Origin of the sequence: Haloarcula sp. DT43 (assembly GCF_037078405.1) — an archaeon.
GTDB lineage: Archaea > Halobacteriota > Halobacteria > Halobacteriales > Haloarculaceae > Haloarcula > Haloarcula brevis.
In genome coordinates, this window is the sequence record NZ_JAYMGZ010000003.1 from 461,374 (window position 1) to 623,652 (window position 162,279).

137 protein-coding genes and 9 pseudogenes (1 of these 146 only partly in view) are annotated in these 162,279 nt (G+C 60.7%); 71 read left to right on the plus strand and 75 right to left on the minus strand.

The features are described from left to right. The 5 genes in view from VI123_RS13970 to VI123_RS13990 are tightly spaced (each overlapping or abutting the next) and all read right to left on the minus strand, a layout consistent with a single transcriptional unit that may run on beyond the window. A protein-coding gene (locus VI123_RS13970) for an urease accessory protein UreD (protein WP_336338676.1) crosses the window boundary here: on the minus strand, positions 1 to 808 show its 5' portion. Its footprint begins 92 nt before the window's first position; 808 of the gene's 900 nt are visible here — the first part of the coding sequence; the start codon lies at positions 806 to 808; its stop codon lies off the left edge, out of view. Continuing rightward, the gene (ureG, locus tag VI123_RS13975; protein ID WP_336338677.1) at positions 808 to 1,431 is read right to left on the minus strand and encodes an urease accessory protein UreG; all 624 of its coding nucleotides are present in this window, start codon (positions 1,429 to 1,431) and stop codon (positions 808 to 810) included. The genes VI123_RS13970 and ureG overlap by 1 nt, the downstream gene beginning before the upstream one ends. Continuing rightward, positions 1,428 to 1,805, minus strand: coding sequence for an urease subunit gamma (locus tag VI123_RS13980; protein ID WP_336338678.1), 378 nt, complete (start codon positions 1,803 to 1,805; stop codon positions 1,428 to 1,430). Before VI123_RS13980 ends, ureG begins: the two co-directional genes overlap by 4 nt. Further along, positions 1,802 to 3,508, minus strand: coding sequence for an urease subunit alpha (gene ureC / locus VI123_RS13985; RefSeq protein WP_336338679.1), 1,707 nt, complete (start codon positions 3,506 to 3,508; stop codon positions 1,802 to 1,804). Before ureC ends, VI123_RS13980 begins: the two co-directional genes overlap by 4 nt. Then, positions 3,505 to 3,909 (minus strand): urease subunit beta, encoded by a 405-nt coding sequence (locus tag VI123_RS13990; protein WP_336338680.1) that lies wholly within the window; start codon positions 3,907 to 3,909, stop codon positions 3,505 to 3,507. Before VI123_RS13990 ends, ureC begins: the two co-directional genes overlap by 4 nt. A gap of 478 nt (positions 3,910 to 4,387) precedes the next feature. Here VI123_RS13990 and VI123_RS13995 point away from each other — a divergent pair, with 478 nt between their 5' ends. From VI123_RS13995 to VI123_RS14025, 7 genes are all read left to right on the plus strand, one after another. Beyond that, positions 4,388 to 4,546 carry a hypothetical protein gene (locus tag VI123_RS13995; protein WP_336338681.1) on the plus strand — a complete coding sequence of 53 codons (159 nt, stop codon included), beginning with the start codon at positions 4,388 to 4,390 and terminating at the stop codon, positions 4,544 to 4,546. Beyond that, positions 4,543 to 5,850, plus strand: coding sequence for an urea ABC transporter substrate-binding protein (locus VI123_RS14000; protein ID WP_336338682.1), 1,308 nt, complete (start codon positions 4,543 to 4,545; stop codon positions 5,848 to 5,850). Before VI123_RS13995 ends, VI123_RS14000 begins: the two co-directional genes overlap by 4 nt. Positions 5,851 to 5,852: 2 nt before the next feature. Further along, on the plus strand, positions 5,853 to 6,791 hold the full coding sequence (gene urtB, locus VI123_RS14005) for an urea ABC transporter, permease protein UrtB (protein WP_336338683.1): 939 nt from the start codon (positions 5,853 to 5,855) through the stop codon (positions 6,789 to 6,791). Further along, positions 6,792 to 7,943 (plus strand): urea ABC transporter, permease protein UrtC, encoded by a 1,152-nt coding sequence (gene urtC / locus VI123_RS14010; protein WP_336338684.1) that lies wholly within the window; start codon positions 6,792 to 6,794, stop codon positions 7,941 to 7,943. Continuing rightward, the gene (locus VI123_RS14015; RefSeq protein WP_336338685.1) at positions 7,943 to 8,749 is read left to right on the plus strand and encodes an ABC transporter ATP-binding protein; all 807 of its coding nucleotides are present in this window, start codon (positions 7,943 to 7,945) and stop codon (positions 8,747 to 8,749) included. The genes urtC and VI123_RS14015 overlap by 1 nt, the downstream gene beginning before the upstream one ends. Beyond that, positions 8,749 to 9,447 (plus strand): ABC transporter ATP-binding protein, encoded by a 699-nt coding sequence (locus VI123_RS14020; protein ID WP_336338686.1) that lies wholly within the window; start codon positions 8,749 to 8,751, stop codon positions 9,445 to 9,447. Before VI123_RS14015 ends, VI123_RS14020 begins: the two co-directional genes overlap by 1 nt. Positions 9,448 to 9,531: 84 nt before the next feature. Then, positions 9,532 to 10,947, plus strand: coding sequence for a sodium-dependent transporter (locus VI123_RS14025; protein WP_336338687.1), 1,416 nt, complete (start codon positions 9,532 to 9,534; stop codon positions 10,945 to 10,947). 278 nt (positions 10,948 to 11,225) lie between these two features. Here VI123_RS14025 and VI123_RS14030 read toward each other — a convergent pair whose 3' ends face one another. The 3 genes from VI123_RS14030 to VI123_RS14040 form a co-directional block, all read right to left on the minus strand. Next, the gene (locus VI123_RS14030; RefSeq protein WP_336338688.1) at positions 11,226 to 12,461 is read right to left on the minus strand and encodes an FAD-dependent monooxygenase; all 1,236 of its coding nucleotides are present in this window, start codon (positions 12,459 to 12,461) and stop codon (positions 11,226 to 11,228) included. A 132-nt stretch (positions 12,462 to 12,593) separates the two neighbouring features. After that, positions 12,594 to 12,914 carry a hypothetical protein gene (locus VI123_RS14035; protein ID WP_336338689.1) on the minus strand — a complete coding sequence of 107 codons (321 nt, stop codon included), beginning with the start codon at positions 12,912 to 12,914 and terminating at the stop codon, positions 12,594 to 12,596. Between the two features lie 111 nt (positions 12,915 to 13,025). After that, complete coding sequence (locus VI123_RS14040) at positions 13,026 to 14,351, minus strand: CoA-binding protein (protein WP_336338690.1); 1,326 nt, start codon at positions 14,349 to 14,351, stop codon at positions 13,026 to 13,028. 114 nt (positions 14,352 to 14,465) lie between these two features. Between VI123_RS14040 and VI123_RS14045 the strand changes: the two genes are divergently transcribed. Next, positions 14,466 to 14,909 carry a MaoC family dehydratase gene (locus tag VI123_RS14045; RefSeq protein ID WP_336338691.1) on the plus strand — a complete coding sequence of 148 codons (444 nt, stop codon included), beginning with the start codon at positions 14,466 to 14,468 and terminating at the stop codon, positions 14,907 to 14,909. Positions 14,910 to 14,973: 64 nt separating this feature from the next. Further along, the gene (locus tag VI123_RS14050) at positions 14,974 to 16,326 is read left to right on the plus strand and encodes a methyl-accepting chemotaxis protein (protein ID WP_336338692.1); all 1,353 of its coding nucleotides are present in this window, start codon (positions 14,974 to 14,976) and stop codon (positions 16,324 to 16,326) included. A 3-nt stretch (positions 16,327 to 16,329) separates the two neighbouring features. On the opposite strand, the gene VI123_RS14055 is transcribed toward VI123_RS14050, so the two are convergent. Further along, positions 16,330 to 16,728 (minus strand): universal stress protein, encoded by a 399-nt coding sequence (locus tag VI123_RS14055; RefSeq protein WP_336338693.1) that lies wholly within the window; start codon positions 16,726 to 16,728, stop codon positions 16,330 to 16,332. Between the two features lie 99 nt (positions 16,729 to 16,827). On the opposite strand from VI123_RS14055, the gene VI123_RS14060 reads away from it, so the two are divergent. The 3 genes from VI123_RS14060 (at position 16,828) to VI123_RS14070 (ending at position 18,970) form a co-directional block, all read left to right on the plus strand. After that, positions 16,828 to 17,427: a GNAT family N-acetyltransferase gene (locus VI123_RS14060; RefSeq protein ID WP_336338694.1), complete on the plus strand. Its 600-nt coding sequence runs from the start codon at positions 16,828 to 16,830 to the stop codon at positions 17,425 to 17,427. 112 nt (positions 17,428 to 17,539) lie between these two features. Further along, entirely contained in the window at positions 17,540 to 18,052 is a 513-nt protein-coding gene (locus tag VI123_RS14065; protein WP_336338695.1) for a gamma carbonic anhydrase family protein, read from the plus strand. A gap of 150 nt (positions 18,053 to 18,202) precedes the next feature. Then, a complete protein-coding gene (locus tag VI123_RS14070; RefSeq protein ID WP_336338696.1) occupies positions 18,203 to 18,970 on the plus strand; it encodes an IclR family transcriptional regulator in 768 nt (255 codons plus the stop codon). Here VI123_RS14070 and VI123_RS14075 read toward each other — a convergent pair. Next, positions 18,887 to 19,816 (minus strand): UbiA prenyltransferase family protein, encoded by a 930-nt coding sequence (locus VI123_RS14075; protein ID WP_336338697.1) that lies wholly within the window; start codon positions 19,814 to 19,816, stop codon positions 18,887 to 18,889. The two genes, VI123_RS14070 and VI123_RS14075, sit on opposite strands and share 84 nt — an antisense overlap. A 107-nt stretch (positions 19,817 to 19,923) precedes the next feature. On the opposite strand from VI123_RS14075, the gene VI123_RS14080 reads away from it, so the two are divergent. Continuing rightward, the gene (locus VI123_RS14080; protein WP_336338698.1) at positions 19,924 to 21,471 is read left to right on the plus strand and encodes a class I adenylate-forming enzyme family protein; all 1,548 of its coding nucleotides are present in this window, start codon (positions 19,924 to 19,926) and stop codon (positions 21,469 to 21,471) included. A 7-nt stretch (positions 21,472 to 21,478) separates the two neighbouring features. Here VI123_RS14080 and VI123_RS14085 read toward each other — a convergent pair whose 3' ends face one another. After that, complete coding sequence (locus tag VI123_RS14085) at positions 21,479 to 22,888, minus strand: SLC13 family permease (protein WP_336338699.1); 1,410 nt, start codon at positions 22,886 to 22,888, stop codon at positions 21,479 to 21,481. A gap of 88 nt (positions 22,889 to 22,976) precedes the next feature. On the opposite strand from VI123_RS14085, the gene VI123_RS14090 reads away from it, so the two are divergent. Beyond that, the gene (locus VI123_RS14090; RefSeq protein ID WP_336338700.1) at positions 22,977 to 23,600 is read left to right on the plus strand and encodes an MBL fold metallo-hydrolase; all 624 of its coding nucleotides are present in this window, start codon (positions 22,977 to 22,979) and stop codon (positions 23,598 to 23,600) included. Here VI123_RS14090 and VI123_RS14095 read toward each other — a convergent pair. Continuing rightward, positions 23,597 to 24,346, minus strand: coding sequence for an ABC transporter ATP-binding protein (locus VI123_RS14095; protein WP_336338701.1), 750 nt, complete (start codon positions 24,344 to 24,346; stop codon positions 23,597 to 23,599). The two genes, VI123_RS14090 and VI123_RS14095, sit on opposite strands and share 4 nt — an antisense overlap. 93 nt (positions 24,347 to 24,439) lie before the next feature. On the opposite strand from VI123_RS14095, the gene VI123_RS14100 reads away from it, so the two are divergent. The 8 genes from VI123_RS14100 to VI123_RS14135 all read left to right on the plus strand — a co-directional run bounded on the left by VI123_RS14100 (position 24,440) and on the right by VI123_RS14135 (position 31,741). Next, the gene (locus VI123_RS14100) at positions 24,440 to 25,816 is read left to right on the plus strand and encodes a CoA-binding protein (RefSeq protein WP_336338702.1); all 1,377 of its coding nucleotides are present in this window, start codon (positions 24,440 to 24,442) and stop codon (positions 25,814 to 25,816) included. Further along, positions 25,809 to 26,546 carry an acetate--CoA ligase family protein gene (locus tag VI123_RS14105; RefSeq protein ID WP_336338703.1) on the plus strand — a complete coding sequence of 246 codons (738 nt, stop codon included), beginning with the start codon at positions 25,809 to 25,811 and terminating at the stop codon, positions 26,544 to 26,546. Before VI123_RS14100 ends, VI123_RS14105 begins: the two co-directional genes overlap by 8 nt. Further along, positions 26,543 to 26,947 carry an acyl-CoA thioesterase gene (locus tag VI123_RS14110; RefSeq protein WP_336338704.1) on the plus strand — a complete coding sequence of 135 codons (405 nt, stop codon included), beginning with the start codon at positions 26,543 to 26,545 and terminating at the stop codon, positions 26,945 to 26,947. The genes VI123_RS14105 and VI123_RS14110 overlap by 4 nt, the downstream gene beginning before the upstream one ends. A 70-nt stretch (positions 26,948 to 27,017) precedes the next feature. Next, positions 27,018 to 27,188 carry a hypothetical protein gene (locus tag VI123_RS14115; protein WP_336338705.1) on the plus strand — a complete coding sequence of 57 codons (171 nt, stop codon included), beginning with the start codon at positions 27,018 to 27,020 and terminating at the stop codon, positions 27,186 to 27,188. Between the two features lie 143 nt (positions 27,189 to 27,331). Next, positions 27,332 to 28,438 (plus strand): cupin domain-containing protein, encoded by a 1,107-nt coding sequence (locus VI123_RS14120; RefSeq protein ID WP_336338706.1) that lies wholly within the window; start codon positions 27,332 to 27,334, stop codon positions 28,436 to 28,438. Positions 28,439 to 28,530: 92 nt separating this feature from the next. Next, positions 28,531 to 29,772 (plus strand): ABC transporter substrate-binding protein, encoded by a 1,242-nt coding sequence (locus VI123_RS14125; RefSeq protein ID WP_336338707.1) that lies wholly within the window; start codon positions 28,531 to 28,533, stop codon positions 29,770 to 29,772. Between the two features lie 8 nt (positions 29,773 to 29,780). Next, on the plus strand, positions 29,781 to 30,662 hold the full coding sequence (locus VI123_RS14130; RefSeq protein WP_336338708.1) for a branched-chain amino acid ABC transporter permease: 882 nt from the start codon (positions 29,781 to 29,783) through the stop codon (positions 30,660 to 30,662). Then, entirely contained in the window at positions 30,659 to 31,741 is a 1,083-nt protein-coding gene (locus tag VI123_RS14135; RefSeq protein ID WP_336338709.1) for a branched-chain amino acid ABC transporter permease, read from the plus strand. Before VI123_RS14130 ends, VI123_RS14135 begins: the two co-directional genes overlap by 4 nt. 42 nt (positions 31,742 to 31,783) lie before the next feature. Here VI123_RS14135 and VI123_RS14140 read toward each other — a convergent pair whose 3' ends face one another. The 5 genes from VI123_RS14140 to VI123_RS14160 all read right to left on the minus strand — a co-directional run bounded on the left by VI123_RS14140 (position 31,784) and on the right by VI123_RS14160 (position 39,034). Beyond that, positions 31,784 to 32,488 carry an ABC transporter ATP-binding protein gene (locus tag VI123_RS14140; RefSeq protein WP_336338710.1) on the minus strand — a complete coding sequence of 235 codons (705 nt, stop codon included), beginning with the start codon at positions 32,486 to 32,488 and terminating at the stop codon, positions 31,784 to 31,786. A gap of 89 nt (positions 32,489 to 32,577) precedes the next feature. Then, on the minus strand, positions 32,578 to 33,456 hold the full coding sequence (locus VI123_RS14145; RefSeq protein WP_336338711.1) for a fumarylacetoacetate hydrolase family protein: 879 nt from the start codon (positions 33,454 to 33,456) through the stop codon (positions 32,578 to 32,580). Between the two features lie 63 nt (positions 33,457 to 33,519). Continuing rightward, on the minus strand, positions 33,520 to 34,425 hold the full coding sequence (locus VI123_RS14150; protein ID WP_336338712.1) for an SDR family oxidoreductase: 906 nt from the start codon (positions 34,423 to 34,425) through the stop codon (positions 33,520 to 33,522). Next, positions 34,409 to 35,908 carry an aldehyde dehydrogenase family protein gene (locus VI123_RS14155; protein WP_336338713.1) on the minus strand — a complete coding sequence of 500 codons (1,500 nt, stop codon included), beginning with the start codon at positions 35,906 to 35,908 and terminating at the stop codon, positions 34,409 to 34,411. The genes VI123_RS14150 and VI123_RS14155 overlap by 17 nt, the downstream gene beginning before the upstream one ends. A gap of 66 nt (positions 35,909 to 35,974) precedes the next feature. Continuing rightward, complete coding sequence (locus tag VI123_RS14160; RefSeq protein WP_336338714.1) at positions 35,975 to 39,034, minus strand: FAD-binding and (Fe-S)-binding domain-containing protein; 3,060 nt, start codon at positions 39,032 to 39,034, stop codon at positions 35,975 to 35,977. A 472-nt stretch (positions 39,035 to 39,506) separates the two neighbouring features. Between VI123_RS14160 and VI123_RS14165 the strand changes: the two genes are divergently transcribed. Next, positions 39,507 to 40,277: a helix-turn-helix domain-containing protein gene (locus VI123_RS14165; RefSeq protein WP_336338715.1), complete on the plus strand. Its 771-nt coding sequence runs from the start codon at positions 39,507 to 39,509 to the stop codon at positions 40,275 to 40,277. A 74-nt stretch (positions 40,278 to 40,351) separates the two neighbouring features. Next, on the plus strand, positions 40,352 to 41,818 hold the full coding sequence (locus tag VI123_RS14170; RefSeq protein ID WP_336338716.1) for an amidohydrolase family protein: 1,467 nt from the start codon (positions 40,352 to 40,354) through the stop codon (positions 41,816 to 41,818). A 491-nt stretch (positions 41,819 to 42,309) separates the two neighbouring features. Here the strand turns inward: VI123_RS14170 and VI123_RS14175 are convergent, their stop codons facing one another. The 4 genes from VI123_RS14175 to VI123_RS14190 form a co-directional block, all read right to left on the minus strand. Continuing rightward, entirely contained in the window at positions 42,310 to 42,462 is a 153-nt protein-coding gene (locus VI123_RS14175; protein WP_336338717.1) for a hypothetical protein, read from the minus strand. 143 nt (positions 42,463 to 42,605) lie between these two features. Beyond that, positions 42,606 to 43,058 (minus strand): pyridoxamine 5'-phosphate oxidase family protein, encoded by a 453-nt coding sequence (locus VI123_RS14180; RefSeq protein WP_336338718.1) that lies wholly within the window; start codon positions 43,056 to 43,058, stop codon positions 42,606 to 42,608. A 131-nt stretch (positions 43,059 to 43,189) separates the two neighbouring features. Beyond that, entirely contained in the window at positions 43,190 to 43,621 is a 432-nt protein-coding gene (locus VI123_RS14185) for a DCC1-like thiol-disulfide oxidoreductase family protein (protein ID WP_336338719.1), read from the minus strand. Between the two features lie 403 nt (positions 43,622 to 44,024). Next, positions 44,025 to 46,727 carry a cation-translocating P-type ATPase gene (locus VI123_RS14190; protein WP_336338720.1) on the minus strand — a complete coding sequence of 901 codons (2,703 nt, stop codon included), beginning with the start codon at positions 46,725 to 46,727 and terminating at the stop codon, positions 44,025 to 44,027. A gap of 300 nt (positions 46,728 to 47,027) precedes the next feature. On the opposite strand from VI123_RS14190, the gene VI123_RS14195 reads away from it, so the two are divergent. Genes VI123_RS14195 through VI123_RS14205 form a run of 3 tightly spaced genes read left to right on the plus strand, consistent with a single transcriptional unit; the run spans position 47,028 to position 48,813 of the window. Continuing rightward, on the plus strand, positions 47,028 to 47,540 hold the full coding sequence (locus tag VI123_RS14195; protein WP_336338721.1) for a winged helix-turn-helix domain-containing protein: 513 nt from the start codon (positions 47,028 to 47,030) through the stop codon (positions 47,538 to 47,540). Continuing rightward, positions 47,537 to 47,989 carry a hypothetical protein gene (locus VI123_RS14200; protein WP_336338722.1) on the plus strand — a complete coding sequence of 151 codons (453 nt, stop codon included), beginning with the start codon at positions 47,537 to 47,539 and terminating at the stop codon, positions 47,987 to 47,989. Before VI123_RS14195 ends, VI123_RS14200 begins: the two co-directional genes overlap by 4 nt. A 2-nt stretch (positions 47,990 to 47,991) precedes the next feature. Beyond that, positions 47,992 to 48,813, plus strand: a complete 822-nt coding sequence (locus VI123_RS14205) for an SWIM zinc finger family protein (protein WP_336338723.1) — start codon at positions 47,992 to 47,994, stop codon at positions 48,811 to 48,813. Between the two features lie 45 nt (positions 48,814 to 48,858). Here the strand turns inward: VI123_RS14205 and VI123_RS14210 are convergent, their stop codons facing one another. Next, positions 48,859 to 49,317: a DUF7342 family protein gene (locus VI123_RS14210; RefSeq protein WP_336338724.1), complete on the minus strand. Its 459-nt coding sequence runs from the start codon at positions 49,315 to 49,317 to the stop codon at positions 48,859 to 48,861. A 228-nt stretch (positions 49,318 to 49,545) separates the two neighbouring features. Between VI123_RS14210 and VI123_RS14215 the strand changes: the two genes are divergently transcribed. Continuing rightward, complete coding sequence (locus VI123_RS14215; RefSeq protein WP_336338725.1) at positions 49,546 to 50,469, plus strand: helix-turn-helix domain-containing protein; 924 nt, start codon at positions 49,546 to 49,548, stop codon at positions 50,467 to 50,469. Positions 50,470 to 50,669: 200 nt separating this feature from the next. Continuing rightward, positions 50,670 to 51,371, plus strand: a complete 702-nt coding sequence (locus tag VI123_RS14220; protein WP_336338726.1) for a class I SAM-dependent methyltransferase — start codon at positions 50,670 to 50,672, stop codon at positions 51,369 to 51,371. Between the two features lie 263 nt (positions 51,372 to 51,634). On the opposite strand, the gene VI123_RS14225 is transcribed toward VI123_RS14220, so the two are convergent. Beyond that, on the minus strand, positions 51,635 to 52,711 hold the full coding sequence (locus VI123_RS14225) for a glycosyltransferase (RefSeq protein ID WP_407067007.1): 1,077 nt from the start codon (positions 52,709 to 52,711) through the stop codon (positions 51,635 to 51,637). Positions 52,712 to 53,025: 314 nt separating this feature from the next. Between VI123_RS14225 and VI123_RS14230 the strand changes: the two genes are divergently transcribed. Further along, on the plus strand, positions 53,026 to 54,291 hold the full coding sequence (locus VI123_RS14230) for a glycosyltransferase family 4 protein (protein WP_336338728.1): 1,266 nt from the start codon (positions 53,026 to 53,028) through the stop codon (positions 54,289 to 54,291). Positions 54,292 to 54,344: 53 nt separating this feature from the next. Here the strand turns inward: VI123_RS14230 and VI123_RS14235 are convergent, their stop codons facing one another. Further along, complete coding sequence (locus VI123_RS14235; RefSeq protein WP_336338729.1) at positions 54,345 to 55,286, minus strand: glycosyltransferase family 2 protein; 942 nt, start codon at positions 55,284 to 55,286, stop codon at positions 54,345 to 54,347. A 105-nt stretch (positions 55,287 to 55,391) separates the two neighbouring features. Here VI123_RS14235 and VI123_RS14240 point away from each other — a divergent pair, with 105 nt between their 5' ends. After that, positions 55,392 to 56,504: a DegT/DnrJ/EryC1/StrS family aminotransferase gene (locus VI123_RS14240; protein ID WP_336338730.1), complete on the plus strand. Its 1,113-nt coding sequence runs from the start codon at positions 55,392 to 55,394 to the stop codon at positions 56,502 to 56,504. After that, complete coding sequence (locus VI123_RS14245) at positions 56,501 to 57,502, plus strand: Gfo/Idh/MocA family protein (protein ID WP_336338731.1); 1,002 nt, start codon at positions 56,501 to 56,503, stop codon at positions 57,500 to 57,502. Before VI123_RS14240 ends, VI123_RS14245 begins: the two co-directional genes overlap by 4 nt. 1 nt (position 57,503) lies before the next feature. Here the strand turns inward: VI123_RS14245 and VI123_RS14250 are convergent, their stop codons facing one another. The 5 genes from VI123_RS14250 to VI123_RS14270 form a co-directional block, all read right to left on the minus strand. Continuing rightward, positions 57,504 to 58,205 carry a methionyl-tRNA formyltransferase gene (locus VI123_RS14250; RefSeq protein ID WP_336338732.1) on the minus strand — a complete coding sequence of 234 codons (702 nt, stop codon included), beginning with the start codon at positions 58,203 to 58,205 and terminating at the stop codon, positions 57,504 to 57,506. Between the two features lie 73 nt (positions 58,206 to 58,278). After that, positions 58,279 to 60,132, minus strand: coding sequence for a class I SAM-dependent methyltransferase (locus VI123_RS14255; protein WP_336338733.1), 1,854 nt, complete (start codon positions 60,130 to 60,132; stop codon positions 58,279 to 58,281). A 96-nt stretch (positions 60,133 to 60,228) separates the two neighbouring features. Then, entirely contained in the window at positions 60,229 to 61,656 is a 1,428-nt protein-coding gene (locus tag VI123_RS14260) for a flippase (RefSeq protein ID WP_336338734.1), read from the minus strand. A gap of 3 nt (positions 61,657 to 61,659) precedes the next feature. Beyond that, the gene (locus VI123_RS14265) at positions 61,660 to 63,093 is read right to left on the minus strand and encodes a sulfatase-like hydrolase/transferase (RefSeq protein ID WP_336338735.1); all 1,434 of its coding nucleotides are present in this window, start codon (positions 63,091 to 63,093) and stop codon (positions 61,660 to 61,662) included. After that, positions 63,078 to 64,667 carry a glycosyltransferase family 39 protein gene (locus tag VI123_RS14270; protein ID WP_336338736.1) on the minus strand — a complete coding sequence of 530 codons (1,590 nt, stop codon included), beginning with the start codon at positions 64,665 to 64,667 and terminating at the stop codon, positions 63,078 to 63,080. Before VI123_RS14270 ends, VI123_RS14265 begins: the two co-directional genes overlap by 16 nt. Before the next feature lie 163 nt (positions 64,668 to 64,830). On the opposite strand from VI123_RS14270, the gene VI123_RS14275 reads away from it, so the two are divergent. After that, positions 64,831 to 65,787 (plus strand): glycosyltransferase family 4 protein, encoded by a 957-nt coding sequence (locus VI123_RS14275; protein WP_336338737.1) that lies wholly within the window; start codon positions 64,831 to 64,833, stop codon positions 65,785 to 65,787. Here the strand turns inward: VI123_RS14275 and VI123_RS14280 are convergent. The 3 genes and pseudogenes from VI123_RS14280 to VI123_RS14285 form a co-directional block, all read right to left on the minus strand. Then, positions 65,763 to 66,827 carry a glycosyltransferase family 4 protein gene (locus VI123_RS14280; RefSeq protein ID WP_336338738.1) on the minus strand — a complete coding sequence of 355 codons (1,065 nt, stop codon included), beginning with the start codon at positions 66,825 to 66,827 and terminating at the stop codon, positions 65,763 to 65,765. The genes VI123_RS14275 and VI123_RS14280 overlap by 25 nt on opposite strands. A gap of 386 nt (positions 66,828 to 67,213) precedes the next feature. Beyond that, positions 67,214 to 67,508, minus strand: a pseudogene (locus tag VI123_RS19300) (RNA-guided endonuclease TnpB family protein); the annotation flags it as partial. Between the two features lie 131 nt (positions 67,509 to 67,639). After that, complete coding sequence (locus VI123_RS14285; protein WP_336338739.1) at positions 67,640 to 69,034, minus strand: sodium-dependent transporter; 1,395 nt, start codon at positions 69,032 to 69,034, stop codon at positions 67,640 to 67,642. Between the two features lie 75 nt (positions 69,035 to 69,109). On the opposite strand from VI123_RS14285, the gene VI123_RS14290 reads away from it, so the two are divergent. Beyond that, a complete protein-coding gene (locus VI123_RS14290) occupies positions 69,110 to 69,853 on the plus strand; it encodes a proteasome assembly chaperone family protein (protein ID WP_336338740.1) in 744 nt (247 codons plus the stop codon). Positions 69,854 to 69,905: 52 nt separating this feature from the next. Then, positions 69,906 to 70,044 (plus strand): annotated as a pseudogene (locus VI123_RS19305) (IS5/IS1182 family transposase); the annotation flags it as partial. A gap of 24 nt (positions 70,045 to 70,068) precedes the next feature. Here the strand turns inward: VI123_RS19305 and VI123_RS14295 are convergent. The 7 genes and pseudogenes from VI123_RS14295 to VI123_RS14335 all read right to left on the minus strand — a co-directional run bounded on the left by VI123_RS14295 (position 70,069) and on the right by VI123_RS14335 (position 75,686). Beyond that, entirely contained in the window at positions 70,069 to 70,242 is a 174-nt protein-coding gene (locus VI123_RS14295; RefSeq protein ID WP_336338741.1) for a hypothetical protein, read from the minus strand. A gap of 449 nt (positions 70,243 to 70,691) precedes the next feature. Beyond that, positions 70,692 to 71,081, minus strand: a complete 390-nt coding sequence (locus tag VI123_RS14300; RefSeq protein WP_336338742.1) for a PH domain-containing protein — start codon at positions 71,079 to 71,081, stop codon at positions 70,692 to 70,694. A gap of 113 nt (positions 71,082 to 71,194) precedes the next feature. After that, complete coding sequence (locus VI123_RS14305; RefSeq protein ID WP_336338743.1) at positions 71,195 to 71,602, minus strand: PIN domain-containing protein; 408 nt, start codon at positions 71,600 to 71,602, stop codon at positions 71,195 to 71,197. Next, the gene (locus VI123_RS14310; protein ID WP_004966319.1) at positions 71,599 to 71,829 is read right to left on the minus strand and encodes an antitoxin VapB family protein; all 231 of its coding nucleotides are present in this window, start codon (positions 71,827 to 71,829) and stop codon (positions 71,599 to 71,601) included. Before VI123_RS14310 ends, VI123_RS14305 begins: the two co-directional genes overlap by 4 nt. A 356-nt stretch (positions 71,830 to 72,185) precedes the next feature. Beyond that, positions 72,186 to 73,414, minus strand: a pseudogene (locus tag VI123_RS19310) (HAD-IC family P-type ATPase); the annotation flags it as partial. A 260-nt stretch (positions 73,415 to 73,674) separates the two neighbouring features. Further along, positions 73,675 to 74,559, minus strand: a complete 885-nt coding sequence (locus VI123_RS14330; protein WP_336338747.1) for a CPBP family intramembrane glutamic endopeptidase — start codon at positions 74,557 to 74,559, stop codon at positions 73,675 to 73,677. A 278-nt stretch (positions 74,560 to 74,837) separates the two neighbouring features. Beyond that, a complete protein-coding gene (locus VI123_RS14335) occupies positions 74,838 to 75,686 on the minus strand; it encodes a CPBP family intramembrane glutamic endopeptidase (protein WP_336338748.1) in 849 nt (282 codons plus the stop codon). A 357-nt stretch (positions 75,687 to 76,043) separates the two neighbouring features. On the opposite strand from VI123_RS14335, the gene VI123_RS14340 reads away from it, so the two are divergent. The 3 genes and pseudogenes from VI123_RS14340 to VI123_RS14350 all read left to right on the plus strand — a co-directional run. Next, positions 76,044 to 76,853 (plus strand): CPBP family intramembrane glutamic endopeptidase, encoded by an 810-nt coding sequence (locus tag VI123_RS14340; RefSeq protein WP_336338749.1) that lies wholly within the window; start codon positions 76,044 to 76,046, stop codon positions 76,851 to 76,853. Between the two features lie 190 nt (positions 76,854 to 77,043). Next, positions 77,044 to 77,841, plus strand: a complete 798-nt coding sequence (locus tag VI123_RS14345) for a CPBP family intramembrane glutamic endopeptidase (RefSeq protein ID WP_336338750.1) — start codon at positions 77,044 to 77,046, stop codon at positions 77,839 to 77,841. Between the two features lie 528 nt (positions 77,842 to 78,369). Beyond that, positions 78,370 to 79,443, plus strand: a pseudogene (locus VI123_RS14350) (RNA-guided endonuclease InsQ/TnpB family protein); the annotation flags it as partial. Between the two features lie 357 nt (positions 79,444 to 79,800). Here the strand turns inward: VI123_RS14350 and VI123_RS14355 are convergent. Genes VI123_RS14355 through VI123_RS14370 form a run of 4 tightly spaced genes read right to left on the minus strand, consistent with a single transcriptional unit; the run spans position 79,801 to position 83,145 of the window. Then, entirely contained in the window at positions 79,801 to 80,475 is a 675-nt protein-coding gene (locus VI123_RS14355) for an ABC transporter permease (RefSeq protein WP_336338751.1), read from the minus strand. Beyond that, a complete protein-coding gene (locus tag VI123_RS14360) occupies positions 80,476 to 81,480 on the minus strand; it encodes an ABC transporter ATP-binding protein (protein ID WP_336338752.1) in 1,005 nt (334 codons plus the stop codon). It lies immediately after the preceding gene. Continuing rightward, the gene (locus VI123_RS14365; protein WP_336338753.1) at positions 81,477 to 82,193 is read right to left on the minus strand and encodes an ABC transporter permease; all 717 of its coding nucleotides are present in this window, start codon (positions 82,191 to 82,193) and stop codon (positions 81,477 to 81,479) included. The genes VI123_RS14360 and VI123_RS14365 overlap by 4 nt, the downstream gene beginning before the upstream one ends. A gap of 4 nt (positions 82,194 to 82,197) precedes the next feature. Continuing rightward, complete coding sequence (locus VI123_RS14370) at positions 82,198 to 83,145, minus strand: glycine betaine ABC transporter substrate-binding protein (RefSeq protein ID WP_336338754.1); 948 nt, start codon at positions 83,143 to 83,145, stop codon at positions 82,198 to 82,200. A gap of 166 nt (positions 83,146 to 83,311) precedes the next feature. Between VI123_RS14370 and VI123_RS14375 the strand changes: the two genes are divergently transcribed. Then, entirely contained in the window at positions 83,312 to 84,085 is a 774-nt protein-coding gene (locus tag VI123_RS14375; protein WP_336338755.1) for an IclR family transcriptional regulator, read from the plus strand. Between the two features lie 37 nt (positions 84,086 to 84,122). On the opposite strand, the gene VI123_RS14380 is transcribed toward VI123_RS14375, so the two are convergent. Then, the gene (locus tag VI123_RS14380) at positions 84,123 to 84,488 is read right to left on the minus strand and encodes a Rieske (2Fe-2S) protein (RefSeq protein WP_336338756.1); all 366 of its coding nucleotides are present in this window, start codon (positions 84,486 to 84,488) and stop codon (positions 84,123 to 84,125) included. A gap of 2 nt (positions 84,489 to 84,490) precedes the next feature. After that, positions 84,491 to 85,564 (minus strand): amidohydrolase family protein, encoded by a 1,074-nt coding sequence (locus VI123_RS14385; RefSeq protein WP_336338757.1) that lies wholly within the window; start codon positions 85,562 to 85,564, stop codon positions 84,491 to 84,493. A 325-nt stretch (positions 85,565 to 85,889) separates the two neighbouring features. Between VI123_RS14385 and VI123_RS14390 the strand changes: the two genes are divergently transcribed. Continuing rightward, positions 85,890 to 86,150, plus strand: a complete 261-nt coding sequence (locus tag VI123_RS14390; RefSeq protein WP_336338758.1) for a hypothetical protein — start codon at positions 85,890 to 85,892, stop codon at positions 86,148 to 86,150. Between the two features lie 43 nt (positions 86,151 to 86,193). On the opposite strand, the gene VI123_RS14395 is transcribed toward VI123_RS14390, so the two are convergent. After that, on the minus strand, positions 86,194 to 87,714 hold the full coding sequence (locus VI123_RS14395; RefSeq protein WP_336338759.1) for an aldehyde dehydrogenase family protein: 1,521 nt from the start codon (positions 87,712 to 87,714) through the stop codon (positions 86,194 to 86,196). An 884-nt stretch (positions 87,715 to 88,598) separates the two neighbouring features. On the opposite strand from VI123_RS14395, the gene VI123_RS14400 reads away from it, so the two are divergent. The 3 genes from VI123_RS14400 to VI123_RS14405 all read left to right on the plus strand — a co-directional run bounded on the left by VI123_RS14400 (position 88,599) and on the right by VI123_RS14405 (position 90,318). Continuing rightward, positions 88,599 to 89,426, plus strand: a complete 828-nt coding sequence (locus VI123_RS14400; protein ID WP_336338760.1) for an IS5 family transposase — start codon at positions 88,599 to 88,601, stop codon at positions 89,424 to 89,426. 477 nt (positions 89,427 to 89,903) lie between these two features. Next, a complete protein-coding gene (locus VI123_RS19315; protein WP_407067002.1) occupies positions 89,904 to 90,074 on the plus strand; it encodes a helix-turn-helix domain-containing protein in 171 nt (56 codons plus the stop codon). A gap of 4 nt (positions 90,075 to 90,078) precedes the next feature. Continuing rightward, complete coding sequence (locus VI123_RS14405; RefSeq protein ID WP_336338761.1) at positions 90,079 to 90,318, plus strand: IclR family transcriptional regulator domain-containing protein; 240 nt, start codon at positions 90,079 to 90,081, stop codon at positions 90,316 to 90,318. Between the two features lie 165 nt (positions 90,319 to 90,483). On the opposite strand, the gene VI123_RS14410 is transcribed toward VI123_RS14405, so the two are convergent. After that, on the minus strand, positions 90,484 to 90,930 hold the full coding sequence (locus VI123_RS14410; RefSeq protein ID WP_336338762.1) for a universal stress protein: 447 nt from the start codon (positions 90,928 to 90,930) through the stop codon (positions 90,484 to 90,486). A gap of 1,224 nt (positions 90,931 to 92,154) precedes the next feature. Here VI123_RS14410 and VI123_RS14415 point away from each other — a divergent pair. Further along, positions 92,155 to 92,693: pseudogene (locus VI123_RS14415) on the plus strand (IS5 family transposase); the annotation flags it as partial. A gap of 399 nt (positions 92,694 to 93,092) precedes the next feature. Here the strand turns inward: VI123_RS14415 and VI123_RS14420 are convergent. The 4 genes and pseudogenes from VI123_RS14420 to VI123_RS14435 form a co-directional block, all read right to left on the minus strand. After that, a complete protein-coding gene (locus VI123_RS14420; RefSeq protein WP_336338763.1) occupies positions 93,093 to 93,377 on the minus strand; it encodes a hypothetical protein in 285 nt (94 codons plus the stop codon). Positions 93,378 to 94,096: 719 nt separating this feature from the next. Continuing rightward, positions 94,097 to 94,543, minus strand: coding sequence for an SRPBCC family protein (locus VI123_RS14425; protein ID WP_336338764.1), 447 nt, complete (start codon positions 94,541 to 94,543; stop codon positions 94,097 to 94,099). A gap of 337 nt (positions 94,544 to 94,880) precedes the next feature. After that, positions 94,881 to 95,561, minus strand: a complete 681-nt coding sequence (locus tag VI123_RS14430) for a hypothetical protein (protein ID WP_336338765.1) — start codon at positions 95,559 to 95,561, stop codon at positions 94,881 to 94,883. Between the two features lie 144 nt (positions 95,562 to 95,705). Then, positions 95,706 to 96,670: pseudogene (locus tag VI123_RS14435) on the minus strand (IS1595 family transposase). A gap of 952 nt (positions 96,671 to 97,622) precedes the next feature. Between VI123_RS14435 and VI123_RS19385 the strand changes: the two are divergent. The 5 genes from VI123_RS19385 (at position 97,623) to VI123_RS14455 (ending at position 105,339) form a co-directional block, all read left to right on the plus strand. Continuing rightward, positions 97,623 to 97,775, plus strand: coding sequence for a DUF7837 family putative zinc-binding protein (locus VI123_RS19385; RefSeq protein ID WP_455429072.1), 153 nt, complete (start codon positions 97,623 to 97,625; stop codon positions 97,773 to 97,775). Positions 97,776 to 98,051: 276 nt separating this feature from the next. Further along, positions 98,052 to 98,318, plus strand: coding sequence for a hypothetical protein (locus tag VI123_RS14440; RefSeq protein ID WP_336338766.1), 267 nt, complete (start codon positions 98,052 to 98,054; stop codon positions 98,316 to 98,318). A 486-nt stretch (positions 98,319 to 98,804) separates the two neighbouring features. Then, a complete protein-coding gene (locus tag VI123_RS14445; protein WP_336338767.1) occupies positions 98,805 to 100,913 on the plus strand; it encodes a PD-(D/E)XK nuclease family protein in 2,109 nt (702 codons plus the stop codon). Continuing rightward, positions 100,906 to 104,367, plus strand: a complete 3,462-nt coding sequence (locus VI123_RS14450) for a UvrD-helicase domain-containing protein (protein ID WP_336338768.1) — start codon at positions 100,906 to 100,908, stop codon at positions 104,365 to 104,367. Before VI123_RS14445 ends, VI123_RS14450 begins: the two co-directional genes overlap by 8 nt. Before the next feature lie 288 nt (positions 104,368 to 104,655). Continuing rightward, the gene (locus tag VI123_RS14455; protein WP_336338769.1) at positions 104,656 to 105,339 is read left to right on the plus strand and encodes a primase-associated protein; all 684 of its coding nucleotides are present in this window, start codon (positions 104,656 to 104,658) and stop codon (positions 105,337 to 105,339) included. Positions 105,340 to 107,178: 1,839 nt separating this feature from the next. Here the strand turns inward: VI123_RS14455 and mmsA are convergent. Beyond that, a complete protein-coding gene (gene mmsA, locus VI123_RS14460; RefSeq protein WP_336338770.1) occupies positions 107,179 to 108,633 on the minus strand; it encodes a CoA-acylating methylmalonate-semialdehyde dehydrogenase in 1,455 nt (484 codons plus the stop codon). A gap of 438 nt (positions 108,634 to 109,071) precedes the next feature. On the opposite strand from mmsA, the gene VI123_RS14465 reads away from it, so the two are divergent. After that, positions 109,072 to 110,385, plus strand: coding sequence for a nickel pincer cofactor-dependent isomerase, group 22 (locus tag VI123_RS14465; RefSeq protein WP_407067008.1), 1,314 nt, complete (start codon positions 109,072 to 109,074; stop codon positions 110,383 to 110,385). 33 nt (positions 110,386 to 110,418) lie between these two features. Here the strand turns inward: VI123_RS14465 and VI123_RS14470 are convergent, their stop codons facing one another. Next, positions 110,419 to 111,171, minus strand: coding sequence for an SDR family oxidoreductase (locus VI123_RS14470; RefSeq protein ID WP_336338772.1), 753 nt, complete (start codon positions 111,169 to 111,171; stop codon positions 110,419 to 110,421). Positions 111,172 to 111,319: 148 nt separating this feature from the next. Between VI123_RS14470 and VI123_RS14475 the strand changes: the two genes are divergently transcribed. Then, positions 111,320 to 111,601 (plus strand): hypothetical protein, encoded by a 282-nt coding sequence (locus VI123_RS14475; RefSeq protein WP_336338773.1) that lies wholly within the window; start codon positions 111,320 to 111,322, stop codon positions 111,599 to 111,601. A gap of 1 nt (position 111,602) precedes the next feature. Beyond that, positions 111,603 to 112,673 carry a hypothetical protein gene (locus tag VI123_RS14480; protein WP_336338774.1) on the plus strand — a complete coding sequence of 357 codons (1,071 nt, stop codon included), beginning with the start codon at positions 111,603 to 111,605 and terminating at the stop codon, positions 112,671 to 112,673. Positions 112,674 to 112,709: 36 nt separating this feature from the next. Here the strand turns inward: VI123_RS14480 and VI123_RS14485 are convergent, their stop codons facing one another. The 6 genes from VI123_RS14485 to VI123_RS14510 form a co-directional block, all read right to left on the minus strand. After that, positions 112,710 to 113,798, minus strand: a complete 1,089-nt coding sequence (locus tag VI123_RS14485) for a hypothetical protein (protein WP_336338775.1) — start codon at positions 113,796 to 113,798, stop codon at positions 112,710 to 112,712. Positions 113,799 to 113,801: 3 nt separating this feature from the next. Then, the gene (locus VI123_RS14490; protein ID WP_336338776.1) at positions 113,802 to 114,857 is read right to left on the minus strand and encodes an isocitrate/isopropylmalate dehydrogenase family protein; all 1,056 of its coding nucleotides are present in this window, start codon (positions 114,855 to 114,857) and stop codon (positions 113,802 to 113,804) included. 50 nt (positions 114,858 to 114,907) lie between these two features. Beyond that, positions 114,908 to 116,074, minus strand: coding sequence for an ABC transporter ATP-binding protein (locus tag VI123_RS14495; RefSeq protein ID WP_336338777.1), 1,167 nt, complete (start codon positions 116,072 to 116,074; stop codon positions 114,908 to 114,910). A gap of 88 nt (positions 116,075 to 116,162) precedes the next feature. Then, positions 116,163 to 117,005: a carbohydrate ABC transporter permease gene (locus VI123_RS14500; protein ID WP_336338778.1), complete on the minus strand. Its 843-nt coding sequence runs from the start codon at positions 117,003 to 117,005 to the stop codon at positions 116,163 to 116,165. Positions 117,006 to 117,014: 9 nt separating this feature from the next. Further along, positions 117,015 to 117,962, minus strand: a complete 948-nt coding sequence (locus tag VI123_RS14505) for a carbohydrate ABC transporter permease (RefSeq protein WP_336338779.1) — start codon at positions 117,960 to 117,962, stop codon at positions 117,015 to 117,017. A 180-nt stretch (positions 117,963 to 118,142) separates the two neighbouring features. Next, complete coding sequence (locus tag VI123_RS14510) at positions 118,143 to 119,417, minus strand: ABC transporter substrate-binding protein (protein ID WP_336338780.1); 1,275 nt, start codon at positions 119,415 to 119,417, stop codon at positions 118,143 to 118,145. Positions 119,418 to 119,429: 12 nt separating this feature from the next. Here VI123_RS14510 and VI123_RS14515 point away from each other — a divergent pair, with 12 nt between their 5' ends. Further along, positions 119,430 to 119,651, plus strand: coding sequence for a hypothetical protein (locus tag VI123_RS14515; RefSeq protein WP_336338781.1), 222 nt, complete (start codon positions 119,430 to 119,432; stop codon positions 119,649 to 119,651). Positions 119,652 to 119,839: 188 nt separating this feature from the next. Next, the gene (locus VI123_RS14520) at positions 119,840 to 121,426 is read left to right on the plus strand and encodes a TCP-1/cpn60 chaperonin family protein (protein ID WP_336338782.1); all 1,587 of its coding nucleotides are present in this window, start codon (positions 119,840 to 119,842) and stop codon (positions 121,424 to 121,426) included. A gap of 100 nt (positions 121,427 to 121,526) precedes the next feature. Here VI123_RS14520 and VI123_RS14525 read toward each other — a convergent pair whose 3' ends face one another. After that, on the minus strand, positions 121,527 to 123,191 hold the full coding sequence (locus VI123_RS14525; RefSeq protein WP_336338783.1) for a TCP-1/cpn60 chaperonin family protein: 1,665 nt from the start codon (positions 123,189 to 123,191) through the stop codon (positions 121,527 to 121,529). A gap of 112 nt (positions 123,192 to 123,303) precedes the next feature. Here VI123_RS14525 and fba point away from each other — a divergent pair, with 112 nt between their 5' ends. From fba to VI123_RS14540, 3 genes are read left to right on the plus strand one after another with little or no spacing between them, the layout of a single operon-like run. Beyond that, a complete protein-coding gene (gene fba, locus VI123_RS14530) occupies positions 123,304 to 124,317 on the plus strand; it encodes a class II fructose-bisphosphate aldolase (protein ID WP_336338784.1) in 1,014 nt (337 codons plus the stop codon). Continuing rightward, a complete protein-coding gene (locus tag VI123_RS14535; RefSeq protein WP_336338785.1) occupies positions 124,314 to 125,861 on the plus strand; it encodes an FGGY-family carbohydrate kinase in 1,548 nt (515 codons plus the stop codon). The genes fba and VI123_RS14535 overlap by 4 nt, the downstream gene beginning before the upstream one ends. Further along, a complete protein-coding gene (locus VI123_RS14540; protein ID WP_336338786.1) occupies positions 125,854 to 126,900 on the plus strand; it encodes an NAD(P)-dependent oxidoreductase in 1,047 nt (348 codons plus the stop codon). Before VI123_RS14535 ends, VI123_RS14540 begins: the two co-directional genes overlap by 8 nt. A gap of 137 nt (positions 126,901 to 127,037) precedes the next feature. On the opposite strand, the gene VI123_RS14545 is transcribed toward VI123_RS14540, so the two are convergent. The 5 genes from VI123_RS14545 to VI123_RS14565 form a co-directional block, all read right to left on the minus strand. Then, the gene (locus VI123_RS14545) at positions 127,038 to 127,778 is read right to left on the minus strand and encodes an HpcH/HpaI aldolase family protein (RefSeq protein WP_336338787.1); all 741 of its coding nucleotides are present in this window, start codon (positions 127,776 to 127,778) and stop codon (positions 127,038 to 127,040) included. 69 nt (positions 127,779 to 127,847) lie between these two features. Beyond that, positions 127,848 to 128,852 carry a 4-hydroxythreonine-4-phosphate dehydrogenase PdxA gene (gene pdxA, locus VI123_RS14550; protein WP_336338788.1) on the minus strand — a complete coding sequence of 335 codons (1,005 nt, stop codon included), beginning with the start codon at positions 128,850 to 128,852 and terminating at the stop codon, positions 127,848 to 127,850. Then, on the minus strand, positions 128,845 to 130,131 hold the full coding sequence (locus VI123_RS14555) for a four-carbon acid sugar kinase family protein (RefSeq protein ID WP_336338789.1): 1,287 nt from the start codon (positions 130,129 to 130,131) through the stop codon (positions 128,845 to 128,847). Before VI123_RS14555 ends, pdxA begins: the two co-directional genes overlap by 8 nt. Before the next feature lie 56 nt (positions 130,132 to 130,187). Further along, a complete protein-coding gene (locus tag VI123_RS14560; RefSeq protein WP_336338790.1) occupies positions 130,188 to 131,276 on the minus strand; it encodes a zinc-binding dehydrogenase in 1,089 nt (362 codons plus the stop codon). 161 nt (positions 131,277 to 131,437) lie between these two features. Then, positions 131,438 to 132,307, minus strand: a complete 870-nt coding sequence (locus VI123_RS14565; protein ID WP_336338819.1) for a fumarylacetoacetate hydrolase family protein — start codon at positions 132,305 to 132,307, stop codon at positions 131,438 to 131,440. 1,386 nt (positions 132,308 to 133,693) lie between these two features. Here VI123_RS14565 and VI123_RS14570 point away from each other — a divergent pair. The 5 genes and pseudogenes from VI123_RS14570 to VI123_RS14590 all read left to right on the plus strand — a co-directional run bounded on the left by VI123_RS14570 (position 133,694) and on the right by VI123_RS14590 (position 138,662). Continuing rightward, positions 133,694 to 134,983, plus strand: coding sequence for an amidase (locus VI123_RS14570; protein WP_336338791.1), 1,290 nt, complete (start codon positions 133,694 to 133,696; stop codon positions 134,981 to 134,983). Between the two features lie 903 nt (positions 134,984 to 135,886). Continuing rightward, positions 135,887 to 136,711: pseudogene (locus VI123_RS14575) on the plus strand (IS5 family transposase). 66 nt (positions 136,712 to 136,777) lie between these two features. Continuing rightward, positions 136,778 to 136,942 carry a hypothetical protein gene (locus tag VI123_RS14580; RefSeq protein ID WP_276236294.1) on the plus strand — a complete coding sequence of 55 codons (165 nt, stop codon included), beginning with the start codon at positions 136,778 to 136,780 and terminating at the stop codon, positions 136,940 to 136,942. A 278-nt stretch (positions 136,943 to 137,220) separates the two neighbouring features. Beyond that, positions 137,221 to 138,144: a hypothetical protein gene (locus tag VI123_RS14585; RefSeq protein WP_336338792.1), complete on the plus strand. Its 924-nt coding sequence runs from the start codon at positions 137,221 to 137,223 to the stop codon at positions 138,142 to 138,144. Between the two features lie 17 nt (positions 138,145 to 138,161). Further along, positions 138,162 to 138,662: a hypothetical protein gene (locus tag VI123_RS14590; protein WP_336338793.1), complete on the plus strand. Its 501-nt coding sequence runs from the start codon at positions 138,162 to 138,164 to the stop codon at positions 138,660 to 138,662. A gap of 585 nt (positions 138,663 to 139,247) precedes the next feature. Here the strand turns inward: VI123_RS14590 and VI123_RS14595 are convergent. Then, the gene (locus VI123_RS14595) at positions 139,248 to 139,736 is read right to left on the minus strand and encodes a hypothetical protein (protein ID WP_407067003.1); all 489 of its coding nucleotides are present in this window, start codon (positions 139,734 to 139,736) and stop codon (positions 139,248 to 139,250) included. A 16-nt stretch (positions 139,737 to 139,752) separates the two neighbouring features. Then, complete coding sequence (locus VI123_RS14600; RefSeq protein WP_336338795.1) at positions 139,753 to 140,304, minus strand: DUF7342 family protein; 552 nt, start codon at positions 140,302 to 140,304, stop codon at positions 139,753 to 139,755. Positions 140,305 to 140,440: 136 nt separating this feature from the next. Between VI123_RS14600 and VI123_RS14605 the strand changes: the two genes are divergently transcribed. From VI123_RS14605 to VI123_RS14620, 4 genes and pseudogenes are all read left to right on the plus strand, one after another. Next, positions 140,441 to 141,337, plus strand: a complete 897-nt coding sequence (locus VI123_RS14605) for a biosurfactant protein 1 (protein ID WP_407067004.1) — start codon at positions 140,441 to 140,443, stop codon at positions 141,335 to 141,337. A 112-nt stretch (positions 141,338 to 141,449) separates the two neighbouring features. Next, complete coding sequence (locus VI123_RS14610) at positions 141,450 to 141,638, plus strand: hypothetical protein (RefSeq protein ID WP_336338797.1); 189 nt, start codon at positions 141,450 to 141,452, stop codon at positions 141,636 to 141,638. A 178-nt stretch (positions 141,639 to 141,816) separates the two neighbouring features. Beyond that, the gene (locus VI123_RS14615) at positions 141,817 to 143,055 is read left to right on the plus strand and encodes an RNA-guided endonuclease InsQ/TnpB family protein (protein ID WP_336338798.1); all 1,239 of its coding nucleotides are present in this window, start codon (positions 141,817 to 141,819) and stop codon (positions 143,053 to 143,055) included. A 150-nt stretch (positions 143,056 to 143,205) separates the two neighbouring features. Next, positions 143,206 to 143,730, plus strand: a pseudogene (locus tag VI123_RS14620) (DUF6735 family protein); the annotation flags it as partial. A gap of 127 nt (positions 143,731 to 143,857) precedes the next feature. Here VI123_RS14620 and VI123_RS14625 read toward each other — a convergent pair. The 3 genes from VI123_RS14625 to VI123_RS14635 all read right to left on the minus strand — a co-directional run bounded on the left by VI123_RS14625 (position 143,858) and on the right by VI123_RS14635 (position 148,347). Further along, entirely contained in the window at positions 143,858 to 144,094 is a 237-nt protein-coding gene (locus tag VI123_RS14625) for a hypothetical protein (RefSeq protein WP_336338799.1), read from the minus strand. A gap of 87 nt (positions 144,095 to 144,181) precedes the next feature. Then, on the minus strand, positions 144,182 to 146,356 hold the full coding sequence (locus VI123_RS14630) for a CDC48 family AAA ATPase (protein WP_336338800.1): 2,175 nt from the start codon (positions 146,354 to 146,356) through the stop codon (positions 144,182 to 144,184). A 593-nt stretch (positions 146,357 to 146,949) separates the two neighbouring features. Continuing rightward, positions 146,950 to 148,347, minus strand: coding sequence for a TIGR00366 family protein (locus VI123_RS14635; protein WP_336338801.1), 1,398 nt, complete (start codon positions 148,345 to 148,347; stop codon positions 146,950 to 146,952). A gap of 80 nt (positions 148,348 to 148,427) precedes the next feature. On the opposite strand from VI123_RS14635, the gene VI123_RS14640 reads away from it, so the two are divergent. Continuing rightward, positions 148,428 to 149,423: a patatin-like phospholipase family protein gene (locus tag VI123_RS14640; protein WP_336338802.1), complete on the plus strand. Its 996-nt coding sequence runs from the start codon at positions 148,428 to 148,430 to the stop codon at positions 149,421 to 149,423. Positions 149,424 to 149,820: 397 nt separating this feature from the next. Here VI123_RS14640 and VI123_RS14645 read toward each other — a convergent pair whose 3' ends face one another. From VI123_RS14645 to VI123_RS14660, 4 genes are all read right to left on the minus strand, one after another. Further along, entirely contained in the window at positions 149,821 to 150,687 is an 867-nt protein-coding gene (locus VI123_RS14645) for an SDR family NAD(P)-dependent oxidoreductase (RefSeq protein WP_336338820.1), read from the minus strand. 622 nt (positions 150,688 to 151,309) lie between these two features. Continuing rightward, on the minus strand, positions 151,310 to 153,373 hold the full coding sequence (locus tag VI123_RS14650; protein ID WP_336338803.1) for a cation:proton antiporter: 2,064 nt from the start codon (positions 153,371 to 153,373) through the stop codon (positions 151,310 to 151,312). Positions 153,374 to 153,674: 301 nt separating this feature from the next. Next, a complete protein-coding gene (locus tag VI123_RS14655; RefSeq protein ID WP_336338804.1) occupies positions 153,675 to 154,979 on the minus strand; it encodes a hemolysin family protein in 1,305 nt (434 codons plus the stop codon). Positions 154,980 to 155,294: 315 nt separating this feature from the next. Further along, positions 155,295 to 155,531 (minus strand): hypothetical protein, encoded by a 237-nt coding sequence (locus VI123_RS14660; RefSeq protein WP_312620297.1) that lies wholly within the window; start codon positions 155,529 to 155,531, stop codon positions 155,295 to 155,297. 458 nt (positions 155,532 to 155,989) lie between these two features. Here VI123_RS14660 and VI123_RS14665 point away from each other — a divergent pair, with 458 nt between their 5' ends. The 4 genes and pseudogenes from VI123_RS14665 to VI123_RS19325 all read left to right on the plus strand — a co-directional run bounded on the left by VI123_RS14665 (position 155,990) and on the right by VI123_RS19325 (position 161,282). Further along, complete coding sequence (locus VI123_RS14665; RefSeq protein ID WP_336338805.1) at positions 155,990 to 156,328, plus strand: chemotaxis protein CheW; 339 nt, start codon at positions 155,990 to 155,992, stop codon at positions 156,326 to 156,328. Positions 156,329 to 156,444: 116 nt separating this feature from the next. Beyond that, a complete protein-coding gene (locus VI123_RS14670; protein WP_336338806.1) occupies positions 156,445 to 157,929 on the plus strand; it encodes an ATPase domain-containing protein in 1,485 nt (494 codons plus the stop codon). 410 nt (positions 157,930 to 158,339) lie between these two features. Beyond that, positions 158,340 to 159,389: pseudogene (locus VI123_RS19320) on the plus strand (PAS domain S-box protein); the annotation flags it as partial. A gap of 54 nt (positions 159,390 to 159,443) precedes the next feature. Beyond that, a complete protein-coding gene (locus VI123_RS19325) occupies positions 159,444 to 161,282 on the plus strand; it encodes a PAS domain-containing protein (protein WP_407067009.1) in 1,839 nt (612 codons plus the stop codon). A gap of 406 nt (positions 161,283 to 161,688) precedes the next feature. On the opposite strand, the gene VI123_RS19390 is transcribed toward VI123_RS19325, so the two are convergent. Then, positions 161,689 to 162,030, minus strand: a complete 342-nt coding sequence (locus VI123_RS19390) for a DUF7344 domain-containing protein (protein ID WP_455429073.1) — start codon at positions 162,028 to 162,030, stop codon at positions 161,689 to 161,691. Between the last annotated feature and the right edge of the window lie 249 nt (positions 162,031 to 162,279).

Below are 162,279 nucleotides of genomic sequence, written 5' to 3' on the forward strand. Positions count from 1 at the left end.
CCCGGTCGCCGAGGGCGCGGACCGCGACGCCGGCACCGTTCGGGAGCGCCGTCGCACCGGTCCGGGCCTCGCCGTCGGCGACGACGGCGTGCAAGGCGTCGCTCAGTTCGTCCTCGTCGCGGTCGGGTGCGAGGACGAACGCCGTCCCGTAGACGGTGAACTCGCCGAGGACGCCGGGTGCCGTGGGGTCGCCGTCGGCCGGCGTCAGGTGCGTCGCGTCCTCGAACAGGAGGCCGTCCGGCCCGGTCGCCCGCACGCGGGAGAGGTACCGCTCGAACTCGAAGCGCTCGCCGCGGGCGAGACGGCCCGGCACGACCACGTCGGCGACCACGGCGGTCGCGCCGGGGGCCAACTCGACCGACAGTTCCTGCAGGTACCGCGAGTCGGCGTGGAGTATCGTCGGCTCGGGCACGTAGTCCAGGTGGGCGTCGGCACCGACGCTGAGAGTCGTCTCGGCGGCTGCGTAGTTACACGTCATCGTCTGGACCTTCGTCGAACTCTGAGTCGAGACGTGGGCGACGGCGTCCGCACCGACCTCGATGGTCACGTCGTGGCGGTCGCCCTGTGCGACGCCGCCGGTCGGCGACTGGACGAAGACGGTGTCGGCCTCGGGCAGCGGGTCGTGGCCCAGCGTCCCCGAGATGTGGAACGGGACCGTCGCGTAGTCGTGGACCAGGGTCGTCCCGTTGGCTGTCCGCTCGAAAGTCAGTTCGAGGACGCCGTCTTTCCCCGGCGACCCCACGGCGGCCTGCGGGACGGCCTCGGTCGCGTACCCCTCGAACGCCGGATGGGGCGCGTCGGCGGCCATCAGGCGAACAGCACCCCCTCTCGGACGTGTGTCAGCACCTCGTCGACGCCCGTCTCGTCCTTGCAGTTGGTGAAGACGACGGGGCCGTCCCGGACCTCGTCGGCGTCCCGCTCCATCACGTCGAGGTCGACGCCGACGTGGGGCGCGAGGTCGGTCTTGTTGACGACGAGCAGGTCACAGTCGACGACGCCCGGCCCGCGCTTGCGCGGGATGTCCTCGCCCTCGGCGACGGAGATGACGTACAGTGAGTAGTCGGCGAGTTCGGGGTTGAACGTCGCCGCGAGGTTGTCGCCGCCGCTCTCGACCAGCACGAGGTCCAGCTCCGGGTGCTCGGCGAGGAACGCGTCTATCTGCTGGAGGTTCATCGACGGGTCCTCGCGGATGCCCGTGTGCGGGCACGCGCCGGTCTCGACGCCGGCGACGAGGTCCTCGGGGACGACCCCGGCGAACCGTTCGCGGAGCACGTCGGCGTCCTCCTGAGTCAGAATGTCGTTGGCGATGACGCCCACGTCCAGGCCCTGCTCGCGCAGTTTCGGGACGAGCGCGGTCAGCAGCGAGGTCTTCCCGGAGCCGACCGGGCCGCCGATGCCGACGGTCGCCACGTCGCGGTGCGTGAGGCTCACTCGTCCGCCTCCGCCCCTCCACCGTCGGCCGCTGCATCCTCGCTCTCGCTGTCGGCGGTCCCGACGCTGTCGGACCGAATCGGGTCGTGGACCGTCACGAGCTTCGTCCCGTCGGGAAAGACCGGCTCGACCTGAATCATGTCTATCATCTCGGGGACGCCGTCCATCACGTCCTCGCGGCCGAGCAGTTTCGACGCGCCCGAACGGATTTCGGCCACCGACTGGCCGTCCCGGCCCCGTTCGATACACCAGTCGCTGATGTAGGCGACGGCTTCGGGGTGGTTCAGCGGGACGCCGCGCTCCTTGCGGCGTCGCGCGACCTCTGCTGCGGTGAAGACCGTGAGTCGCTCCTGTTCTTTGGCTGTGAGTTTCATAGCAGGTACCGCTGTGCGAGTGGCAGTTCGGAGGACGGTTCGCAGGTGACGTGTTCGCCGTCGACCCGGACCTCGAAGGTCTCCGGGTCGACCTCGATGTCGTCGGGGCAGTAGTCGTTGTACACCATGTCGTCCTTGCCGGGCGTGCGAGCGCCCTCTATCGGGACGACGCGGGAGTCGAGCCCGTACTCCTCGCCGACGCCGGCCTCGGCGGCCGCCGGGGAGACGAACGACAGCGAGAGGGCGTGCTTGGCCTTGCCGACCGCGCCGGCCCGTTCGCGCTGGATGATGGGCTCGCAGGTCATCAGCGAGCCGTTTGCCTCGCCCATCTCGGAGTGGACCGGGAAGCCGCCCTTGAACGTCATCGCCGGCTTGACGCCGAAGAACGCGGGGTCCCAGAGGCAGATGTCGGCCAGTTTCCCGGGTTCGAGCGTCCCGACGTACTCGTCGATGCCCGCGGAGATGGCGGGGTTGATGGTGTACTTCGAGATGTACCGTTTGATGCGGTGGTTGTCCGCGCCGGTCCCCTCGTCCTCCGGGAGCGGGCCGCGCTGGGACTTCATCTTCGAGGCGGTCTGCCACGTCCGCGGGATGACTTCGGCCATCCGCCCCATCGCCTGCGAGTCGGAGGTCATCATCGAGATGGCCCCCATGTCGTGGAGCACGTCCTCGGCGGCGATGGTCTCCGCGCGGACGCGGGATTCGGCGAAGGCCACGTCCTCGGGCACGTCGGGGTTGAGGTGGTGACACACCATCACCATGTCCAGGTGCTCGTCGAACGTGTTGTCGGTGTAGGGCATCGAGGGGTTCGTCGACGACGGGAGCATGTTCGGCTCGCCGACCATCTCCATGATGTCCGGGGCGTGGCCGCCGCCCGCGCCCTCGATGTGGAACAGGTGCATGGTCCGGCCGTCGACGGCACCGAAGGTGTTCTCCAGGAACCCCGCCTCGTTCAGCGTGTCCGTGTGCATGCAGACCTGCACGTCCTCGTCCTCGGCGACCTCCAGGCAGGTATCGATGGTCTCGGGCGTCGACCCCCAGTCCTCGTGGAGTTTCAGCCCGCAGGCCCCGGCCGCGACCTGCTCGCGGAGCGGGCCCGGCTCCGAGGCGTTCCCCTTCCCGTAGAAACCGACGTTGACCGGCCAGGCCTCGGCGGCCTGCAGGAAGCGCTTGATGTTCTCCGGGCCGGTCGTGGTCGTCGTCGCGCCGCCCCCGTACCCGCCGCCGAGCATCGTCGTGATACCGCCCGACAGCGCGTGTTCGTGGAGCTGTGCGGAGTTGAAGTGGATGTGGATGTCCAGGCCCCCGGCGGTCGCAATTTTCCCCTCGGCCGGGTACACGTCCGTCGACGGGCCGACGACCATGTCGACGCCGTCCATCGTGTCGGGGTTGCCGGCCTTCCCGATGCCGGCGATTTCGCCGTTGCGAATGCCGATGTCGGCGGCGACGATGCCCAGCACGGGGTCGATAACCGTCGCGTTCGTCAGCACCCAGTCGAGCGCGCCCTCCGCCTGCGTGACGCCGGGTGCCATGCCCAGTCCGTCACGCAGGGTCTTGCCGCCGCCGAACACCGCTTCGTCGCCGTGGGTCCGCAGGTCCTCCTCGACCTCGGCGAACAGTTCCGTGTCGCCCAGTCGGACTTTGTCGCCCGCCGTCGGCCCGTACAGTTCGGCGTAGTTCTCGCGGTCGATGTCGCGTGTCACTCCGCTCCCTCCTCGTCGCCGTCGGCCCCGGTGTCTCGGAAGCCGGCCGACCGCATGCGCTCGACCGCGTCGCTCGTGTCGCCGTCGACGCTCCCGTTCACGAGGCCGTTCATCCCGTGTGCACGGCGCTTCCCGCCGATTTCGACGAGCTCGACGGTCTGCTCGTCACCGGGCTCGAACCGGACGGCCGTCCCGGCGGGGATGTTCAGCCGCATCCCCATGGCCGCCTCGCGGTCGAACTCCAGGGCCGCGTTGGCCTCGAAGAAGTGGAAGTGCGACCCGACCTGCGAGGGTCTGTCGCCGGTGTTCCCGACGGTCACCTCCGTCGTCTCGCGCCCCTCGTTCAGCGTCACGGTCCCCTCGCCCGGGACGACCTCGCCGGGCACGAGTCCGTCGCTCATCGTCCCACCGTCACGAGTATTTCTGACTGTTCGTCTATCATCTGCCCCTCTCTTTGAATACTCATACTAAAATGGTTGCTCTCTGCGCAAGTGACGCCTCTACATCCAGCGACGGATTAAATGCTAAAGTTTCGGAGGTAAATGAAGGGGCCCGGCTGCGGGATTGTCTGCCTTCGCGGGGGAAACGCGACCTACGTCCAGTCCGCCGTCGGTCACGGCGACTGACGGTGCTTCCGGCGCGGGCGAGCATATAGCGGGCGATTCGCGGGCTCAGTGACCGGTTTCCTCTGACAGTTTTCGGACACGTCAAAGTATCTGAAAGACGCCGTCCGTTTCGCCGTTTTGTCCCATTGACCGCCGGCACCGCGAAATTGCTGAAAAGTTCAAATTCCGGCGGAAATCCTAGTGGTTTCGATGCCTATTCGTCATATCCTTTGATGACCTTATACTCTCCAGACTGTATGGAGGACAATATAAGATGAGAGTGGTAAACCTTATTTACTACCTCCCGGACGGCAACACTGTGAGCGAAATCATGGACGAACGTTCGGATATCATGAGTAAAGAACGAGAGATGGCCAACGATGCTGGCGAAAACGGTGGCAACGCTGAACTAGAGCCGGTGGTGGTAGCATGACCCGGTCCTCCGTCAGCCGCCGACAGTTCCTCGGCGCGAGCGGGGCCGCGCTCGTCGCCGGCCTCGCCGGCTGTTCCGCCGGCGAAGGCGGGACCTCGACCGACACCGCGAGCAGCGCCGACACCCTCAAAATCGGCGTGCTGGAGGACCAGTCCGGCAACTTCGCCCTCGTCGGCGACCCCAAGGCCAAGGCGTCGATGCTCGCTATCGAGGAAATCAACGCCAACGGCGGTATCGACGGGATGCAGATAGAGACGTTCCAGCGCGACCCACAGTCTGACAATCAGCGCTACCAGGAGCTCACCCGGACAGCGATAAACGAGGAGAACGTCGACGCGCTGTGGGCCGGCTACTCCTCGGCGACCCGGGAGGCCATCCGCCCGATTATCGACCGCAACGAACAGCTGTACTTCTACACCACCCAGTACGAGGGCGGCGTCTGCGACGAGTTCACCTTCGCTGTCGGCCCGACCGCCCGCCAGCAACTCGGCATCGTCCTCCCGTACCTGGTCGAGGAGTTCGGCCCGGACATCTACACCATCGCGGCCGACTACAACTTCGGCCAGCTCTCCGCGGACTGGGTGAAGGTGCTGGCGAACGAGAACGACGCGAACGTCCTCGGCGAGGAATTCATCCCGCTGAGCGAGTCCTCCTTCGGGTCGACCATCAACCGGATTCAGGAGCAGGACCCCGACTTCGTCATGTCCATGCTCGTGGGCGCGAACCACACGTCGTTCTACGAGCAGAAGGCCTCGGCCGGCCTCGACGTCCCCATCGGCACCTCGACGGCGATGGCACAGGGGTACGAGCACCGCCGGCTTGACCCACCCGCGATGGCCAACATCTACGCGGGCGTCAACTACATGGAGGAAGTCCCGACCGACAGCAACACCCGCGACGGCGGCTTCGTCGACCGCTACTACGAGATGTACCCGGACGCGCCCTACCTCAACGAGGAGGCCGAGACCAACTACTTCTCGACGTACATGTACAAGCAGGCCGTCGAGCAGGCCGGGACCACCGAACAGCCGGAAGTCATCGACGCCCTAGAGTCGGGCATCGAACTCGGCACCGAGGAGGCACCCGAAGCGCCCGAAGGCGAGACGATACGTCTCGACGGCGCGACCCACCACGTCGACCACCACATGTGGATTATGCGCGCCGACGACGAGCACAACATCGAGGCCGTCGAGAACCGACAGATACCCGAGACGTTCCTCTCGGAGACGGTCGGCTGTAACCTCCCCGAGAACCCGGAGCAGACCCAGTACACCCCGGTCGACTACTACGAGGAGGCCGAGTAGGGATGGTAAACGGCATCAACCTCGCGTTACAGTTCCTCGATAGCTTTGCGTTCATCGTGCTCGCCGCGGCGGGGTTGGCCATCATCTTCGGCATCATGGGCGTCATCAATCTGGCACACGGGGAGTTCATCCTCATCGGGGCCTACACCGCGACGCTTTCGGTGACGCAACTGGGCCTCCCGCTCGTCGTGGCGATGGTCGTCGGCGGCCTGGTCACCGGCCTGTTCGGGATTCTGACCGAGCGGGTCATCATCTCCGGGGCGTGGCCCAACTGGGTCAGCCAGCGGACGCTGGGCCGGGACATCATCGAGCCGCTGTACGACCGGCTGGCCGACTCGATGGTCGCCACGTTCGGGCTCAGCCTGATACTGACCCAGGGCACCCGCATCGCCTACGGCAACTCCATCGACGGGCTCTCGACGCCCTTTGGCCCCATCGAGTACGGCGCGTTCTCGTACTCGACGTACCGAATCGTCCTCGCCGGCGTCAGCATCGGGCTGCTCCTCGCCACCTACTATCTGTTCACCCGGACCGACTTCGGGATGCGCGCCCGGGCGACGATACAGGACAAGGAGACGGCACAGGCGATGGGCGTCAACACCGAACGCATGTACATGCTGACGTTCGGCATCGGATCGGCACTGGCCGGGCTGACGGGCGCGCTGTTCGCGCCGGTCATCACGATGCGGCCGACGCTGGGCGACCAGTTCCTCGTCGAGTCGTTCGTCGCCGTCGTGGTCGGCGGCCCGAGCGTCGTCCTCGGGACTGCACTCTCGGGAGGCGTCCTCGGAGCGATTCTGGCCGTGTTCTCGAACCTCTACGGGACGTTCATCGGCCGCATCGCGCTGCTCGTGGCCGCGCTCGTCGCCCTCCGGTTCCTCCCCGACGGCATCACCGGGTTCATCGAACAGCTACAGAAGCGCAGACAGGAGAGCGAATAAATGTCCACAGATAGTGCAAACGGCGAGGCGAACAGGTCGCTCCCGGGTCGGCTCCGCAGTCGGTTCGAGGGGCCAAACACTATCGGGGAGTCGCGCGGGTTCTGGGTCGGCTTCCTCGTCGCCGTCGCGGCGCTCGCCGTCTACCCGCTGTTCGGCGACGGGTCCCAGCTGTCCCTGTTCATGGTGCTTGCCCTGCTCGGCCTCTCGCTGTCGGTCGTCTGGGGCTACTCGGGCGTGCTGAGCTTCGGCCAGGTCGTCTTCTTCGGCATCGGGGCCTACACCTTCGGGGTCGTCTCCATCAACTTCGCCACCCCGGGCGGCATCACCGGGGCCGTCGTCGCCGGCATCGTCGGCGGCGGCGTCAGCGCGGCGATACTGGGCTACTTCATGTTCTACGGCGGGGTGCGTGACGTCTACGTGACCATCATCACGCTCGTCTCGACCATCGTACTCCACACGTTCATGGCCCAGACCGCCGGCTCCGAGTGGGCCATCGGCGAGGCGGCGCTGGGCGGGTTCAACGGGATGCCGGACATCCCGCTCCTGACCCTCGGCGTCGGCGGCGCGTCCTACCAGTTCATCTACAACCCGTTCCCGATGCGGATAATCGGCATCGGCGCGGTCGAAATCAGCCCGTTCTACTACCTCGTGCTGGTGTTGTTGGTCGGCGCGTACCTCGGGCTGCGCGCCCTGGTCAACTCCGACTACGGCCGCGTGATGGTCGCCGTCCGCGAGGACGAAGACCGCACCGAGATGTTCGGCTACAACGTGACCCGCGTCAAACTCGTCGTGTTCACGCTCGGGGGCGCGCTGGCGGGCCTGTCCGGCGTCCTCTACGCCGCACGGAACGTCTACATCGACCCGACCGTGTTCTCGCTGCTGTTCGCGACGCTGCCGGTCATCTGGGTCAGTATCGGCGGCCGAAAGAGCTTGCTCGGGGCCATCGTCGCCACGCTCGCCGTCGAGTACCTCCGCATCTCGATGGCCGGGGAGCTGGCGCTGGTCCTGCTGGGGGCCCTGCTGCTCGTGACGATTCTGGTGCTCCCGGGCGGGTTCGTCCCGTGGGTCCACCAGCGAATCGTCAAGGCCCGGGTCGGCCCCGGCGACTCCAACGGGCCGGATGTCCCGGACGCACCTGAGGTGAGTGACTAATGAGTGATACCGAAACTGAGGCCGACGTCGAATCGCTCGGACCGAACGTCCGACAGACCGCCGCGGAACTGGCGACGGGTGACAGAACGGAGACGCTGCTACAGACCGACGGCCTCGTCAAGCAGTTCGGCGGGTTCACCGCCACCGACGACGTCGACTTCTCGGTCGCCGAGGGGGAACTGCGCTGTCTCATCGGCCCGAACGGGGCCGGCAAGTCGACGCTGTTGAACCTGATTACGGGGACCTACGACGTGACCGACGGGAGCATCTACTACAACGGCCACGACATCACCGACCTCGAACCACACGAGCGGGTGTCACGCGGCATCAGCATGAAGTTCCAGGTGCCGTCGGTGTACGGCGACCTGAGCGTCAGGGAGAACGTCAGGCTCCCCGTCCAGCAGTTCGCCGACGGGGAGGAGCGGCGGCGACTGGTCGCCAAGGCCATCGAGGACGCGGGCCTCACCGGCTACGAGGATGTCAAGGCCGGCCAGCTCTCGCACGGCCAGCAACAGCAACTCGAAATCGGGATGGCCGCCGCGCTCGAACCCGACCTCCTCCTCCTGGACGAGCCAGTCGCCGGCCTCGACGTGGCCGAACGCGAGGCCATCGCCGAGCGCATCACGCGGCTCAACGAGGAGCAGGGTATCGCCTTCGTCGTCATCGAGCACGACACCGACTTCGTCGCCAGCATCGCCGACGAGGTGACCGTGCTCCACAACGGCGAGGTGTTCCGCGAGGGCCCGATAGAGGACATCGAATCGGACCCCGATGTCAAGCGCATCTACCTGGGGGGTGAGTCGTGATGCTCGCCCTGGACGGTGTCACTGCGGCCTACGACACGACGCCGATACTCAGAGAGGTCGACCTCTCCGTCGAGGAGGGGGAAATCGTCGGCGTGATGGGGAAAAACGGCGTCGGCAAGACGACGCTCCTGAAGACGGTGATGGGGCTGTTAGCGCCCAGCGAGGGCACTATCACCTACGACGGCACCGACGTGACTCACGCGAGCGCCGACGAGCGCGCCCGGGCCGGCATCGGCTACATCCCGCAGGGCCGGGACGTGTTCCCGAAACTGACCGTCGAGCAGAACATCAGGATGGGCGAGACCATCCGGGCCGACAGCGACGAGACGCTGTACGACCAGATATACGACTACTTCCCGGTCCTCCAGGAGCGGGCGAGCCAGGAGGCCGGCACGCTCTCGGGCGGGCAACAGCAGATGCTCGCAATCGGGCGGGCGCTGGTCTCGAACCCCGACCTGCTCCTGCTCGACGAGCCCAGCGAGGGCATCCAGCCCTCCATCGTCGACCAGATAAGCCGGGACATGCAGGCGATAAACGACGACCTCGGGACGACGATTCTGTTCGTCGAGCAGAACCTCGGGGTCATCCGCGAGATGGCCGACCGCTGTTACGCGATGGAGCGTGGCACGGTCGTCGACGAACTCGGGCCGTCGACCATCGCCGACGAGGACGCCATCGCGGAGTACCTCGCGGTCTGACGGACCGCCCGGTTCCTTCATTATCGAGCGCAAGCAATCGAACCAACACAGTCTTGAGTAGCCACTGAACAGACCCGTACACGAATGGCCAACCGTGACACGTGGATATCGAACCTCGGCTTCGTGCTGGCCGCCGTCGGCGGCGCGGCGGGCCTCGGAAACATCTGGCGGTTCCCGTGGCTGACCGCCGGGAACGGCGGGAGCGCGTTTCTCGTCGTCTACCTGCTCGTCGTCGTCGGCATCGGCGTCCCGGGACTGCTCGCCGAGTTCGTCCTCGGACGCTGTGGCCGGCAGACGCCGACCGCGGCGCTTCGCTCGCTCACCGGCTCCCGATGGGGGGGCTGGCTGGGCGCGTTCAACGTCCTCACGACCCTCGTCATCCTCTCGTTTTACTCCGTCGTCGGCGGCTGGATACTCCGGTACACGCTGGTCTCGCCGGTCGGTGTGTACTTCGGCCAGCCACAGCAGTACTTCGGGGCCGTCAGCTTCGGCTTCGGGGCGGTCGCCTTCCACCTGCTGTTTCTCGGCATCGTCGCCGGCATCGTCTTCTTCGGCGTGAGCCGCGGCATCGAACGCGTCTCGAAGGTGATGCTCCCGGGCGTCGTGGTAATTCTGCTCGGACTCGCGGTGTGGACGGCCACCCAGCCGGGGACGGCCGCCGGCTACGCGTTCTACCTCGGGTTCGACGCCGACTACCTCGCCGCCAACTTCCTGCGCGTCATCGGCCCGGCGGCGGGTCAGGCGCTGTTCACGCTCTCGCTCGGCGCTGGGGTGATGCTGACCTACGCCTCCTATCTCGACGACGACGCCTCGCTCCCGCGGGACACACTCGTCATCGCGGTTTCGAACACCGTCATCGGCGTCCTCGCCGGCTTGGTGGTCATCCCGCTGCTGTTCTCGCAGGGCGTCGACCCCGGGCAGGGCGGCCCCGGCGCGCTGTTCGTCGCGCTCGCGACGGCGTTTGCGGCGCTGCCGGGCGGTGAACTCGTCGCCACGGCGTTTTTCCTGACCGTCCTGCTGGCTGCGGTCACCAGCGGCATCAGCCTGCTCGAGACGCCGGTCGCCACCCTCGTGGACAGCTTCGGCGTCCAGCGACGCTGGGCAACGGTGCTGGTCACGGTTCTGCTCGGGGCCACCGGGAGCGGGCTGGCACTCACGAGTTCGGTCTTCCAGTTCGTCTCCGGCACGCTCGCGGACCTCCTGCTGACGGTCGGGCTGTTCGCGTTCACCGTCATCGTGGGCTGGCTGCTTCGCGGGGAGGCGCTCGCCGAGTTCCGCGCTGGAACCGACCGCTTCGAGTGGCTGGCCGAGCCGTGGCTCCTGACGGTCGGCTGGGTGCTGCCCGTCGTCGTCCTCTTCCTGCTGACGAACACGCTCGCGTCGCTCGCCGGGATGTCCCTGGGGCTGGGCGGCCGGGCGCTCATCGCCGTCGTCGGGACCGTCGCCCTGGCTCTCGCGGTCAGGAACGGACGCGTGAGCGAGCGGCTGAGTTCGTATTAGTCCCCCTTGCCGAATCTCAACCCTGGATTTCTCACCCTATATACGTCGATATTGCGGTTCAGTAGCCGTGGGCGGGTGATGAATGGTGAAAATATGTACATTTCGGGCACAGATAGTCCGAGAAGATCCATATATGGTTTAAAAACCAAGAATTTAAAAACATATACCGAGAATTGAATTCAGAACCTAGAGGTACGCCTGTCGATACGCAGCACTGTCGTCTCGGACCGAACTCCGGCAAAACAGCGCGATGGTGATGCCCACGGCAGCGAACGGTCTCAGTAGTTGCCCGTCGTGACGATTGGGGGTGCGTCGTGTGGGCCGTACGGGGCGTCGTCGAGGTACTCCCCCGCCGGTTCGAAGTAGTCCGCGAGCGACGCGGCCGCCTCCTTCCGCAGGACCGTCGCGGGGTTCTCGCCCTGGAGATATTCGAGGGCCGTCCCGGCGGCTTCGAGGTTGTACTCGGCGGCGCGCTCCCGGCGGGCCGCGTAGAGTTCGACTTCGTCGCGCGCGACGGCGTCATGCTGTGCGTGGTACGCCACGGTGATGGCCGACGCCGCCTCGTCGGCGTCGGCGACGCCCGAGTTCATCCCGCGGGCACCGAACGGCGCGAGCAGGTGGGCGGCCTCGCCAGCCAGCAGCACGCGCCGGTGGTCGTCGACGAAGGTGTCGGCCATGACCTGCAGGAACTTGTAGCTGGACACCCAGGAGACGTTGTCGGCGTACTGCTCGCCCATTATCTCCGAGACGAACTCCTGCATCTTCTCGTCGGTAACCAGTTCGTCCGGGTCGTCGTCGTCGATGCACTGGATGTCGAGCCGCCAGCCGCCGGTGAACGGGACCAGCATGACGTTGCGCCCGCCGGCTCGGGGGTCGTCGTAGTGGAACAGCCGTTCGAGGGGCCACTGCTCGTCCTCGTCGTCGATTTCGTCGACGTCGGCGATGATAAAGGAGTTCTCCGACTGGTCGCCCTCGAACTCGGCCCCGATTTCGTCCCGGACCGTCGAGCCGCCGCCGTCTGCTCCGACGAGGTACGGCGTCTCCCACTCGCGGCCGTCCGACGTTTCGACGGTGACGCCGTCGGGACCGGACTCGACTGTCTCCACCGCGCAGTCCCAGTGGATGTCGATGCCGGCCTCGTCGATGGCCTCGTGCATGTACTCCTCCGTCCGGGCCTGCGGGATACTGGTGAAGTGGGGGAACTTCCCGTCGCCGCCGGGGTTGTCGTAGGTCCGGCTGAACACTTCCTTGCCCCGCCAGCAGGTCCGCCGGGTCGGCCAGACCAGGCCGTCCTCCACGAGGTCCTCGCCGAGCCCCGGATGGGCGCGCTCCAGCGTGTGCAGCGTCGAGCCGTGAACGTAAATCGCTCGACTCCCCGACCGGTCGCGGTCCGCCGACTCGGCTTCAAGAATCGTCGCGGGGACGCCCCGTGCGTTCAGCGCGAGCGCAGTCGTCATCCCGACCGGCCCCGCACCCGCAATCAGCACTGGTCGTTCCGCGTCAGTAGTGCTCATGGTGTCTACTCTGTGGTTACGACACGACCATCATAATTATTGTGGTTGTGTCCCGGAAAATCGGCGTCTCGGACCCGCTACGACCGGATATTGATGCAACTACGACCGACCGAGCGCGCTCGCGGATTCGCCTTACAGGCCCAGTTGCGTCTCGACCCAGTGGTCGCGGGCGGCGAACACCATCTCCTCCTCGTCCCCGAACGCCGTCGTCTCGGCGACAAACTCGTCCCACGTCCCGTCGGGCACCAGTTCGAGTTCGGCCGCCGACTCGGCCTCGGACGGGCTGGCCGCGACCATCTCGTCGAAAGACGCGAAGTCGGTGAACTCCCGCATGAACGCCTCGTCGAAGATGTCCGTAATCGGAATCTCCTCGTGCTCGCCGACGATGTCGCGCGGGTGCGGGAGGTCCTCTGCCTCGGCAGCCGCTTCTGCCAGGTCGCTTGTCTGAACCATACAGACAATGATGACTAATACCTTGTAAACGTTTCTGGTAGCCGGCGTAGGGCCGGGTCCTTCGGAACGTCGCTCGGTATCACTCCCGCGCGTGGCCGGGCAGACGGCGTCTCAGCGTGAGGTTTCGGCCAGGACGGACGCGGCGTACGCGCCGCGCTCGGGCGTGTCGAACGTCGCAATCCCGCTGTCCTCCATCCGCTGTCGGTCCTCGGCCAGCGCCTCGCTGGGGCCGGCGACGGTGAACACGACCGGCTTGTCCACCTCGTTCGTGAGCCCTTCGAGTTCCTCGACCGGGTAGCCCAGCGAGTGCTCGAATATCTCGTAGACGAGGACGATGTCGACGTTCTCGTCGCGCCCGACGGCGTCGACGACCTCGCCGAACTCCGGCATCGGACGGCCCGTGTCTATCGGGTTCTGGTCGTACGTGAACCCGAGCAGGAGGTCGTCGAGCCGCTCGCGGGTCTCCGCGCTCAGCTCAGGGAAGTTCACGTTCCGGTCTTTGAGGTAGTCGGCCATCATGATGCCCGGGCCGGCCTGTGCTGTGACGAGCCCGACGTTGGGACCGCTCGCCTCGGGACACGTCGCCAGGGCCCGGCTCGCGTCGAGCAGTTCGGTCAGCGAATCTGCCGTGACGGCCCCCGCGTCGGTAAGCGCCTGTTCGTATCGTTCGCCCGACTGCACCGGCGCGCCGGTGTGTGACTGGACGAACTCCTCGGCCCGGTTCCCGGACTTCAGCGCGACCACGGGAGTGCTCGCCTCGTCGATGGCCTGCACGGCCGCGTCGAACTCCTCGGTGCCCTCGATGTGCAGCGCCATCGCGCCGGTCTCCGGGTCGTCGTCGACGGCCGGGATGACGTCGCCGAAGTCCGTGTTGACGCGGTTCCCGAGCCCGTACATCCCCGCGGTCCCGTACCCTTCCCTGTCCAGCTGGAACGTGGCGGTCACCCCCACGCCACCGCTCTGTGCGACGACCGCCACGTCGCCCGTCTCTATCTCGTCGAACCCCGGCACGAAGGAGCTGAACACGGAGCGGTGCGGGATGATGTGGCCGGCCGTGTTCGGCCCGAGAATGGCGATGTCGTACTCCGCCGCCGTCTCGCGTATCCGCTCCTGGAGCTGTTCGCCCTGTGCCCCGGATTCGGCGAAGCCGCCGGCGAAGACGACGGCACCGCCGACGCCGGCCTCGCCGCAGTCCTCGATGACGTCGGGAGTCGCGGGCGCGGGGACACAGCACAGCGCGAGGTCGGCGTCGGTGGTCGCCACGGAGTCGACGAACTCGTAGCCGTAGACCGACCCCTCCCCCGAGGGGTTGACCGGGTACACCGGCCCGTCGAACTCCTTCGCGTTCGCCATCGCGTCGTTGCCGAGCTTCCCCGGCGTCTTCGAGGCACCGATGACTGCGATACTGTCAGGGTCGAACAGGTCTGTCAGGCTCACGACTGTCCTTCACGTGAGCCCTGAATATAATTTTCGAATATCGGGGTCAGCCGCGGGGCCTCGTGCCGTCCACACCACGTCGGGTTTTTATCTATCCGCCGCTTGCGGTCCTGTATGCGATTCTACGACGATATTTCGGTCGGGGACGTTCGACACTCCGAGGAATACACCGTTTCGAAATCCGAGATTACGACCTTCGGTGAGAAGTACGACCCACAGCCGTTCCACATCGACGAGGACGCCGCCGAGGACTCCGTGTTCGGCGGGCTGGTCGCCTCGGGGTGGCAGACCGCCGCCATCTGCATGCGCCTCCACGTCCAGAGCAGCGAGGACACGGCGGCCCAGGTGGGCGTCGGCGTCGACAACCTCCGGTGGCACCAGCCCCTCCGGCCGGGCGAGACGCTCCGACTGCGCAACGAAGTCATCGACAAGCGCCCCTCCGAGAGCGACCCGGGCCGCGGGTTCGTCACCACCCGCCACGAGGGGCGGAACCAGGACGACGAACTGGTCATCTCCTACGAGGCCACGGCCATGGTCCGGCGCGCTCCAGCGGAGTAACGGCAGTCGTCAGCGTTACCTGTATGCAACGGTTTAAGACGGTTGAATAACCTTCTCTCCAGATATGTCCGGACCCACCTCAGAGACGGCGTCGCTGGCCCCGGAGCCGGGCGAGCCACGCGACGAGACCGAACGACTCCGCGCGGAGCGCGACCACTGGCGGCACCTCTTCGACCAGCTCGTCGCGCTGTTTCCCGAACCTGTCATCGTCGTCGACGACGGCGGTCGCCTGACTCACTGGAACGAGGAGCAGGCGGCGTTCATCGGCGTCGACCCGGAGACGGCGCTCGGCCGGCCGGCCCACGAGGTCGTCGGGACCGAGGCAGTGACGGAGACGCTGGCGGAGGAAGTCGCACGCACGGGCGAGACCGTCAGGGAGGCCGATGTCCGGTCGGGCACGCACGACGACGGGACGGAGTGGCACGTCCGCGCGACCGGGGTCCCGCTCGTCGCGCCGGACGGGGACGTCGTCGGGTCCTTCGAGTACGTCAGCCGCGTCACCGACCTCGTCGAACAGCGCCGGTCGATGGAGCAGGTCCAGCAGAAGGTCAGCGAGGAGATAGAGACCGCCGTCGCGGACCTCGAATCGGCGGCCGAGCAGGTGACCGACAACGCGGAGGAAATCGCCGACATCGCCGAGGCGGAGGCCGGCAACGTCGGCGACGTCGACCAGGAGATACAGACGCTGAGCGCGGCCACCGAGGAGGTCGCATCGAGCGTCGAGACCATCAGCGCCCAGAGCGACGAGACGGAGGCCCTGGCCGAGGAGTCGGAGGGTGCGACTCGCGACCTCCTCGACACCGTCGAGGCCGTCACGGACGCGAGCGAGCGGATGGCCGGCGACGCGACCGAACTGGCCGACCGTATCGAGGAGATAGACGACGTGGTCGCGACAATCGACGACCTGGCCGAGCAGATAAACATGCTGGCGCTCAACGCCTCTATCGAAGCCGCCCGGGCCGGCGAGGCCGGCGAGGGGTTCGCCGTCGTCGCCGAGGAGGTCAAGAACCTTGCCGGCGAGTCCCAGGCGGAGGCCGACCGAATCGAGCGGCTGATAGACTCGGTCTCGGAAATCGCGGCCGAGACCGTCGACAGCGTGGCAGCGACGGCGGAGATGGTCGCGGACATCGAGTCGGAGATTCGGGCGGTAAACGGGAACCAACAGCGCATCCAGGAGTCCATCACCGACATCTCGACCCAGCTGACGCAGATAGCCGACGCGACCGACGACCAGTCGAAAAGCGCCGAGGAGATGGCGGCTCTGCTGGATACGACGGTCGAGGGCGTCGAACGGGTGGCCGACGAGGTGGCCGAACTGGCGGCCGCGAACCAGCGCCAGACGACGCAGCTGGCTCAGATACGGGAGAGCGTCGAATCGCTGGAGCACAACCTGGACGAGGCTATCGACGCCCGCTGAGGCTCACTCGTCTTCGCTCCCACAGACCAGTACCGGGCAGTGGGTCCCGAGAATCACGTCCTGTGTGACGCTGCCGAACAGGGCCTTGCCCGCGGGGGTCCGCTTGCGGCCGCCGACGCATATCTGGTCGACGTCGTACTCCTCCGCGTACCTGAGAATCTCGCCTGCGGGGTCCCCGCTGGATTCGAGGAGTTCGACCGTCACGCCGGCCGCCTCCAGCCGGTCTTTGGTCTCCCTGACCGCTTCGACCTGCTTGACCGACGCGCCTTCGGGGTTGTCGTCGAACACGTGGAGCAGATACGCCTCGGCCCCGTCGGCCGTCTCGACCATGTTTTCGACGGCGGTTATCTGTGCGCGTGCCTGTGCCAGGTCGTCGTCGAGCGCGAGTAGCAACCGTACCATACCCCACCATTCACGGCAGGGCTTGTTATATCCTCTGTGTGTTCTCACCCGGTGACGTTCGCGGTACCTATTAACTGTCTGGGAATACTGTGTGTTCTCATGGACCAGGAACGCGAGTGGGCCTGTCACGGGTGGGACAACAGCGAGTGTGCCGGGACCCCCCTCTGTCCCCCGCGGTGTCCGCGGTTCAGCGACCGCGAGTCCGTCCAGGGCATCGTGCGGCCACACAGCGCCGCCGACACCGAGGCACTCGTCGAGATGTACCTCGCTCTCGACCCGGCGGACAGGACGATGGGGTTGCCACCCACCACCGAGTCCCGGCTCAGGGACTGGCTCGGCCGGTTCATCGACGACGGCTGGAGCCTCGTCGTGGAGCTGGACGCATCAATCGTCGGCCACGCCGGCGTGACGCCTGCGGACGACGCCGAGCCACATCTGGTCGTGTTCGTCGCCGGCGACGCCCGGGGTCGGGGTATCGGGTCGGAACTGCTCCGCCACCTCGTCGCTCACGCGGCCGACAGCGGGCACGACGCGCTCACGCTGACCGTCGCCGCCGACAACGACCCGGCGGTGACGGTGTACGACAACCTCGGGTTCGATGTCGTCGAACAGATGCGGGGCGAACTGGAAATGCGCCTCTCCCTGTCGGACCCAGTGGTGAACCGCGTCCAGCGCCCGCCGGCGGAGCGAGGCGACTGAGCGCGTCCGGTCTGGGAGAGCCGTTTGTAGCGCGGACCTGTTCGATGAGAGCGAACAGCTTCGCGGCGTCCGGCCACCCACGTTTTAGTTCCCGGGCCGCGGTTGCATTCGTATGCAACGGGCAACCCCACACGGAACCCCACAGGTCGCGGAAGAGGCATTCGTCTCGGAGATGGCGTACGTCGTCGGTGACGTCACGGTCGACACGCGGGCGAGCCTCTGGCCGTTCGTCTGTCTGCGGGGCGACCACGGGCCGGTCACCGTCGGCAGCGAGACGAACGTCCAGGAGTTCGCCATGCTCCACGGGGCGACCCTCGGCGACGAGGTGACGGTCGGCCACGGCGCGGTCGTCGATTACGCCGATGTCCACAGCCACTCGCTGGTCGGCATGGGCAGCGCGGTGATGGGCGGTGCGACGGTCGAGTCGAACTGCATCGTGGCGGCCAACGCCGTCGTTCGGCAGGGGCAACGCGTTCCCGAGGGTCACATGGCCTACGGCGTCCCCGCGGAGACGCGGCCGCTCAGCGACGCGCAGGTCGAACAAATCAGCGACACTCACGAGAACTACGTGGAACTCGCGGCCACGTACCGCGACACCCCGGCCGACGCGACCGACGACGACTGAGGCGACTGCCGTGGAATAACAATGGTACATGTGTTACGAAAATCTGTAGTGAACGATTGTGGCCGATTCGATGCTGTCGAACAGTTCGAGTCCCGCCGTGTTGTCACCTCGTCCACAATGCTTAATTATGCAGTATCGCTTGCACAGTGTATGGGCCAGCACTCGAAAAGCGGAAACAGAATCAAATCGGACGAGACGCTGTTCGCCCTCATCGAATGCCTCCGGGAGTCAGACGGTGCCGGCGTGACGGAGCTGGCGGAACGGCTGGACATCGCCAAAAGCACCGTTCACGGCCACCTGACGACGATGCGCGACCACGGCTTCGTCGTCAAGCGCGGGTCGGAGTACCACCTCGGGCTGACGTTTTTCGACTACGGGCAGTACGTCAGGGGGCAACTGGGCATCTTCCGGTCCGGGATGCAGGCCGTCGACGAACTGGAGAAGGCCACCGGCGAGATGGCGTGGCTCATCACCCACGAGAACGGCAAGGCCATGTACGTCTACGGTCGGGGCGGGCAGAACGACATCGACATCAACACCATCCTCGGGACGTGGGCGTACATGCACTGCAACTCCGGCGGGAAGGCAATCCTCGCACATCTGCCCGAGGCGGAGATTCACGCCGTAGTCGACGAGCACGGCCTCCCCGCCCGGACGGAGAACACCATCACCACGCGGGAGGCACTGTTCGAGGAACTCGAACAGATACGCGAGCAGGGCTACGCCCTCAACCGCAGCGAGGACCTCAAGGGCGTCCACGCCATCGGCATCCCGCTGATGTTCGGCGGGGAGATACAGGGCGCGCTGAGTATCGCCGGCCCCGCCCACCGGCTCTCACAGGAGCGCTGTGAGGGGGAAGTGCTCGACCAGCTCCGGGCCGCGACCGACGAGATAGAGCTGAACCTGGCCTACCGTTGAGGCCAGGCGGCCCACCAGCCGCCACCCGCGACAGTCTCCGCCACAGAGCGCGACGAACAGGACGCCGACGAACGCGTAACTGAGCGCCATCTGTACTCTGACGGCCCAGCGCGGGGCCACGGCGGGCGTCACGACGGCACAGCCGGCGACCGGGAGAAGCGCCAGCGCCGCGAGACGGGGGAGGACGCGTCCGGCGATGGCCCCGACGACCACCAGCGCTGCGGCGGCGAAACAGCCGACCGCGACCCACGTGGCTCCGCCTTCACTGGCGACGACGGGGACGGTGCGTTTCCCGACCGACGCGTCGAAGTCGGCGTCGAGGCGGTCGAGGCCGACCTTGATGCCGGACAGCAGTGCCGCGACGCCGGCGGCGACTGCGAGCACGCCCCAGGTCAGCCCGCCGGCCTGCGCGGCGAACCCGCCACACAGCGTGACGGCGATGCCGAGCGCGTAGTCGACGGTGACCGGAACCGGGTGCCTGTCGAGGTACGGCGCGTGCAACAGGGCGAGACACAGCAGGGCCAGGACCGACGCGGCGGCGAGCACCCCGGCGGTAGCCGCCAGCGACGAGGCGAGCGCGAGCGCGACGGCGACGGCGGCGGCCGTCGCCCACCGATAGGCCGGCACCGAGAGCGGCGGCGTCTCCTCCCCGCGGACGTGGCCGTCCACGAACCCGTCGCGCAGGTGGGCGACGAACAGCGCCGTCCCGACGGCCCCCGCGTGCTGTGCCGCGATGCCGGCGCTGACACTCGGTGCGAGGGCCGCCCCGCAGACCGACGTGGCGACGACGGGGAGCATGAACACCGGTCGGACGTGCGCGAGCAGTCCGGCGACGCGTCGTGACATACCCGGGGTTCTCGGCCGACCCGGATAAGCCACACTGTCGCGGTCACACCGGCGTAACCAGAACTATTAATATTGCAGTTCAATTGGTAGACGGTACCGAAGCCACCATGAAACTCAGAGAGGCATTTGCCCGAACTGTCCGATGTTACCCCGACCAGCCGGCCGTCGTCACGGACGACGGGCGGACGGTCTCCTACGAGACACTCGACGAGCGAAGTACACGGCTCGCCAACGCTGTCCAGCGGCGGGTCGGCGACCGGCGGTGTGCCGTCCTCACCCTGAACGGCCTCCCGGCGGTCGAGTCGATGCTCGCCGGCAACAAGCGCGGCGTCGGGACCGTCCAGTTGTCCTACCGGGCGACGGCGGCGGAACTGGAGCGGATGGCGGAGACGGCCTCGGCCCGCGCGCTCGTGTTCGACGACGCCAACGCGGACACGGCGCTGGAGTTGCTCGACAGCGGCGGCTTCGAGGCGGCGATTCACGCCGGCGAGCGGTCGGTCGACCACGAACTCGTCGAGTCCTACGAGGCGGTCCTCGACGACGCCGCTGCGGACCTCGACCCCGCCCTGCCGGTTGGCGACGAGTGTGGCGTCCTCTACACGAGCGGGACGACTGACACGCCGAAGGCCGTCCCCTTCGACCAGGAGCAACTCTGGTACGGGGCCATCCAGGTCATCATGGAGCACGGCATCGACGAGACGGACACCGCGCTGTGTACGACGCCGTGGTACCACATGGTGACGACCGACGCCTGGCTCTATCCCCACTTCGTCGCCGGCGCGACGGTCGTGCTCCACACCACCTTCGACCCCACGGAGGCCCTGGAACTCATCGAGTCCCACGACGTGAGCGGCCTCCTCGCCGTCCCGACCCAGCTCAGAGCCATCAACGGCGTCCAGCAGGAGGCCGACTTCGACGTGGACTCGCTGGGGTACATCAGGACCGGCGGGTCCATCGTCACCGAGGACCTCGTCGCGGCGACCAGCGAGCACCTCACCGACCAGGTGTACAACACCTACGGGATGACCGAGGCCGGCCCCGACCTGACCTTCGCCCACCCGAGCACGCAGGCCGACCACCCCGGCACCATCGGCAAGGAGTCGTTCTCGTGGGAAATCCGCGTCGTCGAGACGGTACCCCTCGACGAGGACCCGGACCCCGAAGCGACCGTCGACGCCGGCGAGCGCGGCGAGATAATCGCCCGCGGTCCCGGGATGTCGACGGGGTACATCGACAACCCCGCGGCCGAGTCGAAGTCGTACTTCGACGGCTGGCTCCGCACCCGCGACGTGGCGACCGTCGACGAGGACGGCTACCTCTACATCGTCGACCGCGTGGACAACATGATAGTCAGCGGCGGCGAGAACGTCTACCCGGCCGAGGTCGAGGAGACGCTGGAGGCCCACCCCGACGTGGATGAGGTCTGTGTCTTCGGCCTCGACGACGACACGTGGGGCCAGGTCGTCACGGCCGTCGTCGTCACCGACGCCGACCTCACGGCCGAGGCCCTCGACACGTACTGCCTCGAAACGGAGGCGCTGGCGGACTTCAAGCGCCCGCGGGAGTACGCCGTCACCGCCGACCCGCTCCCGCGGTCGGACACGGGGACCGTCCTCAGAACGGACCTGGTCGTCGAACACTTCGAGGGCCGGTAGTCGCCGCTCAGAACAGGAGAGTGAAAACCGCAATCTGGACGGGCACGAGCAGGAGCAAGGTGGCGAGCGAGCAGACGCTGGCCATCTTCGTCAGCTCGACCGAGTCGACCACGTCCAGGCCGAGGATGGCGACCAGCACGGCCGACTGGTACGGGAAGAAGTAGGCGTTGAGTGCGACGGCTTCCGTCATCGCTACCGGGACCAGCGGAATCCCCGCGCTCGCGGCAAACGAGACCAGGACCGGCGTGAGGACGGAAGCCACCGCGAGCCCCTCCATCACGAGCGTCAGCGCCAGCGCCGCGACGACGACGACGACGAGCACCAGCGGGAGCGACGGGTCGGCCGGCAGCGTCGAGAGCAGGCGATTCGCCGCGAGGTCGGTGAAGGCCGTCTGCCGGAGGCCCTCGGCGATTGCGAAGATAGCGCCCAGGAAAAACAGGATAGAGAAGTCGGCGTCGCCGACGGCGTCGGGACCGACGACGCCGATTCGCGGGGCAAACGCCAGCAGCGTCACGACGACAGCCCCGAAAAGCGGGTGGAGGCCGTGGACGAAGTCGGTCGCCCAGATGACGACGCCCAGGAGGAGAAAGCCCAGCATCCGGCGCTCGCGGGCCGTCGTCGAGACGCCCCCGGTCCGGTCCGGCGTCGTCACGGCGTCCCGGTCGCGGGGGCGGTACAGCAGGTACGCGACGCAGACGATGAGCGCGACCCGGCCGACGCCCATGACCGGGCCGAGCCACAGCGCCCACTCGGTCCAGGTAATCGCCGGGCCGCCGCTGGACTCGACCAGCCCGGTGACGATGATGTTCGCCAGCGACCCGGTGAGGATGCCCGAGGACCCGTAGAAGGTCGCAAACAGCGGGCCGAGGAAGATGCCGACCGCCGCGCGCCGCTCCTCGAACAGCTCGCCGAGCGACTGCAGAATCGGCGCGAGGATGAGGACCCGTACGAGCGACGACGGGACCAGCACCGCCAGCGCGAGGCTGCCGAACGAGAGGACCACGAGCAGGTACCGGTAGGCCGCGACGGCGTCGGTCCCGACGGCCGCGGGCATCCGGTGGAGCGCCAGCCGTTCGACGAGGTCCGCGAGCCCGCTCTGTCGGGCGGCCTCGCCGATGAGGATGCCAACGACGACGAGCCACGTCGCCGGGGACTGGAACCCGGTCAGCGCGAGGCTGGTCGAGAACGTGACGCCGATGAGGCCCACGCCCAGCAGGGCGGTGAACCACGGCTTGACGGGTGCTCCGACCCAGAGCGCGATACAGAACAACGTGATGGCGAGCATCCGCGCCGCGCCGGTCGCGAGCGGCGCGTACCGGAGGACGGCTCCGGCCGCGAACACACCGACTGGAACCGAGAGCCACGAGGGGTCAATCCCCCGGAGGAGACCCGCCCGAGTCGCAGTTTCGTCCGACATTCTAGTTACCGAACACCATACCACCCATCACTATCAGCGTACCGATGCCGAAAGACGCTTGCCGGAAGCACACGACGCTCTAGACGAGATGCCGACAGAGATTGCTCCGGACGTGTACGACATCACGGTCAAGACGACGCCGGACGCCCGCTACCGGGTCTACCTGTTCGACGGCGAGACGCCGACGCTCGTGGACACTGGGTTCCAGGACACCGTCGATACCATCGCCGACGCGCTGGCGGGCCTCGGCGTCGTCCCCGAGCGCGTAATACTCACCCACGGCGACCCGGACCACATCGGCGGCCTCGACGGCCTCGCCCAGCGGTACGACCTCGACGTCTGGGTGCCCGAGGGGGTCGAGACCGACGCCGCCGTCGACCACCGCTACGGGCACGGCGACAGCGTCGGCCCGTTCCGTGCCGTACACGTCCCCGGCCACACGCCAACCCATCACGCGCTCGTCGACGAGGACCGCAGTGTCGCCGTGCTGGGCGACGCGGTGTTCGGTTCCGACGCGCGCGGGCTCCCAGCGGGCTATTTCGTCCTCCCGACGGCGTTCTTCTCGGCGGACGTGGCCGCCGCCGACGAACACCTCGACCGGCTGCTCGACTACGAGTTCGAAATCGGGCTGGTCTATCACGGCTCGAACGTCACCGAGGGCGCGAGCGAGAAACTGGCTGCGTTCGTCGACTTCGCCGGTAAACCGAGCTAGTCGCCGGTGACCGCGCTCGAGAGGTCCTTGTTGGCGTGCTCGCCGAGGTACGCCTCGATGACCTCGTCGTCGTTCTGAATCTCGGTGGGCGTCCCCTCGGCGATGAGCCGACCGTTGTTCAACACCATGACCCGCTCGCTGACGGTCATCAGCGCCCGCATGACGTGGTCGATGAGGAAGACCGTCTTGCCCTCGTCTTTGATGTCGCCGATGAGGTCGACGATGTCTTCGGTCTCCTCGGGGTCGAGCCCGCCGGCCACCTCGTCGAAGAGGACGAGGTCGGGGTCCGTCGCCAGCACGCGGGCGATTTCGAGGCGTTTGAGCTGGCCGACGCTCAGCTCCCCCGGCTTGTCGTACTGGAACTCCGTGAGGTCGACGAACTCCAGCATCTCGCGGGCACGACCGCGCACGTCGTCGAACTCGCTGCCGCCGAACTCAGCGCCGACGGCGACGTTTTCTAGCAGCGTCATGCTCTCGAACGGCCGGACAATTTGGTGTGTCTTTGCGAGCCCGCGGCGACAGATTTCGTGCGACGGCTTGCCGGTAATCTCCTCGCCGTCGAAAAACACCCGTCCCTCGGTCGGTTCGTGGACGCCGGTGACTGTTCGGAACAGCGTCGATTTGCCGGCCCCGTTCGGGCCGATGAGGCCGATGGCCTCGCCCCGCTCTACGGTGAACGAGACGTCGTCGATTGCGACGACACCGCCGAACTTCTTTGTCAGGTTCTGTCCTTCGAGTAGCGCCATTGCTCAAGCATATCCTATCCACTCTGATAAACCTACCCCTGTCACGTCCTGTCGAGGGAAAACGCTTTGAGCGAGTTCCGACAACTATGGGTCGTGACTCTCAGAGAGATGTTCGACCCGTCGGCCATCGCGGTCGTCGGAGCCTCGGCGACCGACGGCAAAATCGGCTACGAGGCGATGGCGAACGCGACGGCGTTCGACGGGCCGGTGTACCCGGTGAACCCATCCAGCGACGGGCGGCTGTTCGGTGCCCCGTTCGTGGATTCGGTGACAGATATCGACGACGACGTGGACCTCGCGCTGTGCTGTGTCCCCGCACCCGCGACCCCCGGCGTCATCGAAGATTGCGGCGAGGCCGGCGTCGGCGCGGCGGTCATCTACGCCGGCGGCTTCGCCGAGGCCGGCGACGAGGGCGAGCGGTTGCAACGCTCCGTCGTCGAGACGGCCGAGAAGTACGGCATCTCCCTGCTCGGGCCGAACACGAGCGGGTTCGTCGTCCCCGCGACGGACCTGCTGTGTTCCTTCGCCAGCGGCGCGGAGAAGCTCCCGGCCGGAAACACCGCCATCATCGCCCAGAGCGGCGGTATCGCGCACGTCCTCGCGTTCCAGTCCCGCAGACAGGGCCGGGGCGTCTCCGCGATGGTCGGCCTCGGCAACCGCGCCAACGTCGGGTTCACCGAGACCATCGAGTACTTCGACGGCGACGACCGGACCGACGCCATCGTCCTCCACGTCGAGGGCACCGACGACGGCCGCGGCCTGCTGGAGGCCTGCCGCGACAGCGACACGCCCGTGGTCGCGTACAAGGTCGGCCAGTCGGACGTGGGCGAGTTCGCCGAATCGCACACGGGCGCGCTCACCGGGGACCACGAACTGTACACCGCCGGGTTCGCCCAGTACGGCGTGCCGACGGTGACGGCGACCGACGAACTCCTGGACGCCGCCGCGGCGCTCGGGAACTCGCCCGCGCCGGACGGCCCCAACGTCGGCGTCGTCACTGCGCAGGCCGGCCCGGGCATCATCATCACCGACCGCCTCCAGCGCGCCGGTGCGCGCCTCCCGTCGCTGACCGCCGAGACCCGCGAGCGGGTCGACGAGATACTCCCGGGCGTCACCTACACGGGCAACCCGGTCGACACCGGCCGGCCGATGGCGGCGTTCGGCGACGTCGTGACGGCCGTCGCCGAGGACGCCGGCGTCGACGTCGTCCTGGTGTACGAACTGTTCGAACAGTCCGTCGGCTTCCCCGTCGACGCCCTGGACGGCCTCGCCGAGCGCGTCGGGAAGCCGGTCCTGTTCGCCACCGACGGCATCGAGGAGGACATGGCCGACGACGTGGCGGCGCTCGCGGCCGCGGACGTGCCGGTGTTCGACACCCCCGAGCGGGCCGCCGACGCCGCGGCCGTCCTGGCCCGCTACGGCGAGATGCGGGCCGCCGGGACCGACTCGGAGGTGGTTGCCCATGACTAACAGCCCCATCGCGGCCGCCCGCGCGGACGGCCGGCAGCGACTCACCGAGGCGGAGGGCAAGCGCCTGCTCGCGGACGCGGGCATCGAGACGCCGCCGTTCGCGCTCTGTGACACCGCCGAGGCGGCCGTCGAGGCGGCCGACGACATCGGCTATCCGGTCGTCGTGAAGGTGTCCGCGCCGTCGGTCACTCACAAGAGCGAGTGGGCCGACGGCGCGGGCGTGGCCGTCGGACTCGACTCGGCCGCGGCGGTCCGCGAGGCCGCCACCCGTATCTTCGACGCCGCGGCCGACCGGGCCGTGGAGGCCGAGGTACTCGTCGAGGCCGCGATGGACGTCGACGCCGGGACGGAGGTCATCGTCGGCGGGCTCCGGGACCCCTCCTTCGGCCCGGTCGTGCTGACGGGGCTTGGCGGGGTATTCACCGAGGTGTTCGAGGACACCAGCCACCGAATCGCGCCAATCGACGCGGCCGAGGCGCGCGCCGCCATCGAGGACCTGCAGGCCGCGCGCCTGCTGGAGGGGTATCGCGGGAGCGACCCCGCTGACGTGGCCGCGCTCGCAGAGGTGGTCGCCACCGTGGGTGACCTCGTGACCGACCACCCAATCGCCGAACTCGACGTCAACCCCGTTCTGGCGTCCGCCGACGGGGCCGTCGCGCTCGACGCGCTCGTGGTTCTCGACGGCGAGGCTGCCACGCCAGCCGGTGCCGAACCGGAGGGACAGCGATGAGCTACGAACGCGTCTGGACCGTTCGGTTCTCGGACAGCGACCCGTTCGGCATCGCCCACTACCCGCGCATCGTCGACGCGCTCCACGAGACCTCTGACATGTTCATGGAGGAAATCGGCTACCCGTTCTGGACCATCTCCCAGGACCACGGCTTCGGCCTGCCGCTGGTCGAAATCGACTTCGAGTTCGAGTCGCCCGTCGAGGCTGGCGACGAGGTGACCATCGCTCTCACGCCCGACGTCGGGACCCGGAGCGTCCGGTTCGACTACACGGCGACCTGCGACGGGCAGGTCGCGTTCGAGGGGTACGAACAGCGGGTGTGTGCCGAACACGGCGGCGGCGGGGCCATCGAGGTCCCCGAGGGCCTGCGCGACGCCATGGCGGCGTACGCCGACCAGTGAGTGGCCCCGGCGGAAACTATGCTTCGATAGTAACGAAGCGTTTTTACCGATTCCACAACGTCTTATTGGTATGGCGGAATTCGAGAACCCGTACGCCGAGGAAGACCCGTTCGTCGAAGCCCACTTCGACTGCCTGAACTGCGGCGGCAAACTGTGGGAGTACGCCATCCAGGGGTCGATGGTCTGTGAGGACTGTCGGTCGATGTACAAGTCGGCCGAAATATTCGACGCACAGGTCTGACCCGGCCGGCGACGGCGCTCCATCCGAGGTCCACAGCTGTAGCCGTACACCTCGAAAACGCTCGATAGAGCCCCCTCTCCGACTCGATTTCTCCACAAGTCCAATACACTTATGTTGGTGCTGTGGTAACATATTGGTAGACTATGTCCCAGCAAGAGGAGCAGGAGCAGGAGCAGGAGCTCGAGGACCAGCTCGAACTGAGCACAGACACGCGGGAGATTCTGGAGCGGCACAACCTCCGCCCGCTGTGGGAGGTCGAGGACGACTTCGGCAACACCATCGACGACCTCGAAGCCGACATCTGGAAGTGGGAGGACATCCAGGCCGCCATCGACGGCGTCGAGGCCGACGTCCCCATCGCGGACCTCCCGCCGGGCTTCCAGCGGCGGGTCGCCGTCCCCATCAACGCCTCGTTCGGGAACGCCATCTCCAACACCATCTACGTCGGCGTCCAGACCGTCTCGCCCGGTGAGACGGCCCCCTCCCACCGCCACGGCGCGAACGCGCTCCGGTTCACCATCGACGGCAGCGAGGACATGAAGACCGTCGTCGCGGGCGAGGAGTTCCCCATGGAGGACAACGACCTCATCACCACGCCACAGTGGGAGTGGCACGACCACGTCAACGACTCCGACGAGACGGCGGCCTGGCTGGACGTGCTGGACCTGCCGCTGGTGCTGGACTCGCTGAACGCCCGCAACACCTTCGAGAACCACGAACTCGAACGCCAGCCGGTCACGAAGACACAGGGGTACTGGGCCTCCCAGTACGGCCGCGGCCGCCCGAACGACGAGGCCAACGACGGGTCCATCCCGGGCCCGTTCCAGGGCATCCGCGAGGCGACGCCGCCCTACCGATTCAAGTGGTCGGAGATGGTCGAGTCGCTGCACCAGCGCGCCGACAACGACGAGCCGGACCCCTACGACGGCTACAGCCTCTCGTATGTCAACCCCGCCACCGGCTCGCCGCCGCTGTTCCCGACGATGTCGTTCCGCGCCCAGCTTCTGCAGGAGGCGACCGACGCCCACTTCCACAACGCCACGGAGGTGTTCTTCGTCGTCGAGGGCGAGGGCGCGACCCACGTCGACGGCGAGGCGCTCTCCTGGAGCGAGCGGGACATCTTCGTCGTCCCCCCGGACGCGACCCACCACCACGAACTGGACGGCGACGAGGCCATCCTCCTCGGGATGACCGACCGCCCGGTGTTCGAGGCGATGAACTTCTACGCGGAAGCCAGCCCCTCCTCGTAAGCCCGTCCCAGTGGGGCCGGTCCCCGGACCGCCACCGACCCACACAACAACGGGTATCTTTATAATCTATCATCGATATCTGCCTATACGGTATGGTTAACGACGATAGCCCAGTCACACGTCGCTCGTATCTCAAGGGAACCGCCGGTGCCGCTGTGACGGCCAGCCTCGCCGGGTGTGCCTTCGGCGGCGGTGGCGGCAGTGACGATACGCTCACAATCGCCGGGACGGTTCCCGAGACGGGGGCCTTCTCCTCGCTCGGACAGGACCTGCGGCGCGGGTACGAACTCGGACAGGCCCGGATGAACGAGCAACTCGACCGCGACGTCGAGCTTCTCCTCCAGGACGACGAGAGCGACGCCCAGACGCTCCGGCAGAACCTCCAGCAGATGACCAGTAACAACGACGTCAACATGATATGGGGAAGCTTCTCCAGTCTGCTGGTCACCGCCGGGAGCGCCTACGCGGAAAACCAGAACCTCCCGTTCCTGGGCATCGCCTTCGCCTACGAGGAACCTCACCGCAACGACAACTACGAGTGGACGTACGCACCGTTCCCGAAGTCCCGTGACGTCGCCCGCTCGACGCTCGGGACCCTGGAACTCATCCCGGAGAGCGAACGGCCCAGCCGCGTCGGCATCTGGGAGCCAAACTCCGGGTGGGGCAGAGAACAGGCCGAGTACTGGGAGACCCGGCTGGGCGAGGCCGGCTACGACATCGTCCTGCGGGAGACGTTCGAAATCGGCTCGCAGGACTTCTCGACGCTCATCAGCCAGTCCCAGAGCGCCGACGTCGAGGTGCTGCTGTCGAACCCGACGCCGGGCGGCGGCATCACGGCGGTCAACCAGATGCAGTCGAACAACTGGTCGCCGGACATGCTCAAGTTCGTCCGCGGGGCCGACCCGTCCGCGTGGTGGTCGGCCCTCGGCGACGCGGGCGCGTACGCGCTGATGTGTCCGGGCTGGGTCCCGGGCCTGACCGGCAACGGGAACCAGCAGCTCCGGGAGACCTACACGAGCGAGTACGAGACCGAGGGCCAGTACATGCCGGTCAACGTCGGCGGGTCCTACAACCTCACGCAGGTCGCGCTCCAGGCGGTCCAGGCCGCCGGCTCCATCGAGGCCGAGGCCATCCGGGACGCGCTCCGCAGCGAGACGTTCCAGACGGTCATCGGCGAGTTCGGCTTCGAGGACAACGGGCTCCCCGCGGAGGGCGAACTCACGGCCCCGACCGGTCAGTGGTGGGACGGAGCCCAGCGGCTCGCCTACCCGAACACCGGCTCCGAGCGCGCACTGGAATTCAGGTACCCCATCCCGCCGTGGAGTGAGCGGTAACTCCGACCATGGTTACGGGAGAACTCGTCTCACAGTCTATCGTCAACGGCCTGTTGCTGGGCGGTATCTACGCCGTCGCAGCCCTGGGCCTGTCGCTCGTGTTCGGCATTATGGACATCGTGAACCTCGCACACGGCCACATGCTGATGGTCGGCGCGTACGTCGCCATCCTGCTGTTCGCGGCGACCGGCATCACCCCACTTCTGGGCATGTTCCTCGCAATCGGGCTGCTGTTCGCCCTCGGCATCGTCCTGCAGAAGGTGCTGTTGAAACACGTCGTCGGCGAGGGCATCGAACAGCCCATCATCGTCCTGTTCGGCCTGGCGCTGATACTGCAGAACATCGGCCAGCTGGTGCTGGGCGGGGACGCGCGGACCGCCGACCTCGGCATCCCCGGCAGCGGTATCGACCTCGGGTTCGTGTTCCTCTCCCTGCCGCGGACAGTGACGTTCGTCGTCGCGGTGTTGCTCATCGTCAGCACGTGGGCGTTCCTCCAGTACACGCGGACGGGACAGGCCATCCGGGCGACCGCACAGAACCGGACCGCGGCCAAGCACATGGGCATCGACACGGACCGCATCTACGTCATCACGCTGGGCATCGGGACGGCGCTGGCCGGCGCGGCCGGCGCGCTGCTGTCGATGCTGTTCCCGATTGACCCGTACATCGGGTGGTCGTACCTCCTGAAGGCGTTCGCTGTCGTCGTGCTGGGCGGCGTCGGCAGCATCCTCGGGACCCTCGTCGGCGGCGTCGTGCTGGGCGTCTCGGAGAACCTCGGCGCGCTGTACCTCGGCGGCGGCTACCGGAACGTCGTGAGCCTGCTCATCTTCCTCGGAGTGTTGTTGCTCAAGCCCGAGGGGCTGTTCGGGTCGGGAGGTGACGGCGAGTGAGCCTGCTCCAGCGCCACCCCGAGCAGTCGCTGCTCAGGAACCGCCGCCTGCAGGGTATCGTGGCGGCCGCCGTCGTCGTGCTCGCGCTCGTGCCGCTGACGACGACCGACTCGCTGACCGGCCTCATCCTGACCGGGCTGGTGTTCGTGATGCTCGGCGTCTCGTGGAACCTGCTCGCCGGCTACGCCGGCCAGATTTCCCTCGGGCACGCCGCGTTCTTCGGCATGGGCGCGTACGTCGCCGCGTGGCTGACGACCCCCGGCGCGGCGGGCTTCCCGGCCGCCATCCAGCTCCCGATTCTGGTCGCCGTCGTCGTCGGCGGCCTGGCCGCGGCGCTCATCGCGCTCGTCATCGGGCCGGTCATCTTCCGGCTGAGCGGCCACTACTTCGCCATCGGGACGCTCGCGCTGGCGGCGGTCATCGAACTCGTGATGCTCGACCAGCGCTCGCTGACCGGCGGGTCGACGGGGTACTACGTCCAGGGCGACCTCAGCGTCGGCGGCATCCTCTCTCACGGCGACGTGATGTTCTTCCTGACGCTCGTGGCGACGGTGGCCACGATTGCGGTCACGTACCGCATCATCGAGGGGTCCGGCGGCCTCGCCATGCAGGCCATCCACGACGACGAGGCCGCCGCCAGCAGTCTCGGCGTCAATCCACTGAAGTACAAGATGTACGCTTTCGTCGTCTCGTCGTTCTTCGCGGGGGTCGCGGGGGCGCTGTACGGCCACTACACGCTGTACATCAACCCCGCGTCCACGCTGGCGGTGACCTGGACCATCGACGCGCTGGTCGTCGTCATCCTCGGCGGGATGGGCACCTTCGCCGGGCCGGTCCTCGGTGCCGGGCTGTTCCTCCTGCTCGACACCGGCCTGGCGGCTATCGTCGGCAGCGTCGCGACGACTATCGAGGGGACGCTCATCATCCTCTTCATCATCTTCCTGCCACAGGGGCTGTACGGGCTGGCCGAGGACTACCTCATCACGGACGTGGCGGACTCCGAGGACCCACCGTCGGACACCGTCTCCGGCGACGAAGCGGTCGACACGGAGCCGGGCGTGACGCCCGACGAAGAGTAACCGTTCTTTAGCGTTTCTGTGCCCTCTCGAACGGGGGCCGATTCAGGCCCCGAGGTACGACTCCGCGACGCGTTCGTCCTCGGCCAGTTCGGCGGACGTGCCGGACAGGGTCACCTGCCCCGTCTTGATGACGTACCCGCGGTCGGCCACGCGGAGCGCGTTGTAGATGTCCTGCTCGACCAGCAACACCGTCGTTCCGGTCTCGTTGATGCGCTCGATGGCCTCGAACACGTCGTCGACCAGCACCGGCGCGAGGCCCAGACTGGCCTCGTCGAGCAGGAGCAGATCCGGGTCGCTCATCAGGCCGCGGCCGATGGCGAGCATCTGCTGTTCGCCGCCCGAGAGCGTGCCGGCCTCCTGGCCCGCCCGCTCTTCGAGCCGGGGGAATATCTCGTAGACGGTTTCGAGGCGCTCGTCCATCCCGCTGCGGTCGATGTAGGACCCGAGTTCGAGGTTCTCGCGGATGCTGCTCTCGGTGAATATCTCCCGGCCCTCCGGGACGTGGGCGACGCCCATCTCGACGACCTGTTCGTGGGGCATCTCCCCGATGTTCTCCCCCTTGAAGCGCACCTCGCCGGCCGTCGGCCGGAGGTCGCCACAGATTGTCTTGAGGGTGGTCGTCTTGCCGGCACCGTTCGCGCCGAGCAGGGCGACGGTCTCGCCTTTCTCGACGGAGAGGCTGACGTCCCAGAGGACCTGCACGTTCCCGTACGACACGTCTATCGAGTCGACTTCGAGGAGTGCCATCGATTGCCACATGATTTATCGCCGGTTTTCTTAAGCTTACCCCTCTGCAACCGGCCGAAAAAAGTCCCGAGCGAATCCCGCGGCGGTCGCTACTCCTGGCCGCCCTTCTGGACGTCGGCCTCGGCGTAGCTGACGTCCCGTTCGGTGACGTCGACGGTCATCTCGCCGACGGACTCGATTTCGGCGTCGATGGTGTCGCCGTCGGAGAGTTCGCTGACGCCTTCCGGCGTCCCGGTGGTGATGACGTCGCCGGTTTCCAGAGTCGCCCCGAGCGAGGCGTACTGGACGACGTCGGCGCAGGTGTACACCATGTCCCCGGTGTTCTCGTACTGGCGGCGCTCGCCGTTGAGCTGCAGTTCCATCTGGAGGTCCTGGGGGTCGTCGATGTCGTCGGCCGTCGTCACGCACGGGCCGATGACGGTGAACGTGTCGTAGGACTTCCGGTTCGAGCGGTCCTGGTCGCCCCGCAGCGAGATGTCGAGCAGAATCGTGTAGCCGAAGATGTGGTCCCAGGCGTCCTCAGCGGGCACGTCCTTCACGTCGCCCTCCATGACGAACGCGAGCTCGATTTCGTGGTCGGTGCGGCGGTCCGTGAACGGCAGTTCGATGCCGTGGTCCGGGCCGACGACGCTGGAGGGGGCTTTCAGGAAGTAGCCCTTGTCCTTGATGGAGAACCACTCGTCGGTCGTGATGTCGCGGTCCGACAGCGCCTCCTCGATGTGGTTCTCGTAGTTCAGCGGCGCGGCGATGACCTTGCCGGGCCGACCGACGGGCGAGCCGATTTCCACGTCCTCGACCGCGTGGTCAGGCTCGGCGTCGGCGTACTCGCTTGCGTCGTAGTCGCCGTCGATGTACTCGACGAGGGGGTCCTCGGCGTCGATTCCGAGGCGGTCGTTCAGGGCGACGATGCCGTCGCCGTCGTCTGTGAGCAACCCGAGCTGGTCGGCGTCGTAGCGGACGAATCGCATAGCGGTACCATCGTCGGATAGCATGATAAAAGATGCCTTTCTGTGTGGCCCGACGCGGCGGACTCAGAAGTGCGCGTCCGTCCGCGTCAGTTCCGCGTCCGCGGCCACGTCCGCCCGGAAGTGCTCGGCCAGCGAGTCCAGCGTCCAGCCGTCCGGTTCGACGCCGACGGCGTCCATCGCCGGGTCCGAGAGCACGCCCACGCGGTCGCCGCCCGCGTAGAGCGTACAGCCGGTTACGTCCTCGGCCGCCTCGCTGGCGAGATACGCGACCATCGGTGTGACCTTCTCCGGCGGCATCTCCTCGCGCGTGTACGGGCGGTGCTCTTCGGGCACCGTCTCGGTCATCCGGGTGTAGCCGTTCGGGACGAGCGCGTTGACGCGCACGTCCGAGCGGTGCAGTTCCGTCGACACCGAGCGGACCATCCCGAGAACGCCGGCTTTCGCCGCCGCGTAGTTCGCCTGCCCGAGGTTCCCACGGGCCGCCCCGGCGCTGACCGCGAGATAGGAGCGCTGGCGGTCGAAGCCGCCCTCGCCCGCTTCGCGCCAGTGTGCACAGGCCGCACGGAGCGGGGCGAACTGCCCGGTGAGATTGTTCTCGATGACCGCGGTCCAGTCCTCGGGGTCGAGCTTGTGGCTCATCCCGTCCCGGAGGATGCCGGCGAAGTTGGCGACGAAGTCCAGGCGGCCCTGGGCCGCGACGACATCTTCGACGAGCCGCTGTGCGTAGTCGAAGTCGCTCACGTCGCCGTGGTGTGCCGTCGCCGCTCCGCCGGCGTCCCGGATGTCGGCGGCGACCTGCTCGGGGACGGCTGGGTCGCTGCCGTCGCCGGAGACGGACGTGCCCAGGTCGGTCACTACGACGGTCGCGCCGTGGGCCGCGAGTTCGTGGGCCGCCGCTTCGCCGAGGCCGTTGCCGCCGCCCGCGACGAGACAGACGGTTCCCGCCAGTCGCTCAGAACGGGAACTCACGGGCCTCGTGCTGGAGGGATATCCACTTCTTCTCGGTCACCTCGTCGAGGAAGTCGTCGGTGTTGTAGCCGCCGACGCCGGAGGCGGCGGTTCCGCTGAAGGGCACGTGGGCCTCGTCGTTGATGGGCTGGTCGTTGACGTGGACCATCCCGGTCTCCATCCGCTGGGCGATGCGCTTGCCCGCGCCCACGTCACCCGCATGGACGGAGCCCGAGAGGCCGTACTCGGTGTCGTTAGCGAGTTCGACGGCCTCGTCGACGTCCGAGAACGGGATGACCGGCGCGATGGGGCCGAAGTGCTCGTTGCAGGCCGCCGCCATGTCGTTAGTCACGTCCGAGAGGACCGTCGGCTCCACCACGAGCGAGTCCTCGACGCCGTCTAGCTCGACCGTGCCGCCGCCGGTCTCCAGGGTCGCGCCGTCCGCGACGGTCGCCTCGACGTAGTCGAGCATCTCGTCGCGCTGGGTTTCGTCGATGATGGGACCGAGAACGACGTGCTCGTGGGCGCTGCCGGCTGGCAGGTTCCCGGCGCGCTCGGCCAACCGCTCGACGTACTCGTCGTAGACGTCCTCGTGGACGAGGTGGCGGTTGATAGAGATACAGACCTGTCCCTGGTGGGCGAACGAGCCGAAGACGCCGGCGTCGACCGCCTGTTCGAGGTCCGCGTCGGCGGTGACGACGTGGGCGTTGTTCCCGCCGAGTTCCATCGCGGCCTCCGCGAGGTTCTCGCCGGCCGTGGCGGCGACGCGCCGGCCCACGTCGGTCGAGCCGGTGAAGGCGACCACGTCGCTCTCGGGATGGCCGGCGACGCGGTCGCCGATGTCCGAGCCGCGCCCGGTCACGACGTTCAGGACGCCCTCGGGGAACCCGACCTCCTCGAACAGGCGGGCGAACAGGAGCCCGCCCACGATGGGCGTGTTCGTCGCCGGCTTCAGGACGACCGTGTTGCCGGCGGCGACGGCCGGGACGACGGCCCGCGCCGAGAGGTTCAGCGGGAAGTTCCACGGGGAGATGACCGTCACCACACCCTGTGGCTCGCGCTGGACGACGTTCTCCTTGCCGGGGATGTTCGAGGCGGCGTGTTCACCCTTCATCCGCCGGGGGAGCGTCGCCGCCTCCGCTATCTGGTCTTCCGCGAGGTGGACCGACGTCTCCCCTATCCCCGCGGCCTGTCCCGCCTCTGCCGCCAGAAGCTCGACTATCTCCTCACTGTGTTCGTCCACCGTTTGCAGGAGGGTCTGGACGAGTTCCTCGCGCCGGGCGGGCGGGGTCTGTGCCCACGTCTCCTGTGCCTCGGCGGCCGCTTCGTACGCGGCGTCGACGTCCGCCTCGGTGCCTCGTGGCACCTCTGTCACCGTCTCGCGCGTCGAGGGGTCTTCGACGGCGATGGTGTCTCCGCTCGCGCTCTCGGTCCACTCGCCGCCGATGTAGAGCTGGTTCCAGTCGGACTCGATACTGTATCGTGATACGCCTTCCTGTGCCATACCCCTACATATGGCGAAACAATTATGAAGGTTTTGTCACGCGCCGCGGGCCGGTCCCGACGGGCGTCAGCCCGAGTCCGGGAGCGCCGCGTCGAGCGCCTCCACGGGGGTCGGCGGCTCCTCGCTACAGCCCGCGAACGCGCCGTCGACCGCCACGTCGAGGTCGCTCAACTGCGTCCGGCAGGACGCGCCGGGCGCGACGACGCTGTCGGCGTCGCTGCCGGACACCTGTCCCGCGAGTTCGTCGCCGATAGCCATGCTCATCGCGTGGTGTTCGGCCTCGTAGCCGAAGGAGCCGGCCATGCCACAACAGCCCGAGTCGAGTGGGTCGACGTCGTAGCCGGCCCGCCGGAGGACGCCGACGGCGTGGTGGTCCTTCTTCGTCGCCTTCTGGTGGCAGTGGCCGTGGTACGCCAGCGAGCGGTCGGCGCTGTCGAACGCTGCGCCGTCGTCGAGCCGGAAGGTGTCGAGGTACTCACAGACGCCGTAGCTGTTGGCCGCCAGCCGTTCGACTTCCGCTCCGGAGAGCAGGTCCAAGTAGTCCGACTGGAGCATCACCGCGTCGCTGGGCTCGACGACGACCACGTCCCAGCCATCGGCGACGCGGGGCGCGAGCGCGTCGACGTTGGTTCGTGCCGTCTCGCGGGTGGCGTCGACGAACCCCTTCGAGTAGGCCGGGCGGCCGCTGTCTGTCACAGCCGCCACGTCGACGTGGACGCCGGCGGCTTCGAGCACCCGGACCGCCGCCTTCCCCACGTCGGGGTGGCTGTAGTTCGTGTAGGTGTCGGGGAACAGGACCGCTTTGCGCTCGGCCTGTCGCTCGGGGACCTGCGGCCCCCTGGCCTCGAACCAGTCCTGCAGGCTCTCGCGCTCGAAGGTCGGGAGCGAGCGCTCGGAGGCGATACCGACCGTCTTCTCCAGCACCGTCCGCGCGCCGGGGAGCTTCGGCCCCCAGTTCGACAGCGGCGCGAGCGCGCTGCCGACCCGGGCCAGCGTGTCGACGTTTGCGAACACCCGCTCCCGGAGGCTCGCGCCGTGTTCCTCGTGGTGGGCGTGCTCCACTTCGACCTTCAGCTTCGCCATGTCCACTTCGCTCGGGCAGTCGTGGGCACACCCCTTGCAGCCGATACAGAGGTCCATCACCTCGGTGACGAACTCGTCGTCGGTGGGGTCGTCGGGCAGGTCGCCGCTCATCGCCTGCCGGAGCATGTTCGCCCGGCCGCGGGTCGACGTGACCTCCTCGTCGGCCGCCCGGAACGTCGGGCACATCACCCCGCCCTCGGACTGCTGTGTCCGGCAGCCGCCACAGCCGTGACAGAGCTCCACCATCCCCTGCATCCCGTTCTCGTTGTCCCACTCCAGCGCCGAGTCGAAGCCGGCGTCGAACTCGTACTCGGGGGAAAACCGGAGGTGCTCCGTCAGCGAGACGTCGCCACACACCTGTCCGGGGTTGAGCAGCCAGTCGGGGTCGAACGCGGTCTTGAGGTCGCGGAACGCCTCCCAGAGCCGTTCGCCGTACAGTTTGCGGTTCCACTGTGTCCGGGCGCGGCCGTCGCCGTGTTCGCCGGAGACGGACCCGCCGAACTCGACGACGAGGTCGGTCACGGCGTCGCCGATGGCCTCCATGGCGTCGAGGTCGGTCTGTGACTTCGTGTTGACCAGCGGGCGGACGTGGAGGACGCCGGGGCCGGCGTGGGCGTAGAACGACGCGAACGTGTCCTGTTCGGCGAGCACGTCCTGGAACTCGCTGACGAACTCGGGGAGGTGCTCCGGCGGGATGGCGCAGTCTTCGAGGAAACTGATGTGCTTCGCGTCGCTCGTCCGGCCAAGTAGTATCGGCAGGCCGGACTTCCGGAGCTTCCAGAGCTCTTTCCGGTCGGCCGCGTCGTACGCTTCCAAGGCGTCGAACGCGTACCGGTCGCCGACCGGGTCGTCGCCTTCCGGAAGCCGGTCGGCCAGCAGGTCGCCGACCCGCGCTCGCCCGCGGTCCTCGCTGTCGGCGTAGAACTCGACCAGCAGGGCGGCCCGCGTCCCTTCGGGCAGTTTGTCGGCCACCGCGGCGAACTCCGTCGTGTCGGCCGCGAGGTCGATGAGCACGTCGTCGATGAGTTCGACCGCGGCGGGGTCGTGCTGGAGCACGTGCTCCACGTCGCTGACCGCGTCGACCACGCTGTCGTAGGTCAGCAGCGTCACCGCCTTCGTCTCCGGCGTCGTTTCGAGCGCGACCGTCGCCTCGGTGACGACCGCCAGCGTTCCCTCGCTGCCGGCCAACAGGCTGGCGAGGTTGACCACCCCGGCGTCGCCATACTCGCCCCTGTACTCCGCGACGAGGCGGTCCAGGTTGTACCCGGAGACGTTCCGCTTCATCTCGGGGTAACGCTCGTCGATTGCGTCGGCGTGGTCGTCGAGCAACTCGACGACGCCCGCGGCGATACGGGCCTCGATGTCGTCGCTCTCGGGGTCGGCCCGCGACCGGAGGTCCTCCACCGACTCCTCGCCGAACGTGGTGACGGTCCCGTCGGCCAGGACCACCTCGCACGACTCGACGTAGTGGTCCGTCTTCTCGTAGACCAGCGAGTGGGCTCCGGTCGAGTTGTTCCCGATAGCGCCGCCGATGGCGCTCCGGTTCCCGGCGGCCGGGTCGGGGCCGAACGTCAGCCCGAACGCCGCGGCGCGGTCGTTCAGGTCGGCGAGGACGGCCCCCGACTGCACCGTCGCCTCCCTTGCGTCGGGGTCGACCTCGCGGACGGCGTCCATGTGGCGCGTGAAATCGAGCACGACGGCTTCGTTGACGGTCTGCCCGGCGAGGCTCGTCCCGCCGCCCCGCGGCAGCACCGGGATTTTGCGGTCGGCGCAGTAGGAGACGACCGCCGAGACGTCCGCGGTCGACGTGGGAAACACGACGCCGATGGGCGTCACCTCGTAGGCGCTGGCGTCGGTGGCGTACAACTGCCGGGTGTAGGCGTCGAACCGCACCTCGCCGTCGATACGGCTCTCTAGGTCGGAGACCAGTCCAGGGCGTTCGACCTGCCCGCCGACGTAGTCGTAGTCCGCGCGGCCGTCGCTCGCTTCCGGAGCGAGTCGGACACCGCCGTCTGTGGCGGCGTCGCTGTCGTCAGGGTGCATGTGCCACTACCTGTGTGAACCAATAACTTAACGCCGCCGCTATCGGCACAGCGCCGGTGCCGCGTCGCCGGGCGTGTCGGCCGGCCGCTACCGGCACCGGACCGGCTGTCGCTGTCGTATTTTCAGTCCCCGCCAAAACACTTTCTCCCGAATACAGAACACGAAGAGAACAGACAGAAGATAGCGATGGGACAGCAGAAACAAGAATATAGATTTGTATAGCTATATTCAGGAACAAAAATTCGATTATATAGGCTCAAGGTCTAAATATAAAGTTATATTTTGAGAATTTAGAGTCTGTTGGCGCTATCCGTCTACACCACCGTGTTTCAACCGCCAGTGAGTACCGGACCACACTTCTTCGACGTCTCCACGGCAACGCCGGCCTCCCGACGCACGCAGTCGGATACCGAACCGACTTGGTACATACCAACACGCCGTTCATGTGGCCGAGCGGTCTAGTTCGACACCGATGCGAGAATTCGTATTTACTGTGACCTACAAACAGGGGGCCGACGACCTGATGGACGTGTTCATCAGCAATCCGGACCTGTACGCCCGGACGCTGTCGTGTTACGCGACGCCGCGGACGATGTGGCGCGTCGACGAGGTCTCGGGGCCGGAAGCGGCGCTTGCGGAGTACGACACCGCGGTCGCGGGGCTGTCGCGGTGCTCCAACCTCCGCGGGATGGGCGGCTGTGAGATTGACTGGCAACACGAGGTCCTGGAGGAGCGTCCGGGACGACGGGTCATCTACTCGAAGCAGTCGGAGGACGGCGGCTGCCGGTCGATTCCGTACCTCGTCGCGCACTACCTCAGCGACGGCGTGTTGTTCCGGGCCGAACAACAGCGCGACGAGTACGTCTGGCGGATTCTGGCGGCCGACAGCGCGGCGATGAGCGATGTGTACGACGAAATCGACCGGCACCTTCGGGACGGGCTGTCGCTGTCGTTCGACCGGGTCGAGCGCGCGCCGGGCTGGACGGGCCACAGCACGCCCGCGCCGACGGACCTGCCGGCGGAGCAACGCACCGCCCTCCGGCTGGCAGTGGAGTACGGCTACTACGAGCAGCCGCGACAGCATTCGCTGCAGGACATCGCCGAAGCCGAGGGCATCCCGACCTCGACGTTACAGTACCGGCTGAACGCGGCGGAGGGGCGGCTGGCCCGGCGGTTCTTGCAGACTGACCGCGACGGTGACAGGGCCGACCCCGCGCCGCGGATGACCGGGCAGTCGGACTGACCGCCGCGTTCGCCCGCAGTTGGGATATTCCGAACGAACCCCCATCTGCCACCACCGCCTCGTACGACCTGTACATGGCTGACGAGACATCGGACGGTACGGCCGTATCGAGGCGGAACTACCTGAAGGCGGGCGCCGCGACGCTCTCGGGCATCGTGTTCGCGTCCGGGAACGCGGCGGCCGACCAGCACACCGCGGACGGCGGCTCCGGCGAGGACCGCCTGCTGATAACCGACGGGACGGTCGTGACCGTCGACCCGCAACACGGCGTCCTCGACGACGCCGACATCCTGGTCGAAGACGGCGAGATAGCCGCGCTCGGAACGAATCTGGACGCGGGCGGCGCGGACGTCATCGACGCCAGCGGCTCCGTCGTCGTCCCCGGGTTCGTCAACTCCCACCTGCACACCTGGGAGGCGGGCGTCCGCGGCGTCGCGGGCGACTGGTCTTTCTTGGAGTACCTCGAGAAGATGCTCGGGGAGATAAGCGCGAACTACCGCCCGCGCGACGCGTACCTCGGGAACCTCTTCGGGGCAGTCCAGCAGCTCAACGCCGGCACGACGACGGTACTCGACTGGTTCCACATCGCGAACACGCCGGGACACACCGACCGCGCCATCGAGGGGCTGGAGGACGCCGGCATCCGCGCGGTGTTCGCGCACGGCCCGCCCGGCGACGACAGTGCGACGTGGTGGGACAACAGCGACGTGACCCACCCCGACGACATCCAGCGGCTGGCCCGGACCACGTTCCCCTCCGACGACGGCCTCCTGACCCTGGCCATGGGCATCCGCGGCCCCGACTACTCGACCGACGAGGTCGTCGCACAGGACATCGAGACCGCCCGAGAGCTGGGTATCCCCGCGTCGATGCACATCGGCTCGCTCGGTGGCGGCGGCGTCAGGACGCTCGATGAACTAGGCCTACTCGGCGACGACCTGAACTACGTCCACGCGAACCGGCTCTCCGACGCGGAGCACGCCCTCATCGGCGAGTCCGGCGGGTCCGTCTCCACGACGCCGGAGGTCGAACTCCAGATGGGAATGGGTATGCCGGTCTTCGGGAAGGCCATCGACAACGGCGCTGTCCCGACCATCGGCGTGGACGTGGTCTCGAACGTCAGCGACGACATGTTCACGCAAGCGCGGATGGCCCTGCAGGTCCAGCGCGGCCTCGACAACCAGGACACCGTCGAGGCCGGCCAGCAGATTCAGACCGTCTCGCGGCCCGCACGGCGCGTGCTCGAGGCCTCGACCATCGACGGGGCCCGCGCACTCGGCCTCGAAGACCGCATCGGCTCGATTACGCCGGGGAAACGCGCCGACATCACCGTCATCGACGGCGGGGACCTCAACACCGCGCCCGTCCACGACCCCGTCGAGACCGTCGTCTTCCAGTCCGGCATCGAGAACGTCGACACGGTAATCGTCGACGGCGAAATCCGCAAACGTAACGGTCTGGTGTACAACCAGACCGCCCAGGAACACCTCGACCGACTGGTCGCGTCCGGCCGCCGGATGCTGCGCGAGAGCGACATCTGAGCGGCAGTCGATAGGTTCCCTCGCGCTCTGACCCACGACAGAGCACAGGGCCCCTACCAGTCGATGTCTGCGCCCCCTCCAGTATCGACGGTGCCGCCAACGACTGGTGTGACGTAACCGGCACTACTGGGTGCCCGACCGGGGATTAGGCTTCCAGACAGTCGCCGCAGCGGCCAGCGCCGGGCAACGACGGGCCACCACATTCAGTACAGGCATCGAGGCTCGTACCGCTGTCCTTCTGCCGGACGGGGAGCGAGTGCAACGCGTTTCGTAGCCGTTTCTTCATGTGACACAGTATCGCACGCACTGAACTTTAACATTTGGGTAAATGTTAGAGGCGAAGAGCCAATCGCTGTGTTCGAAACGAGATAACTGCTGTACCATGCATACAAGACGGATTCGGTAAACGAATTACCAGTCTTTGGCACACTACACTCGTTCGCACCACGTTCCGGACAGCAGGGCACCCGAACTTGCCGAGCCCGTGGCGACTACGTCTCGTTGTTCTCTTCCAGCGACTCCAGTGTCGACCGGAGCGATTCGAGGGTCTCTTCGAGTTCCCGCACAACCTCGGGGTCCGTGACATCCTGTTTGGCGAGTCGGACTTGCTTGATGGATTCCTCTAGTCTGGTCGTCACGTCCATACCTGAATAATCAACCAGTCACACAAAAATCATGTGGCTCGGCACGGCTCACAAGCGTCCGGACACACGTTGTGGCGACGGTCACGTGGCTCCCGGAGGTGTCGACACCAGCGGGTGTCGTCAGTACCGGCCACTCGCCGCGGTCACTGCTGGCCGACGGCCCGGCCCGACTGCTCCCGTATTTCGAGCGCCCACACGTTGGGGTTTTCCTGCAGTTCGTACTCGGAGAGGAGGTCTGATTCGTAGGCGTTGTCGGCGAGCGCCTCGCGTGCGGCGTCCCACTCGTCTATCTTGATGCGATTGAGCGGTCCGGCGACGATGACGCTCCGCCAGGCTCCGTCCGGCCCGACGTCGAACGTCGTAAAGCTCGCCACGTCGGCCTGTTCCGCGTACGTCTCCTTCCGCAGTTCCGCGGTCGCGCCCAGAAACACGAAGTACAGCGTCCCGTCGCCGTCGTACCCGAACGACAGCGGCACGCCGTAGGGCACTCCGTCGGCAGCCATCGACAGGACACCGATTCCCTGCTCGGTCAACACGGCGTCGATAGCCGAATCGTCCAGTTCTGCGCCCAATAACGGGCTGTAATCCGAACTCATAGGCCGAACATGTGGGCGTGGCTGAATTAAAACCGGGTATCGTTCTCACGAACTCGGAATCGAACGCCCGATTGAGGGGGCCGGCGAACCGGCGCGAGCACCCTGTCCTCGAACACCGTCGGCCGTCGCGGCTACGCGTCGGCGCGAATGTCCCGGTCGACGGCGTCCGCCGCTAGCGCGTCGAACCGGTCCCGCGCGGTGTCGGTCAGCGGGTACCGCTCGTGAACGTCGTCCGGTTCCCTGCCGCGCCCGCTGGCCAAGCCGACGACGCGGGCGATTGTCTCGTAGTTCTCCCTGACCAGCGAGCCGACGAGGTCGGGCAGTCCGGCACGCCCGGCCAGTTCCTCGGCGGCGGCGCGGCCGGCGTACACCCGCCCTTCCGACCGGTCGACGAGGACCATCGCGAACGGGGGCTCGTCGAACTGTGCCGCCAGGAACGACTGGGCCGACTCGTCGTACCACGATATCGCGCCGATGTCGTCGACCCGTTCCAGGGCCTTCGCGGCCACCGAGCAGTACGGACACTCGCCGTCGTAGATGAGAACCGACCCGAATCGTGACATACCCGTCCTACGTGCTCTCGTGCGATCAGGTGTGCATTGATTTTCAATGGCTACTATAGTTGGAATGCCACCTCGGTCGCCTCGTCGGCATGGTCGCTCCCATCGGTCGGGACAAGAATGGTGTTGTATTGTGGTACAGACATGTAATTCGTTACTAATACTCAAATAGATTTCTGCGGCAGAACCACACAGCTACTAGCCACCGATTAGACGGGCTGTAGTACTTCATGCGTGTGAAATCCCACGAGTCAGTGAACCGCCTCGGGGTCAAGCCCCGAGGCACTCGCCTTGTTCATCTGTAGAAACACAGTACCGCCGAGCATGAAGAACCCACCAACCAGGTCCGATATTACCTGTGTTCACCAGAGCTGATTTCACTATGGCCGGGGAGCTGATTTCGGAATCATCCCTCCTCAGACTGCTTCGGATACCGCAGTCGCCAGCTCAGCTTGTGCAGTTCCATCGCCGCTACGAGGATGAGGGCGATACCGGCAAGTGTAACCCACACCCCGAGATCAACCGGGGCCGTCCCGAGTACGAGCTGTGCTGGGGGGAAGTAGAGAGCGCCGAGATGGATAAGGAAGGCCCCCACAGCACCGACAAGGAGAATCGGGCTCTTCCACGGCGGCATCCGGAAAATCGAGCGCGTCTCCGACCGTGTGTTCCCCAAATGGACGTTCTCGAACAGCACCATCAGGAGGAGGAGGGCGTTCCGTGCCGCCGGCTCACCCCACCCAGTGTCGAGCAACCACTGGAAGGTAAGGAGGCCGGTAACCCCCATCACGGTGGCAGCTACGACCGTACGCTCGATCATCAGCTGATTGAAGATGCGTTCGGTCGGGGAGCGCGGGTTCCGTTCTAGGACGTCGTCTTCCTTCGGTTCGAATGCGAGCGCGACGTCCTGAATGCCATTCGTGACGAGGTTCAGCCAGAGCAGCTGGACGGGTAGTAGTGGTAGCGGTAACCCCGCAGCGAGACTCAAAAGCACGAGGACGACCTCCGCGGCACCGGTCGAGATGAGCAGATAAATGACTTTCCGGATGTTGTCGTATGCGACACGGCCCTGTTCGATCCCGGCGACGATTGTCGCGAAGTTATCATCGGAGATGATGAGCTCGGCTGCATCTCGGGCTACGTCGGTTCCCTCCTGCCCCATCGCAATCCCGATGTTGGCTACGCGAAGAGCGGGGGCGTCGTTGACACCGTCGCCCGTGACGGCGACGAAGTGCCCCGCTTGTTGGGCAGCGCTCACGATATCGAGTTTCTGAGCCGGAGAGACACGGGCGAAGACGCGGGTCTGTTCGACCGCAGCAACGAGTTCCGCTGGCGTGAAGTCAGCGAGGTCGGCACCCGTCAGGACTTCCTCACGTCCGGATGCTAACCCGAGTTCCTGAGCGATTGAAAGCGCAGTCTCCGGATGGTCGCCGGTCACCATCGAGACAGCGATTCCCGCCTCCTGTGCCGACGCAATCGCGTCTTTGACACCGGGTCGGAGCGGGTCAACCATCCCTACGAACCCGAGAAACGTCAGCCCTGTTGGGTCGGGTGGCTCCTCCTCGGCGGTAATCTCTGTCTCAAACGTGCTCTCGGCAAGCGCGAGCACGCGGTACCCCTGTTTCGCCATCCCCGTGGCTCTGTTAAGCATCTCTTGGCGAGTTCCATCGTCAGACCACGTACACATCTCTAGAACCCGCTCGGGTGCACCCTTGACGACGACGCGTGTCCCGACGTCGGTTGTATGAAACGTCGCCGCGAACCGGCGTTCGGGTTCGAACGGAATCTGATTGGTCTGCGGGGCGGCAGTGAGTTCGGAGTCGCGATACCGGCCCGCTTTTCGAGCGAACGACAGGAGCGCGACATCGGTCGGATCGCCGCTCCATGTCCATTCCCCGTCACGGCGGTGAATGCTCCCCTCGTTACACAGTGTGGCCGCTCGGGCAAGGCGAGCGAGGTCGTTCGCCACGTCCGCATCGGGCTGGTGCCCGTCCTGCAGGACCGTCCCGTCGGGGGTGTAGCCAGCGCCGGTCACTTCCAGCGTCGTCCCGTCCGGCAGTCTGAGCTGCCGAACGGTCAGTTCGTTCTCGGTCAGCGTGCCCGTCTTGTCCGTCGCAATCATCGTACAACTTCCCAGCCCCTCGACAGCGACGAGCTGCCGAACGATGACGCCGACTCGAACCATCCGACTGGTCGCGACGCCGAGCGCCACCGTCATGGCGACGGGGAGCCCCTCGGGAATCGCAGACACAGCGAGGGCCACAGCGAACAGGAACATCTCGATGGTACCGAAGCCACGGACGAAAATCCCCAGCAGCGCAGCGAGAACCGCCGCGAACAGAACTACGACGGCGACGAGTCGAGTGAATCGTTCCATCCGGACCACCAGCGGTGGATTGCCGCCCTCGACAGCCGACACGTCGCCAGCGAGTCGTCCGATAACCGTTTCGGACCCGGTCTCGACAACGAGACCGCGCCCTCGCCCCCGAGTGACGGTGGTGCCAGCGAAGGCCATGTTCCGGCGATCCCCGAGCGGGGCCGTTTCCTCACCCCGCCAGTCGGGGTCTTTCAGGACCGGCACGGATTCGCCGGTCAACGCCGATTCGTCGACTTCGAGGTTCGTCCCCGCCGTCAATCGGATATCTGCGGGGACTCGGTCGCCCGACTCCAGCAGAACAACATCGCCGGGGACGATATCCTCGCCATCGATGTCGACCGTCTCCCCGTCGCGGATGACTGTCCCCCTGGTTCGAAGCAACTGCTGCAATGCACGACTACTCCGTTCGGCCTGGAACTCCTGTGTGCCCCCGATAATCGCGTTGACGACCAGGACGAGCGCGATGAACCCTGCATCCGTAGTCTCCCCGACAGCGATGGAAATAATTGCCGCCACAGCGAGGATGTAGATGAGCGGGCTCCGAAACTGCCGGAGAAAGATGAGCCACGCTGGGGTGGGCTCCTTCTGTGGGAGCCGATTCGGCCCGTAGTCCGCCCGCCTGGCCGTGGCTTCCTCGGCGGAGAGCCCAGACTCAGCACTCGCCAATCGAGAGTACACCGTCTTCATAGCTACCGTGTGCCATGACGTATCCTCCTCCGGAGCGGCGGCAGTCATATCGAAATTTCTTGCCTTTTGACAACACTGGCCGATAGTATATGTGTTCGCATGCTAGACACTACCGTTACACCGCCCGGCTTCCCTGATAGAACGGGCTTCTACTGCTCCTGTTCTTGCCCAGCTTTGTGGATGACGCAAAGCGACGTCGCGGAGGCAGGGAACGTCACGCCAACGACTGTCCGGACGCACCACGAGACGTTAGCGGAGCAGATAGCCTGACAACGCTGCTGCACAAGCACTGACGGTGTTATAGTTTTCTCAGGAAATTATTTGTTCATAGCGCATATAGCACCCAGTATGACCGAGACGTGGGACGACGTCAACGAGCAGGTCAAAGCAGACTGGAAAGCCGACACCACGCCGTTCGAGCGGGTGTACGAAATCGTCGAACAAACCCACAAGGGACAGTCGGCAGCCGAGATCGCCGACCGCGCCCTCGTGAGCGAGCCGACCGCGCGTCGACACTGCAAGGCGCTCGTGAACACCGGGTTCGCCGAGACGGAGCAAGACGGCCAAACAACGATATACAAGCGAAACAGCGACCGGGTTCTGATGTCCCGGATCCGCGAGCTTCGTGAGGAAGCCAACCGAACGGAGTTGCTCGACGGCATCAAGGACATGAAAGCCGAGATCCGTCGCTACGAGGATCGCTACGATGTGGTGTCACCCGAAGAGCTCAGCCAGCAACTTGATGCCGACGAGACGGATGGCTGGGACGATCTCACTGCGTGGCGAACGACGCGGAAGAATCTCGCCGTCGCGCAAGCCGCACTCGCCTACGACGAGGCCAGTCACCAGCTCGCTGTATGAGCGATAACGATCGAGCCGGTGAATTCGGGCCGATCTATCTCCCGGCGCTCCAGCGGATTCGTGACCTCTGGCTCGAACTCGAGCCGTTAGTCGACGAAACAGCGTACAACGACGTCGTCGCCCCCACGGAACTACAAATCAGTCTCACTGATGGGCTCGGCGACGCCGAGAGCGCCCGGCTCGATATCCAGTGGAGCGAACTGGGGATGTATTCGTTTCACTACGTCGACAGCGACAGCGTCAACTGGCGCTTCGATCGCCACCCGAATACACACTCCCCCGAACTCCATTTCCACCCATTGCCCGAGGCCGCCACGACGGCCGCTGAGCCGTCCTGTATCGATGTGACCGAGGTCTCACTCGTGACTCGTGCAGTCCACGCGATGTGGCGCGCAGCGTACGAGGACGACGACGTTGAGCAGCTGAATAGCGCATCAAATCCACCGTAAGAATGGATGTGACCAAGGCCACAGTTCGGGGTGTCTGCACGGACGCGGTCTTCGAACGTGGCGAGCGATATCTCGCTGACGGTCGTATCCGCGAGATTCACCGTGTCGACACCACCGTAACCGCCGTCGTGAGCGGTAGCCGTCAGTACGATGTCCGTGTCGACTTCGCCGCCGACAGGTTTGCCCCGTGGTGTGACTGCCCGTATGACGGGCCGGGGACGTGCAAGCACGTCGTCGCCGTGTTGCTTCGGTGTGTCAACGACCCTCCTCAAGACGAAAGTAGCCAACTTGATGCTGCACTTGACGGCGCCGACGCCGACGAACTCCGCGCGTTCCTGCGTGACGAACTCCCAAGCGATGGGGATCTCCGTGATCGGTTTCTCGCCCACGTCGGCGAGCCGACGAGACGGTCAGTCGACGAGCTTCGCACCACGATCAACCGGCGGTTCGAGGAGACGAACCCTGAGTACCACGTCGTCTTCGAGCCGATCGACTTCACGCAGTGGTTCGATCTCGCGAACGAGTACCGCGAGCAGGGGAGGTACGCGTCGGCGGCGACCGTCTACCGGGCACTTGTCGAGTCGCTCGACGACAATATGGAGCGCGTCGACGGCGCGTACGATCACTTCTCGAGGGCGTTCAGTCGGGCACTCGACGGGTACGTCGACTGTGTCGCGTTCAGTGGCCGCGACGCTGATGCCGTCACTGACGCCGTCGCCTTCCTCAACGAGCGGTCAATGTCGGGAACGCCGTTCCTCGCGGAACACTTCGAGAAGGCTGTGGTCGAACTCCAGGAAAAGGCGGACGGTCAGTCCTTCGAGTAGCTGTTTCGACCTTGATAGCGCCCCCAAGTTCGAAGATCCCGAGAATTAGTTTCTCACACGGTCAGCCACGTTGATCCGCTGTTCGCGAGCGGCTTCGACATCCGAGTAGAGTGCCAACGCGTGCTTGATGAGGCGGCGATCTCCCAGATTCTCTTCCCAACGCGTAATCACGTCGCGGCGGTCGCGAAGCTCGCCACTTGCGAGAGCCCCTTCAGCAAGCGACTGTTCGAGCGCCTCCCACGTCTCGACGTCGTAGGTTGCCTGCCACTCCTCTATCTCCTCGGTGATCGCGGCCAATTCGTTGCGTAGCTCCTCGCGCGCGTTTTCCTCGATGAGCGTACGGATCTCCTCGAAGAGCAGTCGCGTGTAGTCCGGCTGGTAGCGCGTCGTCTCACCGCCCGGACCGGCGGGTCTTCCAGCGCGCTGATCGCGACCACTACATCGTACTCGGAGATGGAAGCGACGAGTGGCTGGTCGTTCTCTGCAGCCAAGGCGACCGTGCATATCCTGCCCCGCTCGCACAACGGACGGTTCCCGAGGATGGTGACGTAGAACGGGTAATCTGGGAACTCGCCGAAGAGAGCAACGACCTCATCGAGCCCACGGATGGCGACTGATGGAGACGCTTCGACCGGCGCAAGCCACCCACCAGTTCCTCGGACGTTGTGTCGAGGCCCTCGGGAAGAAGATGTTTCTATATCGCCGTTGAACTGGGAGTAGAAAGGAAAGACAATGACGGAAAACCGTTCGGCGACGGGTATTTTTCGCCTTCTTGCTGACGATACACGGATTGCTATTCTCCGTGCTGTTGCTGTTGCGCAGTACGAACTCGAGCAGGTCGGGTCGGGAGCTGCTGAGCTCGCGTTTTCCGAGATCTACGACCACGTCGATGTGGAGAACACGTCGAAGCTGTCGTACCACCTCGGAGAACTCACTGGGACCTATCTGCGGAAAAGCGACGATGGCTACTCGCTGTCACACGCTGGTGAGCGCATCGTTCGATTCATCTTGTCGAGAAATTACGAGCAACCAGAGTCGTTTGGGCCGAAGCCGATCGATGGGGTGTGCGTCTTTTGCGGCGAAGAGGCGCTGGAGGCGAAGCTCTCGCATCAGTTTTTCCGAATCGACTGTACGGCATGTGAACAACAGGTTACGGGACAGCCGGTCACGCCCGCACAGGTCAGGACACGGGACGGCAAGTCGCTCGTCCAGAGTGGCAAGCTACGCAGTGCGGAGGATGCCAGGCAGATCCGGCGGGAGATGTGTCCAGAGTGCGGGGCGCAGCTGTCTGCCGATGTGGTTGCAGTACCCGAAAGTCCGTTACCTGACGCTGATTCGTTCGTGGTGACGAGCGCGTGTGAGGAGTGTCTCCGGGAGTACAACAGCCCGTTGACCTACAGTGTCATCTACCATCCGGCATCGATTGCGTTCCACTGGGATCGTGGCATCGATGTGACGACGCGGGGCCTCTGGGAGTTTCACGAACACGTCTACGAGGGCCGTTGGACGTCCGAACAGACGGCGTCCGATCCCGAGGAGTACGAAGTCGTGTTGCGTCACGGGGACGATGCAGTTCGACTCTACCTTGATTCGACCGCGACAGTGGTGCGGACGGAGCGCGTGCGAGGCGAAAGCGGTGAGTTTCAGCACTCCTGACAGAATTATTACGGTATCATCGTTGAGCAGATGGTGGTGCTGGTCGGAGGGTTCGATGATTATCTGCGTTAAGCGCTTGTTGTTGTGGTTTTCTGCTCAACTCGCGTTTTGAAGTAGATCCGATAAAATCATCAAATATCCAATGATTTTATTGGTGTTGCTGGCCCGGCCCATAATTGCGGTCAACGGAGGCCAACCACGTGCAATCGAACAATCCCCACGACACGGCAGGCCAGCAGCATCGAACACACAACGAGAATACCGACCAACAGCGATCAGCACGAAGGCGCTCGAAATCGGCCGACGAGATTGCCGACGCGTATGCAGATGTCGCTGACAAACTCGCACGGTGGCGACAGCTTGACCGGCTGTTCGCCGGTCGGTATCGTCGCCGCCAGTTCGAGTACGCAAACGGCCGAGTACTCGACGTCGCCTGCGGCACCGGGCGGAACTTCCGCTATCTCCCGCCGTCGAGCGAGGTCGTTGGCATCGACATCAGCGATGAGATGCTCGGCCACGCCCGCAACGAGATCGACAGGCTCGAACTGAGCGGTACTGTCCATCAGATGGACGCTCAGGCACTCGACTTCCCTGATGACAGCTTCGACACCGTCATCTCGTCGTTCTCCACGTGCACATTCCCCGACCCGATTGCCGCGCTCCACGAGATGGAACGAGTCTGCACCCCCGACGGCGAGATCCTGCTGCTCGAACACAGGCACAGCGACGCCGCGCCACTCACCTGGCTCCAAGCCTGGCGCGCCGAATCTCACTACAAGAAGAACGGCTGCCGGTTGAATCACGAACCGCTGGAGACCGTCAAGCAGGCCGGGCTCTCGGTCGAGAACGTATCGACCGCGTTCTTCGGTCTCGTCACCACCATCGACGTCACCCCGAGGTGATCGTCCAATGACCACGCACTCGACCCACCAATCGCTCACACACCGACTCGACACCCATCACCTCACATTCCACGGAACCACCATGTCCGTCCCACACAAGATGCATTACCACCCCGACGCAGACGAGAGGTTGCATCCGAACTCGGCTATCATACCGGAGGTGGCGTATGTCTAGTGTGCGCTCCAGCCTCCGGTCGTTCGTCTGGTCGCAAAGTGTCAGAAATAATCATTTTGATTTTCAAAACGAAACTTTGTCAAAATCCTCAGTCTTCGCCCGTCTGGAAGGTGTTCCGGAGTTCCGTTTGCTGATCCCAAGTTCCGTCGGCGTCCGAGAGTACGAGCGACAGGCCAGCACTGACGAGCGATACCTGTGCGTCGAACAACGCGTACAACGGTTCGAACGGTCCCAACCGGTCTGCCGACCCGAGGAGCACGAAGCCACCGAGCGTGAGCGGAACCGCTATGCCCAGCCATCCGAAATTGGAAATCGCGCCGGCCACGATGGCGATGATACCAGCAGTGACGAGCCAGGGAGAAATGACCATCATTCCCCAATTTAGTGGGAGGACGACGCGGCCGTAAGCGCCGTGCTGTCCGAGCGCGTCAACCTGCCTGAACAGCAACCGGAGTAGCCCCATCCCGCGTCGGTCTTTCTGGGCCCGGCGATCGCGAAACGCGGATTGAGCGGCCTCTTTGTACCGGACAGCAGGGTCGAATACGACGCGCGAACCGTTCCGACGGATCCGCAGGGCGAGTTCGGAGTCGTCCGCCAATGAGTCTTCGTCGATCGGGACGATCAGGTTCCGGCGAAACGCCGAGAACGGTCCATGAAAAATAAGCGTCGAATCGAGATGCGACTCGGCCATCTGAACGAACGCCTGCATGCCCCGATAATTCGACTCGACCTCGCTTCCACCGATAACGTCGGCGTTCCGGCCGGTCACACCCCCGACCGACGGGTCGTCGAAGTTCGCGACCGCTTCCCGGAGTGCGTCGGGGGCGAGTTTCGAATCACAGTCGGTCTTTACAACAATTTCGTTTGAGGCAGCGGCGTAGCCGTCGTTCAACGCCACTGCGAGCCCTCGTCGGGAGTCCTCACGAATCACCGACAGCGTCGGACCGTTTTGGTCGGTGTAGAACGACTCGATAAGTTCACCTGTTCCGTCGTCGCTCGCGTCGACGACGACCAGTTCGAGTTTCTCGGTAGGGTAATCGAGCGACGCGATGTCTTCAAGTTTCGTCTCAACGATATCGGACTCATTGAACGTCGGGAGGACGATACTAACTGAGGGTTCGACCTCTCGTTTATCTACTGGGGATCCGTCGGGCCCGAGTGCCATATGGAGCGCGAAGATTATAAGATACGGGACAGCTGCAACCGCCAACAGCACGAACCCGGCCCAGACCGCAATCACGGGCCTGTCACTCCTGTTCGGCTAGTGGTTCGTGACCGGATGAACCGGGCATGCCTCGACATGTAGGGAGGAAAAGGATTTATGACCGATTGTAAATCAGCTCTTACGGACAATAGAAAGCGTATACGCCCGAAACCAGCTATTCGCTGTGTTCGGTCGATAGGACCGAGACGTGCTCGACTGCTCTCGGTTCTCAGTATACACCGTATACTCAAAACCGGGGCAGTCGAGCGCGAAGTATGAACGGCTCCGATGACCGCCCCCGGGTAGGGATGATCCTTCGCGGATTCTTTCCAAGAGATATACGTGTAGAAAAAGAAGCTCGGTCGCTCGCGGCCGCGGGCTACGACGTTCACCTCCTCTGTCTTGGGCGCCCCAACGAGCGCGAGCAGGAGCTTGTCGGACCTCTGACCGTCCATCGGATCCATCGTGAAGCGCAGTATAACGCGGTCTATCGGACGATCAAGACCGCTCGCTATCTTCTCACACTCCAGGACGTTATTTGGGAACGCGAGATCTCGCGATTCGTCGACGCTGCTGGGGTTGATATACTCCACGTGCACGACCTCCCGCTTGTCCGGACCGCTCAGACGGTCGCGGCCGATCGCCGGCTCCCGGTTGTCGCCGATCTCCACGAGAACTACCCGGAGGCCGCTCGCCAGTGGCGAAAAGGGATGGCGAGTCCTCGACGGATAATTCAAAATACATTTACGCCAATCACCCGGCTAAAACGGCTCGAACAGGAGGCAGTCCGTCATGTCGACCGCGTACTCGCAACCACTCCCGAGGGGCGTCGCCACTACGTCGAAGACTGCGGGGCCGACCCGCTGATAGTCCACATCGTCTCGAACACGGTCGACTTGGAGACGTTCGACGACACGGCGACACCAGTCCCGGGGTTCGAAGAGGAGTTCGTGGTATCGTATGTCGGTAGTTTCGGTCCCCATCGCGGCCTGGAGACGGCCATCGACGCGATGCCCGCCCTCATCGAATCGGTTCCGAACGCGCACCTCCTGCTTGTTGGGTCGGCAGGGGAAGACGCGTACGACCGGGCGTTACGCGACCGCGTCGCCCGCCGTGGCCTCGAAGACCAAGTCACGTTCACCGGCTGGGTCGATTTTGAAGACGTGCCACGATATGTCGCGGCAAGCGACGTCGCGACTGTCCTCCACCGTGACAACCCACACACTGGGACGACCGTCCCACACAAACTGTTCCAGTATATGGCGCTCCGGACACCGGTCGTGGTCTCCGATGTCGACCCGCTCGCGCGCGTCGTCGACCGGGCCGACGCTGGTCGGATCGTCCTTGATGGGGACACGTCGTCGCTGGCGTCCGCACTCGCGTCGCTCGCGACCGATGAAGAGATGCGACACGAACTCGGGGTCAACGGTCGGGCCGCTGTTCGCCGGCGCTATAACTGGCGAAGAGAAGCCGAACGGTTAGTGGCTGCATACCAAGGGCTCACCGACGAACGGTCCAAGTCAGTCGAAGGACGCGTCTGAGCGGACCAGCGAACCGAGAGCAGGACACACCCGCGGCACCACTGCCGACCGTTTCAAGGTTCACCGACGGGAGATCGGGTGAGGACTGCGTCACGCAGTCGGCGGGCCGCACGGAGCCCATCGAGGCCGAGAACCGACGTGAGCGCGAGGCTCGCGTGGCCCCCGGTCGGTTGCAAGCGAAGCGCCGACACGAAGTGGCCAAGCGCTGCCGTGCGGTCGCCCTCGTGGAGTTCATACAGCCCGAGTTCGCGGCGACGGGCCGCCTCGAACGCGCGGGCGCTCTCTGCGTTGACTGCGTCGAGCGCGTCCCGGTGTTTTTCTGCCATGCGACACCGTGCGCGGATATCGTACGCGGGGTCGCCGGTCACGTTATCGCCGTGGTGAATGCGCTCGACCAGCGTCTCTGGGACGTAGGCGAACTTCCAGCGCTTGGCTAGGCGAACAGTCAGGTCCCAGTCACAGGCGACGCTAAACTCGGTGTCGAATCCGCCGATCTCGTGCAGGCAGTCGGCCCGAACGAGCTGGCTGGAATGAGGTAGAATTGACATCCGGACAAGTACGTCGGGATACACGTCACCACTCGCACCCGTCTGCACCTGCTCGACGACCGTGCCGTCGTCGTCAACGATTACGCCTCCCGTGTAGACACCGCAGTACGAACTGTCGCATTCTGCCATTACTGCGATCTGGCGCTCGACTTTCCGGGGCCGCCACCGGTCGTCGTCTCCGAAGACACCGATATACTCCCCTCGAGCAGCCTCAATGCCGCGGTTCATCGTGTAGGGGATACCACGGTTGCGGTCGTTGTGCAGCACCCGAACTCGGTCGTAATCGGCGTATTCGGCGAGCACTTCGGGCGTCGCGTCAGTGGACCCATCGTTGACCACGACGACTTCTACCCGGTCGTACGTCTGGTGGAGGGCGCTCTCAACCGCGCCGCCAACGTATTCAGCACGGTTGTACGTGGGTATGACAGCACTGACAAGCGGCTCCATTACGGGGACGTACGCAGAGCAGGTTATTGTTAGCCGGTTTGTACCAGACACTTGTGCAGGATATACTACATCTAACAAAGCGACACTAACCCGAGGCCTCGGTAAATGCCCGACAGGGTCGATTTTACCGACATCTACGTCGACGACGAGATCGTCGAACGCGTCGCCGAGACACTGCGAAGCACTCGATATGTGAAGGGCGACCGTGTCGAGGCGTTCGAAGACCGGTTCGCATCGAACTGCGGCACGGACCACGCAGTCGCGGTTAACAGCGGTACAGCGGCGATTCTCTTGTCGCTCAGGGCGGCTGGGGTCGGTGAGGGAGACGACGTATTCGTCCCCGGGCACACGTTCTTTGCGACCGTGAGTCCGGTGCTCGAACTCAGGGCGAATCCCGTGTTCGTCGACGTGAATCCCGAGACATACACGATCGACACGGCGGCGCTAGAAGCGGCGGTAGAGCGCTCCGAGTCCCCGACTGCGGTCGTCCCCGTCCACCTCTATGGCCAGCTAGCGGATGTCGTCGAGATCCAGGAACTGGCCGACAAATACGACCTGACGGTCGTCGAAGACGCGTGTCAGGCTCACTTCGCCACTCGCGACGGGATTACCGCCGGGACCGCCGGGACCGCCGGTGCGTTCAGTTTCTACCCCTCAAAGAACATGACTGTCGCCGGCGACGGCGGGATGATCGTAACCGACGACGAAGCGATCGCCGAGCAGGCACGGCGCTATCGGAACCACGGACGCGACGACGCGGGCGTCCACCGCGAACTGGGGCTGAACTATCGACTGAGCGATGTGGCCGCGACGGTCGGAATCGAACAACTCGACCGCGTGACGGCGTGGAACCAACGCCGCGCGGTCGCCGCGAGCCGGTACGACGACCACCTCGGCTCACATCCGTCGGTGACGACGCCGACTGTCGCCGAGGGGGCCAACCACGTCTACCACCTCTACGTGGTACAGGTCCCCGAAGACCACCGTGACGCGCTTCGCGAGTATCTCGACGATAATGGGATCGACACCGGTGTCCACTATCCGACGCCGGCTCATCGACACCCCGCAGTCACGGAACGGGTCGATCCACCGACACTCCCGACGACGGAGGCCCTCTGTGATCGGATCGTCTCGCTACCGATGCATCCCCGGATCGACGACGAGTCGATTGACCGGGTCTGTGAGGCGGTTGAGGCCTACTTCGAGGTGGTCGCGTGAACTACGCCGTCATCGGAACTGGGTACTGGGGGACAAACCACGTCCGCGTGGCCGCAGAGTTGCTCGCAGAGGGGGAAATCGATTCTCTGGTGCTCTGCGACATCGACGAACCACGGGTGGCGGAGATGGCCGACAACTACGGCGTTGAGTATGCGACCGAGTACACGCGGCTCTCCGACCTAGGCGTCGACGCCGCGGTCGTCGCGTCACCCTCTCCGACTCACCGGACCGTTGCGACGGACCTCCTGAGGGCTGGCGTGGACGTACTCGTCGAAAAGCCGCTCGCACTGACCAGCGAAGCAGCCTGGGACATCGTTGAGGCGGCCGACGAGTGCGACCGAACGCTCGGAGTCGGGCACATCTTCCGGTATCACCCGGCACTCCGGGATCTCAAGCGCCGCATCGACCGCGGCGAACTGGGGGAAATAATCTACCTCTCGACTAACCGGTACGCGTTCCGCGCGCCCCGGCCGGAGACAGGTGTGTTGTACTCGCTGGCCGTCCACGACGTGGACATCTACGGGTATCTGCTTGACGACCGACCGACTGACATCCACTGTCAGCTGGATTCGACAGTGCGGGATGGCGTCGCCGAGACGGCGACACTGACGCTCTCGTACGGTGAAACGACAGGCGTTATTAACGAGTCATGGAACGTCCCAGTATTCGGGAAGCGTCGCGACCTTACCGTCGTCGGGAGCGAGCGATCGGCATACGTCGATTATTTGGAAGATACTACCGTGGAACTCTACGACGCCACGATGGTCCACGAAAACGGAGACTTCCGCGCACGGTCAGAGGGCAAGACCGTCCACGAGGCCCCCCAAACTGAACCGCTGCGCGCAGAAGTCGAAGAGTTCGTCGCAGCCTGTCGCGAGAGGCGATGTCCTGAGGCATCGGGCCGCGTTGGTGCCCGAACAGTCGAACTACTGGAAGACGCGGAACGCTCTGCAGAGCGCGGACAGGTCGTCACACCAGATGGGCTGTTGCAAGACTGAATCAACGGTCTTCGTAGCCTGTCTTCGTGAGAAATACCGTCCGTCCCTTGAGAACGGTGTACGCCGGTTTATGAGGCGGAAAATCGAGTGCGCGAATCAGGTCGTACACAGCCGTCGCCGCTTCGGGGTCAGCGAGCCGTTCGGGATCGATCTCTTTGCGACCCTCAAGGCTATCTTTGGTATAAAAATACCGCGGGCCGTCGAACACTGACTGGGGCGTGCGTCGGTCTTGAATCTCGTGTGCCACTAGATCGGGGAGCGTCGCCTCGAACAAATCGATTGAGGCCTCGCGGGTTCGTTCGTACAGCGAGCGCGCTGTGTCGTCCTCTCGGATTTCGACGAACCGACGGTCGATGACATCACCGGCGTCGACCTCCTCTGCCATCACGTGCATGGTCGTCCCGTACTGCCAGTAGTCGTCGTCTCGGGCGTTCAAGATAGCGTGTGTGAACACGTTCGAGCCACGATATCGAGGGAGTTCTGCTTGGTGGAGGTTTATTGCCTCTTGGTCTGGGTGGTCGAGCAGCTCCGCGTCGAGGATGTTCGGGTAGTACACGCTCAGGAGATAGTCGACCTGGTAGTCGAGAATCCGACGCTCTTCAGCGAGGGGATACACCGGATAGCCGTACGTCTCGGCACGTGTACGGACCGACCCGTCCCACCAGCCGTCGTGGCCTTCGGGGTACGTGACGACGAGCGCCACGTCGACTTCCGGGTGGTCGTTGAGTTTGTCGAGACAGGCGACGCCGAGTGGATGGCTCCCGAAGAAGGCGATTTTAGTCATGGGTTGAGGAGTATGCGGGGTTCGTTTCGGTTCGTGCTCGATTCGAGATCGGGTTGCGTCGGGCCGAACAGCGCTCGACAAGGTTCGTCAGCGCCATCACCAGCGAACCGACCTCGTAGGCTCCTTTAAATTGCTGGTCGGGCACATCAAGACGACCGTCAGTCGTCAGGAATCGAACGGGGACGCCGAGCCCGCTCAGCGACCGCAAGTCCTGTTCGCGGTCGTTATCGCCGAACACCCAACGCATGGCGTCTCCGAGGGCACTGGCGTAGTCGCGCTCGCCGCCTGCGGCCTCGTAGTGTGCCACAGCGTTAACAAAGAACGTTTGGTGGCATGGGTAGAGGAACTCCCAGTGGGGCGGTCGACTTTTTCCGCGACCGAGACAGCGGCGGAGTTCCGTTCCTGCGTAGACACGGCGAGATGGGTCCTCCCAGACAAAGGCGCCATCCCGACGCATCCGCTCTTCGATCGTGTAGTCAAGGACTGCTTCGACGTTCTCAAGGTAGCCCTCGCGGTCGGTCACTTCGATGGCACGACAGAGCCCCCAGAGAGTGTACATCTGGTTCTGGTGGCGTCGAGTCGTCGGATTATCGAAATAGAACAGCGTCTTCCAAGCGTTCTGTCGCTCGATGATCTCGTACATGGCACTGTCGATAGCGTCGTGAAGGTCGGTATCTACCCACCGGTCGTAAAGATACGTCCAGCCGTACAGCAGGAGGGCGTCCTCGGCGTGGTCAAACGTGAACCGTTCGTCGGCGTGCTCGAACAGACGTCGCGCGACGGCTAGATAGTCTGGGCTGCTGGGGGTGTCTCCGAACACATCATCAGCTAAGGCGAAGGCCACCGTCAGCGCTCCGACCCCGTAGCTCGGCATCTCTGACAGGGAGTCGTCAACCCGGTCGGTAAAGTAGGAGAGTTGTCCCTCGAGTCTGTCGTCCCAGTCCGCAGTCCCGAGTGGAGACGCCCGCCACTGCATGGCGCCCATCAGTGCGAACGGTGCGTATCGCCACTCGTTGTCGTCGACTGGCGTCCAGTTCTCCGGGCGGCCATCAACAGCGTCGTATGCCAGAGCACGAATCAGTCGCTCGGTGTCGGGGTTCCAGAAGCCGTGCTCGTCAACGGGCCTGAAGAGACAGTCGAGCGCGTCCGTCAGCGCCCCCTCGTAGTCCAGCGGCCGGGCACCCAGTACGAGATAGGAAGCGTCGTCCCAGTCGTCGTCGCCGAGCGCATCGCTCCGGGACTCAGCCCAATCGACGAACGGTCGCTGGACCGCGGGAGGCGCCATCGCCAGTTTCGAGTGGAGCCAGTAAGGATGCTGGTAGACGAGATCACAGTCATCCAGGCCCATTCCCGGGTCGAGCAGGGACAGTGCCTCTTCAGGTTCGTAGTACCTGAGCCGGTACTTTCCGCCAGTTTCGTACGGAGAACGGGGAGTCGGTACGGAGAAGACAAACCGCCCCTCGGGTGCGGTGACGCGCCGTACCTCCGCGGTGAGCGTGTCGATATCGAGAAACCGCCAGTCGTAGGGCCCGATCGAGACTGCGCCGTCGAAGCTATCGGCTTCGAAGGGGAGCAGCGGCTCCTCGGGCGTTGTCTGTTCGTATCGGTCGACTTCGTCGCCTAGCACGTTTCTGGCGTGGTCGATCGCGGCCGCGGAGAAGTCGACGCGGGTCACCGAATCGGCATCGAGACCTGCGGTGACGTTTGCCTCGCTCGCGATGTCGAGTACGTGCTCGCGCGGCCCGAGCACCTCCCACGCCGATTCCTTTTCGGCGTCGCGGAGGTACTGATACACCGGGTCAGCCGACGGCTGGCTCACCCACCGGGTGAGCACTTCGTCACGCATCAGCGTCCACTCCCGAAACTCCGTCGCCCGATCGTCGTTCGTACAGCGCTGTCATTACCGGTTCGTAACCGAGAGACGGTCATTAGAAATGACCGCCTAACCGACCGACGGAACGAGTCCGACCAGCCGTGTCCGGGTGTCCTCGTGGCCGAGCACCGCTCCCCCATAGACGACGACGCCCAGCGCGACGAGGACCAGCAGCCGTGGCGTCGTTGTTGGGGGGATCGCGCGACTCGTTACGTAGACGGCCACACCCATCGCTGCCGCGGCGACAGCCTGCCAGGTAATTGCTCTGACATCGAACCGCACCGCAATAGCGCGGTCAAGTGCGGCGGTCTGGGCAAGGGCTGCGGTGCCGGCGGTACTGGTAGTGGCGACCGCAGCCCCGACGAGCCCGTACCGCGGGACCAGCAGGACGTTCAGCACGATGTTCGCACCGACGGCGACGGTATTCGTCCAGAAGACGAGCCGCTGGCGTTCTGTCCCGAGAAGCGTGCTCTGGACGATGTCCTTGACTGCCTGGAACAGTTTCTCCGCGACGAGGAGCAGCAAGACGAATCCGCCGGTATCGAACCGATAGAGGTTCCGCATGAACGCCCCGCCCAGGATGGCGACACCGACAACGGCGGGAACGACCAGCAAGAGCGCGTACGTTAGGCTCTCCGAGACGGCCGCTTCAATGCGTTCAATCTCACCGTTTGCGTGCCAGTTGCTGACTGAGGGGGCTAACGCGGCCCCAATCGACGAACTCGCCAGCATCACGACGACGCTTACCCGCCAAGCGGCCTCATAAACACCAACAGCCGCCGACGAGACGAACACGGCGAGTGCGAGCGTGTCGAACCAGCTGTACGCGAGGTGTGAGACGTTCATGCCGGCTGTGTACTTCGAAAACGAGACCAGTCGACCGAACGTCTCTCGCGTCGGCCGAAGCAATGGTGTGCGTACCAGACCGGCAGCCGCGACAGCCCGGACGAACTGGCCGACCAAGAGTCCGTACACGAGTGCGACCGCGCCACCGCCCCCGAGCACGAGTGCGACGCTGAGTCCAACCCGCGCGACTTCGCCGCACACTTCCACGCCGGCGCTGGTGGCGATTCGGCGTTCGCCGCGCAGCGCGGATGCGAGTACCCATCCTGCAGACTCGATCCCGATCACGACCACCAACAGCGGGACGAGCCCGACACCGATGCCACTGTTGAACAGTGCGCCAACAGTATCGCGGAAACCGACGAGTCCGAGTGAGACGAGCACGAACGGGAGGACAACCGCCAGTAACGCCGCGGTCAGGAACCGCCCTCGCTCTCGGTCGCTATCTGACTCGCTCATCCGCTTGATGACGGCGTTGTCCGCCCCGAACCGCGCGAACACGCCGAGAACGTTGACAACCGTCTCGAACGTGAAATACAGACCAAGGCCGGCTGCCCCAAGTTCGCGGGCAAAATATACTGTGCTGAGGAAGCCAACCAGGCTGATGCCTACCCGACTGCCGTACAGGACCACACTCGACCGGTCGAGATCCATGGCTCAGCGGTACCCCAATTCGCGGAGCCGATCGGCGACGCCATGGTCAACGGCGTCGTCCGCGTCCGACCCGGACACCGCGGCGTCTGCATCGCGCGCCGCGGTGGCTGCACTGACCGCAAACGGTCCGTCCTCGGCGTTTGGTCGCGCCCAGTCGGGGACTGTCGGGTCGTCAGACCGGTCACGCTGCCAGCACGGGCGGTCGGTGTCGAGTCCGAAGCGTTGAACCGACCCCGACTCGTCCCAGACCCACTTGCTGTTCCCCTCGTAGACGCATCGGCGGAGACGGTCCCATCGTTCGCCAGACAGCGATTCGTTGCTCGGCGTCACGCCCAAGAGTTCAGCTGCGGCCCGCTCGCGCGTCACATCGGGGACCCGTCCATTGGCCAGTCCGCGGATCAGCCGCCGGAGGTCGAGGTGCGAGACGTACCCAGAGACCGTCCCGAGTTCACTGGGCGGATTGATCACGACGAGTGGAACGTGGAGGACGCCCTCCGAGAGACTCCCGACGTGACCGAACAGTCGATCGTCTGCAGGGTAGGCGAGGTTCTCCCCGTGATCTGCAGTGACGACGACGGTTGTTTCCCGGTCGGTCGCTGCCAAAAGATTGTCAACGAACCGCATTGCCCATCGGTCGAGGTAATCGATAGCCGCAGCGTACTGGGTGCGGTAACGACGGAGGTCCGCCGCGTGGTCGTCCGGGCTCTCAATCACGTCGGCGTTCGAGACGTGTTCGGAGTCCCAGCCCGCTGGGACGTTCGTCTTCCGGTAGCCGCGCGCGGTCCGCTGTGGCTCGTGGGCATCCATTGCGTTGACGAACAGAAAGAACGGCTCCGTACCGACGCGCTCGGTCGCCGCGCGCGAACAGACAACCGCACCGTCGTCGAACAGCTCCGCACGCCCCGACAGCGGGCCGTGTCGGACCGCGTCGTTCGCACGGTAGAGCGCGACGTTCGCGAGGCTGGCGAGCGGACGGTCGTCGGTTGCGACGGCGCGGGCGAGCGCAAGGTACTTTTCAGGGCCCGCCTCGGCGTGTTCGCGGACGAACGCAGCCGGGTCGAGCGCGTCGGGAAAGCGCCGGTACCGCGAGACATCGACGAACTCGTCGAACAGACTGTCGAAGCCGTATGTCGATCCAGCGTAGACGTTCGCGCTCACACCGACTGCCCGATGTGTCGAGAGGTCTCCAATAATTGTCTTTTCGCTGTCGAGCGCGTCGAACGAAGGCGCACGGCTGTGGACCCCGTGTTCGTGCGGCAGTTGTCCAGTCAGCATGCTCGCATGGCTGGGGGTGCTCCACCCGCTGGCAGCTCGACACCCTTCGTAGACGATTCCAGCCCGCTCACGCAGGCGTGGTGCGAACAGCCTGAAGAAGTCGGCCCGAACGGTGTCTAAACAGAGGACGACGACGTTGCGAGTCACTATGTCGCCCTCCATGTGGTATCTGCCGGCGAGGCGGCATCGACGTCCATTCGAGTCGTAGTCGTCCGCTCGGAGACGGTTCGAGACGTTCCGTTCTCGCTTCGGACGAACAATAGCAGTCGAACACCTTCGTACGGACGGTCGACCGCGACGGTCATGTTCTGGCCGAGGACGGTTCTGACACGCTCGGACTCGCTCTCGCTAATATGCGAGAGCATGAGCCACACCCGGTCCTCACCGGCAGCCATCTCCGTGATAGTCTCATTGGACGCCGGCGCATACCCGGTCCCCGACTTCGCGGCGACCAGCCCCAGAACACGCACATCAGACCGGTCGACGTAGTGTTCGGCACCATACTGGGAGATCTGGTCTGCGACAATAACGAGGTCACCGGACTCAGCGTTGCGCTCAACGTAAGCACCCGTCGCGTCCCACTCTTCTTTTTGTGTTTCGGTATAATAGACACCGAGTTGCGGGAGCATACTCAGGAGGACTATGCCGGCGAGCACGTAGCGTAATGTCGGTGCCCCGATTCGATCGATACCGAGCGCAACCAGGAGGAACAGCCCGACAGAGGCGGCGATTGTATAGCGGTCCCAAAACACTGGCGTGATAGTGTACGACACAACGAACGGAAGCCCGATCGCGGCGGCGAGGACGAGGGTGAAGAGCACGCGTTCTTCCCCCGGACGCGGAACCCACCCCGACCAGTTGCGCAGTCCGTGATGTCGCGGTCGTCGCGGATCGTTGCCGAGCGCCCCGAATGCTGCCAGCCCGCAGACCACCGCGAGCGGTGCGACGTACAGCGGGAGGGCCGGACCGCCCCTGTACCCCATGTACAGGACGATGACCTCGCCGATGTTCAGCAGTGTCGGAAGCGGAATAAACGAGTAGGAGACGCCGCCGCGAACCCGCAAGAACACGGCCACTGCCATCGGAATCGCGGCGACGGCGACGGGGGCGAACGGTGCGACCCAGCGCTGGGCCGCACTGGCCCGGTCGTCCTTACTGATAACGACAGCCAGAATCCATAGCACTTCGGCGGCGACCACGAAGACGGCGAAGACATGGGTGTACAGTAGCACGACCGTGACGGCACCGTACGCGGCGACTGCACGACGGGTCCGGTCCGCTCGGATCCGGAGCAGTAGGTACAACGAGAGCAGGACCAGCAACACCAGAAGGCTGTACATTCGCACCTCCTGCGAGTACCGGACGTGAAACCGGGAGACTGCGAGTATCACTGACGCTAAAAGTCCGACCCAGTGGTTCGCGGCTTCCCGGCCGACGAGATAGATCACGCCGACCGCAGCGATGCCGAAGACCGCCGATGGAAGCCGGAGCGCGAACTCGGAGGTGCCGACGAAGCGGATCCAGGCGTCAAGGAGCAGGTAGTACACCGGGAGGTGGGGCTGGGCCTGCGGGAGTTGTATCGCGAGTTCGATCCCGTCCCACCGCTGGACGAACATCAGCGTCAGCAGTTCGTCCGTCCAGAGGCTCTCCTCGCCCAGTGCGAACAATCGAAGAGCGGATGCGAGGACGATGACGGCAATAATGTGGCTGTTCTCTGCCGACCGGATCCGAACCATTCGACGGCACGAAAGAGAATAGCGGTAATTGTTATAAGGAGCATACAGCCGCAGTAGGTACCCTGATTCTAAAACGCAGCACTGCCAACAGGTGAATAACGTCATGCGCACGGTCATGATCTGCACGGACCCCCATCCCGCCCACTTTGGTTTCGCTCAGGCGGTGGACGCGGAACTGGTCCAGTTCCGCCGGGACGGCGATACTGGTTCACTCGCGGAGGACCTCCGAAACAGCCTCCGCTACCCCGATGCAGACGTGTACCTCGTCGAGGGGTCCCAACCGCTCTGGGCGTCGCTCCTTGCAAGCGTTCGGACCGGCGCGAGCGTTGTGTACCTCTGTGCCGACCACGGGTTCTACAACCTCGGCCACGGGTCGTTCGAAGGACAGTCTCCACTGAAAACAGTTGTCGGTCGGTTCGGTCGTCCCGTAGTCAAGCGGGTCGGACGGTGGGGGATCGATGGCGTCGTCGCCGTTTCGGAGTTCGCCGCCGAGTTCGTCAGCCCATTCGTATCCGCGTCGACGCCAGTCCGTATCGCACATCCGTACGTCCAGCCGGACCGATACGACTCGCTCCTGACCATAGATCCAGCGTTCGACGAATGCCGGGCGGTGACGATCGGTCGCGGCGCCCGGTACAAGGGGATCGACTTGCTCGTTGAGGCCTGGCCTATGATACGCGAAAGCCATCCCGACGCGAAACTCGACGTGGTCGGCACGGACCACCCAACTGTGTACGGCGAGCAAGCGGGCGTGACCGTCCACGGGTACGTTGACGACGACCATCTCATCTCGCTGTTGGGCCAGGCGTCACTGTTCATCCAGCCGTCCCGGATGGATACATTCCCGGTCGCGACGCTGGAGGCGATGTGCGCTGGCCTCCCACCGCTCGTCACCGACTGCACTGGGACCCGTTCGGAAGCACGGGCGCTTGATGCAGAGTTAGTAGTCAAGCCGACGCCGCGGTCGATCGCAGCGGGCGTTCGTGCGTACTTCGAACGACTTGTGACCGAGCGCGAACGTCTCGGTGCGGCTGCACGCGAACGTGGGCGACAGTTCGACCGGGCGACCCGAACTGCCGCGTTCCGTCGCGCGTTCTACGACGTCGTCGCGCGCTCGTAGACCGCTGCTACTCCCTCAGCGCAGTCATCCCAGCTCTGAATCGGGGCCGAAGGTGCATCAAGTCCGACCGCAGCGTCGACTGCCTCGGCGATGGCGGCCGGTGATGCCGCGGTAGCGATACAGTCTCGACGGTCGGCCCATTCCGAGAGGCCTCCAACTTCGCGGACGACAGACGGTGTCCCAGCGGCGAGTGCTTCACCGACAGTGAGGCCGTAGGCTTCGTGTTCAGAGAGCGCGAGGTGGGCCGCGGCGCCGGCATAGAGTCCGGGCAGGCGTTCGTCGTCGACGTATCCCAGCAGGTCGAGGCGGTCGGCGACTCCTGCGTCCGTTGCCCGAGACACCAGTCGGTCGCGGTCCGGCCCGCGGCCGGCGACGACCAAGTGGTAGCTCGGCAGTTCGGTCAGCGCCGCCACGGCGAGATCAACTCGTTTGTATTGCTCGAGGCGGCCGACCATGAGGAGGTACGGGCCATCACGTCGCTCCGCTGGCGCGCCTGCAAAGCGGTCCACATCGATTCCGTTCCGGACAACTGTCACCCTGTCGACTAGGTCACGGCTGAGTATTTTACGCTCCCACTCACTCACAGCCACGATCGCGTCGGCCCGTTCGAGAGCACGACGACCGAGGGGCCGGTAGAGTCGGAGCAATCGGTCCCGGAACTCCGACGCGCTTTGCCCGTGATAATGGGGCGTGGCGACCAGCGCCGCGTCGCGCGTCGCAAACGCTCCCAGTACGAACGGAAATGCGTGATAGTTGTGGATGTGAATCACATCTGCCGATGCGTCGTGGCGCCGGACCGCTGGGTACACACTAGGAGACAGGTAGAACGCGCCACCGGGAGCGAGCGACCGACAGCGCATGACGGGCACGCTATTGGGACGGTCGCCGTCGGCTTCGTTCGGATCGGCAGTGACGACGCAGACGTCATGGCCCGCCGCTCGTTGTCGGGTCGCGAGCGCTTTGACATGGCGTTCGACGCCGCCGACTCGCGGCGGATACCGGTGTGTCACGTGAAGCACCTGCATCGAGTGTGTAGACATTTCTGACTCCTACCGTCAAATACGTTGATAAAGTCCGCGGGCGATACGTTCGATCAAACGTCTTGACTGTCCTCGTCTAACGTTTCTCTGAGGAGGTTTGCGAGCTTCATGGACAGAACTCACTAAGACCTCCTCGCTTCTCAAACTCGCTCAACTATAGTAGCCATTGAAAATCAATGCACACCTGATCGCACGAGAGCAGTGCGTTCAGTGTGTAAATCGTTTCAATTGTTACTATAGACAGTGCCCCATTGTGACACCTATCAGTGTAGTGCTGTCAAAATGGCTATGTTTTTACGCTGGAGTCCACCGAACGGCAAGAGTGTAGCCATCAACCGACGATGGCGGTGACAGACACATGCGAAATATCAACAAGGGCACTGGTGATGCGCCGTGTCGTCCTTCTGTCGAAGGTCGAACCATGACTGGAAAGCGTCGGAAAGTTCTTCGATGACTTTCTGACTGGTTTGCGCGTTCAAGTCTTTCCAGCACGTTTGGTTCTTCATATACGATTTCAGCACGCCCTCGTCTGGGATTTCGCCGGTTGCGTTCCAGATGCGGTCTGCTGTCCATCGTGCGACGTTCCAAATCTTCGAGGCGGAGTCCCCGAGCGAGACCATCACGTACCTGTTGGTGGTTCTGGATGAAACCAACGTCGGTGCGTGTGACCTCAATCACCATACATACCTCATGTCGGTAAAATTACTAATAGTGTTGATGAGCGTGGAATATCCAACCGCGCTATCGACGGTGGGTTGTGTGGGAAGTGTCGGATTCACTCCCACCGTAAACGGCGGGATTCTCTCCTCGATTTAAGATAGCCTCGCCCTGAGGAGCCAGCCCAACGCGACGAGGAGCGAAAGCATGAAACCTGCGACGACGACACCGAGCACCCCATCGCGTGGCTGGCCGATCAGGATTCGCCACGCCGGCCGCGCCACACCCAGCGCCCTCGCGAGCGTCACGAGCGCGAGGACTGGCGGGATAACGTACTTTACCAGCGGATAGAGCCGTCCAAGTTCCTTGTGGACAACCTCGAAATCGGCCGCCCAGACGAATACCACCGTGATGAGGAATCCAGAGATGGGGAGAGCGTAAGTCCCGACGGATTCGTCGACGATGTCGAGGACCGGTCGTTCGGCGATGAGGAGTCGTACCGAGCTGTAACTCAACGCCGAGGGGATGCCGGCAGCGAAGACACCGGCAGTGAGGAGCGCTGTCGACCGTGTGCGGTCGAACCGTGTCGTGGTCGTGGCGGCGGCGACCCCGACCTCCAACAGCGAGACGGCCGAACTCAGCGCGGCGAAAAAGAGCAGCCCGAAGAACGCCACCGCGACGATCCGACCGACTGCCATCGACGCGAACGCTGTCGGGAGCGTCGTGAAAGCGAGCTCCGTCCCGAGTGTCGGTTCCAGTCCGAAGCTGAACACGATCGGGAAGATGACCAGACCGGCAAATAGTGCTGCCGCAATGTCGGCGACTGTGATCAGAAGCGACGATCGGAAGAGGTCCATCTCTTCGTCGGTGTAACTCCCGTACGTCAGCATGATTCCCTGTCCGACCGACAGTGAAAAGAACACTTGCCCGACTGCTGCACTCCAAACCCCAGGTTCCGTGAGTACGGAGAGGTCGGGGGTGAAAAGGAAGGCGACCGCCTCGCCCCACCCAGAGAAGGTGACGGCGTAGAGGGCGAGGAGGACGAGGAGCGCAAAGACTGTCGGCATCACGACCTTCGACATCCGCTCGATGCCGCCGCGAACACCCAGCGACACGATTCCACCGGTGAGGATGGTGGCGATGACGAAGTATCCGACCGGAAGCCAGCCGCTGGTGAAGGTCGAAAACGGCGTCTGCGAGCCGACGAGCCACGAAACGAGAAAGCCGAGCACCCAGCCGGTGAGAACCAGGTAGTAACTCAAGATGAGCAACACTCCACCGACGACGAGCCAGCCGAATGCAGTATAGGAACGATCGATACTCTGAAAGGCCGAGACGACGTCCGTCCTCAGCGTCCGACCCACAGCGAGTTCAAGGACGAGCAGCGGGACAGCGAGTGTGAAGGCAGCCAGTAGATAGGGCACGAGGTATGCCCCGCCACCGTTCGTACCAAGAACTGACGAGAACCGCCAGAGGTTGCCCAAGCCGACTGCTGCCCCGACCGTCGCCAGAAGGAATCCGACTCCCGACGACCACCGTTCTGTTGTCATAGTCTTCCACACAGAACTCAGTCACTTATCAATGAGGACGTGAAAATATAAATACACATTTGGAGACGTTCTCGTATGGCAGTCGAACAACCGAATCAAGCATCGTTCGAGATCACCCACGAGAAAGCGCCGTCAGAATCAGTCATCGCCGGATTCTCGTCCTTTGGACTCGCCGGACTGACCGCCGTCGATTACCTCACTGACCAGCTCGGACTCTCTCAGACGGGACACATCACCACTCGAAAACTCCCGTCAATCACACCGTTCGAAAACGGAACCCCTCGCCACCACACCCGTCTATTCTCCCGCCCGGAGGGCGACGTGACCGTACTGGTCAACGAACTGTTCGTGCCGGTCTGGGCTGCTGATTCCCTCTCGGAGGCGGTACTCGAATGGGCGGATGCCAGTGGTGTCCAGGAGATCACCATCCTTTCGGGCGTCCCCGTCCCTCATGGTCCAGAACAACACCGGACGTACTACGTGGCGACTGAAGACTATCAAGCGGCACACCTACAAGATACGAATGTAGAACCGATGGGAAGTGGATTTCTGGATGGCGTGAACGCGAGTCTCATTGGTCAGGGAATCGACTCTCCACTCCGTGTCGGCGTCCTCCTGACGCCGGCCCATGCCCAGGTGCCGGACGTCGAAGCTGCACTTCGACTGATAGACACCCTCAAACATGTCTTCGACATCGATATCGACACAAGTGCGCTCGAGGGTTTCGCAGCAGAGATAGAACAATACTACCGCGAGCTTGCAGCGCGCCTTGAGGACGTCGACCGAGATCACGTCGCCGAAGATCGGATGTTCATGTGATTGCGTGACAGCAGACCGAGTCCGCCTGAACCGAGTAGCTGGTGGCATCTGCGGCCAGCCGGGACAATCCGAGACTGTCAACTCAACGCTCAAACGAAACTACGGTGCGTTCGTCCGCTCATGGCACTGATAGAAACAATTCCGTGAACTCATTCGCCTGTCTCATTCATAATGTAGACCGGTCACTCTGAACGGCAATACAGTCGAGAAAGGTATCACTCCAGCGTCTCGGAGAATATTCCTGTTAGCACGACGACGGTACCCGCCAGTCCGAACAGGAAACCCACCAGCGGATACGGATACACTCCTTCGAAGAACACGACGAGCAATAACCCGACGAGCGACATCTGTACACCGAGAATCCCGGATTCTACCGTGTTCACAGCCATATGTCTTCGGAGAGACATCAAAATACTTCGGTCAGTAAGGTGAGAATATCTCTGCAGAATTGGATTTCAACAGAGCCCTTTCTCCTGATTGCCGTTGCCAGTGTTAGGTTTCTCGTTGGGAGAACTGTCGCTCAGTCGGATGGCACCGCCACGGGCGGGCCGATGCTCCAGCACGACGCTCGCGTCACGGTGTACACTCCGACAGCATCTGGCCCGATAGAGGGTGTCAGTCCCTGATAGGTGGTCCACACCGACAGGCCGGCCACCAATATCCGGCTGGTCGTCTCAAACGGGACGGTGGACGCCGGCAGTTGCAAAACCTCTGTCGGTGGTCTCTCTCTGCCGGACCTATGGAGGGTTCATGGTGGGCTCCTCGTCTTGGGACGCCGCAGGGTACCGATGTTGAGTGCCTGGTCGAGAAACCAGTCGGCCGAGGCGTAGCGACGCTATCACTCAATACTCCGGCCCTGTTCGAGCAGTTCGCGTATCCGGCGGAGTTCACCCAGCATCGCGTCGGGGTCGTCGGCTCCGACCTCCTCGGCAGGGACCACGGCGGCGAGTTCCTCCGTCTCGGTCGCCTTCGCGGGTCGCTCCCTGACCCGTTCCAGAATCTGGTCCTGAATGTCCTCGAAGTCGCTGACGCCGCTGATGGTCAGTTCGGCCCCCATCTGGCCACCATACCCCGCGGTGTGGATGCCGACGGCCCCGGTGTCCACCAGCCGCTCAATGGGGCCCTGTGAGATGCCGACGTTCGTGATGCGGTTGTACGGCACCGTGGTCTGCTGCTGGAAGAAGACGCCCCGACGGTTCGACCTCGTCGTCGGTGAACCGATAGCCAACAGTCCGGTAGAACGCCGGTATCCACCACGCGACGTAGGCGAAGCCGACCTTCGCCCCCAGCGAGGACGTCATCGACGAGGCATTCGCAGAACTCGAACTGTGAGACCTGCCGCTACCGATAGCTTTCGTGGGTCACACCCGGAATTGTTCCGAAGTAGCTGTCGCCGGCGAGAACAGGCTCATCACGCTCCAGAGCGGTTGCAGCGATTGCCGCACCCCCTTTGCCAATCCCTGGTCCCTCACCGTCGTCCGCATCGGCCATCCGTTCACCGAGTAGCCGACCAGCGCGGCGGGAGATGCTCGGTGTCATATCGACCAGCGGGTACGAGTCAAGCACAGCTTCTACGGTCTGGCGTTCCTCACGGGTATTCGCAATCTTCCCAACACCAATGTAGAGTTCCAAGACCGTCATTGAAGGAATCACTAATGGAACGTTCGCTGCTTCGAGCTCCCGTTCCTTCTTGAGGGCCGCTTCGACACCGTCGATGATATCCAGAATGAAGCTCGTATCGACAATCATTCGAATCGCTCCGCGACATCCCGGACCTCGTCGCGGTCGTCCTGATCAGCCCGTTCGATGGCGTCCCGCATCTCGTTCACCTGGTCCTCGTCGAACACACCGCGAAGGTCTCTGAGTGATTGCCCACCGATAAGCCGCTCCACGGCATCGCTGAACGACTCGTCGTCACGCTTGTTCGCTTTGATCCGTTCGTATACATCATCCTCAAGACGGACTTGATGTGACATCCTTGTTGACAGCGTTGACACTCTATCGGAATCAACATTTGGGTGCTACAGTAGGACGATAGCGGTGAGACCTCTAATTAGATATTATCTATACATTCCAGAGAAGAACTACAGTAGTTGAAACTGGACGTCTCAATGCATGCGGTCCTCAACTTCTTCGTGTTCGAGCCTAGCGGTAGCAAGTGTATCATCTGCCATCAGTCGGATGGCTGTTCGATCTGTTCTCTCAAGTAATCGTCATCATTCGTCCGCATGACCCCCATCCATGATTTCTGTCCGTCGTGGGCGAGTATCATCGACGGGACCACTCGTCCTCTGTGTCGACTACGGTCCCTCGGCTCCCTGTAACATACTCCCCCACGAAAGCCGAGTAACCGAAGACCGTTCAGAGAGACGATGACCGTCGAACCCTCGTGACCGACCACTGCGAGTGGAAGTGGGATACCGCGGAGAAGGATGGCCCCGACCATGAGCGCAATCGCGCCGAAAGCGATGGCGAGATTGATGGTGAGCGTCCGGCGGGTCCTGCGTCCGAGGCCGAGGACGTAGGGAATCTTGCTGAGGTCGTCGCCCATCAACACAACGTCGGCCGTGTCGAGCGCGACGTCGGTCCCCGCGCCTCCCATCGCGATGCCAAGGGTCGCTGTGGCGAGGGCTGGCGCGTCGTTGACGCCGTCACCGACCATCGCCACGTTCTCGTGTCGGTCGACCAAGTCTTCGATCGTCACCACTTTCTCCTCCAGTAGCAGTTACGCCTGCACTTCGTCGATATCAACCTCGTCAGCGATTCACCGGGCGACGCGCTCGTTGTCGCCTGTCAGCCTGACGATGTGCTCCACGCCGAGTGAGCGAAGGTCGGCGATCATCTCGGCCGCGTCGGGGCGAACGGTGTCGGTGAACGCGAGCCACCCCAACACGTTGACGTCGCCGTGACGCTCTCGGGCGACGAGGACGCTCGTTTTTCCCTCCGCCTCTAAGTCCGGAGACGGTCGAGGCCTGGTTCGAGACCGTCGATAGCCACGTCTCCGAGGACAGTCTCGAAGCAACTCCGATTCCCGATGTGCGTCGTGCTGCCTTCAACGTCTGCATTGACGCCTTTCCCGGCGACTGACTGGAACCGCTCCGCGTCAGGGACCTCGAGAGACCGGGCTTCTGCCGCCCTCACGGTGGCCCGAGCGAGGTGGTGTTCTGAGCGGTCCTGCACTGCGGCCACAATGGAGAGCAGTCCGTCCTCGGTCAGTGTCACGTCTACCGTGCCCTCACGGACGAATACGTCGGTCAGCTGCGTGTCGCCCCGCGTGAGTGTGACAGTTTTGTCAAAGGCGACGGCATCGATACGTTCCGCAGTCTCGACGTGTTCGCCGCGCTTGAACATGGCGCTCTGACGGCCCCCGGAGGCGATTGCCGAGAGCACTGCTGCCGGCGTGGAGCTGATGACTGCACAGGACGAGGCGGCGACCATGAGTGTCATCGCCCGGTAGAACGTGCTAGTGAATTCGCTCCCGAGCACGAGCGGTATAGCGATCGCGGCGATCGTGAGCCCGAACACTCCGAGTACGTACGGTTGTTGGAGACGATCGATGAGCGCGCCCAAAACAGGGTGCCGGATAGTCAGTCCGAACATCTCCAGAGATGGTCCCGCCGCAATCCGACCATTGATCGGGAGGATTCGACCTGTCGTGAAGGCACACGCGACGAGAAGGAGGCTCATCCTGGCGAGTCAGCGGTCGCGCCACTCAAGCACACCGAAGTCGACTGAAAATTCGGTCGGATAAGATGATCATCTCTTTGAGGAGAGTTGTGGAGATGGATCCTAGCAAGAGAGAGTGATACGGCCGGGTGTGGTCAGTCGAGTCCGACGACTTCGGGCCCGGGGATCTCACCGTTTGCAAGCCGGTCGCTCCCGTAAATCACTACGAGAAGAATCGCGAACAGGAGCAAGGGGACGGCACCAGTCACCTCGGCAAGGAGGTTTAACGCCGTGTCCGGGACTCCGCCGGGAGCCAATGCTTCCACGTCGGCGGGGTGGAAGATCCCCATTCCGTTGAGACCAGCGTGAACCACGGCGACAGCCAGGACGCTGCCAGTGCTATTGTACATCCAGGTCCAGATGATCGCGCCGGAGAGGATCGAGACGATCCAGATCAGCTGTTGGGAGAGTGGCCACGCACCGTGGGTCGTGGCCGCGTTGAAGAACAGTGGGAGGTGCCAGGCGGCCCAGGAGACGCCGACGATGAGACTGGACACCAGTGCACTGTACTTGCCCTGGAGGAGTGGGAGCATAAAGCCGCGCCAGCCGAGGTCTTCCTGACCGCCGCCCCAGATGGTACCCCAGACCAGCACGAAGAGATAGATTCCCGGGAACGGGAACGAGTTCAGGTCGATGGGGCCGCCGAGCGCTACGAACAGGACGACCCCCGAGCCAAGCAATACGAAGGGCAGCCCGAGCACGATCACCCACCACTTGGCACCGATACGCCACTTGAAGAACTGCCCGATCCACTTGCGGAGGTCGCCACCGCTGGCCCAAATCACGACGGCGGCTCCGACGGGTGGCCCGAACCCGCCGAATCCGATGAGAATCGACTGGGTCCACGACGCCTCGAGCCCCATCGCCGCTACGATCCCCTGAATCACCCACGTGAACGAGTAGGTGATCAGCAGGAATGCGACGAGTCGGTGGCGATCTATCCAGGACCTGACTCGGGACTGTTGAGCCTCATTAGTCATCTGACTTCACCCGCTCTCTGGAGAATTTGACAATCTGCTTTCTGAATGCCATGCCCGTAGCCGACCTCAAGTGTCCATCGAGAAAAGCATGATTATTATTCCAACACTTTGGGAATTCCGAGACTCAGAGATTATGGAGAATCAACCGGCGTTGTCACCGTTCTGAGTTCGGAGGGTTGAGTGCGCGTGTCTTGCCGACTCGAGGGACCCCTCGAGGAGAGGTTAGAAATTTGTATCTCGGCGGCGCAGAGTTCGAAGCTGGATCGGATGGATCCTTGTTAGTCCCCTACTGGTGACGTTTTGGGTGCTATGGATGCACGAGCCAGTTGGCCGCTGACGACGAGAGCGGCGACAACCAGCACGAGGGCAGGAAGCTGAAACGGGAACATCTCGTCGGCGAGGCCGAGAAACTCGCCGGTGAGGTTCATTAGCGAGTGAATCAGGAGGACAGCGAGAATACTCCGTTCCGTGTTGTTGTAAATCCAGACGAAAATTAGTGTGTGCAGGACGATACTCGGCATCCACCACCACAGCGCCGGGTCGTAGCTGGTGTTCGCGTAATAGCCGGGGAAGAAGACGAAAGCCGCGTGCCAGGCGGCCCAGGTACTCCCGTTGAGTATTCCGGCGACGACTGGACTGAACCGTTCCTGGAGGCGGTCGAGATAGTAGCCTCGAAGACCGATTTCCTCGATTGCAGGAAACAGGAGCCCGAGCGCCAGCATGAACCCGAGCGTCCCAGGATCAGTCAGGATTGCCCAAACGACGCTGATCGGACGATCTGTGACCCCAAGTGTGATTGCAGCCCCTGCGGTGACGAGATTGAAGAGCGGCCAGAACACGAGGATGACGAGCCACCATTTCGCGGAAATTCGTCCAACGTCTACGAGCCGACGACCAAGGTCACCGACGCGCTCTGTCCCGCCCGTGAGCCAGCCCATCGTGAGACCGGCGAGCAACGGGCTCGCGCCACCGACGAGGAAGAGCAGGAGGTTCGTCCCCTCCCAAACGGAAGTTGCCGAGTCGAAAATCGGGAACCAGAACAGGTACGCCCACCCGAGATAGAGGATGGGAAACCCCCACGGAGTGATCGACTGTGCCAGGGTTTCCAATCGGTCGGTGGCCGTCATCGTCGTGATTGCTGTGCTGGATCATCTCCCGGCCCCGATATAAAAACACGGGGGTACCCCATTCGGTCGGACATCAAACAAGCGGAGGCCCAAGCTGTCTATCTCCCCTCAAACAGTTCACTGATCCGACGGAAGTCGTCGAGATCGAGCCGACCGCCGTCCACATCTTGGACCACGACGGTCGCTATCTGTTTTGTTGTCGCCGTGCTGTTCGTGGCAACCTTCGGTCAACTGGGTGTACGAGTCTGAGACAATTGCAGTAACGACACCGACTCTCGTTCACAGTTTGTAGGTCTACCGACGACGGAAGACGACAATTCCACAACTGCTTTCTCGACGTCGAGAGTCGACGAACTCATGACCCCGACTACGAACGTCCCTTCTTTCGGTAAGCGGTTCGGTGTATCCCTGCTGTTGGGTATCCCCGGTATCGTGGCGCTCGTCGGCTACATCTATCTCACGACGCCGCCGAGCGCCGTCCCGTCTGGGCTGTCGCTCCCGCTTCTCGCCGTCCTCTCGAGTGTCAATCCCCTGCTCCTCCTCGGAGTCGCGTGTTTGCTCGGCGCGTACGCAGCGCCGCGGGTAGGGCTCAACTCGTACGCAATCGACCGGATGGGGACTGGCGACGGAATCTGGCAACGTCTCCGAAACGATGTCGGACTGGCCGTCGGAATCGGCATCCTCGGGGGTGTCCTGATCGTCGTCCTCGACGCGGTGCTAATGCCCTTTGTCGCCCAGGACCTGCCGCATTCGGTAATCGGGACGACGAGGCCGACCGTGCTGGATGTCCTCGCGTACGTTCCCGTCCGATTCCTCTACGGAGGAATCACCGAGGAATTGATGCTCCGGTTCGGGCTCATGTCGGTCCTCGCGTTCGTCGGGTGGCGTATCACCGGCCATCGGACGGATGGCCCGGGACCAGTCGTCATGTGGGCCTCGATTGTGGTCTCCGCCGTGCTGTTCGGCGTGGGTCACCTCCCCGCGCTCGCCCAATCGGTCGATCTCACTCCGGCACTGATCGCCCGGACGGTCCTTCTGAACGCAGTCGCGGGGATACTCTTTGGATGGCTCTACTGGCGACGGAGTCTCGAGGTCGCGATGGTTGCTCACGCGTCGTTTCACGTCCCGCTCGTCGTGCTCTCGCTCGTCCGGGTTGCATTGGTCTGAAGAACTGTCCCCGGCTGTAGCTTCGTTCGTTGCTTTGGAAAGCCAGAAATAGTGTTATATCATTCACTCTCGAAACGGTATCTGTGAGTATGATATGGTAACGCCCCGCCTCTGGGTCCGCCAACATCGATTCTCAACGTTTGTCGCTCTCACTTTTGTCTTGACCTGGGTTCCTTGGGGAACCGTCGCCATGGAACTTCAGTCCGGGCGGTCGGCTCTCGTTACACCGCTCATTCTGCTCGGAGGATTCGGCCCCCTATTTTCGGCCAGTATCGTCGCCGCGGCCGGCGGCGACATCCGATCGTGGGTCAGGAACCTCGTCGACGTGAGAGCACCGCTGCACGTCTGGGTCGCCGCGGTTCTGGTCCCTCTCGTCCTCTACGTCGGTGCGATCGTGTTGTTCGTCGGAGTTGGTGGCGGCTTCGACCGCGCCGGCGTCTTGCCGGCCGCAGCAATCCCCTCGGTTGCGTTCGCGACACTCATCAGAGGTGGCTTGGAGGAACCGGGGTGGCGCGGTCTCGCCCTGCCGGTCCTGCAGCGACGGATCGGTGCGTTCAAGGCGAGCCTCGTCATCGGCGCCATCTGGGCAGTCTGGCACGTCCCGCTGTTTCTGCTGCCCGGGAGTTCGCAAGCGGGGACGCCATTCGCGCTGTATGCCGCCGCTGTCCTCGGGATCAGCGTCATCACGACGTGGCTCTATAACGCGGCCGGCGGTCGGACGCTCGTCGCCGTCGTCTTCCACACGCTCTCGAACGCGGTGTCGGTGACGACGGCTGGCGGCGTCATCGGCGACGAGGTGGCATCACAGATCGCGCTGCTCGTTGTTGTCTGGACAGTCGTAGCGCTCATCGTCTGGCGGTACGATACCGAGCGGCTGTCACCGCATCCGCTCCCGGAGGGTGGACTCGACCTCGCAACACCTACTCCCGGACGGGGGCATGCCGGGCATCCGAGTGAAACGCTGTCCCGGCCGGACAGTTCGAGGTGATTCCCATCGATTGCGAGTTGTGACTCGATGGTGCCAGGATTCCGTACCGGAGCAAGAACGTTGTCTGTTCTTCGATAGTCCTGTTTGACGGGAAGTCGTCAGCCTCGATCCGCCAGACCGACCGCGTGAGGGCTGCTTAGGCATGGGAGACGATTGGAGCCAGCGGTCATACTTTGGGATGGTCGGTATCGGACGGGGGCGGCAAATATCGACCGTAGGATTGGCGCTTCAGAGCGCCTCACGAAACGAATCGTCGCCGCCTTCACACAGTGTTGTGACAAACTCACGGACGATGCTAGTGTAGGCCGCTGGTCGTTCGAGATTGACGGTATGGCCGGCATCACGGACGACGACCGGGGTAGCGTTCGACAGTCCTGAGCACCGCTCGATTGCTGCCGGGCGATTGATCAGGTCGTCTTCACCATTGACCAGACAGATCGGCCCATCGAACGCCGAGAGTCGCGACGGGAAATCCTTCCCGACGAGGGCCAGGCCGGACTGTCCCCACGCGTCTAGGGAGAGTCCGGTCTGGAGGAACTCGCTGAAGCCTTCAACTCGTGGTACTCCTCAGACGACGACCGGGACAATCCACCCGGATACCGCAAACGCAATTACTACGACGACCAAGGCTGCCGCGTCCACGAAGAACACCCGCGCAGCACGGTTACGTGGAAGCAGAAGGGCATCCGACACGACCCGAAACACAATCGCGTCCGCCTCAGCAAAAGCGCGAATCACAAAAACCACCCACGGGACCGCGATTACATCCTCGTCGAATACGAGACGCGACCCGGCATCTCGGTCGAGAACCTACAACAGGTTCGTGCCGTCTACGACAACGCGAAGGAACGCTGGGAACTCCACCTCGTCTGCAAAGACGAGATTGAGACGCCAGACGCACCCGGAGAGGAGACCGCTGGCATCGACCTCGGTATCTCGAATTTCGCCGCTGTCGCCTACAGTACGGAAGAGGCCGAACTATACCCGGGTAATCGGTTGAAACAGGACGGCTACTACTTCCCGAAGGAGGTTGCCAAGTGTGACGACAGTGGTGGCGAGAGGGCGACACGGCTGCACCGGAAGTGGTCTGAGCGCCGCCGGCATTTCTTCCACTCCCTCGCCAAGCACATCGTCCAGCGGTGTGTGGAGAAGAGCGTTGGCCGGGTCAACGTCGGAGATTTGAGTAGCGTGCGTCAGGATGAGAACGGTCAGGCGAAGAACTGGGGACAGCACGGCAACCTTGACCTACACGGGTGGGCGTTCGACCGCTTCACCTCGATTCTCGAATATAAGGCGAAGGCCGAGGGGATCGAGGTCGTGGAAGTGGACGAAGGTGACACATCGAAGACGTGTGCTGTGTGCGGGAAAGAAGACGATGGGCAGCGTGTTGAGCGTGGCTTGTACGTTTGTGAGGAGTGTGACGCAGCGTTCAACGCGGACCTAAATGGAGCGGAGAGCATCCGTCTCGACATCAACGACAGCGCAAGTAACTCCGAGTCCACGTCTAGGGATAGGAGTACCGGCTGTGTGGCACAGCCCTCGACACACTTGTTCGACCGCGAGAGCGGGACGTTCAACACGAGAGAGCAAGTCGTGTCGTAGACCGGCAAATATCCCAACTGCGGTACGGGAAGCCCCGCCGTTTGCGGCGGGGAGGATGTCACGCTTACGAGCGAGTCGGGTCGTTCGGTAGATCGCTGATCAGAGAAGTCGCTCGATCTCTCACCTGAGTCAGTAGTCACCTCTGATGACTGCTTGATGTTCTCCAGTGGTCGGAGTTCAGGAACGGAGAGATTCTCGTTGTGCATTTGTTTGACAAGGTGGTGTCTCTTGTCTCCAGATACAGTATCCGACTCTAATCTACGAATGGAGTTTGAGACTACAGTAGATTTGGCGGCGCTGTGATACGGTATTCGACAGATATGTTCAGGGCGAAGACTGCGGACTCAATAGTCTTGGTCAGGCAACCGCACTCGTCCCTTCTGGGCTGGAATCTCCGAGACGCCCTTCGATGCGGCCTAGAATGAAATCAAGAGAGATTGCCAGCAACGCCCCGGGTACTGCTCCAGCGACAACTTGTGGCATATTGAATAGATTGATTCCACTGATGACCCAGACTCCGAGTCCTCCACCGCCAATAAAGAAAGCGAGATACGCGGTTCCGACATTGATGATGGTGCTGGTCCGAATCCCCGCGAAAATGACCGGGAGTGCTAACGGGAGTTCGATCTGTGTCAGACGCTCGTTTCGCGTCATACCCATGCCCCGGGCAGCATCGATAACACCATCTTCGACGCTTTCGATGCCAGCGATTGTGTTCGTCAACACTGGCAACAGGGCATAAATAAAGAGTGCCACCACAGACGGAAGGTAGCCTAATCCGAGGATTGGGAATGCCAATGCGATGATCGCCAGTGGTGGTATTGTCTGGGCGACGTTCCCCAGCGACAGGATTGTTCCCTTCGCACGCTCGTACCGGGTGGCGATAACACCCAGCGGCACGGCAACGGCAATTGCAACCACTTCTGAAATCAATACTAGTAACAGGTGTCGCTGGAGTAGCCCCCGGAAAGTTGAAGCGTTACTGCTCAAGTATTGCATTCCATCGATAAATGTGCTAGCGATACCAGCCATTTAGCTCCCTCCAGTCTTATCTGGGTGGAAGTAGTCCCGAATATGCCGCTCAGAGATGGTTCCAATGACATCGTTGTCGCCGACAACTGGAAGTTCGACAGTATCAGTAGCTAGTAGTCGTGAAAGTGCAGTCTTGAGGGTCGCATCTGCGGCGACGGCAGGTGGTCCGTCACCGCCGTCGGCGGCAACGTGGAGAGATTCGGTATCGGCGACATCACTCTTTCCTGCGTCTACGGGTTCCATCACTTCTGAGACCAGAGTGATATCCAACTGCTTGAATGTCTGATTATCGCCGATAAAGTCCTCAACAAACTCCGTAGCCGGGTTCGCTAGGATGTTCTGTGGCGTGTCGTACTGTACAACCTCCCCGACATTGTAGATCGCAATTTTGTCACCCATTTTGAGCGCTTCGTCGATACTGTGTGTCACGAACAAGATGGTGGTATTGATTCGTGATTGGATGTCGAGGAACTCATTCTGCAGACGCTCTCGAGTGATAGGGTCAAGCGCACCGAAAGGTTCGTCCATCAGTAGGACATCGGGATCGGCCGCGAGCGCCCGAGCAACGCCAATCCGTTGGCGCTGGCCACCCGATAGTTCATCGGGGAAACTCTCGCGATAGTCCTCAGGCGACAGACCCATCAGTTCTAAGAGTTCATCTACACGGTTGTCGATGCGTTCTTGCTCCCAGTCTTCCAGATCGGGTACCGTCGCAACGTTCTCGGCCACCGTCAGATGATCAAATAACCCGATCTCCTGAATAACGTACCCAACGTCCCGACGGAGTTCGATCTTATCCAACTCTTGATTGTTGACGCCGTTGACATACACCGTTCCCTCGGTGGGGTCTTCCAGGCGGTTGACCAGTTTCATCGTCGTGGTCTTCCCACACCCTGACGGACCGACGAGTACAGTTGTGGTCCCCTCCTCAACGCTGAAACTGATATCTTCGATTGCAACTGTGCCGTCGCGATACTGTTTCATGACGTTCTCGAATTCAATCATGGGAGTGCCCTCCTGCATAGTTGGGTGCTGAGCCGTGCGTTGATTTCTTCGCCGTTGCGGAGTCGAAGGAGTTGTTCGATAGTGGCGATTCCATAGTCTGATGCGAGTGCCAGCGCTGAGACGACGATTGTGGCGACGACCGTCATCACCGGGTTCGCCTCGCGGATTCCCTGAAAGATGAGCGCCCCAAGACCACCTGCGCCAACGAATGCACCGACGGCAGCGACGCCCACGACGATAACAACGGCGTTTCTGACCCCGGCAAGGATAATGGGGAGTGCCTTGGGTATCTGAATCCGGAGGAGCCGCTGGCCGCGTGTCATCCCGAGCCCTCTCCCCGCCTGGATGGTTGACTCTTCAATACCGGTAAGACCAACGTATGTGTTCCTGATCACCGGTAACTGTGAGTACAACACCAGAGTGAAGACGACGGGTGGGCTCCCAATACCCAGAAACGGGATTAGGAGACCGAACGCAGCTAAACTTGGAATCGTCATGGCGATGCCAGCTAACCACAAAACAGCAGTCGCTGCGCGCTCGTTATAGGTGATCCCAATCCCCAACGCGACCGCAATCGGCACAGCAATGGCAACTGTTTGTGCGGTTATGAGTACGTGTTCGATGAGAAGCGTCAACAGCTCGCCGAAGTTCTCCTGAATAAACGTGAGGTACGCTCCCACCGAGACCATCGGAACGACGTTACCGGCGGTCATTGTTTCAGATGATCCCCTCAGTCTCGAGAAAGTCTCTGGCCACGGCTTGGACTTCTTCACCGTCGTTGGAGATACGAGCGTTGAGTTCGATGACTTTCGATTCACTGTCAAGTGAGCGCATTGGTTCGTTCAATGCTTCTTCGATCTCTGGCGCTTCCGATAGCGACTCGGAGTTGACCAGTGGCGCAGGATTGTACGGCAAAAAGAAGTTCTCATCGTCTTCGAGTGTGACAAGGTCGTACTGCCGAATCTTTGGGTTCGTGGTGAACACCATCCCTGCCTCGGCCTCCCCTTCGCCGAGAACCTGGTAGGTCAAGTTTGCTCCGATCTTCCTGATATTGACATCAGAGACGGCGTCAGAGAACCCGTACGCGTCCACGAGACCGGGCCATCCATCGGACCGTTCAGCAAATTCGGGACCAAGGACGACCGTGATATCTGTATTCCCGCTGCTGAGATATTCAGCAAAGCCACTAATCGTATCGAGCCCAGTCTCCTCTTGGAACCCGGGCCGCAGGGCGATGGAATAGGTGTTGTTGAACTGTGCCCGTTCGAGATACGAGAGATTATGCTCTTCTGCCAGATCTTGTTTGGCAACTTCATACGCTTCTTGGGGAGACTCCGGTTTTTCGGTGTGTTTTGGTGGAATCGTCGCGTATGCTCCCCCAGTGTAGAGGTGATATAAATCGACCTCTTGGTTCTTGACGGCTTGGAAGCACTGCTGGGAGCCTCCTAAGCCAATCTCGTCTTCGATTGTATAATCGGTGTTTGCCCTCAGCGATTCGTATCCGAGGTATCCCATCAACTTCGCCTCGGTCCACTGCATTGATGCAGCGGTGATGCTGGTCGAGTTGCTGCCACTGAGCGAACTACACCCAGCGATGGACCCGATGATGGCTGACCCACCGGTGACTCCACTCGCTTTAAGCAGGCTTCTGCGTGTGAGTGTCATACTCACCCTAAGATTTAGGGGCTTTTACTTAATGTTTGGTGAATTTACAGTATTTTCGACACAAGCTGCCAGCAGATTGGTGGATAACAGCGAAGGGCATTTTCAGAAGCAGTGTATTCTGTTATCGAGAACAATGTTTTTGTAATATCGATGTCTCCTCACGCGTATGCCTCACGAAGCACACAAACCTGTGAAAGCGGTTCTGACAACGAACAAAATAATAGAAACGCTGGATGAGCTGGAGGGCGCGCGTGTAGTCGAGATTGCAGAGCGGGTAGATCGATCACAGAGCGTTGTTCATAACCACCTAAGCACGCTCAGAGAACTCGAATACGTTGTAAAGTCTGGTAAAGAATATCAGTTGACGCTCCGGTTTCTGGGCCTAGGCGAACGTGTGCGTCATCGTATTCCGTTGTATGAGGCCGCTCATCCAGAGGTACAGAAGCTAGCTCAACAGACTGGAGAGTTGATTACGCTTCTAGTGGAAGAGCACGGTCAGGGGATTTATCTGGATATTGGACAGGGGAGTAAAGATATCCAGTACCCCGCGATTCCGGGAGTTCGAACGCATCTCCACTGTTCTGCCGTCGGCAAGGTGATTCTTGCACACCTCTCCGAGGAGGAGCGCGAAACGATTCTACAAACGCATGGGTTACCGGAACAGACTCCACAGACGATCACGGATCGTGATTCGCTGGATGACGAACTCGAAATAATTCGAGACCAAGACTTAGCGTTTGATAGGGAGGAGTTCCGCACCGGGCTCAAATCTGTTGGTGCACCGATTACGGGTCAAAACGGGGAGGTGCTCGGTGCACTCAGCATTGCTGGTCCCGCTAACAGGATGGCTGTGGATCGGTTGGAAGGCGAGTTGGCTGCGGAATTACGGCAATCGATTAATGTGATTGAATTGAATGTCAACGAACCGAATGTCCGCTGAATCTAAAGCGCCTCTGACCTGTGAGGAGTCGCCATCTTCACAGAGAGACGATTACTTCGCCATCGTTGACTTCTACCGGGTGTGACGGCAGTTTCGTCCCCTCTTTTGAGAGACACTCTCCCGTTGGAATGTCGTATTCCCAGCCATGCCACGGACAATTGAGGACCTCACCCTCTTTGCACCACTGGAGGTCTGTTTGGAGGTCATCTCTATCGAACTCCGCGGTACTGGTACCCGTAACGCTGCCTTCGCAGGCCGGTCCGCCCTGGTGGAGACACCAGTTCGTGTACGCGCGAAATTCACCATCAATCCGGAACAGCGCGACTTCACGTCCTTCAAGTTCGATCAGCTTTCGATCCCCGTCGTCGAGTTCTTCTACCGTGGCTACTGTATGGTCATTCATTGTTACACTGAGAGGCCGAACGCTTCAACTGGCGTCTCGTACAGGATCTTCTGTCGCTCCGCATCGGTGAAGTAGTGCTGTAGGTATTTATCGAGTTCTTCGAGATGATCGAAGTCCCAGTGTGGATAGTCAGTCGCGAACATCAGCATGTCAGCTCCAAGCGTCTCGATCATCCGCTTCATGTCGTCGGATGTATTTGGCTCGCCCAGCGGCTGTGACCCAATATAGAACTGGTCTCGGAGGTACTCTTCTGGTGATTTTTCAAGGAGTGGCACCTCGCTGCGCCGCATTCTATAGATTTTGTTCATCCGGTGCATCATATACGGCACCCACCCGATTCCGGCTTCCAAGAAAACAAAATTGAGATCAGGGAATTTCGCAGGCACACCCTCGCCCAATAAACTCGACATCGTAGCCATCTGTTGCCACGGGTGGCCGAGAGTCTGTACCTCAAAGTAATTATTGAACCCTTTGTTGTGGTGTGGAAAGTCGAACATAAATTCGTCTCCATTGCCGTGGAAGACCACCGGGAGGTCGTTATCCTCGGCGGCTCTGTAGATCGGATCATTTGCGGGATCACCAAGGGGCGGATACTCGCCGCTCGTCCCGATATAGATCCCAACAATCCCGTCCTCGTTACTCAGACGGTCAATCTCAGCCGCGGCCTCCTCTGGTTTTTGCGTTGCGACTGCCGCGAGACCTAAGAAGTCATAGTCATCTAAAAATTGATCCAGTAGTAGATCGTTGTACGCCCGCATCAGGCTCATAGCCAAGTCTGGCTGTGGGAACTTCCCCAGCGGCTCAAACGTATTGATTATCGGGTAGTCGATATCAAAGTCAGACTGGAATTGCTGGACGTCCTCGGGACCGGTGAAGGTGGAGAAGTGGTCGTCAATCTTGCCACCCATTCGTTGATCCCAACTGCTAGAGGGAAACATCGCATGGGGCGAATCAGTGATACTGGAACGATACGGCTCCTCAAGGTATTTTGCGACGGTTTCTTCCTCGACCGTGATATGCACGTCCGTGTCAACGACAGTAGTATCCGCTAACGCGTGGGACTTTGCTTGTGACATCCAGTAGTCATATTCACAGTGGCCATATAATATTTTTTCTCAGTTAGTGATGATTCCATAATAACGATTTCAGACTGGTCTCGTTCTCCGTTCCCAGTGCGGGGTCGTGACAAAGAGATCACAGAGGCGACCCACTGTTCGGAATGGGGTAACTACGACGGGCTCTGTCGGTTCGTGTCTCTCGGTTGAGTCGAACTCACTGTGTTTCGTGATAATCTCGACGAAAGTAGTCGCAAAAACTAACTTACGTGCTATTTGACCCTGTCATGTGATGTCACAGGAGCGACCTCAGTGGTGGCAAAAGAACGCCGCGCTTCGAGAACGTATGGGTCTGCCGGAGTACGAACCGTCACGACTCACCGACGGGACTTACGTTCACGAGATTATCGATAAAATCGAAGCCGAGTACGGTGTCCAGGTCAAACTTATCAGCGAAGATCCAGGCCACCCTAGCGTCTGGGTGTTCCGTCTTGATGGGACGGACTGTGTGGGGGTCGAACGGCATCGGGACGAGAAGGGAAACAACGTCTACCAGATCAGCGCCAGTGAATTACGCGATCAGATCGTCTCGGTGATAGAATCATAATACTGTCCTCACTCGACGAGTCCGCTTACATTGTTGTGGGGTCTTACAGGCTTGGTTCGTCGAGGTTCACATATACGCTCTTTGTCTGCTGATAGTGGTCCAGCGCCTCCTCACCGAGATCCTTTCCGATGCCAGAGTTCTTGAACCCGCCGTATGGCGCATCGGGGAGAATCGGACCGTAGTCGTTTATATAAACAAGGCCGGCATCGATATCAGCCGCTGCATTGTGGGCGAGCGATGTCTTTTCCGTTCCGATCCCTGCGGCCAAGCCGAACTTCGTATCGTTCGCAAGCTTGATCGCCTCTTCGTAGGTTGAGAATGACTGGATCGTCTGTACTGGGCCGAATATCTCTTCTTGTGCGATCCGCATGTCGTTGGTCACGTCGCCGAACACGGTCGGTTCAACGTACCAGCCATCCTGTAGCTCAGGATCTGTCGGTATATCTCCACCGGAGAGCAGTGTTGCACCTTCCTCAATTCCACTCTGTATGTATTCTTGCACGGTCTCCAACTGCGCGGCGGTGGTCAGCGGCCCCATCGTGGTCTCTTCTTCTAGTGGGTCTCCGAGTACGTGGGACTCTGCCTTTTCGACGAACCGGTCGGTGAACTCGTTGATGATGTCTTCATGAACGATTGCGCGGGAAAGCGCGTCACAGATCTCTCCCGTGCTATAAAAGACGCCCTCAGCGACAGCGTCTACCACTTTGTCTATGTCGGCATCGGGAAATACCACGAACGGGGACTTCCCCCCCAGCTCCAAGGTGACGGCAGCGAAGTGGCTGGCCGCTGACTCCATCACTTGCTTTCCAACTGATTCGCTCCCGGTGAATGAGATCTTGTGAACATCGTCGTGTTCAGTAAGATGCCCACCGACACCCGAGCCAGACCCAGTCACTACATTGACAACACCATCGGGGAGGATATCAGCCGTGAGCTGGGCCATTCGGATTGTTGTTAGAGGGGTATTCGCCGACGGTTTCAGTACGGTACAGTTCCCGGCCGCGAGTGCCGGCCCCAGTTTCCATGCAGCGGCCCAGATGGGGAAGTTCCACGGGACGATCTGTCCCACAACCCCATATGGTTCCTGACGAGTGTAGAGGTGGAGATCGTTTTTTGCATCAATCTGCTTTCCTTCGTTGATCCGCGCTGCTGCGGCGTAGTACTCTAGCGTTTCGATTGCGCCCTGTACTTCAGCACGCGCGTGAGCCAGTGGTTTCCCTGTATCAAGACATTCAAGCAGACTCAATTCGTCGGTGTGAGCCTGTAGTTCATCTATCCAGTCGGAGAGCACTCGTGACCGCTCGGCTGGTGTCGTTCCAGACCAGGTCGTGTCGAACGCGTTCCAGGCTACAGACACTGCGGTGTCGACATCGCCGTGTCGAAATGCCGGGACAGCAGTGATTGGCTGATCGGTTACCGGGTCAGTAGTTTCAATCCGTTCGCAGCCCTCTCCGCTGGTTGGTTCGCCACCTACCCAAGCGTCAAATTGTATCGATTCTGTAACCTCTTCTATTGCTGCCCTGTGAGCGGTTGCTGGATCCCCGGCATACTCGTTCGCATTCATCATGCCAACCACTTCCACGAAGATATAAAAAACTACCGTGACATCAGTTGTTACTCTTCATTTGAGAGGGGCTATCTCGATATTCTACATTACAGAATATCTCTGATTATTTAGACGAAAGTGGTGTTAATCGTTTCACAGAATATGCAATATCAGCCATGATGTCCACGGTACTGATTTTTGCCATCTTTAGATGTTATATTAAAGGATATGTTCAAGAACCGAGCCGCTTCCCGAATACTAATTCTGTATTTCAGAATACACTTCTCATTGTGAAGCGGCAGCTAAACCGACCTGTGGCTTAGGCTGCGCTAACGAGTGTCGGTAGCAGTTGAGATCTGCTAAGGAAAACGGACCTGTGCAGTCGGTGACGATCTGTTTCTACACGACTGCGTTGTCATCCACTAATATCCATACGACCAGCTGACGCGGGTGTCAGTTATAGCCTGGAAATAACCGGATGGACGGTACGTAGCCCATCGACCCTTTTGTCCGCCCCAATCTCGCAACAACATCGTACCACGGAGCTGTTTGCGGGGTACAACGACTGAGAATATATCGAGTTAACTGCTAACTGTTCCATACAATAACGCTTGTACAGGTGTTAGGCGAACAATGAGAATCTCGGTTCTGTAGAAATCCTATTACCTCGCTTCCTTTCCGCTGAAACAGCGATTCGGTTGGACTGTGAGTCTAGCACTGTCAGCCGAGTTGTAAGAAGCATCAAGCGATGGAATCTGAAAAACGCGATCAGACCAATGACATCTCGATGTGAAACAGATAATCAGGGGACTTCCGAACTTACTAGCTCTGGTGAATCGCTGGACAGCGTCGGCTTCGACCGTTAGAACTAGGAAGATGAAGCGGGAAATCGCCGATGCTCTATGTCGAAGATCTCCCGCTTCACGAGCAAAGTCGTTCAGTTAGCTAAAAATGCTGTTGGTGAACGAGGCGAAGTCGCCGCCCCCGAAGGGGGTGGCGGCTTCGCCGAGTATGCAGTGGTGTCGCTGCACTGTCTGCGGGTTTACCGGGAAAAATCCTACCGAGAAGCACTTGATTTGCTGAGCGAGATGCCACAAATACTTGGGGAGATCGGCCTCAACGCGTCCGATCTCCCCGATCACTCGACGCTAGTCAAATGGTTTGACAGAATCAAGACAGCGCTCTGGCGAGTGCTGCTGCGCCTCTCGGCGCAGCTGCACGAGCCGAGCGGTCACGCCGCTATCGACGCAACGTTCTTCGACCGAGAAAACGCTAGCAAACACTACTGTCGACGGACGAATTACCGGGTTCAAACGCTCAAAACAACTGCTCTCGTCGATACAGAAAGCCAAGCCATTCTGGATGTTCACTGTACGACCGAGAAGCGCCACGACACGCAGCTCGGCTGGCAGGTCGCCCTCCGCAACGCGGGCGACCTCGCCAGCCTCGCTGCCGACAAAGGCTACGATTGGATGGAATTACGCGAGAAACTCCGCGAAGAAGACGTGAGACCGCTGATCAAACATCGTGAGTACCGGCCCATCGATCACGCGCATAACGCGCGGATCGATGGGCCTCGATACCGCCAACAAGCGATGTGTGAAACCGTCTTCTCGACGATTAAGCGCACGCTCGGCGACGCCGTGCGTGCGCGAACTTGGTACGGTGAATTTCGTGAACTCGTTCTGATGTGTGCCGTTCACAACATCAAGCAATCGATGAAACCGTGAAATCAAGCTACGTCTGACGATTCACCACGGCCAACTTACTGCTATTGGTACCACTCGGACGGTACATTCACATCCGATACGATACAAGAGCGATAGCTCGGGTGTGTAACATACGTGCGTCTGTTATCCGGCGAAAGGTGGGACACGCATTCGCCCGGGCCATTGCTGAATGCCTCAATTACTATCCGCGGTCCATAGATATTGTAGTCCATATCCTGGCCGTATTTGAGAATCAGGATGATCAAACTGGTCCTCTCCAGTCCGTCATCGATACAGTTCTGCACAGGAGATCACCGGGTACTACTTATTGGTCTGTCTTCGGAAACCCTATTCAGATATCGTGTAACCAGTACACTATTATCGTGGCATCCAATCATAGTACCTACCGAAATTCCGGCGTCCTGCCCGATATACGCGCAATCTCTCTGCATTCCAATCATAGTAGAATTTATTTGTGTCGTGGGTATAGATGGTCTTATGAATACCAACAATTCAGATGGCGGGGGAAAGCGAATCAAGGCCGTGCAACGGGCGTTCGAAGTCGTCGCTGTCCTGAGAGAAGAGGGAACGGTACGAATACAAGATGTTGCGGACTCGCTTGATATTCCAACGAGCACTGCACACGTCCATCTAAATTCTTCAGGATGAGGCCGTGGTTAGAAATGAACTGAGAGCGTACCCGACGGCGAAATTAGAAATTCAAAACTTAGCCGAAACCACGGGTGAGGTCGCCAATCTCGGTGCTGAGGAGGACGGACAGCGCGTTATCGTCTATCAATCAGAAGGTAGCGAAGCCGTGTACGACAATGCCCTCATCGGTGAGTTCACCAACATGCACTGGACCGCGCTGGGCAAAGCAATTCTCTATAAATTAATTATTTTATGTGGTTAGATACGATCTGTTGAACATGACTGAAAAAGAGTGGTACTGCAGTGATACATATTCAGCAGGACAGAGGATTCGTTGGAGAACTGTTCTGGAAAACGAGCACACCTCAAGACCATCTAGTGATTGGCTTGCTATTAGCTGAGCGTCACAGTGTGTAAGTAAGCCCTCTTATCCAGCAGGTTGTGTAACAATCGTGACCGGCCCATCGAAATCAAGTACCAGCTTTTGTGCTTGATCACCAAAGAGCATTTTTCCGGTTGGAGACCGTTTCTTGCCAGTAGCAAAGATGTGGTTACTATCCCACTTCTCGGCAATATCTAGAATATCCTCAGGTATCGTGCCAATAACCCCAATTGGTGTGTACTGAACGTCATCACCAAAGTACTCTTTACCGATTACGGCAGCCCCAGCCTCAGCTTTGGACTCTATTTTTTCGATACTTTCACCACGTTTCCTAGCTTCTGCTTTGGTCAGCACCTCATCCTCGTACTGGTCTCGGTCAATTACTCGACACAACAGGACCTCTGTTTCAGTACCTGTAGCATATGTTTTTGCCGCATTGAGTAATTGTTCGTTCGGATTAGCACTGTCTAATACGACGATTATCGTCCCCATACAACGACTTGAACGCCCTCGAAGACATAATTTATGCGATTATGAGGATATCTGATCAATCCAGCGCTGAAGGCGTGACTCCATAGTCGGGACTGGAATCCAACAGATACCAAAGCTGACGTCCTAACTTTGTATGAGTGTGATGTATCTCGGATGCAGTGCTACCTGTAAGTGTATGATTCGCTTGAAGTGTCACAATGAAGATCTCACTACAGGATGCGAATTCTAGCTATGAATTCCTGATATATAGCTAACGTAGTGTTCCAAGAAGCGTAATATGCATCTGTTTCAGGGTCGTCCTTAGTCACGCATCAAAAGCCAGGCGGGAGACCCTCTTGATGCTCTGAGAAGTTGAGACCGGTCATCTAAATGCATACGACTCAAGCTCCTGTCTGCTCAGTACTTCAGAGTTGGTCGAACAACTCTTGGCCCCCCTCTGAAAGGTTACTGTACCTGAGCACCTCGTCATCGGGAGATACATCCGATTCATCCACCTCCGTGACGAGAACTTGGGTTCCCGTATCGGGGGCAACGAAAAGGAGTAGGCCAGATATGACGAGTGCTGCTACTCCAATTATAATGAGAGCCCGGCCACTGAATCGAAATCCTGCTGGTGTACCCATTTTGTAGCCTGTCTGGAATGAATAAAGTGTGTTTTCTAGATTCCTAATACGTCAGCTGAGGTAGCAAGCGCATCTTCCGTGCAAGAACTTATATCCGTTATGGCACCGTTGGCCTCCTGCTCGGGATTACCCGAGCAGTTGTCGCAGGGAGGTGGGTTCCCCGATGCGATAGCGGTTGTATACCAGATTTGTGCTGGTGGTACGTTATTGTATGACGTGGTTTCACCAAGAGAGTGGTCCTTGGAATGATCTTGGGAACAACCGTCTGACGGTGTATCAATACTATCCACTGTGAGCGAGTGGAGGGCATTGTGGATGACAGTGACCTCAAATTTATCATCCCCAAACGGATAGACCGTTTCACCACCAACCCCGGAGTACGCATTGACACCAGCCGCAGCAGCCCTGGAGTCGCAGTCCGAGTATGTTGAGAATAGGTTAGCTGAATCGTCCGATATGTCTTTGATCGGTCCATAGGTCCCCCCTGAACCAATATTTGGTGTGTTCAGAATTCCGACGAGCCATAAATCGATTACTGGGTGAAGTGGCAGAGACTGAGGAATTCTTTCGAGCAGGGATTGTTGCTATCGATATTACTGAAGTGCTGCTGCGCCTATCGGCGCAGCTGCACGACCCAAGCGGCCATGCTGCTATCGACGCGACGTTTTTCGACCGAGAAAACGCTAGCAAGCACTACTGTCGCCGGACGAATTACCGTGTTCAAACGCTCAAAACAACTGCTCTCGTCGACACAGAAAGCCGGGCTATTCTGGATGTTCACTGTACGACCGAGAAACGCCACGACACACAGCTCGGCTGGCAGGTCGCCCGCCGCAACGCGGGCGACCTCGCCAGCCTCGCTGCGGACAAAGGCTACGACGGATGGAATTACGCGAAAAGCTCCGCGAAGAAGGCGTGAGACCGCTAATCAAACATCGTGAGTTCCGGCCCATCGATCACGCGCACAACGCGCGGATCGATGGACCTCGCTACCGCCAACGAGCAATGTGTGAGACCGTCTTCTCGACGAATAAGCGCACGCTCGGCGACGCCGTGCGTGCGCGAACTTGGTACGGTGAATTCCGTGAACTCGTCCTGATGTGTACCGTTCACAACATCAAGCAGGCGGTGAAACAGTGAAATCAAACTCTGTCTGGCGATTCACCACGGCCATGAATATCATATAGTAGACATCGAACGGATTAAAACTCTTAATAATCCGCCAGAAGCTATGGGTGACGAGTTTGCAAATGAAGGAGAAAGAAAGCTAGTGTATCAAATTTCTATCGAAGATAACACAACCAATGTGCTGGGTGGGAAATAGGTGGGAGCCACCTATCTTACTGACGATAGAGTCCTGCTGAATTCACGCTCTCTATGCAGCACGCCGCTTCTTACAGAACCCTGGTAGTTTCTCCCGCTCGTGCTGAATTCACAGCGCGTAGCTCGCACGGAATCATCTTCTCGCTTCAATCGGATTCGGTCGGTCAGTACAGTTGTAATACCTATCAAACCGAGCTGTGTTAGATTCTGGAAAGGCTAGGAAGATTCGATGTCCGTTGAATCTTGTTCTTCTATCTCTTCGATACGTTCTTGTAACTCTTCGATGGCCTGTTCATCGACCGTCCCCCAATAGGCGACGACGATGATAGCGAGGACAAACACAACTCCCCATCCGATAGTCGCGTACTCGTCTGGAACGTATAGGCCGAAAATCCCGTCGATTACGCCTTCCAACGAGAAGACGATAAGAACTGGGCCGACGACATCACGCGGGAGAAAATGGTCGATATACGCTTTCAACACCTGTGGATTAAACTCCATGCCGATACCATATTAGCCGGATAGTTAAGCCCTTCCGACAGATCGTGAAAGTCCTTCAACAATACGCAGGCAGACCTACCGGCTGGCTCATTAGCAAACGCGCGAATCAAACAGACCACGGTGCTGAACTCATCCTCTGTATCGGTCACACCGTTACTGAGAAAAACTGACTTGGTGAGAAAGACTCTGCTGCCTGCTGAGCGCACATTTAGCATGTCCCATCACAATATTGATAATTAAACGAGGCAGAGAGGACCGGCGCTGTCGACGTAGACTCCGGTAGCATCAATGAAACATGTAGTCTCCTTGTCTCTGCATCGCGTAACCGCCTAGTAAATACTCTATAACAAAATGGTATCGGCTCCTGACAGTGGATATGAGTTGCGCTAATTGCGACACCGATACCAAGGCGTACACGCTTCGGGTACACCCTGAGGAGTCCGACTCAGATATCGATATCTCGTTCTGCTCAACCGACTGTCTCGCAACCTGGGTGTGAGCCGCTATCTGTTCCTGAACCCTGTTTGCCCTAGTGGGTGTCAAGATATTCCACTGATAATCTGACCGAGACAGTCTCTATATCGGTCAGACCGTTATTGACGGACTCTGAGAAGGTCGCGAAGGGCTGCTGCATGCACAGCGCTTGTGCAGAATACCAGAGTTCAGAAATATGAGGGGCCTCCCTCCTTCAGCACCTACGATTTCTTTCCCGAGTGGACTCAATCTTCGCTTTCGAGTATGTGTTTCAAATTTTCGCCCTCCTCGCGCATGTGCGTTCGGACGGCATCGAATTCGCTCTTGTTGAGCCGAGCACCGATCGGTCCGGTTCGTACTTTGATTCGCTGGGTGAGTTCGCAACCCTCCGCACGAGCGTCGATCGTGAAGCTGATATGAGGTATGAGCAGCCCGATTAGCAGTGATGTCGGTTTAAATTCCAGATAGTGATCCGGAGTCACCTCGACGAACTTCACCGTCTTTTTTTGCGATTTTCCTGCAATGCGTTCCTCGAAATAGGCCTCGGCGCCTTGTTCTAGGCCACCTCCCTCCGTCCAGCGGAATGTGATGTGATCAGGGTGCCATCGCTCGTAGTTCTCCTCCATCTCCTCGAAAAATTGGTAGACGCTTTCTGATGGCACCGCAATCGATGTGGTCTCTTTCAGTATCATTCTATACTGAAAGGGCGGAATCAGCTAAATAGTTGCATGGAGAAACCCTATAGAAATCCGTGCTTTGGACAATGGGTGTCTCTGAACACGATCCGGTACAGCAAATTACTATGTTTTCGCTCGAGGTCAATCGGCACGTCTCTGCTACAGATACCCTCTGTATCTCGTACGTTACTGACGGACTCTGAGAAGGTCGCGAGGGGCTGCTGCATACAGGGTGCGAGTCTTGTACGACGGGCTAGTTTGATCGAGGTGGTCGAGATCGGTTTATGTAGCTCAGGTATGTAGTAGTCTATCGGCATTCCGGTCGGTGGATGGTGGGTTATCCGACTCTTTGTCATTCGATGCGGTGACGTTGTCCGCGGAGAATCAGTATTGCACCAGTAATTCCCAGCAGCCACTGGAGTACGACGACTGTCTGGCTCCGCTCTATCCCCCGATGTTCCTTAACCACGGTTGGAGAGACGACGTAGTAGCTGTCGTCGGCCTGAACGAGTTCGTGAGCACCTGAAAGTTCGTCGGGTGTTTCGTAGGAGCCTGTTTCGATAGCGGTTCGGACGCCTTTGTTAGTTCTTTCCAGAGGGGTAGCGATATATCTGAGTGCTTCCTCTTGTGAGACGGCCTCAAGTCCATACCAGACAGTCCCATTTGGACGCTCCTCGCTAACGGGCCGGAAGAACCCTTCATCCCAGATATGGACATAACTGTATTCGTTGTTAATGAGATGTTTCGTGGGTCCATCGTACGTGATACCCCCGTTGGTGTGGATAGCTCGCTCTAGAACACAGGATCGACTCGGTTCATCACCAAAACACGCCACATCGGAATCGAGGGGAACGGGATGGGTTGAGAACGTGTAGGTGCCGTTCGCGGCGAACGAGACTTCACTAGCCTCGTATCGATACCTGTCTGGGTCACCGATGTCAAACGCGCCCACGACTAGCGGGTTCAGAAGCAAGATGAAGCCGACGATAATGGCGGCCTCACCGCGGTATCGCATGACAGAGGACCAATCCATAAGAAATCCTGTTGATCACTTAACTGAAAAATCTACGGATGAAGCCGATCTACCCAGTATTCAGAAGAGAGTCGGGTAAGGGATCGCAGAACTAAAATACAACCTGAATTCAGTCATCCGAAACTATAGAGGACATTACATAACTCAGCGAAACACGTTGACGACGAAGCAGTCAAGAAGGCCGTGTAGCGGTGCTCCAGCAAGGTTCAATGTCCGTACGAACCCGTAGGTTCGGACGGACTGCTCCAATCCGGGCTTGGAGAGGCCGCGGAACTTCTGGAGCCACGGGTTCACCAGCGACCAGAGGCATTCGACTTGGTTGATGTAAACGCCGTCACCAGTAACGAATTCTTCGGAGTGAACGACGGTCTGCTCGTTGTCGTAGACGAATGGCGCGTACCCGCGCCATCCGTCGTGCCAAACCTCGTTAAGTTTCCCCGAGGGAATCTCGACTTCGTCGAGTGCTGGCTTGAGTTCCTCCGGTTGAGCACCAGGTTCAGCTCGGAGCACGCGAAGCGTGTCACGACACGCGCCGATGATCGTCATCGTGTCACCGGGTGCTCCTTCCCACCGTGATCGTCCGCCTTCCCCAGAGCCGCCGCGGGAGAGACCGTCCCGCGGCGGCGTCTGTCCCTTGTAACCAGAGCACTTGTGGCCGGTTTCGTCAATCTGGGTTGGGCCGTCGATGGTGTGTTGGATGCGTTTCCAGACGAGATAGAAGCCGCGCTCGAAGGCGGCTTCTACCTCTCGAATCGTGGTGTGGACGGTATCGTAGACGGCATCGAACAGCTGTGTGACTTGGTGGATGCTGAGGAGCGTGTCAGCGTAGAGGACGAACGCAATGACGATCTCGCCGGGAGTGAGCGTGCGGCCTTGGAAGGGAGTGTTGCGCGTGTACGTGAACACGTACCGGCAGTTGGTACACCAGACGCGGGGACTGCCGTCCCCGGTTTGGATGGTGGTTTCGCCATACTCTGGGCAGGGGCCTTTTCCCAGGCCTGCTTACAGCGCCGCTCGATCTCCGCATCGAGCGGCTCTGGGCGCAACACTATTGACGTAAGCTCCACAAGTTCTTGTAGCATCCCGCCGAAGGCTGTATGATTGTGCATAGCAACTAGCGTACGGCGGGATGCTGTAATTCTCGGGGCCTTGTTTCACTCAGTTCGGTAAGAGCCTTCAGAGTTCATTGTTTTCGTAATTGGGAGAGAGTCAGACAACGGTCTCATACCCGGTCTTCGCATCTTCGAGTTGGTCAGTAGAAACGAGCTATCCATTAAAAAGGTTAGACATATATCATGTGAAATTTTAGATGCTGTCAAGTGTTTTGTCACACTGATGAGTTTCGACCAGTACAACTGTCCAAACTGCGGCGCGGGATTGAGCTATCAGACGACGAAGCACAACGGTTGTTCGAACTGCGGTTTCGTTCCTCCACACAGCGCTGAGTGACGAATTTGATCGAGATTGCAGGCGCAATATCCAGACGTCTTGAGCAGATAGTTCTTCCACAAAAGTCCTGAAACAAACTACCCTATGTGTAGTTTCGGCACATAATCAGTCCGTATTCTGCTTCGGTTAGATCAGGTAGATACGTTGCCCGCAGAACCTTGCCACAACCGACTTTGTGTCACTGCTCGCCGGTCGTGGATGATGTCGTCCCCTTCACTGCAACTGTTCGGGGCGTTGGACAGTCACACTCCGTTCTGATGAGTGCTCTATATCCAGGGTCGGTCTGTAGGAGTGCTTCCAAATCATCCGTATATACGCCCCGCTCGGTCTCAACAGTCAACACAACCTGTTCGCCACACCGCCGACATGCCCGTCCGAGAGGGATCGCTTCTCCCATATCGTTTCTTTTGCCGGGTAGAACCTAGAATGTATCGCCACCGGAGTGAAACTGAAACTGACGGACTTTCCCTGGTCACTGACTGGAGTACCGGCAGTCATACTGGCTGATATCGGGTAATCTGGACTTGAGTTTTCGACGACGCAAACGGTTATGTCCAAAGCGGCTTGATGTCTCTTCACACACAGTATCGCTGAGTTCCCTGGTATACAGTTATGCCTGACAACACAGAGACCATTGGTCAGTGCCCGAACTGTGGTGACTCCATCACAGCCGCATGGACGCTGGTCGAATACGAGAAGGGCGACGGGTCAGCAGGCGTCTGGGCGGAGTGTCCAACATGTGCGGATGTCGTCGCCCCGGAGTAGGGGGTCACCACAGTACTGTAGCACTGCCGTTGATGGAAGTCAAACAATTCAAGACCCGGTACGGTGAAAACCATAGGGCAGAGCGGTTGAATCAGAGGACTACAGCTTGGCGATATAGGATGAAGACCAATCTTGACTTCTGAGAGACTCTCCTTCCCGAGTCGCGTGGAATTGTATTTTTGTGTTCCAGGCAGAGTGAGGAGAGTCAGTAGCAGTTGCTCCAGCGTGCATGCTTGATACTGCGCTTGCTGGGATCGGCTCTTCTCGAGGAGAACCATGACACGAGACATCGCATCACCGTTGAGTCGTACCGAGAAGAAATTAGAAACCGTGCTCGCTCTTTCCTTTGAGAGAGATACTGACGACCAGCCACGGCGTGTCCGATACCTTGCCTGTCGTGGCGAGGAAACGATGTGGCGGATCGAAGAGCGTCGCTGCGGTGCTGACTGGCAGACCGTCGACACTGAACGCCTCGAAGGACTCCAATTGAACCTCCCCGATCAGGCCACGAACGCAGAGCGACAGACGAACGTAGGCGTATGACCCAGCCCGCACCGACAGCTGATCTGGACGGCCTCGTCGACACGACTACACAGGTGCGTTCGACTGAGCAACCCTATGGCAACCGTGCCCAGGTCCTGTCACAAGCCGACAGCCAATCCGCGTTGCTGGATGTTCCTGTCGCAATCTGTTGTCCAAATTGTAGTGAGGCAGTCACGCTGTATGAACGAGGCCTCCCAGGTGACGTCCCGTACTTCGATACTGCATGCACACAGTGTGACATCGACTTACGGACGTGGTGCGCTGTTGGCGTTGACGCGGCCTATCTCCAGATTGTAATCGTACCAGCGGCTTTGCGTAGCGAGGTGACTACTGGATGAGTAAGAGTGCGTTCCAAAAGAGATGGCGTGGAGCGCCAGTGTTGTGTGCACACAATAGTAGCCGGCTTGCTGATAAAAAGGTGTGTACTCACACCAGTTTCTATACCATGCACGCTCGTACTGAGTTACGTTCACAAAACTAGAGAGTATGAGTAGCCACCTCCATTCAAAGTCGCCCGTTGACGTAGAAAATATCCATATTTGTGCAGAAGAGGAGTTGATAAACCGCGCTCGCCGTGCTCAGCAGCCGACAGATATTGTTCTTGCCCCTGAACAGTTTCATCGGCGAAACCTGAAACGAGCGATTGCCGATAGAAATCAGCCGCGAAGTTCACTTGCATTGCTCACGCCAGCAGCCGTGGCGACCGAGCTTCTTTCATCACCGGAGGAATCAGATCCAGCGGTTCTTGATCGAATGGATCGCCTCCAGATGCTCAAAGACCTGTTGGAGTCTCCGTCTGGAGATGTGTCTCGATTATCTCGTGTCTTTGGAACGTCGCTTACAACCCAGTTGGATCGGATCGAAGCGGCGCGAGAAGAACTGTCGCTACTCACAGGGCATCATTCAACACGCCGTTCCGCACTTGAGACGGTCTGTGCTGAGCTTGACGGTGTTGCTCGTCTAGATGCACTTGACCTTCTGACGGGCATCAGCAGTCTCGAGGAGCAACTTCGCGACCGCGTCGAGGAATACATCTCCACAGAGGCGGTGTTAGAGGCGGGCACCGAAGTAGTAACAAACACAGGAGGAGATGCTTGGCAGGAAGAGTACGCTGGGATTGAGCGGGTCAACGTCGTCGGAATTAGTACGTTGGGGGCGCCGCTGCTCGCGTTTCTGACAGCGATCGGTCGCGAGACTTCGAGTACCGTTCATCTCTATCTCCGTGCACGCACTGGCCCTCGGATTGCCAGCCGACTTCAGTCGCGACTGGACGATAGTAGTACTCCGAGTCCGTCAGATTCGATTGAGCGCTTGCAGATCGATGAGTTCCGGACTACGCCAGCAACGGAGATCGTGGCCCCAACACGGGCAGAGGAGGCGAGGGCTGCACTCGCGGTTTGTGAGGGGCTTCTCCGAGAGGGCGTCTCCGTGAGTGATATCGCGATCGTTGCTCGTGATATCGACAAGTACGAACGTGACTTGACCCGTGCGTCGAACACATACGGACGTCATCTCTCGTTTTGGACGCAGCTGGAGCTGAAGCGATCGCTCCCGTACCGAGTCGTAGCTGAGACCTGTTCAGTGCTTGCCGCTGCGTCTGCCGGCACTATCGATGCCGAGACCATGTTCCGGCCACTGGAATGTCAGTGGCTCGTCACGGAGGATGACGCGGAAGGAGATGAGAGCGTTATACCGTTTACACCTGCTGAGCTTAGTGAAATCCGGAAGAGCGTCGGCACGGACTATTCCGGAACGCTGGATCAGTGGCGTGATACTGTTGCCATGACGACGTCGGTTAGTCCGAACGTCCAGCGTCGCTTCGAGAGCTATCTTGAGTGGTGCCAGCGCCATCGATCTGCGCCGGAACCAGATGATATTCTTGCTACGCTTGGCCCAGTTCTGGATGGGTTTGAGACTGTTGTTCTTCCGCACATCGAGGAAAACGATACAGTGGCATATACTGAGACATCACGTGCTGCCCGGGCCATACAGCGCGTCGCCGGGGATACTGATTCTGATCACTTGCTACGCGAGGCTCGTGCAAAATACGCCGACTGGCGTGACCGACACCAGATCGAGTCGTCATGGTCGTCAGTTCTTGAGGTGATCGAGACGATCGCAACAGCTCGCCCAGGCCGCCGGGAACACGAGAACGCTGAGCGACTCGATGTACTCGATGCGACTGACACGTGGTTACGGTCGTATCCATTCGTCATCGCACTCGGGTTCGTCGACGGTGAATGGCCGCAGCAACCCCACGGCGAATTCCCGGTGGAAGTCCAGACGGCCGTCACAGACGGCGAGTCACCCGAGGCACGCACCCTTGGTGTCAGAGGTGCGTGGACTGAAGAACGAGAGTACGACCACGCAGTCGACGCGGTTCGGACGGCGGCGAATCACATGATCGTGACTCGGTTTACCGAAGATGTGAAAGGGGTCAGCTATCAGCGGTCACCACTGCTGGAGAACCTCTCGACAACGACACTCAGTGAAGACGCGTATCGCGAGCTGTTGGGAGAAAATGTCATCTTACCTGACCGGATTCGGAAGTCGATTCCAGAGAACGTCAGCACAGACGGGGAAATGAATGAGTAAGACTGTTCCCCCGATGAAGGGGAAACAGGCTGCTGTCCGTGAGGACTACTTTCAGCACGACGCTGGCTTCTTCGCTCTGGATTGCAATCCAGGGTTTGGGAAATCCACGACGCTCAACCAGATTGCCGCAGAGGCCCTTGTTCGGGCCGATGCTGCCGGCGACCGGTGTCCCGAACAACAACTCTGTGTGATCTCGTTTTCACGTGAGGATGCAGCGAGCATCGAACCAGGCATCAGAGACGCGCTTGATGCGTTTGCTGAGGATACGGATGGAGAGTATCCTGTCCAGATATCTCCCGAGACGGCAGACCGGCTCAAACGTCGCCTTCAGATGACAGACCATATCGGGACGATAGACAGCGTACTCCGTGGGATTTTCGAGGATATTGCGTCTGAACTTGGCTTCGATGGCATGCCGAGCGTCGGGAACGCGTCGCAGCTCTCGGTCCTTCGACAGAACTGCATAGCGTCGGTCCGCCAAGATGATGCCTATTCTGACCAGTGTACACGGCTCGATACTGCGTATCCGACTGCTGGCGATTCAGACGACCGCCTTCATACCCTTCTCGAGGATGCGAGAGCGAAAAAGCGCGATCGGCGGCTCTCGATCGACGACTTCGAGGCCCGGCTTCGAGACACCGTCACCGATGTGTATCCAAGTGGGCCACCAGAGACGCTTGCAGACCTCCTTGGAGATATACGTACATTCTACGACGACGACGTCGCCACCGACTTTGCAGCCCAACAACCGCCTGAAACAGATGGGGGAACGAACGAGGCTGTCAAGGACGACCATGAGTGCTATGAAGAGTGGCTCACCTGTATCGAAGAGTTCTGTACTGTTCTCGAAGGGTACGAACGTGTGTACGATGCTGCGTGTCGTGAACAGGGTGTTGTTTCGCACGCTGACATCGCTTACTGGATCGCCGAATACTTCGACAACCCGCTGGAGGACATAGCCGGCGCCGACGAGAGTGCGTCGGAAGAATACCGAGCCCGCGTGAAAGCGCGATATACTGCCAAGTTCCAGTCGCTGCTCATCGACGAAGCACAAGATATCTCGATTGCACAGCACGATGCGCTAGCGCCGTTTGTTACCGACGAGACACGGGTGCTGATGGCTGGCGATGTCGATCAGTGCATCTACGTCTGGCGGAATGCACGGCCAGAGCAGTTTGTGACGGGCTTCAAGCATGGTGAATACTTCGAGACGGAGTGGACAGAGCATCGGTCCTACTCTGGGTCTCGCACCTACCGGATGCGCCCGGACATCGCAGCAGCTGTGGATACGATCTTCGGAGACGTGTTCACAGACCCAGCCCGTGGAGGCGGTGTCGACGCTGTCTCGGCGAACACCGACTATTCCTCGCTCGAGCCGACGCGAAGTGGGACAGCAGACCCTGCAGTCCATATTGCGGGATACACACAGCCAGAAGGGGCGCCTGGTACTCCAGACTGGTTCAAGACAGAAAAGACGCCAGTGGCGAATTATCTCGCTGGCGGACTTACAGATGGTACATTCGGACATGACACCGTGACAGTCCTGTTTGCCACTCGCTCGAATATGGATGAGCTGGCGGAGCAGCTGACAAATCAGGGGTTCTCTGTCGTCAATGCGAGTACTCACCTCTTCGAGAACCCACTGATCAAACTCATCTGTCGAGTCGTCCGGTGGCTGGTTGAGCCATATGACCCCGAACGCACCCGTCGCCTCGTTGAGTCTGAGTGTCTCCCGCTTTCGTCCGAGAGCACTGCGTTATTCGAGGATGCCGGGTATCAGATCGATGCCGTGGCAGAACGTGGTGATTCTGATCGACAAGCAGCCACTGAAGACGGATTCCTGGCCGGGCTCGTGGCTCTTGCGCGGCGGCGTGCTCGGCACACGAGTGATCCCGGGTCGCTCGTTGCCGAAGAGATCATCGAGATGCTTGGCTTGCGTGCAGACCCATTTGGTCAAGTACCAGATCCTGAGCGACGCCTGGCAGCCTGCGATGCACTTCTCTACTCGATCGAAGACTGGGAAGGCGATGAGAGATATTCACTCAGTGAACTCGCTCAGATCCTGAACAGCTATGTTGCGGAGCCAAAAGACGGCCTCGTCCACCCCGTGCCAAATCAAGACGAGTACGACATCGTGTTTCGGACGATCCACAATATGAAAGGCGACGAAGACAGCGTTGTCTGTCTCGCAGATGCGAGCGGCTCCGTGAATTTTCGGGGCCCGCATACTGACACGTTTCTCGCACTCGGCGATACACTGGCGCTTGCGCCGCCAGAGACAGTCTCTCGAACACCTCTCACACAGTCAGATGACCAAGGGCCTGCGACGACGGACTATGGGTCACTTCGGTGGGCGAGTGACTACTGGAGTGACGGTCGCATTGCTGGCCCTCCATCGCTCAGTAGGATCAGTCAGCGATACTGTGCAGAACGGTGGCGAGTCCTGTACGTGGCTCTCACGAGAGCACGCGATCATCTCGTCCTCTCACTACCCTATGAACGCCGAGATAACGGTGTTGAAACGTCGTGGATAGCAACGCTGGCTGACGCACTCTCGTTTGAAGAGAACTCATCAGCAGGTATATACGAGGCACCAGTGTCCAACGCTGAGAAAGAAGAGGCACTCACTGTCGGTGTGAACGACGTCGCGTTGCCAGAGCGCAAATCGAGCGAGGGCCAACACCCAACGCCCCGGAGTGCTCACGTCCCAGCTAAAACCAAGACCGGATGGACAAGTCGATATGTGAATGGAACATCGGTGTACCAACTCACCGCCAATTCGATTGGTTCAAAGGCGCAATATATCCTAGATGAGAGACGAGAGAGCGTCTCTACTCGAAGTGAGTCAATAGACGCAGACCTTCCAGATGGGATCGAGCGAGAACAGCTTGGAGAAATCACGCATCAGGTTCTCACACGTGCTGTCTCGCAGAACGTGTCTACCGCGAGCCTCCGGTCGTTTGATGGACCGCTCCCAGAGATTCTAGCTCAGAGCGTTACGGCCTCGGATTCTCGGATTACACCCGCAATGCGGACTTCGATTCAGACGTATCTCAGTGATCGTATTTGTCCACAGTTTGCCACCAGCGATACGTGGAGGGAGATCCAGCAAGCCCAGACCCAGTACGTCGAGGAACCGATTCATACCGTGCTTGAGATAGATGGCATCGAGATAGAAACCCAAAATCGAGCAGACATGGTCTCTGTTCAGTCCGATGGACAGTGGGTTGTTGACGAGCTAAAACTCACACACAGTTCAATTGAGCAGCAAACTAGGAAACAGCATCGGCTGCAGGTAGCGTTCTATGCGTGGCTGCTTGAGCAGCAACTCCCAGCAGAGAGTTCAGTGACTGCACGACTCACATATCTGGGCGAGTCGGTTGAATCAGCAGTTGTGTCGTCTCCCATTGTCCCAGTTCCTGAGTGGCTTGCAGGTCTCGTCGATTCTGAGTGATTGATATCTGCAGGTTCCGTTACACCTCAGAGTAGAGACAGAAAGCAACAATCCGAAAGCTGTCGCTGCAGACTACGAAAAACTCTCTGATGCACCTGGAGACATGGTCTGGGCACACCCGAGCGAACGGGTTTTCTCAGAAGTGTGGGGCATGATCAACGAACATGCGCTTGATGGCACCCTTCCTAAACGGGCGGCACACAGGACCCACGTACTTGAAAAGCACCTCAATAAAAACGGCGTTTCTGACCTCAGCGCAAAGACATACGGGAGTCTTGAACAAGACGAATGACTTGGAAACAATCCACCACTGACGAAATTGCACAGTACTACCGGAACGAATTTTGCGGATACTTTGACGAGATACCGTCGTTCATCCGAGACTGTCAGCCCAAAGAAATCGGGATTGCATTCCGAGAAGCGTACCCGGTCCAAGGCGACTCTGTGCCACCGAAGCAATTCGTTCGGAGGCAAGCATTCGGTGACGGCAGAAGCGATTTCTCACAGTGGACCGGCAGTGGCAGTATCAAGCAGTTCATCAAAGCCCCGCCAGCCAACGACCCGAGAGACGGTCGGCACACACTCGTCTCACCGGAACTCGTCGACGTGCCCGCCGTCCCAGAAGCCGTCTACTATAACTTCGTTCGGATGGTGTTCTGGCTCGAAGGCTACCACGATCTATCCGAGTCCCAGCGGGAGGACGCGGTGGTTGATGACATCCACGAACTCTTCGAAAGTAAATGGGACTGGTACGACAAGGATACCACCGATTATCAGGCTCGTTATGAATTTCGACACGGCGAAATCAACGGCATTGCACCGCTGCCGATGCACTGTGACAACCACGACATGCAACGTCATTGCATTGGCAAGTCATTCTGTCCGTACGACATCTACCAGAGTCTGCCCCTCCCCGATGCGATGTTCGACCAGCTTGAAGACACTGAAGAGACGAGTCAGTATCAAGCATAACCCCGGTCAGATAGCGCCTGTTTTTCCCTGCCAATCTCCCATGCTCTCACAGTCATTCGTGCATAGAGCAGCACGCTATCTCGGTGAGGTACTGAGCAAGACTTGTTAGACTTTAGAGTATTTTCTACCGTGAAACTAATTCAACAGTCTGAGCGTGAAAACTGGCGAGTGACATCTCTATGCGCGTGGTATCAGTAGATACGCCGGTATTCGGGGGCCGGAATAAGACCGTACTGCCTGAAATCAAGCGAGTGCCACCTTCACGAAGCAATATTTGAGATATGGCCGTATTTCTGCTGACTTGGAGTGGCTAAAGTGCCGAAATCGGACGTGTGCCACCTTCACACGGGTGTTCCACCACGAAACTCACTCATTCAAGACGCTTTACCTGCTAAAGTTCCGAAATCGGGCGTGTGCCACCCTCACGCGGGTGTTCCACCACGAACAGGGGTTGTTCTTGGTGCAGTAGAACCGAATATACGGCGTTATACAGTTGATTCAGACCCCTCAAACGGTATATCTCATTGTTCAGTGAGTGAAAATAATCGTTCCACCATGGATTACAGACTTAGAATTGATTGGAGAGTGTTTAGCCTATTCTGCATCTCCTGCGGTCAATGTTTTTCTGGGGTATTTGTCCAAAGAGAAGGGGGACAATACGACAATACGGAGGTGAAGCCGTAGGCGACCGGAGAGGGGCTTCAGTAGAGCGCCAAGGGGGCGACCCCCAAGAGGGGAGAAGTACCAGAAAGACTAGACAGGAACGAGCGTGAGGACGGGGAGGCTGGCGACACAGCAACAGGCCGCCGGCAGTGGCGAACCAGGTGGGACCACAGACGACATCGACGGTGGGACAGTGGACCAGGTCGAAGCCAGAGTGGACGGGAGATCGCGACGACAAGGTGGGCGGCCACCATGGCGACACTGGGGACAGACTGACTCGAGGAACAGCGTGGGAAGTCATCTTGCACACGGGGTGGTGGGCCCTGAACGCAGAGGGAGCCACAGTGGGCGGGACAGTAGACACTCGATAGGGAGAGACGCAATTCTATCAGGTTCACAATATAGGCATTTTCGCGCGTTATCAGACTTCCACATCGTCGCTTGGACGGCCCACAACAACACTCGAAACGGGGGGTGTCACAGCAGCGGAAACGGTGGGGTGCCACCTCTCGACAAGACCACGCTCACGACGACCGCGACAGCCGTGGCCGAGGTGGTGGTGACCTCGAAAGCCCACGGGTGCTCGACCGACCGTTCCGGGACCGCCGCTGCGCTCCTCGCGAGCTGCGGTGCTTGCGGGGTCCGGGACGGTTCGAGCCCCCGTCCCCTTTCAGTCCTCCCGAGGGGGGTTGCGACGAGGGGAGAAACAGACGGTGAATGGAAACTGGATCCTGTATCAGAAAGTCGAGATATCTACCAGAGGCCTGACCTCCAACCAGACGCCAGCACGGTGGAACCACGACCAGCGACACGAGCCCGAAACCCACCCAACAGCACAGCGTTGTAGTGGAAGCTATAGAAATAAAGATGAAAAGACAAAAAACGTAAAAAGTTTGAGACCACATGAGACATATCCAGTTAAAAATTTATACGTAACCTGATAGGTGAAGGGAAAGAGACGGACCTGGTTCTCCGTCGCGGATTATAGACAGCCCTCACTCAACTGAGGGTTACAGACGATGACCAGAACAGAATCAGCGGGCAGTCGCACTGAAAGAACGAACGGCATGTCGCGATATTCAGCGAGTCGGCTGGAGTGAGAATTGTATGAAATCCAACCTAATCAAATACGCGCTCGTCGGGTGCATCGGCATTATCTGGATGATGTTCGTCGAGTCAGGCAGAGGGCCAGCGCTCGATGTATATCGTCTCGTCAGTGTAGAACCGGATCATATCGTCGGCCTGTGCGTGGAGGTCTCCGAAGAACGACGCCTTCCGCCCCCCGAAGTGGAAAAACGCCATTGGGGCGGCCGTCCCAGCATTCACCGCCAGATTCCCCGCCTCCGTGTTCTGGCGGAAGGTACTGGCTTCCGCGCCGCGTTCGGTGAAGAGACTTGCGGCGTTACCGAACTCGCTACGGTTCAGTCGCGCGATGGCGTTCTCGAAGCTGTCGTATCTGGCGAGTGCAACGACTGGGCCGAACACCTCATCCTGCGAGATATCGAACTCCTCCTCGACATTGCCCAGAACCGTCGGACCGAGGAAATTGCCGTCCGGATACCCATCGACGGATACATCCCGACCATCACGAAGCAGGGTCGCACCGTCTTGTAGCGCGCCGTCGATGTACTCCCGAACACGGGACTCGTGTTCTGGCGTGATGAGCGCACCCATGTCTACGTCGTTGAGGCCGTACCCGACGGTCATCTCGTCGGCCTGTTTGATCAGTTCCTCGGCGAACTCCTCGTAGATTGACTTCTGGACGAGCACGACATCGTTGGCCAGACAGCGCTCACCGGCGCAGGCACATGCCGACGACAGCGTCTTCTCGACCGAGAACTTGATATCGGCGCTGTCGGAGACGATGACGTGATTCTTCGCACCGCCCTGTGCCTGAACGCGCTTGCCGGCTGCGGCAGTCGTTTCGTAGATGTGCTTGGCTACCGGTGTCGAACCAACGAAGGAGACGCCCGCGACGCCCTCATGAGTGATGAGGTCGGTCACCGTGTCGGCGCTGCCGTTGACCAGATTGACGACGCCGTCCGGGAAGCCAGCCTCGTCAAGGAGTTCGAACATCCGCTGGCTGACAAGTGGGTCCCGCTCGGACGGCTTGAGGACAAACGCGTTCCCCGTCGCGACTGCGTACGGGAGAAACCACAGTGGGATCATTCCGGGGAAATTGAACGGTGTGACGGCGACGAATGTCCCCAGCGGCTTTCGAATGGCTGTTTCGTCGATACCAGGAGCAGCGTTCGGTAAGTGGCCTCCCTGCATCATTGAGGGGATGCCACAGGCGACTTCGACGTTCTCGATACCCCGACGGAGTTCGCCCATCGCCTCTTGCTTCGTCTTCCCGTGTTCAGTGACGATAGTTTCCGCAAGCTCCTCCTGGTGCTCTTCCAGTAGTTGTTTAAAACGGAAGAGCGGTTGAATTCGCTCCTCGACCGCTCTGTTCTGCCACGACTCGAACGCCTCGTTGCCGGCGTCGACAGCGCGGTCCACATCAGCACTGCTGCTGTAGGTCAGTTCAGCCAGAGTGTCACTCGTCGCAGGGTTGACGATGGGTTCGCCGTCATCACCGCTGGTGTCGACCCACCCGCCGCCAACGTAATTTCGGACCTGCCGTGTCATACCTCACGTTTCATCACCTGATTACTTCAACACCCCCTCTTATGCCAAATATAAATCCGTCCGGTGACCGCTTGGAAATTGAAAAATCAATTCACCATCTAGTTTGAGGCGGGATACGTTGAGAGCAATAGCCATGGGCGTTCGCAACGCTGTTGTATTGTTCTGTTCGTACGATGACAGACTCCCCCGCCATCTTCGAACTGCGTGATTCGCTGTACTATCTTCCGACGAGTCGGACATCAATTATCTACTGAGTGGCAGCGCATGATTCGACGGTACTCTAGTGAACATCACCGCCGACAGCGAGTTCGCGGGTCGTGTGTTGTGACCAAGGCCCTGTGTGCCCATATTTCACCACCAAACGGACCGCTGCCGGGCGTTCCCAGTCTGACGGACAGGACTTAGTATCTCGTGGGTCTCACTAGAATCATGTCGGAGATCTCTCTCAGTATCCCGGACCCGAAACGACTCGCGGCGGCCAACGATGTCGTCCGGGAGGCTCTGCCTCGGTTCGCTCCTGCGTCAGTCGAGTGGGAGACCGAGAGCATCGCAAACGTACCAGCTGCGGGGCGAGCGGCCATTGATGCCCTCCCAGCACTCGACTCACTCCCGTCCGGTTCGGAAATCGCTGTGACAGCTGGGAGCCGTGGCATCCGGGACTTTCCTCGAATTATCTCCGGCGCTGTCGAAGCGTTACAGGACAGGGGATACAAACCGTTTGTGTTCCCCTCGATGGGGAGCCATGGCGGTGCGACCGCCGACGGGCAACGGGCGGTCCTCGCCGACCTCGGAATGACGCCGGATTCGCTGGGATGTCCGATCCGCTCGTCGATGGAGACTGTGGAGGTCGGTCCGGATGAGGGGCGGACAGTCTACGTTGATGCCAATGCTGCCGACGCCGATGCCATTCTCATCGCCAACCGGGTCAAGCCACATACGGACTTCACCGACACAATCGAGTCCGGCCTCTGCAAAATGGCGGTCATTGGGATGGGCAAACACCGTGGGGCCGAAATGATGCACAATGCGGGCTTGACGGGCGATATGGGTAAGGAGATCCGCGAGCGGGCAGCGATCCTGTTCGACGAACTACCGATCCTCGGCGGTATTGCGCTTGTCGAAAACGCACACGACCGAGCAACACACATAGAGGGGATACCGACAGAGCAGATACTCGAACGGGAATCGGAGCTGCTGGAGCGTGCCTATCGGGAATTGCCGATGCTCCCCGTTGACGACTTGGACCTGCTCATCGTTGACGAGATGGGTAAGGAAGTGAGCGGCACCGGTCTGGATACGAACGTCATCGGGCGGACGTACTTCGAGGGGGAGCCGGAACCTGACCGACCGAACTACACACGCATCTACGTCCGCTCGCTGACGCCGCCGTCACACGGCAACGGACTAGGGATCGGTCTCGCTGATATAGTCCACGAGGACCTCGTACGTGAGCTTAATCTCGGCGACACCTACGTCAACATCGCTACGAGCGGGGAAACGAAGCGGGCGAAGATTCCACTGATTGTCCCGGACGACGAAAGTGCGCTGTTACTCGCACCGTCGATAACAGGAACACCCGACCCGGGGAAATTGCGGATTGTACGGATTCCGAACACGATGGAGCCCGGCCAGTTGTTCGTCTCGGAGCCGGTTGCCAACGACCTTGAAGACAACGAGTCCGTCACCGTTGGTGAACTCCGGGAACTAGAACTAGATGATGGCACGCTAGCTTCCGACCCGTACGGTATCTGAAGCGAACTCGGCTTGCGAATCTCGTCACCGCACTCAGAAGTGACTGAACTTGTCCCGTCGGTAGATGTCGATGCTGTTGATGTGTGTCGGCGGGTCCTGAGCGACGGCGAAGGCGATAGCCTCAGCGACCTCCGACGCCTCGGTTACCTCACCTTGCTCGAACCGTTCGTTCATCGGGTTGTCGTCCTCCGAGCCGAACTCTGTCCGGACCTCGGTGGGATTGATTTGCGTGATACCGATATCGTCCTCGCCGACCGCTCCCTGGAGGCTCAGTGCGAACCCGCGGATCCACCACTTGGTGGCTGCATACACCGGGTTCTTCGGCCGCGGATACTGACCGGAGAAACTCGATACGAACACGAGCGAGCCCTCGCCCTCACGGAGGTGTGGCAAGGCTGCTCGGGCGGTGTAGAAGGCACCGTCGACATTGACATCCATCATCATCCGGTAGGACTCGTCAGATATCTCCTCGACGGGTTCGTCGATACCCAGACCCGCATTGGCGACGACGATGTCTAGTGACCCAAACGTCTCGACAGTCACTTCCACGGCTGCCGCTACTTGATCGGGGTCCGTGACGTCTGTCCGGACGACACGCGTCTCGGCGTCGGTCGCTTCCTCAACGTCCGCGGCGATGGATTCTAGGTCGTCTTCGCTTCGAGCGGCGAGGACGACAGCAGCCCCATCTGCGGCGAGTTGCTTGACTGTCGCAGCACCGATACCCGAACTCGCACCCGTGACCAACGCGGTCTGTCCGGCTAACGGACGCTCGCTATCGCTTGGCATACACATGTCCGCTTGGGCGAACATGAAATATACCTTTTGTCGCTCTCGGTGGTCGTGAACGGAGACGGGGCGTCCCTGTCAGTCCCGCCGAGGACTGGTCCATCTCACCGACGGTATATTTATTGGCGTTAATCGCAACTATCCGAACATGACACATGGGCCAGACGCAGTCCACGAACTCATTACTGAGGCCGGCTGGTCCTATCCAGTGACGTCGCGTCGGCTAGAGGAACGCCGGCCGATGGAGAATATTACTATCGACGAAAACGGAAATTCCATGATGCTCTCCGAGTTGTTGCACGAGGCTGACGTACAGCGATTCGAAAGTCATAGCGACGTGCAGGATAAGCTCGGCCCAATCTGCGAAGCAGAGAGCACAGCGCGGCAGACAGGAATCGTCGGAAAGCTGAAAGCGGCGTTCCTGGGCTGAGATGAACAAGCTACGTACTCTTTCTTGGGGTGGTGGCGGACTGCTCGTCCTTCTTGCAATCTGGGCAGCGATTCATTACAACGGCCCACTGCTTCGCTTCGCTCCTGCGGCCCTCGTTGGCATCGTGGCGGCAGGTCTCCCCTTCGGTCTCGCGTATTCGAAGAGTGCCATCAAATCGCTACGGCTGAGCCTCGCAGACACTGACGAGGGCTTTAGTGCCGAACAGGGGTCGGTGTTCGTCTCCACGTCGGCCATCGACGACTCTATCGACTTTTTGGAGGCGGTGCATTCGGTGCTTCAGTCTGACGAGGAGTACGACTCGGTGGAACGAGACTCGTTCGAAGAGGGGCCGGGATTGACCGTTCTCCACAGCGGCTTCCACAACTCATTTGTCCGCATTACGGCGGCTGGCCGCGTTGTCGTCACCGGAGCGTCCGAGCGTACGAAGCTACTCGCGGATACAGTAAGTGACGCGTACTCGCTGTCCTTCGAGCGGACGCGGAACAACCCCTTCGACGGGATGGAACCCGTTCACGGGGGGCCACGCGTGTTCTTGGGCGCCCTCGTCTTCGCTATGCTCCTCTTTGGGACCCACGCGGTAACCGCGACAGCGTACCCCACCGATACGTACAATCCAGCCGAGCGGGCCGTCATGGTCGGCTTCGACGCCAGCGGGAGCCTCGACCCGCGCGTCTCCGAAACGGATGCAAAGCTATCGAAGGCAGCGTTCCTCGTTAAAGTCGTGAACGAGTCCGCAACTGAGGTTCGGTGGCGCGGCAACGATACCGAACGGATTGCGGAACACGGTGAGAGTGCACTGGAGGCGTCCAATGACGCCCGATCGCTGCTCGCCTCGGCCGAAGACGAGTCCCTCACGCAAGAACAGACCGAGCGGGCCAGTCGTATTCGAGGCCAGCTCGCGGAGGCTGAACGAAACGTGGCAACCGCTCTGACGGACGCAGCCGACAGGGAGGCACTCGAGAACACGGAGCCGCTAACCCGTTTGAGCGGTGAGTTACGGGCCTCCGCGAACCGAACCGATGCTGGTAGTTCACCCGTTTCCACCGGGTAATGGCGAGGTGGTCACTCCAGAACGTACCGAATCGAGCTAGGTCCTCGGTTCGGTGAGGGCGTCGACGCATTCCGAACCCAACTTCCCTCTCTCAGGATGGATGATCTCGGAGAGGAGCGAGTTCGTGTCGACGTCGGCGTTTATCGAATCGCTCGACGACTCAGACGGAGAATCGGGAAAGACGACTGCGAACGTGTACCGCCCCCAGACCAGTGCCGTCCGGTAGTTGTTCGCCAGCGCAGTCCCCGCCTCCGCAGCGGACTGCTGGTCGGACCAGCGGTCAATGACGAGTATTATAGTCGTTCCACGAGGGCTTCGGTAGGTAGATTCGTGTCGAACGTCGGGCGTCCAGGGAATCGTCAGTTCATTCGGTCCCTGGAACGTACTGGCGTTGAGTTGCCGAACGTCTTCCCAGCCCTCGAGTCCCACGCTCAGTGCCGCATCGACAGGAACGGGCCGCAACGACGCCGGGTGGGCGTCGGTCGGGGGCCGTGGACAGGCCGCAGACGACGGTGCCAGGGTACCGTTGCTCGTCTGCCCCTCGAACAGGGACTGACTCACCGATACCGGCGTCACCGCCGGTTCGACATCCTCGTCCGGGGTTTGCGAGCTGTCGAAGTTGGCTGTTGTGGCTACTGCGACGCTGGCAACCATGAGTACGACGACGAGAGCCACCTTGCCAGCTCTGAGAAGTGTCGATGAGAGGGAAGGTATCGCGGCCGTAATGTGGTGGTGAACAGAGGGACTATCGTCGAAAGCGCCGGGTTCGAAGTGGTCGGCCAGAAGTGTCTGTCGGCGGTCGCGGTCGAGAGCGTACAGCGCCATTCCGTGTAGTTCTCGAGCATCGACGACACAGGTGTCGTCCGGCATGCTTTCGACATCCGCCACCGTCCTGACGACGATTCTATCGGCGTGGTCTCGGCTCCACGGCGGTGTCTTCGTGATACGAACATCGAGCGTTTGGCCGGGGATTTCGTGCGGAGCCTGCAACAACAGCCTCCCACACTCGGCTGTCTCGACGGTCCAGCCGCGCGCTTCGTACAGGTCCGCAACAAACCGGGTCAGTTGCTGCTGGTCGAACCGTCTGATTCGCTGAACGAACTCCTCACGAGTCGGGATTTGCACTGGTTATAGGCGGGCGCGAAGGTCTGTGACGACATCGTTAGTACCAGCGTCCCCGCCGAGATCCGGCGTTCGGGGGGCGGAGTCGTCGGCCAACTGCTCGGCGACGACCTCGCGAAGGCAGTCGGCCGCGGCCACCTCACCGAGGTCGTCGAACAGCATAGCTCCGGAGAGTACCGTCGCGAGCGGGTTGGCAATCCCCTGTCCCTGGATGTCCGGAGCGCTGCCGTGAACCGGTTCAAACATCGACGGCGCGTCCCCATCGACACAGAGGTTCGCCGACGGCGCGAGTCCCATGCTGCCCGAAATAATCGCCCCGAGGTCGGTGAGGATGTCGCCAAAGAGGTTCGACGCGACGACCACGTCGAACGCCTCGGGTCGACGCACGAAGTCCATCGCGGCGGCGTCGACGAGCAAGCGCTCGACGGTCACGTCCGGGTACTCCTCGCTTATCTCTTCGACGACGTCATCCCAGAGGACCATCCCGTAGGCCTGGGCGTTGGACTTCGTTACGTTCGTCAGTTTCCCATCCCGCTCGGCGGCCGCCTTGAACGCTTCACGAACGATCGTCTCGGTTCCTTTGCGGGTAAACACCGCGCTCTGGACTGCAACTTCGTGTTCGAACCCGCGGTGTTCGCGTCCACCGACGTCAGCGTACTCGCCCTCGGTGTTCTCCCGGTAGACCACGAAATCGATATCGCCGCCTTCGTATCCCCGAAGCGGACTCTGTACACCCACGCGGAGTTCGGTCGGTCGTTTGCATATCTGCTGGTTGAGCTCCTTACGGATGGGCAACATGAGACCGCGGAGCGTCACGTGGTCGGGGATATCAGGATGACCGACCGCACCCAGCAAGATAGCGTCGTACCTGCGAAGTTGGTCGACGCCGTCGTCTGGCATCATTGCCCCCTCCTGAAGATACCGTTCGCTTCCCCAGTCGAACTCCGTGTAGTCGATATCGAAGCCCTCACGCTCTGCCACGTCATCGAGTATCGGCTTGACCGCCGCCACGACTTCGGTTCCGATTCCGTCGCCCGGTATCAGTGCAACAGTGTATGTCATGAGTCGGATTGTGAGTTATCCGCAACCGTTCAGCTCCGCGTTCGCACTGGTCAGTCCGCCGTTGAATCGGATTGTTCGACTGGTGCGGTCACGCTCGTATCGGAGTACCCGTGGATCAATGCCTCTTCAGTCTGGCTGTCGAAGAGATGGATGTCGTCCTCGTCGAACGTGACGCTGACGACATCGCCCTCTGCCGGTTCCACCTCAGATTCTGTCCGGACGCGGAACTCCTTGCCGGCCAGGTCGAGATAGACGAAGTTGTCCGACCCGACGATTTCGACCACGTCGACCGTGAGTTCGACGGTCTTCTCGGGGGGTGCCTGCGGGTCGATTCGGACGTCCTCGGGACGAATGCCGAATATGAGGTCCGACGTCGAGGATTCGATGGGGTCGAGCAGTCGGCTGCTGACGTCGTAGCTGAAGTCCTCGCTCGTGATAGTGCCGGAGCCGTCGGGGTTCCGTTCCAGTTCGACGTCGAGGAAGTTCATCGACGGGGACCCGATGAAGTCCGCGACGAAGTAGTTAGTCGGCTCGTGGTACACCTCTTTGGGCTCCCCTATCTGTTGGAGCGTCCCGTTGTTGAGGATGACGATGCGGTCGGCCATCGTCATCGCTTCCTCCTGGTCGTGCGTGACATACACTGTCGTAATACCGACTTCGGAGTGAATCCGCGAGATTTCGGTCCGCATATGCTTGCGAAGTTTCGCGTCCAGGTTCGACAGAGGTTCATCGAACAGGAACAGCGAGGGTTCGCGGACGATGGCCCGGCCAGTAGCGACGCGTTGCTGTTGGCCGCCGGACAGCGACGAGGGCTTTTTCTCCAGCAGGTCCTCGATACCCATCATCTCGGCGGCCTCTCGGACGCGTCGGTCGATCTCCTCGTCGTCGAGGTCCGTACTGAGATGGAGGCCGTAGGCCATGTTCTGGTGGACCGTCTTGTGCGGGTACAGCGCGTAGGACTGGAACACCATTGCAATGTCCCGGTCCTTCGGTGATTTCTCGTTGATCCGCTCGCCACCGAGCCGTATCTCACCGTCGGTGACTGTCTCCAGCCCCGCGATCATACGGAGTGTTGTCGATTTTCCGCAGCCCGAGGGGCCGACGACGACAATAAACTCGCCGTCCTCGATGTCGAGATCGAGTTCTTCGACCGCGACAATTGTCTCTGCTTTCGTGTCGAACACTTTCGTTACCTCGTCGAGTTCGAGTCGTGCCATGTGTTATCACCTGATCGAATTTCGTAACCGCGCGTTTTATGTATTCGCTCTCGTTTCAGCCAGTCTCATCCGGAAATATCGGTCTTGACTATCCGCCTGGAGACCCTCCCAGCCCAGCACCGACGTACCGGCGTGAGATCCCATAGAAGACGACGGGCGGTGCGACCAGTAGGACGAGTGACGCCATCAACACGTTCCACTCCCGGAGCACGTCGCTCCCGAGGATGTAGTAGATGGCGACGGTGGCGGTTCTGGTTCCCTCGTCCGTCGTCAGTACGAACACCCAGAGGAAGTTGTTCCAGGCGGTGAGGAAGGCAAACAGTGCCGCCGCCGCGACCGCCGGCAGGCTCAGAGGCAAGACGACCCTGAGGAACGCCGTGAGTTCGTTGTGGCCGTCAATGAGGGCCGCTTCCTCGATGTTCTCGGGTATCCCCTGCCGGAAGAAGCCCTGGAGCAGCCAGATGTTCTGTGGCAGGACGAAGATGGATAGCGCGATGATGATACCCGGGAGCGTGTTGACCAACCTGAGGAAGAAGAACACCTCGTAGACAGGGATGGTCAAGACAATCCACGGGAACATAATCGTGAACACGGCTGTGTAGAACAGGGCCTGTCGTCCCGGGAAATCCAGTCGAGCGAACGCGTAGGCTCCGGGAATCGCGAAGAACAGCGAGATGATAGTGGCGGCAATCGAGACGATGATGCTGTTCCGGAAGTACGTCCCGAACGCGAACCGATTCCATATCTGCGTATACGCGTCGAGTGTGAGTTCGCCCAACGCGGGAATGAACCCGGTATCCTGACTGATAGCTGCCAGATTGGTAAGGATCGATGTCCGAATCACCCAGTAGTACGGGACGATAGCGAACAGTGCGAACGCGATGATACCGGCGTACAACAGCGCACGTGAGCGTCTGTTTTCATTGAGCATAATGTATCACTACACGTATAGGTTCTCTTCTTCGTCGATTGCTTTTACGTAGATTACTGCTGCGGTCATCGACAGCAGTATCATCGCCATGCCGATTGTGTAGGCCCTGGCGAAATTGTTGTTGACGAACGCCACGCGGTACGTTAGGATGCTGAGGATCATCGTCCTCGTCCCAGGACCACCGCCGGTCAGTGCGAACGGTTGTGAGAACTCGGCGATGTTCCACGCTGTGCGGAGGGAGAGGATGACGATCGTCGGAATCAGGAGCCGCGGGACCGTCACGTCCCGGAACCGTTGGAGGCGATTGGCGCCGGACTGTGCGGCAGCCTCGTACTGTTCTTTCGGAATGCCCGAAATGGCGGCCGCGTAGATAATCGCTGAGTAGGCGTAGTCGTGCCAGGTCTGAGCGATGATGAGTGAGATGAACGGCCACATGCCTGTCGCGAGGAACGCCGGCGGGTCAACCCCGACGATACCGAACGCCTTTACCACGAAGCCGAAGTCGTTGTCCAGAAACCACATCCAGATGACACCACCAGCGAGTGGTGCGGAGAAGTACGGCGACATGATCAGGGCACCGACCCAGTCTTTCGCGACGTCACGTAGTTCGTTCAACAGTAACGCAGCGAGCAACCCGAGGCCCAGTTGTAGGAATGTCGTTCCCACGACGAACCCGATCGTCAAGATGAACGCGTAGACGAACAGATCGTTCGTCACGACCCAGATGTAGTTTTCGAGGCCGATGAACTGTCCGGGTTCGCCCAGACGCGTGTTTGTAAACGTCATCGATACACCCCGGAGTATCGGATAGTAAAACAGGCCGGTAAACGCGATAAACGTTGGTATGATGAACACGTATCCAGCCCAGTTCTCCCGGATTCGGTCTGTGAACGTCTCCTCGTTGAGGCCGTACCGTTCACGGATCTCGTCTCGGGAGCGCCCCTGCTCCTGTGCCATGTCAATGTGAACCAATGCCGGTAGAATAAAACTTTGCCCATCGGAACCCCGTCAGACACCGACGAGACGACGACATCACTGCTGCACGGAGTGATATTCCGACGTGACCAAGATTATCAACAAAACGGTATTGGGACCGCTCCAGTCGGTATCGATTGGCCCGACCGGAATCGAGCGGCGTTAATTGTTCTGTTCTTCGAGTCGGGTGAGTACGCGTTCGCGGACGATTCCGGGCGTTTCTTCGGCGCTGTGTTGGCCAGCAATCGCCTGGCTGATCGTCTCGTTGATATCCGTCCAGCGAATGGGGTCAGTGGGCCACACGTCCCACGGACCGCCCGTGTTGCTGTACTGAGCACCGTACTCGGACTGGTTTTCGATCGACTGTTGGAAGTTCTGTGGGAGGTCGTATTCCTCGAGCATCGGGTCAAGCATCGACTGCATGCCCGGGATGGCCTCGTAGTGCTCGCCCCACGCGGGGAGGACGAAGTCCTCGTCTTCCCACAGGTACTCCGTGAGCGCCCAGGCGCCTTCCTGTTGCTGGTCCTCGACGTCGTTGAAGATGGTGTGTGCCTGTTCGAGTCCCCACACGTGGCCGCCGTGTTCGCCGGAGTGGCCGCTGAGGTCGTCGATACCGATCGCGTCGCCGAAGTCTTCATCCAGTTGGGGATTGGGCAACAGCATGAAGTCGCCCTCGCCGTCGTTCCAGCCGATCTGCGCCTCCTCGCTGACGGAATACCAGCGGTTCGCAGTCGGTAGTGCGTAGGTGAACGACGCGACCCGGCCGCTGAGCATCAGCGACGGGATGTCCTCGTCGCCCCGTTGTGCGGCCTCGGCGCTGCTGAATTCGTCGGCAAGGTTGACACAGGTCTTGATCATGCCGTCGGTCTTCTGACGGTCTTCTTCCATGTCCTCGTTGTTGATGACGACCGTCGGGTCCGTTCCCTCGCCGCGGATCCAGGGGTCGGTCCCGCCCTCGTACGCCGTCCGGGCGTAGCCCCAGTACGACTCGAGGTCGCCCGGGACGCCGGTCTCCTCGTAGGCGATGATGTCTTGTTCCTCGTCGATTGTCTGCAGGACATCGTAGAACTGGCTCCACGTCTTCAGTTCTTCCATCGGATTCTCGACGCCAGCCTGTGAGAATGTCTTGGGCCGGATCCCGAGGTTACTGTTCGTGTGGCGAATAGATCCGACCGCCCAGTAGTCGCCACGGAACTCGGAGACCTGCTGGCCCGCGGGCGACAAGCCGTCGGGGAAGGAGTCACTTCCTTCCATGAACGCCGCGTGGTCGACCAACTGGTCGTCCCGATAGAACTGCAGACCGAGCCCACCGGACTCCCCGAGTGCAGGGGGATTGCCGTTCTGAACGCGGGAAGACATCGCTTGCGAGATGTCACCATAGGATGCGGTCTGGAGGTCTACCTCGTAGCCGTCGTTCTTGGAGGCGAAGTCCTCCATCGAGGAGTTGAAGTGGTCCTGGATATCACCGTTCTCGGCGGCGTTAGCGGAGAGGAACTCGACTGTGACGGTTTCGCTTCCGCCACCGTCGCCACCACCATCGCCACCATCGCCACCGTCGCTACCGCCGTCGCCACCATCGCCGCCGTCACCACCGTCGCCAGTACATCCAGCGAGGCCGCCAAGAGCGCCGGCACTCGCCGCGCCTGTGAGCTTTACGAAGTCACGGCGTGATGTTCCGCTGTCATCAGCTGTTGACCGAGGTGTGTCCGGTTCGTCATGATTGTTAGTGTGTGACATGCCAGTGAAATTTCAGTAGAGTGACCATATAAACCTGCCCCCTGATTTCAACTATTAGTGTCAGAATAAAACATTATTCCCCACGACCATTTATTTGTTTCCAAAACGCACCATGAGATAGTGTGACTAACGACGAGCTCGTCGCCAACGTTCGTACCGTCGCTGACGCCGTTCAGACGACACTCGGTCCGTTCGGAGCGAACAAGCTACTGGTTCAGCAGGACGGAACGGTGACCGCAACCGCTTCCTCGACCGAGTTGCTCGAGCGGTTTGACATCACTGACCCAGCCATGACTCTGCTCCAGACAGCGGCCTCTGGTTTCGGAGACCGATACGGTGACGGAACCGGGACCGTCGTAACGCTGGCTGGGGCGTTGCTCCGGGAGGCGGACGGACTGGCTGAGCAAGGGCTCCATCCGACTGCGATAGAACAGGGGTACCGGGACGGACTCGACAGTGCGCTTGCCGCCATCGACCGTACGGCCCGTCCGCTCTCTCCGTACGGAGCCGAAGCCGTCGCAAAGACTGCCCTCACAGGGACGCGTGACCCACAGGTCCGCCAGTCCGTTTCGGCCCAGGTGGCGAGTGTTGTCGAGCAGGTGGGACCAGATGGGAACGATAGCGTCCGCGTCGTCTCACGTCCCGGCGGTGCAACCGCAGAGACGGAGCTCCTCCGGGGTGTGGTCCTTGAGCGTGGCCCCATTCTCGAATCCATGCCTCGTTCACCTGGACGCGACGGCATCGCGGTACTCTCCTCCAGTGTCGATGTCCCGCACGTGGGGAGCCAGCTCGGTGACGTCAGCCGTCGGGTCGTCTTCGACGCCGATTCCTTCGAGGCCAGGGAAGGGATAGCGGAATACGAATCTGAAGCGTTCGCCGAGCAACTCCAGGCCGCTATCGACGCCGGCTGTGGTGCCATAGTCACGGAACGGGCGATCAACGAACGGGTCCAGACTCGACTCGCGGCCGAAGGGATACTCGGTATCCAGCGCGTCGATACTGATGAACTCCGAGGGGTCGCCCGAATCACAGATGCAACTGTCGTCCCGTCGCTCGACCAGGTTTCCGAGGTGACACTCGGTAGGGGCACCATCACAGTCCAGCGGAAGACCGGCCGGGACGTAACCGTATTCAAATCGGACGCCGGCGAACCGGCTTACACCCTTTTCTGCAGGGCTCCCGATCCGCGCACGGTTACCGCGTTCGAACACTCAGTAGAGACAGCCATCGCCGCGACGGCAGCGGCCGTCCGAGATGGACGCGTGGTCCCAGGCGGCGGCGCTGTGGAGGCGACAGTGTCTCAGGCAGTCAAGTCGGAGGCCCGGTCACTCGAGGGGCGTCAACAGCTCTCTGCCGACGCGTTCGGAACGGCGCTCATGACGATTCCACGCGTACTCGCGAGAACCGCAGGCCTCGACGGTGGGCGGACGGTCGTCCAGTTGCGGGTCGCAAGGTCAGACGGACGGGATTCGACAGGGATAGACGCACTTGCCGGCACGACAGCGGACGTGCTGGGTGACGACCCCATCATCGAACCGGTCTCGACCAAGAAAGCGATACTCACGGCCGCAACAGACCTCGCGACCCAACTAATTCGCATCGATGACCGACTGCAGGCAGATGACCTCAGCGACGATGACGACGTGGTACCGGAAGAGGAACCGACAGGGGGTCAGCAGGCGCCAGCAGGGCAGGGACGGAACGCTTAAAATGGCTCACACAGCTTGTTGAAGGCGCCGACCACCCGAATCCGGGTGTTGGCGAGGTGACCAAGAACAGTTTCCGAGCATCCACGCGGGGCCTTACGACTTAGTTACGCTCCGGTCGAGGTGTGTAGCCCGGCAACTCTACGTTCGGATACAGTACGGTATCTATCGTGAGTAACTGTTCGACGATAGCAGCCGCAGTCTCGATCGCCTGTGAGAACACCCGTCGGGGCTCGACGACGCCTGCGTCCCAGGCGTCGACCGGCTCACCGGTCTGGGCGTCGATACCCGCCGCAGAGCGACCGTCGGCGGCGTGTGCCGTCCGCAGGCTCGTCACTGCAGTCACCGGATCGTGACCGGCGTTCCGGGCGAGTGTCGCAGGGATACTATCAAGCGCGTCGGCGAAGGCCTCGACTGCGAGTTGCTCTCGACCGGCTACCTCCGTCGCATGCTCCCGTAGCTCCGTTGCAACTGCCGCGGCCGGTGCCCCTGCCCCGGGTAGCACCTGGCCGTCCATTACAGCGATAGCCGTGGTCTCGATTGCATCTTCGAGCGCCTCTTCTCGTCGCCTCGCCTCCTCGGCCGTCGACGCGCTCGTGACGACCGTGAGGACCGGACCCGGACAGCCCTCGAAGGCAGTCCACACTTCGTCGCCCACCGTTCGCTGGCTCACCCGTTCGGCTCGCCCGAGGCGCTCGTCCGTCAGTTCGCTCAGCGTAGAGACGACTGTGGCTTCGGTGGCCTCCGCGAGGCGGTAGACGTCTTCCTTGGGGTAGGTCGCCTTGTCGACGACGGCGATTCCTGCCTCCTCGAATGGTCTGACGATTGACTCGTCGAGTTTCTCCAGGCAGACGAGGACGTCGACACCACGGGCGACGAGGTCCTCGGCAGTCGATTCAATCCTGTCTGAGAGCTGGGCCCGGTACCTGTCCGCTGCCTCCGGGGAAGAAAGCGTCACACCGGCACCGCCGTCGAGGACGCTGGCCGTCTCCTCGAAGTCGATCTCACGGTCCAGGATTGCCACGGTCGCGTCAGCGATCGGTTCGTCGATTCCCCACCCGTTCGGCCCCGCGTCCGTGGGACGGGACAGCACCAACCCGTCGACGACGCCACTTTCGGTCCCGGGCTGGGAGAGTACCTTCGCGTGGTCAGTGTTAATCCAGCCGTCGTCCCGTCCGTCGGCGAGTAGCGTGACTGTCGACGCCACTCGTTCCGAGAGTTCCTGTCTGACCGCGGATTCGAGGTTCGTCGTCATCGTCGTCGCGGCGACATCCCTGAGAGCTTCCTCGTCGTCCGAATCGACGGTGCGGGAGAGGTCATCGAGGACCGCCCCAGCACGAGCCCGGGCGATGCCGTACCCGACGACCACGCTGCTCGGTGCGAGTCCTTGGTCGACGAGTTCGAACCCCTCATCTAGAAAGGCACCCGCCAGCAACACCGCGGTAGACGTGCCGTCGTGCAATCCGCTTTGCATGCCGTCGGCGCCGTCGACGAACAGTGCGGCGACGGGGTGAGCGAAGCCATCCATGCGTTCGATGGCGTCGAAGATTCGCCCAGCGTCGCCGACGCGGACCCGTTCGCTGCGGTTCTGCTTGTCCTCTGTCACCATGAGCTTCTCCATACCGGCCGGACCGAACGTCGACTCGACGAGTGAAACGGTGGCGTCCACGGCGCCACTAACGTATCGACGCGCGTCGTCGTCGGTCATCGTCCAGTCCCCTCGCTCGCCGTCGTCAAGGCGCGCCTCCGCGTCTGGATCCACGGCCATACAGCCTTCTTGTGAGGAGTACTGATTAATTCTTTGTGCGAAATCCAAATACCCGGACCGGCTGACGGCATCGCCGACAAACCTTATTGTCTCCTTGTGAGAAATCATATTCATGCCGTATTATCGGGGCGAGCAACTCAGTGAGGTGTATGAACGGGCTGCTCGGGGCGGCTACGGTTTCGTCGCGAGCAATACAACCCATCCTGACATCATGCAGGGACTACTCGACGGGGCTGTGACCGCCGAATCCGACATCGTCCTCCAGATAAAACGTGATACCGCAGAGTACCTGGGTAACGGCGACGTCACAGCCGGTCTCGAAATAATGGCAGCGCACGTGCGCACGTTGAGCGAATCGCTGGACGTGGGCGTCTTCCTCAATGTCGACCACGTCGACGCTGACGACGGGGAACTGATAGAGGCTGCCATCGAATCGGGACACCCCTCGTCGATGATGATAGACGCTTCAGAGTACCCGTTCGAGGAAAACGTCGAACGGACGGCGGCGGTCGTCGACCGCATCGAAGACCGGGACGAGGACTTGCTTGTCGAAGCGGAGCTTGGGACCATCGCCGGGACCGAAAGCGGCGAGACCACCCAGGACGCGTTCTACACGGACCCGGCGGAGGCCGTCGAATTCGTCGACCGGACCGGCTGTGACCTCCTTGCTGTCTCCATCGGAACCGAACACGGCGTCTCGGCCGGCATCGACCTCGACCTGCGCGTCGATTTGGCCGCCGACATCAACGCAGCCCTGCGCCAACACGGTTTCGACGTCCCGCTCGTCGTGCACGGTTCCTCTGGTCTCACCTCCGAGCAGGTCTCAGCGCTGATGGAGACGGGTGTCTGCAAACTAAATACGAACACGCGCTATCAGTACGAGTACGCCCGCACGGCCTGTGAGTTCTACCACGACAACGCCGACGCCATCATCCCGCCGAAGGGAGTAGCCGACGACCGCACGACGTTCTTCGCCGACGCCGATTGGGCCCCCGACAAGAGCCGATTCAACCCGCAAGTCGTCGGCCGTGCAGTCCGCGAACGCATCGCGACTGTACACGCCGAACTGGCCGAGACGTCCGGGAGCGCGGGGGAAAGCCTATTTCTGGAGAGCGAGTCCCGATGAGCGGGCTCGTTCTTGGAATCGATGCCGGACTGACGGCGACGAAAGCTGCGGTGTTCACCCCGAGTGGGGAAGAGATTGCGGTTGGGAGCCGCGAGACACCGACGGAACGCTCCGCCTCGACCCACCGGGAAGTTCAGCTCCCGGAGCTGTGGAAAGTCACTACCGAGGCGGTCCGCGAGGCACTCGACCACGAGTGCGTCGACTCGCAAGACGTTACAGCAGTCGGCGTCGCCGGCCATGGTCACGGCCTCTATCTGCTGGACGGGTCAGGGGACCAAGTCAGGCCAGGCATCAAATCGACCGACAGCCGGGCAGCCGAACTCACCGAAGAGTGGGAACGGGACGGTACCGCCGACCGGATGCGTGACCGTCTCGGGTACGCCCCCTTCGCTGCGGGCCCTCTGAGCCTGCTCGGGTGGCTCGCCCGCGAAGAACCCGCCTCGGTCGACCGAATCGAACACGTCCTGTTCTGCAAGGACTATCTCAAGTTCCGACTCACGGACCGGGTCTGTACCGACGAGATGGAGGGAAGCGTGTTCTACGGTGCCGGCGACGACAAGTACGACCGCGGCGTTTTCGCGGCGCTTGACCTTGGTGTCTCCCCCGATGTCTTGCCCGAGGTCGTACCGAGCTGGGAACCCTGCGGGCACGTGACCCGCGATGCTGCAGCAGAGACCGGTCTGCCCGAGGGAATCCCGGTCGCGTCCGGTCTCCACGACGTGGGAGCGACCGCACTGGGTACGGGTGCCCACAAGGACGGACAGGCTGTCCTCATTCTCGGCACGTGGGGGCAGAGCATCGTCGTTCTGGACGACCCCGGTGACGACGGCGAGGATATCGAAAGCGAACGGGGTCTGACACGCCGGTACCTCGACGACGGCTATATCCGCTACAAGGGACTCCGCTCGGCGGCCGTCTGTCTGGACTGGTTCGTTCGGGAGTTCGGTCACGACTGGCAGGCACAGGCGAGCGACGAGGGCGTGAACCCCTACCAGATATACGACCGCATCGCAGCGGACGTCTCGCCGGGCGCGTCCGGCCTGCTCTTTCATCCCTACCTGGATGGGTCGACCGATGAGCCGAACGACCGCGGTGGGTTCTACGGACTGACCAGCGAGCACACGCGGGCCGACATGCTCCGGTCCGTGTACGAAGGTGTCGCTATCGCCCAGAGCGCCGGCCTCGCGGACCTGACGCCAGATGTCCACGTTGATGACGTTCGTCTGGGCGGGGGCGGGGCTCGGAGCGAGGTGTGGAGCGACGTATTCGCCGCCGCAGTCGACAGCACGCTGCTCGTTCCGGCTGGCGAAGAAACCGGGGCCCGCGGTGCAGCGATATGCGGTGCCATCGCGGCTGACGTCCACCCGGACCACGAGCGTGCCGTTGACCGGATGGTCACAGTGGCCCGGAACCACGAGCCGGACCCGGCCGCTGCGGCTATCTACAGCGACCGGCGCGAGACGTTCGAGAACGCACTCTCGGCGATACGACCGACCTGGAAACGTTTAATGGATCACCCCGAGAGGAAGGAAACGAATGACTGACACGAGCAAACGCTGTCTCCTCTGTGGTGACCCACAGCAACCCAGTGCAGCGATGTACGAATCCGCCGGATACCTCACAGGTCACGGCGTGGAGTTCAAACGGATGGAGTGGCAAGGCGACGTCTCGGCCGCCGAGTTCCGCGACGTGACCATGGACATGGAATCCCGTGGCCCCGGGGACTACGATGCCAGTGCTATCGCGGAAAACTTGGCCGGCGTCGAGTTTCTGGTCGTCCACAAGGCACCCGTCTCCCGGACGGTGTTCGAACAGGGAGAGGACTTAGAAGTCGTCGCAGCAGCCCGGGGCGGAACCGAGAACGTCGACACGGCGGCCGCCGCCGACCACGATGTGACCGTACTTCACGCCCCTGGCCGGAACGCCGACGCTGTCGCGGACTACGCTGTCTCGTTCGCCCTCTCGGCACACAGGCGAATACCACACTTCGTCGAGACGACCGGTCGCGGCGAGTGGGACCTTGAGTTCGACCCCCGAGGGCTCCCGCGTGACGTGACGAACCTTTCTATCGGCGTCATCGGCTTCGGGAACGTCGGTCGGAAGGTCGCCGAGCGCTGGACCGGATTCGGCCCGGAAATTCTCGCCTACGATCCGTACGTCGACGACGAAACCACGCGCGAACACGACGCGACGCCGGCAGATTTAGACGAACTCCTCCAGACGGCCGACGTGGTCAGTATCCACGCACGCCTGAGTGACGATACCCACCACATGCTTGACGTGACAGCGTTCGATCAAATGCGGGAGGAGGCCCTGCTCGTCAACACGGCGCGAGGCGGCCTCGTTGATACGGACGCGCTGGTCAAGGCCCTCCAGTCAGAATCTATCGGCGGTGCCGCCCTCGACGTCTTCGAAGAGGAACCGCTCCCCGAGGGACACCCGCTCCTCGACCTCGACAACGTGTGGCTATCGCCCCACACCGCCGGCTCAACCCGAGACGCGGTATACAACGGCGCCCGCATCGTTGCCGCGGACTTAGAAGCCATCATCGAGGGACGCGAACCGGCTCACCGAATCAGGTAATATCCAGGTATTCATCAGGACAGAGAACGCTTCGCTTCCACTCTCTGTCGCTGAACCTGTCGAAAATGGCATAGTCGACACTCCGAATCTCCGCGTTCCTGTGGGCCTGATACGACGCTGGGTCGAACGAGCTACGATTACTCGACCAAGTCACGGCTGTGTTCAAGGGCTTCAGTCATGCCGTTGGCCAAATGGATGAGGTCCATGCCGGTCGCGACGTAGTCGACATCCCAGTCCAGTCGCTGCTCCCGTTCGGCGTCGTTCGTGGCCAATGTCCCGGTCGTGACACCGGCCGCCCGAGCAGCCGAGAAAACGGACTCGACGGCACCGAGGAACTCGTCGTTCTCCCACTGGCCGAAACAGCCCATCGACAGTGAGAGGTCCAGCGGTCCGATGAAGACGCCGTCGATGCCATCAATCGCGGCAATCTCAGCAGCGTTTTCGACTGCTCGCTGGGACTCCAACTGCACGTGTCTGACGAACGAGTCGTCTCCCGCTTCGAGATGCTCGTCTAACGACATCGTGAACTCTGTCGACCGCCCGGGTCCGATTCCACGGGTTCCCCCGGGCGGATATCGACTACACTCGACAATCTGTTCGGCCTGGGCGGGCGTCTCAACCATGGGAACCAGGACTCCGTCCGGGCCGAGGTCCAGGGTGCGCTTGAGCGTGGTCGGATCGTCGTCCGGGACACGGACCAACGTCTCGGTTTCGCCGTCGCTACCGCGAAGCATGTTCCCCATCGTTTCGAACGACATCGGGGTGTGTTCCGCGTCAATGACGACGAAGTCGTAGCCCGCGGTGGCGGCCATCTCGACTGTGAGTGGGTGCGGAACAGAGGCCCAACTACCGATCAACGGGTCCGAGTCTGCAGTCACTGTGCTCAATCGCTCCGTGTCCGACATACGTCCGTCTATCGAGACAGGAATACAAAAAACCCGGTCGAGTCAGCGGCCGGGGCCGGTCATCTCGACGGCGACGGCCACGGCGTCGAGCAGGCTCTGTTCCGAGGCGATTCCCTCACCGGCGATGTCGAAGGCGGTGCCGTGGTCGACGCTCGTGCGGATAATCGGAAGGCCGATAGTGACGTTGACGCCCGAGACGGCCGACCCGCCGGCGAAGCCGAGCATCTTAATGGGGATGTGGCCCTGGTCGTGGTACATCGAGACGACGCAGTCGAACTCACCGCTGGCGGCCCGAACGTAGATGGTGTCGGGTGACTCCGGTCCAGTGGCGTCGATGCCATCCTCGCGAGCCTGCTCGACGGCCGGTTCGATCTCTGCGGCGTCTTCGTCACCGAGCAGGCCGCCGTCGCTCGCGTGGGGGTTCAGGCCGGCGACGCCGATTGCGGGCGAGTCGACGCCGAGGTCGCGCAGCGCCTCGGCAGTGAGATGGATGGTGTCGAGGACGTTCTCTGTCGTCACCAGGTCACAGGCCACACGCAGTGGGACGTGGGTACTCACGTGCGTGACGCGCAACTCGTCCTCGACGAGCATCATCGCGTAGTTCTCGGTGTCGGTGTAATCGGCGAGCATGCCGGTGTGGCCCGCGTACGTACTGCCGGCGAGTTTTGTCGCCTGCTTGTTTATCGGTGCCGTCGTGATGGCGTCGATATCGCCTGCCTTGGCGAGTTCGATTGCCTGTTGGACGTACTCGAGACTCGCCAAGCCGTACTCCTCGCGGACCTCGCCGCGGACCAGCTCGTCCACGTTGTCAGCGTCGAGGACGGGAATGGCTTCGGCACTGAACGTGGCTTCGGCGACGGACTCGACCGGTTCGACGCGGAGTGACGACTCGACAACCGCAATGGCGGCTGCGATAACGGACGCGTCGCCGATGACGATTGGTCGGCTGAGCTGTCGCAGCTCCGGGTACGCCTTGACGATTACTTCGGGGCCGATCCCAGCTGGGTCACCCATCGTAATCCCGACGACTGGGGCTGAATCATCCATCGTTCGTCGAGAGATATTCCAGGCAGTTAACAATATCTCCTTCGGACCCGAACCCCCCTGCCTTCGTGACGACCGGTGTTCCGCTCGCCACGCCATCGGCGAGGCGACCGACGGGTATTCCGGCGGTGACTGCGTCTCCGGTCAGCGTCACAGTCGTCGCATCGAGGGACCGAAAGCCAGCGACTGCTACATCGCCGCCGGTGTAGAACAACCCAGACGGCGATTGGGATTGGATGACTGCTGCGGCGGTCGCTGCCAGGCCGGACGCAATCCGTCTGCGGATTTCGTCGGGGCCCAGGTCGCGAGATTCCCCTTGCCTGACAGTCTGGTCGACGGACTCCCGGTCCGTGGCCGCGGTCAGGACGGCCGGCCGTCCACTGGCGAGTCGATGGGCCGCTCGACTGACTCCCTCCTCGCTGACCGGCTTCGTCAGGAGGTCGACTGGTTCGAGTTCGACGACCGCCGCTGCGGGGACCTGTTCGAGCTGGGCGAGCGTCGTCGTGCTAACGCTCCCAACGACGGCCAGTGGAGAGCCGGTTCCTACCGCTAGTGACGAGCCCATCCCGTCAGCGGCATCTTTCACAGCAACGTGTTCGGCGAGGCCACCGCTTCCGACGTAGAGCGTATCGTGGTCGGAACCGGCGTCGGCGAGTGTCGCCAGATCGCTTCCCGTCTGGGCGTCACAGACGACGAGTGGCGCCCTGTCGTGACGTTGAATCGCGGCAGCCAATGCCGCTGTGACCTCGTTGCGACCGGATTCGACGACATCCCCCGATATATGTTCGACGGCTCTGCCGTCGCTTTCGAAGATGTCGATGAGGTTCGGCGAGGACGGTCCCTTCTCGTCGTCTGCGTACTCGGTTTCGTCAAGCGACGTCCCGTCCACGTAGTGAACGCCGTTCAGCGTTGTCCGGCCGGCCATCGGGAAAGCCGGAGCGACCAGTGCAACGTCTGCCCCCGACGCGGTGAGTGCGGCGTCGGTCTCTACCGCTACGTTGCCTCGAAGTGTCGAGTCGACCTTCTTGTATACCGTCTCCGCCGGGACCGTTCTGACAACCTTGGCGACCACATCGGCTGCGGTCGCGGCGTCGTCGTACCTCGTGTCGGTGTTGACACCGAGTATCGGCGAGTCGGGACGCCGGTCCAGTCGGCCGGATTCCTCCGGTGGAACCGCGACGACAGCGGTACCGTGCCCCCGGACAGCGAACCCCTGGGATGTGTCCATCGCACCAGTCAGGTCGTCGGCAACGATACAGACCGAGTGCGTGGCCCCTGTCATACCAGACGTGGTGTCCCACAGAGAGTTAAAGTATCATGTAATCCCGGCACCCGTCCTCACTCTGGAATCAGCGCGGCCCGCGTCACGGTGCGGTTTGCCGAATCCCGGAGCGCGTCTTGCAGATCCGCCAGCGCGTACTCTGCGTCGACTAGCTCACCGAATGGGTAGTCGTCGCCGTGTTCGGAGAGGAACTGTAGCGCCTCCCGCAGGTACCACGGAGCGTAACGCATCATGGTCGTCATCTCGACGGACTTGCGGACGGCTTTGCCCGGATCAATCGTCGCCTCCTTCCCGGGGATGATATTGCCCATGACGAGGTAGCGGCCGCCGTTGCCGAGCAACTGGAACCCCTCGTCGATGGCCGCAGGGACGCCAGTCACCTCAACGGCGGCGTCGGCACCGAGCCCGTCGGTCAGTTCAAGCACGCGCTCCTCCCGTTCCTCGACCGTGTCGAACTCGTTCAGGTTCACGGTATGGTCCGCGCCGAACTCCGCGGCCCGTGCGAGACGGTCGGTGACGCCGTCGACAACGATGGTCTCGGCACCGCGCTCCGTGGCGACGGCCGTCGCGTTGAGACCGAGGCCACCAGCGCCCTGGATGACAACAGTGTCGCCTTGAGTCACCTCGATGGCGTCGAGTCCGTTGAGTACCTGTGAGAGCGCACAGTTGGCCGCGGCGGCCGCTGTGCCGCTGACATCTTCGGGGACCTTGTACACGTACTGGTCGTGGTGCACGTAGTAGTGGCTCGCGAACGTGCCGTGGAAGTGGGGCCACTCATCGGGGGCACGCGACCAGTATTTGTAGGCGTTCTCGCAGTACTGATGTTGCCCGCGGCCACAGCGCGCACACTCGTTGCACGTGGCGAAGTAGGCCGGGACGACAAGGTCGCCTTCTTCAAGCACCTGTCCAGCGTTGTCCCGCACCTCACCGCCAGTCTCGACGACTCGACAAAGCGCCTCGTGACCCAGGGAGCCGTCGCGAATGAGCGGATGTTCGCCGCGCCAGATATGGAGCTCGGAGCCACAGACGTTCGCGCGCACAATCTCAGTGAGTAGATCCCCGTCATTTGGTGTCGGGAGTTCGTACTCTTGGAGTTCGGTTGATTCCGGCTGTTCGAGATAGCCGACAGTCCCGGTGTTCGACATATGAAAACGGTCACAAGCGGTCCACAAAGCGTTTGTGGACCGGCTCAGACATCGAAAGTCTTCCCCTAAAGGCGGTTCACGATGAAATCCTCGCCGGTGGCGTAGGTACCTGTTCTTTCGAGAGTTTCCGTCTGGCAAACCTGGTAACGACGACACATTCGTTAGACAACGGTGACATCGTTCTCGAGCGTTCCGATCCCTTCGAGGTCGATACTGACGTGGTCCTCAGCCTGCAGCGTGAACGATTCGTCGGGAACGATAGCGGTGCCCGTCAACAGTACGGCCAGTTCGGGCACTGCGTTATGCCGGGTGTAGTACGAGACCAAGTCCTCACAGGTCTGGGCCATGTTGGCTGTTGTGGTCGATCCTTCGAACACCCGCTCGCCGTCACGGCTGATAGTCATCGACATCTCCAAATCGTGTGGATCGTCTAACCCAGTTGCAGAGGCAACGCAGGGTCCGATAGAACAGCAACGGTCGTAGATCTTCGCCTGCGGGAGATAGAGCGGGTTTTCTCCCTCAATGGAGCGACTACTCATGTCGTTGCCGATAGTGTAACCGGCGATATCACCGCGATACAGGACGATGCCGAGTTCGGGTTCGGGCACGTCCCAGTCAGAATCCTCACGGATGCCGACAGTCTCGCCGGGCCCGACCGTCCGACTGGGTGTCGCCTTGAAGAATATCTCGGGACGCTCGCTGTGGTACACCTCCCTGTACATATCGGGCATCGCGCTCTCAGCTTCGCGAGCTTCTTCACTAATTTCGTATGTGACTCCCGCAGCCCAGATCTCGCTCGGTGCGACTGGGCTAGTGACATCGGAATCAAAGGTGCTGAGGTCGACCTCGTCCGCTTTCGCGACGAGCTGGTCGGCAACGTCATCAATGTCGTTATCGGTGATATTCGCTGCGCGCGTGAGGTCAAGGAACGATGTCAGATTTCCCTTGACACTGGTCAGGTCATACGCTGTGTCGGAAGTCTGAACGATGATACGGGGGTCTCCATGGGTAGCTACCCGATAGTATCGCATGTGCCTTCGAAGCGTCTCTTGCATAGCTAATAATGGTATCGAATGTCGTGGGTATAGCTAACATTGAACTATGGATCCGAGTTCGGGATTGTGAAGCGGTTCGGCGAAACGGCAGCGGCTGAGCTTGCCGATGCGGACACCATATCCACTCGACAGTGTATTTGCACTCATATATAGTCGAATTAATAATGAAAATAGTCATTCATTATTAATGAACCATTTTTATACCGGATTTACAGATACTTCGAATAGGCCCGTCAGCAACGAATCCAGCGCTACTTATCTAGTATATGTTCATTATAGTTGAATACTTCAGGACTATGGAGTGTAGGTGTGGCGACGCCTTCAAAACACTTCGACTTTCGCAAGAAAGCGGACGAATCGACGCACTGGAATTGTTCTGTGAACGGGTCGTGCTTGATGTCGAGTAGCGGATGCGCTGCCCTCGCTGTGCCAATTCTATTCAACAACTGGCCCCTCGGCGCTATCGTTGTCCTCAGACCGACGGATCGCTTTAGGGGAGTGCGGATTATGGTGGAACTCTCGCAGAAACTCTTCAAGCTCCAGAACGTCGCCAGCCTGAAATTTGCCTATTCATAGCGGACGAAGTCACTCGTTCAGTAATACTGAAAGCTATATGACAGCAAAGGCTATTAAAAATTCTTACCTGTTCCTTTGTTCCAGAGTGCACCTCTAACAGCAGTACTCTTATTATTCTATACGTTCAGTAAATCAGGTGTGTCTGTGGAGGGGGACTGGCTGGAAGTCGCCCGTACCCATTTCAGTCGATGCTAACCCCCATCCTTCACGTATTACCATCGAAATTCATTCACTCGGACCGTTCAAGCACTTGTAGAGCTATCACGACGCACCGGCCAATAGTTGGCGGTCTTCTCTCTATAAGGGTGGTTGCGACGTTGTAATTCCACCGTCGCTTCGGACGGCCGCGACAATTATGATGGCGAAGTCGTCTATAAGCTGGTTAAGTGGTCGTAAATGCCGAATCTCATTATTAAAATCACTTCGAAATATACCGTCAGATTTTGATTAATTCAGACGTTTTTCGCCAATTACCAATATGCTCTCCCATATATTGTATAATATATCTATATTTATAATAGAGAGCTGCCTAATCCCACAAATAGTATATATTTACTTTTAGAAATAGATGGGGAGATCTGGATCCAAATGGCCACACGGCCTTTAGATTAGCTGAATGCAATACTGCCGGTTCATGTTGAATATCTCTCAGCCCTATCGGGGAATGAGTAAGAAAGAAAATTTGGCGAATATCTCGAACCACGCTACTTTATCAGTCCTCACAATCTATCTTGAGTCAATGATGATGAGAAAAGTAAGCCATGGCTTGGTCCCCGTTGAGACAGTATGATTCACAGGAATCACTTAGCGAAAACGGTTGCAAAGCTTCAACACAATTCGCTGTCCGTTGCGGAGTACATAGACCAGCTTCGAACGCGAACGGAAGCTATTGAACCCGAAATTGAATCGTTGCTGCCAGAGTCCGAGCGGTGGTCCCGGCTCACAACTGCTGCGGAACAGTTGGCGGACCCTCCGTACTCAACTCGAAAACCGTTGTACGGTATCCCGGTCGGGGTGAAAGACATTATTCACGCTTCGGGCTTTCAAACCAAGGCGAACTCGTCGCTCCCACCCGAACAATTGACTGGCCCGGAGGCGACTGTCGTTCGGCAACTCAAGTCGGCTGGTGCACTGGTCTTCGGAAAGACTGTAACGGCGGAATTCGCCTACGCGGAACCGGGTCCGACAAAGAATCCACACAATACGAATCACACACCGGGCGGATCGAGCAGCGGGTCTGCCGCTGCAGTTGCAGCGGGGCTCTGCCCACTTGCGTTGGGGACCCAAACCGTCGGCTCAATCATCAGGCCCGCCTCCTTCTGCGGGATTGTTGGATTCAAGCCCAGTTATGGTCGCGTGTCGGCTGAGGGTGTGATACCGCTGTCTCAATCGGTTGACCACGTCGGCTTCTTCACACAGGACGTAGCTGGAGCGGAAATAGCCGCAAGTGTACTCTGTGATGGCTGGCAGACGGTTCCCGAGAGAATAAGCCAACCAACGATTGGCATACCCGATGGACCGTATCTCCAACAGGCTAGTTCGGACGGACTCGACTGCTTCTATACCCACTGTAATCGTTTAGAGCAGGGCGGATACAACATCACCAAGGTTCCAGTGTTACCCGACATCGAGACTACCAACGAGTATCACGAACGACTCGTTGCTGCCGAAGCTGCGATGGTACATCACGAGTGGTATCAGGAACACGATGAAAAGTACGGTGAGCAGACAGCCGAACTCATAGAGGAGGGATACGGTGTTCCAACGAAACAAATCGCTATCGGCCGAAGCAGCCGCATGGAGACCCGTGATCATCTGACTGACGTTATGGATAACCACGATATCGATATCTGGGTCGCACCTGGTGCCTGTGGGCCGGCCCCTGAGGGTATTGACTCGACAGGCGACCCAATAATGAACCTTCCGTGGACACACGCTGGACTCCCAACAATCGCCATTCCGACGGACGACAGTATCAATGGGTTACCCATCGGTGTGCAATGTGTATCCAGATTTAATGCTGATGAACATCTGTTGAACTGTGCGAGTGATATCGCTCGAACACTTCAATCATGAATCTCAGACAGCATGCAGTTGGTTGTCACTAGATCACTATTGCAGTTCCAATCGGTCCCGTAGCAATATACTTCTGAGAACGAGTTCTATGAGAGCACAAAACCGAACCGAGAGGACGGAATAGGATACGGCCTTTCGGTCGTTCACGCTATATTGACGTTACGGGTGGGAGACGAAAGTAACGAGCCGAGGGTCATGAAGGGGTGTTGTTCGAGATAACCGGCGTCGACTTCGTCGGCGAGAAGTAGCTATCACTGGTCCAGTGTCAAACTCGATTGGAGGACGTAGTGCTTTCTGTGGACATACACCTCCGAAGACAGATTCAAGTCCGTCCTCGTAGCGGATGACACCAATATTGTATCGTTCCGTTCGTACTGGCCGAACGAATTTGAGCTACAGAATAACAGTAGTACCTCTATTATATTCTCGACTCAGGCGGACATTATCTCGTCTCGTGGGTGTCAGAATGTTCGGGTAAAACGAACGACAGCGTCAGTAGTCAGCGGAAGGGTCTGTATCCAGGACGGTCTTGGACTCTCTGCAGTCGCACTGGTATCTCGCGAGCAACAAGTCGCTGATGAGTCCGACCCGTCGTCCTACTCCCGCCAGATTACGTCCCGGACCACCTGCCGTCGCCGCAGATGCGACGCTCAAGACTGCGCTTTCGCGATTACTAGCTACTGATACCGTCGAACTTATAGTTATCGGTAATGACGATGTCATTGAAACGGTCTCTGAGCGGCATATTCGAGACTACTTCCAGCCAGGCAAGACTGGAGAGAGCTAAATGACTGGTATCGCTAGTACATTTATCGATGGAATGCAGTACTTGGCCTTGTTTAGACGCCGGAGAAAACGACTCACACCGATGAACTAACTGCTCTCTGAGTCAACATGAGTAGTGTGCCCTCCCGTCTCTCTCGCTTCACAGATCGTCTCGAAACACTACCGAAACGGGCTGTCTCTGGTGATCCTTCACCAGCAGTCAAGAAAGGTGACGGCGGCTACGCTGACTGGGTGATTGTGGTGATCCATGGTCTTCAAGAATATCTTGACCTTCCCTATCGACGACTCCTCGATATTCTTCACGAGATGCCCGGTATCGTCGAGAAAATGAACCTCACAACGAGTGAGCTACCAGACTTTACGACCGTGTGCGTCCGGAAACAACAGCTCAAGATGGCAATCTGGCGAACTCTCTTGCGACTTTCCGCCGATCTCCATGATACCGGTGACATACAGGCTATCGATGCAACTGGCTTCGACCGCTACTCGACCAGCCGACACTACGCAAACCGGACAGACTACACATTCAGATCGGTCAAGACGACAGCGTTGGTAGACTGCAAAACCAGTACCGTATTAGATATTCACTGCTCGATGACACAGCCACACGACACACACGTCGGACGGCAGGTACTTTCGCGGAATCTCAACCAGCTACAGACCATCACCGCTGATAAAGGGTATGACTGGGACGAGCTGCGTGAGGATCTTCGGGAGGCCGGTGTTCGGCCAGTGATCAAACACCGGGAGTTCTCTCCACTTGATATGGCACACAACGCTCGCCATGACGATGGTGTCTATCACCAGCGGTCAGTGGTTGAGGCCGCCTTCTTTGAGTTCAAGCAGCGGTAGGGTGACACACTCCGAGCCCGAACTTGGTTTGGACAGTTCCGGGAGCTCGTTCTGAAAGCGGCTGTGAGAAATGTCGAACTTGCCCTCTAATACCGGTCGGTACAAAGACATGAGACCACCACTAGATATTATACTGTTGAGTTTCATCTTGTTGGCATGGTCTCCCGCGAAAACCAGATCATCCTCGGATTCGGGTTGGTCGCAATCATCCTCCTTGTGGCGATAGCGAACTTCACAAACCTACCAACGTGGGTGAGTATCGCAGTTGTGCTGGTTGTCGGAGTTCTTATCCCGCAGATCCTCAACGAGAGTAACAAGTAGGTAGGCTATTCACACGTACGCTGAGCAGCTACCTCGCAGCATCACTAGTGGAATAAATGAGCTACTTCCACGTCTAAACAAGGCCCTTCCACTGTTTATGACCCACAGAAATCCGTAGCGCTATAGAAGAGACTCAATATAGTGACACGCTGAAGGCCCGCGTTGCAGCTCGCATCCTGCTGGCCAGCGACGAAGCCACCGAGACAGTTCTTAGCCAGGCCGACACCGCCGGCCAGGTCGTGCGATTGTGGCGGATTCAGCGGACTATCGACGCCGATGTGGACGCGCCGCCGGAAGCCAGACAGGCCGACCTGGGCCAGTACCTGGTCCGGAACGGTAACGATGGCGCAGCGGTTGTCGACCGCCTGGACAGCGATGACCTCGATACGTTCCTCGACCAGTCACCGTCGACCAGAGTGGCGCTCACCCGAGTCGACAGCGGCGACAACGGATTCGATGCCGCACACTTCATCAGAAACACTGATGCCGAGGACCGGGCCGTGCTGGACCGACTCGACGGACCAACTCAGACCCGGCTCTATCTCCGCTATGGCGAGGGTGACCTGGACGCTAGCAACCTCCGGCGCATCGACGAGCTCATCGAGAGCGGCGATATGGACCAAGCAGATGTCCAGCGCCTGCTCGGGATTCTGGAAACGAAAAATCGGGATCCCTTCGTCGGCGATGGTATCGATAGCGAAGACCTGCTGAATATTGTCGACAAGGGCGCAGATCTCAGTGAAACTCGCGTAGTCACAAAGCCAGACAATATATTCGAGTTCGGGAACGCTGGAGGTGAAACACCGGACACCCTCTTGCTTGAGAACGGTGATGTAGATGAAGGCTGGACACACATCCGACAGCGGCACGTGACTGATACACAGATTGATGCACAGGGTCGTACGAGCTATTTCCCTGCGGGACAAACAATCAAGGGTAGAACCCTTGATGGGCCTATGGAATCGGATACCGATGTCCAGAGGCTAATCACGAGAGCGGTTGAAAACGGTGACCCACAGCAGGGTTCACGGCGAACCGTCGCCGAATACCGGTATTCGCCGGATCCCGAAACGACTGGGGTGAGTGACATGACAGTACGGGTCACCTCCAATGGACGAATAATCGGCGTGTTCCCCGAGGAAGGACCTAATGTACGAGTCTGGATCCGGGACCAGAACGACTGGCTTGACAATATCCGATGATAATGCCTCGAGACACAATGGAAATCAACATCCGCTACGACGAGGAGCTCCGAGAGAAGATTCGCAACGGCACAGCCGATCCGCTCGGCTGGATTGATTCGATCACCAGCGGTGAGACAGACTTGACTGGTGACTCCGATGAGGGCATGAAAGAATACCTGACCAGCTTCTTCACGGGGCTGTTGCAAGGACTTGAGGAGTGCGCGGATGGTGAGCGAATCGTCTTCGCGACCGCTAACGGACCGATATACGTCGTATTGGTGCCGCAGGAGGACCAGAGTATCCGGGTCTGGTTCTGTTACCGCAAGGACGCTGCCGAAACCGGTGGTGAGCCAGAACCCTACGAACCAACAGCCGTCGTTGGGACCGAAGAACTGGCCCAGGCCGTCGTTGAAGCCGCTGAAAAATTCCTCGGATTCGTCGAGGACGTAAATCCGGATCTGATTGCGGATTCCTACGACTACCAGGGCCTCCGCGAGGATATAGAGGCGGTCCGTCAGCGGTACGAACTGAACTGAGCAGACTCTGGTTCGGTTCAACTGAATCTCGTCGAAGTTTACTCGACACTTCGAGCGATTACAGCAGTGCAGAAGTCGGAATGGCAGCAAATACTGTTTTAAGCAGACCGACACGGCAAGCGACATCGCAGAGCGCCTCGCCGACACCCGCGCCCTGCGTGCGCTCGCGCGCATCGAGGGGGCCACTGACGCCGCGAAGGCCCGCGCCACCGCCTGCATCCTGTTGGCCAGCGACGATGCCACAGAGGCCGTCATCAGCCAGGCCGACACCGCTGGCCAGGTCGTGCGACTCTGGCGGATTCAGCGGACTATCGACGCCGACGTGGATGCGATATCTGTGCTCGCGGGGTCTAAGAGAGCGAACCCCGACGTGCGACGCAGACGCTCACCTGTGTGCTTGTGAGCCACGAAGAGGCTCGAACGCTGATCACGACGATCAGCCCGCATCGGAGCTGGGAGAACAGTCCGTACGTCACACAATTGCTCCACCGTCTCGAAGAGCAACCAGTCTCCGGGTGGTGACGCCGAACAGCCAGCGCCGGCGACGACACGGACGCATCACCAGACGTTCGATGAACTCGCTGTCTAGATGGACCAGGTAGGGAGCGAGGGCGCTCCATTCTTCCAGTAAATCGCATCTAGCGCGGCCGGGAACTGCTGTAGTCGGTCATCGAGGACCGCGAGTGGGTGCGCATCGAGAAACGTCGCCTCGTGCCGATCAACCGGTGTGTCTTCGTGATTGAGTTGGATATGACAGGGCCCAAGGTCCGGATGGTCGGCGTCTTGGTGGAAGCCGAGCATCAGATTTCGGTCCGGTTCGACCCAGTTGATGCGGTAGTATTCGTGGTTGACGCCGGCGGGGTACCAGGAACGAATCTCCAGTCGTGCTGTCGCCGCGTCGTACGAGTCACTCAGGAACATCGTCGGATCGACATCCGCGATGACGTACCGGGGTCGGCGTCGAGACGGGCGATAGCGCACGTCCTCACACCCAGCCTGCCTCGTCAATCGGTCGTGAACGTCGCGGAGGAGGGTCCGCTGTGTATAGCGGTCGCGACCGGCAAGAAAGATCATACTGTGAGAGAGAGAATTAGCTCGTGGCGCGGTCAGCTACGTCGGTCATCTGTTCGCGAGCGGCTTCCACATCCGAGTAGAGTTCCAGGGCATGCTTGATGAGGCGCCGGTCCTCCTCGTTCTCGCGCCAGAACGCGATAACGTCGCGGCGGTCTCGGAGGTCGGCACTTGTGAGGTCGCCGTCGGCGAGTGACTGTTCAAGCTCCCCCCACGTCTCGACGTCGTAGGTCGCCTGCCACTCCTCGATCTCCTCGGTGATTGCGGCCAATTCGTTCCGCAACTCCTCGCGCGTGTTCTCCTCGATGAGCGTGCGGATTTCCTCGAAGAGCAGTCGCGTGTAGTCCGGCTGATAGCGCGTCGTCTCGCCGGCCTCGACGCGGCGCAGCTGGCCCTGGTCCACGAGATCCTGGAGTTCCTCGTTGGTCGTACTCCAGGCGGCGTCAGCCTGCTCGCTGATCCAGTTAACCGACCGTGGTTCGCGGAGCGTCTCGGCGACGGCTCGAATACGGTCGCGAGCGCTCATCGACTCAGTCCACGACTGGACGCCATTCCGTGGGGATTCCGACATGCTTAGCACCTCTTGCAACAGGGTTCGTACTTTACTCCCATATATGTTTGTACCTTCTTGTATAATCGAGAGTAGGTTACGACCATAGGCGTCCGGACATTGAAATGCGAAACCGACAGAAGCTATGAGCCAACCGATGCACAACAGATATTCTGACTTTGCAGAACTGCAGCCGACCGGCGAGGCGTCCCACATTCCAGACCAGAGGCTGGACGACGGGTGTGAGGGTGACACCCGGCGGCAACGCGTCGTGACGAGCTCTGGTGGCTACCCTGATGTGCCGACGGCCGCCGATGGCGAGTGCCGGTCCTGTGGGGCCTCAGTCCCAGACGGCCAGACGAAATGCCGGTTCTGTCTCACCAACCATCTCGGGAATGACGCGACTAGCACGGACGAGGCAGCGTCGACGACGTTCCTCGGCATCGTCCACCTGGTCGTCGAGTCGACCACGTTCTACGGGGCCGTCGCGATGGGCGGCGCCGCGGCGAACCTCCTCTCCGCCAACGAGGCGGAGCCGGCCGTCGATGACTACACGCTCATCTACGATCTCGACGAGGCGCCGGCGCGCCAGCTGGCCGAGCACTGGCCCTCACTCCCCGATGCGGTACAGGTGTCGTCAACGGAGGGAGAGCGGCTTCTCAGTGCCGCCCGTGACCGGACTGGGTGGCACGGGCAAGGAGCGTCGGAGCATCAGGAGCAGCCCCCGACGCGGCTCTACGACCAGCGTGGGGACGGTATCCGCGACGCGTCGCGTCTCGATGCGGTCCTCAACGACGCCGACGACACAGTGTGGCTAGTTCCAGCGATGGCGCTGACCGAATCCACAGGTGAGAGTGCGACTGATCGTCAGGTGTCGTCGGTACCGACGACGCAGGAACTCGACTGTGAAACCTGTGGACGGGCGACCGACCATCGGTTCAAGACCCACGAGTCGGTCCCAGATGAGGCGTGGACGGGACAACCGATCTGGGAGTGCCGTGTGTGTGGCTCGGCTCGCTACGGCCCCACCAGGTCGGAACAGACCCCGTCTTAACCTACATAGCGACACGGAGGCACACTAATGTTGGTTAACGAGCAGACTCAGTCCTTCAGCTACCCGCAGCCGGAGATGTTTCTCTGCGCCGTGAATCGGCGAGGCGCTTCAAATGGACCCACGCAACACGCCCGGATATCGACTGCATCGCTCACTCACCAATCTCAAGCGCATCGAGACGGCCGGACTCGACGAGGCAGATCAAGAGCGGATCGAGGCAGCGAGGACACTCCTCCAGAACGTGAGTCTGCTCACCCAACCGCAACACAGCGGAGACGCCGATACACAGGTCGAGTCCTGAGCGGCGTCGCAACCGGGAATTTGGGTGGACCGAGTCGGAAAGTGTTTATCGCCCCCAAGAAGGGTGCGGGGCGAACCAGTTGTGGATGGCCTCCGTGGGACAAACCAGAGCGGGCGAGCTCGACAGCGCGCTGGTGGCTCCTCCAAGACGACCAGTCAATATCTGAGGGTGATGAGTCGTGACTGAACTCACAAAAACGCTAGAACTGAAACTTGTAGACCCGAACGCACACAAGCGGGAGAAGCTCCGTGAGACGCGGGGGGCCTACCAGCAAGCGCTCCAAGAGGCCTTCGACGCCAGCTGTACCACTCTGGGGGAAGCGAACGACATCGTGGGTGACTACGAGTTGAGCGGTTACGCGAAGAACGCCCTGAAGCGGTATGTCCCGCAGCTGACGACGACCTATGGAGCAAATGAACTCAGTGACGATCACCCTGTCCGCTTCACGAACGAGGGGGTGAAGATCGACCACAAGCCCGGAAACACGATCCAGTGGTACGTCAAAATTCCACACCACGAAGACTACCACCTCTGGGTACCAGCACAGCCGAACCCTGAACAACGGGACTGGCTTGAAGCAGTGATTGCTGGCGATGCAGACGTGGGGGAAGGTCGTTTGCTCAAGCGGGATGGAACGTGGTATTTCCATCTCATCGCGACCCGGGACATCCCAATCAACTCCGAGGTACCTCCCGAACAACGTACCCCCATTGGTGTCGATATCGGGGAGGCAAGTCTCGTCACGGTGTGTCACCGCGACGAGCATGGGTTCCCGACAACCCCTGAACTCTGGACGGATGAAGGGAAGACTGTTCGTCGACTCCGCAAGCGCTACTTCACCACGATGCGGCGACTCCAAAGTCGTGAGAGCGAACGGATTGCAGACACCTTTGGCGACGAGTTGTGGGCGCAAATCGATGATATCCTCCACACCGTCACCAGGGAAGTGGTGGAGTACGCCGAGGCAGTCGAGACGCCGGTTCTCGTGCTCGAGGACCTCACCTACATCCAGGAGTCGATGGACTACGGGGACTACTTGAATCGCCGGCTTCACGGCTGGGGATTCGCAAAACTCCACGCACAGATCACGTACAAAGCCGTAGAAAGAGGGATCCCCATTGCGACAGTCGACCCGCGGAATACCTCTCAAGAGTGCCATATGTGCGGTGAAGGGGGAACCCGGCCTCAACAGGCGACGTTCAGGTGCTCCAACGACGCCTGTTGGGTCGAAGAGTACCAGGCAGACATCAACGCCGCACTCAACATCGCAGATTGCTACCTCAGCGGAGAGAGTCGTTCCAGAGAACACGAGAACGACGATGACTCGGCTGAGGATGGGGCCTCGTTGACCGGGCCACAAGACAACCAAGCCGATGCTGAAACCCAGCAGGCGACGCTTGGAACGTATACGTCTTGAAACCGTAGAGCTGAGCAACCGCTCAGCGTGAAATCCTATGACGGGATTCTCGCATCTAACTGATGCGGGCGGAGGTCAAGGGACATCGCGCACTCTCTCCGAGCAATAAACGAGAGATGCTTTTCACTAGAACCCGATATTTAGAGATACGCCAAGTGGGCGAAACAACTGCTGGTGGAACTGGCCGATGGCCTCGAGGCAGAAGCCGTCGACGGCTACCTCGCCGACGAGGATCGACCGTCGACGGTCGTCGAGCCGAAGCCCCGCGCCACCGGGCTCACCCTCGACGAGATCGTCGCTGACCATCTCGACTACCTCCACCACGAGGCGTTCTTCGTAGTGTCGACGACGTTCGAGGTGACCGCCTATCGGACGCTCTGGTTCGGCCTGCAGTACGACTCGGAGACGGTCGAACAGGGAGAGACGGTTGGGAACGGCGCGCTCGCGACGGTGCGATGGTACGACGGCGAGCCGGTCGGCGACGGCCACCTGCAGGGCCAGTTCGCGGCCCTCAAAGACGTCGTCGGCGATATGCTCGACAAGGGCGTCTTCACGCCGTCGAGGGCGAGACAGTACCTGAAGCGGAAGCTGGCCGAGCGAGTTGGAGACCGACAGGAGCTGCTCATTCCGACCGGAGAGTCACCCTTCGAGAAGGCGAGCCTGAACCACTCCTAGTTGGCCCTGTAAAAATGACCATTATCTGAGGGTATTCTGAGGCCGTGCTAAATACAGGGCGCGTATCTCGCATGGCACATCGGGAACTATCAGTGCGGGAATCGGTAGAGCGGCCAGCGGGGATTCGTTATTCGTAGACCCCGCCGAGACTCGACATCGGCGTCGCACCGGCCACGATTGCGCCCGTTGCCAAGATCGCTGCCAAAAGCACGACGAACTCTCCGCTTGGTGAGTAGCCGGCCAGCCCAGCGCCGACTTGGACGATGAACACGGTCACAAAGAAACTGACTATCGCAAAGACCAGCATCACGATTGCTGCGATGATACTACTCACTAACGCGCCGAAGGAATCAAGAAATCCCATATCCATTCAGGAGAGTGCCGACCGACGGATAAGGATTCGTTTTGGCTGCCCACGAAAGGCGCCATGAGCGACCGGCTGCTGTCTGAATTAGTCCTCGGCTGTGATCTCTTCGAGTGCTGCCTCGAAATGCGCTTGCGTCAGCACGATATCCTCGACAGCGGTCGGTTCGTCACTGGACTGGGATCGGACGTGCTCGCGAACGGCGCCAGTGGCCGCGCCACGACAGAGTGCGGCCACATCGGCACCCACCAAGCCATCCATGTCAGCAGCGAGTTGGTCGAGGTCGACATCGTCGGCCAGTGGCCGATTGCGGGTATGGATCGTCAAAATCTCGCGTCGGGTCGCCTCGTCAGGCACGCCGACCTCGATCTTTCGCTCAATTCGGCCCGCACGGGTGAGCGCGTCGTCGATGAGGTCTGGCCGGTTCGTGGCCGCGATAACGACCACATCCTCCAACTCCTCCAGCCCGTCGAGTTCAGTCAGCAGCTGCGACACGACGCGTTCACCGACCTGATTGTCCCCGCCACCGCTGCCACGCTTGCTTGCGATAGCGTCGATTTCGTCGAAGAAGATGACGGTGGGGGCATTCGATCGAGCCTTCTCGAAGATTTCCCGGACCCCTTTTTCGCTTTCACCGACGTACTTGTCGAACAGTTCCGGCCCCTTCACGGAGATGAAGTTCGACTGGGCCTCGTTCGCGACGGCCTTCGCTAGAAGGGTTTTCCCTGTACCGGGCGGCCCATGCAGCAGAATTCCCTTCGTCGACTGGAGGTCGACCTGCTTGTACGCATCCGGATAGGCAAGGGGCCATTCGATGGCCTCCTGCAGTCGCTCTTTGGTCTCTGCAAGTCCCCCCACGTCGTCCCACGTGACGTCGGGTTTCTCGACGAACACCTCTCGGAGTGCGCTGGGGTCGATCTCCCGAAGCGCTGACCGGAGGTCCTGTTCGGTGACCTCGAGCGTTTCAAGCGTCTCGGCGCTAATTTCGTCACCTTCGAGATCTAGATCCGGGCGGACCCGTCGGAGCGCGTTCATCGCCGCCTCGCGGACGAGGCTTTCCAGGTCTGCGCCGACGAACCCGTGTGTGTTGTCCGCGTACTGCTGGAGGTCGACATCGTCGGCAATGGGCATCTCTCGGGTGTGAATTTGGAGGACTTCGTGTCTGCCCTCGGTGTCGGGAGCGCCGATTTCGATTTCGCGGTCGAACCGGCCGCCACGCCGGAGCGCGTTGTCGATGGAATCGACGCGGTTGGTCGTCCCGATAACCGTCACTTGACCGCGGTCTTCCAGGCCATCCATCAGGGAGAGCAATTGCGCCACCACTCGGCGCTCGACCTCACCCTGGGTATCGTCTCGCTTCGGGGCGATGGAGTCGATTTCGTCGATGAAGATTATCGACGGTTCGTTTTCGCCGGCGTCTTCGAAGACCTCACGGAGTCGTTCCTCGCTTTCGCCGTGATATTTCGACATGATCTCCGGGCCGGAAATCGTCGAAAAGTTAGCGTCTATCTCGTTGGCGACTGCCTTTGCGATCAGCGTTTTGCCGGTCCCGGGCGGCCCGTGGAGCAAGACGCCCTGTGGTGGCTCGATACCGAGTGCCTGAAACAGCTCGGGATGGGTCATCGGCAGCTCAATCATCTCCCGAACTTGATCGAGTTCGTCGTTGAGTCCCCCGACGTCTTCGTATGTGACGCTTGGTGATTCCGGGCTGTCAGCCGACTCACTGTCCCGGCCGCCACTGACGGATTCGGCGGACTGCTCGACCACCTCGACGGTAGTCGTTTGCGTAACGATCACGGTCCCTCCAGGCTCGCTGTCGACGATACGGATCGGAATTCGGCGGTTCGAGCGCCCCATCACCGAGCCGAGTCCGAGTGAGAGCGGGACGGTCTGTCCCGCCTGCACAGCTCGGTCGGCGAGCTTCTGGCGGAGATACGGGGCGAGGTCGCCACGGATTTGCAGGCCGTCTGGGAGCGCAATCGACAACTGGCTCGCTGGCTCGACATCGGCCTCCTCGACGGAAACGATTCGGTCGAGTCGGGCGCCGATTGTTTTGCGTGTTTGCCCGTCGATGCCGATGATTCCGCGCTGTCGCTCACCAGCCTGTCCTTGCCGAACACGGACCACTGTAGACCCGCTCTCACCTTCGATAGTGACGAAATCGCCGTTATCGATCCCGAGTTCCGACATCGCCTCTCGGTCAATTGCTGCGATACCCTTCCCTGCAATTTGCCTGTCGAGTGGCTTAACAATGAGTCTCATGATTGTGACCGTCCAGACTGCACTCGAGGAGAGATACCCCTCCAAGTCTTCGAGACGGATACAGAACTGGAGATACTACGTATACTGGGCGATTGCGGAAATAAGTTGGTACTATCACCTAACAGCTAGACAGCGGCAGCAGATCGGGCTGTGCAAGATACAATCTCTATATTCAGCACGGACTATTTGACAGCGTGTGTGAAGGTCCTCGAACGCCGTGAGTTACCCGACACAAGCGATGGTGACGCCTCAATTGGCGATTGATTTTCCCGATAGAGAGCTGTGTAGATATGCACGAATCACCAGACGATGCCGCTCCGATTCGGAACCGTTCGACTGACGAACGAAAGGAACCTTGAGGGTAAAATCAAATGTAGGATTTATTCGGCTTTTGAGCGGTGAAATCAGCAGAATTAACCGAGACGAGTGCTGAGGGCGCTCGCTCATCTGTCGAACGAATTCCCTTGTTGGGCGTGAGGCGTCCGAACTCTGGGTTTTAAATACTGGTCATATATCAATTCCCGGACTATCTTTTGCCATATGCTGAATAGAGGGAGCCCATCGGTCACATTTCGGTGGAACCCGGCTGCGGTTCAGAGCAAGACGAGGAACACAGTCAGCCAGCCACACACGATGACGAGCCCACCCAGCATCGCAACCGTGGTGTAGCCAATGATATCACGGGCACGAAGGTCGGCGATTGCGAGGAGTGGAATCGCCCAGAACGGCTGGATCATGTTCGTCAACTGGTCGCCCAGCATCTCGATGATGACGGCCTGCTCGGGGCCGTATCCGAAGCCAGTCGTGATGTCCAGCATAATCGGTCCCATCGCGACCCATTGGCCGCCACCCGACGGGATGAAGACATTGACGACCCCCGCCACGAAGACGCCGATGACGGGCCAGGTGGCCGGTGTGGCGAACGCGCCGAAGAACTCAACAATCACCGTCGCCAGGCCGGTCCCTGTCAGTAGGCCGGCGATGCCGGCGTAGAACGGAAACTGGAAGATGATTCCGGAGATGTTGGTGACGCTGTCTTTCATCTGAGCGACGATGGCGGATGGGCGTACCCACAGGAGAATCGCACCCAGGAGAAAGAGTGCGTTGATACTGTTGAGCGTCAGATTTGAGATTCCACCGGCTCTGAGGAACCACGCATTAACGACGAAGAACGCGGGGAAGACGGCGATAGCCAGCCCAATCACCCGCGAGTCGTTGAGCCGGTCCGCGACGGAGCGAGCGGGGGTGCCGCCATCGGTCGTCGGGTCGGCCATCGCCTCGGTGACCACCCGGTCGATGTCCCGGTAGGTCGCCCGAGGGAGTTCCCGAATCCCGTCTTCGGGATGGAGCAACCCCATGATGACCGGGACGACGAGGAGGAGCGAGCCCGTGGTCACGATATTCGTGCGGCTACCGATCGTCTGCGCAAGCGGGATGCCGTCCCTGATGTAGTCGGGGAATGTCCCCGGGATGAGCTGTGGATCGGCCATCAACAGCCCCACCGACGATGACAGCCCGCCGTGGAACACCATGAGACTGGTGTAGCCAGCCGCCGCCAGCAGTGGGTAGTGGACGGTGATACCCTTCTCTTGACACTCGTAAGCGACGCGTTTGGCCATGATGGCGCCGACGATGAGGCCAATGGCCCAAGAGACGACGGCAGCGGCCATCGCCACGAACGACGTGAACCAGACAGCCGTGAACCGTGAGTTTGGCAGTCGTGCCAGCCGCTCAAGGCCGCGCGTGAACGTCGGGGACTTCGCGATGGCATCGCCGGTCATCAGCAGGATCGAGATTGCGGCCATGAACGGGAGGAGACTCCAGACGCCACCAGTCCAGGCGGTCAGGGTCGCCCGCGGACCGGCCCCGGTCGCCATCGCGGCGGCGCCGGCGACGAACGTGAGGACGATGGCGATGACGTAGGGGTCGGGGATGTATTCCTCGGAGAGGTCCGAACATCGCTCGCCGAACTGACGGAGCAGGCTGAGCACACCGACGAGACATCGACCGCGGTGAAAAGTCGACCGGTCGGTAAACAAGTACATACGCCCGGCTCTGAAATGTGGTGTAGATGAGTGACGACCCAACGAAGGTCGCGATCGCCTGCCAGGGTGGCGGCAGCCACACGGCGTTCACTGCCGGGGCGTTACAACGGCTCCTGCCGGAGATCTGCAAGGCGGGCTACGATATCGTGGGATTCTCCGGGACCTCCGGCGGTGCTGTCTGTGCGCTGCTGGGCTGGTATGGCACCGTCAGCCCCGACCACGCCCCCAGCGCGCTACTTGGGGAGTTTTGGAACGACCTGAAAGCCCACCAGCCGGCCGAGCGGTACCTGAACGACCTCGCGGTCGGGACCGCCGAGTTGCGGACCATGGGCGTTCCATTCCCGCAGTTCAGCCCAGGACAGACACCCGCCGGCATCATCGGACAGCGACAGTTCCGACGTCTCCTCGAGGACCACGTCGACTTCGAGCACGCACGCGATTTGAGTACGGTCCTCCGTGAGCGCGAGCGGCGCGAGGGCCTCATCCATCCGGCCCTGCTCATCAGCGCTATCGACGTCCTGAACGGGGAGTTTCGCGTGTTCCGTGGGCGGGAGATGTGTGCCGAGGCGATCCTCGCCAGCGCGGCCGAACCCGGCCTGTTCGGCGCCATCGAAATCGACGGCCGGCAGTACTGGGATGGCCTGTTCTCGAAGAACCCGCCAGTACGGGACTTCTCGACGACCGACGATATCCCCGATCCGGACGAGGTCTGGGTCATCCAGATTAATCCGTCCGAGCGGTCGAAGGTGCCGCGGTCACTCCACGACATCGAGGACCGGCGAAACGAACTCAGCGGCAACACCTCCCTCGAACAGGAGGTGGCGTTCATCAAGCAGGTCAACGAGTGGGTCGACGCCGGCTACCTGCCCGACCGGTACACACATACGGACATCGAGCGGGTCCAGTTCGACGAGGAGCTCCGCTGGTCGACGAAACTCGACCGGTCGCCCGCGTTCATCGAGGCGCTGTTCCGGACCGGTCGCGAACGGGCTGACCGGTTCCTGACAGAGCGCCGCGAGTAAGCGAGCGGAGGCTGCGCTATAGTAATAATTGAAACGATTTACACACTGATCGCACTGCTCTCGTGCGATCAGGTGTGCATTGATTTTCAATGGCTACTATAGTGTCACGGGCCCTACCGCCGGTCGCTGTTCTGTGACTCGTTCCCAGGGTTGGGTTCTGGGGTCAACACAGCCCGGATAGCCAAGACGCCAGAGTTCGATCGTGCCGACTACGGCGACGAGCAACGCGCCGACAGCGAGGCCCCGTTTCCGTGACCGCTCGAGGGTGCCCCGTGCTTCGTCTGTGACACTGCGTCGTCTACATCGCGGTCTGCATTCGCCTTCCACAGTGGCTCGACACCGACTAGCATACTGCCTCACCGCGGCTAGCCGTCTCAATCCCTGCTCCCCTGTCCGTTCAGTAGGTCAGGCTCATGCCGCCCTCGTGGGTCATGTCCCCCCCGTTGAGGTGGCTGCTGTGGTGTGAGCATCCCATCACGAATAGATTCGCCACCTCGTAGGGTTCCATCATGTCTTTGACGCGGGTGCGCTCGAGCATCACTTTCTCGACGACCTCGTCGACAGTCATGTTCCGCCGGTCGGCCGTGTCGGGCAACTGCTTGGCGACCAGTGCGGTCTTGACGTAGGCGGTACTGACAGTAAAGGCACGGACTTTCCCCTCGCCTTCGGCGGCGATGGACTGGGTGAGCCCTCGGAGGCCGAATTTGGTCGTGTTGTAGGCGACCTTGTCTTTCGTGACGATGTGGCCGTGGACCGAGCACATGTTCCCGACGACGCCGCGGCCATCATCGTTTGCGCGGAAATGCGGAAGGCAGTGTTTCGTGAGCAGTAGCGGCGCCCGTTGCATCACGTCGTGCATCAGGTCGTACTTCTCGACCGGGAACGACTCAATCGGTGCGACGGTCTGGATGCCGGCGTTGTTAATCAGGTACCGGGGCGACCCGTGAAACGTCGCCGTGTCGACGATGCGTTCGAGGTCAGCGTCGTCGGTCAGGTTGGCAGTGACAGTGACGATATCCCCGGGGAGGTCGAGTTCCTCGGCCTCCGCCTCGACAGCCGCGAGGCCGGCCTCGTCTCTGTCGGTCGCGAGAACTGTGAGGCCGTTGGCCGCGAAGGCAAGTGACACCGCCCGGCCGATGCCCGCCCCGCCACCGGTGACGATGGCGACATTGTCGGCTACGTAATTCGGGTCATCGATCGTCAGAAGATTGTCACGGGTGATTTCGCTGGGTCCGTATTTCGCCATCGCCTCCTCGACGGTCATGTCTGCCATGTAACGCCAGTCGTCGCTCTCGGTGTAATAACTACCGACGGCATGACGTCGCTGCACGCGAACTCTGCTTCGACGTCTGTACGGGACCACTGACAGGAATTCTCACCTCCACAGCACGAGCAGTCTTGCCGTTGTCGCTGTTCTGCTCACGGTGGCCGCAGCCCCTTTCCCTCCGTCACAAACTCAGCGAGACCGAGAACACGCTCACTTCCCGACGCTCGAGCAACCAGGGAGTGAAATAAACCAGGAGGCTGGAGAGGCCCTTCGTCAACACCTCCATTGCCGTCCGAGCTAGGGTGAGTGAGACACTCTCTGTGTAGCACCGAGTACTCTGCCAGGAGAGTGATTCTTCGGTTGTTTGTGGTAGACTTGACGGAGTGCGTCGGCGGTCGGGGTACCACAATCCGGATGTACTTCCGGACGGTCGCAAGGGCACTCCACCCAATCAGTGCTTGTAGCGGTACAATGGTACGCCCCGCCAAGTTTTGTGAATCCTGCGTACTCCATGCGGTCCGTGCAGTAACGTTCGTCACTTGTCGAGGACTGTTGATATTTGTACTGACTCAATGGTCGGTGTATTCTGATTCAGATTACCATTTACTTCGATACGGGATCACCCGATCCGCAAAAACCGTGCGGCGTATCCGGGGTCACCCTGCCGCGGTGTGACGACGACGAACGCCTCTGGCGGAGCGTCAACAATGTCTGCAGGGAGTCCGCGGAGTTCTGGTGTCCAGCCAAGACTTCCCTCTCGCGGTTTCAGAGGAACGACGAGGTCTGCCTGGCCCGCCGCCTGGAGGCGGTCGCGGAGACCATCCCAGCCGTCTACAGTCGAGACAGTCACGGTCATTTCAGGGGGAACGTCTCCAATCAGTCGTTTGTAGGACTCACGCGCGAGCAGACTGTCGACAGCGATTACCTCAAGCGGTGCACCGAGGTTCCGAGCGATGCGCTTGACGAGATAGACGCTCTCGGCGAACCCCTCGTGATGGCCAATTGCCGGGGGTAATACGAGGAGCACCCGTGACGTCGTGTTGATTGGCCGCCCGAGTCGCGAGACAAGCACTGGATCAGTCGTGCGGTCACGGACTTGGTCGATGATAGTACCGAACACATGCCCCTTGAGGGATATCTCCCCTCCCCAGCCCAGCAGCACGAGGTCGGCCCGGGTCTCGACGGCCGCGTGAGCGATGCCGGATGCGACACTGTGGTCGATTCGGGTTTCGATTTTGACTGGAACCTCCGCTTCGCTGCCGGTTTCGGCCGCGCGGTCCAGTTCCCTCTCGGCCGCAGCCAGTTCCTCGTCGCTAGCATCAGGGCTGAGCACTGTCAGGAGATGGACCGGCGTCAACGAGGGATCGTCTTTCAGCGCGAAGGCCAAGTCCAACAGGCGTCGCTGGAGTTCGGCAGCCTGGGTCAGTGGGAGGAGAATTCGCGGATCGTAGGGCTCGGGCGCACTCGTGGCTGCCTCCCCCTCGGTGGCAAGACGGCGCCCGTAGCGTTCGGTCACCCATGGGCTGACGATTGCGGAGACGAGGATCATCACGACGACAGCGTTGAGAACTTCGGAAGCGAACACACCCGCCTCAAACCCAAGCAGCGTGATTGCCAGCGCTGCAGCCGCCTGACCAACAGAGAGGCCGACAAGCACGCCGGTCGCGTTACGGCTGTAGCCCTTAATCGCGGCCACACCGACGGCGGCGACGACTTTCGTCGAGAGCATCACCCCGAGAATCACCGTCGCGATCCAGAGTGTCTCTGTGCCCGCAAGGAGGACCGCGGGATCAACGAGCATCCCCACATACAACAGAAAAAACGGGATGAACAGAGCGTTTCCGGTGAATTCGATTCGGTTTATGAGCGTGCCACCTCGTATGATCTGCCGGTTGAGGGCGATTCCGGCGATGAAGGCCCCAAGGATGGGGGCCAGTCCCAGCCCCTCGGCGAGGCTCGCGGATCCAAAGATAACCACGGCGACGAAGAGGAACTCAAAGTAGCTCTCCTGGCTGGTGTTGCGAAAGAACCAGCGGGCAAGCAGGGGGATGACCAGCCAGAGGCCACCGAACAGGGCAACGAGCGTGACTGCAATCTGGCCGACCAGCCAGAGCGACAGGCCGTCCTGAATGACGCCTAGGGAGAGCGCCAGTACCACGAGCCCTGCCGTGTCAGTGAAGAGTATCCCACCGAAGACGGCCGTAACGGCAGGGTTTGTCGTCACGTCGAGTTTGTTAACGACGGGATAGGCAAGCAGTGTGTGGGTGGCGAAAACTGCCGACAACAACATCGCTGCCCAGAAGTCGAACCCGAGGACGACCATGCAGACGCCGGTCCCGACGACGAACGGCAAACCGAAACTGACCCCACCGAAGAGCGCAGCATCCTGTGGCGCCTGGAGGAAGCGACGTAAGTCGAGTTCCAGCCCGACGATGAACAACAAGTAGACGAGGCCTGCGTTCCCGAGCAGGACGACTGCGTCGCCGAGTGCCAAGATACCTACTCCGTTTGGACCGAGTACCGTCCCAGCGAGGACGATTCCGACGATTCCCGGCAGGCCGACTCGCTCAATAAGAATCGGCGCAAGCAAAAACGAAACGAGCGCGAGTGCCAGCACGACGACCGGTTGGTCGAATGGGAGTACAGAATGAAGTTCTGATGCGCCGGAAAGGAATGCGCTCATCGAGTCGCGAGTGTGTCTATCAACTCAATCCCGCCAAATAAAAGCCTGTTCCAAGAATGGCCACCAGGAGTTTGCTTTGCTGAATCCAGCCTCTCTTTGCAGCACGCCGCTTCTTACAGAACCCTGGTAGTTTCTCCCGCTCGTGCTGAATACAGGGCGCATATCTCGCATTACCAGGGAGTTCACATCGACCTCGTCGGTGCGTTAGAGACAGTCGATGGGGTCGTTGAAAGGCATCACATTCACCGCGTACGATACAGTTGGCGTACTCAGAACTACGGTTCTCGGGGGTCGAAATCTGTCAGATATCGTCGGTAGCGGGTTTGGAGTCTGTACTCAGCGAGCCATCAGGAGTCTCCGCGTCCCCGCTCCAGTCAATGCGGACACGGCGGACGCGTCGCTGGTTCGTATCGAGCACCGTTACCACGATATCCCCAAGTTCTATCCGGTCGCCCTCTTCACCTAGTCTCCCGGCGTGGTGGTTGACGAGTCCGGCGACAGTTTCGAATGGTCCGTCCGTCTGAATCTCGATTCCGAGACGTTCGTTCACATAATCGACGGTCGCCCACCCGGTGACGACGGCAGTGTCGGCATCGACTACGCGTATTGGATCGGTGTCCTCGCTATCGAATATTTCGCCGACGACTTCCTCAATCACATCCTCGAACGTCGCGAGTCCCACAACAGTGCCGAATTCGTCAACGACGATAGCCATCTGGGAGCCTTCGATTTGCATCTCTGTGAGCAATTCGTCGACCGGCTTGGTTCCGGGGACGAATACGGGTGGCGTCATCGCATCGTCAAGCGTTCCTCCCTCGGAGCGGACCCGAAGGAGGTCACGCACGTCGACGACCCCGCGGATGTCGTCGCGGGTATCGCCGTACACTGGCATCCGTGCCACGTGCTCGCGCCAACTGGTTTCGATTGCATCATCGAGGGTCGCGTCGGTGGACACCGCAACCATCGCGGTTCGCGGGACCATTACCCCTCTGATTGTCGTCTCCTCTAGGTTGAGGACACGGCGGATTATCGTCCCCTCGTCGCGGTCAAGGACGCCGCTGGTCTCGCCGCTCAGAACGATTGTCTCGATCTCCTCTCTCGTGAGATAGGCCTCGAAATTCGACTCGCCGCCTGTGACGCGGTTTATCGCCCCGGTCGTGACCTCGAAGACGAACAGGATTGGCCGGAGTACCCGCTGGAGTGCGACGACTGGTCGGGCGACGCGCAGCGCGTGCTGCTCGGCGTTAGCGACGGCATAGGACTTGGGAGCGATCTCGCCGAACACGATAACAAAAAAGCTCGTAAATACCGTTGCCCCAGTCGCGGCCTGATTGGCAGGCAGGAATTCCACCAGAACAGCGGTGGCGACGCTTGCGGCTGCGATGTTCGCCACATTGTTGCTGACGAGCGCTGTGACGAGGAATCGATGGGGATTCGCTCGCAGCTTCGCTAGTGCCGCTGCACCAGGTGCATCGGCCGCGGCGAGTGCGTCGACACGGTGACGAGTGACTGAAAAGACTGCCAGTTCGCTGCTCGAGAAGAAGGCACTGATCGCCGTTAGCAGGCAGATCGCTACGATACCGAAAGCCACCAGCGTGAGAACCATACCCGCAATTTGTGTCGCAAGGTGGTAAATTCCGGTGACGATCTCTGAGGACTTCGGTTTTCGCTGCGCTGGATCAATGGCTTTGCACATCTCCAAGGAGAGCGACCGTATTTAGGAGACTCCACGACTGTATCCACACACGTTCAGCGATGGGTTGGGTCGATGTTGACACCAGAATAAACCGGACTGTGCTGTTGATTCATTCGCTATATCTCGCAACCGCTTGTGATAGCTTCTGGAAACATTAAACTGGATGTGCAAGATACAAAACGCGTATCGGTCAGCACAAGTCAGCGGCGTATCGCTCGATAGTGCCTATTCGCCGCTACCACTGAGGGCAGTCATCGGAGTGGCGCCGGCAACGATAGCACCTGTTGCGAGCAGCGCTGCCGACAACACAACGAAATCCCCACTCGGTGAGTAGCCGGCCAGCCCAGCACCAACTTGCACGATAAACACCGTCACAAAGAAACTGAGGATGGCAAAGGCCAGCATGACGAACGCCGCGATGATACCACTAGCTAATGTTCCGAACGAATCAAGAAGTCCCATTTGGTAAGTAACCTCGATTTAAAAGGAGAGTACACTGCATAAATCACTTGGGTTCTGTCTACGTCTAATTATGACGTTGTTTGATTACTACGCGGCCTCGTTAGCAGATGATTCTCCCATATTCCATGAAAAAAGAAGCCGTCCTGCTGAATAGAAGCGCCATGTTTCGCACACTGGTTCTGACAGCTTCCAAGAATATCGAAGCGTGTGTGCAAGATACAAAGCGCGAGTCGCTCAACACGAGATTGGATCTTTAGCCTCTTCTTCGTAGGTGATTCGACGGGTTCGATCTCCATCACCACCGGCCAGCGCAGCGGAATCGACGAGCAATCGACTGCCATGGAAGAGGTCGCGGCCAATGCCCAGCAACTCTCGGCAATGAGTGATCAACTGTACGACCGAGTTGACGTGTTCAAACTCGCGGCAAACGAGAACGCTACCCTGTCGGAGTCAACAGAATGAGTACCACAGGCACGTCTCGGAACGCGACGCCAGACGAACAGGTGCTGACGTTCACCCTCGGGGATGAACGCTACTGTCTCGGGATCGAATACGTGGTAGAACTCGCCGATAGCGAGGAAATGACGTCACTGCCGAACACAGAAGAGTTCGTTGAAGACATCATGGAACTACGGGGCCGTACCACGACTATCATCAACCCAACCAAGATTTTAGAAACCGATCGGAAAGACCTGTTCACCGACGGTGGGAACAGTGAGCATCGAATTGTCGTGTTGGACGGTGAGGGAATCGATACCGTATCCTCAGTTGGGTGGGTGGTCTCTGAAGTTTTTTGAGTCCATCACTCCGGCAACGGCTAATTAGGACGACGACTCTCCACAAATCGCCCACAAGATATAGAAACTCCCAAAGTCATAACTATGTTAGTACCGCTACTATTAATATAACATCTATGTCGATTAATGACACCCCAATTTCGCAGATAAGCACCGGAGTCGGGGGTCTCGACGAACTATTACGAGGGGGGTTTATCCAGAATCGGATGTATCTGGTCACCGGAGAGCCAGGGACTGCAAAAACGACGCTCGGAATGCACTTTCTCTACGAAGGACTTGCCAACGACGAAACAGTCCTCTATATCCACGGGGAAGAGTCCGCCGAGGAACTCAAAACCAATGCCGCCCAGTTCGGTCTCGATATTAGCGCTGTAGAGTTTCTTGATCTCGGCCCCGATTCGGACTTTTTCACCGAGGATTCGTCATTCGATCTCGTCGATTCCAGTGATATCGATCAAGAATGCTACACCGAGGTGATTCACGAGGCAATCGAAGAAATTGACCCGGAACGGGTGGTCATCGACCCAATCACCCAGCTGCGCTACCTCGAAACTTCCGACTATCATTACCGCAAACGGATCCTCTCGTTCATCCGGTTCCTCAAAAAACGAGGCGTCACAATTCTCGCCACGGCCACTCTAAACACAAATGAAAAAGCTTCCGTAGATATCCGCTCACTGAGTGATGGCGTCGTTACACTGTCTCGTGTCGCCGATGGGCGGCGCATTGAAGTCAGGAAAAACCGGGGTGTCGGCCAAATCGAAGGCGACCACGGGGCCGAAATCCGCTCCAGTGGACTCGAAGTATATCCCCGCATTCGTCCGGAACCGTCTGACCGTGAATTCGATCCGACCCCGGTCGGATCCGGTATCCCCGAGCTCGATAAGATGGTTGGGGGAGGGTTCGAACGTGGGACGGTGACCTTCATCACCGGTCCAACTGGCGTCGGGAAAACCACGCTCGCAACACTGTACCTCGCCCAAGCGGCACGACAGATGGGTAAGTCGGTGATTTATCTCTTCGAGGAACGGATCGAAACGTTCGAACACCGATGCCGATCTCTCGGGATCCCGATTGACGAATTGCGGGAAGAGGGACTCCTCTCAATCCACGTAATCGAACCGGGGACACTCTCCGCCGAAGAGTTCGCCCACAAGGTGCGACAAGAGGTTGAGGAGGAAAGTGCAGAGACGGTTATGATCGATGGCGTGGGCGGCTACACCTCGGTGATCAAGGGCAACGAAGACGGTCTTGACCGAGATCTCCAGTCCCTGACTCGCTATCTTATCAATAGGGAAGTAACCGTCTTCGTTACCGACACAACGCACCAGGTAACAGGCCTCTCATCTGCCACAAGCCACAAGATAAGTCAAATTTCAGACAATATCATATTCATCAGTTACGTGGAAATTCAGAGTTCGCTTCGAAAGGTTATCGGCGTACTCAAAAAACGAGCTGGTGGGTTCGAATCCAGTTTTCGTGAATTCGAAATCACCACAAACGGTGTCCAAATTGGTGAACCCTTAAGGGAATACAGCGGAATCCTTCACGGCTCACCACGGGCCGGCGAACCACCACAACGGGATCCCAAGTCAGAATAATGACCCACCCGGGGACACCCCCCAGCGGACCGAGCGAAACTTCCGAGACGGTCCAATTACTCGTCGCCGATGCTGGAAATCGGTCTGCAATCAGTAGAATGCTCGACGACCGGTTCGAAGTGGAGACGAGCCAGACCGTGACGGACGCCGATATATATCTCATCGAAGATCACCTTTTCCCCGAGTATCGAGCGACATTACGCGAGCGGGTCGAGCAAGAGGACCCGGCGTTCTGTCCAGTCGTCCTGATTCAACGCGAGAGTACGGATCTGAAGCAAGGAAACAGGGGTCCGTCTGCCCCTGAGAGGACTATTCTCTATGACGAGGTGGTGGATGCACCGATCGACCCACCCCAGTTGATTCGGCGACTGAACTCGTTACTTGTCCGCCGTCGACAGTCTCAGGAGTTGATGCAGCAGGTCTCGACATTGGAAGAACGTGAGCAACGACTCCGCCGCTTCGAGCAGGGCGTCGAATCGACCGGAAATGGCATCGTCATGACCAACGCTGCTGGCAAAATTGAGTACGTAAACCCGGCTCTCGAATCGATTGCCGGGTATACTGAAGATGAAGTCCTCGGGGAGTCCCCACAGATACTCTTTCCCGATGGGGCTGGAGATATCTTCGACGATGAGTTCTGGCAGACGTTGGAAGACCAGACGGAATGGGAGGAGGATATCATTATCGAACGCAAAAGTTCTCACAGGCGAGTCGTTAATGCAACGACTACCGTTCTCCGCAATGCAGAGCGGGAAACTGAAGGATTCGTCATCGTACTCAGTGACATCACAGAGCGGATCCAGCGAGAACAAGACTTGGAAGACAGAGAAGCAGAACTCGATCTGCTTCGACAAATCTTGACGCGGTATCTCCGCCACAATATGCGAAATGATCTCAATGTCATCCAAGGCAGAGCAGAGTTGCTGAAAGAAGACGAGACGTTGTCACCAGAGCAGATCGAGTGGGCAGAGACGATCAGCGAGAACGCCGAAGATCTCATCGAGATGAGCAATACCGCTCGGACCTACAGTTCACTACTCGAAAGAGATGCCGAGTTGTCTACGTTTGATCTCTCGAACATCACGACAAAGGCGGTTCAACGAGTCCGACAAGACCATTCTGACGCGACGTTCGAACTGGATGTTCCCGAAACGTGTGAAATACGTGCCCGAGACGGGATTCAACGTGCGCTTGAGGAACTGATCGACAATGCTGCACGACATAATGATACGACGGAACCGTGGGTGCGTATTCAGGTCCAAGATCGTGTCGGTGCACGATTGGTAATCGAGGATAACGGGCCGGGAATCACCGATCGGGAAATAGAGTCTTTCGAAAGGAGGGTCGAAACACCGCTCACACACAGTCAGGGTGTCGGCTTATGGCTCAGTAAATGGCTGATCGAGGGAGTCGAGGGAGAGTTATCCATCGAGACAACGGACACAGGGACACGCGTTACAGTTGATTTCCCATCCCTTGCCACAATCAGTTCGACTGGGCAAGAAATCACCACGCTGAAAGAGCGTGAACAGCGGTTACAGACGATCAAAGATCGGATGACAGATGCGATAATCGAAGTCGATGCCGATTTCAACGTCACGCAACTCGACGAACGAGCCGAACGCATTTTCGGCAAAGAGGCGGATACCGTATTGGATCAACGTTTGTGGGATGTGTTTCCGACGCTTACAGACGCGCAATTCGAACCGGTCATCCGAAACGCCATGGAATCGCGCTCATCAACTAGTGTCGAAGGATATTTGGAAGAGATAGACACCGGTCTGGAATTTGCGATATATCCTGATTTTGACGGAGGGCTTACGTTTTACACCCAGGACGTAACGGAGCGCAAGGAACAACAGAAAATACTTACACGCAATACCCGCTCGATGGACGAAGCACCCATCGGTATCACGATTACCGATCCGAGTCAAGAGGACAATCCCATCATCTACGTGAATGACCGATTCCAGGAGCTGACTGGCTACTCGGAAGCGGAGGTTCTTGGCCGGAACTGCCGCTTTCTCCAGGGCGAAGCCACCGACCCCGAACCGGTTGCAAGGATGCGAGAGGCAGTTAACAACGAAGACCCCGTCTCCGTTGAACTCCGGAACTACCGGAAAGACGGTACAGAGTTCTGGAATCAGGTGTCGATAGCACCCGTCCGTGACGATGATGGGTCGGTCGTCAATTACGTTGGTTTCCAGCATGATATATCCGACCAACGACGCCGCGAGCGAGTCCTCCGGGAGATGTATGATATCATCTCGGACCGGCACGGATCGTTCGAGGACAAAGTACAGTCATTACTGGAACTCGGTCGGAGTGAACTCAACACGGAGTACGGGACGCTGTCGGAGATCCGCGGTGAGGAGTACGTGTTTGAGTTCGTTGCGACGGACGATGATAGCATTCAGTCGGGAGACGTAGTGCCGGTCTCGGCCACGAACTGCGAACTCGTCGCCAGTTCCGAGGAAACAGTCGTGGCCGGCGATGTCGAACGTGATGCCCCTGAGCAGACTGACCGGGCAGGCTTCACCGAGTGGGGAATCTCGTGTTATCTTGGGGCGCCGGTGTTTACCGGGAACGAGGTCTATGGGACGTTCTGTTTCTACGGCACGGAGGCCCGGGCCGATCAGTTCTCCGAGTGGGAAGTCACGCTGGTAGATCTCATGAGTCGCTGGGTGAGTTATGAACTTCAGCATCAAGAAGCGAACAAACAACTCCAACAGACGAACGAACAGTTGGAGCAATTTGCGTCGGCCGTGTCCCACGATCTGCGGAATCCCCTCAATGTTGCTGATGGTCGCTTGGCACTGGCGGACGAAGAGTGTGACAGTGACCACCTCGATGCAATCGGACGAGCACTTGATCGAATGGATACGCTGATCACTGATTTGCTGGCGCTCGCTCGGGAGGGCGAAAGTACGACTGAGATAACCTCGATCAAGCTTGCAATGGTTGCGGAGAACTGTTGGGATAACGTCGATACCAGGGATGCCAGCATCGTCACCGATATCGATCGGACGATTCGCGCCGATGAAGGGCGATTGAACCAGGTATTTGAGAATCTCATTCGCAACGCTGTCGAACACGGAGGTGGCGATGTGACGGTACGAGTCGGCGAACTGGAGAACGGCTTCTACATCGAAGACGATGGAACAGGCATTCCCGAAGACAAACGTGACGACGTGTTCGACGCGGGCTACTCGACAAGCGACAACGGAACTGGCTTCGGGCTGAGAATCGTCAAGCAGGTCGTCGATGCTCACGACTGGGCGATCCACCTAACTGAAGGTACCAGGGGTGGTGCGCGGTTCGAAATAACCGGCGTCGAGTTTGCTGCTGAATAGATCCTTTATATCGGTCACGTCGCTTCTGACAACACCTGAGCAGATTTCGGCGACCGTGCTGCATACAGGGTGCGGCTCCCTCTTCTATGAGCAGGTGACTCACGGCGAAGTCTTTTGTCTGAATTGATACACGCAACGTATATGCTGTCGAACCCTATCGGCCAACAGACATGTACAGTATGACTGCCGAACTCAGCGACGGAACCACAATCGGAGACGTACAGGAAGTCGTCGAAGGTTCGAACGGCGTGCACTTGAAAAAGGAGGTCGAAGGGGGAATGTGAAACGAGTAGCGTACATCCCCTCCCCTCAACTCGTCCACGTGTCCCCAGATAATGCGACTGTGCGACGCTCGGAGTCGGTCAATATTGATTGACCACTCTGGTGGACATATCGCGGTATACCATCACCACGTCCCGTTTTCAGATCCCGCCTTTAACAGAGTTTCCAGCAGTTGATTCGGGCGGTAGCGGACACAGCCACTTCGCTGGTCGTATTCGACTACCCCCACATCGGCCAGCTTCGGCAGCGCCATATGATGGAGGCGGACTGCTACTCGTTCTCTATCGTCACCGCAACTCTCCCGCTCGACGAGATGCTCAACGAGCGCCTCGAAAGTGACGCTCTCGTCCCCCGATTCGTGAAGGTACTGCAGTACGATGCGACGACGCTTCTTTGCGAGGGCAGGGAAAAGCTCTCCGGCTATATCGGTTTCTTCTTGCGATAGTCCTTTGTCAAGAGATGACATTTATACGCTATTCAACTCGAATTTCAATCAGCGCTATGCCGGGATTTCCCGGTATTTATATACCGTCACCAGTCGTACCGGTGAGATGCCTACAGCCACCGATGTTCATTGCAGAATTTACTATCGACCAGAGCGTGTCATAGAATCCATCTCATAGTTTCTCACAGCCCGGTTCGTTTCCTCGCTCGTAGTTGGTGATGGCAATGACGAGTCGGAGACACAGCGCGAGGAACACTTCTGTTCGTGCGT

Bases quoted from the DNA above. Each gene is read 5' to 3' on its own strand.
- VI123_RS13980 (WP_336338678.1), bottom strand. From the start codon at position 1,805: ATGAAACTCACAGCCAAAGAACAGGAGCGACTCACGGTCTTCACCGCA.
- VI123_RS13990 (WP_336338680.1), bottom strand. From the start codon at position 3,909: ATGAGCGACGGACTCGTGCCCGGCGAGGTCGTCCCGGGCGAGGGGACC.
- VI123_RS13995 (WP_336338681.1), top strand. From the start codon at position 4,388: ATGAGAGTGGTAAACCTTATTTACTACCTCCCGGACGGCAACACTGTG.
- VI123_RS14000 (WP_336338682.1), top strand. From the start codon at position 4,543: ATGACCCGGTCCTCCGTCAGCCGCCGACAGTTCCTCGGCGCGAGCGGG.
- urtB (WP_336338683.1), top strand. From the start codon at position 5,853: ATGGTAAACGGCATCAACCTCGCGTTACAGTTCCTCGATAGCTTTGCG.
- urtC (WP_336338684.1), top strand. From the start codon at position 6,792: ATGTCCACAGATAGTGCAAACGGCGAGGCGAACAGGTCGCTCCCGGGT.
- VI123_RS14015 (WP_336338685.1), top strand. From the start codon at position 7,943: ATGAGTGATACCGAAACTGAGGCCGACGTCGAATCGCTCGGACCGAAC.
- VI123_RS14020 (WP_336338686.1), top strand. From the start codon at position 8,749: ATGCTCGCCCTGGACGGTGTCACTGCGGCCTACGACACGACGCCGATA.
- VI123_RS14025 (WP_336338687.1), top strand. From the start codon at position 9,532: ATGGCCAACCGTGACACGTGGATATCGAACCTCGGCTTCGTGCTGGCC.
- VI123_RS14030 (WP_336338688.1), bottom strand. From the start codon at position 12,461: ATGAGCACTACTGACGCGGAACGACCAGTGCTGATTGCGGGTGCGGGG.
- VI123_RS14035 (WP_336338689.1), bottom strand. From the start codon at position 12,914: ATGGTTCAGACAAGCGACCTGGCAGAAGCGGCTGCCGAGGCAGAGGAC.
- VI123_RS14045 (WP_336338691.1), top strand. From the start codon at position 14,466: ATGCGATTCTACGACGATATTTCGGTCGGGGACGTTCGACACTCCGAG.
- VI123_RS14050 (WP_336338692.1), top strand. From the start codon at position 14,974: ATGTCCGGACCCACCTCAGAGACGGCGTCGCTGGCCCCGGAGCCGGGC.
- VI123_RS14055 (WP_336338693.1), bottom strand. From the start codon at position 16,728: ATGGTACGGTTGCTACTCGCGCTCGACGACGACCTGGCACAGGCACGC.
- VI123_RS14060 (WP_336338694.1), top strand. From the start codon at position 16,828: ATGGACCAGGAACGCGAGTGGGCCTGTCACGGGTGGGACAACAGCGAG.
- VI123_RS14065 (WP_336338695.1), top strand. From the start codon at position 17,540: ATGCAACGGGCAACCCCACACGGAACCCCACAGGTCGCGGAAGAGGCA.
- VI123_RS14070 (WP_336338696.1), top strand. From the start codon at position 18,203: ATGGGCCAGCACTCGAAAAGCGGAAACAGAATCAAATCGGACGAGACG.
- VI123_RS14075 (WP_336338697.1), bottom strand. From the start codon at position 19,816: ATGTCACGACGCGTCGCCGGACTGCTCGCGCACGTCCGACCGGTGTTC.
- VI123_RS14080 (WP_336338698.1), top strand. From the start codon at position 19,924: ATGAAACTCAGAGAGGCATTTGCCCGAACTGTCCGATGTTACCCCGAC.
- VI123_RS14085 (WP_336338699.1), bottom strand. From the start codon at position 22,888: ATGTCGGACGAAACTGCGACTCGGGCGGGTCTCCTCCGGGGGATTGAC.
- VI123_RS14090 (WP_336338700.1), top strand. From the start codon at position 22,977: ATGCCGACAGAGATTGCTCCGGACGTGTACGACATCACGGTCAAGACG.
- VI123_RS14095 (WP_336338701.1), bottom strand. From the start codon at position 24,346: ATGGCGCTACTCGAAGGACAGAACCTGACAAAGAAGTTCGGCGGTGTC.
- VI123_RS14105 (WP_336338703.1), top strand. From the start codon at position 25,809: ATGACTAACAGCCCCATCGCGGCCGCCCGCGCGGACGGCCGGCAGCGA.
- VI123_RS14110 (WP_336338704.1), top strand. From the start codon at position 26,543: ATGAGCTACGAACGCGTCTGGACCGTTCGGTTCTCGGACAGCGACCCG.
- VI123_RS14115 (WP_336338705.1), top strand. From the start codon at position 27,018: ATGGCGGAATTCGAGAACCCGTACGCCGAGGAAGACCCGTTCGTCGAA.
- VI123_RS14120 (WP_336338706.1), top strand. From the start codon at position 27,332: ATGTCCCAGCAAGAGGAGCAGGAGCAGGAGCAGGAGCTCGAGGACCAG.
- VI123_RS14125 (WP_336338707.1), top strand. From the start codon at position 28,531: ATGGTTAACGACGATAGCCCAGTCACACGTCGCTCGTATCTCAAGGGA.
- VI123_RS14130 (WP_336338708.1), top strand. From the start codon at position 29,781: ATGGTTACGGGAGAACTCGTCTCACAGTCTATCGTCAACGGCCTGTTG.
- VI123_RS14140 (WP_336338710.1), bottom strand. From the start codon at position 32,488: ATGGCACTCCTCGAAGTCGACTCGATAGACGTGTCGTACGGGAACGTG.
- VI123_RS14145 (WP_336338711.1), bottom strand. From the start codon at position 33,456: ATGCGATTCGTCCGCTACGACGCCGACCAGCTCGGGTTGCTCACAGAC.
- VI123_RS14155 (WP_336338713.1), bottom strand. From the start codon at position 35,908: ATGGCACAGGAAGGCGTATCACGATACAGTATCGAGTCCGACTGGAAC.
- VI123_RS14160 (WP_336338714.1), bottom strand. From the start codon at position 39,034: ATGCACCCTGACGACAGCGACGCCGCCACAGACGGCGGTGTCCGACTC.
- VI123_RS14165 (WP_336338715.1), top strand. From the start codon at position 39,507: ATGCGAGAATTCGTATTTACTGTGACCTACAAACAGGGGGCCGACGAC.
- VI123_RS14170 (WP_336338716.1), top strand. From the start codon at position 40,352: ATGGCTGACGAGACATCGGACGGTACGGCCGTATCGAGGCGGAACTAC.
- VI123_RS14175 (WP_336338717.1), bottom strand. From the start codon at position 42,462: ATGGACGTGACGACCAGACTAGAGGAATCCATCAAGCAAGTCCGACTC.
- VI123_RS14180 (WP_336338718.1), bottom strand. From the start codon at position 43,058: ATGAGTTCGGATTACAGCCCGTTATTGGGCGCAGAACTGGACGATTCG.
- VI123_RS14185 (WP_336338719.1), bottom strand. From the start codon at position 43,621: ATGTCACGATTCGGGTCGGTTCTCATCTACGACGGCGAGTGTCCGTAC.
- VI123_RS14190 (WP_336338720.1), bottom strand. From the start codon at position 46,727: ATGACTGCCGCCGCTCCGGAGGAGGATACGTCATGGCACACGGTAGCT.
- VI123_RS14195 (WP_336338721.1), top strand. From the start codon at position 47,028: ATGACCGAGACGTGGGACGACGTCAACGAGCAGGTCAAAGCAGACTGG.
- VI123_RS14200 (WP_336338722.1), top strand. From the start codon at position 47,537: ATGAGCGATAACGATCGAGCCGGTGAATTCGGGCCGATCTATCTCCCG.
- VI123_RS14205 (WP_336338723.1), top strand. From the start codon at position 47,992: ATGGATGTGACCAAGGCCACAGTTCGGGGTGTCTGCACGGACGCGGTC.
- VI123_RS14210 (WP_336338724.1), bottom strand. From the start codon at position 49,317: ATGCACGGTCGCCTTGGCTGCAGAGAACGACCAGCCACTCGTCGCTTC.
- VI123_RS14215 (WP_336338725.1), top strand. From the start codon at position 49,546: ATGACGGAAAACCGTTCGGCGACGGGTATTTTTCGCCTTCTTGCTGAC.
- VI123_RS14225 (WP_407067007.1), bottom strand. From the start codon at position 52,711: ATGGCACTCGGGCCCGACGGATCCCCAGTAGATAAACGAGAGGTCGAA.
- VI123_RS14230 (WP_336338728.1), top strand. From the start codon at position 53,026: ATGAACGGCTCCGATGACCGCCCCCGGGTAGGGATGATCCTTCGCGGA.
- VI123_RS14235 (WP_336338729.1), bottom strand. From the start codon at position 55,286: ATGGAGCCGCTTGTCAGTGCTGTCATACCCACGTACAACCGTGCTGAA.
- VI123_RS14240 (WP_336338730.1), top strand. From the start codon at position 55,392: ATGCCCGACAGGGTCGATTTTACCGACATCTACGTCGACGACGAGATC.
- VI123_RS14255 (WP_336338733.1), bottom strand. From the start codon at position 60,132: ATGCGTGACGAAGTGCTCACCCGGTGGGTGAGCCAGCCGTCGGCTGAC.
- VI123_RS14260 (WP_336338734.1), bottom strand. From the start codon at position 61,656: ATGGATCTCGACCGGTCGAGTGTGGTCCTGTACGGCAGTCGGGTAGGC.
- VI123_RS14265 (WP_336338735.1), bottom strand. From the start codon at position 63,093: ATGGAGGGCGACATAGTGACTCGCAACGTCGTCGTCCTCTGTTTAGAC.
- VI123_RS14270 (WP_336338736.1), bottom strand. From the start codon at position 64,667: ATGGTTCGGATCCGGTCGGCAGAGAACAGCCACATTATTGCCGTCATC.
- VI123_RS14280 (WP_336338738.1), bottom strand. From the start codon at position 66,827: ATGTCTACACACTCGATGCAGGTGCTTCACGTGACACACCGGTATCCG.
- VI123_RS14285 (WP_336338739.1), bottom strand. From the start codon at position 69,034: ATGACAACAGAACGGTGGTCGTCGGGAGTCGGATTCCTTCTGGCGACG.
- VI123_RS14290 (WP_336338740.1), top strand. From the start codon at position 69,110: ATGGCAGTCGAACAACCGAATCAAGCATCGTTCGAGATCACCCACGAG.
- VI123_RS14295 (WP_336338741.1), bottom strand. From the start codon at position 70,242: ATGGCTGTGAACACGGTAGAATCCGGGATTCTCGGTGTACAGATGTCG.
- VI123_RS14305 (WP_336338743.1), bottom strand. From the start codon at position 71,602: ATGATTGTCGATACGAGCTTCATTCTGGATATCATCGACGGTGTCGAA.
- VI123_RS14310 (WP_004966319.1), bottom strand. From the start codon at position 71,829: ATGTCACATCAAGTCCGTCTTGAGGATGATGTATACGAACGGATCAAA.
- VI123_RS14330 (WP_336338747.1), bottom strand. From the start codon at position 74,559: ATGACTAATGAGGCTCAACAGTCCCGAGTCAGGTCCTGGATAGATCGC.
- VI123_RS14335 (WP_336338748.1), bottom strand. From the start codon at position 75,686: ATGACGGCCACCGACCGATTGGAAACCCTGGCACAGTCGATCACTCCG.
- VI123_RS14340 (WP_336338749.1), top strand. From the start codon at position 76,044: ATGACCCCGACTACGAACGTCCCTTCTTTCGGTAAGCGGTTCGGTGTA.
- VI123_RS14345 (WP_336338750.1), top strand. From the start codon at position 77,044: ATGGAACTTCAGTCCGGGCGGTCGGCTCTCGTTACACCGCTCATTCTG.
- VI123_RS14355 (WP_336338751.1), bottom strand. From the start codon at position 80,475: ATGGCTGGTATCGCTAGCACATTTATCGATGGAATGCAATACTTGAGC.
- VI123_RS14360 (WP_336338752.1), bottom strand. From the start codon at position 81,480: ATGATTGAATTCGAGAACGTCATGAAACAGTATCGCGACGGCACAGTT.
- VI123_RS14365 (WP_336338753.1), bottom strand. From the start codon at position 82,193: ATGACCGCCGGTAACGTCGTTCCGATGGTCTCGGTGGGAGCGTACCTC.
- VI123_RS14370 (WP_336338754.1), bottom strand. From the start codon at position 83,145: ATGACACTCACACGCAGAAGCCTGCTTAAAGCGAGTGGAGTCACCGGT.
- VI123_RS14375 (WP_336338755.1), top strand. From the start codon at position 83,312: ATGCCTCACGAAGCACACAAACCTGTGAAAGCGGTTCTGACAACGAAC.
- VI123_RS14380 (WP_336338756.1), bottom strand. From the start codon at position 84,488: ATGAATGACCATACAGTAGCCACGGTAGAAGAACTCGACGACGGGGAT.
- VI123_RS14385 (WP_336338757.1), bottom strand. From the start codon at position 85,564: ATGTCACAAGCAAAGTCCCACGCGTTAGCGGATACTACTGTCGTTGAC.
- VI123_RS14390 (WP_336338758.1), top strand. From the start codon at position 85,890: ATGGGTCTGCCGGAGTACGAACCGTCACGACTCACCGACGGGACTTAC.
- VI123_RS14395 (WP_336338759.1), bottom strand. From the start codon at position 87,714: ATGAATGCGAACGAGTATGCCGGGGATCCAGCAACCGCTCACAGGGCA.
- VI123_RS14400 (WP_336338760.1), top strand. From the start codon at position 88,599: ATGTCGAAGATCTCCCGCTTCACGAGCAAAGTCGTTCAGTTAGCTAAA.
- VI123_RS19315 (WP_407067002.1), top strand. From the start codon at position 89,904: ATGAATACCAACAATTCAGATGGCGGGGGAAAGCGAATCAAGGCCGTG.
- VI123_RS14410 (WP_336338762.1), bottom strand. From the start codon at position 90,930: ATGGGGACGATAATCGTCGTATTAGACAGTGCTAATCCGAACGAACAA.
- VI123_RS14420 (WP_336338763.1), bottom strand. From the start codon at position 93,377: ATGGAGTTTAATCCACAGGTGTTGAAAGCGTATATCGACCATTTTCTC.
- VI123_RS14425 (WP_336338764.1), bottom strand. From the start codon at position 94,543: ATGATACTGAAAGAGACCACATCGATTGCGGTGCCATCAGAAAGCGTC.
- VI123_RS14430 (WP_336338765.1), bottom strand. From the start codon at position 95,561: ATGGATTGGTCCTCTGTCATGCGATACCGCGGTGAGGCCGCCATTATC.
- VI123_RS19385 (WP_455429072.1), top strand. From the start codon at position 97,623: ATGCCTGACAACACAGAGACCATTGGTCAGTGCCCGAACTGTGGTGAC.
- VI123_RS14440 (WP_336338766.1), top strand. From the start codon at position 98,052: ATGACACGAGACATCGCATCACCGTTGAGTCGTACCGAGAAGAAATTA.
- VI123_RS14445 (WP_336338767.1), top strand. From the start codon at position 98,805: ATGAGTAGCCACCTCCATTCAAAGTCGCCCGTTGACGTAGAAAATATC.
- VI123_RS14450 (WP_336338768.1), top strand. From the start codon at position 100,906: ATGAGTAAGACTGTTCCCCCGATGAAGGGGAAACAGGCTGCTGTCCGT.
- VI123_RS14455 (WP_336338769.1), top strand. From the start codon at position 104,656: ATGACTTGGAAACAATCCACCACTGACGAAATTGCACAGTACTACCGG.
- mmsA (WP_336338770.1), bottom strand. From the start codon at position 108,633: ATGACACGGCAGGTCCGAAATTACGTTGGCGGCGGGTGGGTCGACACC.
- VI123_RS14470 (WP_336338772.1), bottom strand. From the start codon at position 111,171: ATGCCAAGCGATAGCGAGCGTCCGTTAGCCGGACAGACCGCGTTGGTC.
- VI123_RS14475 (WP_336338773.1), top strand. From the start codon at position 111,320: ATGACACATGGGCCAGACGCAGTCCACGAACTCATTACTGAGGCCGGC.
- VI123_RS14480 (WP_336338774.1), top strand. From the start codon at position 111,603: ATGAACAAGCTACGTACTCTTTCTTGGGGTGGTGGCGGACTGCTCGTC.
- VI123_RS14490 (WP_336338776.1), bottom strand. From the start codon at position 114,857: ATGACATACACTGTTGCACTGATACCGGGCGACGGAATCGGAACCGAA.
- VI123_RS14495 (WP_336338777.1), bottom strand. From the start codon at position 116,074: ATGGCACGACTCGAACTCGACGAGGTAACGAAAGTGTTCGACACGAAA.
- VI123_RS14500 (WP_336338778.1), bottom strand. From the start codon at position 117,005: ATGCTCAATGAAAACAGACGCTCACGTGCGCTGTTGTACGCCGGTATC.
- VI123_RS14505 (WP_336338779.1), bottom strand. From the start codon at position 117,962: ATGGCACAGGAGCAGGGGCGCTCCCGAGACGAGATCCGTGAACGGTAC.
- VI123_RS14510 (WP_336338780.1), bottom strand. From the start codon at position 119,417: ATGGAGGACTTCGCCTCCAAGAACGACGGCTACGAGGTAGACCTCCAG.
- VI123_RS14525 (WP_336338783.1), bottom strand. From the start codon at position 123,191: ATGGCCGTGGATCCAGACGCGGAGGCGCGCCTTGACGACGGCGAGCGA.
- fba (WP_336338784.1), top strand. From the start codon at position 123,304: ATGCCGTATTATCGGGGCGAGCAACTCAGTGAGGTGTATGAACGGGCT.
- VI123_RS14535 (WP_336338785.1), top strand. From the start codon at position 124,314: ATGAGCGGGCTCGTTCTTGGAATCGATGCCGGACTGACGGCGACGAAA.
- VI123_RS14540 (WP_336338786.1), top strand. From the start codon at position 125,854: ATGACTGACACGAGCAAACGCTGTCTCCTCTGTGGTGACCCACAGCAA.
- pdxA (WP_336338788.1), bottom strand. From the start codon at position 128,852: ATGGATGATTCAGCCCCAGTCGTCGGGATTACGATGGGTGACCCAGCT.
- VI123_RS14555 (WP_336338789.1), bottom strand. From the start codon at position 130,131: ATGACAGGGGCCACGCACTCGGTCTGTATCGTTGCCGACGACCTGACT.
- VI123_RS14560 (WP_336338790.1), bottom strand. From the start codon at position 131,276: ATGTCGAACACCGGGACTGTCGGCTATCTCGAACAGCCGGAATCAACC.
- VI123_RS14565 (WP_336338819.1), bottom strand. From the start codon at position 132,307: ATGCGATACTATCGGGTAGCTACCCATGGAGACCCCCGTATCATCGTT.
- VI123_RS14570 (WP_336338791.1), top strand. From the start codon at position 133,694: ATGATTCACAGGAATCACTTAGCGAAAACGGTTGCAAAGCTTCAACAC.
- VI123_RS14580 (WP_276236294.1), top strand. From the start codon at position 136,778: ATGGTCTCCCGCGAAAACCAGATCATCCTCGGATTCGGGTTGGTCGCA.
- VI123_RS14590 (WP_336338793.1), top strand. From the start codon at position 138,162: ATGGAAATCAACATCCGCTACGACGAGGAGCTCCGAGAGAAGATTCGC.
- VI123_RS14595 (WP_407067003.1), bottom strand. From the start codon at position 139,736: ATGATCTTTCTTGCCGGTCGCGACCGCTATACACAGCGGACCCTCCTC.
- VI123_RS14600 (WP_336338795.1), bottom strand. From the start codon at position 140,304: ATGTCGGAATCCCCACGGAATGGCGTCCAGTCGTGGACTGAGTCGATG.
- VI123_RS14605 (WP_407067004.1), top strand. From the start codon at position 140,441: ATGCACAACAGATATTCTGACTTTGCAGAACTGCAGCCGACCGGCGAG.
- VI123_RS14610 (WP_336338797.1), top strand. From the start codon at position 141,450: ATGGACCCACGCAACACGCCCGGATATCGACTGCATCGCTCACTCACC.
- VI123_RS14625 (WP_336338799.1), bottom strand. From the start codon at position 144,094: ATGGGATTTCTTGATTCCTTCGGCGCGTTAGTGAGTAGTATCATCGCA.
- VI123_RS14630 (WP_336338800.1), bottom strand. From the start codon at position 146,356: ATGAGACTCATTGTTAAGCCACTCGACAGGCAAATTGCAGGGAAGGGT.
- VI123_RS14640 (WP_336338802.1), top strand. From the start codon at position 148,428: ATGAGTGACGACCCAACGAAGGTCGCGATCGCCTGCCAGGGTGGCGGC.
- VI123_RS14645 (WP_336338820.1), bottom strand. From the start codon at position 150,687: ATGACCGTCGAGGAGGCGATGGCGAAATACGGACCCAGCGAAATCACC.
- VI123_RS14650 (WP_336338803.1), bottom strand. From the start codon at position 153,373: ATGAGCGCATTCCTTTCCGGCGCATCAGAACTTCATTCTGTACTCCCA.
- VI123_RS14655 (WP_336338804.1), bottom strand. From the start codon at position 154,979: ATGGTTCTCACGCTGGTGGCTTTCGGTATCGTAGCGATCTGCCTGCTA.
- VI123_RS14660 (WP_312620297.1), bottom strand. From the start codon at position 155,531: ATGGGACTTCTTGATTCGTTCGGAACATTAGCTAGTGGTATCATCGCG.
- VI123_RS14665 (WP_336338805.1), top strand. From the start codon at position 155,990: ATGAGTACCACAGGCACGTCTCGGAACGCGACGCCAGACGAACAGGTG.
- VI123_RS14670 (WP_336338806.1), top strand. From the start codon at position 156,445: ATGTCGATTAATGACACCCCAATTTCGCAGATAAGCACCGGAGTCGGG.
- VI123_RS19390 (WP_455429073.1), bottom strand. From the start codon at position 162,030: ATGTCATCTCTTGACAAAGGACTATCGCAAGAAGAAACCGATATAGCC.